Origin of the sequence: Streptomyces sp. CB01635 (assembly GCF_002803065.1) — a bacterium.
Lineage (GTDB): Bacteria > Actinomycetota > Actinomycetes > Streptomycetales > Streptomycetaceae > Streptomyces.
On record NZ_NNBL01000003.1, the window covers coordinates 285575 to 516260 of the forward strand.

General features: G+C 71.3%; 198 protein-coding genes, 1 tRNA gene, 1 pseudogene and 2 riboswitches (1 of these 202 only partly in view). Of the genes and pseudogenes, 121 read left to right on the forward strand and 79 right to left on the reverse strand.

What is annotated here, in order from left to right:
• Positions 1-47: 47 nt before the first annotated feature.
• Positions 48-428 carry an amphi-Trp domain-containing protein gene (locus CG723_RS09500; RefSeq protein ID WP_100592835.1) on the forward strand — a complete coding sequence of 127 codons (381 nt, stop codon included), beginning with the start codon at positions 48-50 and terminating at the stop codon, positions 426-428.
• A gap of 325 nt (positions 429-753) precedes the next feature.
• Positions 754-1833, forward strand: coding sequence for an RNA polymerase sigma factor (locus CG723_RS09505; RefSeq protein ID WP_100593780.1), 1080 nt, complete (start codon positions 754-756; stop codon positions 1831-1833).
• Here the strand turns inward: CG723_RS09505 and CG723_RS09510 are convergent.
• From CG723_RS09510 to CG723_RS09545, 8 genes are all read right to left on the reverse strand, one after another.
• Positions 1816-2661 carry a lytic transglycosylase domain-containing protein gene (locus CG723_RS09510; protein ID WP_100592836.1) on the reverse strand — a complete coding sequence of 282 codons (846 nt, stop codon included), beginning with the start codon at positions 2659-2661 and terminating at the stop codon, positions 1816-1818. The two genes, CG723_RS09505 and CG723_RS09510, sit on opposite strands and share 18 nt — an antisense overlap.
• Before the next feature lie 296 nt (positions 2662-2957).
• Positions 2958-4349 carry an ABC transporter substrate-binding protein gene (locus CG723_RS09515; RefSeq protein ID WP_100592837.1) on the reverse strand — a complete coding sequence of 464 codons (1392 nt, stop codon included), beginning with the start codon at positions 4347-4349 and terminating at the stop codon, positions 2958-2960.
• A gap of 76 nt (positions 4350-4425) precedes the next feature.
• Positions 4426-5121, reverse strand: a complete 696-nt coding sequence (locus tag CG723_RS09520; protein ID WP_100592838.1) for an ABC transporter ATP-binding protein — start codon at positions 5119-5121, stop codon at positions 4426-4428.
• Positions 5121-5942 carry an ABC transporter ATP-binding protein gene (locus tag CG723_RS09525; protein ID WP_100592839.1) on the reverse strand — a complete coding sequence of 274 codons (822 nt, stop codon included), beginning with the start codon at positions 5940-5942 and terminating at the stop codon, positions 5121-5123. The genes CG723_RS09520 and CG723_RS09525 overlap by 1 nt, the downstream gene beginning before the upstream one ends.
• Positions 5939-7912, reverse strand: a complete 1974-nt coding sequence (locus tag CG723_RS09530; protein WP_159032419.1) for a branched-chain amino acid ABC transporter permease — start codon at positions 7910-7912, stop codon at positions 5939-5941. Before CG723_RS09530 ends, CG723_RS09525 begins: the two co-directional genes overlap by 4 nt.
• On the reverse strand, positions 7909-8358 hold the full coding sequence (locus CG723_RS09535) for a hypothetical protein (RefSeq protein WP_159032420.1): 450 nt from the start codon (positions 8356-8358) through the stop codon (positions 7909-7911). The genes CG723_RS09530 and CG723_RS09535 overlap by 4 nt, the downstream gene beginning before the upstream one ends.
• A gap of 5 nt (positions 8359-8363) precedes the next feature.
• Complete coding sequence (locus tag CG723_RS09540; RefSeq protein WP_199841710.1) at positions 8364-8792, reverse strand: hypothetical protein; 429 nt, start codon at positions 8790-8792, stop codon at positions 8364-8366.
• Positions 8780-10039, reverse strand: a complete 1260-nt coding sequence (locus tag CG723_RS09545) for a hypothetical protein (RefSeq protein ID WP_100592842.1) — start codon at positions 10037-10039, stop codon at positions 8780-8782. Before CG723_RS09545 ends, CG723_RS09540 begins: the two co-directional genes overlap by 13 nt.
• 369 nt (positions 10040-10408) lie before the next feature.
• Here CG723_RS09545 and CG723_RS09550 point away from each other — a divergent pair, with 369 nt between their 5' ends.
• The 9 genes from CG723_RS09550 to CG723_RS09590 all read left to right on the forward strand — a co-directional run bounded on the left by CG723_RS09550 (position 10409) and on the right by CG723_RS09590 (position 22219).
• Complete coding sequence (locus CG723_RS09550; RefSeq protein ID WP_100592843.1) at positions 10409-11209, forward strand: IclR family transcriptional regulator; 801 nt, start codon at positions 10409-10411, stop codon at positions 11207-11209.
• Between the two features lie 353 nt (positions 11210-11562).
• Positions 11563-11814, forward strand: a complete 252-nt coding sequence (locus tag CG723_RS09555; protein ID WP_100592844.1) for a hypothetical protein — start codon at positions 11563-11565, stop codon at positions 11812-11814.
• A 244-nt stretch (positions 11815-12058) separates the two neighbouring features.
• On the forward strand, positions 12059-13393 hold the full coding sequence (locus tag CG723_RS09560) for a PP2C family protein-serine/threonine phosphatase (protein ID WP_100593781.1): 1335 nt from the start codon (positions 12059-12061) through the stop codon (positions 13391-13393).
• 103 nt (positions 13394-13496) lie between these two features.
• Entirely contained in the window at positions 13497-14630 is a 1134-nt protein-coding gene (locus CG723_RS09565) for an MASE1 domain-containing protein (RefSeq protein ID WP_100592845.1), read from the forward strand.
• A 246-nt stretch (positions 14631-14876) separates the two neighbouring features.
• Positions 14877-15902, forward strand: coding sequence for a LacI family DNA-binding transcriptional regulator (locus tag CG723_RS09570; protein ID WP_100592846.1), 1026 nt, complete (start codon positions 14877-14879; stop codon positions 15900-15902).
• A gap of 255 nt (positions 15903-16157) precedes the next feature.
• Positions 16158-17492 carry an MFS transporter gene (locus CG723_RS09575; RefSeq protein ID WP_100592847.1) on the forward strand — a complete coding sequence of 445 codons (1335 nt, stop codon included), beginning with the start codon at positions 16158-16160 and terminating at the stop codon, positions 17490-17492.
• A 132-nt stretch (positions 17493-17624) separates the two neighbouring features.
• Positions 17625-19409, forward strand: coding sequence for a glycoside hydrolase family 3 protein (locus CG723_RS09580; protein ID WP_100592848.1), 1785 nt, complete (start codon positions 17625-17627; stop codon positions 19407-19409).
• A gap of 90 nt (positions 19410-19499) precedes the next feature.
• Positions 19500-20615 (forward strand): 5'/3'-nucleotidase SurE, encoded by a 1116-nt coding sequence (locus CG723_RS09585; protein ID WP_100592849.1) that lies wholly within the window; start codon positions 19500-19502, stop codon positions 20613-20615.
• A 59-nt stretch (positions 20616-20674) separates the two neighbouring features.
• A complete protein-coding gene (locus CG723_RS09590) occupies positions 20675-22219 on the forward strand; it encodes a carboxylesterase/lipase family protein (protein ID WP_100592850.1) in 1545 nt (514 codons plus the stop codon).
• Between the two features lie 56 nt (positions 22220-22275).
• Here the strand turns inward: CG723_RS09590 and CG723_RS09595 are convergent, their stop codons facing one another.
• Both CG723_RS09595 and CG723_RS09600 read right to left on the reverse strand, forming a co-directional pair.
• Positions 22276-23583, reverse strand: coding sequence for an NAD(P)/FAD-dependent oxidoreductase (locus tag CG723_RS09595; protein ID WP_100592851.1), 1308 nt, complete (start codon positions 23581-23583; stop codon positions 22276-22278).
• Positions 23580-25040, reverse strand: coding sequence for an MFS transporter (locus CG723_RS09600; protein ID WP_100592852.1), 1461 nt, complete (start codon positions 25038-25040; stop codon positions 23580-23582). The genes CG723_RS09595 and CG723_RS09600 overlap by 4 nt, the downstream gene beginning before the upstream one ends.
• 177 nt (positions 25041-25217) lie before the next feature.
• Between CG723_RS09600 and CG723_RS09605 the strand changes: the two genes are divergently transcribed.
• Together CG723_RS09605 and CG723_RS09610 are read left to right on the forward strand one after the other, a co-directional pair.
• Complete coding sequence (locus CG723_RS09605; RefSeq protein WP_100592853.1) at positions 25218-26399, forward strand: CdaR family transcriptional regulator; 1182 nt, start codon at positions 25218-25220, stop codon at positions 26397-26399.
• Between the two features lie 185 nt (positions 26400-26584).
• On the forward strand, positions 26585-28051 hold the full coding sequence (locus CG723_RS09610; RefSeq protein ID WP_100592854.1) for a family 43 glycosylhydrolase: 1467 nt from the start codon (positions 26585-26587) through the stop codon (positions 28049-28051).
• Positions 28052-28159: 108 nt separating this feature from the next.
• On the opposite strand, the gene CG723_RS09615 is transcribed toward CG723_RS09610, so the two are convergent.
• Complete coding sequence (locus CG723_RS09615) at positions 28160-29026, reverse strand: IclR family transcriptional regulator (RefSeq protein WP_100592855.1); 867 nt, start codon at positions 29024-29026, stop codon at positions 28160-28162.
• Positions 29027-29160: 134 nt separating this feature from the next.
• On the opposite strand from CG723_RS09615, the gene CG723_RS09620 reads away from it, so the two are divergent.
• The 9 genes from CG723_RS09620 (at position 29161) to CG723_RS09660 (ending at position 36864) form a co-directional block, all read left to right on the forward strand.
• Positions 29161-30330 carry an amidohydrolase/deacetylase family metallohydrolase gene (locus CG723_RS09620; protein WP_159032421.1) on the forward strand — a complete coding sequence of 390 codons (1170 nt, stop codon included), beginning with the start codon at positions 29161-29163 and terminating at the stop codon, positions 30328-30330.
• Positions 30327-30710, forward strand: a complete 384-nt coding sequence (locus CG723_RS46150; protein WP_159032422.1) for a hypothetical protein — start codon at positions 30327-30329, stop codon at positions 30708-30710. Before CG723_RS09620 ends, CG723_RS46150 begins: the two co-directional genes overlap by 4 nt.
• An 82-nt stretch (positions 30711-30792) precedes the next feature.
• Positions 30793-31158, forward strand: a complete 366-nt coding sequence (locus tag CG723_RS09630) for an SFCGS family glycine-rich protein (RefSeq protein ID WP_100592857.1) — start codon at positions 30793-30795, stop codon at positions 31156-31158.
• Complete coding sequence (locus tag CG723_RS09635; RefSeq protein WP_100592858.1) at positions 31155-31490, forward strand: DUF4312 family protein; 336 nt, start codon at positions 31155-31157, stop codon at positions 31488-31490. Before CG723_RS09630 ends, CG723_RS09635 begins: the two co-directional genes overlap by 4 nt.
• Positions 31491-31500: 10 nt before the next feature.
• A complete protein-coding gene (locus CG723_RS09640) occupies positions 31501-32292 on the forward strand; it encodes a DUF4311 domain-containing protein (protein ID WP_100592859.1) in 792 nt (263 codons plus the stop codon).
• Between the two features lie 13 nt (positions 32293-32305).
• The gene (locus CG723_RS09645; RefSeq protein ID WP_100592860.1) at positions 32306-33022 is read left to right on the forward strand and encodes a DUF4310 family protein; all 717 of its coding nucleotides are present in this window, start codon (positions 32306-32308) and stop codon (positions 33020-33022) included.
• A gap of 73 nt (positions 33023-33095) precedes the next feature.
• A complete protein-coding gene (locus CG723_RS09650) occupies positions 33096-34649 on the forward strand; it encodes a DgaE family pyridoxal phosphate-dependent ammonia lyase (protein WP_159032423.1) in 1554 nt (517 codons plus the stop codon).
• A gap of 33 nt (positions 34650-34682) precedes the next feature.
• Positions 34683-35279: a bifunctional 4-hydroxy-2-oxoglutarate aldolase/2-dehydro-3-deoxy-phosphogluconate aldolase gene (locus tag CG723_RS09655; protein WP_100592861.1), complete on the forward strand. Its 597-nt coding sequence runs from the start codon at positions 34683-34685 to the stop codon at positions 35277-35279.
• A 139-nt stretch (positions 35280-35418) separates the two neighbouring features.
• A complete protein-coding gene (locus CG723_RS09660; protein WP_100592862.1) occupies positions 35419-36864 on the forward strand; it encodes a glyceraldehyde-3-phosphate dehydrogenase in 1446 nt (481 codons plus the stop codon).
• Positions 36865-36939: 75 nt separating this feature from the next.
• Here the strand turns inward: CG723_RS09660 and CG723_RS09665 are convergent, their stop codons facing one another.
• On the reverse strand, positions 36940-38298 hold the full coding sequence (locus CG723_RS09665) for an aminopeptidase P family protein (RefSeq protein WP_100593782.1): 1359 nt from the start codon (positions 38296-38298) through the stop codon (positions 36940-36942).
• Positions 38299-38534: 236 nt separating this feature from the next.
• Here CG723_RS09665 and CG723_RS09670 point away from each other — a divergent pair, with 236 nt between their 5' ends.
• From CG723_RS09670 to CG723_RS09700, 7 genes are all read left to right on the forward strand, one after another.
• Positions 38535-39701, forward strand: coding sequence for an NAD(P)/FAD-dependent oxidoreductase (locus CG723_RS09670; RefSeq protein WP_100592863.1), 1167 nt, complete (start codon positions 38535-38537; stop codon positions 39699-39701).
• Complete coding sequence (locus CG723_RS09675; protein ID WP_100592864.1) at positions 39698-40030, forward strand: (2Fe-2S)-binding protein; 333 nt, start codon at positions 39698-39700, stop codon at positions 40028-40030. Before CG723_RS09670 ends, CG723_RS09675 begins: the two co-directional genes overlap by 4 nt.
• A complete protein-coding gene (locus CG723_RS09680) occupies positions 40027-41451 on the forward strand; it encodes an FAD-dependent oxidoreductase (RefSeq protein WP_100592865.1) in 1425 nt (474 codons plus the stop codon). The genes CG723_RS09675 and CG723_RS09680 overlap by 4 nt, the downstream gene beginning before the upstream one ends.
• A 104-nt stretch (positions 41452-41555) precedes the next feature.
• Positions 41556-42452, forward strand: coding sequence for a dihydrodipicolinate synthase family protein (locus CG723_RS09685; RefSeq protein ID WP_100592866.1), 897 nt, complete (start codon positions 41556-41558; stop codon positions 42450-42452).
• 59 nt (positions 42453-42511) lie between these two features.
• On the forward strand, positions 42512-43513 hold the full coding sequence (locus tag CG723_RS09690; protein ID WP_100592867.1) for a proline racemase family protein: 1002 nt from the start codon (positions 42512-42514) through the stop codon (positions 43511-43513).
• 119 nt (positions 43514-43632) lie between these two features.
• Entirely contained in the window at positions 43633-44316 is a 684-nt protein-coding gene (locus tag CG723_RS09695; protein ID WP_100592868.1) for a GntR family transcriptional regulator, read from the forward strand.
• A 141-nt stretch (positions 44317-44457) separates the two neighbouring features.
• Entirely contained in the window at positions 44458-45141 is a 684-nt protein-coding gene (locus CG723_RS09700) for a DUF6629 family protein (protein ID WP_100592869.1), read from the forward strand.
• Here CG723_RS09700 and CG723_RS47475 read toward each other — a convergent pair.
• On the reverse strand, positions 45083-47125 hold the full coding sequence (locus CG723_RS47475) for an acyl-CoA dehydrogenase (RefSeq protein ID WP_234374229.1): 2043 nt from the start codon (positions 47123-47125) through the stop codon (positions 45083-45085). The genes CG723_RS09700 and CG723_RS47475 overlap by 59 nt on opposite strands.
• 164 nt (positions 47126-47289) lie before the next feature.
• Between CG723_RS47475 and CG723_RS09710 the strand changes: the two genes are divergently transcribed.
• The gene (locus CG723_RS09710) at positions 47290-47718 is read left to right on the forward strand and encodes a hypothetical protein (protein ID WP_100592870.1); all 429 of its coding nucleotides are present in this window, start codon (positions 47290-47292) and stop codon (positions 47716-47718) included.
• Here the strand turns inward: CG723_RS09710 and CG723_RS09715 are convergent.
• The 6 genes from CG723_RS09715 to CG723_RS09740 form a co-directional block, all read right to left on the reverse strand.
• Positions 47632-48162, reverse strand: a complete 531-nt coding sequence (locus CG723_RS09715; RefSeq protein ID WP_100592871.1) for an HIT family protein — start codon at positions 48160-48162, stop codon at positions 47632-47634. The genes CG723_RS09710 and CG723_RS09715 overlap by 87 nt on opposite strands.
• On the reverse strand, positions 48144-50357 hold the full coding sequence (locus tag CG723_RS09720; RefSeq protein ID WP_100592872.1) for a toll/interleukin-1 receptor domain-containing protein: 2214 nt from the start codon (positions 50355-50357) through the stop codon (positions 48144-48146). The genes CG723_RS09715 and CG723_RS09720 overlap by 19 nt, the downstream gene beginning before the upstream one ends.
• A complete protein-coding gene (locus CG723_RS09725; RefSeq protein WP_100592873.1) occupies positions 50354-51439 on the reverse strand; it encodes a toll/interleukin-1 receptor domain-containing protein in 1086 nt (361 codons plus the stop codon). The genes CG723_RS09720 and CG723_RS09725 overlap by 4 nt, the downstream gene beginning before the upstream one ends.
• 214 nt (positions 51440-51653) lie before the next feature.
• Positions 51654-53153, reverse strand: a complete 1500-nt coding sequence (locus CG723_RS09730; protein ID WP_100592874.1) for a branched-chain amino acid ABC transporter substrate-binding protein — start codon at positions 53151-53153, stop codon at positions 51654-51656.
• Positions 53150-55135, reverse strand: coding sequence for a hypothetical protein (locus CG723_RS09735; RefSeq protein ID WP_100592875.1), 1986 nt, complete (start codon positions 55133-55135; stop codon positions 53150-53152). Before CG723_RS09735 ends, CG723_RS09730 begins: the two co-directional genes overlap by 4 nt.
• 156 nt (positions 55136-55291) lie before the next feature.
• Complete coding sequence (locus CG723_RS09740) at positions 55292-55834, reverse strand: MarR family winged helix-turn-helix transcriptional regulator (protein WP_100592876.1); 543 nt, start codon at positions 55832-55834, stop codon at positions 55292-55294.
• A gap of 39 nt (positions 55835-55873) precedes the next feature.
• Between CG723_RS09740 and CG723_RS09745 the strand changes: the two genes are divergently transcribed.
• Entirely contained in the window at positions 55874-56797 is a 924-nt protein-coding gene (locus tag CG723_RS09745; RefSeq protein WP_100592877.1) for an EamA family transporter, read from the forward strand.
• A 9-nt stretch (positions 56798-56806) separates the two neighbouring features.
• Here the strand turns inward: CG723_RS09745 and CG723_RS09750 are convergent, their stop codons facing one another.
• The 6 genes from CG723_RS09750 to CG723_RS09775 form a co-directional block, all read right to left on the reverse strand.
• A complete protein-coding gene (locus tag CG723_RS09750; RefSeq protein ID WP_100592878.1) occupies positions 56807-57283 on the reverse strand; it encodes a thioesterase family protein in 477 nt (158 codons plus the stop codon).
• On the reverse strand, positions 57280-58248 hold the full coding sequence (locus tag CG723_RS09755; protein WP_100592879.1) for a 3-hydroxyacyl-CoA dehydrogenase NAD-binding domain-containing protein: 969 nt from the start codon (positions 58246-58248) through the stop codon (positions 57280-57282). The genes CG723_RS09750 and CG723_RS09755 overlap by 4 nt, the downstream gene beginning before the upstream one ends.
• A 2-nt stretch (positions 58249-58250) precedes the next feature.
• The gene (locus CG723_RS09760) at positions 58251-59171 is read right to left on the reverse strand and encodes a 3-keto-5-aminohexanoate cleavage protein (RefSeq protein ID WP_100592880.1); all 921 of its coding nucleotides are present in this window, start codon (positions 59169-59171) and stop codon (positions 58251-58253) included.
• Between the two features lie 62 nt (positions 59172-59233).
• Complete coding sequence (locus tag CG723_RS09765) at positions 59234-60082, reverse strand: TetR/AcrR family transcriptional regulator (RefSeq protein ID WP_100592881.1); 849 nt, start codon at positions 60080-60082, stop codon at positions 59234-59236.
• Positions 60083-60198: 116 nt separating this feature from the next.
• Positions 60199-62202, reverse strand: coding sequence for an endo-beta-N-acetylglucosaminidase (locus tag CG723_RS09770; protein ID WP_100592882.1), 2004 nt, complete (start codon positions 62200-62202; stop codon positions 60199-60201).
• Positions 62203-62250: 48 nt separating this feature from the next.
• Positions 62251-63492 carry a glycoside hydrolase 5 family protein gene (locus CG723_RS09775; protein WP_100592883.1) on the reverse strand — a complete coding sequence of 414 codons (1242 nt, stop codon included), beginning with the start codon at positions 63490-63492 and terminating at the stop codon, positions 62251-62253.
• A gap of 198 nt (positions 63493-63690) precedes the next feature.
• On the opposite strand from CG723_RS09775, the gene CG723_RS09780 reads away from it, so the two are divergent.
• The 8 genes from CG723_RS09780 (at position 63691) to CG723_RS09815 (ending at position 74354) form a co-directional block, all read left to right on the forward strand.
• Positions 63691-64737: a LacI family DNA-binding transcriptional regulator gene (locus CG723_RS09780; RefSeq protein ID WP_100592884.1), complete on the forward strand. Its 1047-nt coding sequence runs from the start codon at positions 63691-63693 to the stop codon at positions 64735-64737.
• A 95-nt stretch (positions 64738-64832) separates the two neighbouring features.
• Positions 64833-66512, forward strand: coding sequence for an ABC transporter substrate-binding protein (locus CG723_RS09785; protein ID WP_159032424.1), 1680 nt, complete (start codon positions 64833-64835; stop codon positions 66510-66512).
• A gap of 7 nt (positions 66513-66519) precedes the next feature.
• Entirely contained in the window at positions 66520-67596 is a 1077-nt protein-coding gene (locus tag CG723_RS09790; protein ID WP_100592886.1) for an ABC transporter permease, read from the forward strand.
• A complete protein-coding gene (locus CG723_RS09795; protein WP_100592887.1) occupies positions 67593-68585 on the forward strand; it encodes an ABC transporter permease in 993 nt (330 codons plus the stop codon). Before CG723_RS09790 ends, CG723_RS09795 begins: the two co-directional genes overlap by 4 nt.
• Positions 68582-69658 carry an ABC transporter ATP-binding protein gene (locus CG723_RS09800; protein ID WP_100592888.1) on the forward strand — a complete coding sequence of 359 codons (1077 nt, stop codon included), beginning with the start codon at positions 68582-68584 and terminating at the stop codon, positions 69656-69658. The genes CG723_RS09795 and CG723_RS09800 overlap by 4 nt, the downstream gene beginning before the upstream one ends.
• The gene (locus CG723_RS09805) at positions 69642-70661 is read left to right on the forward strand and encodes an ABC transporter ATP-binding protein (RefSeq protein ID WP_100592889.1); all 1020 of its coding nucleotides are present in this window, start codon (positions 69642-69644) and stop codon (positions 70659-70661) included. Before CG723_RS09800 ends, CG723_RS09805 begins: the two co-directional genes overlap by 17 nt.
• A complete protein-coding gene (locus tag CG723_RS09810; protein ID WP_100593783.1) occupies positions 70661-71920 on the forward strand; it encodes an alpha-L-fucosidase in 1260 nt (419 codons plus the stop codon). Before CG723_RS09805 ends, CG723_RS09810 begins: the two co-directional genes overlap by 1 nt.
• Before the next feature lie 49 nt (positions 71921-71969).
• Positions 71970-74354: a beta-N-acetylglucosaminidase domain-containing protein gene (locus CG723_RS09815; protein WP_100592890.1), complete on the forward strand. Its 2385-nt coding sequence runs from the start codon at positions 71970-71972 to the stop codon at positions 74352-74354.
• A 1-nt stretch (position 74355) separates the two neighbouring features.
• Here the strand turns inward: CG723_RS09815 and CG723_RS09820 are convergent, their stop codons facing one another.
• Entirely contained in the window at positions 74356-77337 is a 2982-nt protein-coding gene (locus CG723_RS09820; RefSeq protein ID WP_100592891.1) for an NACHT domain-containing protein, read from the reverse strand.
• A 134-nt stretch (positions 77338-77471) separates the two neighbouring features.
• Between CG723_RS09820 and CG723_RS09825 the strand changes: the two genes are divergently transcribed.
• Both CG723_RS09825 and CG723_RS09830 read left to right on the forward strand, forming a co-directional pair.
• Positions 77472-79226: a sensor histidine kinase gene (locus CG723_RS09825; RefSeq protein ID WP_199841711.1), complete on the forward strand. Its 1755-nt coding sequence runs from the start codon at positions 77472-77474 to the stop codon at positions 79224-79226.
• Entirely contained in the window at positions 79223-79861 is a 639-nt protein-coding gene (locus CG723_RS09830; protein ID WP_100593784.1) for a response regulator, read from the forward strand. The genes CG723_RS09825 and CG723_RS09830 overlap by 4 nt, the downstream gene beginning before the upstream one ends.
• A gap of 215 nt (positions 79862-80076) precedes the next feature.
• Here the strand turns inward: CG723_RS09830 and CG723_RS09835 are convergent, their stop codons facing one another.
• Entirely contained in the window at positions 80077-81189 is a 1113-nt protein-coding gene (locus CG723_RS09835) for a cobalt-precorrin-5B (C(1))-methyltransferase (RefSeq protein WP_100592893.1), read from the reverse strand.
• Positions 81190-81206: 17 nt separating this feature from the next.
• On the opposite strand from CG723_RS09835, the gene CG723_RS09840 reads away from it, so the two are divergent.
• Complete coding sequence (locus CG723_RS09840; RefSeq protein WP_100592894.1) at positions 81207-81950, forward strand: cobalt-precorrin-6A reductase; 744 nt, start codon at positions 81207-81209, stop codon at positions 81948-81950.
• 96 nt (positions 81951-82046) lie between these two features.
• Here the strand turns inward: CG723_RS09840 and CG723_RS09845 are convergent, their stop codons facing one another.
• Positions 82047-82688 (reverse strand): precorrin-8X methylmutase, encoded by a 642-nt coding sequence (locus CG723_RS09845; RefSeq protein WP_100592895.1) that lies wholly within the window; start codon positions 82686-82688, stop codon positions 82047-82049.
• 99 nt (positions 82689-82787) lie between these two features.
• Between CG723_RS09845 and CG723_RS09850 the strand changes: the two genes are divergently transcribed.
• The 4 genes from CG723_RS09850 to CG723_RS09865 all read left to right on the forward strand — a co-directional run bounded on the left by CG723_RS09850 (position 82788) and on the right by CG723_RS09865 (position 86598).
• Positions 82788-83975, forward strand: coding sequence for a thiolase family protein (locus CG723_RS09850; protein WP_100592896.1), 1188 nt, complete (start codon positions 82788-82790; stop codon positions 83973-83975).
• Positions 83976-84006: 31 nt separating this feature from the next.
• Positions 84007-84165 carry a hypothetical protein gene (locus tag CG723_RS09855; RefSeq protein ID WP_199841713.1) on the forward strand — a complete coding sequence of 53 codons (159 nt, stop codon included), beginning with the start codon at positions 84007-84009 and terminating at the stop codon, positions 84163-84165.
• A gap of 67 nt (positions 84166-84232) precedes the next feature.
• Positions 84233-85753 (forward strand): long-chain-fatty-acid--CoA ligase, encoded by a 1521-nt coding sequence (locus tag CG723_RS09860; RefSeq protein ID WP_100592897.1) that lies wholly within the window; start codon positions 84233-84235, stop codon positions 85751-85753.
• A gap of 89 nt (positions 85754-85842) precedes the next feature.
• Positions 85843-86598 (forward strand): sulfite exporter TauE/SafE family protein, encoded by a 756-nt coding sequence (locus CG723_RS09865; protein WP_100592898.1) that lies wholly within the window; start codon positions 85843-85845, stop codon positions 86596-86598.
• 7 nt (positions 86599-86605) lie between these two features.
• Here the strand turns inward: CG723_RS09865 and CG723_RS09870 are convergent.
• Together CG723_RS09870 and CG723_RS09875 are read right to left on the reverse strand one after the other, a co-directional pair.
• Positions 86606-86966: pseudogene (locus CG723_RS09870) on the reverse strand (MFS transporter); the annotation flags it as partial.
• Between the two features lie 336 nt (positions 86967-87302).
• The gene (locus CG723_RS09875; protein ID WP_100592899.1) at positions 87303-87809 is read right to left on the reverse strand and encodes a DUF309 domain-containing protein; all 507 of its coding nucleotides are present in this window, start codon (positions 87807-87809) and stop codon (positions 87303-87305) included.
• A 111-nt stretch (positions 87810-87920) separates the two neighbouring features.
• Here CG723_RS09875 and CG723_RS09880 point away from each other — a divergent pair.
• A tRNA-Pro gene (locus CG723_RS09880) sits at positions 87921-87994 on the forward strand.
• Between the two features lie 83 nt (positions 87995-88077).
• On the opposite strand, the gene CG723_RS09885 is transcribed toward CG723_RS09880, so the two are convergent.
• Complete coding sequence (locus tag CG723_RS09885; RefSeq protein WP_442802553.1) at positions 88078-89475, reverse strand: amino acid permease; 1398 nt, start codon at positions 89473-89475, stop codon at positions 88078-88080.
• 253 nt (positions 89476-89728) lie between these two features.
• On the opposite strand from CG723_RS09885, the gene CG723_RS09890 reads away from it, so the two are divergent.
• From CG723_RS09890 to CG723_RS09910, 5 genes are all read left to right on the forward strand, one after another.
• On the forward strand, positions 89729-91201 hold the full coding sequence (locus CG723_RS09890; RefSeq protein ID WP_234374230.1) for an FGGY family carbohydrate kinase: 1473 nt from the start codon (positions 89729-89731) through the stop codon (positions 91199-91201).
• A gap of 38 nt (positions 91202-91239) precedes the next feature.
• The gene (locus tag CG723_RS09895) at positions 91240-92640 is read left to right on the forward strand and encodes an NAD(P)/FAD-dependent oxidoreductase (RefSeq protein ID WP_100592901.1); all 1401 of its coding nucleotides are present in this window, start codon (positions 91240-91242) and stop codon (positions 92638-92640) included.
• A complete protein-coding gene (locus CG723_RS09900; RefSeq protein ID WP_100592902.1) occupies positions 92637-93896 on the forward strand; it encodes an NAD(P)/FAD-dependent oxidoreductase in 1260 nt (419 codons plus the stop codon). Before CG723_RS09895 ends, CG723_RS09900 begins: the two co-directional genes overlap by 4 nt.
• A 597-nt stretch (positions 93897-94493) precedes the next feature.
• Positions 94494-95567 carry a LamG domain-containing protein gene (locus tag CG723_RS09905; RefSeq protein WP_234374231.1) on the forward strand — a complete coding sequence of 358 codons (1074 nt, stop codon included), beginning with the start codon at positions 94494-94496 and terminating at the stop codon, positions 95565-95567.
• A 53-nt stretch (positions 95568-95620) separates the two neighbouring features.
• Positions 95621-97744 carry a PQQ-dependent sugar dehydrogenase gene (locus CG723_RS09910; protein WP_100592904.1) on the forward strand — a complete coding sequence of 708 codons (2124 nt, stop codon included), beginning with the start codon at positions 95621-95623 and terminating at the stop codon, positions 97742-97744.
• A 78-nt stretch (positions 97745-97822) separates the two neighbouring features.
• Here the strand turns inward: CG723_RS09910 and CG723_RS09915 are convergent, their stop codons facing one another.
• From CG723_RS09915 to CG723_RS09950, 8 genes are all read right to left on the reverse strand, one after another.
• Complete coding sequence (locus CG723_RS09915) at positions 97823-98896, reverse strand: mechanosensitive ion channel family protein (RefSeq protein ID WP_100592905.1); 1074 nt, start codon at positions 98894-98896, stop codon at positions 97823-97825.
• Between the two features lie 225 nt (positions 98897-99121).
• A complete protein-coding gene (locus CG723_RS09920) occupies positions 99122-99637 on the reverse strand; it encodes an NUDIX hydrolase (protein ID WP_100593786.1) in 516 nt (171 codons plus the stop codon).
• A gap of 29 nt (positions 99638-99666) precedes the next feature.
• Complete coding sequence (locus CG723_RS09925) at positions 99667-100677, reverse strand: Gfo/Idh/MocA family protein (RefSeq protein WP_100592906.1); 1011 nt, start codon at positions 100675-100677, stop codon at positions 99667-99669.
• The gene (locus CG723_RS09930) at positions 100674-101690 is read right to left on the reverse strand and encodes a Gfo/Idh/MocA family protein (protein WP_100592907.1); all 1017 of its coding nucleotides are present in this window, start codon (positions 101688-101690) and stop codon (positions 100674-100676) included. Before CG723_RS09930 ends, CG723_RS09925 begins: the two co-directional genes overlap by 4 nt.
• Before the next feature lie 41 nt (positions 101691-101731).
• The gene (locus tag CG723_RS09935) at positions 101732-102565 is read right to left on the reverse strand and encodes a carbohydrate ABC transporter permease (protein ID WP_100592908.1); all 834 of its coding nucleotides are present in this window, start codon (positions 102563-102565) and stop codon (positions 101732-101734) included.
• Positions 102558-103529: a carbohydrate ABC transporter permease gene (locus tag CG723_RS09940; RefSeq protein WP_234374232.1), complete on the reverse strand. Its 972-nt coding sequence runs from the start codon at positions 103527-103529 to the stop codon at positions 102558-102560. Before CG723_RS09940 ends, CG723_RS09935 begins: the two co-directional genes overlap by 8 nt.
• Entirely contained in the window at positions 103526-104797 is a 1272-nt protein-coding gene (locus CG723_RS09945) for an ABC transporter substrate-binding protein (protein ID WP_100592910.1), read from the reverse strand. The genes CG723_RS09940 and CG723_RS09945 overlap by 4 nt, the downstream gene beginning before the upstream one ends.
• A gap of 37 nt (positions 104798-104834) precedes the next feature.
• Positions 104835-105986 carry an ROK family transcriptional regulator gene (locus tag CG723_RS09950; protein ID WP_100593787.1) on the reverse strand — a complete coding sequence of 384 codons (1152 nt, stop codon included), beginning with the start codon at positions 105984-105986 and terminating at the stop codon, positions 104835-104837.
• Positions 105987-106221: 235 nt separating this feature from the next.
• Between CG723_RS09950 and CG723_RS09955 the strand changes: the two genes are divergently transcribed.
• Positions 106222-107481 (forward strand): aspartate aminotransferase family protein, encoded by a 1260-nt coding sequence (locus CG723_RS09955; protein ID WP_100592911.1) that lies wholly within the window; start codon positions 106222-106224, stop codon positions 107479-107481.
• A 20-nt stretch (positions 107482-107501) separates the two neighbouring features.
• Positions 107502-108977 carry an NAD-dependent succinate-semialdehyde dehydrogenase gene (locus tag CG723_RS09960; RefSeq protein WP_100592912.1) on the forward strand — a complete coding sequence of 492 codons (1476 nt, stop codon included), beginning with the start codon at positions 107502-107504 and terminating at the stop codon, positions 108975-108977.
• 15 nt (positions 108978-108992) lie between these two features.
• Here CG723_RS09960 and CG723_RS09965 read toward each other — a convergent pair whose 3' ends face one another.
• Both CG723_RS09965 and CG723_RS09970 read right to left on the reverse strand, forming a co-directional pair.
• Positions 108993-110246, reverse strand: a complete 1254-nt coding sequence (locus CG723_RS09965) for a hypothetical protein (RefSeq protein WP_100592913.1) — start codon at positions 110244-110246, stop codon at positions 108993-108995.
• Complete coding sequence (locus CG723_RS09970; protein ID WP_100592914.1) at positions 110243-111433, reverse strand: hypothetical protein; 1191 nt, start codon at positions 111431-111433, stop codon at positions 110243-110245. Before CG723_RS09970 ends, CG723_RS09965 begins: the two co-directional genes overlap by 4 nt.
• 360 nt (positions 111434-111793) lie before the next feature.
• On the opposite strand from CG723_RS09970, the gene CG723_RS09975 reads away from it, so the two are divergent.
• On the forward strand, positions 111794-112705 hold the full coding sequence (locus tag CG723_RS09975) for a YceI family protein (RefSeq protein ID WP_100592915.1): 912 nt from the start codon (positions 111794-111796) through the stop codon (positions 112703-112705).
• Positions 112706-112721: 16 nt separating this feature from the next.
• On the opposite strand, the gene CG723_RS09980 is transcribed toward CG723_RS09975, so the two are convergent.
• The 3 genes from CG723_RS09980 to CG723_RS09990 all read right to left on the reverse strand — a co-directional run bounded on the left by CG723_RS09980 (position 112722) and on the right by CG723_RS09990 (position 115561).
• Entirely contained in the window at positions 112722-113621 is a 900-nt protein-coding gene (locus tag CG723_RS09980; protein ID WP_100592916.1) for an NAD(+)/NADH kinase, read from the reverse strand.
• Positions 113618-114628, reverse strand: a complete 1011-nt coding sequence (locus CG723_RS09985; RefSeq protein WP_100592917.1) for an SPFH domain-containing protein — start codon at positions 114626-114628, stop codon at positions 113618-113620. Before CG723_RS09985 ends, CG723_RS09980 begins: the two co-directional genes overlap by 4 nt.
• A gap of 120 nt (positions 114629-114748) precedes the next feature.
• Entirely contained in the window at positions 114749-115561 is an 813-nt protein-coding gene (locus CG723_RS09990; RefSeq protein ID WP_100592918.1) for an SAM-dependent methyltransferase, read from the reverse strand.
• 153 nt (positions 115562-115714) lie between these two features.
• Here CG723_RS09990 and CG723_RS09995 point away from each other — a divergent pair, with 153 nt between their 5' ends.
• Together CG723_RS09995 and CG723_RS10000 are read left to right on the forward strand one after the other, a co-directional pair.
• A complete protein-coding gene (locus tag CG723_RS09995; protein WP_100593788.1) occupies positions 115715-116635 on the forward strand; it encodes a GNAT family N-acetyltransferase in 921 nt (306 codons plus the stop codon).
• A 166-nt stretch (positions 116636-116801) separates the two neighbouring features.
• Entirely contained in the window at positions 116802-117857 is a 1056-nt protein-coding gene (locus tag CG723_RS10000) for a metallophosphoesterase family protein (RefSeq protein ID WP_100592919.1), read from the forward strand.
• A gap of 30 nt (positions 117858-117887) precedes the next feature.
• Here CG723_RS10000 and CG723_RS10005 read toward each other — a convergent pair whose 3' ends face one another.
• Positions 117888-118652, reverse strand: a complete 765-nt coding sequence (locus CG723_RS10005) for a crotonase/enoyl-CoA hydratase family protein (RefSeq protein ID WP_100592920.1) — start codon at positions 118650-118652, stop codon at positions 117888-117890.
• A gap of 140 nt (positions 118653-118792) precedes the next feature.
• Here CG723_RS10005 and CG723_RS10010 point away from each other — a divergent pair, with 140 nt between their 5' ends.
• Positions 118793-120670: an ABC transporter ATP-binding protein gene (locus CG723_RS10010; protein WP_199841755.1), complete on the forward strand. Its 1878-nt coding sequence runs from the start codon at positions 118793-118795 to the stop codon at positions 120668-120670.
• A gap of 83 nt (positions 120671-120753) precedes the next feature.
• Here the strand turns inward: CG723_RS10010 and argG are convergent, their stop codons facing one another.
• Positions 120754-122202, reverse strand: coding sequence for an argininosuccinate synthase (argG, locus tag CG723_RS10015; protein WP_100592922.1), 1449 nt, complete (start codon positions 122200-122202; stop codon positions 120754-120756).
• Between the two features lie 87 nt (positions 122203-122289).
• Positions 122290-122895, reverse strand: a complete 606-nt coding sequence (locus CG723_RS10020) for a dihydrofolate reductase family protein (RefSeq protein WP_100592923.1) — start codon at positions 122893-122895, stop codon at positions 122290-122292.
• A 341-nt stretch (positions 122896-123236) separates the two neighbouring features.
• Here CG723_RS10020 and CG723_RS10025 point away from each other — a divergent pair, with 341 nt between their 5' ends.
• The gene (locus CG723_RS10025) at positions 123237-124532 is read left to right on the forward strand and encodes an MFS transporter (protein WP_100593789.1); all 1296 of its coding nucleotides are present in this window, start codon (positions 123237-123239) and stop codon (positions 124530-124532) included.
• A gap of 127 nt (positions 124533-124659) precedes the next feature.
• Here the strand turns inward: CG723_RS10025 and CG723_RS10030 are convergent, their stop codons facing one another.
• Both CG723_RS10030 and CG723_RS10035 read right to left on the reverse strand, forming a co-directional pair.
• Complete coding sequence (locus CG723_RS10030) at positions 124660-127380, reverse strand: molybdopterin-dependent oxidoreductase (protein WP_100592924.1); 2721 nt, start codon at positions 127378-127380, stop codon at positions 124660-124662.
• A complete protein-coding gene (locus CG723_RS10035) occupies positions 127377-128204 on the reverse strand; it encodes an FAD binding domain-containing protein (protein ID WP_100592925.1) in 828 nt (275 codons plus the stop codon). Before CG723_RS10035 ends, CG723_RS10030 begins: the two co-directional genes overlap by 4 nt.
• A 120-nt stretch (positions 128205-128324) precedes the next feature.
• On the opposite strand from CG723_RS10035, the gene CG723_RS10040 reads away from it, so the two are divergent.
• Positions 128325-129290: an antibiotic biosynthesis monooxygenase gene (locus tag CG723_RS10040; RefSeq protein ID WP_100592926.1), complete on the forward strand. Its 966-nt coding sequence runs from the start codon at positions 128325-128327 to the stop codon at positions 129288-129290.
• Between the two features lie 48 nt (positions 129291-129338).
• Here CG723_RS10040 and CG723_RS10045 read toward each other — a convergent pair whose 3' ends face one another.
• Positions 129339-129521: a hypothetical protein gene (locus tag CG723_RS10045; RefSeq protein ID WP_100592927.1), complete on the reverse strand. Its 183-nt coding sequence runs from the start codon at positions 129519-129521 to the stop codon at positions 129339-129341.
• Positions 129522-129550: 29 nt separating this feature from the next.
• On the opposite strand from CG723_RS10045, the gene CG723_RS10050 reads away from it, so the two are divergent.
• The 11 genes from CG723_RS10050 to CG723_RS10100 all read left to right on the forward strand — a co-directional run bounded on the left by CG723_RS10050 (position 129551) and on the right by CG723_RS10100 (position 139264).
• Positions 129551-131932, forward strand: a complete 2382-nt coding sequence (locus CG723_RS10050; protein WP_234374233.1) for an ATP-binding SpoIIE family protein phosphatase — start codon at positions 129551-129553, stop codon at positions 131930-131932.
• Positions 131933-132260: 328 nt separating this feature from the next.
• Entirely contained in the window at positions 132261-132560 is a 300-nt protein-coding gene (locus CG723_RS10055; RefSeq protein ID WP_100592929.1) for a ferredoxin, read from the forward strand.
• Between the two features lie 91 nt (positions 132561-132651).
• Positions 132652-133875: a cytochrome P450 gene (locus CG723_RS10060; RefSeq protein ID WP_100592930.1), complete on the forward strand. Its 1224-nt coding sequence runs from the start codon at positions 132652-132654 to the stop codon at positions 133873-133875.
• Positions 133876-134133: 258 nt separating this feature from the next.
• Positions 134134-134505 carry a hypothetical protein gene (locus CG723_RS10065; RefSeq protein ID WP_100592931.1) on the forward strand — a complete coding sequence of 124 codons (372 nt, stop codon included), beginning with the start codon at positions 134134-134136 and terminating at the stop codon, positions 134503-134505.
• Positions 134506-134516: 11 nt separating this feature from the next.
• On the forward strand, positions 134517-136100 hold the full coding sequence (locus CG723_RS10070; RefSeq protein ID WP_100592932.1) for a peptidoglycan-binding protein: 1584 nt from the start codon (positions 134517-134519) through the stop codon (positions 136098-136100).
• Positions 136072-136602, forward strand: coding sequence for a protease inhibitor I42 family protein (locus CG723_RS48655; RefSeq protein WP_100592933.1), 531 nt, complete (start codon positions 136072-136074; stop codon positions 136600-136602). Before CG723_RS10070 ends, CG723_RS48655 begins: the two co-directional genes overlap by 29 nt.
• Positions 136603-136647: 45 nt before the next feature.
• A complete protein-coding gene (locus tag CG723_RS10080) occupies positions 136648-137061 on the forward strand; it encodes a hypothetical protein (RefSeq protein ID WP_100592934.1) in 414 nt (137 codons plus the stop codon).
• A 225-nt stretch (positions 137062-137286) separates the two neighbouring features.
• Positions 137287-137715 (forward strand): aspartate 1-decarboxylase, encoded by a 429-nt coding sequence (panD, locus tag CG723_RS10085; RefSeq protein ID WP_100592935.1) that lies wholly within the window; start codon positions 137287-137289, stop codon positions 137713-137715.
• Between the two features lie 30 nt (positions 137716-137745).
• Complete coding sequence (locus CG723_RS10090; protein ID WP_100592936.1) at positions 137746-138102, forward strand: GNAT family N-acetyltransferase; 357 nt, start codon at positions 137746-137748, stop codon at positions 138100-138102.
• A gap of 4 nt (positions 138103-138106) precedes the next feature.
• Positions 138107-138757: an aspartate/glutamate racemase family protein gene (locus CG723_RS10095; protein WP_100592937.1), complete on the forward strand. Its 651-nt coding sequence runs from the start codon at positions 138107-138109 to the stop codon at positions 138755-138757.
• Between the two features lie 48 nt (positions 138758-138805).
• On the forward strand, positions 138806-139264 hold the full coding sequence (locus tag CG723_RS10100; RefSeq protein WP_100592938.1) for a nitroreductase family deazaflavin-dependent oxidoreductase: 459 nt from the start codon (positions 138806-138808) through the stop codon (positions 139262-139264).
• 338 nt (positions 139265-139602) lie between these two features.
• Here CG723_RS10100 and gndA read toward each other — a convergent pair whose 3' ends face one another.
• On the reverse strand, positions 139603-141042 hold the full coding sequence (gene gndA, locus CG723_RS10110) for an NADP-dependent phosphogluconate dehydrogenase (protein WP_100592940.1): 1440 nt from the start codon (positions 141040-141042) through the stop codon (positions 139603-139605).
• A 146-nt stretch (positions 141043-141188) separates the two neighbouring features.
• Between gndA and CG723_RS10115 the strand changes: the two genes are divergently transcribed.
• Entirely contained in the window at positions 141189-142160 is a 972-nt protein-coding gene (locus CG723_RS10115; RefSeq protein ID WP_100592941.1) for an acetylxylan esterase, read from the forward strand.
• Between the two features lie 131 nt (positions 142161-142291).
• The gene (locus CG723_RS10120; protein ID WP_100592942.1) at positions 142292-143503 is read left to right on the forward strand and encodes a transglycosylase family protein; all 1212 of its coding nucleotides are present in this window, start codon (positions 142292-142294) and stop codon (positions 143501-143503) included.
• Here CG723_RS10120 and CG723_RS10125 read toward each other — a convergent pair.
• Positions 143493-144527, reverse strand: a complete 1035-nt coding sequence (locus tag CG723_RS10125; RefSeq protein ID WP_107489195.1) for a DMT family transporter — start codon at positions 144525-144527, stop codon at positions 143493-143495. The genes CG723_RS10120 and CG723_RS10125 overlap by 11 nt on opposite strands.
• Before the next feature lie 221 nt (positions 144528-144748).
• Between CG723_RS10125 and CG723_RS10130 the strand changes: the two genes are divergently transcribed.
• The 6 genes from CG723_RS10130 to CG723_RS10155 all read left to right on the forward strand — a co-directional run bounded on the left by CG723_RS10130 (position 144749) and on the right by CG723_RS10155 (position 153790).
• Positions 144749-145483, forward strand: a complete 735-nt coding sequence (locus tag CG723_RS10130; protein WP_100592943.1) for a (2Fe-2S)-binding protein — start codon at positions 144749-144751, stop codon at positions 145481-145483.
• 47 nt (positions 145484-145530) lie between these two features.
• On the forward strand, positions 145531-146712 hold the full coding sequence (gene glgA, locus CG723_RS10135) for a glycogen synthase (RefSeq protein WP_100592944.1): 1182 nt from the start codon (positions 145531-145533) through the stop codon (positions 146710-146712).
• Between the two features lie 66 nt (positions 146713-146778).
• Positions 146779-147999 (forward strand): glucose-1-phosphate adenylyltransferase, encoded by a 1221-nt coding sequence (gene glgC / locus CG723_RS10140; protein WP_100592945.1) that lies wholly within the window; start codon positions 146779-146781, stop codon positions 147997-147999.
• A 153-nt stretch (positions 148000-148152) separates the two neighbouring features.
• Positions 148153-150495: a GH92 family glycosyl hydrolase gene (locus CG723_RS10145; protein ID WP_100592946.1), complete on the forward strand. Its 2343-nt coding sequence runs from the start codon at positions 148153-148155 to the stop codon at positions 150493-150495.
• A 158-nt stretch (positions 150496-150653) separates the two neighbouring features.
• Positions 150654-152060, forward strand: coding sequence for a wax ester/triacylglycerol synthase family O-acyltransferase (locus CG723_RS10150; RefSeq protein WP_100592947.1), 1407 nt, complete (start codon positions 150654-150656; stop codon positions 152058-152060).
• A 218-nt stretch (positions 152061-152278) separates the two neighbouring features.
• A complete protein-coding gene (locus tag CG723_RS10155) occupies positions 152279-153790 on the forward strand; it encodes an SDR family NAD(P)-dependent oxidoreductase (RefSeq protein ID WP_100592948.1) in 1512 nt (503 codons plus the stop codon).
• Between the two features lie 4 nt (positions 153791-153794).
• On the opposite strand, the gene CG723_RS10160 is transcribed toward CG723_RS10155, so the two are convergent.
• Positions 153795-154616 carry an SDR family oxidoreductase gene (locus CG723_RS10160; protein WP_100592949.1) on the reverse strand — a complete coding sequence of 274 codons (822 nt, stop codon included), beginning with the start codon at positions 154614-154616 and terminating at the stop codon, positions 153795-153797.
• Positions 154617-154655: 39 nt separating this feature from the next.
• On the reverse strand, positions 154656-155237 hold the full coding sequence (locus CG723_RS10165; RefSeq protein WP_100592950.1) for an inositol oxygenase family protein: 582 nt from the start codon (positions 155235-155237) through the stop codon (positions 154656-154658).
• Positions 155238-155409: 172 nt separating this feature from the next.
• On the opposite strand from CG723_RS10165, the gene crcB (CG723_RS10170) reads away from it, so the two are divergent.
• From crcB (CG723_RS10170) to CG723_RS10215, 10 genes are all read left to right on the forward strand, one after another.
• The gene (gene crcB / locus CG723_RS10170; RefSeq protein WP_100592951.1) at positions 155410-155895 is read left to right on the forward strand and encodes a fluoride efflux transporter CrcB; all 486 of its coding nucleotides are present in this window, start codon (positions 155410-155412) and stop codon (positions 155893-155895) included.
• Positions 155892-156248, forward strand: coding sequence for a DUF190 domain-containing protein (locus tag CG723_RS10175; RefSeq protein WP_100592952.1), 357 nt, complete (start codon positions 155892-155894; stop codon positions 156246-156248). The genes crcB (CG723_RS10170) and CG723_RS10175 overlap by 4 nt, the downstream gene beginning before the upstream one ends.
• Positions 156245-156625 carry a fluoride efflux transporter CrcB gene (gene crcB, locus CG723_RS10180; RefSeq protein WP_100592953.1) on the forward strand — a complete coding sequence of 127 codons (381 nt, stop codon included), beginning with the start codon at positions 156245-156247 and terminating at the stop codon, positions 156623-156625. Before CG723_RS10175 ends, crcB (CG723_RS10180) begins: the two co-directional genes overlap by 4 nt.
• A gap of 107 nt (positions 156626-156732) precedes the next feature.
• Positions 156733-157509 carry a DUF4142 domain-containing protein gene (locus CG723_RS10185; RefSeq protein WP_100592954.1) on the forward strand — a complete coding sequence of 259 codons (777 nt, stop codon included), beginning with the start codon at positions 156733-156735 and terminating at the stop codon, positions 157507-157509.
• Positions 157510-157828: 319 nt separating this feature from the next.
• Positions 157829-158002: a hypothetical protein gene (locus CG723_RS10190; RefSeq protein ID WP_100592955.1), complete on the forward strand. Its 174-nt coding sequence runs from the start codon at positions 157829-157831 to the stop codon at positions 158000-158002.
• Positions 158003-158056: 54 nt separating this feature from the next.
• On the forward strand, positions 158057-158536 hold the full coding sequence (locus CG723_RS10195; protein ID WP_100592956.1) for a GNAT family N-acetyltransferase: 480 nt from the start codon (positions 158057-158059) through the stop codon (positions 158534-158536).
• 248 nt (positions 158537-158784) lie between these two features.
• A complete protein-coding gene (locus CG723_RS10200; RefSeq protein ID WP_100592957.1) occupies positions 158785-161148 on the forward strand; it encodes an alpha-L-fucosidase in 2364 nt (787 codons plus the stop codon).
• A gap of 181 nt (positions 161149-161329) precedes the next feature.
• Positions 161330-163216, forward strand: a complete 1887-nt coding sequence (locus CG723_RS10205; protein WP_234374234.1) for a family 20 glycosylhydrolase — start codon at positions 161330-161332, stop codon at positions 163214-163216.
• A 33-nt stretch (positions 163217-163249) separates the two neighbouring features.
• On the forward strand, positions 163250-164815 hold the full coding sequence (locus CG723_RS10210) for an alpha-L-fucosidase (RefSeq protein WP_100592958.1): 1566 nt from the start codon (positions 163250-163252) through the stop codon (positions 164813-164815).
• A gap of 97 nt (positions 164816-164912) precedes the next feature.
• Complete coding sequence (locus CG723_RS10215; protein ID WP_100592959.1) at positions 164913-165866, forward strand: formylglycine-generating enzyme family protein; 954 nt, start codon at positions 164913-164915, stop codon at positions 165864-165866.
• Between the two features lie 7 nt (positions 165867-165873).
• Here the strand turns inward: CG723_RS10215 and CG723_RS10220 are convergent, their stop codons facing one another.
• A complete protein-coding gene (locus CG723_RS10220; RefSeq protein ID WP_100592960.1) occupies positions 165874-167526 on the reverse strand; it encodes an amidohydrolase in 1653 nt (550 codons plus the stop codon).
• Between the two features lie 45 nt (positions 167527-167571).
• A complete protein-coding gene (locus CG723_RS10225; protein ID WP_100592961.1) occupies positions 167572-169050 on the reverse strand; it encodes an APC family permease in 1479 nt (492 codons plus the stop codon).
• Between the two features lie 118 nt (positions 169051-169168).
• Here CG723_RS10225 and CG723_RS10230 point away from each other — a divergent pair, with 118 nt between their 5' ends.
• Positions 169169-169861, forward strand: a complete 693-nt coding sequence (locus tag CG723_RS10230; protein WP_100592962.1) for a TetR/AcrR family transcriptional regulator — start codon at positions 169169-169171, stop codon at positions 169859-169861.
• A gap of 22 nt (positions 169862-169883) precedes the next feature.
• Here the strand turns inward: CG723_RS10230 and CG723_RS10235 are convergent, their stop codons facing one another.
• Positions 169884-170594, reverse strand: coding sequence for a FadR/GntR family transcriptional regulator (locus CG723_RS10235; protein WP_100592963.1), 711 nt, complete (start codon positions 170592-170594; stop codon positions 169884-169886).
• Positions 170595-170772: 178 nt separating this feature from the next.
• On the opposite strand from CG723_RS10235, the gene CG723_RS10240 reads away from it, so the two are divergent.
• The 8 genes from CG723_RS10240 to CG723_RS10275 are packed head-to-tail and all read left to right on the forward strand — an operon-like array spanning position 170773 to position 178709.
• Positions 170773-171849, forward strand: a complete 1077-nt coding sequence (locus CG723_RS10240; RefSeq protein WP_100592964.1) for a sugar ABC transporter substrate-binding protein — start codon at positions 170773-170775, stop codon at positions 171847-171849.
• Entirely contained in the window at positions 171846-173375 is a 1530-nt protein-coding gene (locus CG723_RS10245; protein WP_100592965.1) for a sugar ABC transporter ATP-binding protein, read from the forward strand. The genes CG723_RS10240 and CG723_RS10245 overlap by 4 nt, the downstream gene beginning before the upstream one ends.
• Entirely contained in the window at positions 173368-174402 is a 1035-nt protein-coding gene (locus CG723_RS10250) for an ABC transporter permease (protein ID WP_100592966.1), read from the forward strand. Before CG723_RS10245 ends, CG723_RS10250 begins: the two co-directional genes overlap by 8 nt.
• A 27-nt stretch (positions 174403-174429) precedes the next feature.
• The gene (locus CG723_RS10255) at positions 174430-175785 is read left to right on the forward strand and encodes an L-fuconate dehydratase (RefSeq protein ID WP_100592967.1); all 1356 of its coding nucleotides are present in this window, start codon (positions 174430-174432) and stop codon (positions 175783-175785) included.
• Between the two features lie 14 nt (positions 175786-175799).
• The gene (locus CG723_RS10260) at positions 175800-176555 is read left to right on the forward strand and encodes an SDR family NAD(P)-dependent oxidoreductase (protein WP_100593791.1); all 756 of its coding nucleotides are present in this window, start codon (positions 175800-175802) and stop codon (positions 176553-176555) included.
• 5 nt (positions 176556-176560) lie between these two features.
• A complete protein-coding gene (locus CG723_RS10265; RefSeq protein WP_100593792.1) occupies positions 176561-177556 on the forward strand; it encodes an aldo/keto reductase in 996 nt (331 codons plus the stop codon).
• Complete coding sequence (locus CG723_RS10270; RefSeq protein ID WP_100592968.1) at positions 177553-177864, forward strand: L-rhamnose mutarotase; 312 nt, start codon at positions 177553-177555, stop codon at positions 177862-177864. Before CG723_RS10265 ends, CG723_RS10270 begins: the two co-directional genes overlap by 4 nt.
• On the forward strand, positions 177864-178709 hold the full coding sequence (locus CG723_RS10275; protein WP_100592969.1) for an amidohydrolase family protein: 846 nt from the start codon (positions 177864-177866) through the stop codon (positions 178707-178709). The genes CG723_RS10270 and CG723_RS10275 overlap by 1 nt, the downstream gene beginning before the upstream one ends.
• 39 nt (positions 178710-178748) lie before the next feature.
• Here CG723_RS10275 and CG723_RS10280 read toward each other — a convergent pair whose 3' ends face one another.
• Positions 178749-180179: a lipase maturation factor family protein gene (locus CG723_RS10280; RefSeq protein ID WP_100592970.1), complete on the reverse strand. Its 1431-nt coding sequence runs from the start codon at positions 180177-180179 to the stop codon at positions 178749-178751.
• 119 nt (positions 180180-180298) lie between these two features.
• Here CG723_RS10280 and CG723_RS10285 point away from each other — a divergent pair, with 119 nt between their 5' ends.
• The 3 genes from CG723_RS10285 (at position 180299) to CG723_RS10295 (ending at position 184632) form a co-directional block, all read left to right on the forward strand.
• The gene (locus CG723_RS10285) at positions 180299-181483 is read left to right on the forward strand and encodes a DUF6777 domain-containing protein (protein WP_100592971.1); all 1185 of its coding nucleotides are present in this window, start codon (positions 180299-180301) and stop codon (positions 181481-181483) included.
• Between the two features lie 136 nt (positions 181484-181619).
• The gene (locus CG723_RS10290) at positions 181620-183713 is read left to right on the forward strand and encodes a SpoIIE family protein phosphatase (protein ID WP_100592972.1); all 2094 of its coding nucleotides are present in this window, start codon (positions 181620-181622) and stop codon (positions 183711-183713) included.
• Between the two features lie 58 nt (positions 183714-183771).
• Positions 183772-184632 (forward strand): Fpg/Nei family DNA glycosylase, encoded by an 861-nt coding sequence (locus CG723_RS10295; protein ID WP_100592973.1) that lies wholly within the window; start codon positions 183772-183774, stop codon positions 184630-184632.
• Positions 184633-184681: 49 nt separating this feature from the next.
• Here CG723_RS10295 and CG723_RS10300 read toward each other — a convergent pair whose 3' ends face one another.
• Positions 184682-185332, reverse strand: a complete 651-nt coding sequence (locus CG723_RS10300) for a zf-HC2 domain-containing protein (protein WP_100592974.1) — start codon at positions 185330-185332, stop codon at positions 184682-184684.
• Between the two features lie 139 nt (positions 185333-185471).
• Between CG723_RS10300 and CG723_RS10305 the strand changes: the two genes are divergently transcribed.
• The 4 genes from CG723_RS10305 (at position 185472) to CG723_RS10320 (ending at position 189411) form a co-directional block, all read left to right on the forward strand.
• Positions 185472-186221 carry a LytR/AlgR family response regulator transcription factor gene (locus CG723_RS10305; protein ID WP_100592975.1) on the forward strand — a complete coding sequence of 250 codons (750 nt, stop codon included), beginning with the start codon at positions 185472-185474 and terminating at the stop codon, positions 186219-186221.
• A 114-nt stretch (positions 186222-186335) separates the two neighbouring features.
• Positions 186336-186683, forward strand: a complete 348-nt coding sequence (locus CG723_RS10310; RefSeq protein WP_100592976.1) for a hypothetical protein — start codon at positions 186336-186338, stop codon at positions 186681-186683.
• Positions 186680-188215 (forward strand): sodium/solute symporter, encoded by a 1536-nt coding sequence (locus tag CG723_RS10315; RefSeq protein ID WP_100592977.1) that lies wholly within the window; start codon positions 186680-186682, stop codon positions 188213-188215. The genes CG723_RS10310 and CG723_RS10315 overlap by 4 nt, the downstream gene beginning before the upstream one ends.
• Entirely contained in the window at positions 188212-189411 is a 1200-nt protein-coding gene (locus CG723_RS10320; protein WP_100592978.1) for a sensor histidine kinase, read from the forward strand. Before CG723_RS10315 ends, CG723_RS10320 begins: the two co-directional genes overlap by 4 nt.
• Before the next feature lie 37 nt (positions 189412-189448).
• Here CG723_RS10320 and CG723_RS10325 read toward each other — a convergent pair whose 3' ends face one another.
• Together CG723_RS10325 and CG723_RS10330 are read right to left on the reverse strand one after the other, a co-directional pair.
• The gene (locus CG723_RS10325; RefSeq protein WP_100592979.1) at positions 189449-189967 is read right to left on the reverse strand and encodes a hypothetical protein; all 519 of its coding nucleotides are present in this window, start codon (positions 189965-189967) and stop codon (positions 189449-189451) included.
• A 145-nt stretch (positions 189968-190112) separates the two neighbouring features.
• A complete protein-coding gene (locus CG723_RS10330) occupies positions 190113-190667 on the reverse strand; it encodes a sigma-70 family RNA polymerase sigma factor (protein WP_100592980.1) in 555 nt (184 codons plus the stop codon).
• Between the two features lie 226 nt (positions 190668-190893).
• Here CG723_RS10330 and CG723_RS10335 point away from each other — a divergent pair, with 226 nt between their 5' ends.
• The gene (locus CG723_RS10335; protein WP_100592981.1) at positions 190894-192159 is read left to right on the forward strand and encodes a CapA family protein; all 1266 of its coding nucleotides are present in this window, start codon (positions 190894-190896) and stop codon (positions 192157-192159) included.
• A gap of 3 nt (positions 192160-192162) precedes the next feature.
• Here CG723_RS10335 and CG723_RS10340 read toward each other — a convergent pair whose 3' ends face one another.
• From CG723_RS10340 to CG723_RS46880, 6 genes are all read right to left on the reverse strand, one after another.
• On the reverse strand, positions 192163-193602 hold the full coding sequence (locus CG723_RS10340) for an amino acid permease (RefSeq protein ID WP_100592982.1): 1440 nt from the start codon (positions 193600-193602) through the stop codon (positions 192163-192165).
• Between the two features lie 137 nt (positions 193603-193739).
• The gene (locus CG723_RS10345) at positions 193740-194201 is read right to left on the reverse strand and encodes a universal stress protein (protein ID WP_100592983.1); all 462 of its coding nucleotides are present in this window, start codon (positions 194199-194201) and stop codon (positions 193740-193742) included.
• 144 nt (positions 194202-194345) lie between these two features.
• A complete protein-coding gene (locus CG723_RS10350) occupies positions 194346-195002 on the reverse strand; it encodes a class F sortase (RefSeq protein ID WP_100592984.1) in 657 nt (218 codons plus the stop codon).
• A gap of 435 nt (positions 195003-195437) precedes the next feature.
• A complete protein-coding gene (locus tag CG723_RS10355) occupies positions 195438-195692 on the reverse strand; it encodes a hypothetical protein (RefSeq protein WP_100592985.1) in 255 nt (84 codons plus the stop codon).
• Between the two features lie 76 nt (positions 195693-195768).
• Positions 195769-196533, reverse strand: a complete 765-nt coding sequence (locus CG723_RS10360) for a bestrophin-like domain (protein ID WP_100592986.1) — start codon at positions 196531-196533, stop codon at positions 195769-195771.
• 16 nt (positions 196534-196549) lie between these two features.
• Entirely contained in the window at positions 196550-197059 is a 510-nt protein-coding gene (locus CG723_RS46880; RefSeq protein WP_199841779.1) for a hypothetical protein, read from the reverse strand.
• Between the two features lie 261 nt (positions 197060-197320).
• On the opposite strand from CG723_RS46880, the gene CG723_RS10370 reads away from it, so the two are divergent.
• The 4 genes from CG723_RS10370 (at position 197321) to CG723_RS10385 (ending at position 202218) form a co-directional block, all read left to right on the forward strand.
• A complete protein-coding gene (locus CG723_RS10370) occupies positions 197321-198274 on the forward strand; it encodes an SCO0930 family lipoprotein (protein WP_100592987.1) in 954 nt (317 codons plus the stop codon).
• 254 nt (positions 198275-198528) lie between these two features.
• Positions 198529-199341, forward strand: a complete 813-nt coding sequence (locus CG723_RS10375) for an SAM-dependent methyltransferase (protein WP_100592988.1) — start codon at positions 198529-198531, stop codon at positions 199339-199341.
• A complete protein-coding gene (locus CG723_RS10380) occupies positions 199338-201482 on the forward strand; it encodes a putative bifunctional diguanylate cyclase/phosphodiesterase (RefSeq protein WP_100592989.1) in 2145 nt (714 codons plus the stop codon). The genes CG723_RS10375 and CG723_RS10380 overlap by 4 nt, the downstream gene beginning before the upstream one ends.
• Before the next feature lie 7 nt (positions 201483-201489).
• Complete coding sequence (locus CG723_RS10385; protein WP_324902807.1) at positions 201490-202218, forward strand: VOC family protein; 729 nt, start codon at positions 201490-201492, stop codon at positions 202216-202218.
• A 270-nt stretch (positions 202219-202488) separates the two neighbouring features.
• Here CG723_RS10385 and CG723_RS10390 read toward each other — a convergent pair whose 3' ends face one another.
• The gene (locus CG723_RS10390) at positions 202489-203370 is read right to left on the reverse strand and encodes a LysR family transcriptional regulator (protein ID WP_100593793.1); all 882 of its coding nucleotides are present in this window, start codon (positions 203368-203370) and stop codon (positions 202489-202491) included.
• Positions 203371-203501: 131 nt separating this feature from the next.
• Here CG723_RS10390 and CG723_RS10395 point away from each other — a divergent pair, with 131 nt between their 5' ends.
• From CG723_RS10395 to CG723_RS10415, 5 genes are all read left to right on the forward strand, one after another.
• Positions 203502-204173 (forward strand): succinate dehydrogenase, encoded by a 672-nt coding sequence (locus tag CG723_RS10395; RefSeq protein ID WP_100592991.1) that lies wholly within the window; start codon positions 203502-203504, stop codon positions 204171-204173.
• A gap of 3 nt (positions 204174-204176) precedes the next feature.
• Complete coding sequence (locus CG723_RS10400; protein ID WP_100592992.1) at positions 204177-206126, forward strand: fumarate reductase/succinate dehydrogenase flavoprotein subunit; 1950 nt, start codon at positions 204177-204179, stop codon at positions 206124-206126.
• Positions 206123-206872, forward strand: coding sequence for a succinate dehydrogenase/fumarate reductase iron-sulfur subunit (locus tag CG723_RS10405; RefSeq protein WP_100592993.1), 750 nt, complete (start codon positions 206123-206125; stop codon positions 206870-206872). Before CG723_RS10400 ends, CG723_RS10405 begins: the two co-directional genes overlap by 4 nt.
• Before the next feature lie 230 nt (positions 206873-207102).
• A complete protein-coding gene (locus tag CG723_RS10410; RefSeq protein WP_100592994.1) occupies positions 207103-207873 on the forward strand; it encodes a GNAT family N-acetyltransferase in 771 nt (256 codons plus the stop codon).
• Positions 207873-208799: a lysophospholipid acyltransferase family protein gene (locus CG723_RS10415; RefSeq protein WP_100592995.1), complete on the forward strand. Its 927-nt coding sequence runs from the start codon at positions 207873-207875 to the stop codon at positions 208797-208799. The genes CG723_RS10410 and CG723_RS10415 overlap by 1 nt, the downstream gene beginning before the upstream one ends.
• On the opposite strand, the gene CG723_RS10420 is transcribed toward CG723_RS10415, so the two are convergent.
• Both CG723_RS10420 and CG723_RS10425 read right to left on the reverse strand, forming a co-directional pair.
• Entirely contained in the window at positions 208794-211163 is a 2370-nt protein-coding gene (locus CG723_RS10420) for an ATP-binding cassette domain-containing protein (RefSeq protein WP_100592996.1), read from the reverse strand. The two genes, CG723_RS10415 and CG723_RS10420, sit on opposite strands and share 6 nt — an antisense overlap.
• A gap of 59 nt (positions 211164-211222) precedes the next feature.
• Positions 211223-212230, reverse strand: coding sequence for an MsnO8 family LLM class oxidoreductase (locus CG723_RS10425; protein ID WP_100592997.1), 1008 nt, complete (start codon positions 212228-212230; stop codon positions 211223-211225).
• 50 nt (positions 212231-212280) lie between these two features.
• Between CG723_RS10425 and CG723_RS10430 the strand changes: the two genes are divergently transcribed.
• Positions 212281-212778 (forward strand): phosphatase domain-containing protein, encoded by a 498-nt coding sequence (locus tag CG723_RS10430; RefSeq protein ID WP_442802554.1) that lies wholly within the window; start codon positions 212281-212283, stop codon positions 212776-212778.
• Between the two features lie 54 nt (positions 212779-212832).
• On the opposite strand, the gene CG723_RS10435 is transcribed toward CG723_RS10430, so the two are convergent.
• Positions 212833-213048 carry a dodecin gene (locus CG723_RS10435; RefSeq protein WP_100592999.1) on the reverse strand — a complete coding sequence of 72 codons (216 nt, stop codon included), beginning with the start codon at positions 213046-213048 and terminating at the stop codon, positions 212833-212835.
• Positions 213049-213261: 213 nt separating this feature from the next.
• Between CG723_RS10435 and CG723_RS10440 the strand changes: the two genes are divergently transcribed.
• Positions 213262-214566: an extracellular solute-binding protein gene (locus tag CG723_RS10440; protein ID WP_234374235.1), complete on the forward strand. Its 1305-nt coding sequence runs from the start codon at positions 213262-213264 to the stop codon at positions 214564-214566.
• 29 nt (positions 214567-214595) lie between these two features.
• Here the strand turns inward: CG723_RS10440 and egtD are convergent, their stop codons facing one another.
• Genes egtD through egtA form a run of 4 tightly spaced genes read right to left on the reverse strand, consistent with a single transcriptional unit; the run spans position 214596 to position 218933 of the window.
• Positions 214596-215558, reverse strand: a complete 963-nt coding sequence (gene egtD, locus CG723_RS10445; RefSeq protein ID WP_100593000.1) for an L-histidine N(alpha)-methyltransferase — start codon at positions 215556-215558, stop codon at positions 214596-214598.
• Positions 215555-216310: an ergothioneine biosynthesis protein EgtC gene (gene egtC / locus CG723_RS10450; protein ID WP_100593001.1), complete on the reverse strand. Its 756-nt coding sequence runs from the start codon at positions 216308-216310 to the stop codon at positions 215555-215557. The genes egtD and egtC overlap by 4 nt, the downstream gene beginning before the upstream one ends.
• On the reverse strand, positions 216310-217644 hold the full coding sequence (egtB, locus tag CG723_RS10455; protein ID WP_100593002.1) for an ergothioneine biosynthesis protein EgtB: 1335 nt from the start codon (positions 217642-217644) through the stop codon (positions 216310-216312). The genes egtC and egtB overlap by 1 nt, the downstream gene beginning before the upstream one ends.
• Positions 217641-218933, reverse strand: coding sequence for an ergothioneine biosynthesis glutamate--cysteine ligase EgtA (gene egtA, locus CG723_RS10460; RefSeq protein WP_100593003.1), 1293 nt, complete (start codon positions 218931-218933; stop codon positions 217641-217643). The genes egtB and egtA overlap by 4 nt, the downstream gene beginning before the upstream one ends.
• 219 nt (positions 218934-219152) lie before the next feature.
• On the opposite strand from egtA, the gene CG723_RS10465 reads away from it, so the two are divergent.
• The gene (locus CG723_RS10465) at positions 219153-220010 is read left to right on the forward strand and encodes a TIGR02452 family protein (RefSeq protein WP_100593004.1); all 858 of its coding nucleotides are present in this window, start codon (positions 219153-219155) and stop codon (positions 220008-220010) included.
• Here the strand turns inward: CG723_RS10465 and CG723_RS10470 are convergent.
• Positions 219985-220443, reverse strand: coding sequence for a type II toxin-antitoxin system PemK/MazF family toxin (locus tag CG723_RS10470; RefSeq protein WP_100593005.1), 459 nt, complete (start codon positions 220441-220443; stop codon positions 219985-219987). The two genes, CG723_RS10465 and CG723_RS10470, sit on opposite strands and share 26 nt — an antisense overlap.
• A 972-nt stretch (positions 220444-221415) precedes the next feature.
• Positions 221416-222852 carry an amidase gene (locus tag CG723_RS10480; protein ID WP_100593006.1) on the reverse strand — a complete coding sequence of 479 codons (1437 nt, stop codon included), beginning with the start codon at positions 222850-222852 and terminating at the stop codon, positions 221416-221418.
• Positions 222853-222996: 144 nt separating this feature from the next.
• Here CG723_RS10480 and CG723_RS10485 point away from each other — a divergent pair, with 144 nt between their 5' ends.
• A complete protein-coding gene (locus CG723_RS10485) occupies positions 222997-224040 on the forward strand; it encodes a LacI family DNA-binding transcriptional regulator (RefSeq protein ID WP_100593007.1) in 1044 nt (347 codons plus the stop codon).
• 113 nt (positions 224041-224153) lie between these two features.
• Positions 224154-225590 carry an aldehyde dehydrogenase family protein gene (locus CG723_RS10490; RefSeq protein ID WP_100593008.1) on the forward strand — a complete coding sequence of 479 codons (1437 nt, stop codon included), beginning with the start codon at positions 224154-224156 and terminating at the stop codon, positions 225588-225590.
• A gap of 88 nt (positions 225591-225678) precedes the next feature.
• On the opposite strand, the gene trxA is transcribed toward CG723_RS10490, so the two are convergent.
• Positions 225679-226083, reverse strand: a complete 405-nt coding sequence (gene trxA / locus CG723_RS10495) for a thioredoxin (protein ID WP_100593009.1) — start codon at positions 226081-226083, stop codon at positions 225679-225681.
• 126 nt (positions 226084-226209) lie between these two features.
• On the opposite strand from trxA, the gene CG723_RS10500 reads away from it, so the two are divergent.
• The gene (locus CG723_RS10500) at positions 226210-227634 is read left to right on the forward strand and encodes a dihydrolipoyl dehydrogenase family protein (protein ID WP_100593010.1); all 1425 of its coding nucleotides are present in this window, start codon (positions 226210-226212) and stop codon (positions 227632-227634) included.
• Positions 227635-227705: 71 nt separating this feature from the next.
• Here the strand turns inward: CG723_RS10500 and metE are convergent, their stop codons facing one another.
• Positions 227706-230024, reverse strand: coding sequence for a 5-methyltetrahydropteroyltriglutamate--homocysteine S-methyltransferase (gene metE, locus CG723_RS10505; RefSeq protein WP_100593011.1), 2319 nt, complete (start codon positions 230022-230024; stop codon positions 227706-227708).
• Between the two features lie 166 nt (positions 230025-230190).
• A riboswitch (cobalamin riboswitch) is annotated at positions 230191-230414 on the reverse strand.
• Between the two features lie 103 nt (positions 230415-230517).
• Positions 230518-230686: riboswitch (cobalamin riboswitch) on the forward strand; it runs 29 nt beyond the window's last position.

The following is a 230686-nucleotide window of genomic DNA, read 5'->3' on the forward strand; positions in this document are numbered from 1 at the left end:
TCGCGCCGCGGCCCCACACCCGGGCCGTCACTGGACCGGAGACACCTATGAAGGACCTCAAATTTGAGCAGAAGCGCTCGCTGTCACGCCTTGAAGCGGCTGACCAGCTCTCGGCGCTCGCAGCAGCACTGAGGGAAGGCGGGGATGCCGAACTGGAACTCGGTTCCGCGACGCTGAGCCTGCGGGTTCCCGACGCCCTTCGCAGTGAGGTGGAGGTCGAGGTCGGCAACGGCGAGATCGAGCTGGAGATCGAGTTCAAGTGGCCGACGGCCCCGACCCGGACAGCGCCATCGCGGACGGCCGCGGGCACGGAAAAGGCCACAGCGCGAAAGAGCGTGCCCGCCAAACCAAGGCGCAGCACGACGGGCTCCGCCGGCAGAAGCAAAAGCGGGAAGCAGTCTGCCACGAGGACCAGGAAGACGTCCTGAGCAGAGCCGAGGACCGGTCCGGCCGCTGGAACCGCGTCAGAGCCGTGCGCGGCGTCGCGCGATGTGCAGGCCGAGGAGTCCTTCGACGACGCCGCGAACCTCACGCCTCTGCTCGGCCGGTCAGCGGCAGGCGTTGAGCTGCGCACGGCGACCGGAGGGACGTGCCCCAGCGTGAACACCCCGCACGTAACGCTGACGTCGTAGGCACTGGACGTCGAGCCCCGGAACGGCTTCGCGTTCGGTCTCCCGATTGCGTCGGCTGGACGCTATGGTCTGCGCCCCAGGTGAGAGTCGCTGGTTCGCGAGGGCGAGGTGCGAGGACCCGATGGCCACAGACCCGTGGAGCACGAGGCGAGGGGCGCCACGCGGTGGTGACGAGCGGTGGCCGCGCATCTGGAGTCACCGTGAGCAGCTCCTGACGGTGGCGCGCCGCAGATCCGTGAGTGCGGAGGACGCGGAGGACGCCGTGCAAGAGGCGATGCTACGTGCCGTGGAGCGGCCCGAGTCGGACGACGACCGGCTCGGCGACTGGCTGAAGACCGTAACCGTGCGGCTGTGTGCCGACCGGTATCAGCAGGTCCGCCGGGAGGTGGAGGCGGGCCGTCGGGCCGTGGCCGCCGCTGCGGTCGCGGCCCCGCTCGATGAGGCGGTCTGCGACCGGGACGAGGCGAGGTGGCTGGCGCGCAGGAGCGGGGAGCTGCCGGCCCGGCAGACCGAGGCCCTGCGCCTGAGGGCCGAGGATCTTGACGTGGGTCAGGTGGCCCGGCGGATGGGGCTCAGCTATCGCACGGTGGAGTCGCTCCTTGCCCGAGCCCGGCGCACTCTGCGCCACACGCTGGCCGGCACTCTGTCCGCCCTGGCCGCCTGGTCGTGTGGGTATCCGGTGCGGCGACTCGGCGCGGCCGGGCAGGCCGCGGTCGCCTCCACGGCAGCAGTCGCCTCCACCGCGGCGGCCGTGGCCGTTCTCGGTTTCGCCGTGCCGGCTCCGTCTCGGCCCGCGCCGCCGCGTCCCGCTCCGTCTTCCGTTCGCCAGACGCAGCCGGCGCAGGCCGGGTCCGTGCCCGACAGGGGCGTCGAGGCGATGCCTTCCGCGACCGGTTCCGCCGCGGATCCCGGCCGCGGCGTGCGTCCGGGCCGCAGCAACAGTGCGCCGACGGCGGGCCGCAACGCCCTGGGCTTCAAGCTGTCGGGGCCGGCGGGGGAGTCGGCGCCGCCCCGGGTGAGCGTCCCGTCCGAGCTGCGGCTTCCCTCACTTCCTGAGCAGCCTTCCACTGCGGAGCCCGGCCTCCCCGACGTTCCTACGGCGTCCGAAGTGCCGAAGACACTGCCCTCCGCCCTGCCGTCCGATGCAGTGCCCGGCGGATCCGCCCCGTGTGAGCCCGGCGTCCTACGACGCCTTGGGTGAGGGGAGCAGGGGGGACGGGCCGTACCCGGGTGACGGCAGCCGCAGGGAGGGCAGCGGGATCGGTTTCGGATCGTGGGACGGGGGCCGCTCGGTCGGGAGGCCGGGCAGCGTCGGCTTCGACTCGTGCCCTTCATTCCCGTTGTCGCCCGGAGGGGTGCTCTGCCCCGAGGGCGTGGCGGGCTGCTTCGACTCGTGGTCGTCCTTGTCCGGCTGGTACGACGGTTCGCGCTCGCCGGGGTGTCCGGCGGTCGCGACGGCTTGGTGCGCGTAGACCCGCATCCAGCTCAGCACCAGCTCCAGATACGAATCGGAATGGTTGTAGGCGAGCACGGCCTGACGGATACCGGCGTGCTGTGACAGGTCGCCGCCCGCCGTGCACAGATACCGCCCGGCGGCCAGCCAGGCGTCGTCGACCTGGTGCGGGTCGCGTACCCCGTCGCCGTTGCCGTCGCTGCCCCAGCGCCGCCAGGTGGACGGGATGAACTGGGCAGGGCCGACGGCGCGGTCCCAGACACGGTCGCCGTCCCAGGCACCGTGGTCGCTGTCGTGGATGGCCGCCACGCCCGGACTGCCGTCAAGTCGTGGGCCGAGTATCGGACTTCGGGTACGGCCCTGCGCGTCCAGGGCCCCACCACGGGCATGTCCGGACTCCACCCGGCCGATCGCCGCGAGCAGCGGTACCTTGATCCCGCACCCCGGCGCCTCGGACGCCAGCTCCTTCACCGCGCCCTGGTATGCCGCGAGGACCCGGCCCGGAATCCCGTAGGCCGTCGCCGCCACCGACAGTGTTTCGGCGTCGCCGCCCTCGCCCCTGTCCTTCAACGGCACCGGACGCGTCCCCGGTATGACCACCGGCGCATCGGGATACAGGGGCGGGCTGCCGCCACTCGCCTGGGACGGCGCAGCGGACGGACTTTGGGCCGCCACCGGCGACAGTGCAAGCTGCCAGACCGCCGCCGTCGCCATGCCGCCGGTCGCGGCGACGGCAACTGCCCCGCTGAGGATCTGGCGCCAGAGCAGTGATCTGTGCGTGCCGCCGCGGACGCGGGCGCGGCTTGTGCCTCGGCCGTCACGTCCCGTACGTCCCCTCGTACGGCGGTCCGTGGCACGGTCCATGGGGCGGCTCACCAGCAGAACGCCTTTCCACCGGACATCGCCGTCCATCTGCCTCCCGAACCGCGCATCCCGAAGGCGCACTTGGTGTCGGTGGTCCCCTTGCCCGCGACGTAGGTCAGCGGAACGGTCAGGCCGTCGAAGCGCTGCCCGCGGAAGGTGGTGAGCTCCTTGATCAGACCCGCCCTGCTGATCTCGCCCGCGCCGCGCGCCGCCTTCTCGAACACCTTCGCAGAGGCCCAGCCCTGCGCGGCCGCCGGGCCGGGCGCCTTCCCGCCGCCGTACTTGTTCCAGGCGGAGTCGAACTGGCCGAAGCCCGCCGCTGCCGAGCCCGTGAAGGGGAACGCGGGCGTCACTGCGAGTACGTCCTTGAGGCCGGGCTTGGAGGCGGTGGCGCCGTCCACCGTGGCGCCCGGCTGCAGGAACTGCGGGGTGAAGTTCTGCCGGCTGCAGGACGAGGCGACCCTGTTCACGGTGTTGGGGTCCCCGGTGACCAGCATCAGCTCGACGCCCGCGTTGCGCGCCTGGATGCACTCGGCCGTGAAGTCTGGTTGCGTCACCGAGATCTTCGCGTTGTACACGGGATCGAGGCCATAGCGCTCGGCCGCCTTGCCGCTGCCGAAGAACCGGTCCTGGACATGCGTGCACGCCTCGGAATCGGTGCAGAAGAGAGCGCCGAGCTTCTTGCCCTTGCCGTATTTCGCGCCGACCTGGGCGAGGCCGTCGAGCGCGGAGTTGGTGCCGGGGCACTCGCTGAACAGCATCGGGCTCGCGGTCCATGCGGTGGTCGAGCAGTCTCCGCCGACGACGGGGACCTTCTTCTTCTCGACGTAGCTCTTCCAGGCGTTCATGGTCTGCGTGGTGGTGAACGAGGCGACGATCGCGACCACCTTGCGCTGCTCGACCAGCTCCTGCATCTGGCTGCGGCCCTTGGACGCGTCGGCGCCGTCGTCCATGACGATCACCTGGACCTTGCGCCCGTTGATCCCGCCCTGCGCGTTGACGGTCGCCGCCCAGGCCTGCAGGGCGCGCGGGCCCTGCGCGAACGCGACGCCGCCGGGCCCCGAGGTCGTCCCGACGCTGCCGATGACGATGGGCCCGCCGCCGCCCTTGGTCGTCTTGCCCCCGCTGCCCGAGGCGGAGCCGCCGCTGCTGCTGCCGTTGCCGGTGCCCGCCCCGCTCCCGGACGCCGCGTCACCCGACGCGGCCTCGCCCGATGTGGCATCGGCCGATCCATCGGCGCCGACGGTGGTGTCCGCGCCGGCGGCCCCGGTGGCGACTTGGCCCCCGCCGCCGACGGAACGGACGACGGTGTCGTGGTCGACCCGGCTGCCGCAGGCGGCGAGCACCAGGCTCAGCGCCGCCACGGCCGCCGCTGTGGCGCGCGTACGGGTTGGGATCATGGTCTCCTCCACGGAGCGGGTACGAAGTCATGCGCGTCATGCGCGTGCTGCGGTCGGTGGCAGGGCCCGACGGGGGTCAGGTGTGGGCGCCGAGGTACTGGGCGATCAGCCGGTCGCTGTCCAACTCTCCTGGCTCTCCGGCGAATTCGATGCGGCCGCGGTTCATCAGATAGACGTAGTCGGCCAGTTCGAGGGCGCGTGCGACGTACTGCTCGACGAGGAGCAGTGCGCGGCCGTCGTCGGCCAGCCGGCCGAGAAACTCGAAGATCTCGTCGACGACCACAGGTGCGAGGCCCATCGACACCTCGTCGAGCAGCACGTAGTCGGCGTCGGCGACATAGGCGTGGGCGAGCGCCAGCATTTGCTGCTGGCCGCCGCTCAGCGATCCCGCGAGCTGGCCGAGTTTCTGGCTCAGAGCGGGGAAGGCGGAGACGGCGCGCTCGACGGCCTCGTCCAGGTCGCCGCCCGCCGCCTGGATGAGGATGTTCTCCTTCACGGTCAGGGTCGGGAACACCCCGCGCCCTTCGGGGACATGGCAGACACCGTTGCGGGCCAGGGTGTGCGGGCGCTTGCCCGTGAGGTCCTTTCCGTCCACGCTCAGGCGTCCGGAGGAGGGTGTGAGGAGGCCGGACGCGACCCTCAACAGGGTTGTCTTTCCAGCACCGTTGGTGCCGAGCAGGGCCACCACGGACTTCGGGGGGAGCCACAGACAGACGTCGCGCAGGACGCGTGTGCCGCCGTATCCGGCGCTTATGTTGTCGAGTTCCAGCACTACGCGGCCTCCGATCCCAGGTAGGCGGCGCGCACGGCGGAGCTGGCGCGCACCTCGGCCGGGGTGCCCTCAAAGATCATCTGACCGAAGTCGAGTACGTACAGGTAGTCGCAGACCGCCATGACGAGACCCATGTCGTGTTCCACGAGCAGGACACCACAGCCGCGTTCGGCCACGACCCTGGTGACGATCTCGCCGAACTTCTCGGTCTCCGCGGTGTCGAGGCCGGACGACGGCTCGTCGAGCAGCAGCATCGAGAAGTCGCCGGCCAGGACCCGGCCGAGGTCGACGAGGCGGCGCTGCCCTGTGGAGAGCGAGCCCGCGATCTCGTGGCGCAGGGCGCGCAGGCCGCACAGTTCGAGGACCCCCTCGGTGGCGGCGCGCACGGCCTTTGTCTCGGCGGGGGTGGACAGGAGCTGCTTGAGGGGGTGACTGCGGGCCAGTCCTGCCTCGCGCCCGAGGGCGATGTTCTGCTCGACTGTGAGGGAGTCGAACAGGTCCATCCGCTGGAAGGTCCGCCCGAGGCCGAGCTGGGCGCGGGCGGCGGGTGGGCGGCCGGTGATGTCCTTGCCGAAGAGGTGGATCTCCCCTTGGGAGGGGCGCAGCAGCCCGGAGCAGGCATTGAAGGTGGTGGTCTTGCCCGCGCCGTTGGGGCCGATGAGTCCGGTGACGCGGCCGAGGGGTGCGTCGAAGGCGGCCGAGTCCACGGCGGTGTTGCCGCCGAAACGGATGGTGAGGTCCTTGATCTGCAGGCCCGTCGACTCCGCGTCGGCCGCGCTCTCGGCCTCCCTCGGCCCCATGGAGTCGTTGCCCTCGCTCATCGCGCGACCTCCTTCGTCAGTCCCGCGCCGACCCGGACCCTCGCGGGCCGGGCCTGGGCGCGACGCGCCTTCCTGGCCGCCGTCAGGCGCTGGGCCGCGGGGCCCGGTGCATCGAGACGCTCGTCGGACCGCGAACCCGCCGGCTCTTCGGGCGGCTGCCCGGTGCCGCGGCGCCGGGCAGCGCCCGCCTCGTACAGCGCGACGAGGAGCGCGCCGAAGCCGAAGAGCACCGGGAGCGCCTGGGCGAAGGTGCCATTGGTGAGGTACGCCGGGACCACCGCGACCAGCACCGCTGCGAGGGGCGGGCCCGCCGAGCGCAGGCCGGCGCAGAGCACCAGGACGGTCAGCCAGGTCAGTGAGGTGTACGAGAGGAAGGGTGCGCCCGTCGCCGACTGGCCCTGGGCCGCGTACAGCGCCCCCGCGACCCCGGCGACGAACGCGGAGATGGCGAAGACGGTGACCCGGGTGACGTTCACTCCGAGGCCGAGGGTGGAGAGCGTCGTCGGCGAGTCGGCCATGGCGCGCAGCAGCCGCCCGAGCCGGCTGCGGCCGACGAGTGCGATGAGGAGGGATCCGGCGACGGCGAAGGCGAGCAGGACGTAGTAGAAGGCTGCGTCGGTCTCGAAGAGGCCGGGACGGGGCGCGGGCAGCGTGTTGGTGGCTCCGAACATCCACGACGTTCCGTAGACCGCCCGCTCGAGGAGCAGCCCGAGCCCGAAGGTGGCCAGGGCGAGATACAGGCCGGAGAGCCGGATCGCGGGGATCGCCACCAGCATGCCCACCGGCACGGCGGCCGCCCCGGCGAGCAGTACGGCGATCAGCCACGGCAGTCCGGCGCCGACCGCCAGATGCGAGAACGTCGACGCGCCCACCGCGACCAGGGCGGCGTGCGCGAGAGAGACCTGCCCCGAGGTGCGGACAAGCAGCTGCAGCGAGGCGAAGATCAGCACGAACACCAACGCCGCCGAATACACGGGAAGTTTGGACTCGGCCACGATCGGTATGCCCGCCGCGAGCACGACCGCGGCGACCGCCAGGATCCGCGCGGTGGCACGGCTCACCAGCGGCCGGGACGCCGGCGCCGGGCGGTGTCCGCCGATCTCGGTGAGTCTGCCGCGGCCGACCAGGAGGAGCGCCACGAACAGCACCACGAACGGCATCGCGGGCGGCAGCCCCGAGAACGTCTCGGAGTGGGACACCCACTTGGTGGCGAGGGCGGCGAGGATGCCGATGAGCAGTCCACCGGCGTAGGTCAGCGGGAGGCTGGAGAAGAGTCCGACGGCCGCGGCCCCGTACGCCTGCACCACCAAGAGGGTCAACAGGAGGACGTCCAGACCGAGTTGAGGGGCAAGCAGGACTCCCGAGGCGGCGGCGAACCAGCAGCCGATGAGCCAGGCCCGGCTGCGCACGGCGAACGCGCTGGTCCCGGAGAGCTCCAGGAGATCCGGGTCGTCGACGACGGCTCGCATCCGGACGCCCATCGAGGAGAGCCGGAAGAAGGCGAAGAACCCGAGTGCGCAGACCGCCGCCACGATCGCCGAGGTCAACTGGTCGATGCCGACATTGACTCCGATCACGGTGACCGTGTCGGTGGGCAGGAAGCCGGGGAAGTCGAGGGCGGCGCCGCCATAGCCCGCGAGCAGCGCGCTCATGATGACCAGTTGCAGTCCGACGGTGGCAACGATCTTCGTGGCCGCGGTGCCTGCGGCCAGCGAGCGGGTGACGCGTTCCATGAGCAGCGCGATGAGCGGCGGTACGACGATCACGGCGACGGCGAGCGCGAGGGGCCAGGGCAGTCCGCGCAGGGTGCGCAGGTCGTAGTAGACGAACGCGGACACGGCGGCGATGGCACCGTGCGCGAAGTTGAAGATGCCCGACGTCTTGTAGGTGAGCACCAGACCCATGGCAGCGAGACCGTAGACGGATCCGGTGGTGATGCCGACGACGAGGAACGGCAGCAGATCACTCATGCCGCACACACCCCGCACGGGTCGACCTGGCCGACACCGACGGGTGCCACGTCCTTGCCCGCCACCAGTGGGCAGTCAGGGTGGTGCGCGCGGTCCATGCCCTCGGCCCGCACCAGCGGCAGGGGGAGCGTGGTGTCCGTCGGCCCGCTGCGGCGGGTGCGCGTCGCGGGGGACGTGTCCTCGTCGTCGTCCGCGGGAGCGAGGGCGATCAGCGAGATGCGGCGCTCGCCGAGCGTGCGGCGGGCGCGTAGCAGCCACAGGCAGAGGCCGCCGGCGCAGACCGCGAACCCGGCGACGCCGAGGTTCAGCCAGGCCGCCTGCCGCGCCGTCGACACCGTGCCCCCTGCGCCGAACCAGGCGGTCACGATCAGGGCGAGCCCGGCGAGGGTGGTGCCGCAGACGGTCACCACGTCCCGGTCGCGCCAGGGCACAGTGCGTCCGTCCACGCCGCTCATCGAACCTCCCCTTCGCCGAAGGGAGTCGGAGCGGACCGCTCGGGCTCGGCCGGGGAGGCGGCCGAGCCCGGGGAGACCGAAGCAGCCCGCTCGCGTCCGGGGGGTGCCAGGACGGCACCGTTGCCGTCCTGGCTCCCGGCGAGGGCGATCGCGTCGGCACCGCCGGCCGCCCGCAGCGCCTGCTCGATGCGGTCGAGCTTGCGCCACTCGTCGCGCAGGTCCGCCGAGAGCCACAACGCGGTCGAGAGGCCGAGCAGGAACAGGCTGCCGAGCCCGGCACTGACGACGTACGGCAACTGCTCGGCGGGATACGGCGTACCGCTCACCCCGCGCCAGCCGATGACAAGGGTTGCGGCGCCCGCCAGCGCGGTCAACGCAGCGGTCAGCCTGTCCCACTGACTGCGTATCCGGGTCACGATGTCCATCGAGTCTTCACTCCCAACAGGCGCAGCAGGGTGCCGGCGGCGAACGTGGCCACGGCGCCGAGCGCGAGCACGAGGTAGATGCCGGTGACGCCCATATCGGTCGGACTGGCGGCCAGTTGGACGGGCCTGGTGTCCTGGGGCGTGGACGAGCCGTCGTCGGACGGGGCTTTCGGGGCGGCCGGAGTGTCGTCGGCCGGCACCTGCGAGTCCGCGGCGTCCCCGCCGCCACCCGCGTCGGACGGCGCCTGCGGCACCCGTGCGGGCGGCACGCTTCCGCTGCCGGGCGGCGCCTCGATGCGGCCGGCGTCGGCGGAAGCGCGGCCGAACACGTACGTCACGGTGTAGACGGCCCCGGACTGGGTGTCCTGTTGCCGTGCCTGCACTTCGAGACCGGCCGACACGACGCCCTGCTCGGTGCGCTTCTCGTCCAGGTAGCGGATCTTGATTCCCGCGGCCGCGAGGGCCTTGGCCGGATCGGCGGCGTCGGGCAGCGGTGCGGTCTGCCCGACGACCTTGAGTCCGTCCGGGGATATCTCGACACCCTGGCCGGCGATCTCGGTGCGGCCGATGCTGAGCTCGGAGTCCCGTACGACCTTGCCGTCCCGGTCGACCGTGGCGGTCGCGGAGCTGAGCACGCGGCCGAGTTCGAGGACGCCGTTGACCGCCCACGGCTTGGTGTCGGAGGTGGCCGTTGCCTTCCCCGTGAGGGCGTCCGGGTCCACCGATGTGTGGGCCATCGCCGTGGTGGACGCCGCCGCCGCGTCCTGGCCGAGGACCGTACTGGCCTGCGCCTTGGTGGACGTCTTGGTGCTGTGCGAGCGCATGACGTGCGGATCCTGGCCGCTGGTGGCGCTCTCGTCGGAGGGGTACGTGGAGGCCGCGTACGCCGGATAGTCGGGGAACTTCTGCCCGGTCTGGCTGCCGATCAGCGCGGGTGCGGAGATGACCGTCTCGCCGGGATAGGGGCTGCCGGCCCACCCCGACGACTCGCCGACCGCGTAGTTCACGCAGGCCCGGGCCACCGGAACACCCACACCGGTGGGCGCCTGCAGCAGCGTGTCGTTGCTCGCGCTCACGGTCACCTGCACGCCCTGCGCCGTCGCGGTCACCGGGCAGTCGCTGCCCTCCGAGTCGCCCGGCTCGGCCGCACCGGCCGCCGTCGGCAGGAACACCAGAAGCGCGACCGTGCCCGCCCCGGAGAGCGCGCGGGCTCGCAGGGGGAGGGAGAGGGATCCTCGCACGGACATCGATGCCCTTCGCCTAGATTTGACGGACCGTCATATATGGCTGACCCGCCGCACTCTCTGCGCACGTACCGAGACTCGGAAGGGGGCGCATGGCCGCATCCCGGTGAACGGACCTGCCACTCCCGCTCAGTGGGACTCGCCGACGGACAACGCGAGCTTCCCGGACCCGCAGTGGTGCGCCCAAAGGGTGAGGATTCTGTATGTGCACGGCAGGGGCCTCGCAAGGGTCACCCATCGCGGCGAACGGACCGTCAACACTGTCCGCGTCCCGGTCGGTTCGATCGCGGACAGGTGCGCAGGACACGGCCCGGACACATCACGAAACGGCCCCGGCTCGCGCTCGCGCTCTCGCTCTCGGTGGAGGCGGACATGACGGCACCCGCGAAGGTCGGCGGACGCGCGGGCGACGTCCCCGCCCCGAGCTCCATGATCGAACGTATGACGCTCATCCTCGACGCGTTCGACCCTCACACGCCCAGCCTCTCCCTCCTCGACCTTGCCGAACGCACCGGCCTGCCACGCTCCACCCTGCATCGCATCCTCGACCAGATGATCAGGTTGCGCTGGCTCACCCACTCCACGGGCGGTTACCGGCTCGGCATGCGCCCTCTGGAGCTCGGCGGGCGCGCCGCGGGACACAATGAGATCAGGGACGTCGTCACGCCTCTGCTGCACGAGATGTGCCGGCGCACCGGCCTGGCAGGACATCTCGCCGTCCTCGACGGACGTGAGGTGGTCTTCCTGGAGAAGGCGGGCGGCCGGTCCGCCGCCCAGCTGCCCACCCGGCTCGGTGCTCGACTGCCCGCACACACAACGGCTGTCGGCAAGGCGATCCTCGCCACACTCGACCCGGGCCTGGTCGACTCGGCCTACCGCGGCCAGCTGCCCATGAGTACCCCGCGCACCCTGCGCACCGCCGTGGACCTGCACCACGAACTGACCAGGATTCGCAGGCGGGACGGCCTGGCTATCGACAACGAAGAGACCCTGACGGGCTTCCGCTGTGTTGCGGCCCCCCTGCGCAGCGGCGGCCCGGCGACGGCCGCGCTGTCACTCTGCGGCGACTACCAGGCAATGGATTTCAAGGAGTTGGCTCCACTGGTGCACGACCTCGCGGGCGAGGCGTGCCGTGCGCTGTTCCCGCGTCAACGTCAACACCGGGCGGGGTAGGGCACGAACCTGCCTCAGCCGCGCTATCGGCCCCGGCCGCATCACCCATCGCCACGTCCCATGCGTGGTCAGAACCGCCGAGCGGTCCCAAGGCCGCCGCCGACTCGCCGACGGCCGAGGGCGCGCGGACCGCTGTCGGAGACCGGTCATGGCGTTGAGCCGACCGCTCCGGGCGCCCACCGGGGCCGCGCATGTACGGGGTTGGGCGCCGAACCGACCGGGCGCCGTTGCGGCGCTGGAGGAGAGACGGCTGGGTTCGACGCGCAGATCGCGGTGGGCCCGTGGACCGTCCGTGGCCCGTGCGTTCCCGTCCAGGTGGGCGAGGAGGGCGCGCCGGGTGGCCGCTGCGCACCATGACGAAGACTCGGCCCCCACCGGCCATCCACGGCGGGATTCTCTACCGCGACACGGAGGACGTCCCGCAGCCGCTCCTGGCTCTTGGCCTGAAGACGCACCGCCCGCCGTGGACCTTCCACAGCGGCCTCCCGAACGACGGTAAGACCCCCGTGGACCTCACGGTCGGCCGCACCGCCCTCGCCCTGGCCGCCAACCGCGTGCACCTGTCCTGCGCAACCACTGCGGTCAGGCTTCCGGCGGACCGTTGACACGGGTGTAGACCTTCTCGGCCGACGGGTCCCTCGGGCGCCGGCGACGCCGTCCCCACTTGTTTGAAATAATGACCTCAATTGCCCTTTATGCCGGGCGACGCCATGACCTCGATCACCGAGGGTCCTGCCAGGAGGCCGAAATGCACTCCTCAATCGTGTGGGCGGACCCGGCAACGGTGCGGAGCGATCGCCGCAGACGGAAGGCGACCGAGAGCGGCCGTACGGTCCCCGGGCGCTTGTGATGGCGGGAATCGAGCGCGGCATCCACCCGAGGCAGCCACATACCCCGGACCTGCACGAACGTCTGCGTGCCGAGCTGGGCCGGATCGACGAGCAATTGCGGTCTCTGCTGGACGCCATGGACCGAGTTCAGGGCCTGCTGGATGCCGTGGTGTCCATCAGCCGGGAGGTGGAGCTGCCCGCGGTGCTGAACCGCATCGTCACCACCGCCATGGATCTGGTGGGCGCCCGCTACGGGGCAATGGGTGTGCTCGACGAGTCCGGAGACCATTTGGAGCGGTTCATCGCCGCCGGCCTGTCCGCACAGGAACGCGCTGCTCTGGCCGAGGCCGGATTCCCTCGCGGTATGGGGGTCCTCGGGCACCTGATTCATCATCCGGAGCCCCTGCGGGTGGAGAGCATTCTGTCTCATCCGTCGTCCACCGGGTTTCCGCCCGGTCATCCGAGTATGCGTACCCTGCTCGGCGTCGCGATCAGCGTCCGCGGCGAGATCTACGGCGATCTCTACCTCTCCGAGCGGCGCGACGGACAGCCCTTCGACGCTCACGACGAGAACGTCGTCGTCGCCCTGGCCGGTGCCGCCGGGATCGCGATCGAGAACGTCCGCCTGTTCGAGCGTGTACGGGTCGGAGCCGAGCAGTTCCAGCGGCTGCTGCTGCCGACACTTCCCGACCTGCGGCCTTTCACCGCGGCCGCGATCTACCGGCCCGCAGCCGAGCCCAGCCAGCTCGGCGGAGACTGGTACGACGCGATCCCGCTGTCCGGCAACGTCGTGGCGGTCGTCATCGGTGATGTGGTCGGGCACGATCTGCGGGCCGCGGCCTCCATGGCCTCCACCCGCAACATGCTGCGCGCTCTGCTGTTCGAGCATGGCGGTGCGCCCGCTGCCGTCCTCGCCCAGCTCGACCGCACCCTGCAGGCCATGACAAGCAACCCCATCACCACCACGACGCTGGCGCGGATCGAACCGGCCGGACCGGGCTGGCGCCTCCACTGGAGTAGCGCGGGCCACGTCCCGCCCCTGCTGATCGTCCCTGGTCGCCGGGCGGAAACCCTGTTCGCCGAGCCGGGGCTGCCGCTCGGGGTCGACCCGGAACAGCCCCGCCCCGATCACTCCCGATACATGCCACCTGACTCCACCGTGGTCTTCTTCACGGACGGGCTGATCGAACATCCTGCCCGGCCCATCGACGAGAGCCTCGACGAGCTCACCGCACTAGCCACCCTGTACGCCGCCCTGCCCCTGCCGGAATTCGTTCAGGCACTGGCCGATCACCACCCCAGCGACGGTCACGACGACATGGCCGTCCTCGCCCTGCGCACCCCGCCCGCCTGACCGCGCGTCCGCGCCGGACACCCGGCTCAACGGTGCCGTGGAGGATCCCGGGGAAGCGGCGGATGATGGATCACGGAGGGATGTCGAAGCGGAGGCCGCACCCATGACAGCCGCCCGGCGAGAACGGCTCCGGCGCTGCGCTGCGGCCGCCCTGGAGATCTGTGTGGTGGCCGCGGTCTACTACGGCTCGGCCAAGCTGGGACTGCTCCAGCAGCTGGTGCGCGGCCAGGTCACCCCGCTGTGGCCGCCGACCGGTATCGCCCTGGCCAGCCTGCTCCTGCGCGGCCCGCGGGTCTGGCCCGGGATCGCGCTCGGCGCGCTCCTGGTCAACGTCTCCCTCGGCCCGTCGCTGCCGGCCGTGCTCGCCATCGTGGCGGGCAACACCCTCGCGCCCGTCTGCTCGTACGCACTGCTCCGCCGTGCGGGATTCCGTAGTGAACTGTCCCGTTTGCGGGATGTGCTCGCACTGATCTTTCTCGGTGCGTTCACCGGAATGCTGGTCAGCGCGACGATCGGCAGCGGAACCCTGGCCCTGGCCGGTGTGGTGGGCGCCGACGGGTTCTGGCCGACGTGGTCTGTCTGGTGGACCGGCGACGCGATGGGCGTCCTGGTGGTGACGCCGGTCCTGCTCGTTCTCCGCTCGGCACGCTGGCCGAAGGACGCTCCACCGTCCCGTTGGGTGGAGGGGTTCCTGCTCGTCGCAGCCACGGCCGGCGTCGGTCTTGTCGCGACCGGCAGCGCGCCCCTCATGTTCCTGAGCTTCCCGCTGTTGATCTGGGCGGCCTTCCGCTTCCAGCTGGCCGGGGCCGCACCCTGCGCACTGGCCGTGTCCACCTTCACGATCATCGCCGCGGCCCGGGGGACCGGTCCGTTCACCGGTCACGATCTGCTCACCAGCATGATCACCCTGCAGGCTTTCAACGGTTCCTCCGCGTTGACCGCCCTGCTGGTCGCGGCCGCCGTCAGCGAACGCAACCAGTTCCAGCAGGAGATCTCGCAGGCCTGCGGGTATCTCGCCGAGATGGTGGCCAAGATCTCCGCGGGCGGCTACCAGCCGACGCTTCCCCTCCGCTTCGGCGAAGTGAAGGGGGCCGGCGAAGAGAACGAGCTCGGCGAAGTGAACAAGGTCGATCAGGAGATCAAGCTCGGCGAAGTGCACAAGGCCGATGAAGAGACCAAGGTCCGCGAAGAGGACAAACGGGAAGGGCGCGGCGGGCGAACCGGAAGAACGGCGTGATCAGCCGGGCGTTCCGCCGGGCAGGGGTTTGTCGGAGCTTCGCAGCGTGCGCGATGCCGTCGCTCCGGCGGGGCACCTTGGAACGGGGAAGGGGCGGGCCGAGTGGCTCACCGTCGAGCCGAGCTGACCCCTCCGCGGGGAGCGGGGAAGCTGCCCCCCGCGGGGAGTGGGGAAGGGGTCGCGTGCCTCCGCCTGACTCGGTGCAGGCGCTCCCTCACCGGTCCCCATCTGGGATGATGAGTGATCATGGCCTCCATGTCCTCGCACGGTTCAGCCGGCACGCCGCCCACCAGTGAGGACGTGGCGCGCGCCGCGGGGGTGTCGCGGGCCACCGTTTCGTACGTCCTGAACAACACCCGGAGCGGACGCGTCAGTGAGGCGACCCGGGAGCGGGTGAGGGAAGCGGCCCGGCAACTGGGTTATGTGCCGCACGCCGTAGCGCGGGCACTGCGCGCGGGGCGGAGCGGTGTCGTGCTGCTCACCGCCCCGGCCGTGACCGCGGGGCCGTTGTTCGCCCAGTACTTCGCCGAGCTGCAGTTGGCCCTTTCGGAGCTCGGCTACACGGCCGTGCTCTACGGCCCGACGGGACGCCGGGGCGCGGAGGCCGCTCGCCGGTGGGCCGAGTTGAGGCCCGACGCGGTGCTGTCGCTGATGGACGACAGCCTGGATGGGCACGCTGTCGATGTGCTGCACCGAGCCGGGATCGGGGTCGTGGTCAGCGCCGGGCCGGTGCCGGTGCCCGGCGCGCACGCGCTGGTGGCGGATCAGATGCAGGTCGGCGCGGTGGCTGTGGAACACCTGGTGGCGGCCGGACGCAGGAAGATCGGTGTGATCGTCCCCGCTGATGCGTCGCTGCGCGGGTTCGCCGTGCCCAGGTTCTCCGGAGCTGAGGCCGCGGCGAGCGCACATGCTTCGGTCACCGTCGTGCGGCAGGAACTCGCCTTCGGCCAGGAGGCGGCGGCTCGGTGGGCCGAGCTGTTCGTCCAGACCGGGGCCGACGGGTTGTTCGCCTACAACGACGAGTACGCGTCCGTCGCCGTGCGCGCCCTGCAGGACGCCGGCCTGCGTGTCCCGGAGGACGTCGCCGTCGTGGGTGCGGACGATCTGCTGATCGGCAGACTCCTCCGCCCGAAGCTGACGACCGTCCGCATGGACTTCACGCCCGCACGTGAGATCGCGGCGATGCTGGACCGCCTGATCGGTACCCCTGACACGCCCGCGGAGACCCGCTCCTACCTCCGAACCGGTCTGGTGATCCGGGAAACCGCCTAGTCAGGGCGGTCGGCAAGGTGACGTCACAGCAGCGTCGCCGCACGCGGCAACCGCGTCGTGGCTGATGGAGGCGTTGCTCCGGCGTCGATCAATGGCTTCAACTTTTCAACACGTGAGTGGTGCCGCAGCTGATGACGAACACAACTCATGCCGTCAGACCTCTTCCGCTGATTACACGTGTCACCTACTGTCCTCCTCAACGCGCGCCCCCACCGCGTCCGCATTCATCGGCATCGCTCTTCAAGGGGCCTCACCATGACCCATTCACTTCCTGAAAACGCGACGGCGACCGCTGTCGTCGGCGCCGACACCGAGGCCGCCGCACCCGTGCCTCCCCGGCGCCTCGCACGGCTCTACGTCACGCTGCCCGCCGCCAACATCGCGCTCTACCTGCTGTGGCTCGGCGTGGGCAGCTTCCTGTTGCCCATCCAGGTCGCCCAGATCACCGGCACGAACGACACATCCGCGCTGTCCACGGCCAGCACGACGGGGGCCGTCCTCGCGACGATCGGCAACCCGGTGTTCGGGCAACTGTCCGATCGCACGCGGTCCCGGTTCGGCCGCCGGGCGCCGTGGATCCTTCTGTGCGCGCTGCTCGGCGCACTGGCCCTGGTCGCCCAGGCGCACGCGACGAGCATCGCGACGCTCGGTCTGAGCTGGGGCGTCGTGCAGTTCATCATGAACGGCTACCAGGCCGCCCTCACCGCCGCGATGCCCGATCGGGTCCCGGTCGCCCGGTACGGAACCTTTTCCGCGCTGGTCGGTCTGGGCGTGCCCCTCGGCACGATCGCCGCCGCACTGATCATCGGCGGGGTGCCCGGTACGAAGTTCGGCCTGGACGGTGTCATCGGCGGATTCGGCGGCCGGTTCGCCGGTGAGAACGGCTACTACCTGATAGCCGGCGTCATCGTCGTCGCGGCGCTCGTGTTCGTCGTCCTGTCCCCGGACCGCGACGCCCGTGACCTGCCGCGCGAGCCGTTCTCACTCAGGGAGTTCCTCGGCGGCTTCTGGGTCAGCCCCCGCCGGCACCCGGACTTCGGCTGGGCCTTCGTCTCCCGGCTCGGGGTCATGCTGGGCTATTTCATCGTCCTCACCTACAACCTGTACCTGCTCGCCGACTACATCAAGGTCCCGCCCCAGGATCTGCTGCCGACCGTCGGCTTCCTGATGGTCGTCAACGCGCTGTGCACGGTCGCCGCCACCGTCCTCCTCGGACCCCTCGCCGACAAGGTCGGCAGGGTGAAGCCGTTCGTGTTCGCCTCCGGCATCGTCGCGGCGCTGGCCCTGTCGCTTCCGATGCTGTGGCCCACTCAGGGCGGCATGCTCACGTACAACATCGTCGGGGGCCTGGCGTTCGGCGCCTACATGGCCGTCGACATGGCGCTGATCACCAAGGTCCTGCCGCGCGCGGCCGACGTGGGCAAGGACATGGGCGTCATCAACATCGCCAACGCCGGACCGCAGATTCTCGCGCCCACCCTCGCCGGCTGGATCGTCGCCGCCGGCGGCTACGAGGCCCTGTTCCCGGTCGCCGCGGCCGTCTCCCTCGTGGGCGCGCTGGGTGTACTCCGCGTCCGGGGCGTTCGCTGAGCCGTCCGGCCCGCCACGCCGTCCCTCCCGCGTCCGCGCGGTGACCACCGTCCTCGCGGCGCCGGCCGTGACCCGATCCGCGCCGTGCGCCGAACCACCCCGGATTCCGTCCCCTTCGCCCTGGAGACACCCATGACCACCACCGCATCCGCGCCCCGTGACGACGGCCACCCCTACCAGGACCCGTCCCGCCCCGTCGACGAGCGCGTCGAGGATCTCCTGGCCCGCATGACTCTCGCGGAGAAGGCCGGACAGGTCTTCCACACCGTGCTCCCCCTCCATCCGGACGGACGCCCGGTCGAGGACGGCGACGAGGCGATGGTGCCCACAGACACCACCGGACTGATCCGGACACGTCTCATCAGCCACTTCAACGTCCTGGGCGCCGCGGGCGCCCGGCAGATGGCCGAATGGCACAACGCCCTTCAGGAGATCGCCGCCGGCACCCGCCTCGGCATACCGGTCACTCTCTCCACCGACCCGCGGCACGCCTTCACCGACAACCCGGGTGCGTCCTTCACCGCAGGGCCGTTCTCCGCGTGGCCCGAGCCGCTGGGTCTGGCCGCGACCCGCGATCCCGAACTGGTGCACCAGTTCGCCGACACCGTCCGACGTGAGTACCTGGCCGTCGGCCTGCGCGTGGCTCTCCACCCGCAGATCGACCTGGCCACCGAGCCGCGCTGGTCCCGCCAGACAGGCACCTTCGGCTCGGACGCCGCCCTGACCGCCGAGCTGGTGCAGGCGTATGTCCACGGGCTGCAGGGGGAGGAGCTGGGCGGCCACTCCGTCAGCGCCATGGTCAAGCACTTCCCGGGCGGCGGCCCCCAGAAGGACGGTGAGGACCCGCACTTCGCGCACGGCAAGGAGCAGGTCTATCCCGGCGGAATGCGGGACCACCACCTCCTGCCCTTCCGCGCCGCCATCGCCGCGGGGTGCGCGCAGATCATGCCGTACTACGGCCAGCCGATCGGCACGGACTGGGAAGAGGTGGGATTCGGCTTCAACCGCGGTGTCGTCACCGGGCTGTTGCGCGAGCAGCTGGGCTTCACCGGCATCGTGTGCACCGACTGGGGGCTGCTCACCGACGCCCCGATCCTCGGCGAACTGCACCAGGCGCGCGCCTGGGGAGTGGAACACCTCGGTGTCGCCGAGCGGGCGGCGAAGGCCCTCGACGCCGGAGCCGACCAGTTCGGCGGTGAAGCCTGCCCGGAGGTGATCGTGGAACTGGTCCGCTCGGGCCGCGTCCCGGAGTCCCGTATAGACGCCTCGGTGCGACGCCTGCTGCGCGACAAGTTCCGTCTGGGACTGTTCGACAGCCCCTTCGTCGATCCCGGGACGGCCGAGGAAACAGTCGGCAACAGTGAGTTCCGCGCGGCCGGCGCGGCCGCGCAGCGCCGCTCCCTGACCGTACTGACCAACCACGAGCGGACACTCCCGGTCACCGGGACCCGGCCGAAGCTGTACGTCCGAGGAGTCTCGTCGGACGCGGCGGCCGCCTACGGAGAGGTGGTCGCCGACCCTGCCGCCGCCGAACTGGCCATCCTGCGGCTACGCACGCCGTACGAGCCGCGAGAGGGCAGGTTCGAAGCCTTCTTCCACTCCGGGCGACTCGACTTCCCCGAGGACGAACTGAGCGACATCGTGGGCCTCTTGGAATCCGTGCCGACTCTCGTCTGCATCAACTTGGAGCGGCCGGCCGTCATCCCGGAGATCGCCGAGAAGGCGTCCGCGCTGATCGCCGACTACGGCGCGAGTGACACCGCCCTGCTGGACGTCGCCTTCGGCCGGGCCGCCGGAGAGGGGCGCCTGCCGTTCGAGCTGCCCCGCTCCATGGCGGCCGTCGCGGCCTCGCGTCCGGACGTACCCAACGACACCCCCGACCCCGTCTTCCCGCACGGACACGGACTGCCCCTCTGACTCCCGGAATTGTTCGGGACTCGCAGACACCGGGTGGCAGGCAACCGCGCCCGCCACCGCCTCCGACGTGAACAAAGGGACACGCCCGCCATGCCCACCACCTCCCGCTCCCGCATCATGCTCGCCACCGCCGCCACCGCCGCCACCGCCGCCACCGCCGCCGTACTCGCAAGTCTCACCGCGGTGGCCTACGCCCTGCCGCAGGCCACGGAGGCCGCCGCCCACGCAGAACCCTCGGCCGAACCGCTGGCCGGACTGCGCGTCCTGCTGTCCAACGACGACTCCATGCAGGCCGCCAAGGCCTCCCACGCCGACGGGCTGGGCCTTTACGAGATGCGCAAGGCGCTGTGCGCCGCGGGCGCCGACGTCGTCGTCATGGCGCCGTGGCAGGTGCAGTCCGGCAAGGGCACCGCCGTCACCAACGGCGGCGCGCTCACGCTGGCTCGGCGCACACGGCTGCCCGCCGGCTACGAGAACGACTGCTCAGGCGTACCGTCCGGCTCGCCCGTCTACGGGGTGTGCCTGTCCGACGACGCCTGCGGCGCCGGCACACCGAGCGCGACACCGGCCGACACCGTCAAGTTCGCCCTCCGCTCGGGCCTCGCCGCCAAGGTCGGCTGGGCCGACGGCCCCGACGTGGTCGTGACCGGCATCAACTCCGGGCCGAACGTCAGCGCGCAGGTCAACGACTCCGGCACGGTCGGCGCCGCTGTCGCCGCCATCGACGACGGTGTTCCCGCGATCGCCTTCTCCTCCTCATCCGGCGACAGCACCAACACCTACTTCCCGGTCGCCAACTACCGGGACAACGCCGAGTTCGGTGCCCGTCTTCTCGCCGGAATGCGCGAACGCTCCCTGTTCACCGGCAAGTTCGCCGTCAAGGTCGACTACCCCGACGTCAGCGGGGGACGGCGGGCCAAGCCGCCACTGTGGACCGGCATCGGCCACGGCAAGGTCGTCTGGCACGACTACGCGGCACGCCGAGGCAGCGGCGACACCTTCGACATCGTCCCCGGCGTCTGTGCGGACAGGCCCGGCGACTCCTGCACGGAAACCGTGCGGCGGGCCGACTCCACCGCGCTGCTCAGCGGCCATGTCGCCGTCGCGCCCGTCACCGCGGACCGCACCTACGGCGCCATCGTTGACGGCGGGAAGAACCTGCGGAAGCTGAAGCACTACGTCGAGCAGGACGCCCCGCGCCCGTAAGACCGGAGCAGATCCCGACTCCTCCACCTCGACGCCGTACAAGACACAAGGAGCAACCAGTGACCGACCACGCCGCAGAGCCGCCCGTCGTCCGCACCGCCCACGGCCCTGTGCGCGGTGAGCGCCGCGACACCGGCGTCCGATTCCTCGGCATCCCGTACGCCCAACCCCCTGTCGGCGCACTCCGGTTCGCCGCGCCCGTCCCTCCCGAGCCGTGGTCCGATGTGCTGGACGCCACCGCCTACGGACCTACCGCGCAGCGTCGCCCCCTGGCAGAGGTCACCTTCATCCCCGAGCCGAGCATCCCGGGCGACGGGACGCTCAATCTCAACGTGTTCACCCCGGACCTCTCTCCGGATGCCGGCCTGCCGGTGATGGTGTGGATCCACGGAGGTGGCTTCCTCGCCGGATCCCAGGCGAGCCCTTGGTACGACGGCGCCGCCTTCAACCGCGACGGGGTGGTCGTCGTCTCGATCGGCTACCGGCTCGGCTTCGACGGCTTCGGATGGATCTCCGACGCACCGCACAACCGCACCGTCCGTGACTGGTTGCTGGCCCTTGAATGGGTGCGGGACAACATCCGGGGCTTCGGAGGGGACCCCGACCGGGTCACCATCGCGGGTCAGTCGGCGGGCGGTGCCGCCGTGCTGACCCTGCTGGGCATGCCCCGTGCGCAGCACCTGTTCCACCGCGTGCACTGTCTGTCCGGCCCGGTTTCGCAGGTGTCGACGACGGTGGCGGAACGTCTGGGCCGCAAGCTGGCCGAACTGGGCGGCGTGCCACCGACCCGAACAGGCTTGTCCCAGCTGAGCGAGGGGCAGATCCTTGATCTGCAGAAGCAGGTGTCCTCGCCGGCAGCGGACACCGATGCGGATGCGGATACGGGCGCGGGCACGGACCCGGACGATGCTCTGGCCGGGATCGCCGGCCTGATCGCCGAGAACCTGCCCTTTGCCCCCATGATCGACGGCGACTTGATCCCCGAGGCCACCCTGGACGCCCTCACCGCGGGCGTGGGAGCTGACAAGGAGCTCGTACTCGGTGCCACCGACCACGAGTTCACCATGGCGCTGCACCCCATGCGGGACCGACTTGCCACGGCGGCGCCGGCCCGGATCCTCACCGCGTGCGGTGTGGACGGGACCGTCGCCGCCGCGTACGTCGCAGATCACCCCGGCCTTGACACGGCCGACCTCGTCGGCCAGTACGTCACGGACCGTCTCTTCCGCACAGCCGTGGCCCGGGTCGCCAGGGCCCGCGGTTCCGCCCCCACCTGGCTGTACCGCTTCGCCTGGCGCTCGCCCGTCCTCGGCCTGGCCACGCACTGCCTCGACGTGCCGTTCCACTTCGACTGCCTCGACGCCGAAGGGGTCACCGCGGTAGCCGGTGCCGAGCCGCCCAAGACCCTTGCCACGGATGTCCACGGCGCGGCGGTCGAGTTCATCCGCGACGGCAGGCCGGGATGGAAGCCCTGGATCTCCAGCGCCCCGACCACGCGGGTCTTCGACACCCGCTCCTCCGACACAGGCGACGGCTATGCCGACGTAAGTGCCCTGCTCCCCCCGCCCCAAAGTCCGACGACGCCCGGCGGAAGTAAGTGCTGAGGTAAGTACTGAAGTAAGTGATCGAAGGGTGCGTGCGGTGACCGGCCGATGCCCTGTCAGGCCCGCTGCGTCGCCGGGCGCTTCGTACGGGGCCGCCGGGCCAGCCGCTCCAAGGTGAACGGACGGGTTGCCTCGGCCGCCGCGCGGTCACCGGTCACCAGGCCGGCGACCGCGCGCCCGGTGACGGGGGCGAGCATCAGGCCGAGCATGTTGTGACCGCCGGCCGCGACGATCCGCGAGGTGCCGGGGACCGCACCGATCAGGGGCAGTCCGTCACGCGTCAGCGGCCGGGCGCCCACCCACTCCTCCTCGCGGTCCGCCCAGTCGGCGCCCTCGAGGTAGGGGCGGGCGGCCGCGACGACGGCCCGGACCCGGGCCTCGCGGTAGCGGTCGGCGTCGGCCTCGAACTCCATCGTGCCGGCGACCCGGATCCGTTCGCCGGTCTCGTCCAGCGGGGTGAGCACCACATGTGCCGTTCCCAGATGTACGAGCCGGCGCAGCGGCTGCCTGGAGCGCACCGAGAAGCTGTAGCCCTTGCCGGGGAACAGGCCGGGGTCGACACCGAGGCCCCGCAGCAGAGTCTGCGACCACACGCCGGCGGCCACCACGGCACGGTCCGCGCCGTACGTGCCGGCCGAGGACCGCACCTGCACCCCGCCCCGTACCTCGTCGACCGAGGTGACCCGGGCGCCCTCCACGATGTGTACGCCGTTGTCCCGGAGCCGGGCGGCCAGGCCGTCGACGAACCTGGACGGGTCGACCGACCACTGATCCTCGACGACGAATCCCGCCTGGGCGGTGTCCGAGAGCGCCGGCTCCGTCGTGGCCATATCGGCACGGTCCAGCACCCCGTCCGCCGACAGCGGCGCACCCAGCGCGGCGAACGAGGCGTGTGCACGGCCCGCGTCCTCGTGCGACGGGAACGCGAACAGATAGCCGTCCTTGCGCGCCGCCCCGTCCGCACCGAGCTGCTCAAGCTCCTCGAACAGCGCGAAGGTGTCCTTGGCGAACCCGGCGAGAGCCTGCGCACCGTGCTGGTGGTCGCGGCGGTTCGCCCGCCGGGCGAAGCCGGTGAGGAAGCGGACCAGTTCGGCGTTGGGGCGGGGGTGGACGTGCAGGGCGCTGTCGGGGCGGTGGATGCCGCGCAGGGCCTTCGTGATCACGCCGGGCGCGGGCAGCGGCTCCACGAGGTCGGGGCAGATCTCGCCGGCGTTGCCGCGTGAGGAGCCGCTGCCCACCCGGTCGCGCTCAAGGACCGTGACATCCAGGCCGGCCGCTCGCAGGTAGTGGGCGCAGGCGAGTCCGATGACGCCCGCACCTATGACGATCACGGACTTCGGGGCGGGGGAGGGGAGGGTGTTCATATGAGGTCCGTGACTTCGGTGGAGGGAGTGGATGAGATGGAGGCGACGGTTGGCGTGGGGGCCGAGAGGGAGAGAGCCGGGCCGAGCGACGAGGTGGGCTCGCCCGAGGTGGCCGCTTCGTCCAGCGACAGGCCGCGCGTCTCCGGAGCGAGCAGCAGCGTGGCGAGCCAGCCGGCCAGCGCGATACCCGCGCCGACGAGCATGGCAAGGTGCGTGCTGTGGCCGAGGAGCACCGGTGCGCCGAAGGTCCCGATCGCCGCGCCGACCCGGCTGACACCGGCAGCGAAACCGTTGGCGGTGGCCCGCACCTCGGTGGGGAACAGCTCGGAGGGGTACAGCGCCTGAAGACACTGGCTCGCGAAGGCCGTCACGCCGAATACGGCGAACAGGAGCACCACCAGCCAGACAGGCGGGTCGGCCACCGCGGCGAGGCCGGTCAGCGGCAGCACGGAGGCTCCGAAGCTCCAGAGCAGCAGGGCGCGCCGGCCCCGGTTGACCATCAGCATGCCGGAGAGCGAGCCCAGCACGAAGAACAGCTGCACGGCAACAGCTCCGAGATAGGAGTCCGTACCCTCGCCGAGCCCGAAGGACGCCAGGATGGTCGGCTCGTACGTCGTGATCGCGTAGATCGGCAGCAGCTGGCAGCACCAGAACAGGCAGACGAACAGCGTGCGCCGGCCATAGCCGTTGCGGAAGATGTCGCTGTAGCGCGGCGTGACGGCCGGCCGGACCGGCGCCACCGCGGCGCCGACGTCGCCGCCCATCCTGCGCAGCACTGCCCGCGCCTCCTCGATGCGTCCCCGGCTCAACAGCCACTGGGGCGACTCCGGCGTGCGCAGCCTGAACAGGAGAACCACCGTCGCCGGCACGGCGCTGCTCGCGAGCAGCAGACGCCAGTCGTCGAGACCGCTGCGCAGCATCAGCCAGCCGACGGCGTAGGCCACCGCGGCGCCCGCCGACCACATCGTGACGAGGACGACCATCAACGGTCCGCGGGAACGTTCCGGAGCGAACTCCGCGGCGATCGTGCCCGCGATCGCGAAGTCCGCGCCGATCGCCACGCCCATCAGGAACCGCAGCACCACCAGCTGCCAGGCCGCGTCCGCGCCGTACTGCAGGGCCGACAGCACGATGAACGCGGCCATCGCGGCCAGATAGACCTTGCGCCGGCCGATCCGGTCGGTGACATACCCGAAGGCAAGGCCGCCGGCGAACATGCCGACCAAAGAGGCGGATCCGATCAAGCCCGCGCCGCCGGGGCCCAGTTGGAAGGCCGAGGTCACCAGGGGGAGCGCGACACCGATGATGCTGAGGATGTAGCCGTCGCAGAACTCACCGCCACCGGCGTACAACGTGATGAGCCAGCCGGCACGCGAGCTCGTGCGGGAACTGTTCGGGGAGGCGCCGGCCGGGGACGGTGCGGCGACGGCGTCCGGGGAACCGGGTGAGGCGGCCATGGGCAGCTCCTGGCAGACAGAGGGTGACGAGGGGAAGAACAGCGGTGAAGGAGATCAGGGACGGACGGCGGCGCCGAACGCTGGAGACGAAGGTAGTCACGGCCCTCCCGCTGGTCATCGTGCAGATCGACCAGGACCAGCAGACCTTTGCCGGACAGCCCTTGTACGATCCGCACGATGAAGTCCGACAGCCTCCCCCTGCCTGTTGCCGCCTCGGCCGTGCTGACCCCGAAGCTCGCCCACGAGATCGCCCAGGACATCAGCCGCATCGTCGGCTTCAATGTGCTGATCACCGACGCGGACGCCGTGGTCATCGGCAGCGGTGACCCGGCGCGCCTGGGCGCGGTGCACGAAGCCTCGCTCGACGTGCTGCGCACCCTGCGGCCCACCGCGCACACGGCCGCCCAGGCGCGCCCGCTGAGCGGGGTGCGCCCGGGCGTCAGCCTTCCGCTGCTCCTCGGGGACGAGGCGGTCGGTACGGTCGGCCTGACCGGGTCACCCGCCCGTGTGCGCCAGTTCGGCCTGGTGGTCCAGCGGCAGACCGAGATCCTGCTCCAGGAAGCCGCCGCGACCCGTAGCCGCATGCTGCACGCCGGCGCCGTCCACGACCTCCTGCGCGGCATCGCCTACTACGACCCCGATCTCGTCGACGCCGCCACGCTGTCCTCCCGGATGGCCGAACTCGGCTTCAGCCCCGCACTGCCCCGCCGTGCGCTGCTCCTGGGCACCCGTGCCGCCGCGGGCGGGCCCGAGGCGCCCGCCGTCTCACCGCCGGCCGTGCTCCGCGCCGCCGGCTCGGTCTTCGGTCACCGGCAGGACCTCCTCGGGCACCTCGATTCCGGTCATGTCCTCGTCCTCCATCACGACCCCGACGGACGCTTCCTGGAACGCTGCGCCCAGTTGTGCGCCCTGCTCGCCGAACGCGCCGGTGCGCATCCGACGATCGGCCACGCGCAGCCGGCCACCGGCCCGGCCGCACTGCACGCCGCATACCAGGACGCCGCCGCGGCCCTCGGTCTCGGACCGCGGCTCGACGCGTCCCGCAATGTCTTCGCCGCCCACGAGGTCCGCGTCCCTCAGCTGCTCGCCTCCGTGCCGCCGCAGGCGCGAAGCCGCTTCCGTGACGCCGTGCTGGGGACACTGCCCGAAGCGCCGGACTGGCCGCAGCTGCGCGAGACCCTCATCGCCTGGGCGGAGGGCGGCTTCAGCCTGGTAGGGGCGGCGCGGCTGCTGCACATCCACCGCAACACGCTGCTCTACCGCCTGGACAAGATCACCCGGCTCTCGGGCCGCCCGGTCCGCGAACCCGCCGAGGGCATAGCCCTCTACCTGGCCTGCCGGACGGAGCCGTCGCCGTAGCCGGACCGGGGCGATCGGACTCTGCCACGCCGGGCCGGGAAATGACCCGAAGTCCCTTGACATTGCTGGGTGATTGACAGCTGTCGCAGCCGTCCCTACGGTATCGCCACAGATTTACATCGATGTAACGACGTCGCCGTCCCGTGCCGGTTTTCCTTCGGGGAGCCGCCTCCGAAGGGCTGCACATGTCCCTGTCGAGCACCGTCCGTACCATCCGCCTGGCCGTCGTCTCGTTCGGTGTGCTCCTGGCGCTCGTCGGGGGCGGCCTCACGGCGTCCGCCGATCCGTCGCCCGGCGCGCCGCAGCCGGTTGCCGCTGCCGCGGGCGGATTCCGTGATCCGCTGAACAGCGGCCCCGATCCGTACATGACGCACTGGAACGGCAACTACTACCTCACGACGACGCAGGGCGACAGCATCAGAATGTGGCGATCCCCGTCGCTGAGTACCCTGCTGACGGCTGATCCGGTCACGGTGTGGACCGACACGGACAGCTCGCGCAACCGCGACATCTGGGCGCCGGAGTTCTACCGGTTCGGTGACCGCTGGTACATGTACTACACCGCCGACGACGGTGTGGACGACCACCATCGTCTCTACGTCCTGGAGTCGGACCGGGACGATCCGGCAGGCTCGTACCACTTCAAGGCCAAGCTCGCGCCGCCCGACCACGCGAACGACTTCGCCATCGACGCGGGCATCCTGCAGCACAACGGGCGGCTCTACCTCGCCTACAGCGGCATCAACCAGTACCAGCACAACGGCTTCAACATCGCACCGCTCTCCAACCCCTACACGATCTCGGGAGACGCGGTGGCCATCAACGGCGCGGGCGGCTGCCCGGAGGTCCGTGAGGGGCCGGAGTTCCTGAATCGCAACGGCCGTACGTGGATGACGTATTCGACGTGCGACACGGGCAAGCCGGACTACCAGGTCTGGATGATGTCGCTTCCGGACGCGGCCGATCCACTGGTACCGGGGAACTGGACGCAGCACCAGGGCGCGGTCTTCTCCCGCGCCGACGACCACGGAGTCTTCGGGCCGGGCCACCACGCGTTCTTCAAGTCGCCCGACGGCAGCGAGGACTGGATCGTCTACCACGCGAAGACGACGAGTGCCCTCACCTACAGCAACCGCACCACGCGCGCCCAGAAGTTCGGCTGGAAGGCGGACGGCAGCCCGGACTTCGGCCGGCCGCTCGCCATGGGTGCCACGCAGGACCTGCCGTCGGGGGATCCCGGAGCCGGCAACTACTGGATCAACGACGACGGGCGCTCCGACGGTCCGGGGACCGTCACCTACAGCGGCACCTGGAACGCGGGCACCGGCTGTGCGACCCAGTGCTTCTGGAGCGACGACCACTGGAGCGACCGCACCGACGCCTCGGCCACCTTCACCTTCGACGGCACCCGCATCGCCCTGCTGTCCGTACGTGACGTGGGGAACGGGTATGCGGACCTGAGCATCGACGGTGGTCCGGAGCAACGTGTGGACTTCTACGGCGCCATCCGCACGGGGGAAACGGTCCAGTACCTGAGCCCGAGGCTCCCGTCCGGACACCACACGCTGCGCGTACGAGTCACGGGCCAGCACAACGCGCAGTCCACCGCCTCGTTCGTGAGCGTCGACCGTGCGGAGGTCTACGCAGACTGAACGCGGCGGCGCCCGCCCGCGGTGGTCGCCGGCGCAGGGGGCGGGCGACCACCGCGCGCCCACGGGAGACACGCACGTCATGCGTGTCCCTCGTGCGGGGTGCGCGCGTCACAGTCTGCGGGAGACCTCCTGGGCCGCCTGTCGGACCGCCGGGGCGAACGCGGTGAGCTGGTCCTCGGTGACGAGGGCGGCCAGGGAGGACACGGAGACCGCGCCGACCGGGGAGCCGTCGGTGTCGAGGACGGGAGCGGCGAGGGAGCAGATCGCCTCGTCGGCTTCTTCGTAATCGGTCGCGAAACCGGTGTGCCGGACCGTTTCCAGCTGGCTGAGCAGCGTGGTGCGGTCGGTGACGGTGTGAGAGGTGCGGGCCGGGAGCCCGGCCCGGTCGAGCAGCGCCTTCGTCTCCCTCTCGGGCAGATGGGCCAGCAGCACCTTGCCCGCGGCCGAGGCGTGCAGGGGGAGGCGGGTGCCCACCTCGGTCGCGATGCGGTAGGCCAGGCCGGGGTCGACCTTGTGGGTGTAGGTGGCGTGGTCGCCGCTGAGTACCGCCAAGTGGACTGCCTGGCCCAGGCGTTGCTGGAGAGCCCGCAGGACCGCGTCGATGCCGACGGTGTCGTCGGAGAGTACTTGGGCGGCCAGTGCGCGCAGTTGGGTGCCGATGCCGTAGCGCCCCTCGCCGTCCGGGACGGCGTAGCCCTCCTCGATCAGGGTCGCGAGGATGCGGTGGGTACTGGCCTTGGGGACACCGGAGCGCTCGGCGATCTCGCCCAGCTTGTGGGGGGCGTCGGGGTGCGCGAGGGCGTGCAGGACGCGGAGCGCCTTGGCGACGGAGTTGACCGGGCCCGAGGTTTCGGACTGTCCCTGGGTGGACCCGTGCGGTTCCTGTGGCCGGAGCTCCGACGGTGTCGGTCTACGCGTAGCTGACGAGGCGTTCGTCGGGGCGTCCGTCGATTTCAGCGACTCTTCGCGATCCATTGACCCTCCGAAGGCATCCGGCTAGCGTGCAGTCAATCCGTTCTACGGAACGCAAATCTACCCTACGGAACGCCCCGGTGCTCCGTGGTTGTCCCCCCGCGCCCTATCTCATGCTCCTTGGAAGGCCGCCGTCCATGGCTGTGCAGGCATCCGACGCAAACCGATTCGATCTTGTGATTCTTGGCGGGCGGGTGGTCGACCCCGAGCGGGGCACCGTCGAGCCCGGCGATGTCGCGCTGGCCGGCGACCGGATCGCGGCGGTCGGCCCGGCCGGGACGCTGGATCCGGCCGGAGCCGAGGTGTACGACGCGGCGGGCCTGCTGGTCACCCCCGGCCTGATCGACCTGCACACGCACATCTACGACGGCTCCACCGCCCTCGGAGTCCCGGCCGATCAGGCCGGGGTTCGGCAGGGCGTGACGACGGTCGTCGACGCGGGCAGCTGCGGCAGCGACCACTGGCCGCACTTCGCCTCCTCGGTCGTCGCCCCGGCCGCCACCCGCGTGCTGAGCTGGCTCAACATCTCCCGGCACGGTCTCGTGCACGGCACGAAGGAACTCGTCGGCGGCGCGGCAGACATCGATGTCAAGGCCACTGACCGGATCCTCACCGACAACCCGGCGGTGGTGCGGGGCATCAAGGTCCGCATGAGCCGGTCGGTCCTCGGCGACAGCGGTCTGGCGCCGCTGCGCGCGGCCAGGGAACTCGCCGCGGCGCACGCGCTGCCGGTCATGGTCCACGTCGGCAACGCACCGCCCGCCTTCGGCGACGTCCTGGACCTGCTCGGGCCGGGCGACGTCGTCACCCACGCCTTCCACGGCAAGCCCGGCGGGCTCTTCGGCGGCGGAGCCGAACCGCTGCCGCAGGTCCGGGCGGCCCTGGAGCGCGGCGTCCGGTTCGACGTGGGACACGGCAGCGCCAGCTTCGCGTTCGACACCGCGGAACGCGCTCTGGCGGCCGGCATCCGGCCGTACACCATCAGCACCGACCTGCACGCACGCAACATGAACGGGCCGGTGCGGAACCTCTCCCACACCCTGTCCAAACTGCTCGCCCTGGGGATGCCGCTGCCGGAGGTCATCCGGTGCGCCACCACGCACCCGGCCGAAGTGCTGGGCATGGCAGGTGAGTTGGGCTCGCTGCGGCCCGGCGCCGCGGGCGACCTGAGTCTTCTCGAGGACCGTGGAGCGCCCGACCGGCTCACCGACTCCCAGGGAGTCACCCGCCCGGCAGGAACCCGGCTCGCACCCGTCGCGACCGTCCGCGCCGGGCGCCCGATGCCGATACGAAAGGCCACCGCATGACTGACGACCCCCTGATCGAGGCGCTCACCGGCGCCGTGGCGGACACCGCCGAACCCGTGCGCGACGAGGACCGCCACGCCCTGGCCCGGCTGCTCCCGCTGATCGAGGAGCGCGCCGCGGCGGAGCGGATCCTCCTCGACGAGGACCGCCGGCTCGCGCTCGCCGTCCACGCCCTCGGCTTCGTCCGCCGGGTACGGGCGGGCGAACACCTCGACGCGCTGGACCCCGCCGTGGCCGACGAGATCACGCCGGGCCCGCTGGCCGCCGCCCGCGAGCTGATCGACGCGTACGGCACACCCCTGGGCGATGCCGCCCGGGACACCGAAGTCGTGCTGCTCGCCCTGCACTTCGAGACGGCGCGGCAGCTCCAGGAGAGCTGACCGGCAGCACACAGCACACAGGCATGACCGGACCGCGCACCAGCGGGCCGGACACATCAGCGGACGACAAAGGAAGTGCACCATGGCAGTCAAGATCGTGATCGGACACCGGCTCGGCAAGGGCCAGGCCGTCGCCGACGGCATACGGGCGGCGGGCGGCGAACCCATCCTGATCCCGGGCCCCGGGGCGGACATGAAGGTCGGCGACGTGATGGCCGCCGAAGGCGCGGCGCTCGGCATCTCGTTCTGCGGCAGTGGCGGCGCGGGCGCGGTCACCGCCAAGGCCAAGTACGGCCATGACATCGAGTTCGGCATGCGCTCCCCGCAGGCCGGGATCACCGCTGTGCAGCAGGGCAAGACGGTGCTGGGCTTCGGCTTCCTGGACAGCGAGGAACTCGGCTTCAAGGTGACCGAGGCGCTGCTGAAGAAGCTCGGGGAGTCGGCGTGATCGAGGACCGGCACACGGTCCGGGTCAGCGGCACCGGGCCCACCCGCGAGAAGGCGTTCGCCGCCGCCATGCAGCAGGTCTCCGGTGCCGTCGGCAAGCTGACGGACGGCGTCTGCTTCCGGGTCGAGCCGCTCGCCGTCGAGGTCGCGTCCGCGGTCGAACACCGCTGGACGGAACGGTTCCTGGGTCTGCTCTTCGCTCGCGAGCGCCGCCGCTACGAGCTGACTCTCCGGATCGAGGTGCGCACCGCCGCACTCGATCTGGACGCCATCGCATTCTCCGTACGCGAGGAGCGGCTGACGCCGCTTCAGCACGCGCTCCACATGAGGTGAGGACACCCGCATGAACGAGACGCTCACCATCGCACTGGAGTCGATGGTCATCGGCGCCCTGATCGGCTTCGGGGCGAGCGCGGGTGTGGCCCGCATGTTCCACGCGCCCAAGGTGCAGGGCATGGGTGCCTTCCGGACCCTGGGCGAACTCAACGCCTGCGAGAACGACCCGGTCGCGCACTTCTCCTTCGGCCTCGGCTTCTTCTTCAACGCCTGGGCCAGCGCCGTCGGCACCGGCGCGCTGACCTCGGACGTCGATCACCGCATCGTGCCCCACTGGGCCGCCGCGCTGTCGATGACCAAGAACCGCAACCTCGACGAGACGCTGCACAACCCGCGCCGGATGGCGGCCTACGGGGCGGGCGTCGGCCTGGTTCTGGTGACGGTTCTGAACACCACCGCCGCGTCCATTCCGCACTCGCTGCAGCACGTCGCAGCCGACGTGCTCGGCCCCGCCTCGGAGTGGCTGATCAACCCCGTCATGCCGATCGTCTTCTGGATGGCGGCGGTCGACGCGGGGCGGCGCAGCGGAGGCTGGGGCACCGTGCTCGGTGGTCTGGCGCACGTCGTGATGGGCAACGCGGTTCCCGGCATCGTGCTCGGCATCGTGGTCGGCAAGGGCATCGACGACCTGGGCTGGACCAGGGTCACCAAGGCGCTGGCCGGCGCGGTCGTGTTGCTGTTCGTCGGCAGCGCCTTCCTGCGCGGCGTGGACATCCAGCTGCTGCAGCAGATGAAGGCGGACGTGCCGCACTGGCTGAGCCGGCTCCACGACGCGACCGGCACCACCCCGACGAAGTGAGCGAGGCACCGCGATGACCACGAACGACGCCACCACCACCGCGGGAGCTGCGGCACCCGCGGGCAGGACCCGCGGCAAAGTCCCCGGCGAGGGCAGCTTCTGGCTCTCGGAATGGGCCTTCCCGCTCTTCGTGGCGGCCCTGGCCGCCGGCATCTTCGCCGGCACGCACCTGTACTACGTCTACCGCACCGGCACCTTCAGCGATGTCGCCGTCACCGCGATGCTCAAGGGCGGTATGGACAGCGGGAGTTACGGGGCGGCAGCGGCCTTCGGCGCCGGCTTCCTGTTCGCCCGCATCATCGAGGGGCCGATGGTCGGCATCCTCGACATCGGCGGCTCGCTGCAGACCGGCGTCGGCATCGGCATCCCCGCGATGCTGTTGGCTGCCGGGATCACCGCCCCTCTGGAGCACTTCTGGCTGGCCCTGCCCACCGGCGCGCTGCTGGGCGCGCTGATCGGCGCCCTGATCCTGGCCATCCGGCGGGCCACGGTGAACTCGGCGGGCGGCACCTCCACCTTCGGCGCCGACGTGATGATGGGCGCCGGAAACTCCGCCGGCCGCTATCTGGGCCCCTTGGTGATCATCGCCGCGGCCACCGCCTCCCTCCCCGTGGGCCTCGGCTCCACCCTCGGCGCCGCGCTCTTCTACTGGTGGAAGAAGCCGCTGACCGGCGGCGCCATCCTCGGCGCCATGCTCTTCGGGCTCTTCTTCCCCATCGCGGGCACCTAGGGCCTCTCGGCGCGCCCCCAAAGAAGTCGGCCCCACCCCCCCCCACATCGATCGGCTCTCCACGAAAGGCACCATGAACACGCTCTACGAGGACCTCGGCCTCGCCCCCGCCATCAACGCCAGCGGCAAGATGACCGCCCTCGGCGGCAGCCGGCTCGACGACCGGGTGATCGCCGCCATGGGCGAGGCCGCCCGCGGTCATGTGGTCATGGACGACCTGCTCGTCGCCGCCGGCCGGGAACTCGCCCGCGCCACCGGCGCCGAGGACGCCTGCCCCACCACCGGTGCCGCGGCCGGCATCGCGATCGCGGTGGCCGCCCTCATCGCCGGCACCGACCCGGCCCGGATCGAGCGACTGCCCGACGCCGGAGGCGCGCCCGACGAGGTGGTGCTCCAGAAGGGCCACGCCGTCCACTTCGGCGCCTCCGTGTGCCAGATGATCGCCATCGGCGGCGGCAGGCCCGTCGAGGTCGGCGCCGTCAACAAGGCACGGCCCGAGCACTTCACCGCCGCGATCACCGACCGCACCGCAGCTCTCCTGTACGTCCAGTCGCACCACGCCGTACAGAAGGGCCAGGTCCCGCTGGAGACGGTGGTGGCCATCGGGCGCGAGCACGGTATCCCGGTGATCGTGGACGCGGCGGCGGAGGAGGACCTGCGCCGCTGGCCGGCCACCGGCGCCGACCTTGTCGTCTACAGCGGGGGCAAGGCCGTCGGAGGTCCCACCTCCGGACTGATCTGCGGGCCGGCCGACCTGATCGCCGCGTGCCGCGCACAGTACGGCGGCATCGGGCGGCCGATGAAGGTCGGCAAGGAAACCGTCCTCGGCCTCGTGCAGGCGGTGCGCGACTACGGGACCGCAGCCGGGGCCGTCGACCCGGAACAACAGCAGGCCCGTATGACGCGGCTCGCCGAACGCCTCGACGTGCTGCCGGGACTCTCCGCACGTGTGGTCCGCGATGAGGCCGGCCGGCTCATCCACCGGACGGAACTGACCGTCGACCCGACTGAGGCGGGCCGGAACGCGACCGAACTCGCCGCGGAGCTGGCACAGGGTCAGCCGCCCGTCTTCCTGCGGGACCACCACGCCGCCACCGGCAGGCTGGCCGTCGACCCCCGGCCGCTGACTTTGCACGAGGAAGAACAGATCGTGGCCCGGCTCACCGGGATCCTGGGCGGCGCGCGGGTCACCGCCGGGCCCCGCGGTCACGGAGAGCCGACAGAGACCGGGCGGACGCCGGCACCGGACCAGCAGGAGGCGCAGGTGACCGGTCGGCCGGCAGCCGGGACAACGCCCGAGCGTGCGGCGGACGCGGACGGCACAACGACGCCGGTGGTGCCCTTGGAGCGTCGCCTGGTGGTGACCGAGGCGGCGGGGCTGCACGCCCGGCCGGCAGCGGCCTTCGCCCAGGCCGCGGGCCGCAGCGCGGCAGCCGTGACGGTACGCCGAGCCGGCACCGAAGGCAGCTCCGCGGCCGACACACGCGAGGTCCCGGCCCGCAGCGTGCTGTCCCTGATGTCGCTCAACATCCGCTCCGGCGAGGAGATCGTCCTCAGCGCGCGCGGCGAAGGGGCGGCCGAGGCACTCGCCGAGCTGGCAGCCATCGCCGCACCCGAATCCTCCTGACCCCGCCCCCGCCCATCGAAGGACCTCCCCGCCATGTCTCTCACCCCCGCCGTCCAGGGCGTCGTCGACCACCTCCAGCAGGCCCGAGCCGTGCCGACCGTACGTGCCGCCGACGCCGACGCCGCCTACGCACTGGCCCACGAACTGCTCGACGCCGGTTTCACGACCTTCGAATTCACGGCCACCACCCCCGGCTGGGAGGGCCTGGTGAAGAGCTGGCACCAGGAATTCCCGCAGGCGGTGTTCGGACTCGGCACGGTGACCTCACCGCGGATCGCCGAGCAGGCGCTGGCCGCCGGTGCGCAGTTCCTGGTCAGCCCGTTCCAGGTGCCCGACGTCCGCCCCGTCGCGGATGCCGCCGACCGGCTGCTGGTCGAGGGCGGACTGACCCCCTCGGAACTGCGCACCGCCGCCGAACGCGGAGTGGCGAAGCTCTTCCCGGCGCACATCGGAGGCATCGCCTACCTGAAGTCACTGCTCGCCGTACTGCCCGGCGCCCGGATCATGGCGACCGGCGGCATCACCGTGGACAACACGGCCGAGTGGCTGGCCGCCGGCGCCTTCACCGTCAGCATCGGCAGCGACATAAGGGGCAATGCCACCAGGTTGCGCACCCTCCTCGACGGCTGAGCGACACCGAGGGGCGTGCGGGCGCGAGGGAGGCGTTCGCTGGGCGGCAGCGTCTGAACGATCAACCGGGGGACCGTTTGAACGATCAAAATGGGGGCGGGTTAGCATATGAGCGCCGCCTAGCTCGAAAGATAAACCTGTGACTGTCAAAGACGACTCGTTCACCAACTGGAAGAACCGCGAGGAGATCGCGGAGTCGATGATCCCGATCATCGGGAAGATGCACAGGGAGCGGGACGTCACCGTCCTGCTCCACAGCCGCTCCTTGGTGAACAAGTCGGTGGTGAGCATCCTCAAGACCCACCGGTTCGCCCGCCAGATCGCCGGCGAGGAACTGTCGGTCACCGAGACGATGCCGTTCCTGCAGGCACTGGCCGCGCTCGACCTCGGCCCGTCGCAGATCGACATCGGCCTGCTCGCCGAGGCGCACCGGGCCGACGACCGGGGTCTCTCGGTCGAGGAGTTCACCGCCGAGGCCGTGTCCGGCGCCACGGGTGAGAACAAGATCGAGCGCCGCCAGGCGCGTGACGTGGTCCTCTACGGCTTCGGCCGCATCGGCCGCCTCGTCGCCCGCCTGCTCATCGAGAAGGCCGGCTCCGGCAACGGTCTGCGCCTGCGCGCCATCGTCGTCCGCGGGGGTGGCGACCAGGATCTCGTCAAGCGTGCCTCGCTGCTGCGCCGCGACTCCATCCACGGCCAGTTCAACGGCACGATCACGGTCGACGAGGCGAACAGCACGATCGTCGCCAACGGCAACGAGATCAAGGTGATCTACGCCAACGACCCGTCCGAGGTCGACTACACGGCGTACGGCATCAACGACGCCATCCTGATCGACAACACCGGCAAGTGGCGTGACCGCGAGGGGCTTTCGAAGCACCTCCGCCCCGGCGTCGAGAAGGTCGTCCTGACCGCTCCCGGCAAGGGCGACGTCCCGAACATCGTGCACGGCGTCAACCACGACATGATCAAGCCGGACGAGCAGATCCTGTCCTGCGCGTCCTGCACCACCAACGCGATCGTCCCGCCGCTGAAGGCGATGGACGACGAGTACGGGGTGCTGCGCGGCCACGTGGAGACCGTCCACTCGTTCACCAACGACCAGAACCTGCTGGACAATTACCACAAGGCCGACCGCCGCGGCCGCTCCGCGCCGCTCAACATGGTCATCACCGAGACCGGCGCCGCCTCCGCCGTCGCCAAGGCGCTGCCCGACCTCAAGGCTCCGATCACCGGCAGCTCGATCCGCGTGCCGGTGCCGGACGTCTCGATCGCGATCCTCAGCCTGCGCCTCGGCCGTGAGACCACCCGCGAGGAAGTCCTCGACTACCTCCGCGACGTCTCGCTGAACTCGCCGCTCAAGCGCCAGATCGACTTCACCACCGCCCCCGACGCGGTCTCCATGGACTTCGTCGGCTCGCGCCACGCCTCCATCGTGGACGCCGGTGCCACCAAGGTCGACGGCGACAACGCGATCCTCTACCTCTGGTACGACAACGAGTTCGGCTACTCGTGCCAGGTCATTCGCGTCGTCCAGCACGTCTCCGGGGTGGAGTACCCGACCTACCCGGTCCCGACGGCGTAAGCCTTGACAGCCCGAGGGGGCCCGGCCGTTGCAACGGCCGGGCCCCCTCGGGCTGTTGTCACAGCAGCGGGACCCCTACCGGTCGCCCGCAAGCGTGCGCATCCACGCCTCGACCTCGTCCGCCGACCGCGGCAGGCCCGCCGACAGGTTCTCCGTGCCGTCGGCCGTGACCAGGATGTCGTCCTCGATCCGCACGCCGATGCCGCGGTACTCCTGCGGCACCGACAGGTCGTCCGGCTGGAAGTACAGGCCGGGCTCGACCGTCAGCACCATGCCGGGCTCCAGCGGACCGCCCACATACGACTCCGTGCGCGCGGCCGCGCAGTCGTGGACGTCCAGGCCGAGCATGTGGCCCGTGCCGGCCATGGTGAAGCGCCGCTGGAGACCGAGCTCGAAGACGCGCTCCGGGTCGCCCTCCAGCAGGCCCCACTCGACGAGCTTGCCCGCCATGTAGCGCTGCGCCGCGTCGTGGAAGTCGCGGTAGGCCGCACCCGGCTTCACGGCGGCGATGCCCGCCTCCTGGGCCTCGTACACCGCGTCGTAGATCTTGCGCTGGAGCGGCGTGAACGTGCCGCTGATCGGGAGCGTGCGCGTCACGTCCGCGGTGTACAGCGTGTGGGTCTCCACGCCCGCGTCGAGCAGCAGGAGTTCGCCGGGGCGCACCGGGCCGTCGTTCTGCTCCCAGTGCATGATCGTGGCGTGCTCGCCGGCCGCGCAGATCGAGCCGTAGCCGACGGCATTGCCCTCCAGGCGGGCGCGGCGGAAGAAGGTGCCCTCGATCCAGCGCTCCGAGGTCGCGATCGCCGTCGCCAGCTCGCGTACGACATCGGTGAATCCGCGCACCGTGGAGTCGACGGCCTTGCGCAACTCGCCGATCTCCCACTCGTCCTTGACCAGGCGCAGCTCGGACAGCGCCTCCTCAAGTCCGGCGTCGCGCTCCGCAGCCGTCGTCACGGCGGCCTCGAGTGCCGGGTCGTGGCCGCGGACGATGCAGGTCGGCGCCCCGGGCGCGGCCGACAGCTCGGCGGCGGCGTCGCGAACGTCGCGACAGGGCAGGCCGAGGACCAGTTCGGACTCCGCGAGGCTGCGGCGCCGGCCCATCCACAGCTCGGACGTCATGCCGGTCCAGAACTCGTCGGTGTCACGGCTGTCGCGGGGGAGCAGATAGAGGTGGACGTCGTGCCCGCCGCCCTCGAGTGGCTCGAACACGATGGCACTGTCCCGCGCCTGATCTCCCGTCAGGTGCACATAGGCCGAGTACGGGCGGAAGGGGTAATGGCTGTCGTTCGAGCGGATCTTGAGCTTGCCGGACGGGATCACCAGCCGCTCGCCCGGGAAGCGCGCGGACAGGGCGGCGCGGCGACCGGCGGCGTACGGCGCCTGCTCGTCCGGGCGCAGATCGCGCCGCTCGGTGTCGGCCCAGCCCGTCCGCATCAGGGCGGAGAGCTCGTCGGAGAGGCCCGCGTAGAGGCCGTTCTTGCGTCCCGTGGGCCGGGGTTGGACCTCGGGCTGCGTCGTGGGCTGTGACGTCGCCTGAGTCGTGGGCTGTGGCCTGGGCTCGGAGGAGGACACGGTGCACCCTTCTGCTGTGTTCCGTAGGGGTTTCGGCTGAGCTGCCTGTCAGCCTAGTGACCCTTGGCGCGCTTGGGAACATGTGACATAGTACTGGCGTGACTACGCGTCTGACCTGCGATGTTGTGGTGGTCGGCGCCGGAATGGTGGGCGCTGCCTGCGCCCTCTATGCGGCGCGGGCGGGGCATTCCGTCGCCCTGGTGGACCGGGGCCCCGTGGCCGGAGGCACCACCGGCGCGGGCGAGGGGAACCTGCTCGTCTCCGACAAGGAACCGGGCCCCGAGCTCGAACTCGCCCTGCTTTCCGCCCGGTTGTGGTCCGAACTCACCGCCGAGCCGGGCGTGGCCGAGGCCGTCGAGTTCGAGGCCAAGGGCGGAGTCGTCGTGGCGTCGTCCGGCGAAGGCCTGGCGGCACTGGAGAAGTTCGCCGTGCAGCAGCGCGACGCCGGTGTCGACGCGCGCGCCGTCACGGCCGACGAGCTCTACGTTCTCGAACCGGAACTCGCCCCAGGAATGCCGGGCGGCGTCCACTACCCGCAGGACGCCCAGGTGATGCCCACGCTGGCCGCCGCGCACCTCGTACGCCTTGCGCGCGCGGCGGGAGCGCGACTGCTGACCGGCGCGCCCGTCACCGCGGTGCTCCGGTCGGCGGACGGTTCCGTACGAGGCGTCCGTACCGGCCGGGGCGAGATCCACGCCCCCGCCGTGGTGAACGCGGCAGGTACCTGGGGCGGCGAGTTGGCCGCCCTCGCCGGGGTCCGGCTGCCGGTGCTGCCGCGGCGCGGTTTCGTCCTCGTCACCGAGCCGCTGCCGCGCCTGGTCCGGCACAAGGTGTACGCCGCCGACTACGTGGCCGACGTCGCGAGCGACTCGGCTGCCCTGCAGACGTCGCCGGTCGTCGAGGGCACCGCGGCCGGTCCCGTGCTGATCGGCGCGAGCCGCGAACGCGTCGGCTTCGACAGCACGTTCTCGCTGCCGGTCGTGCGGTCGCTGGCGGCGGGGGCGGCACGGCTGTTCCCCTTCCTGGAGAGCGTCCGAGTGATGCGGTCCTACCTGGGTTTCCGCCCGTACATGCCGGATCATCTGCCGGCGATCGGGCCGGACGCGCGCGTGCCCGGCCTCTTCCACGCCTGCGGGCACGAGGGCGCCGGCATCGGACTCGCCACGGGCACAGGGCACTTGATCGCCGGAGCGCTCGGTGGCGGAGGGCCGGATCCCGCGCTCGCGCCGTTCCGCCCGGACCGGTTCCCCGAGGAGGCGTCTTGACCGGCAAGCGCACACCACTGGATCTCGTCAGGGCCGAACCCGGACCCGCTCACACCGCCACGTTCGACGGCGCGCGGATCGCTGTGCTGCCCGGGCAGACCGTAGCCGCGGTGCTGTGGTCGGCGGGCGTCACTGCCTGGCGCACCACGCGCGGCACGGGCGAGCCGCGGGGAGTCTTCTGCGGCATCGGCGTCTGCTTCGACTGCCTCGTGACCGTCAACGGCCGCCCCAACCAACGGGCTTGCCTCGTACGGGCAGAGCCCGGCGACGACATCCGCACGCAGCGCGGCACCGGGCACGACGACGCGGCGGAGGGGGAGGGGTCATGAAGCGTGGCGCACATGAGGGCTCGGCGCGCACGCTCGCCGTGATCGGCGCCGGGCCCGCCGGGCTGGCCGCCGCACTCGCCGCGGCCGTCCGAGGGAGCCGCGTGACGCTGATCGACGCGGGCGCGCAGGCCGGCGGCCAGTTCTACCGCCAGCCCGCCGAGGAACTGGGCGCCCGCCGCCCGCAGGCGCTCCACCACCAGTGGCGGACCTGGGAGCGGCTGCGGGACGGCCTGGCCGCACAGATCGCGACGGGCCGCATCACTCACCTGACGGATCATCATGTGTGGTGCGTGGAACGGCTCGACGAGACATCCGGCTTCCTCGTCCACACGCTGCACGGTCCGGCCCAGGAGGAGCCGTCCGTGGTGCGTGCGGACGCCGTCATCCTGGCGACCGGCGCCTACGAGAAGGTGCTGCCTTTCCCGGGCTGGACCCTGCCGGGTGTGATCACCGCGGGCGGCGCGCAGGCCATGCTCAAGGGCGGACTCGTGCTCCAGGGGCGTACGGCCGTCGTGGCGGGCACCGGGCCCCTGCTGCTGCCGGTCGCCGCCGGACTGGCTGCGGCCGGTGCCGAGGTCGCCGCGCTGGTCGAGTCCGCCGGGGCGAAGAGCGTGGCCCGGCACGCGCGTACGCTGTCCGCCCACCCGGACAAGCTCGTCGAAGGGGCCGGGTACGTCGCCGAACTGATGCGCCGCCGGGTGCGGTTGAAGGCCAGGCACACCGTCGTGGAAGCGCATGGTGACGGCACGCTCGAAGCCGTCACCATCGCCGCGCTCGACCGCGAGGGGCGGGTGGCGCCGGGCTCCGAGCGGGTCGTCCGCTGCGACACCCTCGCCGTCGGCCACGGCCTGCTGCCGCACACCGACCTTGCCGAGACGCTCGGCTGCCGTCTCGAAGGCCCGGCCGTGGCCGTGGACGACGAGCAGCGCACCGACATCCACGGAGTGTGGGCCGCGGGCGAGGCCACCGGCGTGGGCGGCGCCGCCCTCTCGCTCGCCGAGGGCCATATCGCGGGGTGCTCCGCCGCGGCACGGCTCGCGGGGCGTGAACCCGACCCGCGGGCGTGGGAGGCCGCCGCCAAGTCCCGTGCGAGGAGCAGGGAGTTCATCGCCTCCCTCGACGCTGTCTTCGCGCCGCGTGCGCACTGGGCCGAGCAGGTCACCGACGACACCCTCGTGTGCCGCTGCGAGGAGGTGCCGGCCTCCGCGATCCGTGAGGCGGTCGGTGAGCTCGGGGCCACGGACGCGCGCACCGTGAAACTGCTGACCCGGGCCGGTATGGGCTGGTGCCAGGGCCGCGTGTGCGGACCGGCCGTCGCCGGTCTTGCGGGATGTGAACTGCGGCCGACCAAAAGGCCGTTCGCCCGCCCCGTGCCGCTCGGAGTGCTCGCTCGGGCGGGGGAGGACCTGCCCGACGAGTGACCCGGACAGCCCTCCAGCAACAGCCGTTTCCATCAGATCGTCCACATCAGACCGTAGCCATAAGTGCAATGTCACACGCCACAGGCACAGAGGAGACACAGCCCATGACCACGTCCGAGCGCAGCCCCTGGCACGGCGTCCTCGTCGCCACGCCGCTCCCGCTGAACGACGACCTCTCCGTCAACTACGCCGAATTCGCCGAGCATTGTGCCTGGCTCGTCGAGAACGGCTGCGACGGAGTCGTGCCCAACGGCTCGCTCGGCGAGTACCAGGTGCTCACGCCGGAGGAGCGTGCCAAGGTCGTCGAGACGGCCGTCGCCGCGATCGGCGGGCAGCGCGTGATGCCCGGCGTCGCCGCCTACGGCTCCGCCGAGGCCGGCCGCTGGGCCGAGCAGGCCAAGGACGCCGGCTGCGCCTCCGTGATGCTGCTCCCGCCCAACGCCTACCGCGCCGACGAGCGTTCCGTCCTCGCCCACTACGAGGCGGTCGCCGCGGTGGGCCTCCCCGTCGTCGCGTACAACAACCCCATCGACACCAAGGTCGACCTGGTGCCGGAACTGCTCGCGAAGCTGCACCGTGAGGGGTTCGTCCGCGGGGTCAAGGAGTTCTCGGGAGACGTGCGGCGGGCGTACCGCATCGCCGAACTCGCCCCGGAACTCGACCTGTTGGTCGGCGCGGACGACGTCCTGCTCGAACTGGCGCTGGCCGGTGCCAAGGGCTGGATCGCCGGGTACCCGAACATGCTGCCCGCCGCGTCCGTCCAGCTGTACCGTGCCGCAGTGTCGGGCGACCTCGCCACCGCGACCTCCCTCTACCGGCAGCTCCACCCGCTCCTTCGGTGGGACTCGCGGCCGGAGTTCGTCCAGGCCATCAAGCTGTCCATGGACATGATCGGCCGCCATGGAGGCCCCTGCCGCCCGCCGCGCATGCCGCTTCTGCCGGACCAGGAGAAGGCGGTGCGCGCCGCCACCGAACAGGCGGTCGCCGCCGGTCTCGTCTGAACCACGCGACCGCACTCGCATACGTCCACCGCATCCACTTCCAGGGAGCAGCTTCCGACATGCGCAGCAAACTCGTCCTGCACGCGGTCGACTCGCACACCGAGGGCATGCCGACACGGGTGATCACCGGCGGCATCGGTACCGTCCCCGGCGCCACGATGAACGAGCGCCGCCTGTACTTCCGTGAGCACCGCGACGACATCAAGCAGCTCCTGATGAACGAGCCGCGCGGGCACGCCGCGATGAGCGGAGCGATCCTCCAGCCGCCGACCAGGCCCGACTGCGACTACGGCGTCATCTACATCGAGGTCTCCGGCTACCTCCCGATGTGCGGGCACGGCACGATCGGCGTCGCCACCGTCCTCGTGGAGACGGGCATGGTCGAGGTCGTCGAACCGATCACCACCATCCGCCTGGACACGCCCGCAGGGCTCGTCGTCGCCGAGGTCGCCGTGGAGAACGGTGCGGCGAAGTCCGTCACCCTGCGGAACGTGCCGTCGTTCTCCGTCGGCCTCGACCGCGCGATCACACTCGCCGACGGACGCACGGTCACGTACGACCTGGCCTACGGCGGCAACTTCTACGCGATCCTGCCGCTCGACCGGTTCGGCCTGCCCTTCGAGCGCGAACGCAAGGACGACATCCTCGCGGCGGGTCTCGCGCTGATGGACGCGATCAACGCGAAGGACGAGCCCGTACACCCCGAGGACCCGTCCATCCGCGGCTGCCATCACGTCCATCTGTACGCTCCCGGGGCGACCGCCCGGTACTCCCGGCACGCGATGGCGATCCACCCCGGCTGGTTCGACCGCTCACCCTGCGGCACGGGAACGAGCGCGCGCATGGCCCAGCTGTACGCGCGTGGCGAACTGCCGCTGCACACGGAGTTCGTGAACGAGTCGTTCATCGGCACCCAGTTCACCGGACGGCTGCTCGACACCACCGACGTGGCCGGGACCCCGGCGGTGCTGCCCAGCTTCACCGGCCGCGCGTGGGTGACCGGGACGGCTCAGTACCTGCTCGATCCGGACGACCCCTTTCCGGCGGGATTTGTGCTGTAGCGCCAGTCCCGTAACAGCCACGTGTCCGGCAACACCTCTCCCGTAGCACCCGCCCCGCGGCACTCCACCCGCCACGGGATACTTGTGGAACGTGACATGTCACCTAGGAGGACCACCCCATGGCCGACCGGCGCAGCGCCCCGTCCGCCGCTCCCGCCCTGCCCAGCCTCGGCGGGACGCGCAGCAGCTACCGCGAGCGGGTCGCCGACGCACTGCGCGCCGCGCTGATCGCCGGTGAGCTGCGGGCGGGCGAGGTGTATTCGGCGCCGACCCTCGCCGTCCGCTTCGGGGTGTCCGCGACACCGGTGCGCGAGGCCATGCTCGACCTCGCGAAAGAGGGCCTCGTCGACGCGGTGCCGAACAAGGGCTTCCGGGTCACGGCCGTCTCCGAGAAGCAGCTCGACGAGTACAAGCACATCCGCTCACTGATCGAGATCCCGACCACGGCGGAACTCGCCACCACCGCCGACCTCGCGGCACTGGAGGCGCTGCGCCCGGTTGCGCGGGAGATCGTCGACGCGGCGGTGGCCGGCGACCTCATCGCGTACGTCGAGGCGGACATCCGCTTCCACCTGGGGCTGCTCGCCCTCTCCGGCAACGAGCACCTGGTCGAGGTGGTCGGCGACCTGCGCAAGCGTTCCCGGCTCTACGGGCTGAACGCGCTGGTCGAGGCGGGCCGTCTGGAGGCGTCGGCCGAGGAGCATCTGGAGATCCTCGACGCCCTGGTCGCCCGTGACGAGGAGGCGGTGCGCGCCGTGATGACCCGCCACCTCGGGCACGTGCGAGGGCTCTGGGCGCAGTAGCCCACCGCCGGGCTGATCGACCGCGTGACCCGCCGCTCCCGTGTCGGCGCGGCGGGCTGCGGCCCGCGGCGTCGTAGCGTGGCCGCACTGCGGACGGCGACGGGCGTCGGCGCGCACGACCCGGAACCGTGGTGATGTGGCATGTGCTGGAGCGCTACGGCCGATCTCGTGGCGGGCACCGCGATCGCCGCCGTGGGAGCCGTATGCGTCGCACGGACGTTCCGCGCGCGACGGCCCCGCGACCTGCCGCTCGCGGCGCTGCCGCTGCTCCTCGGCGCCCATCAGATCGTCGAGTCCGTCCTGTGGCGGTCCGGTGGCGGGACGGGTCCCGTCACCCTCGCCTGGGCGGTGATCGCCCTCCCGGTCCTGGCCCTGTGGGTGCCCGCCGGGGTGGTGTGCGCGGCGCCCCGGCGCGCCCGCGGGCGGCTGCTGATCCCGCTCGCGGCCGGGGCCGTGACCGCGGCGGGACTCGCGTACGCACTGGCGGCCCGCACCGTGACCGCCGAGATCCGCGGGCACACCGTCGGGTACGCCCTCGGCCTGCCACACGCCGGGCTCCTGGTCGCCGGGTACCTCCTGGCCACGGTCGGCTCCCTGCTCCTGTCCGCCGACCGCGGCCTCGTACTGCTCGGTGTGCTGGTCGCGGCCGGCGCGGCGGTGTGTATCGCGCTGTGGCGGTGGGAGTTCATCTCGACGTGGTGCGCGTTCGCGGCCGTCTGCTCCGTCGCCCTGCTCCGGTGGACGGGCCGCAGCGCCGGTCAGCCGGTCAGAACGCGTCCTCCGCGAGATCGACAGCCGTCCGGTCCAGGGACTCCAGAAGTCTGAACTGAGCATCCGTCTTGGGCAGTTCATGCCGGTAGAAGTAACGGCACGCGCCGCGCTTGCCCTCGTGGACGGCCTCCGTGCCGGACGCCGCGGCCAGCAGCTGCTCCAGCCATATCCAGGCGACGACGACGTGCCCGACGGCTTCGAGGTAGACGCTCGCGTTGGCCAGGGCGGTCTCCGGGTCGCCGGTCGACCACAGGCGCTGGGTCACGGCGACCGCACGGAGTGCGGCGGCGTCGAGCCGGGCGCCGTACTCGGCAGCTTCCGAGCCCGCTTCGGCTGCGCGGGCGGCCGTCGCGGTGACGCGCTCCACGAGGAGGCGGAGCCCGGCCCCGCCGTCCATGACGACCTTGCGGCCGAGCAGGTCGAGACCGTGGATGCCGTGCGTGCCCTCGTGGATGGGGTTGAGGCGGTTGTCGCGGTAGAACTGCTCGACGTCGTACTCGCGTGTGTAGCCGTAGCCCCCGTGGACCTGGATCGCGAGGCTGTTGGCCTCCAGGCACCACTGCGAGGGCCAGCTCTTCGCGATCGGGGTGAGCACGTCGAGCAGCAGCCGGGCCTGCGCGCGGGCCTCGGGTGTGGCGCCGGTGTGCTGCTCGTCGAGCAGACGGCCGCAGTACAGGGTGAGCGCCAACGCCCCCTCCACGTACGCCTTCTGGGCCAGGAGCATCCTGCGGACGTCGGCGTGCGCGAGGATCGGGACCTGCGGCGCGGCCGGGTCCTTGCCCGCGAGAGGGCGGCCCTNGACGCGGAGTTGGGCCACCGCCTCGTCGCCATCGAGCAGGGCATCGAGCAGCAGCCGGGCCTGCGCGCGGGCCTCGGGTGTGGCGCCGGTGTGCTGCTCGTCGAGCAGACGGCCGCAGTACAGGGTGAGCGCCAACGCCCCCTCCACGTACGCCTTCTGGGCCAGGAGCATCCTGCGGACGTCGGCGTGCGCGAGGATCGGGACCTGCGGCGCGGCCGGGTCCTTGCCCGCGAGAGGGCGGCCCTGCGGGCGCGTGCGGGCGTAGTCGAGAGCATGCAGATAGCCGGTGTACCCGAGGGCGGTGGCGCCCAGGCCGACGCCGATCCGGGCCTCGTTCATCATGTGGAACATGTAGGAGAGCCCGCGGTTCTCCTCACCGACGAGATACCCGACGGCGCCCGGCGCGCCGCCCGGCCGGTGGGCGCCCTCACCGAAGTTGAGGAGGGTGTTCGTCGTGCCCCGGTAACCCATCTTGTGGTTGAGGCCGGCAAGGACCACGTCGTTGCGTTCACCTAGCGAACCGTCGCCGTGTACAAGGACCTTGGGGACGATGAACAGGGACAGGCCCTTCACGCCGGCCGGCCCGTCGGGGTTCCTGGCGAGCACGAGGTGCACGATGTTCTCCGACAGCTCGTGCTCGCCACCGGAGATCCACATCTTGTTCCCGAAGAGGCGGTACGTCCCGTCCTCCTGTCGCTCGGCCCGCGTACGCACATCGGCGAGCGACGATCCCGCCTGCGGCTCCGAGAGACACATCGTGCCCAGGAAGCGGCCCTCCACCATGGGGCGTACGAAGGTGTCGATCTGCTCCTTCGAGCCGTGCGCGAGGACGAGGTTGGCATTGCCGATCGTGAGGAACGGGTACGCGGCCGTGCCGACGTTCGCGGCCTGGAACCAGGCGAAGCACGCGTCGGCGACCACCGACGGCAGCTGCCCGCCGCCCACCTCGTGGTCCATGGTGCTCGCGATGAGCCCCGACTCCCCGAAGACCCGGAGCGCCTCCTTCACCTCGGGGATGATGTGCACCCGCTCCCCGTCGAAGGTGGGCTCCTGCGCGTCGTTCTTCTTGTTGTGCGGGGCGAAGTGCCGTGTCGCGATCTGCTCGCTCAGCTCGAGCGCCGCGTCGAAGGTCTCGCGGGAGTGGTCCGCGTACCGCTCCCGGGACGTGAGCGCGCAGACGTCGAGCCATTCGTACAGCAGGAACTCGAGATCGCGGCGGGACAGCAGCAGGGATGCCATGCGTTTACTCCAGGCGCACTGGTGGTGACGGGCGGTACGGAACCAGGGGGCCGACGGGCCCCGCCCGTACAGCGTACTAAGCAGTCGCTTATTTCGGTCAGTAAGTGACGGGGGTAACGGCGCCGCGCGCCCCTGGGTAGGGTTCCGCCCGAAGGGGGAATGCCGTGACAGGGGAACCTGCGAGCCGGACCGTTCTGGAAGACGGGCAGATCAGGCACCTCGAACTGATCCAGGCCGTCGTCGCGCGTATGGGCAACAACTCGTTCCTGATCAAGGGCTGGGCGCTGACCCTGATGGGTGCGCTGCTCGCCTTCGCCGCCGGGAACGAGAGCCGGGCGGTGGCGGCCACCGGCTTCGTCCCCATCGTGGCGTTCTGGCTGCTCGACGGGTACTTCCTGTACAAGGAGCGGCTGTTCAGACGGCTCTACGACAAAGTGCGACGGCCGGGCAACGGCATAGAGCCCTTCAGCCTCGACGCGAGCGCCGGCGCGGAGCGGGCCGGCGCGCTACGGGCCGCGGGTTCCCTGACGGTCGCGCTCTTCTACGGCGGCCTCGCCCTGGCTCAACTCATCGCCCTGGTCGTCCTGTTCTAGGGCCTTGGACAGCCGGCTCGCCGCATCGTCCAGGACGAGGGGTGACTCGTCGGCCGGGGCGGGCCAGATGGGACCCATCCGGTCGTTCGCGAACCGCGGGACCACATGGACGTGCAGGTGCGGCACGGTCTGGGTCGCGGCGGCACCCGACGACTGGATGACGTTGAGCCCGTCGGGCCGGAACACCGTACGCACGGCGTGCGCGACCCGAAGTACCGTACGGGTCACGGCCGTTGCCGTCTCCTCGTCCAGCTCCCAGATGTCCTCCAGGTGGCGCCGCGGTACGACGAGGACATGGCCGGGATGGACCGGGCGCAGCGGCAGGAAGGCGATGACGTCCGGGCCGCCGACGACCAGGCGGGCCGGTCCCGTACCCGCGGCGATGTGGCAGAACGGGCAGTCGCGCGCCGGTCTTCGGTTCGGTGTCACGTGTGATGGGGCCATGCCGCGACGATACGGTCCACCAGTCTGTGCACCGCGGTCACGGTCTCGTCGGGAGCGGTGGCGCCGCCGGGGTCGACCAGCGTGAGCGCCCGGGCCATGGCGCGGAACAGGTCGGGGGTGGTCTGGTCGTAGGCGAAGTTCACGAGCAGGTGCACCCGTCTTCTGAGCGGGTCGACGAACTGAGTGACCGCGGGACGGTGCGCCCGGTCGACGTCCCGGAGCACGGCCTCGACCCAGGGCGTGTACCGCGTGGGCTCGCGCAGCGGGCCGGTCGTCAGGGCCTCGATCAGCCGGGTCTTGTCGGAGGCCGCCGGGGGATTGGGGGCGGTCACGGGCGGGGGTTCTGTGGGTCGTACCGGGGGCTCGGGCCGGTCGGGAGAGACGCGAGGGTCCGGCACGAGGGAGAGCGCGGGGGTGTGCTCGGGGGGCGCCGGCTCCGGTTCGGACTCAGGCGTCGGCTGCGGCTCGGGATGCGGCTGCGCATCGCCCGTACCAGGGCCCGAGCCCGCTTCGGAGCCCGACAGTGACGTGTCTCCCGTGTCCCACTCGCCGAACGCGAGCGGAATGTCCCGTACGGCGTCCGCGTCGAGCGCCGGAAGATCGCGGTCCGCCGCGTCGATCATGGTGTCGGCGAGCCTGCGGATGAAGGCCGCGGCCTTCTTCTTGTCCTCGCGCAGCAGGTCGATCAGGTTGTCCGGGGCTTTGCTCCCGCCGAACAGCGCGGGCGAGCTGTACTGGATGGCGGCCAGATCCTTGGGAAGCGGACCGCGGGGCTTGACCCAGAACAGCGGCAGGATGGCGACCGGCTCGTCGCCCGGCGAACGCCCGGCCCGGCGGGCGCGCTCCGTCATCACGGCCCACTCTCGCCGGCACCACTCGCTCTCGAAGTAGTCCGCGGTGATCAGCGCGACCATCAGCCGCGTCGAGCGGATCGCCTCGACCATCGGTTCCCGCCAGGTGAGGCCGAGTCGGAGACTGCGGCGGTCCAGGAAGCCCGTACTCGTCACGTTGCGGCCGCGCTTGATGCGCAGCTCCTGTTCGAGCTGCTCGTGGAACTCGGCGACATGGTCCTGGTCGTCCTCCCGGTTCGCGTAGCTGGTGAAGAAGAACGGGGCATCGGCGGGGCGTGGGGGCAGCACGGCGCGTATCGGCTCCTTGTTCTCGTTCCAGTTCGCCGCCGCCGGGCCGATCAGCGCCCGGACGAGCTGCGCCTCGTGCCGGCCGGCTCTGTCCTCGAAGGCTTTGGCGAGGGCCAGCAGAACATCGGGAGCGTCCCGGCTGAGGGCGATGGACACCAGGCCGACGACGCGCGTGCGGATGGTCTCCGTCTCCGACGGCAGGCCGGACGATACCGCCGCCCGCCGGTCGATGGCCTTGATCCAGGCACGGTAGCTGGGGAGGTCCCGGCAGACCGGCGAGGACAGCAGGGTGTCGATGAGCGTCTCCCGGTCCTGGGCGCTCATCCGCACATGGCCCGACGGCTGCGGCGGTGCGGGCCGTGCGGGCGCGGGCGCGAGCCGTACGGCGTCGGCGAGCGCGACGCACGTGGCGGGCGGGGTGCCGCGGCGGATCTGCTCGGCCACCGCGATGATCTGCTGCGGATGCCCCGCGAACGCGCGGGCAAGGTCTTCGGCCACGGGCTGTCTGATCTCGGCCAACTGACGGAAGAGACTGGCCACTTCGGCAGGGTCGAGGTCGTCGACGGGCAGCCGGGCGGCCTCGTCCCACCCCCCGCCCGGCGGGCGGGAGGTGACCAGGATCCGGGCGTCGCCGGCCGGGAAAAGGTCCTGGATACGGTCGGGATCGGCCACGTTGTCGTACAGGAGCAGCCACTTGTCGTCGGGCCGCTCGGGGATGTCCGTGACGCGCAGGACCTCGCGGTACCGGGTGTGCAGCTCGTCCGTCCCGCGCTCGATCAGCTGACGCAGCCGGTGGGGATCGCTCTCGTGGGAGCAGTTGAACCACCAGGCCACGCGGTAGCGCATGCGGTAGCGGTGGCAGTAGGTGATCGCCGCCTCCGACTTGCCGTACCCGTGCTGCCGGTCGGCCGGGTCGTGGAGGAGGACCGCGCGATGGTCCTCGAACAGGTCGTGGACGGCGGCGATCTCTTCGTCACGGCCGACGAACGGGGTCGCCTGGACCGGCAGGTTCGAAATCGGCGGCGGATCGGTGGCGGAACGTCTCGACCCGGTCAACGCGCTCCCCCCGCAGGGTCGCGGGGCGCCGTACCCGCCGTGTCCATGAGGCCTTCGCGGAGCCGTTCGGCCTGGTCGGGACCGGAGCCCTCCAGAGCGAGGACCTTGACTCCGCGTACGAGAACGGGCCGGGGCGCCGCGTCGATCTGTACGGCGACGAGCCAGGACGGGTCGGAGGCGGGTGGAGTGAAGGCGGCCTCCCAGTCGGTGGGGGCGGTGTCCCCGGCGTCGAAGTAGCTGCGGGAGAAGACGACCACGACCCGGTCGGCGCCGTCCCGCGCGCGCTCCACCGCCTGCGACAGGGTCTCGCGGCCGACCCGCCGGCGCCGCTGCCGCACGGTGTGGCCCTCCTCGCTGAGCACGCCGTCCATCCAGTCGGCCCATGCCTGGTCGGCGCCGACGTAGCTGATCGCGATCGAGCGGGGCTGACCGGCGGCGCTCTCGTGCCGGGGACCAGGCTGCTCGGGCAACCTGAGGCGGGGGTCGCTTGTGCCGGTCGCGCCCTGCGCGGAGCCGAACGCGGGCAGCGTGTCGCGCGCTTCGTCGGCCCCGAGCGGTGCCAGCCCGGCGCGCCCGGCCTCCAGGATGCTCTTCGTCAGCTGCTCGACGAACACGTAGTACCGCTCGTCCGCGCCCGGGTCCGACGACGACACCAGGGCATCCAGGCCCTGCTCCCTGAGCCAGTCGAAGGCGCCGGGCCCGGGGAACGACTCGGATCGGCGCACCTCCTGCGGGATCAGACGCTCGGCCACGGGTTTCCAGCAGACCGGAATGAGACAGCCGGGGACCTGGACGCCCTCGATGTTCGCGCGGCGGCGCATCCGGGACTGGATGACGGCCCACTCCAGGCCGCAGCCGCGGTCCAGGAAATACCTGGGGGAGTAGAGCGCGATCATCACGCCGGCCTTGGTGATGGCGCTGCTCGGCGCCGTGTCGGGGTTCATCGCCGCGCCGAGCGCGCCGCTGATGCCGTAACCCTCCTGCGCCCGCAGCCGGTACTCAAGATCGGCGTGGAAACGAGTGAGCGCGGGCCAGCCGTCGCCACGGGTGCAGCTCGTGTAGAAGAAAGCGGATGGATCCACACGCCCTCGCAAACTGCCGCCGACGGTCCGGCGGGACGGACACTCGCTCAGAGTCGGACCGGAGGTATCGATGGTGTGCCGTTGGGCTCCGAGGTCTGCCAGTTCAACTCTCCTGAGAATAGGCTGGGTTGACCGCCGTGGGTACAGCGACAAGAGCCTGGTGGATGCATTCGGCAGGCGTACAGGCGCTTTTCAGGTGCCGCGGCGAGAGGACCTACCCGCCCGTGGCCGGTTCGCCCCCCGGCGCCGACACGTCCACCAGCTCCGACTCGCCCTTCGGCGTGAGCCGCAGGATCGGGACAGCCTTGTCACGCGGGTCCCCGTTGTCCTTGAACGACAGGAAGCCGCTCGCGCCGGGCACCTTGCGGTCCCCGTCGAGCTGGAGGAACATCCGGCCGACCGAGCGCCCCGTCACCTCGCCCTGCCAGTTGGACGCCATCCGGATCGCCTGCGCAGCCGTGAGCACCGCGTCGTGGCCCATGATGTCCTGGCCGTCGTAACGGGCGTCGCCGGGGAACCACTTGTCGAGAGTGCCGCCCGGCTGGAAGCTGCCGGCCGACGGTCCCGAGACCGAGCCCGGGTCGTTGCGCCACATGTCCGCGTGGGCGAGGCCCGTGTAGAGCATGGTCACGCCGGTGCGCGCGGCGGCCGCGAGTTCCCTGGGTGTCAGGTTCGTCGTGTCGTCGCCGGTGAGCACGGTGAAGTTCCGCGACTGGCAGGTGCGGTTGGCGAGCGCGTTGAGGAAGTGCGACAGATGGCGTCCACGCCCCGCGAAATAGACCACTTCGGGCCGCTCGCCGCACAACTGCTCCGCGGTGTAGTGGAGTTCGTTGGGCCAGGCCGAGGGCACCGAGGAGTCGTAGGTGATCCGGTCCGCGACGAGGCGGTGCTTCTTGTCCGGGTACTCCGCGCTGAACGCGTCGCCGAGGGTGGACGCGTAGAGGTCGTCCTTGTCGGCGTCCTGGATGACGACGGCGGTACGGTATTTGTTCTTCTGCCGCTTGAGGTACGCGGCACCCGCCCGCGCCTCGTCCGCGTTGGTCGGCGCGACCCGCACGAAACCCTGTATCCCCTTGATGTCGGTCGCCGTCATGATGCTGGAGACCGTGGCGATGCCGTTCTTCGACAGCTTGCGCAGTGCCTCCACGTCCGGGCCGGTGCTCGGGCCGAGGCCCGCCACGGCGACGAGCCGGTCGGGAGCGCTCTTGCGGGCGATCAGTTCGTCGACGGTGTGCTTCCAATGGCGCGCCCCACTACCGGTGTTGGCGACGAGCAGCCGGATCTTGGGGGAGGCGGCGAGATCGCCCGTGTTGTGCCGGATCTGCGCGAGATAGGCGCCTTCGAGCTCGTGCCGAACGGAGTCCTCGGAGTTGCTGTCGTCGTCGGTGACCGTGAAGGAGGTGAGATAGGCGACGGTGACGTACGGGTCCGTGCCGCGGTGGTCGTAGACCCGCTTGTTCTCCTCCTCGATCTTCTTCTCGACCCGCTTGAGATGTGCGGCGAACGTGTACGAGCCGTCGGTGACGCCGACGCACTCCCGGTCCGGGTCCGCATGCGTCACGCCGTCGGCGCAGCGGGCGCGGGCCTCCGAGACCTTGTCGACGATCAGGAATCCGGCGACGGACAACACCACCGCGAGCGCCACGCCGGCCGCGACCAGCTTCACCGTCCGCCAGGACCACTCGCGCCACCGGGGCCAGGCCAGAGGGCTCATGTCCCGCTCCCGAGTATCGGCGACGTACGGGTGGGTGTCGTGAGTCGGTAGCGCTCCGCCTCGTTGACCAGAGCCACGTTGTAGTTCCTCCACAGTCGGGACAGGTGCACGAAGCCGTCGGCGAGGACCGGGCTGAGCTGCCTGCCCGGATCCGTGAGCGGGTCGCTCCACAGCCAGCGCGCCACCACCAGGTCGCGGATCACGGCGGGGACGGTCACCTGGTCGCCGGGGTCGGACGGCGCGAGCCGCGCCCGCAGTTCCAGCGGGCCGCCGGGGTGGGCGAGCCGGTTGGGGGCCGAGGTGATGGCGTGGAAGGCACTGAGCCACTCCTCCGTCCGAGCCGTGTTGCGCAGGGTCACGAGGTACTCGGCGACCTCGTCCACCTTTTCCAGGGCGAGAAGGTGGTAGAGCTCCTGAACGCGGTGCTCCCCGTTCGCGTAATGCTCTGCGAGGACCTCGTGCGCGGTGTCCCAGGCCCCGGCCCGACCGGCCAGGTGCCACAGCAGCATCCGCCGGAGCCAGGGATGGAGGGACAGAGTGCCGGGAGCGCTCAGCAACCAGCGGCTGCGGATGTCGGTGAAGAGCTCCGCGCCGCGGCCGAGCAGCTGCGCGCCCACGAACAGGTCGTCGGCCGCGGCACATTGGGCGAGGCGGTCGCGGTCCGCGGCGTCGAAGTCGGCGAGCAGGTCGTCGAGCGCGGCGTCCACGAGCAACGGCTTGCGTCCCCCGGCCGACACGGTGCGCTGCGGCAGGTCGCGCAGCCAGAGGTTCTGCTGCGGGCCCGGCACCTGGGGCACGTTCGGCCCGCCGAGCACTTCGAAGACCTGCTGGACGGCCTTGGGCAGACCGCCGGTGAGCCGGTGGACGAACGGCGCGAGCGTGGTGAAGGGACCGAGCTCGGGGTGCGTGTTGAGCTGCTGTTCCACATGGATGCGCACCTCCTCCCGGTCGAGGTCGCGCATGCGCAGCGGATACCACCAGGTGTCCTGGCCGTCCCCGGACGGGCGGTGCTCGCGCCAGTCGGCGAGAGAGGCCCGGTCGGGCTCACGCGGCCGCCAGGGCCACTCCTCGCCGGTCGCGGGGCCCCAGCGGGGCAGCCACCGGTTGCAGCCCGCGACGACGGACAGCGGGTCGCACGGGCGGCGCCCGAGCACCGTGTCGTCGTGCCGGGCCTGGAGCAGCAGATCGAGGAACTCGCGGCCGTGGTCGGTGTGCGTCTCGTCGAGCAGCAGCAGGTACGAGCGCGGCCGGAAGGGCCCCTTGACGCTGGTGCGGAGGTCTTCCAGGAAGGCTGCGCACAGGAGTTGGTCGAGCCGGAGCTTGTCGCGCTCGTCGCCCTGGTGACGCCAGCGGTTGAGTTCGAGCAGGGACTCCCAGGGGTCGGAGCTGTGGGTGAGGCGGTGCTGTCCGAACCAGGCTGCGGCCGAGTGGTCCCAGCGCCCGGCCCAGGACCGCGCGGACGTGTCGGTCGCCGCGGAGAGCAGCGTACGCGCGCTCCGGCTCGCTCCTTCGGGTGCGTCGATCGAGGCCTGGGCAACCGTCAGATAGGCACCCAGATAGTCGCCGTGCTGGTGCTTGGCCTTCTTCTCGAGGTCCGTGAGGGCGCCCCTGATACCGCGCTGTCCGCCGGTGAGGGCCTGATGCGGAAGGTCCTGGTCGGAGGCGAGCAGCCCCAGGGCGAGACGCGGGAACGAGGTGTGCCGGTAGCTCGGCAGGTTCCGGGCCAACTGCCGGGCGAGCAGACCGAGGGCGTAGCGCGGCAGCAGCTCCTGGCCCGACGTGAACTTGACGTATCCGAACGGGTACTGGGTCCCGAACTGCTCCATCAGGACGCACAGCAGCTCGCTGGTGCCGCTGCCGCGTGGCCCGAGCAGCATCGTCAGTGGACGCTCCGCGGCGCGGTCGAGCGCGAGCGTCGACTCCACGAGCGAGACGATGCCTCCGCGCCCTCGCACGCCGGTGACTGCCGAGTGCTCCGTCACGGCCCCTGCTCCCTCGTATCTCGGTGATCTGCAGGGCATCAGTGCAGCGAGAATGCCACAGGAGGCACTCCGTGACGTCAAGTATTCAGGTTTCCCGCCGAGTTGGCTGATCTTTGGCGGGAGCGGTCTGCGGCAGGCGCCGGTGCGGCCCCGGTCTCAGGCGCCGCGCGGCGGTTCCACGCGGGCCAGCCACGAGGTGAGCAGGGACTCCAGGTGCTCGGCCTCGTCCGGTCCGAGGGCGGCGAGGAGGCGGTGTTCGTTGGCCATGTGCTCGCTGAACGCGTCGTCGATCAGGTCCCGGCCCGCGGGCGTGAGGGCCACCACCCGGCCCCGGCCGTCCCCCGCCGCGCGGCGGCGTGTGACGAGGCCGCCGCGTTCGAGGCGGTCGATCCGCTTCGTCATCGCTCCGGTCGTGACCATGGTGTGCGCGGCCAGCTCGCCGGGGGCCCGCTCGAAGGGCTCGCCGGCGCGGCGCAGCGCGGCCAGGACGTCGAACTCGCCTTCGCTCAGGCCGTATCGCCGGTAGACGAGGCACAACTGCTCGGTGAGCAGCGCGCCCAGGCGGTGCAGACGGCCGATGACTCCCTGGGGGGTGACGTCGACGTCCGGCCGCTCGCGGGCCCACTCGGCCTGGATGCGGGCGATGTGGTCGAGGGGCCGACCGGGGCGGTGGGGCCCGTGGGGCTGTTCCGGGAGCATGGCTTCACTATAGCTTCCATGGAAGACATAATGTCTTCCATGGAAGCTACTCTGCGATGGACGATGGTCACGGCGATCGCGCCCGTGGCATGGGGAACGACCTACTTCGTCACCCACGCCTACCTGCCCGCGGGGAACCCGCTCTACGGGGCGGTGCTCAGAGCCCTCCCGGCCGGGCTGCTGCTCCTGGCGGTCCGGCGCGAGCTGCCCCGCGGATCGTGGTGGTGGAAGTCCCTCGTCCTCGGCGCCCTCAACATGGGCGCCTTCTTCGCCCTGGTCTACGTCGCGGCGCAACTCCTGCCGACGAGCACCGCCTCGACGATCATGGCGACGTCCCCGGTGGTCATGATGGCCATCGCCTGGGCGCTACTCGCCGAACGGCCCAGCCCGGCGCACCTCGTGGGCGCCGCCGTCGGGATCGCCGGCGTCTGTCTGATGCTGCTGACCGGGGCCGCGTCGGCCGCCCCTCTCGGAGTGCTCGCCTCCGTCGCGGCGATGGGCATGTCGTCCCTCGGCTACATCCTCGCCAAGCGCTGGAGCCACGCGTCCGACGTGCTCGCGTCGACGTCCTGGCAGCTGATCGCCGGAGGCCTCCTGCTGCTGCCGTTCGCCGTGATGGTGGAGGGGGCGCCGCCGTCGCTCGACGCGCCGGCCGTCCTGGGCTTCGGCTACGTCACCGTCGTGGCGACGGCGCTCGCGTTCGCCGCCTGGTTCGCGGGCCTGCGCCACCTGCCCGCCGCGACGGTCGGACTCGTCGGGCTGCTCAACCCGGTGACCGGGGTACTCCTGGGCACGCTGGTCGCGGGGGAGTCGCTCACCGCGCGCCAGGTCTGCGGCCTGCTCCTGGTCCTCGCCGGCATCCTCATAGGCCGGCGGGTGCGCCGCGCCCCGAGGATCCGCGGCACCGCGGCAGCGGTGACGGTGCCCGGCCCCGCTCCGGAGGCCGGGCACCGTCATGAGTGAACCGCGGACCTACACCACCGCGATCGACCTTCCCGCCCACTCGGGCGGCGGCTCGGTCAGCTCGGTGAAGCGCTCGCGGACCTCGTCGGGGAACGGCGCCGCGCGCCCCGCCTTCTGGTCGACATGCACCGCGAGCAGCTCCGTCGTGGCGACCGGCTGCGCGTCCTCGGCCGGTTCCGCGCCGGGGGCCGCGACGATGTACATCTCGTGGGTGAAGCGGGCCTTCTTGGCGGCGGCGCCCAGGACCCGGCTGCGGACGGCGAGTGTCGCTCCCTCCGGGACGTCGCGCAGATAGCGCAGGTGGGACTCGACCGTGTAGAGGGAGCAGCCGGTGGACTCGCGGTACCCGGAGTGCAGGCCCGTCTCGATCATCAGCGCGTCGGTGGCGTGCCCGAAGACGAGGACGTAGAACGCCTCGCTCATATGGCCGTTGTAGTCGATCCACTCGGTGCGGACGGTGCTGTGCAGCAGGGGCAGCGGTGTCACTTGCCTGCCTCCTTTCGCGCGCCCGGCAGGCGGCCCGTCGCTCGCAGTACGTCGATGACGCCCTGGTCGCGCTCGGCCACGAGGTCGGCGATGGTCCGCCCGGCCGCCGCGTCGTCGCAGCCGGCGACCACGGAGTCGTACAGCGCCTTGTCGAGCTCGGGGGCTTCGAGGCGGGTCCACGGCGACTTCAGCGAGGGGCCGAAGTGGTCCAGCATGTGCGCCATGCCGCCCTCGCCGCCCGCGAGTGCGAACGTCAGCATCGGGCCCATGAAGGCCCAGCGCAGGCCAGGTCCCTCGGTGATGGAGTCGTCGATCTCCTTCACCGTGGCCTCGCCGTTGGCGACCATGTGCAGGGCCTCGCGCCACAGTGCTTCCTGGAGGCGGTTGGCGATGAAGCCGGGCACCTCGCGGTCCATGGTGATGACGGACTTCCCCGCCACCTCGTAGAAGCGGGAGGCCCACGCCACCGCCTCGGCCGAGGTCCGCTCACCGCCGACCACCTCGACCAGTGGGATGAGGTACGGCGGGTTGAACGGGTGCCCCACGACGAGGCGGCCCGCACCCTCCGCGTCCGTCTGCATGTCCGTCATCGGATAGCCCGACGTGGACGAGGCGATGACGACTCCGGGCGGCGTGGCGGCGTCCAGGCGGGCCAGCAGGTCGCGCTTGAGGTCCAGCTTCTCCGGGGCGCTCTCCTGGACGAACTCGGTGTCCGCCACGGCCTCTTCGAGGGTGGCCGTCACCGTGAGGCGGTCCGTGGACGCACCGTCCGCGAGGCCCAGCTGGGTGAGCGCGGGCCACGCGGCGTCGACGAGACGGCGCAGCCGCAGCTCCGCATCCGGCGCCGGGTCCCAGGCCGTGACGTCGTAGCCGCGAGCCAGGAAGTGGGCGACCCAGCCGCCGCCGATCACCCCGGCGCCCACACAGGCGACGCGGCGTACGTTCTCGGGTTCGGTCGAGGTCATGATCAGGCGGTTCCTTCCTGGGCGACGGACGGGGTGCGGGGCTTGAGGCCGAGCTTCTGACGGGCCTCGTCCGGGGTGGCGACGCGGGCGCCCATCGCCTCGACGATCGTCACGGCGCGCTCGACGAGCTGCGCGTTGGTGGCCTTGACGCCCTTGCCGAGGTAGAGGTTGTCCTCCAGTCCCACGCGGACGTGGCCGCCGAGTACGACGGACTGCGCGACCCACGGCATCTGCATGCGGCCCAGCGCGAAGCTCGCCCACTGGGCGCCCTCAGGCAGCATGTTGACCATCGACTGGAGTACGCCCGGGTCGGCCGGCGCGCCCCACGGGATGCCCATGCAGAGCTGGAAGACGGTCGGGTCGTCGAGCAGGCCCTCGGCGAGCAACTGCTTGGCGAACCAGAGGTGACCCGTGTCGAAGATCTCCAACTCGGGCCGTACTCCCAGCTCCTGAATGCGCCGGGCGCCCGCGCGGAGCATGTCCGGGGTGGAGACGTAGAGGTTGCTGCCGTCGCCGAAGTTGAGGGAGCCGCAGTCCAGGGTGCAGATGTCGGGGAGCAGGTCCTCGACGTGCGGGAGCCTTTCGAGGCCGCCGACGAGGTCGGTCCCGGGCAGCTGCTTGAGCGGCTCGTCCGGGTCGATGACCAGGTCGCCGCCCATCCCGGCGGTGAGGTTGATGACGACGTCGGTACCGGTCTCCTTGATCCGCTCGACGACCTCGCGGTACAGCCGCGGGTCGCGCGAGGGCGCTCCGGTCTCGGGGTCGCGTACGTGGATGTGGACCTCGGCGGCGCCCGCGTCCGCCGCCTCCACCGCGGAGCGGGCTATCTGCTCGGGGGTGACCGGTACGTGGGGGCTCTTGCGGACGGTGTCGCCGGCGCCGGTGAGGGCGCAGGTGATGATGACGTCCTGGTTCATGGGCATGCGGACATCGCTCCTTGGGCCCGAAGGCCGTTGGGGGCAGGGGGATGTGAGGGAGAGTCAGTTCATTGGGGGGCGGGCGCGGTCAGGGTGCTGTCGACGTACGTGAGCAGCGCCGTGTGCATCGCTTCGGCGTCGGTGCCGGGAGCCGTGGCGAGCACCTGGGTGGCCAGGCCGTCGATCAGGGCGGTGAGCGCGAGCGCCGCCGTCTCCGGGTCGACGGGCCTGAACGAACCCCGCGCGACACCGCGCCGCACCACGTCGGCGACGGTCTCGCGCCACTGCCGGTAGTACTCGGCGTGCAGGTCGCCGACCGCCGTGGAGCGGGCCGCCTCGGCCCACAGGTCCAGCCACACCGCCCACTGCCTGCGCTGCTGTGCGGTGCGCGGTGTCTGGAGCGCGATGAGCTGGCGCAGCTCGTCGGCCGGGTCCGCCGCGTCGGCAATGCGCGCCGCCCGGTGGGCGGTGTCCTCGTCCATGCACCACCGCACGGCCGCCTCGAGGAGTTCCGCGCGGCCGGGGAAGTGGTAGTGGATGGCGGCCGTGCTGGTCGCGCAGGCCTCGGCGATGTCGGAGACCCGTACGGCGTGGAAGCCGCGCTCGGCGATCAGGCGGACCGTCTCGCGCACGATCTGCGAGGGGCGGCCGCCCTCGACCGGGACGGCGGTGTTCGCCGGGCGGGCCGGGGGCCGGTGCCGCGCGCCGAGCAGCCGGCCCGCGTCCACCTGCCCCTCGTCGGCGATCCGGGCCAGCTCGGCCGCCGTGAAGCGGCGCGTGCCGCTCAGGGACCGGGACAGCTTGGAGGGGTCCATGACGATCCGCCGGGCGAACTCGCGCTGGCTCACCCCGGCGGCGGTGATCACCTCCCGCACCCGGGCGGCGACCTCGTCTCGGTTCTCGTCTTCGTGCTCCACGGCCGACGACTCTAACCACGTGTTGAGCAGATCTCAACACGTGGCCACACATCAATACAGATCAGTAGGCGAATTGAGCTGCTGACTGGCGCATCAGTCGGCAGCTCAATGTGCGGTCATCGGGGCCAGTGGACGTCCGTTGTCGCGGGCGCGCTCCGGGACCCGTCCGGCGCGACCGCCACGAGCCGCAGCTGCGTGACGGTCTCCGACGTGGCGGGCGAGGGAAGGCTCACGCAGTACACGTCGTCGTAGATCCGGCCGAGCCAGCTCCCGTCGTCGTCGCGCAGCAGGTCGTAGTGGTGGACCCCGTGCCCGGCGAGGTGCCAGGACAGGAAGACATGGGCCGTCTCCCCGTCCGTGAGCACGTCGTCGACCGTGAAGTCCTCGGGCGGGGCGGGTGCTGCGAACTCGGGTCCGAGCAGGGCGAGTTCACCGATCCGTATCGCGCAGCGGGTCGGCCTACGGGACGACACGCGCAGGCCGACGGCCGCGATCGTCCGTCCCCGGAAGGGGCCGAGGCCGTGCGTTGTCGTGTGCCAGCCCGCCGCCGACCCGGCCGCGAGCCAGGTGAAGGCGTCGGGCGCGTCCTGGAACAGCAGCCCCACCTCCAGATCCGCGCCGTCCGTGCCGTGGGCGGTCACGGCGAGGCGCTCGGACCCGGTGACAGCCAGCGCCGTCTTGTAGAGGCGCACCGTCGTCGCGCCGTCCGGCCCGAGCGGACCGGAGATGAGCAGCGAGGACCCGCCGTCGTACGCAAGGTCGTGGTCGAAGTCGACCGACAGAGGGGCGCCCGCACTCTCCGGGCCCGTGCCCTCGGCGCCCGTACCTTGTGCGCCCGTACCCTCTGCCCGCGTCCAGAACTGCCAGGTCGGCAGCACGTCCTGAACAGAGGCGTTGTGCCAGTCAGCGTCCGAGGCCCGCCGTCCGTCGAGGAAGAAGGCGCGTCCGTGACCGGTGTTGAAGCGGGTGACGAACGGGAGCGAACCGATGACGGACCGCTCGGTGATGTGGTGGGCCACGCCGTCCCACGCCCGGTGGTCGTCCCGGTCGCGTGGCGTCTGTCGGCCGTGAGGGAGGAGACGGCCGCTGCGGGTGGGGTCCTCGTGCGGCCCCGACCAGTAGCGGCGCTCGCGCCGGAACACCTCGCCCTGGGCGTCCGGATCGTCGTGGCGAGGGGCCAGCTCCTTCACGAAGTGCGAGCCGAACAGCGCCCAGCTCGTGCGCGCCGCTTCGCCCGGCGGGAACAGCAGCCGCGGATCGTATTCGGGGTCGAAGCCGAACTGCTCGTTCTCCGTGCCGTGGAAGACCGTCGCGTAGGGGTCGCGGCCCAGCTTCAGGGCCGTCGCACGGGACGTCTCCACGCCCTCAGGTGTCATCCAGTAGTTCGCGAAGAAGCTGTCGGAGACGTCGAGCCAGGGGGCGTTGTCCGCGTTGAGGTGGTTGAGATAGTCGAGGTGTCCGTCCGGTGTGATCGTGTCGTACCACTGGAGGTGGAATCCCTCCGGGGCGCGCTCCCTCAGTGAGCGCAGCAGGCCGTAAAGGCGCGCCGCCTGGCCGGGTGGTGTCTCGGCCTCGTGGTTGACGAAGTAGCCGTCGAAGCCGAAGTACGCGGCCATCTCGATCAGCTTGTCGGCCACGGGGAACGAGCCGTCGGGGCGCTGCTCCAGATAGTCCTCGAAGTCCCCGGAACGCGGCCAGAACCAGCAGCCCAGGCTGCGCACGCCGTTGCGATGGGCCGCGTCGGTGTAGGCGGGGTTGGGCAGGTTGACCAGGCCGTGCGCGGGGTCTTCCGCGGGTGAGCCGTCGACGGGCAGCCCGTGCCAGGAGCCGTAGAAGTCGGAGTACTGCCAAAAGCGCAGCAGGCGGCGCGCGAACGCGTCGCCGTACTTGCGGGCCGTGAAGAAGGCGTCGTCGTAGTCGTAGGTCAGGTTCATCAGCTGCGGGCCCGTCGCCAGGTCCGGGTGCGCCTGTGTGGCGGGGAACGGGGGGATGCGCGGCGCGAGCGGGACGCGCGAGCGGAAGTGGCGCGCCCAGCGGTCGGTCCCGGGGCTCCAGCCCTTGAGTGCGGCGGCGTCGTAGCCGTGCATGCACGGGAGCGCGGGGGAGTGGTCGTCAGCCATGTGTCAACTCCGGTGGGGCGGGGACGGGTTCAGGGGCGGATGCGGGGATCAGGCAACGTTGTCAACCGTCACGACCTCGGTGATCCCGCGCGCCGCGAGATGCCCCGCGTCGTCCGCGAGGCCCGCCAGGACCGTTGTCGGACGCGCCCCGTCCGCCGTCAGACGCGTGAACGCCTCGAAGACGGGCCCGCCCGGTGCGCACACCGAGCGGTGCGGGGCCCGGTCCTCGTCGCCCGTGTCCACGACCAGGGCCGTCGTGCGCGGAGCCGGCGCGTGCTCGCGCCCCCGCCACTGGGCGGCGATCGCGGACACGGACTTGCCGGCCGGTTTCACGTCGCCGTCGTTCGTCAACAGGCCCAGCGAGTACTCGAGTTCGGGGAAATCGGCGAGGTCGCGGCTGACGTCGTGCGAGCACCACCAGGTGACGCCCCACAGATCCGGGCAGTCCAGGGCGGCCTCGACGGTGGCCTCCGTGAACTCGGCCGCGTACTCGGCCGGGATCAGCGGCTGCGGGGCGCCCACCTCCTGGAGCCACACCGGCCGCCGTGGGTCGAGCGCCCACGCCTTCGACAGCTCGACCAGATACGCGGCATGGCCGGACGTCGCCGGGCCGCTGCGGCCGTGGCGCTGCGCCGTGCCGTTGAACACCCACGAGTGCACCGCCGTCATCGCGCCGAGCCGCGCCGCGTGCGCCGGGGTGAACGGCTGGTCGTCCTGGTACCAGGATGCGTCGTACTCGGCGTGCAGATGCGGCAGCCCCGGCGCCCCCTCCTCGCACGCGGCGAGCACCCGCTCCAGCCAACTCCCGGCCTGCTCGGGGGTGATGCGGTCCGGGTCCGGATGCGGAGGGCCCGCGGCGAACTGCGCGATCTCGTTGCCGATCGTCATTCCCAGGAAGTTCGGCCGGTCGGCGAGCGCGGAGGCGAGCGTCCGGAGATAGTCCTCCTGGGCCGAGACGACGTCCGGATCGGTGAAGATATTGCGGCGGTGCCAGGTCCGCGTCCACGCGGGCAGGAAGTCGAAACTCGACAGGTGCCCCTGGAGCCCGTCCACGTTGACATCGAGGCCGCGCTCGCCGGCCGCGTCCGCGAGCGCCACCAGCTGCTCGACCGCCCGCGGTCTGATCAGGGAGCGATTGGGCTGGAAGACGGGCCACAGCGGGAACACGCGCACATGGTCGAGGCCCAGCGCGGCGATCGCGTCCAGGTCGGCGCGCACGGCGTCGAGGTCGAAGTCGAGCCAGTGGTGGAACCACCCCTGGCTGGGCGTGTAGTTGGCGCCGAAACGCATCGCGGACTCCCGGCTATCGGAATCGAATCCCGGGCAGTCTGCCCTCAACTCCTTGCTCGCATCCACCCTTTGCGCAGTTCCAGAAGATTTTTACGAGCCCTCTTGCCGGGGCGGCTTTAGCGCTTTAGTCTCCACCGAACTCAAGCGCTTTAGCCAGCCGTGCGAACCGTCCGGCGAAGCGGATCCAGGAGCCAAGCCATGCGGCGTACCCCCGCCAGACGCCCCACCATCAAGGACATCGCGCTGCGCTCGGGCGTGTCCGAGAGCGCCGTCTCCTTCGCGCTCAACGGCAGGCCCGGCGTCTCGGAAGCCACCCGGGACCGGGTCCGCCGTGTCGCCGACCAGCTGGGCTGGCGGCCGAGCGCGGCGGCGCGCGCCCTGTCGGGCGAGGGCGCGGCCACGGTCGGCCTCGTGCTGGCCCGCCCGGCCAGCACGCTCGGCGTCGAGTCGTTCTTCCTCCAGCTCGTCTCCGGCATCCAGGAGGTCCTCGCCAGGCGCCGCCTCGGTCTGCTGTTCCAGGTCGTCGAGGACCTGTCCGCGGAGTGCGACGCCTACCGGCGCTGGTGGGCCGAGCGCCGCGTGGACGGCGTCCTCGTCGTCGACCCGCGCGCGGACGACCCCCGGCCGCCGCTCCTGGACGAACTCGGCCTGCCGGCCGTCGTCATCGGCTCCCTGCCGCCCGGCGACGACGGCACCGGACACCCCGGCATCTCCAACCTGTGGGCCGACGACGCCCGCGCCATGGCGTCCATCGTGAGCCATCTGCACGGCCTCGGACACCGCAGGATCGTGCACATCGCGGGCCTGCCCGAACTCGCCCACACCCGACGCCGCATCCAGTCGCTGCGCACCGAGGCGGAGCGGCGCGGCCTCACCGACGTCCGGTCGATCACCACGGACTACTCGGACACCGAGGGCGCCGAGGTCACACGCCGCGTCCTCGCGTCCGACGCCCCGCCGACGGCGATCGTCTACGACAACGACGTCCTGGCCGTCGCCGGGCTCGCCGTCGCCGCCGGGCGCGGCATCCCCGTGCCGGACCGGCTCTCCATCGTGGCCTGGGACGACTCCGTCCTGTGCCGCACCGCGCACCCCTCGCTGACCGCGCTCGTCCGCGACACGACAGCCTTCGGCCGGCGGGCAGCTGAGGAACTGCTCGCCCTGCTCGACGGCGGACCGGCCCTGCGTGTGGAAGACGAACTGCCCCATCTCGAACAGCGCGGCAGCACCGCCGCCGCGCCCTGAACCGGACCCACCGTCTGCGCCGCCCCCCACACGCACGCCGCTCGGACAACGATGTCGACCCCTCGTCCCGGAGGTTTCAGGTCCCCATGAATCCCATGAAGCGCACGAACGCCACCACCCCCACGACCCGGTTCCGCACCCACGGGATCAGAACCGGCACCCTCGGGGCACTCGCCCTCGCGCTCGCCGCGACCGGCTGCTCGGCCACGCCCACGGCGTCCGGAGGGGCGGGCGCCTCGTCCCTCACCGCGAACCTGGGCTTCTCGGGTACCACCATCACCCGGAACTTCAACCCGTTCTCCCTGACCGCGTCGCAGGGCACCTTCGGCTTCCAGTACGAGGCCCTCTTCGACTTCAACATCCTCAAGGGCGGCGAGTTCAAGCCGTGGCTCGGCACCAAGTACACCTGGTCCGACGGCGGCAAGAAGATCACCATCGACCTCGACAAGCGCGCCAACTGGTCGGACGGCTCCCAGCTCACCGCCGCCGACGTGGTCTTCACCATGGACTACGTACGGGACAACAAGCTGCCCCCGAGCTGGGCCTTCGACTACAAGAAGGCGACGGCAGCCGACGACCACACGCTCGAGATCACCTTCGACAAGCCCGCCTACTCGAAGCTCGACTCCATCGGCGGGATCACCCCCGTACCGAAGAAGGAGTGGCAGGGCAGGAACGGCAAGACGTACACCAACCCGAACCCGGTCGGCTCGGGCCCCTACAAGCTCGGGCAGTACAGCGCCCAGCAGCTCACCTTCCAGGCCCGTGCCAACTACTGGAAGCAGAAGGACATCCCGGTCAAGACGGTCAAGGCGCCCGTCATCACCCAGGCCGCCGAGGTGCCCAAGCTGCTCAGCGGGGAGCTGGAGTGGAGCGGCGGGGTCGTGCCCGACGTGCAGAAGCAGTACATCTCCAAGGACCCGAAGAACCACCACGCCTGGTACCCCACCTACGGCGGGCAGTACATGTTCTTCAACCACAAGAAGAAACCGTTCACCGATGTGCATGTACGCCGCGCCCTCTCCCTGGCTGTCGACCGCACCCAGCTGCTCGGCATCACCAACCCGGGCATGTTCAACACGCTCAACCTGACCGGCCTGGACTCCAGGACCCAGGGCAAGTGGATCGACGCCAAGTACAAGGACGCCGAGCAGCCGAAGGCCGAACTCGCCAAGTCCCTGGCCGAGTTCGAGAAGGCCGGTTACACGAGGAAGAACGGCAAGCTGGTCGACGGCAGCGGCAAGCAGCTCGCCTTCACCATCATCGAGGTCTCCACCTGGGGTGACGCCGTCCAGTTCGACAAGGTCGTGGCCAGCCAGCTGGAGAAGGCAGGTGTGAACGTGTCGGTCAAGCCGACCGACGCCTCGCAGCTCGACGTCAAGCGCAAGAAGGGCGACTTCGACGTCCTGATCGGCGGCGCGGTCTACTACTCCACCCCGTACAACTACTTCAAGGACATGCTCTGGAGCGGAAACGCGGGCGTGTGGACCAACTACGGCCACTACAAGAGCACGAAGGCCGACGCGCTCATCAAGGAGCTGGGCGAGACGGGCGACCAGGCCGAGATCAAGAAGATCTCCGCCGAGCTCGAGGGAATGATGGTCGACGACGTGCCTGCCGCACCGCTGATCACCATCGGTGTCTCCAGCGAGTACAACAGCAGGAACTGGACCGGCTGGCCGACCGCGAAGAACCCGTACGCGCAGCCCGCGCCCTGGGCCGGCGGGATCGACTCCATGAGCATCCTGCTCAACCTGCGCCCCGCGAAGGGCTGACGACGCCATGACCGTTCCCGCCCTCGGTTCGGTGGACGCCACCGCCGTCGAGCCCAGGCCCGGCCGCCGCCTCGTGAGCGCCAGGCTCGGCACCGCGCGCTACTTCCTGCGGCGACTGGGCTTCTACGCCGTGGCCGCCGCCCTGGCCATCACCCTCAACTTCCTCATCCCACGGCTGATGCCGGGCGACCCCGCCTCCGCCCTCATCGCGCAGATGCAGCAGAAGCAGACGCTCTCCGGCGACCAGGTGCACGCCATCTACCGGCTGTTCGGGACGCCGGGGGAGCCGCTCTGGGACCAGTACGTCACGTATCTGAACCAGGTCCTGCATTTCAACTTCGGTATATCCGTGGCCTATTACCCCACCCCCGTGTGGGAAGTGATCCGTACCGGGCTGCCCTGGACGGTCGGCCTGGTCGGCCTCACCTCCGTCCTGTCCTTCGTCCTCGGCACCGCCGCCGGCGTCGTGTCGGGCTCCCGCGTGGGGTCGCGTTTCGACTCGTTCATGACGCCGGCGTCCATGTTCATGGGGTCGCTGCCGTTCTTCTGGGTCGCCCTGATCCTCGTCCTCGTCTTCGGGGTGCAGCTCAGCTGGCTGCCGACCGGCGGCGGGTACGACGGCGACATGCTGCCCGGCTTCAACGGGCCGTTCCTGGCCAGCGTCCTGCAGCACGGCATCCTTCCGGCGCTCACGATGGTGATGGCATCGGTCGGGGGCTGGCTCGTCGGCATGCGGAACATGATGGTCACGACCGTCTCCGAGGACTATGTGCTGCTCGCGCGCGCCAAGGGACTGTCCAAGGCGCGCGTGATGTTCCAGTACGCCGCCCGCAACGCCGTCCTGCCGAGCGTCGCCGGGTTCGCGCTCACCATCGGGACCGTCGTCAGCGGGCAACTCCTCGTGGAGATCGTCTTCGCCTATCCGGGCGTCGGATACCTCCTCTACCAGGCGGTCTCCAGTGTCGACTACCCGCTGATGCAGGCCCTGTTCCTGATCGTCTCGCTCTCCGTCCTCGCCGCGAACTTCATCGCGGACTCCGTGTACGGGCTGATCGACCCGCGTGCGAGGGAGACCCGCTCATGAGTGCGTCGGTCCGCAGAAAGCGCAGCCTGCGCCGCCTGAAGCTGCCCCCGAACCCCAAGGTCCGCATCGGGATCGCGATCTTCGTCTTCTTCGCGCTCCTCGCCCTGCTCGGCCCGTTCGTCGTGCAGAACGTGATGGGTCTCTCGCCCAGCGACGTCGACACCGCGCAGGCCATGGAACTCCCCTCCGCGGAGCACCTGTTGGGTACCACCGCCACGGGCGAGGACGTCTTCGCGCAGCTCGTCGTCGGTAGCAGGATCTCGCTGCTCGTCGGGCTCGTGGCGGGCGTCATCACCACCACGCTCTCCGTCCTCGTCGGGGTCGCGGGGGGCTATCTCGGCGGGCGCGCAGACTCCTTCCTGACCGCCGCCACCAACGTCTGCCTCGTCATCCCCGGCATGCCGCTGCTGATCATCGTGGCGAGCTATGTGCAGGGGCGCGGCGGCTGGCTCACCGTGGCCCTGGTCATCGGGCTCACGGCCTGGCCGTGGGGCGCGCGGCAGAAGCGGGCGCAGACGCTGTCGCTCCGGCACCGGGACTTCGTGTCCGCGGCCGAGATGACGGGGGAGAGCAGGTGGGGCGTCATCACCCGCGAGCTGATCCCCTCGCTCGCGCCGATCATCTCCGTGAGCTTCCTGGGCGCGGTCGTCGGCTCGATGTTCGCGGACGCCGGCCTCTCCTTCATGGGGCTCGGCAACATCAACATCACGAGCTGGGGCTCGATGCTGTACTGGGCGCAGAACGCAGGTGCCCTGACCCGGGGGGCCTGGTGGTGGTTCGTGCCACCGGGCGCGTGCATCGCCCTGATCGGGGTCGCCGCGGGCCTGATCAACTTCGGAATCGACGAAATATCCAATCCCCGGCTCCGCAAACCCTCCAAGGAGGTCCGCGCCAGGGCCCGCGCCGCCCGTCTGCACGCGGCCGCCGGCGACTCCGCGGGCAAGGCCACGGCCGGGAAGCCCGCGCCCGTTCAGGAGGCCGCGTCATGAGCAGGAACGGCACGCCGCACTCATCGATCTCGAAGCAGGACACGGTCCGTCGAAGCGAGGACCGCATCCCCCTGCTCACCGTCCGTGGCCTCCACGTCGACTACTTCGACAAGGCGGACCCCGTACACGCCGTGAGCGGCGTCGACCTCGACCTGCTCCGAGGCGAAACCCTCGGCATCGTCGGGGAGAGCGGCTGCGGCAAGTCCACCCTCGTCACTGCCATCACCCGGCTCGAGCGGCCCCCGGCCGTCACGACCGCAGGCTCGGTCGTCTTCCACGGCCATGACGGCACCCAGAGCATCGACGTCCTCCGCCTGACCGAACGTCAACTGGCTGATCTGCGCTGGGAGAACATCGCGATCGTCTTCCAGAGTGCGATGAACGCCCTCAACCCCGTCCTGCGCCTGGGCAATCAGTTCGCCGACGTCCTCCGCCGCCACGGCCGCCTCTCCAAGCGGGAGGCCTGGGAGCGGGCAGGAGAACTGCTCGCCATGGTCGGCATCCCCGCCGACCGGCTGCGCTCGTACGCCCATGAGCTGTCAGGCGGCATGCGGCAGCGCGCCACGATCGCCCTGGCCCTCGCCTGCGAGCCCGACCTCGTCGTCATGGACGAGCCGACCACCGCCGTCGACGTGGTGATGCAACGCCAGATCCTGCGGCAAGTGGCCCGCCTCAAAAGGGAGTTGGGATTCTCCGTCGTGTTCATCACGCACGACCTGTCCCTGCTCATCGAGATCGCCGACCGGATCGCCGTGATGTACGCGGGCAAGGTCGTCGAGACCGGACCCGCACGGCGGCTCTACACCGACCCGCAGCACCCGTACACCGAGGCCCTGCGTGGCGCATTCCCGCCGCTGCACGGGCCGCGCCGCGAGATCACCGGTATCCCCGGCTCCCCGCCCGGACTGCGCACCCTGCCCGCGGGATGCGCCTTCCACCCGCGCTGCGCCCGCCGCTTCGAACCCTGCGACAAGGCGACCCCGCCGCTCCTCACCCTCGGCGCCGGTGAGGCCGCGTGCCATCTGCATCAGACCGTACGCGGCGAGGAGGACCACCATGCCCGCACCCGCTGAACCCGTCCTCGAAGCACGCGACGTCGTCAAGCGGTTCCCGCTGCACGGGCCCGGCGGGCACGGCAAGGAGGTGCACGCCGTCGAGCCGACCAGCCTCGCCCTGCACGCCGGCCGCATCACCGCACTCGTCGGCGAGAGCGGCAGCGGCAAGTCCACGCTCGCCCGCATGCTCGCCCTCGCCTACCCGCCCACCGAGGGCGAGATCCGCCTCGACGGCGCCCCCGTCAAGCAGGCCCGCACGGCCCGCGGTAAACGCGCGTACTACCGCCAGGTCCAGATGATCTTCCAGGACCCCTTCTCCTCGCTCAGCCCCGTGCACCGCCTGCGCTACATCCTCAGCCGCCCCCTCCAGCTGCATGGCCACGCCGCCGGGCGCGCGGAGCTCGAACGGCAGATCCTCGACCTCCTCAACCGCGTCAACCTCACCCCTGCCGACCAGTTCATCGACAAGTTCCCGCACGAGCTGTCCGGCGGCCAGCGCCAGCGCGTCGCCATCGCCCGCGCCCTGGCCGCCCGCCCCAAGGTCCTCCTCGGCGACGAGCCCGTCTCGATGCTCGACGTGTCGATCCGCCTCGACATCCTGAACCTCCTCGGCAGGCTCCGTGACGACGAGGGCCTCGCGATCCTCTACATCACCCACGACATCGCGGGTGCCCGCTACTTCGCCGACGAGATCAAGGTCCTGTACGCGGGCCAGCTAGTGGAGTCGGGACCCGCCGACACGGTCGTGGAGCAGCCCAGGCACCCGTACACCCGGCTCCTCCTGGAGTCCGCGCCCGACCCCGACCGCGACGGAGGGCTTCTCGACGAGCCCGAAGTCGTCGACGACGAGGAGACCCTCGGCGAACCACCGAGCCTCGTCGACCCGCCGGCGGGCTGCCGCTTCCACCCGCGCTGCCCGCTCGCGAAACCCGTGTGCGCCACGGCGTTCCCGCCGCGCACACATTTCGACGACGGACAGTGGGTGCACTGCTGGAGCTACGACGAGGAGAACTACCGATGATGCAGCCCTGGTTCACGGACGGAAAGCTCGGCATCTTCCTGCACTGGGGGATCTACAGCGTCGACGGAGTCGCCGAGTCCTGGTCCTTCTTCAACGGGCAGGTGCCGTACGACACCTACATGGCGCAGCTCGACGGGTTCGACGCCCAGAAGTGGGACCCGGACGCCTGGGCCGACCTGTTCGTCGAGGCGGGCGCCGCGTACGCGGTCCTCACCGCCAAGCACCACGACGGGGTCGCCCTGTGGGACACGCAGGCGAACGACCTGTCCGTCGTCAAGCGGACCCCCGCCGCCCGCGACCTCATCACCCCCTACGTGGACGCGCTGCGCCGCCGCGGTCTCAAGGTCGGCCTGTACTACTCGCACCTCGACTGGTCCCACCCGGACTACGCCACGGTCCGGCCGGACGGGCAGGACCCCGACGACCGCGGCAACCCGTACTCGATGCCCGCCGTCGATGACGAGTCACCCGAGCGCTGGGACGCCTTCCTCGCCTTCCACCGCGCCCAGGTCCGCGAGCTCCTCGGGCTCTTCCAGCCGGACCTGCTCTGGTTCGACGGCGAGTGGGAACGCAGCCCGGAACAGTGGCGCATGGTCGAACTCGCCGCACTCATAGCGGAGTTGAGTCCGCACACCGTCGTCAACGGACGCCTCACCGGACACGGCGACTACGCGACACCCGAACAGGGCGTGCCCGTCGAGCCGCCGAAGGGTCCCTGGGAGCTCTGCCTCACCGTCAACGACTCATGGGGCTTCCAACCGCAGGACGATCACCACAAGTCACCTCGTCAACTGGTCCGCGTCTTCGCCGAGACCGTCGGCGGAGGAGGCAACCTCCTGCTCGCCGTGGGCCCGAAGGCCGACGGCACGATCCCGCCCGTGCAGGCCGAGCGCCTCGAAGCGCTCGGCGAGTGGATCGCCGGACACCGGCCCGCCGTCCGCGACACCGTGCGCGGCCTGCCCCACGGCCACTTCTACGGCCCCTCCACCCTCTCCGCCGACCGCCGCACCCTCTACCTGTTCCTCTTCGACCGGCCCAACGAGTACGTCGTGCTGCGCGGCGTCCGCAACGCCGTTCGCTCGGCGCGGGTCCTCGGGTCCGGCACGGACGTCCGCCACGAGCGCGTCGGCGGCCTCGGCGAGGTGCCCGGCTGGGAGTACCTGTACGTCACCGACGACCAGCTCGACCCCCTGTGCACGGTCGTCTCCCTCGAACTCGACGGCGAACTCGACCTGTACCGCGAACACACCCGCGACTGACACCCCCGCACTCCACCCCCCTGACCCGATATCACGGAGGCAGAGCCCCATGACAGCCCGAAGAGCCCTGCACGCCTGTTCCGTCGCCACCCTGCTCGTCGCCGCGTCCGCCGCGGCCGTCCCGCCCGTATCGGCGCACGCGCCGGACCACCGCCTGCCCGTCGTCTCGCCGACCCCGCAGCACATGACCCGCGCCGGAGCCGACGTCGCCCTGCCGTCGCGCGCCGAACTCGTCGTCGGCGACACCACCGACAAGCCCGCCCGCGACCTCCTCACCGCCACCCTGCGCGCCCACGGAGTCCGCCACGTCGACGTCCGCACCAAGGCGTCGGGGCACGCGCCCCTGACCGTGCTCCTCGGGCCGGCCACCCGCCCCGACGTGGCAAAGGCCCTGCGCGGCACCGACGTCCCCACCCAGGACGAGGGCTACGCCGTGCGCGTCGCCGGACGGACCGTAGCGCTCGGCGGCACCGACGCGACCGGCCAGTTCTACGCGGCCCAGACATTCGGACAGCTCGTCACCAAGGGGAAGATCGCGGGGGCGTCCGTCTCCGACTTCCCGTCCATGCGGCTGCGCGGCTCCATCGAGGGCTTCTACGGACCGCCCTGGACGGAGGCGGAGCGACTGGACCAGATGGACTTCCTCGGCGAGGTCAAGTCCAACACCTATGTGTACGCGCCCAAGGACGACCCGTACCACCGCGACAAGTGGCGCGAGCCGTACCCGGCGGACAAGCTCGCCCAGCTCGGCACGCTCGTCGACCGGGCCCGCACCAACCACGTCCGCTTCACCTTCGCCGTCTCGCCGGGCGGCTCGGTCTGCTACTCGGACCCGGCCGACGTGAAGGCCCTCACCGCGAAGCTCCAGGCGCTCTACGACCTGGGCGTGCGCTCGTTCTCCGTGCCGCTCGACGACATCAGCTACACCAAGTGGAACTGCGACGCCGACCAACAGAAGTTCGGCGCCCCGGGGCGTGGCCCCGCCGCGAAGGCCCAGGTCGGTCTGCTCAACACCGTCCAGCAGGACTTCATCGCGACCCACGACGGCGCCAACCCGCTCCAGATGGTGCCCACCGAGTACGGCGACCTCACCGACACCGCGTACAAGCAGGAGATCCGCGGGAACCTCGACAAGAACATCGAGGTCATGTGGACCGGCACGGACGTCGTCCCGCGGGAGATCACCAACGACCAGGCGCAGAAGGCGTCCGAGCTGTTCGGGCGCAAGGTGTTCGTCTGGGACAACTACCCGGTCAACGACTTCGGCCGGACCTCGGGACGCCTCCTGCTCGCCCCCTACGACAAGCGTGAGCCCGGCCTCTCCGAGCACCTCAGCGGCCTCGTCTCCAACCCGATGAACCAGGAGGCGGCCAGCAAGCTCGCCGTCTTCACCATGTCCGACTTCTCGTGGAACGACCGCGGTTACGACCGCACCCGCTCCGCCCGTCAGTCCGCGCTGCACCTGGCCGGCGGGGACGCGCGCGTCGCCGACGCCGTACAGACCTTCGTCGACCTCAACCACATGGCACCGACGTTCGGCGCCGAGCCGTGGCAGCCGCAGTCGCCGATCCTCAGCGCGCAGCTCGAGAAGTTCTGGAAGGCGTACGCGAGCGACCCGACGGCCGCGATCCGCGCCTTCACGCCGACCGCGGCGAACATCGGGCGCATCCCGGCGGTCCTCCGCGCCGGCGTGCCCGACCAGCAGTTCCTGCACGACGCCGGGCCCTGGCTGGACTCCACCGCGCTGTGGGGCAAGGCCCTCGGGCACGGTCTCGCCGCGCTGAAGGCCATCGACGCCCATGACGCGGACAGGGCGGCCGGCGAGCGCGCCGCCATGGAGAAGGCGGCCGACGCCGCCTCGCACATCACCATCGACCCGGCCGAGCACCACCAGCCCGGACCCGTGAAGATCGCCGACCCGTTCCTCGGCGACTTCGTCAGCCAGGTCCAGGACCTGCACGACGCCTCGAAGGGCCTCGAGCCGCTGCGGCAGCTCGCCCTGAACAAGGACACGAAGCAGAGCTCGGACTACGCCTCGGACGGCGAGTTCCCGTACAGCGCGGCCAAGGCGGCCGACGGCGACCGCTTCAACTTCTCGACCACCAGCGGCAAGGAGGCACAGCCCTGGTGGCAGGTCGACCTCGGCTCCGTCGCCGACCTGGAGCGAGTCGACGTCTACAACCGCAGCGACTGCTGCGCGGACCGCACCAAGGACTACTACGTCCTGGTCTCCGACGAGCCCTTCACCGGCACCCTCGCCGACCAGCTGACCAAGCCCGGCGTGTGGTCCCACCACGAGACCGCGCAGGCCGGCGGCCCGACGGCGATCCCGGTGACGGCACACGGCCACTATGTGCGGGTGTGGCTGGCGAGCGAGAAGCCCGTCGAGCTGAACATGGCGGAGGTCGAGGTGTACGGCAGGGCGCGGAGCTGACCTACCGCGTGAACGAGTAGATCTCGCTCCGCAGGTCCGCCGGCAGCCGCGCGTTGTCCCGCGCCGCGGCGGTGGCCAGCAGCGCCGTGACGCGATGGACGTGGCTGCCCGGCAGGTCCTCCATGCCGCGCAGCACCCGGCGGTACGTCAACTCCAGCTCGGCGTCGGTCAGTTCCACGCCGCCGCTGAGCAGGAGGTGCAGCAGGTCGTGCGCGAGCGAGGTGGCCGGCTCCCCTTCCGTGGCCACGAACGTGGTCACGGAAGGGCCAAGCCACGCGAACACCGGGTCCATGACGTGCCGCACGAGGGAGTCGTTCGTCCCGCCGGACACCTCCATCTTGTGCCAGATCTCGTCCCAGTAGGGCCGGGACCAGCCGGGCCCGCCGTGACCCCGCGGGTAGCGGTAGAGCCAGTTCGCGTCGACCGGGTCCGGCGGCGCGGGCGCGCCGTGCCGCGGCGCGACGTCGAGCGTGCGACGGCCGTCGGCGTCCCAGGACCGGTGCAGGGTCATCGACAGCGCGAAGTCCGTCCACTGCTCCTCGTTGAGCGCCGAACGCCACAACAGGGCGTGCCGGTGCCAGGCACTGACCGGGTTCGCCGAGCCGGGGAACAGCTCGGCGGCCGTGGTGCCGCCCGTCAGCAGCAGGATGACCAGGACGAGATTGGCGCCGTAGAGGCCGTGCCGTGACGCGACCCTCAGCGTCGCGGGCCGGTAGGCGGGGTGCTGGTCACCGGTGCGGGTCTCGTGCTGGTCGAGTACGCGGATCAGCACGCGGCTGAGCCTGTCCCGCTCGGCCGAATCCATCCGCGCCGCCATCGCTCCGGCGAACCGCAGCATCTGGCGCCCGGACAGGGGCGCGTACGAGAGCAGGGCGTACGCCAGGTCGTCGTCCACGCGCTGATCGCCGAGGGCGAGGGCGGGCCGGTTCTGCACGAGCGCGCTCAGTACGTGCAGCGCGAGCCGCACCGCCAGATACTCGCCGAACGTGGCGTGCAGGAACTCGTACGTCGCGAGGACCCGGCCGTCGCGCACCGACTGGGCGCGCTGCACGAAGTAGAACCGGCCGAGCGCGACCTCGGCCGCGCCGAGCGGCGTGCGGAACCCGGAGGCCCCGGGGGAGGAGCGGCCCAGGAGCGCGGCCAGATCCTCTTCGAGCTCGGCCGCCGAGACCCACTGACGGCGCCGGTTGAGCAGGGCGAACGCGACCAGGGACAGGCGCTGCATCTCCAGCTCGGCGCGCTCGCGCAGGAGGTCGTCGGGCACGGCGTCCCCGCTCGTCTTGCCGACCTCACGGCGCGCGAAGGAGAACAGGAGCTCCTCGTACAGATCGGCCTCGTCCAGCGGCTCGCCGCCGTCGCGCTGCAGGCCGTTGCCCGCCACGTCGTACAGGGCCAGCATCGTCAGGAGCAGCGGCTGCGCCGCGAGCGCCGCGTGCCGCGACACCACCTCCCACGACAGCGGGCGCAGGCTCCTCGCCGCGAACCCGGCCGCGTTGGCGTCGTTCCACACCGCGAGCCACTGCTGGATCTGCGCGGCGCGGAACGGCTCGAGGCGCAGCGCCACCATGCCGTCCGGGTAGCGCGCGCGGTCGGCGACGGACGTGCGGCTGGTCACCAGGGCCAGCAGGGGACGGCCCTGTTCCGACTCGCGCTCCTGGAAGCGGGCCACCCGGACCAGGAAGTCGTTGTGGTGCACCCCGGTCGTCTGCAGCAGCTCGTCGAACCCGTCGAGCAGGAGCACCGGGACGGCGCCACCGGCCGAGCGGACCAGATCGGGCCACGTGACGCGCTCGCCGGTCGCGGCCCGCACCGCCTGCTCGATCTGCTCCTGGAGGTCGTCCTCGGCGCGTACGTCGCGCAGCGGCACCCGCACCGGCAGGAATCCGGCCGCGGGGAGCCGCGCCGCGAGCACCCGCGTCAGGACGGACTTGCCCGCGCCGGGCTGCCCGAGCACCAGCAGGGGAGTCCGCTCCTGTCCCGCCGAGGTCAGCGCCCCGGCGAGATACCGGGTCAGGTCCTCGCGCACCGGGGCCCGTTCCCACCATGCCTCGTCGGCCGGCCCGTGCTGCCCGGCCACCGGCCGCACCCGGAAGTCCGGGTCCAGATACATCTCCTCCAGGGCCGGTACGCGGATGCCGTCGGGCGCCGACGCCGCGTCCAGCACCGGACGGGAGAGCGCTGCCTCGTGGGAGCGGGCCAGGGCGGCCGCGACATCCACGGGCGGCCGCGCGTGCGACGCCGTACCGGCCAGCAGCGCCTCGATCCCCGCGAGGGCCCGCCGGACACCGGCCCGCGTCGCCCGGTGTTCGGTCAACGTGGCCCAGAACCCGAACTCGGGTGCCTGCTGGGCGAGTTGGGCGTACAGACTGTCATAGTGGACACACGCCGCACCCGGCAGCGCACCCGTCAGGGCCCGCTCCGCCGCATCCCGCCCCGCCGGTGTGAGCGTGTCCCACACCGCGAGGCCCGCCACGAACCGCACAAAGCGCCGGGACAGGGCCGTGTACCAGTCGCGGAGCTCCCGCGCCACGTCCTCCGGCGCGAGGTGCGGCGCAGGGAACGGCGCGTCCACCGCGGTGAGGGCCCGCGCGAAACCGGCGTCCGGTTCCCCGGCCCCGACCAGGGACAACTGCTCGCCACGGGTCATGCGCACCGCGTCGAGGGAGAACGGAAGGTCCTGCTCCGCGAGCGCCTCGAACCAGCCGAGGACCACGACGACCGTGTGTGCGGCCCGCAGCACCTCGCCCCGCTCGACCCGCCCGTCCGCCGCCCCGAGCCGCGCCCCGACCCCGCGCACCGCGTCCCGGCCGAGCCCCAGGATCCGGCCCCGCGCGTCCGCGATACGGAGGATTCCGTCGCTCACGCCGCCCGTCGCCACGGCCAGCACCCCGCCGAGCGACCGGTCGAGCGCCGCGAGGCGCGGCGGATCGGCGCCGAGCAGCACCAACGCGTCCGACAACGACAGCAGCCTGCGCGAACCCACCCGAACCCCCCATGGATCATGTGCGGACGGCCGCCACTCTGCCAGGACACGAGGTCGGGGTCCATCGAGCACGGTGCGTAAGCTGTGCGACACCGAGTGCGCGCCGTTCCTCCAAATGGCTTACCGTGTGGGCCGTGGACAGTCAGGGGAAGCGTGCGGTTCGGCTGCGCCTGACCGGGGCCGCGGCGCTCGCCGCCGTATCGGGTGCGGCGGGCTCGTGGGCGTATCTGCGGGCCGGTGGGTCCGCGGGCGACGTGGTGCGAGACCTCTCCGTGGGCTGGGCGTACGCGGCCGCGGGGATCATGGCCTGGCGGCGCAGGCCCGCCAACCGGACCGGCCTTCTGATGATCGCCGAGGGCGTCACCTGGTTCCTCGGGAACCTCCAAGGCACCTCCGTACCCGCCCTGTTCGCGTTCGGCGCCTGGTGGGAGGCGCTGAACATGGCGATCCTCCTGCACCTCATCCTCTGCTTCCCCGAGGGCCGCCTCACGACGGTCCTGACACGGCGTCTGGTCCAGTTCGCGTACGGGCTCGTCGCGGTCGGCGGCCTGCTGCGCACGCTCCTGTTCGACCCGGCACAGGCCATCGGCGCGACATATCTCGACTGCGTGGGCTGCGGTCCGAACGCCCTGTTCATTCCCGGCACCCACGACCTCTTCGGCCCCGTCGACACCGTGTACCACGCGCTCGGCTGGGTCATCTCCGCCGGCGCCGCGGTGGCCGTGGTGCAGCGCTGGCGGCACGCCTCGGCCGCCCGCAGGCAGGCGCTGCTCCCGGCCTGGATCGGCATCGCCGTCGCCGTCGTGTTCCTGATGTGGGACATGCTCTTCTACGTCGTGCCGTGGTTCGGCCACGTCGGCGACACCGGTGAGCAGGCCGTCTATCTGCTGTCCGACCTCGCGCAGGTCGCCGTGCCGTTCGCGTTTCTCGCCGGCCTGCTGCGCATGCACCTCCAGCGCGCCGAGGTCAGCGGCCTCGTCATCGAGGTCGGCACCGACCCCGACCCGGCCCGGCTGCGCGAGGCGCTGGCCCGCGTCCTGGGCGACCCGACGCTGAGGCTCGGCCTGTGGCGGGAGGAGCGGGGCGCCTACGTCGACGGCTCCGGGCGTGAGGTGACGGTGGACGGCCCCGGCCGCACCCCCGTCGGCGCGGCGGACGGCCGGCCACTCGCACTCCTGCACCACGACCCCGCGCTCATGGACGACCCGGAACTCCTCGCGTCGGTGGCCGCCGCGCTGCGCCTCGCCCTGGAGAACGTGTGGCTGCGCTCCCGCGCCAGGGACGTGAGCACGCGGATAGTGGAGGCGGCCGACTCCGAACGCAAGCGCCTGGAGCGGGATCTGCACGACGGGGCACAGGCCAGGCTGGTCTTCGCGCTGATGGCGCTGCGACGTGTCGAGCGCGGCCTCGCCGACCATCCCGACGCCGCCCTGCGCGCATCCGTGACCGAGGCGGAGTCCAGCCTCAGGCTCGCCATCGAGGAGCTGCGCGGCCTCGCCCACGGTCTGCACCCGGCGGTCCTCACGCGCGAGGGCCTCGGCCCCGCGCTGACGGCGCTGGCCAGGGAAGCGACCCTGCCGGTGGTCGTCGCGGCCGAACCCCGGCGCTACGACGCGGTCGTCGAGTCGACCGCATACTTCACGGTGTGCGAGGCCCTGTCCAACGCGGCCAAGCACGCCGGTGCCCGCGCCGTCAGCGTCTCCGCGACGCACCACGACGGCCGGCTCGTCATCGAGACCGTCGACGACGGAGTCGGGGGAGCGGACAGCGCGCGCGGCAGTGGCCTGCGCGGCCTCGCGGACCGGCTCGCCGCCGTCGACGGAGTGTTGCATGTACACAGTCCCGCCGGTGGCGGGACCAGAATCAGGGCGGAGCTTCCGTGCGGGTGATCGTTGCCGAGGACTCGGCGCTGCTGCGGCAGGGGATCGTACGACTGCTGTCGGACGAGGGGTTCGAGGTGTCAGCGGAGTGCTCCGACACGGGGCCGCTCCTCGCGCTCGTCGCCGAGCACCGTCCGGATGCCGTGCTCCTCGACATCCGCATGCCGCCGACGCACACCGACGAGGGTCTGATCGCGGCGGCCGCGATCCGCGCGGCGCACCCCGGCACGGGCGTGCTGCTGCTGTCCCAGTACGTCGAGACGACCGACACCGTCAGGGCCCTGGCGGAGCAGCCCGAGGGCTTCGGCTATCTCCTCAAGGAACGCGTCGCCGACATCGACGAACTCGGCGGAGCGCTCAAGCGCGTGGCGTCCGGCGAGACGGTCCTCGACCCGCTCGTCGTGGCCAAGCTCATGAACACCCCCCGCCCCAGGAGCCCTCTCGACGACCTCACCGGCAGAGAGCGGGATGTGCTGGCCCTGATGGCCGAGGGCCACTCGAACGAGGCGATAGCCCAGCGTCTCGTCATCGGCGGAAAAACGGTGGAGACGCACGTACGGAACATCTTCGGCAAGCTGCGCCTGGAACAGGATCTGCTCGAACACCGGCGCGTGCGCGCGGTACTGACCTACCTGCGCGCCTGACCCCGCCCGTGCGCGCGGAGTGAAGAGGTCCCGGCTGACCGCTCCGAAGGCGACGTCGTCCCCCGATTTGCCCCCGTGGCTCCCCCGTACGTCGACTGCGGAGCGGTGCCGGTGAACTCAACTCTAGGCAGCGCGCGGGCCCGGGACATCAGGGCCAGCCCTGAGATCCGGAGTAGTTGCTACCGGAACCGGGCCACGGGGGACGAAGTCCGTGTTCAGCAGGGTGCGCAGCGCCCGACCACCGCACCCGCTCGGTCGATGCAGAGTACATCGACCTGGACGGGAGCGCCCCGCAACACGCGCAGAGCCTCGTCGCGGGCGGTCGCGGCCACCAGGTCGCCGAGCGGCGGCCACAACTGGAGTGCGGCGAGGCCCGTGTTGGCGTCCGCCACCGCCGCCGCCACCTCCGCGCCCGCGCCCGCCTCGGCCGCGAGCCCGGCCAGGAACGACTTGTCGACCTGCGAGCGCGCCGAATGCAGATCAAGATGCCCGGCCGCGAGCTTCGACAGCTTGGCGAACCCGCCGCAGACCGTGAGCCGGTCGACGGGATGCCGGCGCACGTACTTGAGGACGGCGCCAGCGAAGTCACCCATGTCGAGGAGCGCGTCCTCGGGCAGTCCGTACTCGGCGACCACGGTCTTCTCGGACGTCGACCCGGTGCAGCCCGCCACATGCGTGCGCCCGGCGGCCCGCGCCACGTCCACACCGCGCCGGATCGAGTCGATCCACGCGGAGCACGAGTACGGCACCACGATGCCCGTCGTCCCCAGGACGGACAGCCCGCCGAGTATCCCGAGCCGCGGGTTCCAGGTCGACCGGGCTATCTCCTCGCCGTGATCGACGGACACGGTGATCTCGACGTCACCGCTCCCGCCGTGGCGCTCGGCGACGGCCGCGACGTGGTCCCGCATCATCTGCCGCGGCACGGGGTTGATCGCCGGTTCCCCGACGGCGAGGGGCAGCCCGGGGCGGGTCACGGTGCCGACGCCCGGGCCCGCCCGGAACGCGACACCGGCCCCGGCGGGCAGCAGCCGCACCGACGCCCGCACGAGCGCACCGTGCGTGACGTCCGGGTCGTCGCCCGCGTCCTTCACGATGGCCGCCATGGCGTGCTCACGGGTCAGCTCCTCGGCCGCCAGCGCGAACGCGGGCGTCTGCCCCTTCGGCAGCGTGATCGTCACCGGGTCCGGGAAGTCGCCGGTCAGAAGCGCGGTGTACGCGGCCGTGGCCGCGCCCGTCGCACAGGCTCCGGTCGTCCAGCCGGGCCGCAGCCCGGTGTGCTTGAGTTGGGCGCCGCGTCCGCCCTTGGCCCCGCCCGCCTCACTCATGAAGGGATTCCGCACCCGTGCACGTACTGATCCTCGGCGGCACGACCGAGGCCCGCCGCCTCGCGGAGGCCCTGACCACCGGCCACCCCGGGTGGCGCGTGACGAGCTCGCTGGCCGGCCGGGTCGACCGTCCCCTGCTGCCCGCGGGCGAGGTGCGGACCGGCGGTTTCGGGGGAGCCGATGGCCTGGCCCGCGCGCTGCGCGAGCTCCAGGTGGACGCGCTCATCGACGCCACCCATCCTTTCGCCGGGACGATCAGTTTCCACGCGGCACAGGCGGCCGCCACGGCCCATGTTCCCCTGCTGGCACTGCGCCGCCCCGGCTGGGTCCCCGCTCCGGGCGACGACTGGCACGGTGTCGCTTCGCTGGAGGAGGCGGCGAGGCGTCTGCCGACGCTGGGCCGACGCGCGTTCCTGACGGTCGGCCGGCTGGGCCTCTCGGCCTTTGCGGGCGTCCGTGACGTGTTCTGCGTCGTGCGCTCCGTGGATGCTCCTGAGCCGCCTCTGCCGCTCCGGTCGGAGGTGCTGCTCGCCCGTGGGCCGTTCACGGTGGAGGGCGAGCGGGCGGTACTGCGGGAGTACGGCATCGATGTGCTCGTGACGAAGGACAGCGGGGGAGAGGCGACGGCCCCGAAGCTTGTCGCAGCGCGAGAGGCGCGGATCCCGGTCCTGGTAGTACGACGGCCGGACGTGCCGGCGGGAGTGACAGACGTGGGATCGGTGGCGGAGGCGGTGGAGTGGGCGGGGGCTGTCCAGCGCTGAGCGCCCGGCACAATCCAGCCTGTCCGCCGTTTGAGGACGAGCCCGGAGGGCGGCAGTGGGGGCCGGGGGCGCAGTCCCCGGGGTGTGAGCCCGAACCTATTCCACCGCACAAGCAACAGCGTTGACCGCCGCGGCGGCCATCGCACTGCCGCCCCGTCGCCCCCGCACCACCAAATACTCCAGCCCCAATTCCCCCGCATGCTCCACCAGCGCGTCCTTCGACTCGACCGCCCCCACGAACCCGACCGGAACCCCGATCACCGCGGCGGGCGGCGCCGCCCCCTCCCGCACCAGTTCCAGGAGCCGGAAGAGGGCCGTGGGCGCATTGCCCACAGCGACAACGGCCCCGCCCATCCGCTCCCGCCACAGTTCCAGCGCCGCAGCGGAGCGCGTCGTGCCGAGCCGCTCGGCGAGCGCAGGAACCGACGGGTCGGACAGCGTGCACACCACGTCGTTGTCCGCGGGCAGACGCTTGCGGGTGATCCCGCTGGCCACCATGGACACGTCGCACAGGACGGGTGCGCCCCCGCGCAGCGCCTCACGGGCGCGGACCGCGACGTCGGGCGAGTACGCGAGGTCGCCCGCCAGGTCGACCATCCCGCACGCGTGGATCATCCGGACCGCGACCTGGGCCACCTCCGCGGGCAGCCCGCCGAGATCGGCCTCGGCGCGGATCGTGGCGAAGGACCGGCGGTAGATCTCCGCCCCGGACTTCTCGTACTCGAACGCAGTGCTCACGGCGGGAGCCTATCCAGCGGTGCGCACTTCACAGGGTGCGGGGCCCGGGTCTATAGTCCAAAACTAGCAGTGCTAATTAACTTTCCCCAGGAGCCGCACGTGCGTCCCGTCCACTTCGCCGCCGCCCGCCGCACCCCGATCGGAAAGCTGCGCGGGTCCCTGTCCACCGTGCGCCCGGACGACCTCGCGGCCGGTGTCATCCGCGGCCTGCTCGCCGGTGTGCCTGAGCTCGACCCGGCCCGGATCGACGACGTCTACTGGGGCGCGGCGAACCAGGCCGGCGAGGACAACCGGAACATCGCGCGCATGGCCGCCCTCCTCGCGGGCCTGCCCGAGTCCGTACCCGGCGCGACCGTGAACCGGCTGTGCGCCTCCGGACTCGAAGCCGTCACCACCGCCGCCCGGACCATCGCCTCCGGCGAGGCCGACGTCGTCCTCGCGGGCGGCTCCGAGTCCATGAGCCGCGCCCCCTTCGTGCTTCAGCGCCCCGACGAGGCGCTCCCGCACAAGATGGAGACGTACGACACACGCCTGGGCTGGCGACTGGTCAACCCGAAGATGAAGGAGCTGCACGGCGTCCTCGCCATGGGGGAGACCGCCGAGGAGGTCGCCGAGCGCTACGACGTCCCACGTGAGCGCCAGGACGCCTTTGCGCTGCGCAGCCACCACAACGCCGCCGAGGCCCGCAAGAACGGCCTCTTCGACGCCGAGATCCTCCCCGTCACGCGCCCGGACGGCGTCGTCGTCGACCAGGACGAGTGCATCCGCCCCGACACGTCCCTGGAGAAGCTGGGCACGCTCAAGCCGGTCTTCCGCAAGGGTGGCACCGTGACCGCGGGCAACGCCTCGCCCATGAACGACGGCGCCGCGGGCCTGCTCCTGGTCAGCGAGGAGGCCCTGCACGACCTGGGCCTCGAATCCCTCGGCCGTTACGTGGCAGGAGCCTCAGCCGGAGTGCACCCCGACGTCATGGGCATCGGCCCCGTGCCCGCCACGCAGAAGGCGCTCGCCCGCGTCGGCTGGTCTGTCGCCGACATCCAGGAGGCGGAGTTCAACGAGGCGTTCGCTGCCCAGGCCCTCGCCTGCGTCGACGCGCTCGGCATCGACCCCGAGCTGGTGAACCCCACCGGCGGCGCCATCGCGCTCGGCCACCCGCTCGGCTGCTCCGGCGCCCGCATCCTCACCACCCTTCTCCACCGCATGCGACGCACCGGCGGCTCGCGCGGCCTCGCCACCATGTGCATCGGCGTCGGCCAGGGCTCGGCCGTCCTTGTCGAGCGCTCCTGAACTCCCGCACAACGTAAGGAGCTCGAAGAAGATGAGCAGCAGGTTCACCGGCCGCGTGGCCGTCGTCGACCTCACGGCCGAGCGCGCCGAGACCACCGTCGAGGCGATCCGCGCCAAGGGCGGACAGGCATCCGCGTACGGCTGGGACGTCACCGCTCAGGACGCCGTCGAGGCGACCTTCGCGCGCTGACCCATCGCTGAGCTGTACCTGGTCCAGAGCCGCACCAGAAGTCAGTACCGAACGGAGCACCACCCTCATGGCAACCCTGTCCCTCGCCGCGATCCTCGCCGAGTCCGCCCGCCGCCGTCCCGACAAGGCCGGGCTCGTCCAGGGCGACCTGCGCATCACCTTCAAGGAGCTGTGGCTCCAGGCCCGCAAGCAGGCCGCCGCGCTCATCGGACTCGGGGTGCGGCCGGGGGACAAGGTGGCGCTGATGGCGCCCAACGTGGCCGAGTTCCCGCGCGCGTACTACGCGGCGCTCGCCGCGGGCGCCGTCGTCGTCCCCGTACACCTGCTCCTTTCCGCCGGAGAGGTCGAGCACGTCCTGCGCGACAGCGGCGCCACGCTGCTCCTGTGCCACCCGGGTCAGGCGAAGACCGGCGGGGCGGCGGCCGAGGCGACCGGCGTGCGCATGCTGACCCTCGGCGAGGGCGGCGACCTGGAGCGGCTCACGCACGACGCCGAGCCCCTGCCCACGTACCTCACCCGCGACGCGGACGACCCGGCCGTCGTCTTCTACACCAGCGGCACCACCGGCGTCCCCAAGGGTGCCGTCCTCAGCCACTTCAACCTGGTGATGAACGCGACGGTCAGCGCCTTCGACGGCCACGACGTGCGCTCCGACGACATCGCGCTCGGCGCGCTGCCGCTCTTCCACGCCTTCGGGCAGACCGTCTCCATGAACGCGACGTGGCGCGCCGGCGCCACCCTCGTCCTGCTCCCGCGCTTCGACGCGGCCAAGGCCATCGACCTGATGGTCGCCGAGGGCGTGAACACCTTCCACGGCGTACCCACCATGTACGTGAACCTGGTGGCCGCGGCGGCAGCGGCCGAGAAGCTCCCCACCCTCAAGGTCTGCGTCTCCGGCGGCGCATCGCTCCCCGTCGCCGTCCTGGAGCGCTTCCAGGAGGCCTTCGGCGCCACGGTCTACGAGGGTTACGGGCTCTCCGAGACCTCCCCGGCCGCCGCCACCAACCAGCCGGTCTTCGGCGCGCGCCCGGGCACGATCGGGCACCCCATGTGGGGCATCGACGTGGAGATCGCCCGCGCCGAGGTCGAGGACCGCGTGGAGCTGCTCCCCGAGGGCGAGCTCGGCGAGGTCGTCGTGCGCGGCCACTGTGTCTTCACCGGATACCTGGGGCGCCCCGAGGCCACCGCGGAGGCACTCGTCGACGGCTGGTTCCGCACGGGTGACCTCGGCACCAAGGACGAGGACGGCTATCTGCGCATCGTCGACCGCAAGAAGGACGTCATCATCCGCGGCGGCTACAACGTGTACCCGCGCGAGGTCGAGGAGGTCCTGATGCGCCACCCCGCCGTCGCCCAGGTCGCCGTCATCGGCCTGCCCGACCCCGTGCACGGCGAGGAGGTCTGCGCCGTGATCATCCGCAAGGAGACCGACGGGATCGCGGCCGGCGCCGACGAGATCACCGAGTGGTCCAAGGAGCACCTGGGCCGCCACAAGTACCCCCGCCGCATCGAGTTCGCCGACGAGCTGCCGCTCGGCCCGAGCATGAAGGTCCTCAAGCGGGAACTGCGCGCCCAGTACACCGACTGACCCCGGGAGCACGCGCAGGGGGGCGGCGTCCCAGCATGCGGCGCCCCCTGACGCCGACCGGATAGATGGGTCTAACATCTGTCCCCGGTATGTACTCCATAACCCTCTGGGAATTTGCCGCGCTCGCCGCCGCGGCCGTGCTCGTCGGATTCTCGAAAACGGCCGTCAGCGGCGCCAACACGGTCAGCCTCGCCATCTTCGCGGCGGTCCTGCCGGCCCGTGAGTCCACCGGCATCCTGCTGCCCGTCCTCATCGCCGGCGACATCCTCGCCGTACTGACCTACCGAAGACACGCCCACTGGCCCACCCTGTGGCGCCTCTTTCCGGCCGTGGCCGGCGGCGTCGTCCTCGGCACGCTCTTCATGGTGTGGGCCGACGACGCCATGGTGCGTACGTCGATCGGGGCGATCCTGCTCCTGATGGCCGCCGTCACGGTGTGGCGCAGACGCCGGGCGGACGCGCCGGAGGTCGAGGAGACCGCAAGCCGCGCCGGCCGCGCGAAGGCCCGCTCCTACGGCGTGCTCGGCGGCTTCACCACCATGGTCGCCAACGCCGGCGGGCCCGTCATGTCGATGTACCTGCTCTCGGCGGGCTTCCGGAAGCTCGGCTTCCTGGGCACCTCCGCGTGGTTCTTCCTCATCGTCAACTCGGCCAAGGTGCCCTTCAGCGTGGGCCTCGGCCTGATCAACGGGCGCTCCCTGCTCCTCGACGCGGCGCTCGTCCTGTTCGTCATACCCGGCGCCTTCATCGGCAAGGCCTGCGTGCACCGCATCAACCAGCGGCTGTTCGAGCGGCTTGTGATCGCGGCGACCGTGGTCGGCGGGGTGCAGCTCCTGCTGCGCTGAGCCACCGTCACGAAGCGGAGAGCACCTTGTCCCGGCCGCGGGACGGCAGGCCGTGCTCCAGATCCTCGGCGAGCAGCCGCTTCGCGATCGTGTCCACGGCGGCCCGCAGGTCCTTGCCCGGCGGCCTGCCGAGGTCTGCCTCCCACCTGGCGGCTCAGCCACGAGCCCCAGGCGTGACTGATCACATCCGCCTCGCGCTGCCCGGCATCCGTGTTCGAGAAGTAGTGGCCGGTGCGCGTCAGATAGCCCTCCTCGACCATGCGGTCGAAAACCGGCACAAGGACCTCGGGCGGCAGGCGGCGGCGGGCCGCGATCACGCCGAGGCTCGCGTGCCCCACCATCCGCGTGAAGAACTCCACCTGCATCACGGGGATCGTCACGAAGACGACGTTGCGGCGCCGCCGGTCCAGCACGGGTGGGTGCGCCAGGGCCTGCACGGTCTCCGTTGTGGTGGTCACCCGGCCAGCCTCACATTGCGCTCGCCTCTGCGCGGGTCCTGCGGAGCTTTACGGGTGACGGGCGCTGCGTCTGTGCTGGGCGGGGTTTTGCGGGGCTGCCGCCCCGCGCCCCGCTGTCCGGGGGTGCGAGGGTGGGGATTTCGCTGCGGATGTGTGGGGGTTGGGCGCGCAGTTCCCCGCGCCCCCTTGTGGGGGCCGGGGCAAGAGGGTTCGGGTGTGGCTCTCTGCGGGGGCCTGGGCGAGTAGTTATGGGTGTAGGCGGGGGGCGTTTGTTGCTGCGTCCAGCGTGGGGGGTTGGTTTTCCACCTTCTCGGCCAGCGTTGTTGCCCAGGTCTCCAGGGATGTCAGGTCGATTCCGTGCGGGGTGGGCCGGGCCGTCGCCTCGCGCCAGGTGGTGAGGCCCGTGGCGCCGCGGAGCAGGAGGCGGGCGCCGCCCGCCGTGTTGCCCCGGGCCGCGTGCGTCAGGCCTACCGCCAGCTGCGCCAGGGCGCGCCACAGGCCGCGCTCCTCCTCGGGGCCCGACTTCCACGCGTCCTCGAACACCTCGTGCGCGTGGAACGGCCGGCCCGCGTCGAGCAGCGCCTGCGCCTCCGCGACCGTTTCCTCGGGAGTGCGCACCACCCCCTCCGGCTGCCGCGCCACCCCCTCCGCGCCGTAGGGCAGCGGACGGCCGAGGCCATCGCGGGGGCGCGCGTTCCGGGCCCGCCCCTCCTCGTCACGGTCGCGGTTCGGGCCACTGCTCACGTCACTCATGCCTCGATTGTCCCGCGCCTGCGGCCCCTCGCACCGGCTACGGACCACCCCTGAGCTTGGGGTATTGTTCTTTCTGCGCCGCCAAGCGGAAAACCCGCCGGGCGACGCGACCGGGACGTGGCGCAGCTTGGTAGCGCACTTGACTGGGGGTCAAGGGGTCGCAGGTTCAAATCCTGTCGTCCCGACTTTTCGAAGTCGCAGATCAGGGGCCGTGTCAGAGACATCTGACACGGCCCCTCGGTCGTTCCGGAAACTCCCCGAACTCCTGTTATCCCGGGGCGTCTTCCTTCGGCGGAGGCGTCCCGTACTTGTTGCGCGCCGCGTACCACCACACCGTCGCCAGGATCAGCACCACGGCCAGGGCCGCCGACGCGTAGTTCATCGAGTCGACTGTCACCGGTGACGCCTGCGGCAGGCAGAACAGGATCGTCACGAAGGCCACCCACGTCACCGCGGTCCAGCCGACCGGCCTGCTCCAGCGGCCCAGGTTCCAGGGTCCTGGGGTGAAACGGCCGCCCGCTCGCAGGCGCAGGAGGATCGGGATCGCGTACGCGGGCGTGATTCCGATGACGTTGATGGCCGTGACCGCTCCGTATGCCGTCGTGGAGTACAGGGACGGCAGCGCGATCACGGCGGCCAGACCCACCGACAGCCATACTGCGGGAACGGGTGTGCGGGTGCGGGCGTTCACCTTGCGCCACAGCGCCGAGCCCGGCAGCGCGTTGTCCCGGCTGAACGCGAACACCATGCGGCTGGTCGCCGCCACCTCGGCGTTGCCGCAGAACAGCTGGGCCACGATCACGATCAGGAGCAGCGCCGTGGCGCCGGACGTGCCGAGGGCGTCGATCATGATCTGCGCGGGCGGCACCCCGGTGGCGCTGTCCTGCGCGCCCGCGTAGTCCTGGATCGCGAACGTCAGCCCCGCGAGCAGCACGAACCCGGCGATCCACGAGACCCACACGGCCCGTACGATGCCGCGCGCGGCGGACACGGAGGCGTTCGACGTCTCCTCCGAGAGATGCGCGGACGCGTCGTAGCCCGAAAACGTGTACTGCGCGAGGAGCAGACCGATCGCGGCCACGTACAACGGGTTGTGCCAGCCGGTGTCGTTGACGAACTCGGTGAAGACGAACGACGGCGACTGGTGATGGTCGGGCACGATCGCGAGGACGCCGACGATCACGGCCACGCCCGCCAGGTGCCACCACACGCTGATCGAGTTGAGCACGCTGACCAGGCGGACGTCGAAGAGGTTCAGGACGGCGTGCACGAAGAGGATGGCGAGGAAGATCAGGAAGGTCGATCCCGGTGTCGGGTCGAAGCCGAACTCGAGGTTGAGGAGCGCGCCGGTGAACAGGGCCGCGCCGTAGTCGATTCCGGCGATCGCGCCGAGCAGACCCAGGAGGTTGAGCCAGCCCGTGTACCAGCCCCAGCGGCGGCCGCCGAGCCGGTCGGCCATGTAGTAGAGGGCGCCGGACGTCGGGTACGCGCTGGTGACCTCGGCGAGCGCCAGGGCGACGAGGAGGACGAAGAGGCCGACACCCGCCCAGCCCCACATCATCACGGCCGGGCCGCCCGTGCCGAGGCCGAATCCGTAGAGCGTCATGCAGCCGGACAGGATGGAGATCACGGAGAAGCTGATGGCGAAGTTGCCGAAGCCGCCCATGCGGCGGGCCAGGACCGGCTGGTAGCCCAGCTCCCTGAGTCTGGCCTCCTCGTCCGCCGGCTGCCCGGCCGGCCCGGACTCGACGGGGCCTGACGAGGTGGTGCCTGTTTCCGGTGTGGACATGAGCTCCTCTTGTGGGGAGAGAGGCGTGAAGTCACAGACAACATACGGAGATTGACGGGTGATCAGTCTAGGGGTCGGAGCGAAGAGGGCGCCCTTGACGCTCCTGCGGAGGCTGTTGCAGGCTTCCGCGGTGATCACCAATGGCAGTGGGCCGCGCGAGGGGACCGTCCTCGCCATCGATCAGGGCACGTCGGGGACGAAGGCCCTCGTCGTCTGCCCGCGCCGCGGCGTGATCGGCTCGGGCAGCGCGCCCGTACGTCCGCGTTACTTCCCGGGCGGCGTCGTCGAGGTCGATCCGGCCGCGCTGCTTGCCTCCGTCGTCGACGCGGGGCGCCGCGCGCTGGCCGCCGCGGGCGAGCCCGTCGACGCGGTCGGCCTCGCCAACCAGGGCGAGACGGTCCTCGCCTGGGACCCCGCGTCCGGCACACCGCTGACGGACGCGATCGTCTGGCAGGACCGGCGGGCGGAAGCGCTGTGTGCGGAACTCGCCCCTCACGGCGATGAGTTGAGGGATCTTACGGGGCTGCCGCTCGACCCCTACTTCGCCGCCCCGAAGATGGCCTGGATCCGACGCCATCTCACCCGGGACGGCGTCGTCACCACCAGCGACGCCTGGCTCGTCCACCGGCTGACCGGCGCGTTCGTCACCGACGCCGCCACAGCGGGACGCACGCAGCTTCTCGACCTGGACACTGTCGCGTGGTCGCCCCGCGCCCTGGACATCTTCGGCCTCGGCGGCGAGCGGCTGCCGGACGTCGTCGACGCCGCGGGACCCGTCGGCACGACCAAGGCGTTCGGCCCCGAACTTCCCCTCACCGGGCTCCTCGTGGACCAGCAGGCCGCGCTGCTCGCCCAGGACGTGACCGAGCGGGGTACGGCCAAGTGCACTTATGGAACGGGGGCGTTCCTGCTCGCCCCGACCGGCGACCGCCCGCGCCGCGGCGGCTCGGGACTGGTCAGCTGTGTCGCCTGGCGACTGGACGGGCGGAGCAGTTACTGCCTCGACGGGCAGGTCTACACCGCCGCCTCCGCCGTCCGCTGGCTCACCGATCTCGGGGTGATCGCGGGGGCCGAGGACATCGACCCGGTCGGATCGGCCGTGCCCGACACGGGCGGTGTCACCTTCGTGCCCGCCCTCGCCGGTCTTGCGGCGCCCTGGTGGCGCGGCGACCTGCGGGGCTCTCTGACGGGCCTCGGTCTGGACACGACCTCCGGGCACCTGGTCCGTGCCCTGTGCGAGGGGATCGCCGCGCAGGTCGTCTCGCTCGCGGACGCCGTCGCCGCCGACCTGGGCGAGCCGCTGCGCACCCTGCGCGTCGACGGCGGCCTGACCCGGTCGGCCCTGCTGATGCAGACCCAGGCGGACCTTCTCCAACTGCCACTGGAAGTCGCCGAGTTGCCCGATGCGACCGCGCTCGGCGTGGGTGTCGTCGCGCGGCTCGGGCTCGATCCCGCGCTCACCGTGCGGGACGCGGTCCCGCGCGGGCGGCCCGCCGCCGTGTACGAGCCGCGCATCGACGCCGCGCACGCCGCCGAACGCCTCGACGGGTTCCGCTCGGCGGTGGCCGCGCTCCTCGACCGCACGCCGACGGGGTCCCCGTGACCGTCACAACGAAGGGGCCGCTGTCCCCCAAAGGGCAGATGTCGTCCCGGCCCTACGACGTGGCGGTCGTCGGCGCCGGCGTCGTCGGCACCGCCATCGCCCGTGAACTGGCCCGCCACCCACACCTGCGCCTTGTTCTCGTGGAGGCGTCCGGCGATGTCGGCGACGGCACCTCCAAAGCCAACACGGCGATCCTGCACACCGGTTTCGACGCCGTGCCCGGCTCCCTGGAGTCCCGCCTCGTCAGGGAGGGCCGGCGCCTCCTCTCCACCTACGCGGCCGAGTCCGGAATCCCCGTCGAGCCCGTCGGCGCCCTGCTCGTGGCCTGGGACGACGATCAACTGGCCGTACTGCCGGGCTTGTTGGAGAAGGCAGGGCGCAATGGATACGACGCAGCGCGGATCATCGGCGCCGACGAGACCATGGCCCGCGAACCGCAGCTCGGCCCCGGAGTCCTCGGCGCTCTCGACGTCCCGGGCGAGAGCATCATCTGCCCCTGGACCACCACGCTCGCGTACGCCACCCAAGCGGTGCGGTCCGGTGTCGACCTGCACCTCAACTCAATGGTGGAGACGGTCAGTTCGGACGGCGGTGATCATATTCTGTCCACCTCGCGCGGCGAGCTCCGGGCGCGGTTCCTCGTCAACGCCGCGGGGCTGAACGCCGACGTGCTCGACCGGCTCGTCCTCGGGAGTGGCGACTTCACCGTCACCCCGCGCCGCGGCCAGCTCATCGTCTTCGACAAACTCGCCCGCGACCTGGTCCGGCACATCCTGCTTCCGGTGCCGACCGCGCTGGGCAAGGGCGTCCTCGTGGCGCCGACCGTCCACGGCAACGTACTCCTCGGCCCGACCGCCGAGGACCTCGACGACAAGGCGGCCACCGGCACGACGGCGGACGGACTCGACGGGCTCCTCGTGAAGGGGCGCCGCATCCTGCCGGCCCTGGTCGACGAGGAGGTCACCGCCGCCTACGCGGGCCTGCGCGCCGCCACCGAACACGACGACTACCGCATCCGCTGCCACGAGAAGCGGCGCTACGTCACCGTGGGCGGCATCCGTTCGACCGGGCTCACCGCGTCGATGGCGATCGCGGCGCATGTCGCGGGCCTGATCGCCGAGGCGGACCCCGGCCTCGGCCTCAAGGAGCCGGTCGGCCTGACGCCCGTCCACATGCCCAACCTGGGCGAGGCATTCCCCCGCCCCTACCAGCGCGCCGACCTCATCGCGACCGACCCCGCGTACGGCACCATCGTGTGCCACTGCGAGCGCGTGACCCGGGGCGAGATCAGGGACGCCCTGATCAGCACGGTCCCGCCCGCGTCCCTGGAGGGCCTGCGCCGCAGGACCCGGGCGTGTGGCGGACGGTGTCAGGGGTTCTACTGCGGGGCGGCCGTGCGTGCACTTCATGAGGGGCGGGGCGAGTGGGGGCCGGTATGACGCGGCGGCAGCGGAGCGTCGACGTGGTCGTCGTCGGCGCGGGGCCTGCCGGGCTCGCCGTCGCCCGGAGTCTTGCCGAGGACGGCGTGGGGGTGGTCGAGATTCTGGAGCGGGAGGCGGTGGCGGGCGGCGTGCCGCGGCACTGCCACCACCGCGGTTTCGGTCGGTGGGGCGTGACCGGGCCGCAGTACGCGGCCAGGACCGTCGAGGCCGCGCTCGGCTCCGGCGCACGCGTGCGGACCGGCGTCACCGCCACCGGGTGGGCGGGGCCGCTCACCCTGGACACCACCGGCCCGCACGGGCTCGAACGCATCACCGCACGCGCCGTCGTCCTCGCCACCGGTGCGCGCGAACGCCCGCGCAGCGCACGCCTCGTACCCGGCACGCGGCCCGCCGGAGTGCTCACCACCGGCGAGCTCCAGCAGGCCGTCCACCTGCACGGACAGCCGGTCGGCAGCCGCGCGGTCGTCGTCGGCGCCGAACCGGTCAGTTACGCGGCTCTGGCCGCCCTGCGCCGCGCCGATGTCACCGTCGTCGCGCTCACCACCGAGGAGCCGCGCCACCAGCTGGGCCGGGCGCGGGCGGCGGCGGCCCGTATCGGTCATGGCGTCCCCGTACTCACCGGCGCGACCGTGGCCGAACTCCTGGGAAAGGGGCGGGTATCGGGGGTCCGGCTGCGGCATCGTGACGGCCGGCTGACAACCGTCGGCTGCGACACCGTGGTGTTCACCGGGGACTTCGTGCCGGACCACGAGCTGGCGCGGCGCGGGGGAGTGGCGCTCGACGCGGGGACGCGGGGGCCCGCTGTCGACGGCGCGTTCCGCACCGGCGTTCCGGGCGTCTTCGCCGTGGGGAACGTGCTGCACGCGGTGGAGCCGGCGCTGTGGACGGCCCGCGAGGGCGCTCTAGCGGCCGACGCCGTACGCGAGTTCCTGGAGGGTGCGGGCCCGGCGCCGGGCGGACCCGCGATCGAGGTCGCGGCGCCCCTGCGCTGGGTGGCGCCGAACCGGGTGGCCCCGCAGGTGCCGGTGGACGGTTTCGTCCTGCGGACAGCGGAGGTACTGGTGCGGCCCGTCCTGGTGGTCACTCAGGACGGCCGCAGACTGCACCGCCAGTACGTACCGCGCGGCGCGCTCCCCAATCGCACCCTGCACTTGGCGGGCGCATGGACGGGAAAGGTCGATGCCATGGGCGGACCGGTCCGGATCACGGTGGGCGGGCTCAGGGGGCATCGGTCCGGGGCGTCCTCGGCGTGATGTGCGTCGGTCCATGACGTACGGGGGCTTGGGTACTGGCTCGTGGCGGGCTCAGGGGGACATCGGGCCGGGGTGTCTCCGGCGTGATGTGCGTCGGTCCATGACGTACGGGGGCTGGGGTGCCGGCTCGGGCACCGGGGTGGCTTCGGATGTCGCGTCAGCGGGGTGACGGCTCGGGCGTCGGGGCCGCTTCGGGCGTCGCGTCGGCGGGGCGCGGATTTGGGTGTCGGGCCTGCTTCGGGCATCGCCCGGCTTGGGTGGCGGCTTGGGTGCAGGGGCCGCTTCGGAGCGTCGCGGCGGCGGGCTGAGGGCTTGGGCGTCGGGCTTGCTTCGGGTGCCGCCCCGCCAGGGTGCCGCGGCTCGGGTGTCGGCACGCCTCGACGCCGCGCGCTTGAGCGCCACGTCCCCGGTCACACCCGCCCCCGAAGCGCACTTGGCGAAGAACCCGCTCGGGCCGACCTTCGAAAAATGGCGCGGACACGCCCATTGTCAGGGTTGCGGTGAGGGAGTTACATGGTGCCCGCACGTGACGAAAGCGCTTTCTGTCGGTCGGGGGACCCCGGTCGGCAGCCCTCTTCGTTGCCGCTCGGAGGCCGTATGAGACTGCCCCGCACCAGACGCGCCGCCATGGCCCGAACCGCCGTCGGCGCCCCGCCCGAACCACGCGTCGGGCACACCCGATCCCCCCGTCGCACTCGACGTACCGCACTCGCCGCCGTCGCCCTCGCCTCGGTCGCTGTCCTCGCCGCCGCAGCGCTTCCCGCGCAGGCGAGCGGCCCCGCCGCCAAGGTCCCCGCGCAGGCCGACGGCCATGCAGAACATGGCTCGTTGCGTTCCCACGCGGTGGCCGCCTACGACTTCGGGCACCCTGATCCCGCCGATCCCTCGAAGGAGCGGGACATCGGACGCTCCCGCACCCCGCTCGCGCTCATCAACGGCGGCTCCGCGATGCGCGTCGCCGACGAGGCCTACCCGGGCAGCTCGCCCGCCCTCCAGGTTCGCCAGCAGAACCCGGCCACGGCCGGCAACGACGACTGGAAAGCGGGTACTTGGAACGAGGCCGGGGTCGGCTCCCTCGGCGCCTTCAACAGCGCCAAGGCCGCCACCGTCATGGGCTGGTTCAAGATGACGGGCGACAACCCCACCCTCAACTCCAACACCGCCAACCCCACCGACCGCTACGGAGCGATCGGACTCGCCGGGGTGCTGTCCGGCACCAGCGACGGGCACGCCGTGCGCGCGCTGCTCGAACTCATCCAGGTCAATGGCGAGTTGAAGCTCGTCGCGCTCGGCCGCCGCCTCGACAGCGGCGCCTCCCAGACCTTCGCCGCATCCGCCGACTGGCAGCAGCTCCTGCCTCGCGGCGAGTGGGTCCATCTGGCCGCCACCTTCGACTTCCGCGACGGCACGATGGCCCTGTACCGCGACGGCAAGCCTCTCGACGGCTTCTACGTCACGCCGGGCGACCCCTGGGAACTCACCACCACACCGGCGCCGCACCGCGCCTCGCCGACCGACCCGCGCGGCATCAAGATCGGCGGCAGCTTCCCGCAGAACACACGCGAGAACAACGCCTGCGACTGCCGTATGGACGATCTCCTCTTCCTGGACCGCCAAATGACGGCCGGTCAGGTGCGCGCCGAGTACCGGCGTATGACGCGGGGCCGCTGACACCGCGTACCCCAACTCCTTCCCAGCCGTACTCGCCATCCGAAGGGACCCGCATGGCAGCACGACGCAAGAATCCAAGACTCTGGGCGGCCTTCGCCGTCACCGCCACCTTGGCGCTCGGCGGGCTCGCCGCGCCCTCGCACGCCGACGAGCCCGCTCCCACCGCAGCGACCGCGAGCCTCACCGACCCGATCCCGGAGAAGCCCGCCCAGTCCAGGACCGGCCTGGTCCTCACGGAGTACGCCCAGTTCCCCACGTCGGAGCCGGTCCCGGCCCCCACGGACCCGCGTCTGATGCGCCACGCCAGGATCAACACCATCAACGAACTCCCCGACGGTTCGGGCCGGATGGCGACCCCGGACCTCAACGGGACGCTCTACCTCACCGACCCGGGCACCGCCGGCAAGGACTCCGGCGGCACCCCGCACCCGTACCTCGACGTGAAGGGCACCTTCCCGAACTTCTTCTCGGGCCGAGGCCTCGGCCAGGGCTTCGGATACGCCGCGTTCCACCCGCAGTTCGCGAAGAACGGCCGCTTCTACACCATCCACACCGAGCTCGCCTCGCAGGTCACCCAGGCTCCCGACTTCAAGCAGGCGGGCACCACCACGTACCACGGCGTCATCACCGAGTGGACTGCCGACGACCCGAAGGCCGCCGTCTTCCACGGCACCCACCGCGAGGTCCTGCGCATCGGCTTCACCGGCCAGGTGCACGGCATCCAGCAGATCGACTTCAACCCGACCGCGAGGCCCCACGACAAGGACTACGGGCTGCTCTACCTCGCCGTCGGCGACGGCGGCCAGGGCGTGGGCAACAGCGAACCGCAGAACATGGCGCTCCCGCACGGCAAGCTCCTGCGCATCGACCCGGCGGGCCGCAACAGCGCGAACGGCAAGTACGGCATCCCGGCCGCCAACCCGTTCGTGTCCACACCGGGCGCCCTCGGCGAGATCTACGCCGTCGGCATGCGGGACCCGCACCGCTTCAGCTGGGACACCGGCGGCAGCCACCGCATGTACCTCGGCCACATCGGTGAGCACGCCATCGAGTCGGTGTACGAGGTCAAGGCCGGCGACAACTTCGGCTGGAGCGAGCGCGAGGGCCCGTTCCTCTTCGACAAGAAGACCACCGACCCGTGCGCCCGCATCGCGCCGCTGCCCGCCGACGACGCCAAGTACGGCTACACGTACCCCGTCGCCGCGTACGACCACGACCCCGGAGCCGACTGGGACTGCCGCTCCGACGTGGGTCGCGCGATCGCCGGAGGCTTCGTGTACCGGGGCAAGGACGCGCCCGAGCTGCGCGGTACGTACATCTTCGGGGACCTCGTCGACGGGCGGATCCTGGCCGCCGACACGCACGACATGCGCCGAGGCGCCGGCCTCGCGCCGCTCAAGTCGCTGATGCTGTTCGACCAGGCCACCGGCAAGAAGGTCACCATGCGCGACCTTGCCGGGGACCAGCGCGTCGACCTGCGCTTCGGCACCGACCTCGCCGGTGACCTGTACATCGTCTCCAAGGCGAACGGCAAGGTCTGGAAGGTCACCGGCACCCGTACCTTCGCCGACTGCAAGGTGGGCCACACCCCCACCACGCACACCACCGGTGCGGACAACTGGGCGCCGGTCACCCCTGCCAAGTGGGAGTTCACCCGGCGCGAGACGGTCCTCACCGAGCCGGGCGTCTCCCGCCCCGGCCCGCGCCGCCCCTTCGAGTACGCCGTCCTCACCGCGGGCCCGCGCTACTCGAACGTGACGATCGAGGCCGAGGTACGCATCGACACCCCCGTCGACATCACCAACCGGGACGTCATCGTCGTCTGGGACTACGACTCGGACACCCAGTTCCAGTACGCGCACCTGTCCAGCGACAACAGCATCTACCCGCACAACGGCCTGTTCACCGTCGACAATGCGGACCGGCTCCGCATCGACGACCAGTGGAACGGAACCTACGGCGCGCCCCCGGCCATCAAGGACGCCGCCTGGCACAAGGTCCGTCTCACGCACTGCGCGGACACCGGCGAGACGGCCGTCTACATGGACGGCAGCCGCACGCCGCTGATCACGGGCACGGACCCGGTGTTCTCCTCGGGCCGCGTGGGCTTCGGCTCGTTCGACAACAACGGCCGGATCCGGAACCTGAAGGTCACGGGGACGGTGGCGCGCGACTGACCTCGAGGGGTCGGAAGCACGTGTGTGTGGGGGGCCGGTCCGCTGTCCGGACGGACCGGCCCCCTGGCTGTGCCGTCGTTACGGAATCGGCGGTGCGGCCTCGCGCTGGTGCGGGATGGCCACCGCTCCCTGCTGGAGGGCCACCGTCCGCGTGGGCGCCGGGATCCGGATGCCCTCGTCCCGGTACCGGGCGTGGAGGCGCTTGATGAACTCGTGCTTGATCCGGTACTGGTCGCTGAACTCGCCAACACCCAGGATGACCGTGAAACTGATCCGGGAGTCCCCGAACGTGTGGAAGCGGATGGCCGGTTCATGGTCGGGGACGGCGCCGGTGATGTCGACCATGACGCTCTCGACGACCTCGGCCGTGACCCGCTCGACATGCTCCAGGTCGCTGTCGTAGCCGACGCCGACCTGGACGAGCAGGGTCATCTCCTGTTCCGGACGGCTGTAGTTGGTCATGTTCGTGGAGGCCAGCTTGGCGTTCGGGATGATGACCAGGTTGTTGGAGAGCTGACGCACCACGGTGTTGCGCCAGTTGATGTCGACGACGTAACCCTCCTCGGCGCTGCTCAGCCGGATGTAGTCGCCGGGCTGCACGGTCTTGGAGGCCAGGATGTGCACGCCCGCGAAGAGGTTCGCGAGGGTGTCCTGGAGTGCGAGCGCCACCGCGAGACCGCCGACGCCCAGGGCTGTCAGGAGCGGGGCGATGGAGATGCCCAGGGTCTGCAGCACCACGAGGAAGCCCACCGCGAGCACCACGACCCGCGTGATGTTCACGAAGATGGTGGCCGACCCGGCGACCGCGGACCGCGACTGCGCCACCGACCGCACGAGTCCGGAGATCACCCGGCCCGCGGTGAACGTGGCGACGAGGATCAGCAGCGCCGTCAGCGTCACGGTGACGTTGTGCCGGGTCCGGGTGGTGAGCGGCAGCGCGGAGGCGGCCACAGCGGCACCGGCGGCGACCGCCGCCCACGGCACGAGGGAGCGCAGCGCGTCCACGATGACGTCGTCGCCGCCCCAGCGCGTCCGGTCGGCCCGCACGCCCAGCCAGCGCAGCATCATGCGCAGGAGCAGCCCGGCCGCGAGCCCCGCGGCGATCGCGATCCCGGCCACGATCAGATCGTCGGGCGTCATCGCGCGGTTCACCGGCGGCCTCCCGCGCCGTGACCGAGGTCGTCGTACGCCGCTGGGAGCGGCTGTATGTGATGAGTCGTCACCTTGCTACCTGCTTGTCCGTAAGTGGTGCTGCCGCGCCTGCACCGACGCGCCGGGACATCCTGCCGCACGCGTCGAGGTGCACGCGCGCGGGGGATGACGCTCACCTGCGGCAACGGGGCATACGCCCGGCCCAGGGCCACGGGCCGGCACTCGTCAGCGCGCCGCCCCCGGCCCGTTCTCGCGGCCCAGCGCGACGTACCGCGCGTGCGCCTCAAGGGAGTCCGACACGAACGGGTACTGGCGCATCGCGTTCGTCAGGCCGGCCTCGGTGAGCCAGTCGTGCCAGACGATCTCGGAGGGGAGCGGCGCGACCGGCCCGTCGACGGTGACCTCGTGCACCCCGAGCCAGTACGGGCCGATCTCCCCGCGGCACAGGTACTTGAAGACAAAGCGGACCGGCGCCGTGACCCCGAGTTCCTCCGACAGCTCGCGGGCCGCCGCGCTCTCGTACGACTCGCCCGCGTCGACACCCCCGCCGATCAGCCAGTTGTACCGCCCGGGGAACCGCGAGACGTGCGGCGCCCGGCGATGCACGAGGATCCGCCCCGCCGGGTCGCGGCACACGACCGTCGCCACCCGGTGCAGCCACCCCTCGCGGATGGCTGCACCCCGGTCCACCGTGCCGAGTACGCGGTCCTGTTCGTCCACGCGGTCCACCAGTTCGCTCATGCGGCCACGATGGCAGACGCGGCCGGACGTCACCGCACCGGCACTGCCCTCCCCTCGGCCGCGGACCGGTACGCCGCGGTGACGATCCGCAGGGAACGCAGCCCGGATTCGCCGTCGGTCACGCTCGTCCCGCCGTCGCTCCCGTACAGGAACGAGTGGAGCATCAGGGCGTCCAGGTTGACGCCGTAGGGCAGTTCGAAGGGCGCGCGGGACGACTCGCTGAAGCCGTGGACCTTCTGGTCGAAGGCGTCCATCTCCAGGGTCGCCCGGTCACCGATGACCTGCATCTGCAACCCGCCCCAGGCCGGGTGGTGTTGGGGCTGGCTCCAGCTGCAGTCGATCGTCGCGACCGCGCCGTTCGCGTACTCGACGGTGATGAGCCCCGCAGTGTCCGCGTCCACCTGTCCCTCGTGGAGCACGTTGTTGACCTGTGCGTACACCGTGGTCGCCGGGGACGCCTCGAAGAGGTCGTCCAGGAGGTCCGCGATGTGCACGGTGTGGTCCATCAGGGCTCCGCCGCCCGCGAGTCGAGGGTCGGCGAACCAGCGGCGCCGGGCCGCCGGCAGATAGCCGTTGTTGGCGCCCGACACCGCGAGGACACCGCCCGCCGTCCCCGACCGCACGGCGGCGCGGACCGCCGTGTACGCCGGGCTGAAACGGACGGGGTGCGCCACCGCGAGCCGCACGCCTGCCGCGCGGCACGCCTCGACCATCGCCGCGCCGTCCTCCTCCGTCGTCGCGAGGGGCTTCTCGCACAGCACGTCCACGCCGTGCGCCGCCGCCAGCTCGACGAGGGGCCGGTGGCGGACGTTCTCCGAGCAGACGACGACCTTGTCGGGGCCCCAGGCGAACAGCTCCTCGTACGAGTTTGCGTAGGCCACCCCGAGCCGGTCGGCGAACTCCCGGCCACGGACCTCGCCGGGCGCGGCCAGATCCGTGTCCGGGTCGGCCGCGAGGACCTCGACACCTTCCATCCCATCGAGCAGGCGGGCGAACCCGCCCGCGTGGACATGCGCGAACGACAGCACTCCGACCTTCATCGGGCCGCCTCCTCGGAGATCTTGAGTTCCACGGGCTCGCCGGTACGGGCCGAGGCCGCCGCCGCTTCCGCGATCCGTACCGCCTCGACGCCGTCGAGGGCCGTCACGCGGGGAGCGGGCCCGCCCTCCACGGCACCGGCGAACTCGCGCAGCTCGGTGAGGTACGGGCTCTCCGTCATCGGGCTGCCGGGAATGCCCTCGCCGGGCGGGCGCGTGCCCTGGGCGAGGATGCGGAACCCGGGCAGCGCCGTCGAGTCGTGCTCCAGGATCCCGTCGGGCCCCGCGACGCGGAACGTCGTACGGAACTGGAGGTCCGGCAGGCCCCACACGCCGAGGACATGGCTGATCGCGCCCGACGCGTGGGTCAGCACCGCCGTGCCGACCGCGACGTCACCGGGCTTCGCGCCCGGCTCCTGGCGCCCGCGCAGCCGGGCGTGGACCCGTACGACGTCGCCGGCGAGCATGCGCGCGAAGTCGAGGTCGTGGATCATCTGGTCCATCAGGATGCCGCCGGACAGCGCCGGGTCGGAGAACCAGGGTGCCCACACCGGATAGGCACCCGAGCGGGTGAAGCGCAGTACGGCAGGGGTCCCGATGGCGCCGGCGGCGACGGACCCGGCCATCGCCGCGTACGCGGGAAAATAGCGGACCACGTGCGCCGGGAACAGCAGGACGCCCGCCGCCTCGGCCGCGCCCGCCATCTCGGCGGCTTCGGATGCGGTGAGCGCGAGGGGCTTCTCACAGATGACGTGCTTGCCTGCGGCGATCGCGTCGAGGGCGAGTTCGCGGTGCGTGAACGTGGGTGTACAGATGTCGACGACGGTGGAGCGGTCCAGGAGACCGGCCAGACTGTGCGTGGCGGTCACGCCGGACTCGGCGTATTTCGCGGCGAGCTTCTCCGCGTTCCCGTCCGTGGACAGGATGGTGACGCGTGCGCCGAGCTCGATCCACGCGGGCAGATGGGCCCGGGCGATGCCGCCCGCGCCGATCAGACCCACATCGAGGCGTGTCATGTTGGTCCCTTCTGGAGACGGGGTTCAGCCCTGCCTGCGACTCAGCCCTTCGTGCCGCTCTGGGCGATGCCCTGCACGAAGTGCCGCTGGAGGAAGAGGTAGAGGACGATCATGGGCAGGCTCGCGATGAGCGAACCCGCCATCATCACGGGGTAGTTGGTCTCGAACTGGCCCTCCAGGGACGTCAGGCCCGCGCTGATCGGCATCTTCGCCGGATCGGTGTTCACGACCAGCGGCCACAGGAGGTCGTTCCACGACCACATCGCCGTGATGACCGCGAGGGCGGCGAGCGCCGGGCGGATCAGCGGCAGCATGATCGACCAGAAGATCCGGAAGGGCCCGGCGCCGTCGATGCGGGCCGCCTCCTCCAGCTCTCTCGGCAGCGCCATGAAGAACTGCCGCAGGAGGAAGGTCCCGAAGGCGCTGAACATGCCGGGCAGGAACAGCGCCGGCGTCGTGTTGAGCAGGCCGAGCCGCTGGATGATGTCGTACTGCGGCAGGATCAGCAGCGACGACGGTACGAGCAGCACCGACAGGAACAGCGCGAAGAGGACGTTCTTGCCGCGGAACCGCATGCGGGCGAAGGCGTACGCGGCGAGCGAGCAGAAGACGAGCTGTCCCGCCGTACGGGCCACGGTGTTGACGACGCTGTTGCCGAGCATCTCGCCGTACGGCATGGCTGTGAAGACCTCTTTGAAGGAAGCCCAGTTGATGTGCTCGGGGAAGAAGGTCGTCGGGACGTGCACCGCCTCCGGCAGGGTCTTCAGCGCCGTGAGCAGCTGCCACAGGAACGGGAAGACCATCACCAGGGCGCCCAGCGACAGCAGTGCGTGCGTGGCGACGGAACCAGGGCGGACCCGGGAGCGCTCAGGCATAGTGCACCCACTTCTTCTGGAGCCGGAACTGGACGTAGGTCAGCGCCGCCGTGAGCAGCATCAGGACGAACGCGAGGGCGGCCGCCGCGCCCTGGTTGTTCTGCTGGAAGGCCCACTGGTAGAAGAGGCTCACCACGGACTGCGTGGAGCCGAGCGCCGGGTTCGTGGGGCTCATCATCACGTAGATGAGGTCGAAGAGCTGCAGTGAGTTGATCACGCAGATGACCGCGGCGAAGAAGATGCTGGGGCTCAGGAGCGGCAGCGTGATCCGGAAGAAGCGGCGCACCGGGCCCGCACCGTCCAGCTCCGCGGCCTCGTAGTAGTCCTGCGGGATGGCCTTGATCCCCGCGATGAAGATGATCAAGTAGTAGCCGACGCTCTGCCACACGAGGACGAGTCCGATGGCCCACAGTGCGGACGACGGGTCGGACGCCCAGAAGTGCCGGGAGACGCCGAACCACGACAACATCTCGTTCAGGAGGCCGAAGTTGCCGTTGTACAGCCAGTTCCAGACCAGGCCCACGGCCACGGGCAGCGTGACGAACGGGATGAAGTACAGGGCGCGGTAGACGCCGACACCCCGCAGGCCGCGCCGGTTGAGGAGGGCGGCGACGGTGATCGAGATCGGCAGCGTGACGAGGCCGATGACCCCGTACAGGAGCGTGTTGCCGAGCGCCCGCCACACCGTCACGTCGCGGACGACGCGCGCGTAATTGTCGCCGCCCAGCCAGGAGTTGCCACCGAAGGGCCCGAAGGACGTGAAGCTGTAGCCGAAGGTCTGGATCATCGGCCAGATGTAGAAGACCAGGAATCCGACGGCGATCGGCGCGATGAACGCGTATGCCGTCTTCTGCGTACGGGAGTTGGGGCCCCGCGCGGTGCCGTCGCGGCCCGCCTTTGTGCGCGGTTTCCTGATCCGGCCCTCCGCCTCGGCGGCGGCGGTCGACGGGAAAACGGCCATCATTTGTCCTCCTCGTCGAGCGCCCGGTCCATCTGCCGGCCGAGCGTCCGCGCAGCCGACTCGATGCTGCCCTTGCCGCTGAACGGTGCGCCGAGCAGCAGATATTCGAGGTCCTCCCATACGGCGGTGTTCCTGGAACTCGGGTACGGGACCGCGTAGTCGAGCATGTCGATGAAGACCTTGAGGTCGAACTCGGCCATCGACTTGAGCCAGGCGTCCTGTGTCCCCGTGTACGAGGAAATGGTGACGCCGCCCTTCGACTGGATCTCGGCCGCCTCGCGCCGCGCCAGGAAGTCCACGAACTGCCAAGCAGCCCGCTTCTTACGGGACTTGGCGCTCACCACGTTCGCGAGACCGTGGATGACGGTGGCCCGCTCCCGGCCCTTGGGGAGCACGGCGACACCGCCGTGGTCCTTGATCGCGGGCGTGGCGTGCATGAAGGACGCCATCGCCGACAGGTCGTAGTTCATGGCGACCTGCTCGGACAGGAACAGATTGCGGCCCTTCACGTCCGCCATCGCGCTCTGCGGCGGCGACCAGCCGCGGTCGACGAGATCGGTCCACAAGCGCAGCCCCTCGACGGAGCGCTCGTCGCCGAAGCCGGAGCGCCCCTCGCGCAGGACGTATCCGCCCGCGCCGAAGATCGACGGGTAGAAGTTCTTCTGCCGGTCCATCTCGGCGGCGATCCCGTAGACCCGCGTCCGCGGGTTCGTCAGCTCGCGTGCCGCGTCCCGCAGGTCGTCCCAGGTCCAGGAGGAGTCCGGGTAGCCGACACCGGCTTTGTCGAACAGCGCCTTGTTGTACCAGAGCCCGACCGTGTCGAAGTCCTTCGGAATCCCGTACTGCTTGCCGTCGTACGCGTACAGCTCGACGAGCGCCTCGGGGTGCCGGCCGAGCGGGGTTCGGTCGCGGGCCGCGTACGGGCCGAGCGGCTCCAGGACGCCGTTCGCCGCGTACAGCTGGATGTTCACGGCGTTCATCCAGAACACGTCGGGCGCGGTCCCGCCGCGCATCGACGTCCTGAGCGTCGTCCAGTACGAGGACCAGGGCGTGACCTGGATGTCCACGGAGACGTCGGGGTTCTTGGCCTCGAACGCCTTCACGATCTGCTGCATGCCCGCGAGCTGGGCCGGGTCCCAGATGCCGTACGAGATGGTGGTGCGGCCGCCGCCGCCCGACGAGGTGGAGCCGGAAGCCCCGCCGCCGCTGTCGCACGCGGTCACGAGGGGCGTGGCCGTGAGCGCACCGGCGAGAAGCGTTCTCCTGCGCATACGCGCCTCCGGAGGGTGAGGGGGGATGATGGCGAGGTCAGAGGGCGGGAGTGGGGCGCAACGGTCCTGTTCCGTAAGGGAGATGGGAGTCGAGAGCATCCAGCGCGCGGCGTACCGCACCGAGTGCCACGCCCTCACGCCCGAGCGCGCTGACCGCGATGCGCGGCACGTGCAGGGTCAGTGGCCGCAGATGCTCCGTGAGCAGGGGCCCGAGCGGCTCACCGACCGGGGCGAGCGCGCCGGAGAGGACGAGGAGCTCGGGGTCCAGAGCGAGGACGAGTGCGGCGATCCCCGGAGCGACCCCGGCGAGATAGCCGTCCAGCACGGCCCGCGCCCCGCCGTCCCCGGTCCGCACGGCCCGCGCGAGGGCGTCCGTCTCGGACTCGCCCGGGAGCCGCTCGCCGTCCCACGCCAACCACTTCTCCGCGGCGTCCAGGCCGAGTTGGGGCAGGATGCCCAGCTCGCCCGCGCCGCCCCGGCGCCCCCGGTGCAGCTTGCCGTTGATCATCAGGCCGCAGGAGATGCGCCGCCCGACCAGGACGCACGCCACGTCGTCCGCCAGCGTCGCCGCGCCCTGCCAGTGCTCGGCCAGCACCGCCAGATTCACGTCGTTCTCGACGAGGATCCGGCACGGGAAGTCGTCGGCGAGTCGGCGCGCGAGATCCAGGTCGGTCCACTCCGGGACGATCACCGACCGGATCCGGCCCGTGTCGTCGACCATGCCCGGCACGCCGATGCCGATGGCCCAGACGGCCTCGGCCCGCAGACCCTGCTCGACGAGGAAGCGCCGCAGCCGCCCGCGCAGCAGCTCGATGCGCTCCGTGCCGCTCAACTCCTCGGCGAGGTCCTCCCGTTCACACGCGACGACCTCGCCGTCGAGCCGGGCGAGCACCAGCACGATCTTGCGCAGTCCGATGTCGACGCCGACGACGTGCCCGGCCTCGGACCGGAAGCGCAGCCGGCGGGCCGGACGGCCGGGGGTGCGCCCGGCGGGCGGAGCATCGGTCTCGGCGATCCAGCCCTGCGAGACGAGCTCGTCGACCAGCGCCTCGACCGTCGGCCGCGACAGGCCGGTCGCCCCCGTCAGCTGGCTGACGGTCTGCGGACTCTCCCTGCGCAGCGCCCGCAGGACAACGCCCGTGTTGAGCCCGCGCAACGCCGCAAGGTCATGCCCCCGTGCCCCAGCCATGCCGAACCGCTCCCTCACATCGGGTTGCGCAGGACTGTTGCATAACCCGACTCCTTTGGGAACCCGGCCGGTTGAGCCGGTTACGCAGAACTCTTGCGAATGGGGCGAGCGGGCCTGCGGCGGGTGACGGAGTCGAGGGTCGTCGAGGCCACACGGGTGACCGGTGACCCCCAGGGGGCGGATCGTCACAGAGGGCCCATTGACGTCCTTTCGGCTCAGCGTTGAGGGTGGAGGCATGACGCGACTGTCCGAGCATCTGCGCCAGGCCACCCCCGTCGTCGCCGAACGCGGGGAAGGCGTCCATCTCTACGGCACCGACGGCCGCCGTTATCTGGACTTCACCGCCGGGATCGGCGTCACCAGCACCGGCCACTGCCATCCGCGCGTGGTCGCCGCCGCCCAGGAACAGGTGGCCACCCTCATCCACGGCCAGTACACGACCGTCCTGCACCAGCCCCTTGAGCGCCTCGTCGAGAAGCTGGGATCCGTGCTGCCCGAAGGCCTCGACAGCCTCTTCTTCGCCAACTCCGGCAGCGAGGCCGTCGAAGCGGCCATGCGGCTCGCCCGGCAGGCCACCGGCCGGCCCAACATCGTCGTCGCGCACGGCGGCTTCCACGGCCGCACCGTCGCCGCCGCCTCCCTCACCACGTCCGGCACGAAGATCCGTACCGGCTTCGGACCGCTGATGGCGGGCGTCGCCATCACGCCCTTCCCGAACGCCTACCACTACGGCTGGGACGAGGAGACCGCGACGCGGTTCGCGCTGCGCGAGTTCGACCACCTCCTCCAGACCGTCTCGGACCCGGACGACACCGCGGCGATCCTGGTCGAACCCGTCCTCGGCGAAGGCGGCTACGTGCCCGCCAACTCCGCCTTCCTGCAAGGGCTCCGGGAGCGCGCCGACCGCCACGGCATCCTGCTCATCCTCGACGAGGTGCAGACCGGCGTCGGCCGCACCGGACGCTTCTGGGGCCACGACCACTTCGGCGTACGCCCCGACATCCTCATCACCGCCAAGGGCCTCGCGAGCGGCTTCCCGCTCTCCGGGATCGCCGCCCCCGAGGCGCTGATGCACAAGGCGCGGCCCGGCTCGCAGGGCGGCACCTACGGCGGCAACGCCGTCGCCTGCGCCGCCGCGGTCGCCACCCTGGAGGTCGTCGAGGAGGAAGGCCTCGTCGCCAACGCGGCCGCCATGGGCGCCCGCCTGCGCTCCGGCCTGGAGGACATCGCCGCGAAGACCGAGGCGATCGGCGACGTACGGGGCCTCGGCCTGATGCTCGCCAGCGAGTTCACCACCCCCGACGGCGAACCCGACGCGGCCACGGCCGTACGCGCCCAGCAGGCCGCCGCCGACGAGGGGCTGCTGCTCCTGCTCTGCGGCCCCTGGGGCAACGTCGTGCGGATGATCCCCGCGCTCATCGTCGACGAGGGGCAGATCGACGACGGCCTGCGGGCCTGGGCCGCGGCCGTGGAGACCGCGACGGCAACCCGCTGACCAGCGACGGAGGAACAGGCATGACCACGACCCACCCCACGCCCCAAGTCGTCGAGGACGTCCCCAAGCAGCTCCTCATCGGCGGCCGTCTCCAGGACGCGGCCGGGGGCCGCACCTTCTCCGTCGACAACCCGGCCACCGGCCAGAGCCTGTGCGAGGTCGCCGATGCCGGGCCCGACGACGGCCGGCGCGCCGCCGAGGCCGCCACGGCCGCACAGGAGTCATGGGCCGCCACCGCGCCCCGGGCCCGCAGCGAGATCCTGCGCCGCGCCTACGAGATCATCATCGCCCGCACCGACGAACTCGCCCTCCTCATGACCCTGGAGATGGGCAAGCCCCTCGCCGAGGCGCGCGGCGAGGTCACGTACGCAGCCGAGTTCTTCCGCTGGTTCTCCGAGGAGGCCGTACGGATCGAGGGGGGATTCGCGCCCTCGCCCGACGGCCGCAGCCGCCACCTGATCATGCGCAGGCCCGTCGGCCCCTGTCTGCTCGTCACCCCCTGGAACTTCCCGCTCGCCATGGGCACCCGCAAGATCGGCCCGGCCGTCGCCGCGGGCTGCACCATGGTCCTCAAGCCCGCGCCGCAGACACCCCTGTGCACCCTGGCCCTGGCCGGGATCCTCACCGAGGCGGGCCTGCCCGACGGCGTCCTGAACGTCGTCACCACCACGGACGCCGGCGCCCTCGTCGAACCGCTGCTGCGCGGCGGACTCATCCGCAAGCTGTCCTTCACGGGGTCGACCCAGGTCGGCCGGATCCTCCTGGCCCAGTGCGCCGACACCGTCGTCCGCACCTCGATGGAACTCGGCGGGAACGCGCCGCTCATCGTCTTCGACGACGCGGACCTCGACACGGCCGTCGAGGGCGCCATGGTGGCGAAGATGCGCAACATGGGAGAGGCGTGCACGGCCGCGAACCGCATTTTCGTGCACAGCTCCGTCGCCGACGACTTCGCCTCCCGGCTGGCCGCCCGCATGAGCGCCCTCACCGTCGGCCCCGGCACCGAACCCGGGACGAACGTCGGGCCGCTCATCGACGCCGCGGGCCGCGACAAGGTCGACCGGCTCGTACGGGACGCGGTGGACCGCGGCGCGAAGGTCCTCACCGGAGGCGAACTCCCGCACGGAGAAGGCTACTTCTACCCGCCGACCGTCCTCGTGAGGGTGCCGCGCGACGCCGGTCTCACCGGGACCGAGATCTTCGGACCTGTCGCCGCCCTGTTCACGTTCGAGGACGAGGACGAGGTGGTGCGCGCCGCCAACGACACCGAATGGGGCCTCGTCAGCTACCTCTTCACCCGCGACCTCGACCGGGCGCTGCGCGTCGGGGAACGCCTGGAGACCGGCATGGTGGGCCTCAACACCGGCCTCGTCTCCAACCCGGCCGCACCCTTCGGTGGAGTCAAGCAGTCCGGCATCGGACGTGAGGGAGGCCGGGTCGGCATCGACGAGTTCCTGGAGTACAAGTACCTGGCGATCCCGGCGCCGGGGCAGTGACGGACCGGAGGGTCCTCAGAGGCGTTCCAGTGCGCGGAAAGCCGTCAGCTCCGCCAGCAACCCCCTTGCTGCGGGCGTGAGTTCACGGAGGGGCAGCGGTCGTCCGGAGTTGAGGACCCGCAGTACGGCGGACAGGTCGGCGGCCGGCAGCTCCGTGGCCGCCACGTGGCCGCATGCCGAGAACAGGCGCCGGCCGGCTGCCTCGGTCCACAACACATGCTCCGTGGCGCGCACGACGTCGTCGTCGCCGAACCTGCCGCGCGGCGCCGGCGGCGGTACGGGCCGGAAACCCCCGGCTGTCCAGTGCCGCAGGGACTGCCGGGCGATGCGCTCCTCCAGCGGCCCGCGCGCGCCCGCCGCACGGAAGTGCGCGAGCGCGCGCTCCAGGGGTGCGGGCAACTCCGCCCCGGCCTCGGCGTCGGGCACGAGCAGACCCTCCTCGCCGGGCGGAGCGGCGCCCGCGGGATCCGGGTCCGGCGTGAGGAGCGTCTCAGGCGTGACGTCGTGCAGCAGGTCGTAGAGCTCGGACGCCGCCTGCCGCCCCTCCCGTACGACGCTCACCCGCACGCCGGTCGACGCCCAGCCGGCGTAGGGCTCGGCGACGGGGGAGAGGTGCGACGGCCAGTACAGCAGGTCGCCCGGATCGGCCTCGACGGTGAACGACGCGCCCCGGTCCGCCGCACCGAACCGCATGCGCTGCCGCCCGCCCAGCACGAACAGGAACGTCGCGACACGCTGTCCGGGAAGCACCTCGGCGAGCGGCTGCTCGTACGTGCCGTGGACCAGCGTCGTGAAGGCGCTCGGCACGGGCTGTCCCACCCGCGCCCACAGCCCGGCGAAGAAGGCGCGCTCGCGCGCCCACAGCGGATGGTGGAACGCGTGAAACGCCTGAAGGGACAGGGAGTACGGCTCGCCGGAGAGCTGCCGGACGAGCCGCTGGTGGTAGCCCGGATACGAGCCGTCCCTCGGCTGCGGCAGGAAGTCGCCGGGGTCGGTCTGGGGCTCGCCGCCGACCGCGAACCCCGCGTACGGCGGCACGCCGAACGGCCCGCCGCGGTGCGCCGCGGCGACGGCGGTCTCGAACACCTCGTGGGCGTCGAAGGGGGCGGGGGCGACCGACTTGATGAGCACGGGTTGCCGGTCCCAGTACCGCTCGCCGAAGACCTGCCAGTCGAGCCGGGCGAGCCGGTCGAGCTGCCCCTGCTGCCCCTGCTCGACATGGGCGGCAGCGCCGCTTGCGGGCCCGCCGGCTCGGGGATCCTCCCTCATCCCGCCCCGTCTCCGTCCACCAGTTCGATGGCGCGAATGTGATGCAGGTCGGACAGGAGCGGGATCAGTTTCTCCGCGGGCATCCGCGACCAGCGCCCCAACTCTCTTATGGTGAAGGCTCTTTCGGACCACAACCGGTTCCTGACGCGTTCGGCTCCGGGCCCTTCGACCGCCAGGGTGTGTCCGTTCGCGGCCCACACGGCGCGTCCGGGTCCGTCCGGTGTCCGGAAGAGCTCGGCCGAGGCCCGTACGCGCAGGCCAGGAGTCAGGGGTACGGCAGGTCGTGGCAAAGGCGCCGGTTCGAGCCCCGCCGCCGATCTGCGGGCCGCCCACGCCACGCGTAACTCCCTGGCCGTTCCCGGGACGGCGGCGAGCCCGGCGAACAGCCGCGCGGCGGCGGCGACCGGTTCCGCCGCGCCGATCTCACCGTCGGGGTCCGTCGGGGGAGGGAACGGCAGGACGCCGGGGGCGCCCGCGTAGACACGGTCCTCCTGCATCCGGTCCGCGAGGAGTCCCCTTACGTGGGTGAGGGCGGCGGCGCGGCGCGCGGGGACGACGATCCGTAACGTGGTGCAGCGGTCGAGGTAGTGATCGAGGTGACGGCAGCCGGCGGGCCAGTACACCAAGTCACCCGTTCCAGCTGCGAGTTGGTACTCGGTGCCGGTGTGCTCGGGCCAGAGCCTGACCGTCATGGTCCCGGCGAGTACCCACGTGAGCGCGAACGAGCCGGGGCGCGGGGCGGGGGCGTCGGGGCCGGTGCAGCTATCTCCGAGGGCGAGTTCGGCCGTCACCGGCAGAGTGGGCCAGCCCACCGCCCGCCACAGCCCGGAGACGAGTTCGCGTACACGCGCCCAGAGCCCGAAGTCGCGCCACAGCGGCTGGTGCACACTCAACAGCCAGCCGGCTCCGCCGAGTTCACGAGCGAGCCGGTCCCGGTATGCGTCCGGGCCGGGGTCGTCCCGGCCGGGCAGCAGTGTGCCCGCGTCACGTAATCGGCCCTGCGACGCCGTGGCGAAGTGGACGCCGGCCGCGTCCTCGGCGGGCGGTGCGCAGGAGGCGGCGACGGCCCCGTACACCTGCTCCGGCCCGAGGCCCGTGGCGAACGGGACCGCGGCGGGCTCCCTGCCCCAGTGCGCTTCGGCGAACCGTTTCCACCTGGCGGAGAGATCGGGCTCTGTCGCATTCATGGCGTCGAGAATCTGTCAGAGCGCGATCGGGCGAGTCAACGGTTGACCCGGAATCGGCAGACATATGGCGCGGAAGTGGCGCTGCGTCACAGGGGTCCAACCTGCCCCGTCCTGGCCCGCCCGGCACCGCGCTGGGAGCCCCAACGGGAGGAGCGCGCGCATGGTCGAGAGGTGGGTGAAAGGTGAGGGGACTGTGGAATCTGACACGCCCCGGCGGCGGAATGTCGGATTCCCATGTATTCACCACGCAGTTGCCGCCGGTAACCCTTAGCGCCCTTGATCGGCGGAGATCGCAGACATGGGATCGTATGTGCGAGCCCGCTGCGGAGGTTCTGCGGCCGAATCTGAAAGGTGATCTGCATGCCCCTCGCGCTGTTCAGGAGGAGCCGGTCCGGACGGGACCCGCGCGGGGCGGGACTGGTGCACCCCGTGCCGCACGGCGCCGGCGCCTTCCACTGCGAGGTGGCCGACCCCATGGGGCAGCCGATGTCGGGGGCGGACGTCACCGTGACGCGGGTCGCCAACGGCCGCGTCGTGGCGAAGGTGACCAGCGACCCGTACGGCCTCGTCTTCCTCACGCTGCCGCCCGGCCGGTACGGCGTCATGATCGCGGCCGACGGCCTCCAGCCCCACCAGCAGACCCTCGACGTCGTCGCCGGTGAAACGCTCCCGCTGACCTCGGTGCAGCTGCACATGGGGCGCCCGCCGGAGCTGCCTCAGCCCGGCACCTGGCTCTTCGACCCGCCGCACACCGCGATCCGGTTCATCGCCAAGCACGTCGGCATGGCCCACGTCCACGGCCGGTTCACCCGCTTCGACGGCGGCATCCAGGTCGCGAACGACATGGCTGACTCGCGGGTCGAGGTGCAGATCGACGCGGCGAGTATCACGACGGGCAACAAGACCCGGGACAACCACCTGCGTTCGGCCGACTTCCTCGATGTCGAGCGCTACCCGTACATCCACTTCTCCTCCGACCGCTTCCTGTACCGCGGCGGCACCAAGTGGACGATCCAGGGCGCCCTCACCATGCACGGCGTGAGCCGCACGGTGGAGCTGGACACCGGCTATCTCGGCATGGTCAACGGCGGATACGCGGAAGAGCTGCGCTGCGCGGCCCTCGCCACGGCCGAACTCCACCGCGAGGACTACACGCTGGACTGGCGGAGCATGCTGGCCCGCGGTATCGCGGTGGTCGGACCCACCGTGAAGCTGGAACTCGACATCCAGGCGATGTACCACAGCCACGACACACCCACGCCGCCTGAGTAGCCATGGCGCTGGGGGTTCACGTCACCAGCCGCAGCTGCTCCTTCGCCCGTCCCACGCACACCGTCTGACCCCAGGTCAGTTCCAGGGCGTCGCTCTCCACGCCGTCGCCGAAGGCCACCAGACGGTCGGACTCGACCGTGACGCGCAGACGGTCGCCGGGGCCGAGGGAGCCCTCCACCTGGGACGTGCCGGTGGCGGGTGAAGGCCAGGCCTCCCGCACGAACCAGAGCAGCCGGTGCTCCGCCGGGGCCGGCAGCGGGAGTGTGCTCGCATGCTGCTGCCACAGCGAACGCAGCCAGCCGGTGGCGCCGGTCCCGGTGCCGACCAGGACACCCGAGGACGCCTGGGCCTCGGGTGCGTGCGTGTCGTCGTCGAGGCCGATCCGGTAGCGCGCCGTCTGGTGCGACGGCGGGCCGAGGTAGATCTCGTTGAGCGCGAGCAGCCGCTGTGTGTCGTCGGCGACCGCCTCCACCATGGTGAGTTCGTCGGCGGCGGCACGGCCCGAGACGGCCGCCGGCAGCAGCTTCGCCGCGTCGGCCACGCGGTGCCGCACCAACACCCCTGGATTGCGTCCCGGTTCCGCGTCGATGCCGACGACCGGCTGGCCCGAAAGGTACTTGGCCGCGTTCGCGACCAGACCGTCCTGCCCCACGACGATCACCACGTCCTCCGGGCCGAACAGGAACCGGTCCAGATCCGCGCGCTCGAGGCGCGTCCTGCGCCACGACAGCGGTACGGCCGCCGCGACCTCCGCGAGGGCGCGCGCCGTACGGTGATGGCGCTCGGCCACCTCCTCGACCGAGCGCCCGCGCGAGGAGAGGAAGAAGGCGGCCTGGCCGTGCGTGCCGTGCCGGGCCAGCAACTCCTCGTACTCCGTGGTCCGGTGGACGAGCACCGCGCGCGGTGCGAGCGTCACGACCGCTCACCGCGGTCGTGACCGAGCCGGGCGAGCAGACCTGTGAGCACGTCGGGGGAGAGGGTCAGGTTCTCGATCCGCGGCACGTTCTGTGCCAGTTGCGTGGCGGCGAGGGCGTGCAGGGTCGCGGCGTCCACCTCGGAGTGGACCCGCAGCCACGCCTCCTGCGCGTGCGCCCGCGCCTCGCCGACCGCACGTGCCGCCTGCGCCTCGCCGCCCGCCAGGCGCACCGCCCGCGCCGCCTCCGCCTCGGCGCGTACCGCGTCCGCCGCTGCGTTCTCCTCGGCCTCGCGGCGTGCGTTCGTGCCGCGCTGCTCCACCAACTGCTCTTCCCGCCGGGCCAGTTCGATGCGGCTGCCGAGCTCGTTCTCGGCGATGGCGCGCTCACGCTCGACCGCCACCGCGCGCCGCTCGTACGTCGCCCGGTCGGCCTCCTGCTGGATCCGCTCCCTGGCCGGCGTGCGCAGCGCCCGCTCCACCTCGGGCTCGGGGCGCAGCGCCACGACGCGCACGGTGACGACCTCCACGCCGGTCGCGGGCAGCCGGGGCTCCGCGGCGAGACCCGCCGCAACCCGTTCGCGCACCGCTGTCACACCGTCCGCGAGGACCTCCGCGAGCGGGGTGCGCGCCAGCACATCCAGCGCGTGCTGCTGCGCCGTCTCCGTGAGCAGGGCGGACAGCTGTTCCAGGGGCGTGCCGCGCCAGGCGCCGGTGTCCGGGTCGAGCGAGAAGTCGAGCCGGGCGGCGGCGAGCGCGGGGTCGCTGATCCGGTACGTCACCGAAGCTTGCACGGCGACGTCCTGGAAGTCGGCGGTCCGGGCATGGAACGTGACCGCCAACTCCCGGTCGTCCACGGGCACTTCGGACAGTGCCGCGCTCAGCGCCCGGAACCAGAAGCTCAGGCCCGTGCCGTCGTGGGCGAGCGCTCCGCGCTTGTGGTGACGGATGTGGGTGGTGGGCGCGGAGCGCAAGTGATGCAGTCCGAAGCGTCGCTTGATGTCGGCCATGACAGAAACCCCCTAGTCGTTTTCGTCATGGCGACGATATGGCGCGCCTTGAATATAGTCAAGGTGACCATAAAGATTCGGGAGGTGCGTGTGAGGGTTTTCAGGGGGTGCGTCTGAGGGTCACGGCTTGCGCGCCACTCCTGCGTACAGCGGCACCGGCGACTCGTTCCTGATCTCGTCGACGCCGAGCTCCGGGTGCCAGTCCGGCAGCCACACGATCCCGGGTTCCAGCAGGTCGAGCCCGTCGAAGAAGCGGCCCATCTCCTCGCGCGTGCGCGGCACGAGCGTCACCCCGCCCGCCGCGTACATCGCCACGGCCTCCCGCGTCCGCTCCGGATCGAAGTCGCCGGCGAGCTGCGACAGGACCAGATGGCTCCCCGGCGGCAGCGCGTCCACCAGGATGCGTACGAGGCCGTGGGCGCCGTCCGAGTCCGGGATGAAGTGGAGCAGCGCGATGAGCGACAGCGTCACCGGGCGGTCGAACTCCAGGATGTCCGCCGCGAGTTCAAGGATCTTCTCCGGTTCCCTCACGTCCGCCGAGAGGTACTCGGTGCGGCCCTCCGGGGTGCCGCGCAGGAGTGCCCCCGCGTGGGCGAGCACGATCGGGTCGTTGTCCACATACACGACACGGGCGTCGGGCGCGGCGCCCTGGGCGATGCGGTGGAGGTTGGGTTCGGTGGGGATGCCGCTGCCGATGTCCAGGAACTGGCGCGCCCCTGCCGCCCCCGCGAGATGCCGTGTGGCGCGCTGCATGAACCAACGGTTGTGCTGGGCGGCGTACTTGGACTGCGGTTCGAGGGCCACGATCTGCCGGCCGAGCTCCTCGTCGACCGGATAGTTGTCCTTGCCGCCCAGGAACCAGTCGTAGACCCGTGCCGGATGCGGCTTGCTGGTGTCGATCCGGTCGATGGACGGCGGCGTGATCTCCCCCATGCGGCAACTCCCTTGTGAAGAGGCTCAGTTCGGTCAGGTATCCGATCATCGTGCCTCAGTGGTCGCGGCGGAGGGAGGTGATCGGGAAGGATGGGCCCGGCATGGATCAAGGCGGCGGGCCTGGGGCGCGCCGCGCAGAACGGAGAGGCGACGATGACGCGACCGGACCCCCACACCTCCGGCAACCACCGGACCGCCGGCACCCCCGAGGTGCCCGAGCGGCTCGACATCACCCGGGCGACGCTCGACGACTGGTCCGTCATCAGCGGCTGGGCGGCGGAAGAGGGCTGGAACCCGGGCCTCGCCGACGCCCGCAGCTTCTTCGCCCAGGATCCCGACGGCTTCTTCATCGGCCGGGTCGACGGCGAGCCCGTCTCCGCGATCTCCGTGGTCAACTACGGCGACGACTACGCGTTCCTCGGCTTCTACCTCGTACGGCCCGACCTGCGTGGCCGCGGCTACGGCATCGCCACCTGGAAGGCGGCACTCACGCACGCGGGCGGCAGGACCGTCGGCCTCGACGGCGTCCCCGCCCAGCAGGACAACTACCGCAAGTCCGGCTTCGAGCCGGCCCACACGACCGTCCGCTACGCGGGCGTCCCGCAGGCCCCGCGATCGGCCGAAGGCGATCGGGCACCCGGCACCGTCATCCCCGTCGCCGACGCGGGCGGCCTCAAGTCCATCGCCCTGTACGACGGCGCCTGCTACCCCGCGGACCGGCCCCGCTTCCTCGCCTCCTGGCTCGCCGGTGACGGGCATCGCGCGCTCGCCCGCGTCGTCGACGGCCGCGTCACCGGCTACGGCGTCATCCGCCCGGCCCTCGACACGTTCCGCGTCGGCCCGCTGTTCGCCGACACCCCGCAGGACGCCCGCGCGCTGTTCGACGCCCTCATCGCGGCGGTCGGCGGGGCCCCGGTCGCCGTGGACGTCCCCGAGTCGAACCCGGCCGCGGTGGCACTCGCCGAGGCGTACGGCCTGATCCCCGGGTTCGCCACGGCCCGCATGTACACCGGCCCCGTCCGGCCGTTCGCCCAGGAAAGGATCTTCGGTATCACCACCCTCGAACTGGGCTGAAGGCTCACCGGGCGCATCGACAGCGGCCAGATCTCGAAAAGGTAACTGGGCTAGACCAGCTTTAAGGTTCCGGTCACCTCCGGTACGTCGTCAGGCCATCGCGATCCGTAACGCTCGGGGCGACCAACCACCCGTACACGGGGCAGTCGCTTTGGAGGAAACACCGATGGATCGCAGATCGTTCATGGCCACGACGGGGCGCGCGACGCTCGCGGGCGGCGCGCTCGCCGCGACCGGCTCCCTGGTCTCCGCGCCCGCGGCCGACGCGGCGCCCGCCGCCGAGCCCGCGGCGCAGCGCCACGGCGACGGCGGGACCGTGCGGTTCAACATCATCAGCGACATCCAGGGCGACCTGACCGACTTCGGCAAGGCGCTCGACGACCTGCACTCGGTCAACCCCCGCAGCGCGGGCCTCGGCATAGCCGGCGACATCACCCCGCGCGGCTACGACTTCGAGTACGCGGCCGTCCGCCAGACCCTGGACAAGCACCCGCACCCCAAGAACGTGGCGTGGGCCATCGGCAACCACGAGTTCTACGTGCCGAAGTACAGCGACCCGAACACCCTCGCCCAGGCGACCTGGCCCAACGGCACCACCGAGGACTCCCTCTTCCGCAGCTTCTACCACTTCGCGGAGCGGGGCAAGGTCTACTCGGAGACCTCGTTCGGCGGCGTGCCCGTCCTCAGCCTCGGCACCGAGCGCTACTCCCATTACCACGACGCGAAGCTGTGGGACGAGGTGTGGATCAGCGACGAGCAGTTCGCGTGGCTCGAGGACCGGCTCGCCCACTGGGCGCGCCGCCGCCGTCCCGTCATGGTCCTGACCCACCACCCGCTGCCCAACACCGTGTCGGGCACGCACAACAAGCTGTACATGAGCGACTACCTCCAGCCCGACCGGCTCCTGTCGATCCTGGGCCGCCACAAGGACGTGTTCCTGTTCTCCGGGCACACCCACTGGGACCTCAACCTGTCCGACTGGGTGGTGCGCCGCGTCGTCCCCGGCACCGCAAACCCCGAAGGGTTCACCGTCGTCAACACCGCCGCCGTACAGGTCGGTTGGATGGACGACGGCAAGGGCGGCGAGGTCTCGCTCGGCGGCGCATTCAACCAGGGCCTCCAGGTGGAGGTGGGCCCTCGCTCGGTCGTCATCAAGGCGCGCGACTTCACCACCGGCACCTGGATCAAGCAGATCACGGTGCCGCTGCACACCTCCGACTGACCGTTCGCCGGGGGCGGGCGCGGCGCCGGCTCACGTGTCGGTGAACGACCCGTGCCGTCCCGCCCCCGACGCGAACCGTGCGGCCCCCGTCAGGCTCTCCTCCAACACGGCTGTCCCGTACCGCAGTTCACCCGCCATGGCCGCTTCCTCGCCCTGCCCCGCCTGGTCCAGAACGGAGGCGCGGTCGCCGCGCATGCAGGCCTGCGGGAAGCCCGCGATCTGCTCCGCGAGCTCCTCCGCCTCGGCGCGCGCCCGGCCGGGCGGCACAAGGCGGTTGGCCAGCCCCATCGCGTACGCCTCAGGGGCGGGCACCGGACGGCCCGTGAGGATCAGGTCCATGGCGCGGCTCTCGCCGATGAGCCGAGGCAGGCGCACCGTGCCGCCGTCGATGAGGGGCACGCCCCAGCGGCGGCAGAACACCCCGAACACGGCGTCCTCCTCGGCGACCCGCAGATCGCACCAGAGCGCCAGTTCGAGGCCGCCGGCCACCGCGTGCCCGCTCACGGCGGCGATCACCGGCTTGGACAGCCGCAGCCGGGTCGGGCCCATCGGCCCGTCGCCCTCCTCGGCGACCCGATTGCCGCGCTCCGTGCCGATGGCCTTGAGGTCGGCGCCCGCGCAGAACGTGCCGCCCTCACCCCAGAGCACCGCTACGCGGGCGGATTCGTCGGCGTCGAACTCCTTGAAGGCGGCGGCCAGTTCGGCCGCCGTGGGCCCGTCGACCGCGTTGCGGACCTCGGGGCGGGACAGTACGACCGTGGTGACATGCCCTCGGCGCTCGACGCGGACCGGCATCCGGACTCTCCTAAGTGATCGTCACTGAGTGACGTTCAGCGTGGCACGTCGCCCGCGCCCCTCCCAGGCGCCCCCACCTCGAATTGAAGCCTTGTGTTGACCTCAACGTTGCTTGAGGTCTTACCGTCTACTCCATGAGCATGGAGACCACGGCGTGGACGCAGCTGCACAGCGTCATGAACGCCCAGCAGGACACCCGACCTTTCGCCCCCGCCACCCTGCGCCGCATCGCCGCCTTCGCGCGTCCGCACCGGCGCCGGATCGCCCAGTTCGTCGTCCTGAGCGTGGTCACCGCGCTGACCGCCGTGGCGACCCCCGTCCTCGCGGGGCACGTCGTCGACGCCATCGTCGCGGGCAAGGACGAGGGCACCGTCATCCGCCTCGCCCTCCTCATCGCCGTGATCGCCCTCGTGGAAGCGGGGCTCGGCATCGTCGCCCGCTGGCTCTCGGCCAACCTCGGCGAGGGCCTGATCCTCGACCTGCGCACGGCGGTCTTCGACCATGTGCAGCGCATGCCCGTCGCCTTCTTCACACGGACACGCACCGGCGCCCTCGTGAGCCGGCTCAACAACGATGTGATCGGCGCGCAGAGAGCGTTCAGCAACACGCTCTCCGGCGTGGTCGGCAACGTCGTGACCCTGCTTCTGACCCTCGTCGTCATGCTCACGCTCTCCTGGCAGATCACGCTCCTCGCCCTGGTGCTCCTGCCGGTGTTCGTGGTGCCCGCGCGGCGCATGGGTACGCGGATGGCCCGGCTCCAGCGCGAGGCCGCCGCGCACAACGCGGCCATGGGCACCCGGATGACCGAGCGGTTCTCGGCGCCCGGCGCCACGCTGATCAAGCTCTTCGGCCGGCCCGGCGACGAGTCCGCCGAGTTCGCCGCCCGCGCCAGCCGCGTACGGGACATCGGTGTCCGCACGGCCATGGCGCAGTCCGCGTTCATCACCGCGCTCACCCTCGTCTCGGCCCTCGCCCTCGCGCTCGTCTACGGCCTGGGCGGCTACTACGCGATCGAGGGCACCCTCGAAGCAGGCGCCGTCGTCTCCCTCGCCCTGCTCCTCACCCGCCTCTACGCGCCGCTGACCTCCCTGGCCGGGGCCCGCGTCGAGGTCATGAGCGCCCTCGTCAGCTTCGAGCGCGTCTTCGAGGTGCTCGACCTCAAGCCGCTGATCGACGAGAAGCCGGACGCCCGTGAGGTGCCCGAGGGGCCGGTCGCCGTGGAGTTCGACGACGTCCGCTTCGGCTACCCGTCCGCAGACAAGGTCTCCCTCGCCTCCCTCGAAGAGGTCGCCTCGCTCGACACCCGCGGGGGAGCCGAAGTCCTGCACGGCATCTCGTTCCGCGCCGAACCCGGCCAGACCGTCGCCCTCGTCGGCACCTCCGGCGCGGGCAAGTCGACCGTCGCCCAGCTCATGCCACGCCTGTACGACACCGACGAGGGCGCCGTACGCATCGGAGGGGTCGACGTCCGCGACCTGACCGCCGTATCACTGCGCGAGACCCTCGGCATGGTCACCCAGGACGGCCACCTCTTCCACGACTCCGTCCGCGCCAACCTCCTCCTGGCCAGGCCCGGAGCGAGCGAGGAGGACCTGTGGGACGTCCTGCGCCGCTCCCGCCTTGAGGACCTGGTCCACTCCCTGCCCGACGGCCTCGACACCGTCGTCGGCGAGCGCGGCTACCGCCTCTCCGGCGGCGAACGCCAGCGCATGACCATCGCCCGCCTCCTCCTCGCCCGGCAGCGCGTCGTCATCCTCGACGAGGCGACCGCCCACCTGGACAACACGTCCGAAGCGGCCGTGCAGGAAGCGCTCGCCGAGGCACTCGAAGGCCGTACGGCCGTCGTGATCGCCCACCGCCTGTCCACGATCAGGTCCGCCGACCAGATCCTCGTGGTCGAGGACGGCCACATCGTGGAGCGCGGCACTCACGAGACGCTCCTCGCCGAGGACGGACGGTACGCGGAGCTGTACCGCACGCAGTTCGCGAACCCGACGGACGTGGTGGAAGCCGCGTAGCCGCCCGGGAAAAGAGCGAGGAGGAGGGGGTGGCCGCAGCGGCCACCCCCTCCTCCTCGTCCTGCCCGACGGTGTGAGTCGGTTCAGTCGGTTCCGGACTCCATCGCGGCGCGGTCCAGGAGCTCGTCCTCCTCGGAGACCTCGCCACGGGAGGCGATGACCTCGGCGCCGCCCTCCGGCATCGCGCCGATCAGGCCGGTCGCCGCCGCCTGCGCGGCGCCGATCAGCTCGGGGTGCGTCGTGCCGACGATGCCGAGGCCCGCGTACTGCTCGAGCCGGGCGCGCGAGTCGGCGATGTCGAGGTTGCGCATGGTGAGCTGGCCGATCCGGTCCACGGGGCCGAACGCCGAGTCCTCGGTGCGCTCCATCGACAGCTTGTCCGGGTGGTAGCTGAACGCCGGGCCGGTGGTGTTGAGGATCGAGTAGTCCTCACCGCGCCGCAGCCGCAGCGTCACCTCGCCGGTGACCGCCGAGCCGACCCAGCGCTGCAGCGACTCGCGGACCATCAGCGCCTGCGGGTCCAGCCAGCGGCCCTCGTACATCAGCCGCCCGAGGCGCCGGCCCTCGTTGTGGTACTGCGCGAGAGTGTCCTCGTTGTGGATCGCGTTGACGAGACGCTCGTACGCGGCGTGCAGCAGCGCCATGCCCGGGGCCTCGTAGATGCCGCGGCTCTTCGCCTCGATGATCCGGTTCTCGATCTGGTCGGACATGCCCATGCCGTGGCGGCCGCCGATCGCGTTCGCCTCCATGACCAGGTCGACGGCGGAGGCGAACGCCTTGCCGTTGATCGTCACCGGGCGGCCCTGCTCGAAGCCGATCGTCACGTCCTCGGCGGCGATCTCCACCGACGGGTCCCAGAACCGCACGCCCATGATCGGCTGAACGGTCTCCACACCGGTGTCGAGGTGCTCCAGAGTCTTGGCCTCGTGAGTGGCGCCCCAGATGTTGGCGTCGGTCGAGTACGCCTTCTCGGTGCTGTCGCGGTACGGCAGGTCGTGGGAGACCAGCCACTCCGACATCTCCTTGCGGCCGCCCAGCTCCGTCACGAAGTCGGCGTCGAGCCACGGCTTGTAGATGCGCAGGTGCGGGTTGGCCAGCAGGCCGTAACGGTAGAACCGCTCGATGTCGTTGCCCTTGAACGTCGAGCCGTCGCCCCAGATCTGGACGTTGTCCTCGAGCATCGCCCGCACCAGCAGCGTGCCGGTGACGGCACGGCCGAGCGGCGTCGTGTTGAAGTAGGCACGGCCACCCGAGCGGATGTGGAACGCGCCGCAAGCGAGCGCGGCCAGGCCCTCCTCCACCAGCGCCGCACGGCAGTCGACCAGACGCGCGATCTCGGCACCGTAGGTCTTGGCACGGCCGGGCACCGACGCGATGTCGGGCTCGTCGTACTGGCCGATGTCGGCGGTGTAGGTGCACGGGACGGCACCCTTGTCGCGCATCCACGCGACCGCGACGGAGGTGTCGAGGCCGCCCGAGAAGGCGATGCCGACGCGCTCGCCGGCGGGAAGGGAGGTGAGAACCTTAGACATAGGAAGAGTATGCATCCTAGAGAATGATTATGCAAAGGGGGAGGGTGTTCAGTGCTCAGGTGCTTCAGCGCGCAGGTGATCATGGGCTCATGGGTCCAGTGACGGTGCCTGTCCCTGGGCGTCCCGGACGATCCCGTAGGTGAGCGCCGCGAGGCTGTCGCCGACGGTGCGGGTGTCGAGGAGGCGCAGGGACAGCCCGTCGCCGGTCTCGCCGAAGAGGCGCTCGCCGGCCCCGAGCACGACCGGGTGGACGATCAGCCGCAGCTCGTCGGCCAGGCCGTGCGCAAGCAGCGTGCGCACGAGCCGGCGGCTGGCGTAGACGACGATGTCCCCGTCCACCTCCTGCTTCAGCTTCGAGACCTCGGGGACCACCTCGCCGTCGAGGACCGTCGAGTTGTTCCACTCGGGGTCGACGAGGGTCGAGGACACGACGTACTTGGGCAGGGTGTTCAGCCGCTCCGCCCACGCGCCGCTCCGGGACGGCCACCAGGCCGCGAACCACTCGTAGCTCCGCCGCCCGAGCAGCAGCGCCGCCGTGCCGAGCGCCTCGTCGAACTCGACCTTGGTCCACTCCAGCCGGTCCTTGTCCGCCATCCGGCCGAACCAGCCCCCGTGCCGGAACCCCTCCTCACCGGTCGGGTCCTGGACGACGCCGTCGAGCGAGACGTTCTCGCTGATGACGATTTTTCCCATGTCGGTCTCCTTCGGTACGGGCTAGGGTCGGGCGGCGAGTGAACTGCGAGGAGTGAGAGATGCCCGGTCGTACGAGCACGCTGTGACGCTGTAGGCCCTGATCGGCCCGTCATCGCGTGCTGCCCTTGTTCTGTGGCACAGCGAGCCCTCTCCTGCCCGAACCGGCGGTGCGCCCTCTGCGCGTCCGGTGGCGGGCCTCGTCGTCCGTACTGCAAGGGATCCCTGTGCCCTCCGCGTCCTCCGCGTCCTCCGCGTCCTCTGCTTCGTCTGATTCCGCTGATCCCTCCGATCCCTCTGCTTCCTCCGCCCGATCTGCTTCCGGCCGGCCTGCTTCCCCAAGCCTGTGGCGCGACCGCGACTTCCGCCGACTCTGGGTGGGCCAGACGGTCTCCCAACTCGGTGAACACACAACTCTGGTCGTTCTGCCGCTCTGCGCCGTCCTGACGCTCGGCGCCGACGCCGGTGAGCTGGGCGTCCTGCGCGCGGTGGGGCAGGCGCCGATCCTGTTGCTCTCGCTTCCGGCCGGCGCGTGGGTGGACAGGTGGCGCACGCGCACGGTGATGGTGCTGGCGGACGCGGGTCGGGCGCTGGCCCTGGGGGCGACCGCCGTGGCAGGGCTCTTCGGCGCGCTGGGCCTGCCCGCGCTGCTCGTGGCAGCCTTCGCCGTCGGCGCCCTCTCCGTGTTCTTCGACGTGGCCTACCAGACGTCTCTCGCACGGCTGGTGAACCGCGATCAGCTGGTGCCGGGCAACAGCGCACTGGAGGGCAGCCGCTCAGCCGCCCAGATCGCCGGCCCCGCACTCGGCGGGGCGCTGGTCTCAGTCCTGGCAGCGCCGATCGCTGCCGCGTCCGGCGCTCTCCTCTTCGCGATGTCGTTCCTGTCGATCCGCCGGATCCGCCGCAGTGAGCCGATCCCCGAGCCCACGCAAGAGCGCTCGCAGCGTCTCCCGGAGCCCACGCAAGAGCCCCGGCGGCGTCCCCCGCGGGTCTGGCGGCGGATCGGCGAGGGCCTCCGCTTCGTCGTCGGCGACACCTCTCTGCGGGCCGTGTGCCTCGCCTCGGCCGCCTTCCAGTTCTCGCTGGCGGCCATGATGACCGTCTACCTGCTCTTCCTGCCGCGGGAACTTCACCTGTCCGGCACGGAGATCGGTCTCGCACTCGCGGCCACGGGGCCGGGCGCGCTCCTCGGCTCGCTGCTGGCCGCGCGCCTACCGGGCCGGTTCGGGCACGGCGTGGTGCTCGTGTCCGCGGCGGCCCTCGGCGACGGCGCGTTCCTGATCGTGCCCGCGCTGCACGGCTCCTCCACGGGAACGGTTCTCGCCCTCGTCGGGGTCAGTCTCGTGTTCGGGACCTTCGGCCAGCTGGTGAACGTCACGGTGATGGGCGTCCGGCAGGCCCTGACCCCGGACGGGATGCAAGGCCGCGCGGCGGCGACCATCACGTTCGTCGGCATGGGCCTGACCCCGCTCGGCTCGCTGCTCGGCGGATTCCTCGCGAACGGGTGGGGGCTGCGCCTCAGCCTTGCGGTGACGGCGGCAGGGATGCTGCTGTCCCCGTTGCTGATGGCGCTGTCCCCACTGGCCCGCCTGGGACGGACGCTTCCGGCCCGTGGCGCCCCCTGCCCAGTGCGGTCGTGAACCGGCGCCCACGATCCGCTGGGCCCTGCGCCGGGGAGAGCGGCGACTGGCGGTGCGGTGTGTGCGGTGCCAGGGCCCCGGCCGCCGCGGCACAGGTCACCGTCACGGTCACCGGCATCGGGTGACGCTAAGTGGCCGTCCGTATGGCCCGGTTGTCCCTGAGTCGGCTGTAGATGCGCTCCGGCGTCAGGGGCAGGGCGCGACAGCGGACGCCCGTGGCGTCGTGGAGCGCGTTCGCCAGCGCGGGGGCCACCGGGTTGATACAGCATTCCGCCATGCCCTTCGACCCCATGGGCCCGAAGGAGTCCGCCGACTTCACCAGAAACAGTTCGGTGCGGGGGACGTCGGCGTAGGTGGGGATGCGGTAGTTGCGCAGGTTCGGGTTGGCCATGGCTCCGCCCGCGTCGACCTGGTAGTTCTCGGTCAGTGTGAAGCCGATGCCCTGGGCGACCCCGCCTTCCACCTGACCCCGGAGCTGCGCGGGGTTGATGACGACGGCCGCGTCCGTGGCGTGCACGCTGTAGAGGATGCGGATCTCGCCCGTCACCTGATGGACCGCGATCTTGAATCCCTGTGTGTTGGATACGACGCTTCGTGGCGAGCCGTAGGCCTTGCGTGCGGCGGTGAACCGGATTCCGCGCGCCCGGGCCAGCGAGACGAGTTCGGCCAGCGGCACGCGCTGGTCCCCGCAGACGACTTCCCCGTCGCCCAGCGAGCACATGACCACGTGGACGCCCGTGTGCGCGGCGGCGAATTCGAGGATGCGGTCGCGCACGGCATTGGCCGCTCGGAGCACGGCGTTGCCCGCCACGAAGAGGCCCGCGCTCGCGAAGGCGCCGGTGTCGAATCCCGTGCGATCCGTGTCCGACTGCACCAGGCGAATGCGTGAGGGCGTCGTACCCAGCTGGTTGGCCGCGATCTGGACGTGCGCGGTCGACGTGCCCTCGCCGAACTCGACCGTACCGACGGCTAGTTCGTACACCAGGTCGTCGCCGAGCGTGACCCAGGCCTCGGAGAGGTGCTCGGTCGGGGGCGCGGTCTCGTGCAGGGAACTCGCGACCCCGGACCCCACGAGCCAACCGGGCCCGGGCGGCGGCTCGTCGACGGCGCGAGCCATGGCGTGATCCACGAGATCGATGCACTTGCCGAGTCCGTTCTCGTTGAACATCACGTCGTCGGGGCCGTCGTGCATGGCGACGAGCGGATCGCCCGGCCGCACGATGTTGCGCCGTCGCAGTTCGAGCGGGTCGAGGTGCAGGGCGCGGGCCAGTTCGTCCATCGCGGATTCGACGGCGTACGCCGGCTGCGTCATGCCGTAGCCGCGCAGCGCCCCGCTCGGAACGGTGTTCGTGTAGACGGAGAACCCGTCGTACTTTTTGTTGGGACAGCGGTAGATCATGACGGCCGCGCCGCCTGCGTACAGGGTCTCGCCGCCGTGATTGCCATAGGCGCCCGTGTTCGACACATTACGGACCTGAAATGCCGTCAGCGTGCCGTCCGCCTTCGCGCCGAGCCTGACCGTCAGCGTCATCGGGTGCCGCGGCGATGCCGTCGTGAACTCCTCCTCGCGGGTGTACTCGAAGCAGACGGGCCGCCCGGTGTCCAGGGCGGCGAGCGCGGCCAGATCCTCCGAGATGACCTCCTGCTTGCCGCCGAAGCCGCCACCGACCCGCTTGCAGAACACGCGGAGCTGGTCCGGGCGCAGCGCGAAGAGATGCGCGAGCTTGATCTTCGCGATCGACGGCGACTGCGAACTGGTCCGCACGATCAACCGGCCGTTCTCGACCCAGGCGATGGATCCGTGGGTCTCGAGATGCGCGTGCTGCACCCGGGGGGACGAGTACGTTCCTTCATGGATCACATCCGCCTCGGCGAACCCCGCGTCGACATCGCCGATGTGCGAATGGATCTCCAGCAGGATGTTGTGGACGGCATCGCGGACGAACGGGTCGTCCGTCCCGTGCAGTTGGGGAGCCCCTTCGGCCATCGCGGCCTCAGGATCGAACACCGCCGGCAGCTCCTCGTACTCCACCTCGACCCTTCGGCAGCCCTCCTCCGCCGCGCCGACCGTGTCGGCCACGACCGCGGCGACGCGCTGGCCGACGAAGCGGACCGTGTCGTCGAGGATGTACGTGTCGTCCGGATCGGCGAGGTGGTCGGTGTGGATCGCCGTGGAGAATCGCCTGCGCGGCACGTCCTCCCAGGTGTAGACGCGATGCACGCCCGGCACCGCGAGCGCGGCGGTCTTGTCGACCGACACGATCCGGGCGTGCGCGTGCGGGGAGTGCAGCACCTTGAGGTGGAGCAGGCCTTCGACATCGGTGTCCATCGTGAACTCGGCGCGCCCGGTCACCACTTCGTCGCCCGCCGGGGCGCCGACGCTCGTCCCGACGGCCTTTCCCGGCGCGGCGGTCTCGACGCCGACGATGCCCTTCACGGCGTCCTCGATCGCCCGGTAGCCGGTGCAGCGGCAGAGGTTGCCCTTCAGGGCGCGAGGCAGGTCCGCCTTCTGGGCCTCGGTGAAGGTCGCCGAGGTCATGATCATCCCTGCCGTGCAGAAGCCGCACTGAAACCCCGGCGCATCACGGAACTGCCGCTGCATCGGGTGCAGTTGGCCGGGAGATCCGAGCCCCTCGATCGTGGTCACCTCATGGCCCTCCGCGCGGAACGCGGGGGTGATGCAACTGTGCACCGGATCGCCGTCGAGCCACACCGTGCACGCACCACAATCGCCCGCGTCGCACCCCTTCTTGACGCCGTGGTGCCCGAGCGACCGCAGGAAGGTCCGCAGGCACTGGCCGGGGCCGGGCTCCTCGTCGAAACCCCTGCCGTTCACGACGTACGTCATGGCAGGTCACCGGCCGACAGTTCGCGACGAATCTCTTCGGCGAAGTGCTTCGTCAGATGGCGACGGTGATCCGGGGTCCCATTGGCATCCGAGAACCAGAGGCCGGAGGGGACGGCGTCGATGCTCCGCCGCAGGGCCGAGGCATCGGGCATGGTGTCGAAAGCAATGCGTACGGGGCGTGTGGTCCCGGCGGTGACGGTGAGCAACAGGTCGCTCGTGCCCGGCGTTCGAGTGCCGACGACGAAGACCGTCGAGCGGCCGAGGCGGGTCAGCGAGAAGCGGCGGTGCGCGGCGCGTTTCCTCAGGGCACGGGCCGGAATGTCGATGCGCCGCAGGACTTCCCCGGGGCCGAGAACGTTCTGATGGTCGCCGGTCACGAAGTCGAGGGCATCGACGGTGCGCGTGGACCCGTCGGAGGCCCACAGCTCGTACCGCCCCTCCAGCGCGACCGTCAGCGTGATCATGGGTCCGGCGGGCAGGGACAGACAGATATTTCCGCCGACGGTCGCTGAATTCCATACCTTGAACGAGGACAGGAAGGCATCGCAACTTTTCGCCAGAAGGGTGCCCGCGATCCAATCGCCCGGAAAGGCAAAGGAATGGAGATCGCGAATCGTGCACGTGGCACCGATTTCGAGTCCCGCGCGGCCCGGGAGGAGGGGTTCCCAGCGCAGCGCCGTCAGGTCGACCAGGCGCCGCAGGCTCGGCTGCTCCACGGAGAACAGCCACGTACCACCCGCAAGCCACGCATCACCTTCGCGCCAGTCCGCGCCGGGCGGATCGAGCGGACGCCGTACGACTTCCGTGACGGTGTTGAGGTCCATGGACACTGATCTCTCGCGGGAGGCTGGTTCTCGCGCGCGATAATTCGTGCGACGGATGTTCTCCGAATTCCCGGTGAATTCGAATGTCGTCAGAATTCCCTGTGAACTAGACTACGCCGTATGGGTATCCGTGCAAGCGGCAGTGCGACCGTGGTGACCTCCCAGAAGGTGCGGGAAGGGCTCGACGAGGAGTACGACCGCTGGCAGGGGAAGGTGAACCGGGTCGTCCGGGACTTCGACGGATTCGAGGCCACGGAGACCTATCCCCCCGGATCCGGCGAGGAACGCGAATGGGTCGTGGTGTTCCGCTTCGCCGGCACGGACCAGCTCACCGCGTGGCTGGAATCGACCGCCCGCCGGGAGTTGCTCGCCGAAGGCCGTGGGCTGCTGGACGGAACCCCCACCCAGGAAGTCCTTGCCGGTGGCCACATCGAGGTACCCGACCGGGTGGAGGGTGTCACGGCAGTTGTCTCGCACGACGTGCGGCCGGGCCGGGAAGAGGACTTCGAGCGCTGGCAGGAGAAGATTCTGAGAGAGCAGGAGAAGTATCCGGGCTTCATGGGGACCGAATTCTTCCGGCCCGTCGAGGGGATCCAGGACAATTGGGTGATCGTTTTCCGGTACGACACCCATGAACATCTCGATGTCTGGCTGGACTCCAGCAGCAGGGAGCACCTCCTCAAGGAAGGGCGGGACTACTTCGCGTCCTACGACGTCCACAAGGTGGGGACGGCGTTCGGCGGCTGGTTCAGGTTCGGCTCGGCCGAGGAGGAGCAGGTCCCGCCCAACTGGAAACAGGCCATGACCGTCGTGCTGGCGCTCTATCCCACCGTCATGGTCCTGAATCTGACCGTGGGTCATGAATTCGACGTCCTGGGCGTCCCCGGATACCTCGGCCTGTTCTTCGGCAACATACTGAGCGTCAGCATTCTGACCTGGGTGCTCATGCCCCTGGTGAACCGCGTTCTGGCCTTCTGGCTCCGCCCCGGCCGGACCCGCACCGTCCGCGTCGACGTGGCGGGCGCGGCGCTCGTGGCCCTGTGCTGGGCCCTGACCGTCCTCGTCTTCGCCCTGACGACGGGCTGACGCCCGTGTGCTTTCCCGCGGGCAGGGGCAGGGTGCGGCCTGCCACGCTCATCCGGCGATCTCCCTGCAGAAGCTGTTCGGGGCAATGATCCACTTCTGGATCTCGTTGTTTCCCACGCAGATCTCGCCGATCTTGCTGTCGCGGTAGATCACCTCGACAGGCCCCGGCAGGCGTACCGTCCGCGCTGAGCTCGCGAGCGAAGCCCCAGGCGTAGCCTTGAACTCAGACATTCCAGTACTGGGCAGGTCGCATGGCCACGATGCACGCATCATGCGAGACCGGTCATCAGAACCCTTTCGACACGACCACAGCAGCGATGATCGTGCTGGATGCGCAGGGGAGAGTGACTGGCTGGAGTCCTGCAGCCCGCAATCTCTACGGGGCCGACACCCGGGATGTGCTCGGTCGCTCGGAGAGCGAGGTTCTGCGGGATGTTCGCGCCCGGGGTGACACGCTGCGGGGCTTCGGGGCAGCGGGGGCACGCGAGGACGCCCGGACCGAGAGACGTACCGTTCGACGCCCGGACGGGGCGCTGGTGGAGACGGTCCTGCGCATCTTTCCGGTGGAGCAGGACCGGGGGAGGCCCGCCTGGGTCGTGATGGCGGCGGCAAGCGACCGCTATCAGGAGTGGGTGACGGACCAGTCGATGCTGTCCGGGCTCTTCACGCAGGCTCCCGTGGGGCTCAGCGTCTACGGCCCTGACGCCCACCTCAATTGGGCCAACGATGTCGTGCAGCAGGTCATGGGCTGGCGCGCCGGTGAATGGGAGGGCCAGGCCAACAGGGTGCTCTATCCGCACGGCACCATCCTGTCCCCTCCGGGGTACCACGAGACGGAGGAGGTACTGGAGGAAGTGTTGCGCACCGGCGAAGCGGTGCTCGACGTCCATTGGCGCGGGCCCACCCCCGCCGCCTGCGAGTACCACCGGGTCTACTCGTGCTCGTACTTCCGCCTGCAGGACGACGCGGGCCACCCCCTCGGCGTCTGCGAGGCGTCCGTCGATATCACCGATGGCTACGAGGCACAGGCTCGCCTGGCGCTGCTGAGCCGAGCCAGCGGGATCGGTACCACGCTCGACGTCGGGAAGACGGCGGAGGAAGTCGCGGGGCTCGTGGTCCCGGATCTCGCCGACTCCGTACGCATCGAGGTCATGGAGTCGGTCCTGGCCGGAGAAGAGCCCCCTTCCGCGGCCTCCGGCGCACCGACGGGGCTACGGCTCATGGCAAAGCGCACCAGGAGTGCTCCACCCGTTGCGCAAAGTGATGTGCTGCTGGGTGTCATCGGCAGCCTGCCGGTGACCGCGCACCAACGCCTGCTGGCCGTGCCCCTGCTACTGGGCGGCACCACGCTCGGCACGGTCACCCTCCTGCGGCAGCCGCCCCGTGCACCGTTCACCGAGGAGGACCGCGCCCTCGCCGAAGAACTGGCATCGCGCACCGCGGTGTGCGTGGACAACGCTCGCCGCTACGTCCGCGAGCACACCACGGCGCTGAAACTGCAGCGTGACCTCCTCCCGCGAGGACTGCCGCAACCGAGTGGCATCGAGCTCGCGCACCGCTACATCCCCACCACCGGTCCCCTTGGAGTCGGGGGCGACTGGTACGACGTGATTCCGCTGTCGGGCGCCCGCGTCGGGTTGGTGGTCGGTGACGTGGTGGGGCACGGGGTGGACGCCGCGGCCACCATGGGACGGTTGCGCACGAGCGTGAGAGCACTGGCCGCCCTGGACCTGCCGCCGGACGAACTCCTCACCCGGCTCGACGACTTGGTGGGTCAGACGCGAGTCGGAATACACGGAACGCCGGGCGACGCGGGGACGGACAGGGCGCTCGGGGCGACCTGCCTGTACGCCGTGTACGACCCCACCTCCCGCACCTGCGCCATGGCCAGCGCGGGCCACCTCCCGCCGGTCGCCACCGGCCGTGGGACAGGCACCCGGCAGGCTGAACCGCTCGACCTGCCCACAGGTCCCCCGCTGGGCATCGGTGGACTGCCTTTCGAGAGCGTGGAATTCGAGTTCGCCGAGGGCACTGTGCTCGCCCTGTTCACCGACGGAATCGTCAAGGCGCGCGGCCGGGACGTGGACGAGGGAGTGGCGGACCTGTGCGGCGCCCTGGACGCCTCGGCCGGGTCCCTGGAGAAGGCGTGCGACGAGGCCGTCTCCCTGTGTGCCCCGGGATCCGCCGAGGACGATGCCGCACTGCTGCTGGTGCGCGTCCACGCCTTCCCCGAAGACAGCACGGCGTCCTGGCAGTTCGCCTCCGACCCGGCCGAGGTGGCCGGAGTCCGTGCACTCGTCCGGGAGAAGCTGGAGGACTGGGGGCTGGACGAGGCGGTGTTCGTCTCCGAACTGGTCGTGAGTGAACTCGTCACCAACGCCATCCGACACGGCCGCCCGCCTGTCTCCCTGCGCCTGCTCCGTGACATCGACCGCACACTGATATGCGAGGTGTCGGACGGGGGTCACACCTCTCCGCATCTCCGCAATGCCGGCGACGAGGACGAAGGAGGCAGGGGCCTCTTCCTGGTGGCCCAGCTCACCGACATGTGGGGCACTCGTTACGAGCGCCAGGGCAAGACGATCTGGGCCGAGATCGGGCTGGGGCAGGAAGTGCCACTGGACCTGCTTCTGCAGCCGTGAGTTCGATCCCTGGACCGGCCAGGAGTCTGCAGCCCCATGCGTGGTGCAGGCCAAACGCCTGTTCGGTGAGCCCGGCCATCCCGCTGGGCGCCCCGGCCGTGGGCGTCGTGCAGCGCAAGGACGACGTCTGACGCCGCTGCCGTTGCCATCTTCGAACCCGAGTCGGGGCGGACGTCCGGAGGGCCGCCACTGCACGGCTCTCACGTTGCGGGGCCCTCCCGCCGAGCTGATCCTGGAGAGAAGGGATATCAACCATTCGAGTGAACCGAACCCACAGGGGCTGCGGGGCCGGCGGTCACCGCAACCCGAGCAAGGAGCGGGGTTCCAGATGAGGCTCGTCGTCGATCCCAACCGGTGTCAGGGCTTCGCGCAGTGCGCCTTTCTCGCCCCGGACGTCTTCGCTCTGCACGCCGGGGAGGCGCTGCTCGTCACCTCGCGTTTCGACGAGGCACTTCGTGAGCAGGTGGAACAGGCTGCGGCCGCGCGTCCGGTCCAGACCATGCTCGTCGACGTCTCCGACGAACCGACGACCACCCCGTGGTGTACGGCTGTGCCGACGCTCTGCAGCCGGTCGATGCGGCGTTCCCGGGTCCGAATCTGCCCACCCACGGGCCGACCGTCACCCTGACCGGCCACTCACCGACCGGGCAGCGTGTCCAGTTCGTCGCGGCACGTGTCTGACCATCGCCCCGACCGTCGTCGGCCCCTCAGGAGACACCATGACTCTGGACACCATGCTCGCGCAGATCACCGACTATGCGAACCGCGCCGATCCGTACCCGCTCTACGCCGCGCTGCGCGAGTCGCCGGTCACCTGTCAGAACGACGGATCGTACTTGGTCAGCACCTATTACGAGGTGCGGAGCCTGGCCAACGACCCGCGACTCAGTAACGACCCGCGCAAGCGCACCCCCGGCGCCGACGTCCCCGCCGTGACCAAGGAGGACCCCAATCTGCCGCCCAGCTTCCTGCTTCTGGACCCGCCCGAACACGACCGGCTGCGCAATGCGGCGATGCGGCCGTTCGGACCCCCGCACAGCCCCAGGTTCCTCCACGACATGCGCGGAGAGCTGGCCGGGGTCGTCGCCGACCTGGTCGACGCGCTCGAAGGCAAGGACGAGATCGACGTCGTCGACGACTTCGCCTACCCCCTTCCCGTCACGGCCATCTGCAAGGTGCTGGGCGTGCCGCGTGAGGACGAAGCACGCTTCCACGGCTGGGCCGACACCGTGGCGTCGGGGATCGATCCCAGCGGCGGGGAAAGCGGCCTGGAAAGGGCACGCAAGGCACGCGGCGAGCTGGGCGCCTACTTGTCCGACCTGATCGAGACCAAGCGCCACGACCAGGGCAGCGGGATCCTCGGCCCCCTCGCCCGCGAAACGGGCCCCGGCGGCAGCATGTCGACCGCGGAGCTGGTGGCCACCTCGATACTGCTCCTGATCGCAGGCCATGAGACAACGGTCAACCTGATCAGCAACGCGACGCTCACACTGCTGCGCCACCCCGACGTCCTCGAACGGTTCCGGACAGAACCGGACTTGGTCGTTCCGCTCATTGAGGAGGTGCTGCGATACGAGCCGCCGGTCCAGTTCATACCGTGGGCCACCGCCCTGGCCGACATCGACATCGCCGGCACCACCATCCCCAAGGGTTCGGCGGTCCAGCTGATGCTGGCGTCGGCCAACCGGGACCCGAAGCGCTTCGAGGACCCCGACCGGTTCGATCCCGACCGTGAGGACAACGAGCACCTCGGGTTCTACACCGGCATCCACTACTGCTTCGGCGCGCCGCTGGCCCGGATGGAGGCGCAGCTCGCCCTGCCCGAGCTCGTCCGCCGGATCAGAGACCCACGGCTACTGGCGGACCCGCCGCCCTACCGCGTCAACCCCGTCCTGCGCGGCCCCCGCCACCTTCGGCTGGCGATCGACGGCCTGACCACCTGACGCCACTGCGCCCTGCGCGCGCGGAAGGTTTGATGCGTGGCGCGAGAGGGTGGTCATCCCATCCCATCCCGTCCCTCGTAGGCGCTGCACGCAACGGCGAGTTGCAGCCGATCGCCTGGGCCAGGATGAGCGCCCGGGCGTGCCGTGGGGCGGGTGATGTGGAGGAGGTGTGTGTGGCGGACGACGTGTGATCCTTCATATAAACAGTGCGTGTTAGCCTGCCCGCGGTCGCGATCGAATGCATACGGGGGAGGCGCGGTGGGCTCGGACGGCTACCAGGTCAAGGCAGGTATGACCGGCCAGGCCCAGCAACTCGACGACGCCGGCACGGACATGGACGGCGTCAGCTCGGCCGTCAAGTCCCGCACGAGTTACTCGTACAGCGATGTCGGCGGCGATGACGCCGCGTCGGCGCTGAACGCGTTCGTCAAGGCGTGGGAGGCGGAGGCCAAGACACTGGCGTCGGCGTTGCACGAGCTCGGTGGCAAGGTGCAGTTGGCCAAGAAGACCTACCACGGCACCGACGGCCTGGTGAAGACGCACGCGGACAGCGTCCCCGTCGGCGGCACGAGCAGCCTCACCGACACATCGACGCAGGGCGGGCGCACCTCGGCCCTGTCGAGCTACTGAGGAACGGGCCGATGTCGTTCTTCTCCTCTCCCCTCAACTCCCCTTCCTTCCGCCTCGCCTGGCTCGCCGGGCTGTCCAAGAAGGTGCTCGGTGCCGGAAGCAAGAACGAGCTCCTCGACCTGATCGACGACGCCCTCTCGGTGCCCGAACCGGGCGGCGACCAGAGCGCGCTGGAGGGCCTGGCGAGTCTCTACCGCGGCCAGGTCGACCCGGTCGGCAGCGTCTTCGACCAGGTCGACCGGGTGGGCCGCAAGGGTCTTCCGGAGGTATGGGTCGGCGACACGAGCGTCCTCGCCTCCGACGTGGTGAACGCCGCCGGGCGGTCCGCGACCCAGATGAGCGAGGCGTTCCAGGGCTGCGCGACCGTGCTGCTGACACTGGCCGACGCGATCGGCGCCGCGCAGCGCAAGGACGAGCAGGGCCGCGGTCAGCTGCTGGAACAGAAGAAGACGCTCGGCGGCAAGGACGGTTTCTTCGACGACCTGCACGAGAACGACGAGGAGGAGTGGGACCGCAAGAACGCCGCCCACCTCGGCTCCTACGCGGTCGACCTGATGCACGCCGCCGTCTCCGACGCGCAGGAGGCCACCCGCGTCGCGGCCCGGGACCTGAACAAGTGGGCCGCCGAGGCACGGGCCGGGAAGATGGAGACCAGCGAACTCACCGCCGTCGACAAGCTGATGCTCGCCGACACCGGCGTCGCGGGCGCCGACACCGAGCTGAACGAGATCCTCACGCCCGGCGACCTGGCGCGCGCGTCGACGCGTATGGACCTGCTGAGTCTCGACGACGAGACGGCCATGGAGCGGATGCTGGCCAAGTCGGACAACCCGCAGGAGCGGGCCTACCTGATGAAGGCCCTGGCCGCCGGCCACAGCGTCGCCGAGATCGAGACGTTCCAGAACAAGATCCACGGCAAGGACCCCGACTGGATGCGCCGGCACCTCACTCCGGTGGTCACCGCCACGGACAGCATGGACGACGAGGGCCTGGCGTCGGACGGGTCGAACAACAACAAGGACTACGCCACGTTCGACGGCCAGCGGTGGATCCAGGGCGGCGACGGCTCCGAGGGCACCTGCGTGGCCTCCTCCACCGTCACCTCCCGCGCCATGGTCGACCCGATGTACGCGCTCGACCTCACCGGCGGCCCCGACGGGCAGCAGGACGACCCCGAGGCCTTCAAGCAGCGCCTGGTGGCCGAACAGCACCGGCTGCACACCGAAGGCGACGGCGGCAAGAACTGGGGCGGCATGGGGCAGGAGGGGCAGGAACGGATCAACGACACCGCCGTCGGCAGCGCCACCGGCAACGACTACCAGCGCCAGGACCTGAACAGCGCCGACGACCGCAGGGCGGTCCTCACCGAAGTCGAGAAATCGGTGGCGGAGGGACGGCCGGTGCCTGTCGACGTCTCGGGCAAGGAGGGCGCCCACGCGATGACCATCATCGCCCAGGAAGGTGACAAGCTTCAGGTGTACAACCCCTGGGGCTCGACGACCTGGGTCAGCGAGGACGACTTCATCAACGGCCACATGGGCAAGGCTTCCAGCAGTGATCTCCCCAATGCGTACAGCGTCTATCTTCCGCGGTAGCAGGGGCGGTGCCGCGATCGCGGCGGCAGCGCTCCTCGCTCTCGCCACGGGCTGCGGCTCGGGCACCGACGAACCGGCCGGCGGCTCCACGAGCACCGTGGGCCGCCCGACGAGCCACCCGGTGAAGGACACCAGCATCACCGCCGAGCCGGGCGAGCGCTTCACGCTCACCGTCGACCAGAACGCCTCCACCCGCGAGTACTGGTACCTGGTCGGCCCCGAGCCCGACAGCGCGGTGCTCGTCAGCCGCGGCCAGGACCACGCGTCGGACTCCGGCGACACGCCGGTGCCCGGTGCCGGCGGCCGGCTCACCTTCACCTTCGAGGCCAAGGGCAAGGGGACCACGCGGTTCACGCTGCTGCACTGCACGTTCACCACCTGCCAGGGCAACACCTCCAGCCGGCCCCCCGAGACGACCGGCCCCTCCGCCACCCCGACCACGGGAGCGGCCACCCCCTCCCCGGCCCCCGAGCGCATCACCTACACCGTCACCGTCGACTGAGCCGCGGCGGACCAGTCAGATGAGACGAGACACCCGAGGCCCGCGATGAACAACGACGCCCCGTACCCGCCGGACCGCACGGACGACGAGCTGGCCCGGCTCGACATCACCGTCCTGCTGCGTTACGGCCTCACCGCCGCGCCCGGCACCCGGCGCACCGCCCTGTTCGGCGACGGCGCCGCGGCCGCAGCAGTCATCCTCGACCGACTCGGCACCGAGCCGCGCTCGGTCGCCTTCCTCGCCGAGACCGTGCGCGCCGGCGGACTCGCCCGCGCCGCTGAGCTGCCCGAGCCCCTGCCCCGCCGGGAGGCGGCCGACCTCGTACGGGAGTGGCTGCGGGCCGGCACCGAACTCGTGGGCGGGATCGCCGCCGACGACACCGCGGCCAATTGGCTGCGCGCCGTCGCGACCATCATCGAGCTGAAGCAGCTGACCCGGGCGCGGGGCCGGAGTACGTGATCTGAGGAGCCGATCCGAGTACGGCGGCGGGTATGGGGCCACCGGGCGGCTGCCTGCCATGGGCTTTAGGGAGAAGACCTGATCGGCATCATTTCCAGGCAGGGGGCCTTCTCCCGGAGTGAACCGATGTTCCCCACAATCTTCGGGTCACACGCGTGCCGGTGTAGAGTTCAGAACGCCCTTGACCTGCACAAAGCCGGCAGGGAGCCGTCCTAGGAGTGCTGAATGCTGCGCACCATGTTCAAGTCCAAGATCCACCGCGCCACCGTCACCCAGGCCGACCTGCACTACGTCGGGTCCGTCACCATCGACCGCGATCTCCTCGACGCCGCCGACCTGTTGCCCGGCGAGCTCGTCCACATCGTCGACATCGACAACGGCGCCCGCCTGGAGACGTACGTCATCGAGGGGGAGCGGGGGAGCGGTGTCATCGGGATCAACGGGGCCGCGGCCCACCTCGTGCATCCCGGGGACCTCGTGATCATCATCAGTTACGCTCAGGTCGACGACGCCGAGGCGCGTGCGCTGCGGCCCAGGGTCGTGCACGTGGACCGGGAGAACCGGATCGTGGCCCTGGGCGCCGACCCGTCCGAGCCGGCTCCGGGCGGGGACGCGGAGCGCAGCCCTCAGGCGGTGGCGGCCACCAGCGGCTGACCGTCCCGCCGCAGACGCGAGGAGACCCCTATGAGCGACATCGAGATCCACGACGAACGCGACAGGGGCCTCCTCGTGGCCCGCGCGGCGGGAGAGCCCGAGGGCTCAACCCTCGGGTACATCCAGTACTTCGTCCTCGACGCGCCCGAGAGGGCCCTCGTGCCGGAGCACACCGTCGTGGGGCCCGAGCACGAGGGCCGGGGCATCGCGGGATCACTGGCCCGCGAGCTGTACGCCATCGCCGCCCGCGAGAGCACCGCCGTCGCGCCTCTGTGCCCGTTCGTCGTGGAGTGGGCCGCGCGACACCCGGGAGAGGCCCCCGTCGCCCCGCCCGAGCTGATGGACGCCGCGCAGCGCGCTCTCGCCGACGACCCGTCCAAGTGGTGACCGCGTGAACCTCGCACTCCTGCACACCTCCCCGGTCCACGTCCCCGTCTTCGACGCCCTGCGCGACACCGACCACCCCGGTCTCGCCCTGCGTCACCTCGTGGACGAGAGCCTGCTCGAACGGGCAAGGGCCGCCGGGCCCGACGCCGTCGCGGACGACGTGCGCGCGCTGCTCGAAACCGCCGTGGCCGACGGGGCGAGCGCCGTGCTCTGCACCTGCTCGACCATCGGCGGTGTCGCCGAGGCCCAGTCCGCCGCCGCCGGCGTCCCCGTCCTGCGCGTGGACCGGCCGATGGCCGCCGCCGCGGTCGAAGCGGGGCGGGCCGTCGCCGTGGTCGCCGCCCTGGAGAGCACCCTCGACCCGACCGTCGCCCTCGTCGAGGAGGAGGCCGCCCGCGCCGGTCGCCCCGTCGACGTACGCACGGTGCTGGTGGCAGGGGCCTGGGAGCGTTTCGAGGCCGGTGACCGGGACGGGTACCGGGACCTCGTGGCCGCCGCCGTGGACGCCCTCACCGATGTCGACGTCGTCGTGCTCGCCCAGGCCTCCATGGCGTCCGCGGCCGACCGGACCACCACGACGGTCCCCGTCCTCTCCAGCCCCCGCCCCGGCCTGGGCGCGGCGGCGGGCAACACGGCCTACGCTGAGCCGAGTTGAACGCGTTGAACCGAATGCGACCGGCTTGAGCTGAACGAGGAGAGTCAGATGGCCCAGGACGAGACCGGCACCGACGTCGTGATCAGCCCCACGGGCTGGGTCGCCGAGCAGGCCCGCCTCTACGAGGAGTCCGGCGGCACCGAGGGCACCACGATCCCTGGCCCGATGAGCGCGCCCTGTCTGCTGCTCGACTACCAGGGGCGCCACTCCGGTAAGTGGCGCCGCACCGTGCTGATCTACGACCGCGACGGCGACGACTACCTGATCGTCGCCTCGAAGGGCGGCGCCGACCAGCACCCCGAGTGGTACCTGAACCTGGAGGCCAACCCGGACGTGCGGCTGCGCGTCGAGACCGAGCGGTTCGCCGCCCGCGCCGAGACCCTCTCCCAGGAGGAAAAGGCCAGGGTGTGGCCCCATCTCGTGGAGATCTTCGCCCCGTACGCGGACTACCAGAAGAAGACCGAGCGGGACATTCCCGTCGTACGCCTCACCCGTATCAAGGGCTGAGCGTCGGCGGGGGCGGTGTGTGGACACGGCGGGCGTGGGCACGCGTGCCGGGAGACAGTGGCAGGGACCGGCCGCGCCCCGCCGGAGCGCGGTCGGCCTCCGACCCCTCCTGGAGGAATCGATGACGCATCCCATGCCCGACCCCGTGACCCCGCCGACACCGGGGCCCGACGTTCCCGATCCGGGGCCGTTCCCCTCCCCGATCCCGACGCCTCCGTCGCCCCGCCCGGGACCCACACCGCAGCCCCCGCCGCCGCCTCCGTCCCCGGGCCCGCCGAACCCCGACCCGGAGCCGGCGCCGCCCGAGCCGGAGCCTTCACCCATGTAGCGGCAAGGCCTTACGCCGACACCTCGGACCGGTCTCCGCCCCACAGCGTGTGGAACGCGCCCTCGCGGTCCGTGCGGCGGTACGTGTGGGCGCCGAAGAAGTCCCGCTGGCCCTGCGTGAGCGCGGCCGGGAGGCGGTCAGCGCGCAGCGCGTCGTAATACGCGAGCGCGGCCGCGAAGCCCGGCGCCGGGACGCCCTCGACCGTCGCGGCGACCAGGACGGCACGCCAGTCGTCCTGCGCCGCGCCGATCTCCTGCGCGAACGTCTTGTCCGCGAGGAGGCTCGGCAGGTCGGGCCGGGCGTCGTACGCGGCGGTGATCCGGTCGAGGAACGCGGCCCGGATGATGCAGCCGCCGCGCCAGATCGAGGCGACGGCGCCCAGGTCGATGTCCCAGCCGTACGCCTCGCTGCCCGCCGTGATCTCGTGGAAGCCCTGCGTGTACGACACGATCTTCGACGCGTACAGGGCCTGCTCGACCCGGTCGGCGAACGCCGCGGCCTCCGGCTCGCTCAGCGCGGTCGGCGTCGGGCCCGCCAGGTCCTTCGAGGCCGCGCGCAGGTCCGCGTGGCCGGACAGCGAGCGCGCGAAGACGGCCTCGGCGATGCCCGACACCGGGACGCCCAGGTCGAGCGCGATCTGCACGGTCCAGCGCCCCGTGCCCTTCTGCTCCGCCTCGTCGACGACGACGTCCACGAAGGGCTTGCCCGTCGCCGCGTCCACGTGCGACAGGACCTCGGCCGTGATCTCGATCAGATACGAGTCGAGCCGGCCGGTGTTCCACCTGCGGAAGATGTCGGCGATCTGCGCGGGGGAGTAGCCCGCCACGTCGCGCAGGAGCTGGTAGGCCTCGCCGATGAGCTGCATGTCGGCGTACTCGATGCCGTTGTGGACCATCTTCACGAAGTGGCCGGCGCCGTCCGGGCCGACGTGCGTCACGCACGGGGAGCCGTCCTTGGCCTTCGCGGAGATCTTCTCCAGCATCGGGCCGAGCGCCGCGTACGACTCCTGGCTGCCGCCCGGCATGATGCTCGGCCCGTTCAGGGCGCCCTCCTCGCCGCCGGAGACGCCCGTGCCGACGAAGTGGATGCCGCGCTCGCGCAGTTCACGCTCGCGGCGGCGGGTGTCCGCGAAGTGCGCGTTGCCGCCGTCGACGATCATGTCGCCGGGCTCCAGGAGGGGCGCGAACTCCTGGATCACCGCGTCCGTGGGGTCACCGGCCTTGACCATGATCACCAGGCGGCGCGGCCTCTCCAGCGCCGCCACGAACTCCTCCGCGGTCTCGATGGGGACGAACTCGCCCTCGCCGCCGAACTCCGCCACGAGGTCGTGCGTGCGGGACGCGGTGCGGTTGTGCAGGGCGACCGTGTAGCCGTTCCTGGCGAAGTTCCGCGCGAGGTTGCGCCCCATGACAGCGAGCCCCGTGACACCGATCTGGGCTGACTTGCTCATGCCTGTCGCTCCTGAAGTAGGGAGGTGATCGTTCTTGTTCATTTGTAGCGTGGTGAGGCGTACCGTGACGCTGCGACGCTCTCGTCGAGCCCTCAGGACTCGCTGCGGAGATCTCTACGGAACTCTCTACGAACAAGGAGCCGCCCGTGCCTCACTTCGATTTGCCGCTCGACGAACTTCGGGCCTACCGGCCCACGTTGACGCGGCCCGAGGACTTCGACGCGTTCTGGGAGAAGACCCTGGCAGAGGCGCGTGAGCACGACCTCGACGCGCGCTTCGTCCCGGTCGACGTGCCGCTGTCCGCGGTCGACGTCTTCGATGTTACGTACGCCGGGTTCGGCGGGCATCCGGTCAAGGGCTGGCTCGTCCTGCCCGCGGGCACGACCGCGCCGCTGCCCGCCGTCGTCGAGTACATCGGCTACGGAGGCGGGCGCGGTCTGCCGCACACGAACCTGATGTGGGCCGCGGCCGGCTTCGCGCACTTCGTCATGGACACACGCGGCCAGGGCTCCGGCGGCAGGGTGGGCGACACCCCCGACCCGGTCGGCAGCGGACCCGCGCACTCCGGCTTCATGACACGCGGCATCGAGGACCCGCACGAGTACTTCTACCGGCGCGTCTTCACCGACGCCGTGCGCGCGGTCGAGACGGCCCGTTCGCACCCCCTCGTCGACGCGTCGCGCGTCGCCGCGCTCGGCGGCAGCCAGGGCGGCGGCATCACGATCGCGGTCGGCGGTCTGGTACCCGACCTCGTCGCCATCGCGCCCGACGTGCCGTTCCTGTGCCAGTTCCCCCGCGCGGCCACCCTCACCGAACGCCACCCGTACCGCGAGATAGCCCTGTATCTGAAGGCGCACATCGGCGCCGACGAGCAGATCTTCCGCACGCTGTCGTACTTCGACGGCGTGCACTTCGCGGCCCGCGGCACCGCGCCCGCCCTCTTCTCGGTGGCGCTCGAGGACCAGACCTGCCCGCCCTCCACGGTCTTCGCGGCGTTCAACTCCTATGCCGGGCAGGACAAGACGATCAAGGTGTACACCTTCAACGACCACGAGGGCGGCGGGCCCTTCCATCAGGCCGCCCAACTCGACTGGTTGCCGGCGCGGTTGCGGGGCTGAAACGCGAACTACGCCTGGAGGAAGCCCCCTTGGTCCCTCTTGACCGCTCGTGTCACCCCTGTGCGGGTCTTGTCATGAGTGTGTCGGAGCGGCTAACTTGCCGCTTCTGACGTGTGTCTGAGGGGGCTTCCATGGCCGTACGCGGTCGGCATCGCCGGTATCAGCCGAACCGGATCAACCGGGCGTCGCTCACCGTCACCGCGGGCAGCGCGGGTATGGCGATCCCTCTCATCGGGGCGGGCGTGGCGCACGCGGCCGACGCGAACACCTGGAACAAGGTCGCGGCCTGCGAGTCGAGCGGCAACTGGAGCATCAACTCCGGCAACGGCTACTTCGGCGGGCTCCAGTTCACGCAGTCCACCTGGGAGGCCTACGGCGGCACCGCCTACGCCGCGCGCGCCGACCGCGCCACCAGGGGCCAGCAGATCGCCGTCGCCGAGAAGGTCCTCGACGGGCAGGGGCCCGGCGCCTGGCCGGTCTGCTCGGCCCGGGCGGGCCTCACCCGCGGCGGCGACACTCCGGGACCGCACACCGAAACCGTCAAGCACAAGCCCCAGCGCACCGTCAAGGACGTCAAGCCCGAGGTCACGCCCCAGTCGACGGCGGGCACGGCCCAGATGTACACGGTGGTCGGCGGCGACACCCTCTCCGGCATCGCCGACGCCCGCGAAGTTCCGGGCGGCTGGCGGAAGTTGTACGAGGCGAACCGCCGCACCATCGGCTCGGACCCAGACTTCATCCTGCCCGGGCAGCGCCTCGCCCTGCACCCGTCGGCGAAGCCGCGCGACCCGGCCGCCCCGCAGAAGCGCGAACGGCCGGCCCAGAAGCCGTCCCAGAAGCACGACAAGAGCGACCAGAAACGGGAGACGGCGGCCCCCGCCAAGAAGACCGGCACGGCCACCGCCACCCGGCCCCGGACCGAGAAGCCCGCCGCGTCACACGACGTCACCGCTCCCGTCTCCGCGAGTCTCAGTACCCCGTACCGCGCGGCGGGTTCTTCCTGGTCGAAGGGCTACCACACGGGCGTCGACTTCGCCGTGTCCACCGGCACGACCGTCAAGGCCATCGCCTCCGGGCATGTCGTCTCCGCGGGCTGGGGCGGCTCGTACGGGTACGAGGTCGTGATCCGGCACGCCGACGGCAAGTACAGCCAGTACGGCCATCTCTCGGCGCTCAGCGTGAAGGCCGGGCAGCGGGTCGTGGGCGGTCAGCGCATCGCCCGCTCCGGTTCCACGGGCAACAGCACGGGCCCGCATCTGCACTTCGAGGTGCGGACGGGGCCCGGCTTCGGTTCGGACGTCGACCCGCTGGCGTATCTGCGGGCGCACGGCGTCAGGATTTGATGCGCTCGTCGCGGGGGCTGTGCCACTCGTCGTAGCGGCGGTCCTTGTCCTTGGTGCGGCCATGCGCATCGGCATCCCGCGCGGGGGCCTCGACGCGCCGCACCAGCGGCTCGCCGTCGGTGAGTGCGCGCGGTGACTCGGTCACGGACTGGGCGGGCATCGCCGCGACGACCGACTCGGTGGCCGTCCTGCGCGCCCCGCTGATCCGCTCCGTCGTCAGCAGGATCAGGCCGCCCGCGGCGACGACACCGCTCGCGAGGGCGAGGGTGGTGCCCGTCGTGCCGTATCGGAACGTTTCGCCGAAGAGCGTGAGACCAACCGCCGCCGCGACCACCGGGTTCACGACGGTCACTGTGGCGAGCGGAGCCGCGAGGCCCGCGCCGCGGTACGAGGCCTGGGACAGGAGCATGCCGGACGTGGCGAGCGCCGCTATCACCAGGAAGCTCGAGAACTGGGCGAACGTCCCGTCCTCCGTCCACTCGACCGCCACGGACTTCGTGAACACGGACGCGATGCCGAACGCGACACCCGCCGCGCCCGCGAGCAGGACGCTGCGCACCACGGGGTGGCGGTGCACGGCGTGGGCGAGGGTCATCAGGGCGAGGACCGTGCCGGCCGTCGCGAGGGCGACCATCAGCCGCTCCGTGCCTTCGAGGGACTGCTCGGACGCCGACCCCGTGAGGGAGAGCAGACCGGCGAGACCCACCGCGGCCATGATCGCGCCCCGCCAGGCGGTGGCCCCGGCCTTGCGGTGCACGAAGAGCGCCGCCATCGGCAGCGCGAACACGATCGTCAGCGCGCCGAGGGGCTGCACGAGGCTGAGCGGCCCGTACGCCAGGGCGGCCACGTGCAGGAGTGCTCCCAGACCGTTGAGCGCGACCGCGCACCACCACACCGGGCGGCGCAGCGGCGCGTAAGCGTGCTCGGGCGTGGACACCGCGACGCGTTCCTGGAGGATCGCGCCGCCCGCGTACGCCACCGCGGAGACGAGGGAGAGCAGCACAGCCAGCGTGAGTGCACTCATCGGCCGCTCCTCACTGTGCGGCGGCGCATCCCGTGGTGCGGCGAACGGTCGGTTTCCATACCTCTACGATCTCTCTTTCCGGTGCTCGCGTCGTCGTACCTGAGCACGCATTGGGTCCTACTGCCGATGGAGTACGACCTGCCCCGGGGCCTCCACCCGGTGGGGGACACGCGGTGCACCCCGCCCGTGACCTGTGGACGCCTACTTGCTGTACTGAGGCCGTGACAGTCCACATCGACCTGCGCGAACTCGGCTCCCTCGGCGGATTCTTCGCTCTGTGCGACATCGAGGACGCGGAGAGTGATCCGCCGGCGCTGGGGCGCGTCTATCAGAGCGACGCACCGGTCCGCGACCCTCTCGCGTACCGCGTCGAGAAGGTCGCGCGGGCACTCTCCGTGCCCGAACCGCGCGTCGCGGTGTCCGTCGCCCAACTCGGCCTCGCTGCGCGCCTTTGGTCGGTGGCGCTCGGCAGCGCGGCCCTCTTCGGGCGCGTCCCGGACCTCGACCCGGCGCTGCTGCACTGGAACCCCGACGCCAGTGCGCCGGACGACCTGTTCCTCGCCGGTACGGGGCAGCTCCCCGCCGGCAGCGCGCACCTCGCGGAGCTCGTGCTGGACCGCCACCTGGAGCTGCTGTCGGCCGCCCTGCGTGCCCGCTACCGTGTCTCGGCCCCGCTGCTGCGCGGCAACGCGGGGTCCGCGCTCGCCGGCGCCGCCCGCGAGATCAGCCGCTGGGCGCGCCGAGCCGGGCGCCCCGACGTCGCCGCCCGCGCCCGCCTCCTGACCACGGAACTCTTCGCGGACCCGCGCCTCGCCGCGACCGGCACCCGCACCGGCACCGCTTTCCGCCGCACGAGCTGCTGCCTCATCTACCGCGCCCCCGGCGGCGGTCTCTGCGGCGACTGCTGCTTCGAGCGGCCGCCGCAGCACTCTTCCCCACCGGCCGCTTCTGGGTGACCATGAAGGTGCGCGGCCGGGCACGCTACGGACGACGGGGGTTCTGCATGAGAGTGGGGCTGCTGACCCGGGAGTACCCGCCGGACGTCTATGGCGGCGCGGGCGTCCATGTCGAGTTCCTCGCAAGGGAGTTACGCCCCCTCGTCGACCTCGACGTCCACACGTGGGGCGAGGGCGGTGCCGAAGGGCTGCGGCGCCACCGCGCGTGGCAGGCCCTCGACGGGGCGAACGACGCCCTGCGCACCTTCTCCGTGGACCTGTCCATCGCCGCCGCGCTCGAAGGCCGCGAACTCGTCCACTCCCACACCTGGTACGCCAATCTGGCGGGTCACATAGGCAAGTTGCTCCACGGCATCCCGCACATCGTGACCGCGCACTCGCTCGAGCCCCTGCGCCCCTGGAAGGCCGAGCAACTCGGCGGCGGATACGCCCTGTCGGGCTGGGCCGAGCGCACCGCCGTCGAGGCGGCCGACGCGGTCATCGCGGTTTCGGGAGCCATGCGCGACGACATCCTGGCCTGCTATCCGGCGATCGACCCGGCGAAGGTCCGCGTCGTCCACAACGGCATCGACTCCGCCCTCTACCGCCCCGACCCCGCCACGGACGTCCTCGCCCGCATCGGCATCGACCAGAACCGCCCGTACGTGGTCTTCGTCGGACGCATCACACGGCAGAAGGGCGTGCCTCATCTCCTCAGGGCGGCGAAGGAGTTGGACCCGTCGGCGCAGCTGATCCTGTGCGCCGGAGCGCCCGACACCCCGGCCATCGGGCGTGAATTCCGCACCCTCGTGGACGAGTTGCGTGCGCTGCGGGACGGCGTCCACTGGATTCCGCAGATGCTGCCCCGTACCGAAGTGGTCCAACTCCTCACCCACGCACGGGCGTTCGTCTGCCCGTCGGTGTACGAACCCCTCGGCATCGTGAACCTGGAGGCGATGGCGTGCGGCACCGCCGTCGTTGCCTCCGCCGTCGGAGGCATCCCCGAGGTCGTCGCCGACGGGACGACCGGGCTCCTCGTGCCCTACGAGGAGCGCGACCCGCTGGCGTTCGAGAGCGGGCTCGCGCAGGCCCTGAACCGGCTGGTGGGTGACCCCGACGAGGCGGCCCGCATGGGCGCCGCCGGCCGGGAGCGCTCGGAGCGCGAGTTCGGCTGGGACACCGTGGCCCGGCGCACGGCCGACGTGTACGACGAGATCCTCAACACGACGCAGCCGGTCAAGATGGCGTAACAGACGGGCAAGACGGAGCAGTTCCTCGAAGCGATATGGATCCTCAAGGTGAAGCTGGGGGCTGGGATGCGTGGTGGACCTTCGGTGCTCGGGATCGTACTGGCGGGCGGGGAGGGCAAGCGCCTGCTGCCACTCACCGCCGACCGGGCGAAACCGGCGGTCACCTTCGGCGGCACGTACCGCCTCGTCGACTTCGTCCTGTCCAACCTCGTCAACGCGGACATCCTGCGTATCTGCGTCCTGACCCAGTACAAGTCGCACTCGCTCGACCGGCACGTCACGACGACCTGGCGCATGTCGAGCCTGCTCGGCAACTACGTCACGCCCGTCCCGGCCCAGCAGCGCCTCGGCCCGCGCTGGTACCTGGGCAGCGCGGACGCCATCCTCCAGTCCCTGAACCTGGTCCACGACGAACAGCCCGACTACATAGCGGTGTTCGGCGCCGACCACGTCTACCGCATGGACCCGCGCCAGATGCTCCAGCAGCACATCGAGAGCGGCGCGGGCGTCACGGTCGCGGGCATCCGCGTACCCCGCGCGGACGCCTCGGCGTTCGGGATCATCACGCCGGCCGGTGACGGAACGCGCGTGGACCGCTTCCTCGAGAAGCCGGCCGACCCGCCCGGCATCCCCGGCTCCCCGCACCAGGTCTTCGCCTCCATGGGCAACTACGTCTTCACCACGAAGACCCTCATCGACGCGTTGCAGCAGGACTCCGAGATGCCCAACTCCGTGCATGACATGGGTGGTTCGATCCTGCCGATGCTCACCGAACGCGGCGTCGCCCAGCTCTACGACTTCGACGGCAACCACGTCCCCGGCGAGACGCCCCACGAGCACGGCTACTGGCGCGACGTCGGCACCCTCGACGCGTACTACGAGGCCCACCTCGACCTGCTCTCGGACAAGCCCGCCTTCAACCTCGACAACCGGCGCTGGCCCATCTACACGCACCCCGGGCAGCTGCCGCCCGCCAAGTTCTGCGCGGGTGGCATCGCGGGCCAGTCGATCGTCAGCCCGGGCTGCGTCATCCGCGGCCAGGTCACCCGCTCCGTCCTCTCCCCGGGTGTCACCGTCGAGGAGGGCGCCGTCGTCCAGGGCTCGGTCCTGCACGACAACGTCCGGATCGGCAGGGGCGCCGTGGTGCGCGGAGCCGTGCTCGACAAGAACGTGGACGTACCGCCGGGGGCGACCATCGGAGTCAACCCGGAGCGGGACGCCGAGCTGTACACGGTGTCGAAGGGCGGGGTGATCGCACTGGGGAAGGGCCGACAGGTCGTGGTCTGACCGTTCCTGCCCCCTCGTCGGCGGGTGCCCTGTGCCGTGTCTCGTTCGCAGGCTCCCGCTGTCGTGTCCCTTGACGAGTACACGCACGCGCCAGAAGAATGACCGCGCTGCGTATTGACAACGTTGTCTAGTACTCGAGGAGGCGGTCTCGCCATGAGATGGACCCAACGGCTGCGCGGAGCGGGGACGGCGGTGGCGGCGGTCGCGCTCCTGGGCGGGGCGCTCGCCGTGCCGTCGGCCCAGGCGGCCGTGTCCGACGAGGGCCGGCTCACCGATCTGGTCAACCCGTTCATCGGCACCGAGAACGAGGGCAACACCTACCCGGGCGCCGCTGTGCCCTTCGGCATGGTGCAGTTCTCGCCCGACACGGGCCACAACACGGGTTACGACTACTCCGAGAACCACATCCGCGGCTTCTCCACCGTGCATCTGTCCGGTGTCGGCTGCGGCCTCGGTGGCGATCTGCCCGTGCTGCCCACGACCGGCGACATCACGTCGACCGACTACGCCAAGTACGCGGCCGAGTTCAGCCACGACAACGAGAAGGCCAGCCCCGGCTCGTACAAGGTCGGTCTGAAGACGGGCATCGAGGCCGAGCTGACCGCGACCAAGCGGACCGGCGTGCAGCGCTACACCTTCCCCGCCACCGACAAGGCCAACGTCCTCATCAACGCAGGCCAGTCGCTGCACAAGACCCTGAACACCAAGGTCGAGATCCTCGACAACCGCACCGTCCGCACGGCCATCACCGGCAGCGGCTTCTGCCAGGACACGAAGCCGTACACGGTGTACACGATCACCCGCTTCGACCGGCCGTTCACGACGTCGGGCACCTGGAAGGGCGACGCGGTCACCGAGGGCTCCAAGGAGTCGACGGCCGGCGGCGAACGCAGCGGCGCGTTCGTGCGCTTCGACACCTCCAAGGACCGCAGCGTCGAGGCGACCACGGCGATCTCGTACGTCGACGCGAAGGGCGCGGCGCTCAACCTGCGTTCCGAGGGCGGCCGTTCGTACGACCGTGTCGAGCATGCCGCGCAGGCCGCGTGGGAGGACCGGCTCGACGACGTCAAGGCGCAGGGCGGCAGCGACACGCTCCGCCGCACCTTCTACTCGTCCCTGTACCGCTCGTTCCTCGCGCCGAACATCGGCAGCGACGTCGACGGCCGCTACACCGGCTGGGACCAGAAGATCCACCGCGCCAAGGGCTACACGTACTACCAGAACTGGTCCCTCTGGGACACCTATCGCACGCAGGCGCAGCTCCTGTCGCTGCTCGCGCCGCGCGAGTCCCGCGACATGGCGATCTCCGTCATCAAGATCGACGAGGAGAGCGGCTGGCTGCCCAAGTGGGGCTACGGCACGGTCGAGACGAACATCATGACGGGTGACCCGGTCACTCCGTTCCTGACGAACGCCTATCAGCAGGGTCTGCTCAAGGGGTACGAGGAGCAGGCGTACCGCGCGCTGAAGAAGAACGCCGACGGGGTCCCGCCCGCCGACTCCGCGCCGGTGGGCCGCGAGGCCAACAAGGAGTACATCGCGGACGGCTTCGCGCCGTACATCAAGGATCGCGCGCATGTGAAGCCGGGTGACTCCGACTACGACCACGGCGCCTCCGCGACCCTGGAGTACGCGCTGTCCGACGCGATGCTCGGGCAGATGGCGAAGGACCTGGGCCACAAGGACGACGCGGCGCGCTACACACAGCGGGCGCAGAACTACCGGAAGATCTTCGACAGTTCGACCGGCTTCTTCCGGGCGCGGGACGCGGCGGGCACCTTCACGGGCCCGGCCGACCCCGCCAAGAGCGAGGGCTTCCACGAGGGCACGTCCTGGCAGTACCAGTGGCTCGTCCCGCAGGACCTGCCCGGGATGGTCGGCCTGATCGGCGGCACCAAGCCGGCCAACGACCGCCTCGACTCGTTCTTCGCGTACGACCAGCTGGTGCAGGACCCCGCGAAGACCGCCCGCGAGGTGTGGGTGAACGGTCCGTACGACTACTACAACGCGGACAAGTACAACCCGCAGAACGAGCCCGACCTGATCGCGCCCTACACGTACCTCTCGACCGGTCAGCCCTGGAAGACGACCGACGTCGTGCACGCCGCGCTCACGCTCTTCACGGACGCCCCGACCGGCATGACCGGAAACGACGACCTCGGGACGATGTCCGCCTGGAACGTCCTGTCGTCGATCGGAATCTTCCCGGTCCAGCCCGGCACGGACACCTGGGGCCTGTCGACCCCGGTCTTCGAGCGGGTGGACGTCACCCTCGACCGGCGCTACTACCCGAAGGGCCGCCTCACGGTGAAGGCGCCGGGGACGTCTGACTCGGCGCGGTACATCCAGTCGGCGCAGACCGACGGGACCGCTTTGAGGAAGACGTATCTGACGACGGACGACATCCGCGGGCTGCGGGAGCTGTCCTTCACGGTCGGCGACAAGCCCTCCACCTGGGGCACCTCTGCCGACGCAGCGCCGCCGGCGCTGAAGTAACGGCACCGCACGCCCCACCAGCACCACGAGACCCGCCCCTTCATCGAGGGGGCGGGTCTTAATCTGTTGTTTACTGTGTGTAGCTTGATCGTACTTGACCGTAATCACTGGAGAGCGGTTGACTGCTTTCCCCCGACGTCGACGCGAGAGCGGCCCAAGTGAACTCTCAGCAGTCCCAGCACTCTCGGCCCGCGCCGAGCCCGGACCTCCTCGCGCCACTCGACCTGGCCTTCTGGAACATCGAGTCCGCCGAACACCCGATGCACCTGGGCGCGTTGGGGGTGTTCGCCGCGGGCTCGCCGGGCGACGTCCAGCACGCGGTGGAGCTGCTCGCCGCCCGCGCCCCCGCGGTCCCCGGCCTGCGCATGCGCATCCAGGGGGTACGGATCCCCGTCGGCGGCGCGGCACGTGTGCCCGTACCCGACTTCGACCCGCTCGACCACGTACGGCTGGGCGAGCCCACCGCGGACTTCCACGCTGCGGCCGGCGCCCTGATGGAGCGGCCGCTCGACCGGGCGAGGCCCCCGTGGGAGGCACATGTCCTGCCGGGCGCGGACGGTACCTCGTTCGCCGTCCTGTTCAAGTTCCACCACGCGCTGGCCGACGGGCTGCGGGCGCTGACGCTCGCCGCCGGGGTGATGGACCCGATGGACCTGCCCGTCTCGCGGACGGCGCCCGCCGTCGCGGCGCCCCGCGGGTTCCGGCTGCCGTTCCCCGGCATGCGCGACCTGCGGCTGGGCGACCTCGACCCGCGCAAGCTGCCCGGCCTCCTTCGGGAGGGCGCCTCCAGTGCCGTCACGGCGCTCGACATCGGCACCTCCGTCGTCCGCGCCACCTGGGACGTGCACACCTCGCCCGCCTTCTCCTCGAACGCCACGGGCACCCGCAGCACCGAGGGCGTCGTCCTCGAACTCGACGATGTGCACCGGGTCCGCAAGACGGTCGGCGGCACCGTCAACGACGTCCTCATCGCCGTCGTCGCCGGGGCCCTGCGGCGCTGGCTCGACGAGCGCGGCAACGGCAGCGAAGGGGTACGTCCGCGGGCCCTGATCCCCGTCTCGCGGCGCCGCCCCCGCACGGCCCACCCCCAGGGCAACCGGCTCTCCGGCTACCTGGTGAAGCTGCCGGTCGACGAGCGGGACCCGCTCGCCCGGCTGCGCGCGGTCCGTACGGCCATGGACCACAACAAGGACGCGGGCCCGCAGCGCGGCGCCGGCGCCGTGGCCCTGCTCGCGGACCATGTGCCGCCGCTCGGTCACATGATCGGCGGGCCCGTCGTCGCCCAGGCGGCCCGGCTCCTGTTCGACATCCTCGTCACGAGCGTGCCGCTGCCGAGCCTCGGCCTGCGGCTCGGCGGCTGCCCGCTCACCGAGGTCTACCCCCTCGCGCCACTGGCCCAGGGACAGTCCCTCGCGGTCGCGGTGTCCACGTACCGGGGGCGTGTCCACTACGGCCTGGTCGCCGACGCGGCCGCGGTCCCCGACCTGGACGTACTCGCGACCGGCATCCGCGAGGAACTCGCGGCCCTGGTGCGCGTGTGCGAGACGGTGCGGGGGACGGCCTGACGGGGGGCGGTCCGTCCTGACGGGGGAGGGGGCGGGCCGCGCCCTACGGCCGTACCTGATCAAGGTCAAGGACCGGCGTTCCCGGGAGGGCCCGGGAGCGGGATAAACTGCCCACTTGGCGGAATGTCGACAGCAGGTTGTAAGGTTCCGCCTTTTGGGAGTATCCGCGGTCACTCACAGCACGCCGCGGTCCGAGTGACGCGAGGAACGCAGCGGCGATGACGATGACAGAGGACAGCCCGACGGGCGCCACCGAAGCCATGGTGGTGTCGCAGGAGTCGTTCGGCCCCGGGATCGACCCCGAGCGGCTGGCCGTCTGCCTGAGCGTGCTCGACGAACTCGACAAGCTGGATGTGGACCACCCCGACGCGATCCAGGTCAGGCGCGCCACGGCCGGTGTCTACCGGACCGTGAAGCAGCGTCGCCGCCAGGAGCGCCGCGCCGCGAAGACCGCCCACGACAAGGCCGTCACCGAGGCGACCGCGACCGGCTCCGCCGAGCGCATCGACGACGAGACCGAGGGCCTTCTGCCGTCCTCGCAGGTCGGGGAGGGCAAGCTGGCGGGGATACTCCAGCGTCCCCGCTCCTGCTACACCTGCAAGGCCAGGTACGTGGAAGTCGACTACTTCTACCACCAGCTCTGTCCCGAGTGCGCCGCCGTGAACCGCGCCAAGCGCGACATCCGCGCCGACCTCTCCGGCAAGCGCGCCCTGCTCACCGGCGGCCGCGCCAAGATCGGCATGTACATCGCGCTGCGCCTGCTGCGTGACGGCGCGCACACGACGATCACGACGCGCTTCCCCAAGGACGCCATCCGCCGCTTCAAGGCGATGGACGACTCGGCGGACTGGATGGACCGCCTGGAGGTCGTCGGCATCGACCTGCGGGACCCGGCCCAGGCCGTGGCGCTTGCCGAGCAGGTCGCCGAGCAGGGCCCGCTGGACATCCTCATCAACAACGCGACGCAGACCGTACGCCGGCTGCCCTCCGCGTACGCCGCCCTCGTCGAGGGCGAGAGCGCCCCGCTGCCGGCCGGTGAGCTCCCCGCCCACCACGTCATCGGCGCGTTCAACTCCGGCGCGGTCGACGGCCTGACCGCGCTGCCCGCCGGTATCTCCGGCCTGGACGCCCAGAAGGTCGCCGATCTCGCCCTGGTCGCCGGCAACGCCAGCGTCGCCCGGCACCGCGACGGCAGCGCCATCGACGCGGGCGGCCTCGTCCCCGACGTCGTCGACAGCAACACCTGGGTGCAGACGATCGAGCAGATCTCCCCGGTGGAGCTCCTCGAGACCCAGCTGTGCAACTACACGGCGCCGTTCATCCTGATCAGCGCGCTGCGCCCGGCGATGGCCGACGCCGCGAAGAAGGCGTCCAGCGGACGCGCGTACGTCGTGAACGTCTCGGCGATGGAGGGCGTCTTCGGCCGCGGCTACAAGGGTGCGGGGCACCCGAACACGAACGCCGCGAAGGCCGCCATGAACATGGTGACGCGGACCAGCGCCCAGGAGATGTTCCAGACCGACGGCATCCTCATGACCTCGGTCGACACGGGCTGGATCACCGACGAGCGCCCGCACTACGACAAGCTGCGCCTCGCCGACGAGGGCTTCCACGCCCCCCTCGACCTGATCGACGGAGCGGCCCGCGTCTACGACCCGGTCGTCCGGGGCGAGGCCGGCGAGGACCTGTACGGCGTCTTCATGAAGGACTACGCGCCCGGCAAGTGGTAGTGCCCTAGCGAGTGTCCGGCAGCCGGTGGCGGAGCTGCTGGTGGACGGAATCGGTCAGGTCCGGCGACGCGGCCCTGACCCGGGTTCCGCCGTCCACCAGGAGGTCGGCGCCCGTCACCCAGGCCGCCTCGTCCGACACCAGCCAGCGCACCGCCCGGGCCACGTCCTGCGGCTCCCCGATCCGGCCCAGCGGCAGCCCCGCCGCCACGGACTCCTCGGCGTGCTCCCACACGAAGCGCGCCATCTCCGTGCGCACGAGCCCGGGCGATACGGAGTTGACCCGCACCAACGGAGCCAGTTCACCCGCGAGTTGCTGTGTCAGATGCAGCAGCGCCGCCTTGCTCGTCCCGTAGGCGCCCACGCGCGGGCCGACGTGTCCGGCGCCCTCGGTGCAGATGTTCACCACGGCCCCGCCGTGCTCCGACATCCAGGCCCGCCAGGCGCACTGCACGAGCCGCAGCGGCGCCTCCACGTTGACTGTGAACGCCTCGCGCCAGACCTCCGGATCCGCCTCCATCAGCGGTCCGTACGGTTCATTGGTCGCGGCGTTGTTCACCAGGATGTCGAGCCGGCCGAACGCGTCGAGGGCCCGCTCCGTCAGCTCCCACAGATGCGCGGGGTCGGCGACGGACCCCGCCAGTCCCGTGGCTTCGGCGCCGCTCTTCGTCAGCGCGGCGACGGTCTCGCGGACCCCGTCCGGATCGCGCGCCGTCACACACACCCGCGCCCCGGCCGCCGCGAGCGCCACGGCGACGGCCCGGCCGATGCCCCGCGACCCCCCGGTCACGACGGCCACCCTGCCTTCCAGCGAGAGCTCCGAAGTCATGGGGCGTACCGTCTCATGACGGATCGTCAGTTCAACATGTCAACTACGTAGCGATGGTGTGAAGTTGGTGGAATGGAACCCCTGCGCGACCAGCTCCACCACGGGCCGCCAGTCCTCCATGACCCCCGCGTCGAGGCCCGCGACCTTGCCCGCGTCGTCCGCCTGACGCAGCGTCACGGCGTCGTCGGCCAGCGGGTCATGGGCGAACACCGCCGCCTCCTCGGGCGTCATCGGCCCGCCCTGCGTCTCCAGCGTCAGCGCGCTCTGCGGCGAAAGGCCGCGCGCCGGATCCGATGTCGCCAGGTAGCGCTTGGCCGGAACGTGCAGCTGCACAAGACGCGCGACCCGCTCCCCGAGCAGCCCCCGCACGGCGGCCGCCGCCGTGTCGGCGTGGCCCGCGTCGTCGCCCGGGCGCAGCAGGTGGCCTATGTCGTGGACGAGCCCCGCGAGCTGGAGCTCCTTGTCGCTGGGGTGGCCGCGGCGCAGGAGCGCGGCGGTCTGCAGCGCGTGGTCGTGCAGGTCGACGGGGTCGCCGCTGCGGTCGGGGGTGTCCCACGCGCCGCGGCAGGCGTGCAGAAGATCCATCAGCTCGTCGACGCTGCGCAGCTCGACCTGTGTCATGTGTGACTCCTCCCTGGGACCCGTAAGCCGGTGTTCCGGCAGGACACCATGGCCATCTTTCGCCGGGGACAACGGGACATTAACGGCGCGTCCGGACCGGCTATAGGCTGACCGCGGACGGTGATCTTCACTGCCGGCGCGCGGCACTGGGCCGAGGAGGAGACGGACACGGATGACAGGCGGGCAGTCCCCGGCGGCGGACGAACCCAGTGATCCGGACCTCGGCCTGCGCGTGCCGGCCCGGCGGCGCGGGGCCCTGCGGGTGCAGGGCCCGATCGTGGCGGTCGTCTCGCTCGGCGGCGCCGTGGGTGCCTGCGCCCGCTACGGCGCCGCGCTCCTGTGGCCCACCTCGCCCGGCGCCTTCCCGTGGACGACGATGTGGGTGAACGCGCTCGGCTGTTTCGTGATCGGCGTGTTCATGGTGATCATCAGCGATATGTGGGCGGCGCACCGCCTGGTGCGGCCGTTCTTCGGCACCGGCGTCCTGGGCGGCTTCACCACGTTCTCCACGTACGCGGTGGACATCCAGCAGCTGGTGGACGCCGGCCGGGTCCGTACGGGCCTGGTCTATCTCGCGGCGACGCTCCTGGTGGCGCTCGCCGCGGTCGGGCTCGGGGTGGCGCTGACGCGCCGCGTTCTGGTGTGGAGGAAGCGATGACGCGACTGACCGGCCGTGCCCTGCGACTGACGGTCTTCGTCGGTGAGAACCACACCTGGCGCCGCAAGCCCCTGTACAGCGAGATCGTGCACCGGGCGCACAAGGCGGGCCTCGCGGGGGCGAGCGTCTTCCGCGGCATCGAGGGGTTCGGGGCGTCGTCCCTGATCCACACCTCGCGGCTGCTCTCGCTCAGCGAGGACCTGCCCATGGCCGTCGTGATCGTCGACACCGAGGAACGGGTCAGGGCGTTCCTGCCGGAGCTGGACGAGCTGGTGTCACAGGGCCTGGTCGTCCTCGACGACTGCGAGGTCATCCGGTACGTGGGCCGGGAGAACGGCGGAACGCGGGCGTGAACTGGCTCCTCGTGATCGTCGGCGCGATGGTGGGCGCACCGCTGCGCTATCTCACCGACCGGGCCGTGCAGACCCGGCACGACAGCGTCTTCCCGTGGGGGACGTTCACGGTGAATGCCTGCGGCTGCCTCGTGCTCGGCCTGCTGACCGGCGCCGTCGCCGCGGGCGCCGCCTCGTCGCGGGTGCAGTTGCTCATCGGCACGGGCCTGTGCGGGGCCCTGACGACGTACTCGACGTTCTCGTACGAGACGCTCCGGCTCGGGGAGGACGGGGCGCGGCTCTTCGCCGTGGCCAACGTGGTCGCGAGTGTCGCCGTCGGCCTTGGCGCCGCCTTCGCGGGGGTCGCGCTCGCCGACGCCCTCTGGGGACAGGTCTAAAAAAGGGGCGCGAAACCCTGAACGCCACGCCTGTCACGTCCGTACCCTCCCGTACCAACAAGTAGCTCGCCCCCGTGGCGAGTTGACGCCGGTATCGGGAGGATTGCTTGCGACGCATCAACGGGACCGCGCTCATCTTCGCCGCCCTGGTCGCCACCCTGGGCGCGCTCGCCTTTCCGATCTGGTCGTACGCCGACCGCTCGGGCACCGGGGCGGCCAATCTGAACGCGGGGAGCGTGGCCACCCAATGGGGTCCCCTGTCGGCCACCGACCGGGACTTCCTGGTCAAGGTGCGGCTCGCCGGGCTCTGGGAGATACCGGCCGGCCAGCAGGCCATGGAGCGGGCGCCGACGCAGGCGATCAGGATGGCGGGCGACCACCTCGTCGTCGGCCACACCGACCTCGACAAGCGCGTCCGCTCGGTCGCGGGTCGGCTCGGCGTCGAGCTGCCGAACCAGCCCAACCCGCAGCAGCAGGGCTGGCTCAACCAGCTGACCGCCGCGAGCGGCAAGGACTACGAGAACAAGTTCGCCAACCTGCTGCGCGACTCCCACGGCAAGGTCTTCGCGCTGATCGCCCAGGTCCGCCACACCACCCGCAACACCCTCGTCCGCGAGCTCGCCACCGACGCCAACCAGACCGTCCTCGACCACATCACCATGCTGGAGAACACGGGCGACGTGGACTTCGACGCCATCGCGAACGAGGCCGCGGGCACCGCCACCGCCAGCCCCACCGGACCGCCGCCCCCGGGAGGCGTGCTGCCGCCCGCTCCGCCCCCCGCCGAGCCCTCCGGTTCGCCGTATGTGACGTCCCAGCCGTCGGCCGAGCCGACCGACGATCCGGGGCGATCGATCAACACGGACCGGCCGGACCCCACGTAGTCGTCACCCAGTCGGGTGTCATGTCGCCGGTGGCCGAATGAATCCCCGGCGACCCCCGGCCGTCTCCCTGGTTTCGGCCCCATCGAGCGGGGTCCTGCTCATATGGTTACTCTGTCTCTAGCCGACGGACAGCACAACGTGGTCCTACCAGCACCCGTGGTTCGTCGCGGGACGGCCCGATCCCGGGCCGCCCAAGCAGGAAACCGGCGCCACCGCGCCCGAACCGGTATCGAAACCAGCCCGACCGGGCGCCGGACGCCCGACGGGAACGCCGGGCGGGCGCGCCGGACAGGGTTACCCGACACACAAGGAGTGCGCGGTGACACCAGAGAAGACGAATCGCGAGCAGCGCCCCCGAGAACGCACGGAGCGCGCGGGGCGGCGGCCCGAGAAGCTGGGCAGCCTCGACGTGTGGGCCCGCTCGGCCCCGATCAGGCTCGCGGGCTACGAGGACGACCTCGCGGAGCCCCACATCCTGCCGAGCGTGGACTGACCTGCCCCAGCCCCCGTAACCGCCTCTGACCGGCCGCGTGCCAGACTCACGTACATGCTGATCAGGGACGCAGAGGACAAGGACTGGGCGCAGATCTGGCCGTTCTGGCGGCAGATCGTCGGATCCCGCGAGACGTACGCCTGGGACCCGGACACCCCCGAGGCGCTGGCCCGGACCCTGTGGATGGGTCCGGGTAAGCGCGTGTACGTGGCCGAGGCGGACGGCGTCGTCGTCGGCTCGGCCTACGTCGCGCCGAACTACGGCGGTCCCGCCGCCGGCATCGCGAACGCGGGCTTCATGGTCGACCCCGCCCAGGGCGGCCGCGGCATCGGCCGCGCCCTCGCCGAGCACGTACTGGAGCGCGCGAAGGCCGACGGCTACCGTGCCATGGTGTTCAACGCGGTCGTCGAGACCAACCCCGCCGTCGGCCTCTGGACCTCCCTCGGTTTCACGATCCTGGGCACGGTCCCGGACGCGTACGAGCACGCCCGGCACGGCCGGGTGGGGCTGCACATCATGTACCGCGCGCTGTGACGCGCCGGCCCCCCGACGGCGCCAGGTCCCCGGAGACCGGTTTCGCGCCTTCTTCGCACCCGCTGACAGACGGCCGTTTTCGGACATTCATTGCGGATGCCCGCTGACGGCCCGACGTCGATGAGCGGTCATCGGATCACTCTCTCAACTCCCGCCTCTGCGCGGCCCATTGACGCGCCCACGGACCCCTACCATCATCAGACCTCCGATGAATGCCCAGCCTTGAGCCGCATCAGGGAGTGCTGAGTATGAGTTCGTACCCAAGACGCCAGGTCCTCGGGACGGCCGCGGCCGTGACAGCCGCGGCCGCGGTACCGCTCGCCGCCGCCGGACCGGCCGCCGCGTCCGACGCGACGGCCACCGCCCGGACCGCGTCCGCGGACGCCGTCTGGGGGCCCGTCCCCGACCCGGTGCCCGTTCCGCTCGACGCCCTCTTCGACAACGACGGCGTCGACACCGCGGACGCCCGCGGAGGCGACTTCGACGGCAGCGGCTACACCTTCCCCGGCGAGGAACTCCCCGCGGGGCCTGTCCAAGTCGACGGGATCGCCTACGTCTTCCCGTCGTCGGCGGCGGGGGCGAAGAACAACGTCGTGGCCATGGGCCAGCGCGTCGAGCTGCCCAAGGGCCGCTATCTGTCCGCCCTGTTCCTCACCGCGGGCAGCTACGGCAACGCGTCCGGCAGCGCCGTCGTCCACTACGCCGACGGCTCCACCGCGAGCGCCGGACTCGGCGGCGCCGACTGGTACGCGGCAGGCGGTCCGCTCTCCGCCGCCTACCGCTACAAGCCGGACGGCACGAAGGACACCGGCCGCGTAGGCATAGGTACCAGCGAGATCCCCCTCGACGCGCAGCGCGAGGCCGTCGCGATCACGCTGCCGAAGCTGAACCCGGCCGAGGCGAACAAGACCGCCCTGCACGTCTTCGCGCTCTCGCTCCAGCCGGCCGCGCAGGGCCGGGCGCTGGCGCTGCGCGACGCGCACTCCACGTTCTCGCTCCTGGAGTCCACCGGCGCGCAGAGCGTCGAGGCGACCGTCGTGAACGCGGGCACCGTCGGCATCGTCACCGCGGACGCCCTCACCGTCAGCGTCGACGTGCCCGGCGCGCGCACCGTCGAGCCCGCCCGCGTCACGCGCCTCGCCCCCGGTGAGCAGGCCCGCGTCCGCGTCGGTATCCGCAACCGCGCGGGCACCGCGCCCGGCACGGTCCAGGACGGCAAGGTCGTCGCCACCGGGCGCGGACACCAGGCCGCCGCCAGCACCAGGAAACTCACGCTCGGCGTCCCCGACTACCAGCCGACCGACGCGTCGCTCTCCGGACACCAGGCCCCGTACTGGTTCCACTCCGCGAAGTTCGGCATCTTCATCCACTGGGGCGTCTACTCCGTGCCCGCGTGGGCGCCGGTCGGCAAGCAGTACGCCGAGTGGTACTGGGACCAGATGCAGGACCCGAACAACCCGACGTACGCACATCACAAGGCCACGTACGGCGAGGACTTCGCGTACGACGACTTCATCCCGATGTTCACCGCGAAGAAGTGGGACCCGCGTGCGTGGGTCGAGCTGTTCCGGGACGCCGGCGCCCAGTACCACGTCCTCACGTCCAAGCACCACGAGGGCTTCGCCCTCTGGGACACCAAGCTGTCGGACCGCAACTCCGTGAAGATGGGCCCCAAGCGGGACATCATCAAGGAGCTCTTCGACGCGTCCCGCCGCTACACCCCCGAGCTGCACCGCGGCCTGTACTTCTCGATGCCCGAGTGGTTCAACCCGGACAACCCGTGGATGGGGCACGCCCCGCGCAACCCGTACACCCTGGAGCCCGTCCCCTACACCGGCTACACGTCCGGCAAGGACTACGTGAAGGGTTTCCAGGCCCCGCAGATGCTGGAACTGATCCACGACTACGACCCGCAGCTCCTGTGGTGCGACATCGGCGGCGTCAACGACTCGCACGACGTCCTCGCCGAGTTCTTCAACCACGGCAAGAACCGCCCGAAGCCGTACGAGGTCGCCGTCAACAACCGCTCCGGGATCGGCTTCCACGACTTCACGACGCCCGAGTACACGACGTACGACAACACTGTCGTCGCCAAGTGGGAGTCGAGCCGCGGCCTCGACCCGTACAGCTACGGGTACAACGCCGAGACGCCCGACGACCGCTACATGACGACCGAGGAGGTCGTGCACAGCCTCGTCGACATCGTGTCGAAGAACGGCAACTTCCTCCTCGACATCGGGCCGCGCGCCGACGGCACCATCCCGGAGATCATGCAGACCCGGTTGCGCGAGACGGGCCGCTGGCTCAAGACCAACGGCGAGGCCGTCTACGACACCACGTACTGGTCGCGGATGGCGCAGCTCGGCGAGGACCTGCGGTTCACGGTCAGGCCGAACAAGGCGTTCTACATCCACTCGCTCGCCGAGCCGGGCGCGACGCTCACGGTCGAGGCCGCGGTGCCGGTCAGGGCCGGGGACAAGGTCATGATGCTCGGCTACGACCGTCCGCTGAACTGGCGTACCACGGGCGGGTCGTTCGTCGTGGACGTGCCGGCGGCGGCACGCGCGGCGGGCGAGCACGTGTGGGTGTTCAAGGTGGAGTGGAAGGGCTGAGACGTGACGGGGTGAACCCGTGAAGGAGCGGCGGCGGGCGGGCGAGGGGTCCGTCCGCCGCCCGTCGTGCGTTCTGTCGCTCAGCCCTCTGATTCATCCGATGAGTTCTGCGAGATGTCCAAGTGATTGCAGGGAGCGATCCATTGACACTCTCTCCGGAGGGCTTGAATCATCGGACCTCATGATGGATCCGAGCTCCAAGATCACGCCCCGGTGGCGCAGACACCGACTGATCGGCACCGTAGCGGCGTTCCTCCTGCTTGCGGCACCGGCCCCCCTGGCGCGGGCGGCACCCCAGGACCCCATGCCCCGGACCCTGCCGAGCCTTACCAACTGGAATCCAGGGCACGGTACTTACTCCTACGCTCCCGGCGCACGCCTGGTCGCGCACGACGCCGCCTCGCGCCGCGTCGCCGCCACTCTCGCCGATGACCTGCACGCCGCGGGCAAGGGCACCGTGCCGGTCACCGGCGGTCCGTCCCGTGCCGGCGACATCGTGGTCGATGTGGAGCCGTCACGGAGCGGATCCCTGGGCGCCGAGGGCTACGAACTCCGCGCCGCACAGCGGCTCGAGATCACCGGAGCGGCCGAGGCCGGAGCCTTCTACGGCACCCGCACCCTCCTCCAGCTGCTCGCCCAGGGCGACCAGGTGCCGGCCGGACGCACCGTCGACGTGCCCCGGTACAAGGAACGCGGCGTCGGCGTCTGCGCCTGCTACGTGCACATCTCCACGGACTGGATGGAGAACCTGGTGCGCGACATGGCGTACCACAAGCTCAACCAGTTGCTCGTCGAGCTGAAGGTGAAGAGCGACCGGCACCCCGAGGCCAACACCTGGGGCTACTACACCAAGAGCGAGATCCGCCGCCTCGTCGCGCTCGGCGAGAAGTACCACGTCACCATCGTTCCGGAGATCAACTCCCCGGGTCACATGGACCCCTGGATCGAGAACCGCCCCGACCTCCAGCTCACCGACTCCGACGGCAAGCCGCAGCCGTCCCGCCTCGACATCACCGCACCCGCGGCCTTCGACTACTACAAGAGCCTCATCGACGAGTACGGCGAGGTGTTCCCCGCCAAGTGGTGGCACATGGGCGCCGATGAGTACATGCTCGGTTCGGACTTCGCCAAGTACCCGCAGATCGATGCGTACGCGAAGAAGAAGTACGGCGAGAACGCCACGCCCCAGGACGCGTTCATCGACTTCGTCAACCGTGTTGATGAGTACGCCGCGAGCAAGGGCAAGCGGCTGCGCATCTGGAACGACGGCCTGACCGGCGCCAACACCGTCCCGGTGACGGCCGGCACGACCATCGAGCACTGGCTCGGCGTCAAGGTGAAGCCCAGCGAGCTGATCGCACAGGGGTACCCCGTGATGAACGCCGCCTACGCCCTCTACCTCGTGCGCGGCGGCTTCCACACCGACACGCAGAAGCTCTACGACGAGCAGTGGGACCCGCGCAGCTTCGAGGGCGAGAAGCTCGCCTCCCGCGACGGCATCACCGGCGCCAAGATCAGCCTGTGGCCCGACAACGGGCGGGGCGAGACGGAGAACGAGGTCGCCGGTGCGGCCCGGCTGCCCCTGAGCCACATCGCGCAGGCGACGTGGGGCGACCCGCACCCCGACGCGACGTACGCCGGCTTCACCGCACGGGCCGGGGCCGTCGGACGGGCACCGGGACAGCGCGACCTGACACGGCCGCCCGTCGCCGACGGCACGTACACCCTCGCCGACACGCGCCACCACACCCAGGCGGCCGGCTTCGAGCTCACCCGCACCCCGGACGGCTATCTCACCCTCAAGTCCACCGCGACCGGGAGCTGCCTGGAGACCCGCAGCGGAAGGCTCACCCTCAACGTGCCGCTGCAGCCCGGCTCGGCGGTCACACAGGAGACCTGCGACGCGAAGAGCACCCTTCAGCGCTGGCAGGTGTCCCGCGCCGGCGGTGGCTACGTGCTCACCAACGCCATCACGCGCATGACGCTCGACGCGACGTCCGACGGACGTCTCGTGCAGAACCCGCCCGACCAGCAGCCCCCGACCATCTGGACGCTGACCCAGCGCTGAACCGGCGCTGTCCCGAAGGGATCCCACCCGCAGATGACCGTCAGCAGACGACTCTTCATGGCCGCCGCCGTGACCACGGCCGTGGCCGCGTCGAGCAACTCCCTCGCCCTGGCCGCCCCGGCAGCGACCCGGACCACGGCGGAAGAACCCCACTACCGCATCCCCATCAGCGCCGCGGACTCCCCGGAGGAACTGGTCGCCAAGGCCTCCCGGGTCCGCCCGACGAAGCGTCAGATCGCCTGGCAGGGCCTGGAGAAGACTGCCTTCCTGCACTTCGGCGTGAACACCTTCACCGGCCTCGAATGGGGCACCGGCGACGAGGACCCCAATGTCTTCCAGCCGACCGGGCTCGACACCGACCAGTGGGCACGCGCCCTGCGCGACGGCGGCTTCAAGCTCGCCATCCTCACGGTCAAGCACCACGACGGCTTCGTCCTCTACCCGTCCCGCTACACCGGACACAGTGTCGCGTCGAGCAGTTGGCGCGGAGGGCAGGGCGACGTGCTGCGCTCCTTCGCCGGCTCCATGCGCAAGTACGGGATCAAGGTCGGCGTCTACATCTCGCCCGCCGACGAGAACCAGTACCTCGACGGCGTCTACGCCAACGGCAGCAAGCGCTCCGCCCGCGCCATCCCCACACTCGTCGACGGCGACGACCGGGCCGGTGACAGCCCGCGCACGTTCACGCTCGACGCGACCGACTACGGCGCCCACATGCTCAACCAGCTCTACGAGGTGCTCACCGAGTACGGGCCCGTCGACGAGGTGTGGTTCGACGGCGCGCAGGGCCGCATCCCGCCGGAGAAGGTCGAGACGTACGACTGGGACAGCTGGTACGCGCTGATCCGCGCGCTCGCCCCCGGCGCCACCATGGCCGTGCGCGGACCCGACGTGCGCTGGGTGGGCAACGAGGGCGGACTGGCGCGCGAGGACGAGTGGAGCGTCGTCCCGGTCAAGGACTCGGGCAACGGAAGCGTCGACTACGCCCTGCGGTACGACGCGCCGGACCAGGGCAGCCGTGACGCGCTCGCGCAGTCCCGCTCCGTGGCCCAGTACCTCCAGTGGTGGCCCGCCGAGTGCGACGTGTCCATCAGGCCCGGCTGGTTCTACCACGCGGACCAACAGCCCAAGAGCGTCGACCAGTTGGCCGACATCTGGTTCCGGTCCGTGGGCCGCAACTCCGTACTCCTGCTCAACATCCCGCCGGACACGGACGGTCTGCTGCCCGCGGCGGACGTGGCGCGGCTCAAGGAGTTCCGCGAGCGCATCGACCGCGAGCTGCCCGAGGACCTGGCGGACGGCGCCCGCGTGCGCGACGACGGCGAGGGCATCCGTACCGTCGATCTGCGCACGGCCAGGGAGGTCGACCGGATCCGGCTAGCCGAGGACATCCGGCACGGGCAGCAGGTGGAGCAGTTCGTCGTGGAGGCGAAGTCCGGCGGCGCCTGGACCGAGGTGGCGCGGGCAGGCACGATCGGCGCCAGCCGCGTCCTGGTCCTGCCGGCGCCGGTGACGGCCCGCGAGTGGCGCCTGCGGATCACGCAGACCCGCACCGGCCCGCACATCGCACGGTTCGGGCTCTACCGCTCCCGGGTCTGAGCCGGGAGCGGGGCGTGGGGTGGCCCGCCGGGCGCGGGCCACCCCACGCGTGCGAGGATCGGCCGCAATCGGTCCAGCGTGTGTACGAGGCGGAACCATGACTGCGGAAGACGTGACCCCGAAGGCCTGCTGCGCCGCGCGCCGTGAAGGCGGCGGCGAGCCGCAGCCCGTGCGTCTCGCCCCGACGGCCCGTCGCGCCTCGGGAAAGGGACTGGCGACCCTGCCCGGCGGCACGTTCCGCATGGGCAACGAGGACGACCGCGCCAACCCCGGCGACGGCGAGGGACCGGTCCGTGAAGTCACCGTCGGCCCCTTCCGGATCGACGAACACGCCGTCACCAACGCCCAGTTCGCCACCTTCGTCAAGGACACCGGCTTCGTCACCGCCGCCGAGCGGTTCGGCTGGTCGTACGTCTTCGCCGGGTTCCTCGACCCCCGCCTCGCCCGCGCGACGCCCGCCCCCGCCGGCACCCCCTGGTGGCGGGGCGTCGAGGGGGCGACCTGGCGCGCCCCGGAGGGCCCCGGGTCCGGGATCGGGGACCGGTCGCGGCACCCCGTGATCCATGTCAGCTGGGACGACGCGAGCGCCTACGCCGCCTGGGCCGGCAAGCGGCTGCCCACCGAGGCCGAGTGGGAGTACGCGGCCCGCGGCGGCCTCGACCAGGCCCGCTACCCGTGGGGCGACGAGCTGACCCCGCGCGGCCACTGGCGCTGCAACATCTGGCAGGGCGAGTTCCCCGTCGTGAACACGGGCGAGGACGGGCACACCGGCACGGCGCCCGTAGACGCCTACCGGCCCAACGCGTACGGCCTCCACAACACCGTGGGCAACGTGTGGGAGTGGGTCGCCGACCGTTTCACCACCGACCACCCGGCGGCCCCGCTCACCGATCCGCGCGGCCCCGCCGAGGGCGACACCCGCGTGATGCGCGGCGGCTCCTACATGTGCCACGACTCGTACTGCAATCGCTACCGCGTGGCCGCGCGCACCGCCAACACACCGGACTCCAGCAGCGGGAACTGCGGATTCCGGTGCGCGGCGGACGTGTAGCGGCGCGTCACCCGGCGGCGTAGACCCGCTCGCCGCCCACGAACGTCTCCAGGACGCGCGTCGCTCCGATCTCTTCCGTGGGCGCCGCGAACGGGTCGCGGTCGAGGACCACCAGGTCGGCGAGGCGCCCCGGCGTGATCGAGCCGGTCACGTCGTCCAGGTGGTTCACGTATGCGCTGCCCGCCGTGTACGCCGTGAGCGCCGCGTCCAGGCCGATCCGCTGCTCCGGCAGGAACACCGGGGTGCCGGGCGCCGCGTCGGGCAGGACTCGGTTGACCGCGACATGGATGGCCTCGATCGGGTCCGGGCTGCTCACCGGCCAGTCGCTGCCCGCCGCGAGCGTCGCCCCCGCACGCTGAAGATCACCGAACGGGTACTGCCACGCGCTGCGCTCGGGACCGAGGAACGGGATCGTCAGCTCGTCCATCTGCGGCTCGTGCGCCGCCCACAGCGCCTGCATGTTCGCCGTCGCGCCCAGCTCCCTGAACCGGCCGATGTCGTCGGGGTGCACCACCTGGAGATGGGCGAGGTGCGGGCGGGTGTCGGTGCGGCCATTGGCGCGCCGCGCCGCCTCGACGGCGTCGAGCGCCTCGCGCACGGCCCGGTCGCCGAGGGCGTGGAAGTGCACCTGGAAGCCGCGCGCGTCCAGCTCGGTCACGTACTTCTGCAGGTCGAGCGGCGGGACGAAGCTGATGCCGCTGTTGTCGGAGGCGCAGCCGCAGCCGTCCAGGTAGGGGCCGAGGAGGGCCGCCGTACCGTTCTCGGCCACGCCGTCCTGCATGATCTTCACCGTCGTGCAGCGCAGCCGCCCGCGCGTGCCCGCCGCGCGCCGCGCCACCAGCTCGTCGATCTGCTCGGTGCCGCGTGTGCGGTCCCACCACAGCGAGCCGACGACCCGCGCGGTGAGGCGCCCGTCCCCGGCGGTCGCGAGATACGCGTCCGTGGGGTCGGTGAGGTTGGCGTGCTCGCCGAGGAGGGCGTCCTGCCACGCGGTGACGCCGAGGGAGTGCATCAGCTCCTGGGCCCGCAGCAGGCCCGTGATCCTCTGCTCCAGGGTGACAGGCGGCAGCAGCCGTCCGATCAGGTTCGCCGCGCCCTCCTGGAGCATGCCGGTCGGCGCCCCGTCGGCGTCGCGCTCGATGCGGCCGTCGGACGGGTCGGGCATGCGGGCGTCGATCCCGGCGGCCTGCAGGGCACGGGAGTTGACCCAGGCGCCGTGGTGGTCGCGGTTGACGAGGTAGGCCGGGCGGTCGGGCACGAGGGCGTCGAGCTCGGCGGCCGTGGGCAGGCCGCCGGGAAACGCCTCCATCGACCAGCCGCCACCGGTGATCCACTCGATGTCGGGGTGCGCCTGCGCGTACGCGGCGATGCGGCGCCGGTACTCGTCGAGGGTCGTCGCGCCGCTCAGGTCGCACTGGCCGAGCTCCATGCCGCCGCCGACCGGATGCGCGTGCGCGTCCTGGAAGCCGGGGATGAGCAACTTGCCCTTGAGGTCCACCACTTCGGTGGCCGGGCCGACGAGTTCGCGTACCTCGTCGTGGCCCACGGCGACGATCCGCTCGCCGCGGACGGCCACCGAGGTCGCGCGCGACCGGGCGGGGGAGAGGGTGTGGACCGGGCCGCCGGTGAAGACGAGATCGGCGGGGGCGGTGTCGGGCATGGGACGTGACTCCTTGGGGTGCGGGGACGGGTCGGTTGGTGCCGGTCAGGAATGTTCGGGGGTCAGGGGGGCCGTCTCGGGCGCGGTGCCGCCGCCCGTGACGAAGTACGGGGAGCGGCGCACGTACTTGGCGTACGCGGCCATCACCAGGCCGGACGCGACGATGGCGAGCGGTACCGACAGCATGAACCACCCGTTGTCCGGGCTGAGTTCGAAGTGGTCGCTCATCGTCACGTACGAGCGGGCGAGGTAGGCGCCGATGCCGAGGAGCGCGACGCCGCTGACCGTGGGCGCCACGACCGCGCGCAGGGCCCCGGACAGCGGACCGCGCAGGGCGGCGCGGAACCGGACCGCGCAGGCGAGCGCCGTCAGGCCGTAGTACAGGGCGACGACCAGGCCGATGGAGTTGACGGCGGCGAGGATCATCTCGTTCAGCTTGGGGATGGCCAGTGCGAGCACGGAGACGCCGGCGGAGATCGACATGATGAGGACGGTGCCCAGGGCCGGGGACCCGTAACGCGGGCTGACGCGGGTCCACACCTGGCCCATCGTGCGGTCACGGCCCATGGCGAGGAGGCCGCGTGCCGTCGGGATGACGCTCGACTGGAGCGAGGCCACGGCGGAGAACATCAGCGCGAGCAGCGGCAGCGTCGCCCACGGCTCGTCGGCGAGCTTCGCGCCCAGATACGTGAGGCCCTGTGGGCCCTGGGCGATCAGCTCGGGCAGGCTCATCTCGCGCTGGAAGGCCACGGCACCGTAGAGGAACATCGCGAGCATCGTGAGCAGTGCGATGAAGCCGCCGCGGCCGGCGTCCCGCACGTTCTTCGTCTCCTCGGTGACGCTGAACGCGGCGTCCCAGCCCCAGAAGAAGAACACCGCGAGGACGAGGCCCTGCGCGAACGCCGTGCCGTCGTGGATCGCGAAGGGGTTCAGCCACGACCACTGGAAGGCGTGGCCGCCCGAGATGAGAGCCCAGCCGCAGAACGCGAGGAGGACCGCGTACTCGAAGACGAGCAGCCACGTCTGCAGCCGGGTGGCCTTGCGGACCCCGGTGATCGCCGTGTACGTCACGACGGCCAGGACCGCGAGGCCGACGACCGTGCTCAGAGCGGTCGAGTTCGGGTCGAGCGTGAGGCCGAGGGCGTGGTGCCAGCCGGCCTTGTTCGCGAACTGGAGGAAGACCGACCCGGTGACGGCGCTCGTGTACGCCATGAAGATCACCGTGCCGACCAGGGTGACCCAGCCCGTGATGAAGCCGGGCCACGGGCCCAGAGTCTTGCCGACCCACACATAGCCGCTGCCCATGTTCGGCTCGGAGCGGTTGAGGCGGGCGTACGCGGAGGCGATGCCGAGGATCGGCAGGAACGCCACAAGCAGGATCGCCGGGGCCTGGAGGCCCACCGTCGCGGCGAGCGCGCCCATGCCGATCCCGATGCTCGTAGTGGCGGCGGTGCTGGACGCGGCGATGGCGACGCCGTCGACGACACCGAGGGAACGGCGCAGGCCAGGGGGTTCGCTGCTCATTCGGACACTCCTGAAACCGGAGGAGGGGAGGGAGGGTGCGATCAAACAGGCCTTGTCAATGTTGCGTCAATGGTGTTGACATAAGGGGAACGGGCGGCGCGACGGAAGGGGATTCGGTATGACCGAAGGGCGGATTCCGGTGGAGCGGCGGCGCCGCAAGCCGACCAAGTCGGGGGTGCTGCTCTCCGGTGATCTGATCGTCGACTGCGCCCTGCGCCTGGTCGCTCAGCACGGGCCCGACGCGCTGAGCGTGCGCAGGCTGGGCGCCGCGCTCGGCTGCGACCCGAGCGCGGTCTACCGCTACTTCCACAACACGGACGACCTGCTCCTCGCCGTCGCCGACCGGATCATCGGCGAGAGCATGGCCGGGTTCACGCCCGGCGACGACTGGGTCGAGGACCTGCGGAACATGGGGCGCCGGATCCACCGCGCCTACAGCGAACACCCCCGGATCGCCGCCATGGCCGCGTACCGGGTGACCCGCCGGATCAACGAGGTCAGGGCCGTGGAGACCGGTATCGGGCTGCTGCTGGGCGCGGGCTTCGACGACGCCGCAGCGGTGCGGTACTACGCCGCGTTCGTCGACACGGCGCTCGGGCACGCGGCCCTGGACGCCTCCCATCTGGCGCTGCCGCCCGAGCGGCGCGCCCAGGACCACAGCGCCTGGACGGACACGTACCAGTCGCTTCCGGCGGACACGCACCCCCAACTGGCCGCTGTACGAGAGCACTTGCCCCTCATGGCGGAGAGCTCCTTCGGGACGGCGCTGGAACTGCTGCTCGCGGCGCTCGCGGCGCAGGCGCCGCGCTGACCCTCCTTCTCGCGGGGCGCGGTCAGGCCGGTTCGGCGTCGAGCTGGCTGCGCATCCAGGCCTCGACCTCGCCCACATGGGCCGCCGCCGCGGCGCGCGCCGCCTCCGGGTCGCGGGCGACCAGCGCGCGGTGGATCCGCGCGTGCTCGCGGCCCGTGCGCTCGAAGGCGCCCTCTTCCTGGTAGCCGCGCCACACTCGGGCCCGGAACGTCCGTGACGACAGCCCCTCCAGGATCGCGGCCATCGTGTCGTTGCCCGCGGCCGTGGCGATCACCCGGTGGAACGCGAGGTCGTGGGAGAGGATCTCCTCGGGGTCGTCCGTCGCCGCCATCGCCGCCAAGTGCAGTTCCACCTCGGCGAGTTGCTCCGGTGTGATGCGCGCGGCCGCCAGCGCCGTCGCGGTCGACTCGAGCACGCGGCGCACCTCCATCAGCTCCACGAGACGGGCGCCGCGAGAGAGATCGGCGACGACGCCGAACGTCTCCAGGAGGTCCCCGGCGTTCAACTGCGTGACGTAGATGCCCGATCCGTGCCGCGCCTCCAGGGCGCCGAGGACCGTGAGCGCCCTGATCGCCTCACGCATGGAGCTGCGCGAGATGCCGAGCTGGGTGGCCAGGTCGCGCTCCGTCGGCAGCCGCTGACCCGGCTCGAGCAGTCCCTCGCCGATCATCGCCTTGATCTGCTCGATGGCCCGCTGTGTCACGGTGCCCTTCTGCGGGGCGGTCTGTTCCACGGACGCTCCTCAATATGCGGGTCCGCCGCAGTCTAGCCAGAGATGTGGTCCGACCACTACGGCTTGAAACACGGAAAAGTTGGCGACGAGGGGTGTTGTGGCCGCCAAGTGGTCTGATAAATATTTCCGCCATCAGGTACCAGAAGTCGCTCGATCTCGCTCGATGAGGAGCCGTCAGATGGCCGGCAGAACAGTGCGCAAGCGGAACAGGTCGCGGATCGTCGGCGCGGCGGCGGTCGCCGCTTGCGCCGCCCTGGTGCTCACCGCGTGCGGCAGCACGAAGGACGACGTCGCCTCCGGCGGCAAGGGCGGCGGCGACGGAAAGGGCAAGGTCGGGGTCATCCTGCCGCTGCTCACCTCGCCGTTCTGGCAGTCGTACAACGACTACGTGCCGAAGATGGCGAAGTCCGAGAGCGTGGACGCGCTCAAGACCGTCAACTCCAACAGTGACCCCTCGCAGCAGATCACGGACATCAACAACCAGCTCAACCAGGGCGTCAAGGGCCTCGTCGTCGCGCCCCTCGACAGCGCCGCGATCTCCGCCGGCCTCGACCAGGCCGAACGCAAGGGCGTCCCCGTCGTCGCCGTGGACGTCGCGCCCGAGAAGGGCAAGGTCGCCATGGTCGTACGCGCCAACAACGTGGCGTACGGCGAGAAGGCCTGCGAGTACCTCGGTCAGCAGGTCAAGACCGGCAAGGTCGTCCAGATCATGGGTGACCTCGCCTCCGTGAACGGCCGCGAGCGCTCGCAGGCCTTCCGCGACTGCGTCAAGAAGAAGTACCCGGACCTCAAGGTCCTGGAGATCCCCGCCAAGTGGGAGTCCGACACCGCCGCGTCCAAGCTGGACACCCTCCTCAACGCCAACCCGGACATCAAGGGCATCTACATGCAGGCGGGCGGCGTCTACCTCGCTCCCACCCTGCAGACCCTCAAGTCCAAGGGCCTGCTGAAGAAGACCGGCGAGAAGGGCCACATCACGATCGTCTCGAACGACGGCATCCCGCAGGAGTTCGCCGCGATCCGCAAGGGCCAGATCGACGCGACCGTCTCCCAGCCCGCCGACGCCTACGCCAAGTACGGCATGTACTACATCAAGGCGGCGATGCAGGGGAAGACGTTCAAGCCCGGTCCGACCGACCACGACTCGGAGATCGTCAAGCTGCCCAGCGGCATCCTCGAGGACCAGCTGCCCGCGCCGCTCGTCACCAAGGACAACGTCGACGACCCGAAGCTCTGGGGAAACACGGTCAAATGAGCACCTCGACGACAACCACGCCGGCGGTCAGGCCGCTGGTCGAGGCGTCGGGCATCGCCAAGCGGTACGGTCCCACGGTCGCCCTGCAGGACGGTCGCCTGACCGTCCTGCCCGGCGAGTCCCACGCCCTCGTGGGCCGCAACGGCGCCGGCAAGTCCACCCTGGTCACGGTCCTCACCGGCCTCCAGGCACCGGACGCGGGCACCCTCCTGTTCGACGGCGAGCCCGCGCCCCCGCTCAGTGACCGAGACGCCTGGCGCGCCAAGGTCGCCTGCGTCTATCAGAAGCCGACCGTCGTGCCCGAACTGACGGTCGCCGAGAACCTCTTCATCAACCGGCAGCCCGGCAGCCGCCGCGGCTTCTTCTCCTGGCGCAAGCTCCAGGAGGAGGCCGCGGAGGTCCTCGACACCTGGGACATCCACGTCGACCCCGACGCCCGCACGGCCGACCTCAAGGTCGAGGACCGCCAAATGGTGGAGATCGCAAGGGCGTTGAGCGGCGGTGCCCGCTTCATCGTCCTGGACGAGCCCACCGCGCAGCTCGACAACCGCGAGATCGAGCGTCTCTTCACGCGCATGCGTGCGCTCCAGGAGTCCGGCGTCACGTTCCTGTTCATCTCGCATCACCTCCAGGAGGTGTACGAGGTCTGCCAGACGGTCACGGTGCTGCGCGACGCCCGCTGGATCACCACGGCGCCCGTCGCGGAACTGCCGCGCGCCGCACTGGTGGAGGCGATGGCCGGCGAGGTCATCGCAGAGGAGCGCGCGGCCGCCCGCGCCGCCGTGGAACACGAGCCCGACGCCACCGTCCTCCTCGACGCGCGCGGGCTCACCTCGGAGGCGTACCACGACGTCGACCTGACCGTCCGCAGCGGCGAGGTCGTCGGGCTCGCGGGCTCCAGCGGCAGCGGCAAGATCCAACTCGCCGAGGCGTTCGCCGGACTGCACTCGCCGACCGCCGGAACGGCCAAACTGGACGGAAAGAAGCTGCCGTTCGGCGATGTGAGTGCCGCGCTCGCCGCGGGCGTCGGCTGCGTGCCGCGCGACCGGCACGAGCAGGGACTCGTCACCGGCATGACCATCGGCGACAACGCCACGATGAGTGTTCTCGGGCGCCTAGGCCGCTACGGCTTCGTCGGCACCGACCGCAAGCGCCGCTTCGCCGCCGACCTGATCGACCGCCTCGACATCCACGCGGAGGGCCCCGACCAGCCCGTGTCCGACCTCTCCGGCGGCAACGCCCAGAAGGTCGTCATGGCCCGCGCCCTCGCCTCCGACCCCCGCCTTCTCGTCCTCATCAACCCCACCGCGGGCGTCGACGTGAAGTCCAAGGAGTCCCTGCTGTCCCGCATGGACAGCGCCCGCGAGGACGGCACCGCGGTCCTCGTCGTCTCCGACGAGCTCGACGACCTGCGCCGCTGCGACCGGGTCCTCGTCCTCTTCCACGGGAAGGTCGTCGCCGAGCACGCGGCCGGCTGGAACGACCACGAGCTGATCGCCTCCATCGAAGGAGTGGACCATGGCTGACACGAAGGCCCCGTCGGCCTTGACCACGACAAAGATCGGAGCGCCCGGAAAGGGGCCCGCCAAGGCCGTACTGCTGCGTCGGGCTCGCGAACTGGCCCTGGTCCCGGCCCTCTTGCTGCTCATGGTGCTCGGAGCGGTCGTCAACGACTCGTTCCTCACCGAGCGCAACCTCATCTCCATCCTCGGGGCCTCCGCGGCCCTCGCGATGGTGGTGCTCGCCGAATCGCTCGTCCTGATCACGGGCAAGTTCGACCTCTCCCTGGAGTCGGTGGTCGGCATCGCGCCCGCCGTCGGCGCCCTGCTCGTCCTGCCGATCTCCCAGTCCGGATTCGGCACCGAGTTCCCGACCGTGCTCGCGCTGCTCGCGATCCTCGTCGTGGGCGCGGCGATCGGGGCCTTCAACGGCATCCTCGTCGTGAAGTTCAAGCTCAACGCCTTCATCGTGACGCTGGCGATGCTGATCGTCCTGCGTGGACTGCTCGTCGGCGCGACCAAGGGCAAGACGCTGTTCGGCATGCCCGACGCGTTCTTCTCCCTCGCGACCACGACGTTCCTGCGGATCCCGATGTCGGTGTGGCTGGCCGCGATCGCCTTCGGCGTGGTGGGCCTCATCCTGAAGTACCACCGGATCGGACGCGCCCTGTACGCGATCGGCGGCAACGCCGACGCCGCCCGCGCCGCGGGAATCCGCGTCGAGCGCGTGATGCTCGGCGTGTTCGTCATAGCGGGCGTCCTCGCCTCGGTCGGCGGGATCATGCAGACCGGCTACGTCGGCGCGATCAGCGCCAACCAGGGCAACAACATGATCTTCACCGTGTTCGCGGCGGCGGTCATCGGCGGCATCAGCCTCGACGGCGGCAAGGGCACCATGTTCGGCGCCCTCACCGGCGTCCTGCTGCTCGGCGTCGTCCAGAACCTGCTGACCCTCGCCCAGGTTCCGTCGTTCTGGATCCAGGCCATCTACGGCGGAATCATCCTCCTCGCCCTGATGATCGCCCGTGTGACGACCGGCCGCGCCCAGGACTGACCCCCGCCTCAGCAAGAAAGGCCACCCGTGTCTCCAACTGCCGCCCGAATCATCGCGGTTGACACTTTCGACATCCGGTTCCCGACCTCCAGGGAGCTGGACGGATCCGACGCCATGAACCCGGACCCCGACTACTCCGCCGCCTACGTCGTGCTCCGCACCGACGCCGCCGACGGAGTCGAGGGGCACGGATTCACGTTCACCATCGGTCGTGGCAACGATGTCCAGGTCGCCGCGATCGACGCCCTGCGGCACCATGTCGTCGGCCGGGGGGTCGACGAACTGTGCGCCGACCCGGGGACGTTGAACCGCGACCTGATCGGTGACAGCCAGCTCCGCTGGCTCGGCCCCGAGAAGGGCGTGATGCACATGGCGATCGGTGCCGTCGTCAACGCCGTGTGGGACCTGGCGGCCAAGCGCGCCCGCAAGCCGCTGTGGCAGTTCCTGGCCGACGCGACGCCCGAGTGGCTCGTCTCGCAGATCGACTTCCGCTACATCGCCGACGCGCTCACCCCCGACGACGCCCTCGCGCTCCTCAGGTCGGGCCGCGTGGGCGCGGCGGACCGCGAGAGCGCCCTGCGCGAGCGCGGCTTCCCCGGCTACACCACCTCGCCCGGCTGGCTCGGCTACTCCGACGAGAAGCTCGGCCGGCTCGCCCGGCAGGCCGTCGCCGACGGCTTCCGGCAGATCAAGCTGAAGGTCGGCGCCGACCTCGCCGACGACATCCGGCGCTGCCGCACCGCCCGCGCGGTGATCGGCCCGGACATCCGGATGGCGATCGACGCCAACCAGCGGTGGAACGTCGGCGAGGCCATCGAGTGGACCAGGGCGCTCGCCGAGTTCGACCCGTACTGGGTGGAGGAGCCGACCAGCCCCGACGACGTCCTCGGCCACGCAGCGATCCGCACGGCCGTCGCGCCCGTGAAGGTCGCCACCGGTGAGCACGTCCAGAACCGCATCATCTTCAAGCAGCTTCTCCAGGCCGGCGCCATCGACATCCTCCAGATCGACGCGGCGCGCGTCGGCGGCGTCAACGAGAACCTCGCCATCCTGCTGCTCGCCGCCAAGTTCGGTGTCCCCGTGTGCCCGCACGCGGGCGGCGTCGGCCTGTGCGAACTCGTCCAGCACCTCTCGATGTTCGACTACGTCGCCCTCGCGGGCACCACGCAGGACCGCGTCATCGAGTACGTCGACCATCTGCACGGTCACTTCATCGACCCCGTCGTGATGCGCGACGGCCACTACACGGCGCCCACGGCGCCCGGTTTCTCCGCCGCGATGCGGCCCGAGTCCATCGCGGAGTACACCTACCCCGACGGCGCGTTCTGGGCCGCCGACCTCGCCCGGCAGGGCGCCACCGACCAGAAGGGTGCAGCGGCATGACCGACGCCAGCGACGTGCAGGACCTCGCGGGGCTCAAGGCCCTCGTCACCGGCGGAGCGTCCGGGATCGGCCGGGCCACCGCCGAACTCCTCGCCGCCCGCGGCGCGAGCGTCGCCGTGCTCGACCTCGACCCGGGCAGCGTCGACAAGCCGCTGCGCGGCTACACCGCCGACGTCAGCGACGACGCCTCCGTGCGCGCCGCCGTGGCCGCCGCCGTGGCGGACCTCGGCGGCCTCGACGTCCTCGTCAACAACGCGGGCATCGGCGCCCAGGGCACCGTCGAGGACAACGACGACGACCAGTGGCACCGCGTCCTCGACGTCAACGTCCTCGGCATCGTCCGCACGACGCGCGCCGCCCTGCCGCACCTTCGGGAGTCGTCGCACGCGGCGATCGTCAACACCTGCTCCATCGCCGCGACGGCCGGCCTCCCGCAGCGCGCCCTGTACTCGGCGTCGAAGGGCGCCGTGTACTCCCTGACGCTCGCCATGGCCGCCGACCACGTCCGCGAAGGGGTACGCGTCAACTGCGTCAACCCGGGGACCGTGGACACCCCATGGGTCGGACGGCTGCTGTCCGCAGCCCCCGACCCGGCCGCCGAGCGCGCGGCCCTCGCATCACGTCAGCCCACGGGACGTCTCGTCTCCGCCGCCGAAGTCGCGGGCGCCGTCGCGTACTTGGCGAGCCCGCTGTCCGGCGCCACGACCGGCACCGCCCTGGCCGTCGACGGCGGCATGCAGGGCCTGCGCCTGCGCCCCGCGGGCCAGTGACCGCCATGCGCACCCGCACCCTGGGCCGGAGCGGCGTCGACGTCACCGAGCTGTCCTTCGGCGCCGCCGGTATCGGCAACCTGTACACGCCCGTCACCGACGAGGAGGCCCGGACCGCGGTCGACGCGGCCTGGGACGCGGGCATCCGCTACTTCGACACGGCGCCGCACTACGGCATCGGCCTGTCCGAGCGGCGCCTCGGCGAGGCACTCGCGGCCCGGGACCGCTCGGCGTACACCGTGTCCACAAAGGCGGGACGCCTCCTCGTGCCTGCGGGCGAGGGCGGGGGCGACGACCTGGAGAACGGGTTCGCCGTGCCTGCCACGCACCGCCGCGTCTGGGACTTCAGCGCGGACGGTGTGCGCCGCTCCCTGGAGGACAGCCTGACGCGGCTCGGCCTCGACCGCGTCGACGTCGTGTATCTGCACGACCCGGACGACCACGGTGAGCAGGCGTTCCGCGAGGCCTACCCGGCTCTTGAGCGGCTGCGCGCCGAGGGTGTCGTCGGGGCGATCGGCGCCGGCATGAACCAGGTCGCGATGCTCACCCGGTTCGTCCGCGACACCGATGTGGACGCCGTCCTGTGCGCAGGCCGCTACACCCTCCTCGACCAGGGGGCGCTGACGGAGCTGTTGCCCGAGTCGCAGGCGCGCGGCACGTCGGTCGTCGTCGGCGGCGTGTTCAACTCCGGCCTCCTCGCCGACCCGCGGCCCGGCGCGACGTACGACTACGCGGCGGCACCCCGCGAAGTCCTGGACCGTGCCTACCGGTTGCAGGACGTGGCGCAGCGGCACGGCATCACCCTGCGGGCGGCCGCGCTCGCCTTCCCGTTCGGTCATCCGGCGGTGGCGAGCGTTCTGGTGGGCACCCGTTCGCCGGACGAAGTCCGGGACGCGGCCGAGCAGTTCGCCACCGCCGTGCCGGCCGCGTTCTGGAAGGAAGTACGCGCGGCCGGGCTGCTTCCCGACGACGTCCCCGTACCCGGAGAGGAGCACCTGTGAGAATCGCCCTGCACACCAAGGTCCGCGCCGACCGTGTCGACGCGTACGAGGCCGCCCACCGCGAGGTCCCGGCCGAACTGCGGAAGGCCATCCGCGCGGCCGGTGCCACGTCGTGGACCATCTGGCGCAGCGGGACCGACCTGTTCCACGTCCTGGAGTGCGAGGACTACGCCCGCATGCTCGCCGAGCTGGACAAGCTGCCGGTGAACATCGCCTGGCAGGCCCGGATGGCCGAACTGCTCGACGTCGTCCACGACTACTCGGCCGACGGTGCCGACGCGGGCCTGCCCGTCGTCTGGGAGCTGTGATGACCGCGATCGTCGACGCGCACCACCACGTCTGGGACCTCTCCGTGCGCGACCAGGCCTGGATCACCGGCGAGCAACTCGCCCCGATCCGGAGGGACTTCACACTGGACGACCTCGCGCCCCTGGCGCGCAAGTCCGGTGTCACGGCCACCGTCCTCGTGCAGACCGTCACCGTCGAGGAGGAGACCCCGGAGTTCCTCGCCCTGGCCCACGCCGGCGAACTCGTGGCCGGAGTGGTCGGCTGGGCCGACCTCACACGCCCCGACATCGCCGACACCCTGGCCCGGCTCGCCGAACTCCCCGGCGGGCGTTACCTGAAAGGCATCCGCCACCAGGTCCAGGCGGAACCCGACCCCGAGTGGCTGCTGCGGCCCGACGTGCGCCGGGGCCTCGCGGCCGTCGCCGACGCCGGTCTGGTCTACGACCTGGTGGTCCTGCCGAACCAGCTCCCCGCCTGCGCCGCGGCGGCCGCCGCTCTGCCCGGCCTCACCTTCGTCCTCGACCACTGCGGCAAGCCGCCCGTCGCGTCGGGCGTCACCGAGCCGTGGGCCGACGGGCTGCGCGCGCTGGCGGCCCTCCCCAACGCGGTCTGCAAACTCTCCGGCCTGGTCACCGAGGCCGACTGGGCGACCTGGACGCCGGGGGCGCTGCGGCCGTACGCCGACGCGGTCCTGGAGGCGTTCGGGCCCGACCGCGTGATGTTCGGCTCGGACTGGCCGGTGTGCAACCTGGCTGCAACCTATGAGCAAGTCATGGAAGCAGCACAGGAGTTGACCGGATCGCTGACCGCTCCTGAGCGCGACGCGGTCTTCGGCGGCACGGCGACCCGCGTCTACGGGCTCTGACTCCGGGAGGTTTCTACCGGCTCTGACTCCGGGAGGTTTCTACCGGCTCTGGCTCCGGGAGGCGGCAAGCCGCGTCGGCCTCAGGAACTCGCGTACGTACGTCCGCTCCCAGCAGGCACCCGTCGCCCGCAGCTCGCGCCACGTGGTGAAGCGATAGCGGTAGAGCCGGGCCCGGACGTACGTGGGCGGGGCGTCGGCGGGGAACGGGGAGCGGCGCAGGAGCCGCAACGTGTCGCGGTCACCGGTCAGGAGGCGCTCCACCAGGCCTCCGAACCAGGACTCCGCGTACAGCGGAGAGAGCGCCGCGAACCACATCATCCAGTCGAGCCGCAGATGGTAGGGGGCGAACTGGCGTGGCCAGCGCCCCGGATCGCCCGGCTTGCCCCTGAACTCGTAGACCAGCCATGCAGATTCCTCGCGCGGCACCGGGTCGGCCGTGCCCTCGATGACGATCTCGTGCCGGATGCGCCCGACGGAACCGAAGGCGCCGTACGCGTTGACGAGGTGCAGGGAGTCGTAGGAGCGGTTCATGGACTGGCGGCGGGACAGCAGGTTGAGCGCCGGGTGGTAGCTCAGCGCGACGACGAGTGCGGTGACGGCGATGACGACGCACTCGTACCAGAGTGGGGCGGCGGCCGGGTGCGGCGGCTCGCGCAGGAGGGAGAAGTCCACCGCCGTCACGGCGAGCAGGATCGTCAGCCAGTTCAGCCAGGAGAAGTTGCCCGACAGGACCAGCCACAGCTGGGTGAGGATCATCAGGCAGGCCGCGCACGTCGCGATCGGCTGCGGGGTGAACAGGAGCACGGGCACGACGAGTTGGGTCACGTGGTTGGCACCGGCCTCGACGCGGTGCAGGGGGCGCGGGAGCCGGTGGAAGAACCAGCTCAGCGGGCCCGGCATCGGCTGTGTCTCATGGTGGTAGTAGAGGCACGTCAGCTTCCGCCAGCACTCGTCCCCGCGCATCTTGATCAGGCCTGCGCCGAACTCGACGCGGAACAGGATCCAGCGCAGGAGCACCAGTACGAGCAGCGGTGGCGCCACCCGTTCGTTGCCGAGGAAGACGGCGAGGAAGCCCACCTCCAGCAGGAGTGACTCCCAGCCGAACGCGTACCAGGTCTGCCCGACGTTCACGATCGACAGATAGAGCACCCACGGCACCACCCACAGGGCCATGGCTGCCCACAGCGGCACCCGGTCGGCCAGTCCCGCGGCGAGCGCGGCCGACAGCGCGGCCCCGCCCCAGGCGACGCCCGCGAAGAACCGGTCCGAGTAGTACGCCCTGAACAGCGTCGGAGCTTGCCGCCACGGCACCCGCTCCAGACAGCGCGGAACCGGCAGCATCCCGCGCTCGCCGATCAGCGCCCGGAACTGCAGCGCCGCCCCCACGAAGGCCACGAGATACAGCGCCGCCAGACCGCGCTGGAAGATCAGGCGGCCGAGCCAGTACCCGGGCGAGCTGAACCACTCCACCTCTCCAGTGTGACGGAGAGTGAGGGCAATGCGCGTGCGGGATCGCACTGCGCTTGCGAGATGCCCGATTCCGTCGCAAACAATGGGGCAAAGTGCCCATATGTAGGCGGGAGAACACGGTGCGCTCACCCACCAGGACCCTTGTCACTGCCTTTGCGATATCCGCCGCACTCCTGGTCGCCGGATGTTCCGGGGACAGCGGCAACAACGCGTCGGCCGACAAGGGGGAGCTGTTCCTCCAGCCCGTGGCGGAGGTGGGCAACGACCCGTTCACCGACTCCACCGCCACCACCACCGAGACTCCTGCCCCCGTCACCCGAACGCCGCAGCCGCCGTCACCGAGCGGCACCGCAACCGCGACCACGCAGGGCATGCGTCCCGTCGACGGCGCGACCCCCGGCCTCTACGGCGGCACGCAGTCCGTCGGAAGCTGCGACGTCGAGAAGCAGGTCGCTTTCCTCACCTCGGACCCGACCAAGGAACGCGCCTTCGCCGACGCCGCGGGCATCTCCGCGACCTCCGTCCCCAGCTTCCTGCGCGGCCTCACCCCCGTCGTACTGCGTGCCGACACCCGCGTCACCAACCACGGCTACCGCTCCGGAGAGGCGACGAGCTACCAGTCCGTGCTCCAGGCCGGCACCGCCGTACTCGTCGACGCACGCGGGATGCCCCGCGTGCGGTGCGCGTGCGGCAACCCGCTGGCACCGCCCGTAGCGTTCACGGGGACGCCGAACACCCAGGGACAGGAGTGGTCCGGCTACCGGCCCACCCAGGTCGTGGTCGTCACCCCGGCACCGAAGGTCATCACGAACATCGTCATCGTGAACATCACCAACAACACGTGGATCGAGCGGAAGGTCGGTGACGACGGACAGCACGACAAGCGCGTGCCGCCGCCCCCGATGCCGAAGCCCAACCCCTCCGACAGCTCCAAGTCGCCCCCGCCGTCGTCCACGTCGCCGAGCTCGAGCAGCAGCTCCAGCAGCAGCCCGTCGGAGTCCTCCAACAGCGCCAGCCCACCGTCGTCGCAGCCGCCCTCGGACGAGTCGGCGCCGCCCTCCTCGGACGAGTCGGCACCGGCCTCCTCGGACGAGTCGGCGCCGGCCTCGGAGCCCGCCGGCCCGCCGACCAGCGCGCCCGGCGACACAGACACCCCGCCGGACTCGCCCCCGAGCGACGGCTCCAGCGACCTCGGCCCGGACACCGTCCCCGACAGCCCCGACAGCCCCGACAGCCCCGACCGGCCCGACGGAAGCGGCCTCATCCCCGACGAGCCGTCCGCCGAGAACGTCCTCGACATCTGACGCGACCCTGCCCGGCGAAAGCGCGCCGGGGCCGCCGCACCGATGGCCCCCGGCGCGCCTCGTGGTGCGCGCAGGGCCATGCGGAGCACGCGGTGTCCCACATGCGAGTGATTCGCGCTGCGCCTAGCGTGGCCCCATGGAAGCCGGTACGGGGGGAGGGGAGCCGACCGACTGCACCCACTGCGGCAGGGCGGCAGGCGGTGCGGCCTGCTGCTTCCTCGCCGAGTTCGGGGACCACCTGGGCATCGGCAGCTTCGACTGGGACCTCGACGCCGGCCTGATGCACATGGACGCCAAGGCCCACGAGATCTTCGACGTACGCCCCGAGGAATACGACGGGCGCCCCGAGACCCTCGATCTCCGCGTCCCCCCGACCGAGGCCGTCCGGCTCGACGGCATCGTCTCCACGGCCCTGAAGGACGGCAGCGAGAACTACGGCGCCTACTTCCGCATCAAATGCCGCGACGGCAGGATGCGCTGGACCCACACCCAGGGCTACATCCGGCGGGACGACACCGGCCGCCCGCGCCGCATCGTCGGCCTCGTCCGCGACGCCACCCAGGAGCTCAGCGACAGCACGGCCCGCCGCGAACAGGACGCCCTGCGCCGCCGCCAGACCAGCGTCGTCCAGGGCACCACGGCCGCACTCGCCCACGCCCGCACCGTCCAGGACGTCATCGACGTGCTCAAGGACAGCCACGGCCTCCAGCACCTCGGCGCCACCAGCCTCGTCATGGGACTCGTCAAGGCCGGCCGCATCCACCTCGTCGCGGACGGCCCCGAGGGCAGCTTCGTGCCCGGCACCAAGGTCACGCGGATCGACGAGCCGTACCCCATGGGCGACGTCGTGCGCACCCTCACGCCCCGCTTCATCGAGTCCCCCGACGACTTCGCCGAGTCCTACCCGCTGCTGTGGCCGCACATCACCCAGCTCGAGATCACGGCCGCGGCCTATCTGCCGCTCATCGCCCAGGCCCGCCCCATCGGCGCGCTCGGCCTGCTCTACAACGAGAAACGCGGCTTCACCGAGGAGGAGCGCAACGTACTCGTCGCCCTCGGCAGCAGCATCGCCCAGAGCCTCCAGCGCGCGATGTTCTACGAGCAGGAGAAGGACCTCGCCCAGGGACTCCAGCAGGCCATGCTGCCCCGCACCATCCCCGCCGTGTCCGGCGCCGACATCGCCGTCCGTTACCGCTCGGCCTCCCTCGGCCGCGACATCGGAGGCGACTGGTACGACGTGATCCCGCTGCCCGGCGGACGCGTCGGTGCCGTCATCGGCGACGTCCAGGGACACGACACCCACGCCGCCGCCGTCATGGGACAGCTGCGCATCGTGCTGCGCGCGTACGCCGCCGAGGGGCACACGCCCGCCACGGTCATGGCCCGCGCCTCCGTCTTCCTCCACGAACTCGACACCGAGCGGTTCGCGACCTGCCTGTACGCGGAGGCCGACCTGTCGACCGGGGTCGTCCAGCTCGTGCGCGCCGGGCATCTGGACCCGCTGCTGCGCCTCACCGACGGGACCTGCCGCAGACTGCCTGTCGACGGCGGCCTGCCGCTGGGCCTCTCCGCCGAGTTCGGCCGGCTCGAATACCCGGTCGGGACCGTCGAGCTCGACCCGGGCCAGACCCTGATCCTGTGCACCGACGGCCTCGTCGAGCAGCCCGGCACCGACCTCGACGACGGACTCCAGGCCCTCACGGCCCTCGTCGGCACCGGCCCCCACGACCTCGGCGACCTCGGCGACCTGTTGTGCGAGAGCGTCGACGAACGCGGCGGTGACGACGATGTCGCCCTGCTCCTGCTGCGCCGCCGCGGCATCGGCGCCCCCCAGTCGGGCGGCCGACTCCAGCAGCATGTCGCGCCGAACGACCCCGAGGCACTGAGAGAGGCCCGGCACATGATCAGGGCCGCCGTCCGGGCCTGGGGCTCGGGCGGGCGCGCGGACGAGATCGAGCTCGTCGCCGACGAGATGATCACCAACGCGCTGATGCACACCGACGGCCCCGCGATCGTCACCCTCCGCGTGATCACCGCGTCCGACCGCAGGCTGCGCGTGGAGGTCGAGGACACCTCCAGCGCGCTGCCGCGCCGGCGCGAGGCGGGCGAGGAAGGCGTCTCGGGGCGCGGCCTGCTCCTGGTGGACCGGCTCGCGGACGTGTGGGGCGTGGAGGCGCGGGGGAGCGGCAAGTGCGTGTGGTGCGAGTTCCTGGTGCCGGCCCGCGACTGACCGGGGCCGTGGCGACGGCTCACATGGCGGTGTCAGTGCCCGGTGGCACTCTGGACCTATGCCGGAACTTCCCGAGGTCGAAGCGCTGACGGACTTCCTCACCGAGCATCTGGTGGGGCACGAGATCGTCCGCGTGCTGCCCGTCGCCGTGAGCGTCCTCAAGACGTACGACCCGCCGCCCGCCGCCCTGGAGGGCCGCACGGTCACGGGCGTGACGCGGCACGGCAAGTTCCTCGACCTCGACGCGGACGGACTTCACCTCGTCACGCACCTGGCCCGCGCGGGCTGGCTCCACTGGAAGGACCGGCTCCCCGACGGCCCGCCCCGCCCCGGCAAAGGACCGCTCGCCCTGCGCGTCGCCCTGGAGGACGGCGAGGGCTTCGACCTCACCGAGGCGGGCACCCAGAAGAGCCTCGCCGTGTACGTCGTCCACGACCCGGCCGATGTCCCCGGCATCGCGAGACTCGGCCCCGACCCGCTCGCCGACGGCTTCGACGAGGCACGCCTCGCCGCACTCCTGGACGGCGAGCGGCGGCAGATCAAGGGGGCGCTGCGCGACCAGAGCCTCATCGCGGGCATCGGGAACGCGTACAGCGACGAGATCCTGCACGCCGCGAAGATGTCCCCGTTCAAGCTCGCGTCGAGCCTGACCGCCGACGACGTGTCCGTCCTCTACAAGGCCCTGCGCGACACGTTGACCGAGGCCGTCGAGCGCTCGCGCGGCGTCGCGGCCGGGCGGCTCAAGGCCGAGAAGAAGAGCGGGCTGCGGGTGCACGGCAAGGCCGGGGAGAAGTGCCCCGTGTGCGGCGACACCATCCGTGAGGTGTCCTTCCACGACTCGTCGCTCCAGTACTGCCCGACCTGCCAGACGGGCGGCAAGCCGCTCGCGGACCGCAGGATGTCGAAGCTCCTGAAGTGACGGCCGTGCCGGCGTGCGCTGCCCGAAGTCACGTGCCAGGAAGGGGGGTTCATCGCATCGGGATGGTCACCAGGCGTGCCCCGTCCGTGGTCCGCACCTCGAAGCGGGCGATCTCCTGAGGGTGGAGCGCCACCGCGCTCTGCGTCGCGGTGGCCCCGGCGTCGTGGGCCCGTACGGCCCAGCTCGTCACCGTCTGCCGCGAACCGTCCTTGCCGACGACCACCAGCTCACACACCCGTGGGCCGCGCGCGTCGTGGACCTCGAGCCCCACCCCGGTGCCCCACTCGTGGCCGGACGCCGTCACCGACGCCGACACCCCGGTCCCCGCGTCCCGTGCGTCCAGGCGCACGGCGCCGTCGCCGGATCCGCCCAGGACCACAACACCCGGCCCCGCCACGGCGAGCACGACCGCCGCCGCCATCGCGCACAGCCACCGCCTCCGGCCCGCCCGGCGCACCCGCTCCATCCGCGAGACCAGCCCGTCCAGGAGCACGGGACCCGCCTCGGCCACCGTCTCCACGGCCGGCGGCGTAGCCCGCGCGTACAGCGCCAGGGCCGCCGTCGTGGACCCGAACCCCCCGACCCGCGCCACGCACCCGGGGCACTGCCCGAGATGGTCCTCGAAGCGGAACCGGTCCGCCTCGTCGAGGACGCCCAGCGCGTAGGCGCCGGCGTCGCGATGCCGATCCAGGGACCTCATGCCGTTCCTCGCGTCGTACGTGTCTGACCTCTGACCGGACCGTGTGTGCCGCTCGCCCTTCCGTACGCAACCGGCCGCCGAATCACTCAAGTCCCACCAGGATTGGCCACCACGGGGCAACCACCTACACTCCAGCCGCATGCTGCGCGTACTGGCCGTCGACGACGAGGAACCTGCACTCGCCGAGCTGCTCTACCTGTTGCGGGCCGACCCGCGGGTGCGCGCTGCCGAGGGCGCCACCGACGCGAACGAGGCGCTGCGCCGCATCGGCCGCGCCCTGGACGCGGGAGGTGACGACGCCGGCGCCATCGACGTGCTCTTCCTCGACATCCAGATGGCCGGGCTCACGGGCCTCGACGTGGCCCGGCTCCTCGCCGGGTTCGCCAAGCCCCCGCTGATCGTCTTCGTCACTGCCCACGAGGACTTCGCCGTGCAGGCCTTCGACCTGAAGGCCGTCGACTACGTCCTCAAGCCCGTCCGCCGGGAACGCCTCGCGGAGGCCGTACGGCGCGTCGCCGAGCAGGCCGCCGTCGCCCGGCCCGCCGTGGACCTCTCCGCCGACCGGATCCCCGTCGAACTCGGCGGCGTCACCCGCCTCGTGGCCGTCGCCGACATCACGTACGCCGAGGCCCAGGGCGACTACGCGCGCCTGCACACCGCCGACGCCAGCCACCTCGTGCGCATACCGCTGACCACCCTGGAGGAACGCTGGCAGCCGCACGGGTTCGTCCGGATCCACCGCAGCCATCTCGTCGCCCTGCACCGCATCGACGAACTCCGTCTCGACGGCGGCGGCATGAGCGTGCGGATAGGCGACGCCGAACTCGCCGTGAGCCGCCGCCACGCGAGCCGTGTCCGGGAACTCCTGATGCGGCGCGCGGGCGGCTGACCGGAAACCGCGTGACCTGGGCCGATACCCGTCGGCCTCTTCCGCTCGGCCCGCACCCCCGCCTACACTCCGGCCGTGTCCGCCAGCGCTGAGCCCGCACCCCGCCGCGAGGTCGTGACCGGCGAGCCGCGCGCGGCTCGCCGGCTGCCCGGCCACCCCACCCAGTGGGAGATCGACGAACAGACGACGCTGGGCGCGGCCTACGTCCGCTCGCTGATGCGCAGTCAACTCCGCACCGGACTCACCGCGTTCGCGGTCCTCGCGCTGCCCGTCGTGACCCTGCCGCTCTTCTTCGGCGCGCTGCGCAACACCACCGTCGTATGGATCGTCCTCGGCTTCGGCTGCTACCCGGTCCTCGTCCTCATCGCCTGGTGGTACGTGCGTCGGGCCGAGCGCAACGAACGCGACTTCGCCCGCCTCGTGCACGGCCGCGCCGCCCGCGAACGTCACGGGGCGCCGTGAACGAGGCGTACGCGATACCCGCCGTGGCCGTGGTCGTCCTGGCCACGGTCCTCATCGGCGGCTTCGGCCTGCGCATCTCCCGCACCACCTCCGACTTCTACGTCGCCTCGCGCACGGTGGGCCCCGGCCTCAACGCCGCGGCGATCAGCGGGGAGTACCTCTCCGCCGCCTCCTTCCTCGGCGTCGCCGGACTGCTGCTCGTGCACGGCCCCGACATGCTCTGGTACCCCGTCGGCTACACCGCCGGATACCTCGTCCTGCTCGTGTTCGTCGCGGCCCCGCTGCGCCGCTCCGGCGCGTACACGCTGCCCGACTTCGCCGAGGGCCGCCTGGAGTCCCGCAGCGTCCGCAGGGTCGTCAGCATGCTCGTGGTCGGCGCGGGCTGGCTCTACCTCGTGCCCCAACTCCAGGGCGCCGGGCTCACGTTGCAGATCCTCACGGGCGCGCCGCGCTGGTTCGGCGGGGCGCTCGTCGCCGCCGTCGTCGTCCTCGCGGTCGCCGCGGGCGGCATGCGCTCCATCACCTTCGTGCAGGCCTTCCAGTACTGGCTGAAGCTGACCGCGCTGCTCGTGCCCGCGTTCTTCCTGGTCCTCGCCTGGCACGGCGACGGCGGCACCCCGCCCTCCGCCGACGGCGCCCCCTGGTCCGGCGCGGGCTCCGGGCAGCCGCTCGCCACCAGCCGCGCGGACCACCCGCTGTACGCGACGTACGGCCTCATCGTCGCCACGTTCCTCGGCACGATGGGCCTGCCGCACGTCGTCGTCCGCTTCTACACCAGCCCGAACGGCCGCGCGGCCCGCCGCACCACGGTCGCCGTGCTCGCCCTCATCGGGCTCTTCTACTGCCTGCCGCCGATCTACGGCTGGCTCGGCCGTCTGTACGCGCCCGAACTGAGCGCCACCCAGGACGCCGACGCGGCCGTCCTGCTCCTGCCGGGGCGGGCCATCGGCGGGCTCGGCGGTGACCTGCTCGGGGCGCTCGTGGCCGGCGGCGCCTTCGCCGCGTTCCTGTCGACCGCCTCGGGTCTGACGATGGCCGTCGCCGGCGTGCTCAGCCAGGACGTCCTGCCGGCCCGCGGCGTACGGCACTTCCGCCTGGCGACACTCCTCGCGATGACCGTTCCGCTGGGCGGGGCGCTCCTGGTCACCGGGGTGCCGGTGGCGGACGCCGTCGGGATGGCGTTCGCGGTGTCGGCGTCCTCGTTCTGCCCGCTGCTCGTCCTCGGCATCTGGTGGCGGCGGCTCACCCCGCCCGGCGCGCGGGCCGGACTGCTCCTCGGCGGCGGCTCCGCGCTCGTCGCGGTCACTCTGACCGTCGCAGGCGTCGCACAGGGCGGCTGGCTGCACACCCTGCTCGCCTGGCCCGCCGTGTGGTCGGTCCCGGTCGGCTTCCTGGCCATGATCCTCGTATCGCTGGCCACCCAGGACTCCGTACCGCCGCACACCAGCGCCACGATGACGCGGCTGCACCTGCCCGAGTCGCTCAGCACGGACGGGACGATCACCGCGGGCGAGCAGGGAGCCCGCCCGTGACCGCCACCGCCGTACTCCTCGCCCTGTGCCCGCTCCTCCTCGCGGGCGGCTTCGTCCTCGGCCGGCGCACGGCGCACCCCGGGGGCCGCAGCGACGTCGGTACGCCCGTGGAGCGGGCCACCTTCGACACGCTGCACACCGCCTCGCTCGCCGCGCCGCCGCTGCGGGCCGGGCTCACCGAGGAGTCGGCTCGCAGGTCTGCCCGCAGGCTGCGCACGCTCCTCGGCACCGACGCGCTCTGCCTCACCAACCGCACCGCCGTCCTCGCCTGGGACGGTGCGGGGGACCAGCACGGAAAACAGGTCATGGGGCATCTCGAAGGTCTGCTCGACACCGGGCGCAGCGCCGCGTTCGGCTGCGGATGCGGCGCCGTCGACTGCCCGCTGCGCTGGGCCGTGGCCGCCCCGATCGTCACCGACGGGCGCGTGCTCGGCGCCCTCGTCGCCTACGCGCCCCGCGAGTCGGCCGTCCTCGCCCGCGCAGCCGACGAGGTGGCCCGCTGGATCTCCGTACAGCTGGAGCTGGCCGAACTCGACCGCTCCCGCACCCGCCTCATCGAGGCCGAGATCAAGGCGCTGCGCGCGCAGATCTCGCCGCACTTCATCTTCAACTCACTGGCCGCCATCGCCTCGTTCGTGCGCACGGACCCCGAGCGTGCCCGCGAACTCCTCCTGGAATTCGCCGACTTCACCCGCTACTCGTTCCGCCGCCACGGAGACTTCACCACGCTCGCCGACGAACTGCACTCCATCGACCAGTATCTGGCCCTGGTCCGGGCCCGGTTCGGCGACCGACTCTCGGTCACGCTCCAGATCGCGCCCGAGGTGCTGCCGGTGGCGCTGCCCTTCCTGTGCCTTCAGCCCCTCGTCGAGAACGCCGTGAAGCACGGCCTGGAGGGCGCCGTCACCGGCAGTCGCATCACGATCGGCGCCCGGGACGCGGGCGCGGAGGCGGAGGTCGTCATCGAGGACGACGGGGTCGGCATGGACCCGGGCGAGCTGCGCGCGATCCTGCGCGGCGAGGGCGGCACCTCGACCGGGATCGGCCTCTCGAACGTCGACGAGCGGCTCAGGCAGGCGTTCGGCGACGACTACGGCCTCGTCATCGAGACCGGCACCGGCGCGGGCATGAAGATCACCGTGCGGATCCCCAAGTACCGCGCGGGCGTGCACTCTTCGGGCGTCGAGGTCGAATAGCGGGACAGCAGAGGCCCCACGAAGGGGCCGAAGGCCTTCAGAACAGATGGATCGCCAGATGGCCGAGCGGCAGCCCCAGTTGCCACGCCGGTGTCCAGACCTTCGGCCCGTCGTCCTCCTCGTCGGGCAGCGACCCGCGGCCCGGCACGGAGTCCAGGTCCGGCGCTAGCAGTTCCGTCTCCTCCAGCCATCGCCAGGCCGCCTCGGCCAGTTCGAGGTCCGGCGAAGGTCTGTTCTCATCAAGCGCCTGCGCGGCAAGGCGCCCCATGTGCTCCCGCACCCAGTACTGCCACGGCTGGTCGTACGCCGTCAGCGACAGCCAGGTCTCCAGCTGGGACACGACCCGGATGCCGGACAGCTCGCCGTCCGTGTCCGACAGGAAGATCGTCAGTGCGAGTGCGTCGCGCCCGGCCCGGAACTCGAAGGACGTGGGCGGCATCAGATCACCGGTGCGCAGCAGCTCATCGGCGATGTATTCGGCGTACAACCACGCCATCGGCACCATCAGTTCGCCGCCGCCGGCGTCCGATGTGCCTTCCTTGCTCCCGTGCAACATCCCTTCCTGCCTTCCTCCGGTCCGTGCGCTGTGCCGGCCCCCGGGCCCTCGCGCCCGACCGGGCGGGGGAGGACAGCCGATTACTCAATCGAGGACCGGGGCACCGGGCAAGGCGCTTTACGGAGGCTTGACCTGTTGTCCGGTTTCAATGCGGGCCGACCGTGTTCGCCTCATAGCCCGGGAGCACCCTGCGCAGTGCGCGCAGCGCGTAGTACGCGCGGGACTTCACGGTACCGGGAGGGATGCCGAGTGCCGCGGCGGCCTCGGCCACGGAGGCGCCACGGAAGTACACCTGGAGGAGCACCGCCCGGTGCTCCGGGCTGAGCGTCGCCACGGCTTCCCGCACATCGAGAGCGGCCGCCGAGCGCTCCGCGTGGTCGGCGCAGACCCGCGCGCTCTCCAGGACCGTGCCGCCGATCTCCGGGGGGCGGGCGAGCCGCGCACGCCGGGCGTCTATGGCGAGCCTGCGGCCGACGGTGAACAGCCAGGGCCGCACGGACTCGTAGTCGGCGCGCAGCGCCTCCGGATGCTGCCAGGCGCGGACGAACGTCTCCTGGACCAGGTCTTCCGCCCGCTGCCGGTCGCCGTCGCACAGCCGCAGGAGGAAGGAGAGAAGCGGCCTGCCGTGCTCGCGCTGGAGCTCGGCCAGCACATGTGCAGCCGTGCGGTCGGGTCCTTCGGTCTTCGTGGCGGTCGTCATGGCCGTATGGCAGCGCAGCTCGCCGCTCACGCCCAGAGCACGGGCAGCGGTCTGCGACGGGCGGTCGATGCCGTCGGCGAGCGGTGCGGCGAACGGGGCCGACTGCGCCGGAACGTGACGCCGTTGTGGGGACTGCGGCGGTATGGAGCCTTGACTCGGCCCGATGCCCGTACGTCTATGCGTATGTCCAAAATCACCTTATCCACCGAATCATGGAGCTTGGTCGATGACGCAACGCACACGGGCCGCAAGCCGCACGGGACGCACCAGACACACGCCACACGCACGGCGCACACGGCAGGGCGCGGCGGTCCTCGCGGCCGCACTCATCGCGGCGGGCGCGGGCTGCTCCGCGCCCGCGGACCGCACACATCGTTCGGCGCCCCAGGGGAGCGGCACCCCGGCGCCCCACGGCAGCGACACCCCGGCGCCGTCGGCCGCCGGCGGCGCCACCGGCGGGCACCGCGGCTTCACGCTCGTCGCCTCCGGTGACGTACTGCCGCACGCCTCGATCATCAAGAAGGCGAAAACCGACGCGGGCGGCGACGGGTACGACTTCGCGCCGATGCTGTCCGGCGTGCAGCCGGCCGTCTCCAAAGCGGATCTGGCGATCTGTCACATGGAGACGGTCTACGGCACCGCGGGCCAGTACACCGGCGACCCGAAGTTCAAGTCCCCGCCCGAGGTCGCCAAAGGGCTGCGCGACACGGGCTACGACGCCTGCTCCACGGCCTCGGACCATGCCCTCGACGACGGCGCCGCCGGCATCGACCGCACCCTCGATGCCATGGACCGCGCGGGCATCCGCCACACGGGATCGGCCCGAACCGCCGCCGAGGCCGGCAGCCCCGCGTGGCTGCGCGCCGGTGACGCCAAGGTCGCCCACCTCGCGTACACGTACGACACGAACGGCGCCCCGATGCCCAAGGGGCGGCCGTGGGCCGTGAATACGATCGACAGTCAGCGGATCGTCGAAGACGCGCGGGCGGCCCGGAAGGCGGGCGCGGACGTGGTGGTCCTCTCGCTGCACTGGGGCACCGAATGGCAGGACGAGCCGGACGAGAGCCAGCTGAGGCTCGGCGACGAGCTCACCGCGTCCCGCACGGACGGCCGCCCCGACATCGATCTGATCCTCGGCACGCACGCGCACGTCCCGCAGGCGTACGAGAAGGTCAACGGCACCTGGGTGGTCTACGGCATGGGCGACCAGATCGCCGGCGAGATGTACAACGACGACGGCGCCCAGGACCCGCGCGGCAACGAGGGCACGATCGGCCGCTTCACCTTCGCGCCGCCGGAGCGGGCCGGCGGCCGCTGGGAGGTGCGCAAGGCCGAGTTCCTCCCCCAGTGGTTCAACGTCGGCCTGGGCCGCGTCATCAACGTCAACCAGGCCATCCACGACGGCCTCGGCCTGAACGACGTCCGCGACCGGATCAGCCAGGCCGTCCTCAGCCGCGGCGCGGCCGAGGACGGCCTGACCATGGGCAGGTAGCGGTCAGGACTTCGCCGACGGGTCCGTCTTCGCCAGCTCCGACCTCTTGTACGAGTAGCTGAAGTAGATGACGAGCCCGATGGCGAACCACACCGCGAACCGCACCCACGTCTGCCACTGCAGGAACGTGATCAGCCAGATCGAGAAGACGACGCCGAGCGCGGGCACCACCGGCATACCGGGCGTGCGGAACGTGCGGGGCAGGTCGGGCCGCTTGTAGCGCAGCACGATCACCGCGATGCACACCACGACGAACGCCAGCAGGATGCCGATGTTGGTCAGCTCGGCCGCCTCCCCGATCGGCAGGAACCCGGCGATGACGGCCGACGCGCACCCGACGATCCACGTCACGCGCGTCGGCACGTGCCGGGTGGGATGGGTCTTCGCGAACCACTTGGGCAGCAGCCCGTCACGGCTCATCGAGAACCACACGCGGGTGACGCCCAGCATGAAGGTGAACATCACCGTGAGGATGCCGATGATCGCGCCCACCGCGATGACACTCGCGAGCCCGCTCAGGCCCACCGACTTGAACGCCGTCGAGAAGCCGCTCTCCGGGTCGATGTCCTTGTAGTTCTGCATGCCGGTCAGGACCAGGCACGCCAGCACGTACAGGACCATCGAGATCGCGAGCGAGTAGAGGATCGCCTTCGGCATGTGGTGCTGCGCGTCCTTGGACTCCTCGGCCGCCGTCGACATGGCGTCGTACCCGAACACCGCGAAGAAGACGGTGGCCGCGCCCGTGAACGCGCCACTGACGCCGAACGGGAAGAACGGCGTGTAGTTGCCCGTGTCGATGTGGAAGAAGCCCACGCCGATGACCAGCAGCACCACGAGGACCTTCAGGACCACCACGACGGTCTCGAAGCGCGCCGCGTTCTTGATGCCGAGCGTCAGCAGGTACGCGATCAGCAGGCACAGCAGCGCGGCGAACAGGTCGATCCTGTGGCCGTCGCCCGTGCCCGGCGCGCCCAGCATCCAGTGCGGCAGGTCGAGCCCCATCTCGCCGAGCAGGAAGCTGAAGTAGCCCGAGATGCCGATGGCGACGACCGCGACGATCGCCGTGTACTCCAGGAGCAGGTCCCAGCCGATGAACCAGCCGACCAGCTCGCCGAGGACCGCGTACCCGTACGTGTAGGCGGACCCGGCCTTCGGGATGAGGCCGGCGAACTCCGCGTACGACAGCGCGGCGCACGCGCTCGCGACGCCCGCGATGAGGAACGAGATCAGGACCGCGGGCCCCGCCGTGCCGTTGGCGACCGTACCCGCGAGGGTGAAGATGCCGGCACCGATGATGCCGCCGACGCCGATCGCGGTGAGCTGCCACAGGCCGAGGGAGCGGGTGAGCTGCTGCCCGCCGCCCCCCTCGGTCTCCTCGATCTGTTCGATGGGCTTACGGCGCAGTACGCCCTGCCCCATCCGAAGTCCTCTGAGACCGGCCATGGGCTCCACCTCTTCGCGGACGGCAGTCGGCTGACGGGCGATCATGATGGCCCAGCCGCGGCGGCTGCGGAAGAAGGCACGCTCTATGGGGTGCGAGGGTTCGTATGGGGTTGGTTCCGGGTTCCGGGTTCCGGTGGTTACGGGACCACGGTGACGGGCCAGCGCCCTGCCTTCACCAGCCGGATCGCCACCGACCCGACGATGCGGTGTCCCGCCTGTTCGGACGCGCCGACGACCACGGCGTCCGCCTTCAGTTCGTCGGCGGCGGTGACCAGGCCGTTGTACGGGTCGCCGCGGAAGGTGTGGAACTCCCAGCGCACCTCGTATATGCCCTTCACCCGCTCCGCCGCGTCCCTGATCTCGGTGATCAGACCCTCGGCGATCTCGTCCGTGGTGTCGGCCACGGGGACGCCGAGCGCGGCGCCGGTGGCCATGATGGGCTGGACGTAGACGACGGCGAGGAGGGCGCGCTGGCGCCGCGCGAGGCCTCCGGCGTAGGACGCGGCGCGCAGCGACGAGTCGGAGCCGTCCACCCCGACCACGATCACCTTGGGGCCGTCCGTACCGCGTTCGAACTGGTGTGGCTGCTCTGCGTTCACAGCGGTGAGGCTAGCGGAAACCCCAGGTCCCACAGGTGCTGGGGGCGGCACGTGCCGTACGGGCCCGCCGCGGGCGCTGCACTAGGGCTGCCGCATCATGGTGCCCAGGCGCCGGGGAGTCTGAGCCGGTTTTCGCCCGCCGGGTCAGCGCACCTCGATCAGGCGGGCGAAGACGACGACATTCCCGTCGTAGCCGTTCTGTTTGGAGAAACCGCCACCGCACGTGATCACCCTCAGTTCGGGCACTCCCGTGCTGCCGTAGACGCGTTTCCCCGGGAAATTCGCCTTGCTGAAGACCTCGATGCCGTAGATCTCGAACACGGCGGTCTTCCGGTCCTTGCGCATGACCTGGACGTGGTTTCCCTTTTTGAGCGAGCCGAGTCCGTAGAAGACCGCGGGCCCCTGCTGGTTGTCGACATGGCCGACGATGACAGCGGTGCCCTTCTCGCCCGGAGTCACGCCACCGGTGAACCAGCCCGCGAGATTCGGGTCCTCCGGCGGCGGGGCGTCCACCCAGCCGTCCGCGGCGACCCCTACGGGCATGACCGGGGCGTCCACCTGGATCGCCGGGATCTGCACCCGGTCCGCCACGGAGAACGGCAGCGGCTTCGGCGCCGCCGCACCGGAGGGGGAGCGGGGATCCGCTGCCGCCGCCGACGCGGGCTGCGGGGGACCGATGTCGAATTCCCCCGATCCATTGCGGATCAGCGCGAGTCCGGTGAGCAGAACCAGCGCCATCACGCCCCACGGCGCGCGCTTCTTCTGCTGACCCTCCTCGTCGGCCGGCTGGGACGAAGACATTCGTTCACCCCTCTCGACGCGGCGGCGAGACCGCGTCACTTGCGCTTACTGAAAAACTAAGCGCGGCGCACGCGGGGGGCGACAGCCCAGGAGCGAATGGGTGGCGGCCAGGAGTGCGGTGTGCCATACGAGTCCGTGTCGCCGACAAAGCGACATCACCGACAACGCAACATCGTCGCCAGGTCCAGCCTCATCGCGTGGGGTGGCCGGATCGTCGTGACTGCGACGGCAGTCCTTGCCAGAGAGGCCGCCGCACCGTCGCGTCACCCGCGTTCCGGACGACGCGCCACCCCGACCGACATGGCCAACCGGGGCGAAGGGCCGTGCGGCGGTTCGGGCATTGCTGTCGCCCGAGCGGCGCCGCGACCGGTCGCCAGGTACGGACCCGTACGGCCGCGCTCCGTGTAGGGCGAACGGGGTGACGCTGTCCGCCGGTCAGGCGACAGGGTGGTGCGGGGACGGCTCGTCGGGGCCCGTCGTGTGCCATACGTGCGCGCCCGCGCCGCGCCATTCGACCAGATGGGGATCGTCGAGCGTCATGTCGGACTCCCCGAGCCCGGCCGAACGCAGCAGCCGGATGAGGTCCTGATCGCTGTGCGCGAGCCCGACGGCCCGCCCCCGCACGGTGACATGCCGCCCGCCTTCGGGTGCGGGAGGGTGTACGACGATGGGGGCGTGCCAGGCAGTCATGGGACCAGAGTGCGTCGCCGGGGCGCAGGGTGCAGGGCGGGCCGCGCCGACCCGAGATGAGCGCGGCCCGACGGTCTCACCCCCCGGCGTGCGGGAACAGCATGAGGAAGGGTTCCACGGTGGCCGCGACCCCGCGGCTGTAGGGCGCGTCGAGGTCCCAGACCAGGAAGAGCAGGAACGCGATCAGTGCCGAGAAGAGCCCGGCGAGGACCAGCTCGCGTGCCGTTCTGCGGATCTGGAGTGCGAAGACCATCCCGATCGTGACGAGGCCTCCCGCGATGAGGCCGAACCAGACCACGCCCGGCATCGTGGCGCCGGTGGAGTCCGCGCGCGCGTTGCGGGCGTCGTCCGCGGCGGTGATCTGGTCGAGCAGCGGCTGGTAGGCCTGCGCCTCGAAGTCCGTCTTCGGCTGGTAGTCGGTGACGTCGTGGCGCACCTTGTCGAGGAGCCGGGTGCCCTGGGCGGTGAGATGGCCCTTGTTCTTCATCGTGCGCCACTCGGTGGTGACGACATGGCTGACATAGGTGTCGACATCCGAGCGGATACGGGTTCTGACCTCCGTCGGATAGACGCGGACGCGTTCATGGACCTCGTGCAGCGCCTGCGCCTCGTTGCGTACATGGTCCTGGGCGGCGCTGCGGCCCTCCCAGACGCCCGCGATGGCGAGGCCCAGGACGATCGCGTACACCACGCCGATCATCATCGTCATGTACTCGATGACGTCAGGGGTCTCGCTCGGGTCGTCGTCGTCGCCGATCCTGCGCTGCTGAAGAACGGTCACGACGAGCACGACCGCGCACGCGGCCACCATCGCGAGGGTGAGAACAAGCCATTCCGACATCAGGACCTCCGGGCGGTCAGCGCGGGCGCAGCGCGGCTACGGCGAGCACCGCGGGCGCGGTGATGAGCAGGGTGAGCGATACCAGGGAAGGCCCGCCGCTCGGCGGCGCCTTGCGGGGCGCGGGGCGGTATTCGGGGTAACTGACCGGAGTCGGCGAGGGCTTGGGGCGCACCGTCGGCTTCGGGGCGGGCGGCGGCGGTGCCTTCACGGGCGGAGGCGGAGGCGGAGGTGGCGGTGGCGGCGGTGGCGGTGGGGGAGGTGGTGGTGGCGGCGGTGGTTTTGGGGCCGGGGGCGGCGCGGGCTTCCGCGGCGGTGGCTTGACGGGTCCCGCCCGGCAGACGACGCCGTCACCGGCGCGGGCTATCGCGTCGCCGCCCTTGCCGATCGAGGCGTATGCGCAGTTGTCGGCCGGGGTCAGTGCGGCCGCCGTGGCGCCGGCCGCGGGCGAGCCCAGCAGCCAGGCCAGCGCGAGCACCGCCACCACCCGTGTGACCAGGGTCGACCTGGCCCCTCTGGATCCGTACACGACGGAGATCATGGGCGGCGGGAGGCGTCGCCACGCCCCGGCCGCCGAGGATTGGTCCGAAGGTGGGGAGATGGGGGGCGCCAGGTTTGCCCACGGCCACCGGAGCGCACGCGTGGCCGGCCCCGGATGCGTCCCGCGCCCCCTCACCAAAAAGAAATTTCCGGCCCCGTTGAACACATCCGCCGTCGCCGCGCGTACCTAGGGCCATGTGCGGCACCTTCCGGGATCGCACAACACCCAAGCAACCAGCGGGAGTTGGCAATGAACACCTGGCGGAGCGCCTCACTCGTAGCGACCGCTGCGGCCCTGCTGGCGCTGACGACGGCGTGCGGTCAGGACCAGGGCAATCAGTCGCCCAACGGCCAGTCCGTGGGCAACGCCGCCCCGGCGCAGGGCGGTTACGGCAACGGGGACGCGTACGGCAGTGGCGACGGCTACGGAGACGCGAAGGACGCGGGGGCGGCCAAGGCGAAGCCGGCCGGACAGCTCGCCACCTGGGACAGCAAGAAGCTCGGACAGGTCCTCACGGACAGCGAGGGCTTCACGATGTACCGCTTCGACAAGGACACCGCGCAGCCGCCCAAGTCGAACTGTGACGACGCCTGCCTCAAGGCGTGGCCCGTGGTGCCCGCGGACGGCGCCAAGGCGGCGCCCGGCGTCGACCAGTCGCTGCTCGGCGAGGTCACCGCGGCCGACGGCACCAAGCAGCTGACGATCGACGGCTGGCCCATGTACCGGTACGCGATGGACACCAAGCCGGGCGACGCGAAGGGGCAGGGCGTCGGAGGCGTCTGGTACGCCGCCGGGCCCGACGGCAAGAAGGCGAGCCCCGCCGCCGCGCAGCCCGCCGACCTGGCCGGCCTGTCCACACGCAAGGACCCGAAACTCGGCGAGATCGTCGTCGACAAGAACGGAATGACCGTCTACCGGTTCCTCAAGGACTCGGCTTGGCCCATCAAGTCGAACTGTGTCGACACCTGCGCGGAGAACTGGCCGGCCGTAGCGCCCGTCGCGAAGAACGACACCAAGGGCATCCTCAAGAAGGGCTTCATGACGTACGACCGCCCCGACGGAGGCAAGCAGCAGACGATCAACTGCTGGCCGATCTACACCTACTCCGGCGACAAGAAGCCCGGCGACACCAATGGGCAGGGCGTGGGCGGCACTTGGTACGCCGCTGCGCCCGACGGAAAGCCCGTGGGAGCGCCGAAGTAGGCGCACCGCGTAGAGTCTGCTGCGGATTTGGCGAATCGCCGGTCTGTTCCCCCGTGATCACGCGGAGGGAACAGGCCGGTTCTTTTCCGTTGCGACAGTGAGGGTTTCGGGGTGATTTCGGATCATTGCCATTCGGCACTTGCCGGAGGCAGTGACCGAGAACGGACGGTCAATTTCCGTTTTGACTCGCTCCATTGGCGGGCGATCAGTAGCCTCAGCTCGAACACCGGCTCGCCTACGCCTTGGAGACATTGATGGAGCGTCCCGCCTGGGCCCCTCAGGGCATTGACATCTCGGTGCCCAGCGTGTCCCGGATCTACGACTACTACCTGGGCGGTTCGCACAACTTCGAGGTGGACCGGGAGGCGGCCCGCAAGGCGATGGAGTTCATGCCGGGGCTCCCGAAGATCATGCAGGCGAATCGTGCCTTCATGCGCCGGGCAGTGCGTTACGCGGTCCAGCAGGGCGTCACCCAGTTCCTGGACATCGGATCCGGAATCCCCACCTTCGGCAACGTCCACGAGGTGGCCCAGGCGGCCGACTCCGAAGCGCGCGTCGTGTACGTCGACCACGACCCGGTCGCCGTCGCGCACAGCCGGGCCGTCCTCGACGGCAACGACCGCGCGGCCGTCGTGACCGCCGACCTGCGCAAGCCCCGCGAGATCCTCGCGGCCCCCGAGGTCGGTGAACTCCTCGACCTGGACAAGCCGGTCGCCCTGCTCCTCGTCGCCGTTCTGCACTTCGTCGAGGACGCCGACGACCCGCAGAGCGCCGTCGCCGAACTGCGCGACGCCCTCGCGCCGGGCAGCCTCCTGATCGTCACGCACGCCGCGTACGAGGGCATCCCCGTACCCGCCGCGCGCGCCGCCGGCACGGTCGACGTGTACAAGAACATACGCAACCCGCTGATCATGCGCTCGCGCGAGGAGATCGCGCGATTCTTCGAGGGATACGAGATGGTGGAACCCGGACTCGTACAGATGCCCGAATGGCGGCCGGAGAACGCGCCCGCGGACGAGGATCCATATGCCTTCTCGGGCTGCGCCGGCGTGGGGCGCAAGGCGTGAGCGGCGAACCGGACGGGCCCGAGGGCAGACTGCGCAGGTTCGCCACCATCTGGAGCCGGGCGATCTTCCCGGTGACGGCGACCTCCCTGACCCGGGTCGAGTTCGAGAAGGAACTCATGCCGCTCGCGCGGCGGTTGCGGGACGCGCTCGGCGAGCGGACCCTGGACGCGCCCGCGGCCCAGGCCGTCGGCGCGGCGCTGATCGGCGTGCACTGCACCGACCCCGAGGCGCTCACCCGCACCCTCGACGTCGTCGACGCCTACCTCGTCCTGTACTGCCGTACCGACGAGGACCGGCGCGAGGAAGAGCTGCGGGCGCGCTGCGCCCGGCTCCAGCACTCCGTCGCGGCCGGCTTCGCCCAGGCCCTGCGCGAGCGGACCCTCGTCGAGCAGGAGGCCATCTCACGGGCCGCCCTGAGCGCGCGCAGCGCGGTCGCCGAGGCGCTGCACGCGAGCGAGGCCCGGTTCCGCGCGGTGTTCCACGGCGCGGCCATCGGCATCGGCATAGCGGACCTCGAGGGCACGGTCCTGGAGGCCAACGACGCACTGGTGCGCATGTTCGGCGGCGCCGAGAACCTGGTGCGCGGCCGCAACGTCGTCGAGTGGACCCACCCCGACGACCCCCCGCACGTGTGGCGCCTGTACGAGGAGCTGGTGCGCGGCGAGCGCGAGCACTACCGCGTGGAGAAGGCGTTCTACCGCCCCGACGGCACCGCCCTGTGGACGAACCTGACCGTCTCTCTGCTGCGGGACGCCGACGGAGTGCCGCAGTACCAGCTGGCGCTGATGGAGGACACCACCGAGCGTCGCCTCCTGAACCTGCGGCTGCGCTACGAGGCCACCCACGACGCACTCACCGGGCTCCCCAACAGGACCCTGTTCTTCGAGCGCCTGGAGAAGGCGCTCGCGGCCGGCGACGGCATGCGCTTCGGCCTGTGCTACCTCGACCTCGACGGCTTCAAGACCATCAACGACAGCCTCGGCCACGCGGCGGGAGACCGGCTCCTCGTCGAGGTCGCCGACCGTCTCCAGGCCTGCGCCACCGCGCCCGGCGAGATGGTGGCGAGGCTCGGCGGCGACGAGTTCGTCGCGCTGACCACCGGCCGTGACACCGCGGCCGAGGTCGACGACCTCGCCGGGCGCATCATGCACGCGCTGGCCGCCCCCATCCGCATCGACGGCCGCGAGCTGACCGTGCGCGGCTCCATCGGCATCGTGGAGGGCCCCGCGGCGGGGGAGCGCAGCCCGGCGGAGGTGCTGCGCAGCGCCGACATCACCATGTACCGGGCCAAGTCGGCGGGCGGCAACCGCTACGAGCTCGCCGACCCCGAGGCCGACGCGCGCGCCATCACCCGGCACGGCCTCACGACCGCGCTGCCCGCGGCCCTGGAGCGCGGCGAGTTCTTCATCGAGTACCAGCCGCTCGTGCACCTCGGCGACGGCAGTGTGCGGGGCGCCGAGGCGCTGGTGCGGTGGCTGCATCCGCAGCACGGTGTGCTCGGGCCCGACCAGTTCATCCCGCTCGCCGAGGACACCGGCCTCATCGTGCCCCTCGGGCGCTGGGTCCTGGAGGAGTCAGTGCGCCAGGCCCGGGTCTGGCAGGAGCGTTACGAGGACGCCGGGCCCCTGCGCATCAACGTGAACCTGTCCCCGATGCAGCTCACCCACCCGGGCCTGGTCTCCGACACCGTCGACATCCTGGAGCGCTTCGGACTCGAACCCGGCGCCCTGTGCCTGGAGGTCACCGAATCGGCCCTGATCGGCGCGGATGACGATCTCCTGAAGCCTCTGCGGCGGCTCGCCGAGATGGGCGTGGACATCGCGCTGGACGACTTCGGTACGGGCTACTCGAACCTCGCGAACCTGCGCCGGCTCCCTGTGAGCGTCCTCAAGCTGGACCGCTCCTTCACGCAGGGTATGCAGCGGTACCCCGCCGACCCCGTCGACCTGAAGATCGTCGAGGGCATCGTCGCGCTCGCGCACAGCCTCGACCTCTCCGTCACCGTGGAGGGCGTGGAGACGGGCGCACAGGCCGAGCAGCTGCGCGACCTGGGCTGCGACACCGCGCAGGGCTGGTACTACGCCCGCCCGGGCCCGCCGGACCGCCTGCACGAGCTCGCCCTGTGCGACGCGTCGGGGTGAGGCCCTGGTGATCCGCTGGGTGTACGCCTTCATCGACCGGCCGGAGGCGCACTTCGGGGCGGCCTGCGACTTCTGGACGCGGGTCACGGGGACGCACCTGTCCGCGCCCCGCGGCGACCACGACGAGTTCGCGACGCTGCTGCCGGACGGCTCCGCCGATCCGCACCTGAAGGCGCAGGCGGTCAACGGCCCAGGCGGCGCACACTTGGACTTCGCGGTGGACGACCTCGCTCGGACAACTGGCCTGGCGCACCGCCTCGGCGCGACGCCCGTCCACACGGAGGACGGCCTGGAGGTCCTGCGCTCACCCGGCGGCCAGCTGTTCTGCCTGGTCCCGTGGTCCGGCGAGCACCGGCGCCCGGCCCCCGTCACGGCCCCCGACGGGACGACGAGCCGCCTGGACCAGGTCTGCATCGATCTGGCCCCGGCGGTGTACGAGGCGGAGATCGACTTCTGGACCAAGTTCACCGCCTGGACCTCGTCGCCGGGCACGCTCCCGGAGTTCCACAGGATCCGCCCCCCGACGGAACTCCCCGTACAAATCCTGCTGCAACGCCTGACGGCCGCCCGTCCCACAGCCGCCCACCTGGACCTGGCCTGCACAAACACGGAATCAACCCGAGCCTGGCACGAATCCCTGGGCGCGAAACTCGTATCAAAGGGCGCACACTGGCTGGTCCTACAGGACCCATCGGCAACAAGGTATTGCCTGACATCGAGACCCCCCACCCCCTAGGGGCGCGGGCCACGGCACAAAAAACGCCGACAGCCCGCACGTCCCAAACAAGCCCAGCCCCCGATCAGGGGCGCGGGGAACTGTGCAAAAACCCACGAACAACCCGCAGCCGCGATCCGGTCGCCCCCGATCAGCGGCGCGGGGAACTGCGCAAACCCCACGACCCACCGGCACCTGACCAAGCCGCCGAGGCGCTCCGATCAGGGGCGCGGGGAACTGCGCAAAACCCCCAAAGGCCATCCGCGCACATTCCCCCGCCCAAAAAGCACGTCACCCCTCCAACAACATCCGCTGAAGCTCCCGCGCGGCCCGAGGCGGAGCCACATCGCTGCGATGCGCCAGCGCAATCGTCCGGTGCAGCCCGGGACGGGCAAGCGGAGTCACCCGCAGATCGGCCCCCGCCCGCGTCGCGACCATATGCGGCACGACGGCCACCCCAAGCCCCGCCCGCACAAATCCAAGGACCGCGTCCATCTCCCCGCCCTCCACCGCGAAATCCGGCTCGAACCCCTCCGCCCGGCACGCGGTGACGGTCAGTTCTCGCAGGTCATAGCCGTGCCGGAACATCACAAGCCGCTCGCCCTCAAGATCGGCAATGCGCACGGACCGTCCCCGCCCGGGCCGCGGCGCATCCGGCGACGACACGACCACCAGATCCTCCCGCAGCAGCTCCACGGTCGTCAGCGCCGGCGCCGGCGCGGGCAGTGGCAGCACCACGAGAGCCAGATCCAGCGCGCCGCGCGCCAGTTCGCGTACGAGGTCGTGGGAGCCGCCCTCCTCGATCATCAAGCGGATCCCGGGATACCGGTCGTGGAAGCTGCGCAGCACATCGGGCAGCAGGCCCGTGCACAGCGAGGGCGTCGCGCCGAGCCGCACCCGGCCGCTCTTGAGCTGCGCCAGCTCCTGCACCTCCTGCCGCGCCGTGTCCGCGTCGGCGAGGATGCGGCGGGCCAGCGGAAGGAGCGCCTCGCCCGCGTCGGTGAGCGTGATGTTCCCCCGGGCGCGCAGGAAGAGGTCCGCGCCCAGCTCCCGCTCCAGGGACCGGATCTGCTGGGACAGCGACGGCTGGGCGACATGGACCACCTCGGCGGCCCGGGTGAAGTGCCGGGTCTCGGCAACCGCGACAAAGTACTGGAGCTGCTGGAACTGCATGACCCCCACCGTAATCGCTCGATAGTCTGCGCCTATGGAAATGAGCCGGACCATGTCTTGGACCGATCGGGCCCTTCGGCTCTAGCGTGCGTGACATGGCTCTGGCAACACGGACGGACCGACGGCCGTCCATGACGCGTACGCTCTGGGACTCGTCCGTCGGCAAGAAGACAGTGATGGCCGTGAGCGGCCTGATCATGCTGCTCTACTTGGTCGTCCACATGATCGGCAACCTGAAGATCTTCTTCGGGTCGGGCGAGTTCAACCACTACGCGCACTGGCTGCGCACGGTCGGTGAGCCGTTCATGCACTACGAGTGGACGCTGTGGCTCGTCCGCGTCGTGCTCCTGGCCGCCGTCGTCGCGCACGCCACGTCCGCGTACCAGCTGAGCCGGCGCGACATCAGGGCCCGCCCGGCCAAGTACGTGCACAAGAAGGCCCGTTCGAGCTACGCCACCCGCACGATGCGCTGGGGCGGCATCATCCTCGCGCTGTTCCTCGTGTGGCACCTCCTCGACCTGACGACCGGCACCGCGCACCCGGGCGGCTTCCAGCCGGGCCACCCGTACCAGAACGTGATCGACACCTTCTCCACCTGGTACGGCAACGTCGTCTACATCGTCGCGATGCTCGCTCTCGGCCTGCACGTCCAGCACGGCTTCTGGAGCGCGGCGCAGACCCTCGGCGTGGGCAGCGCGACCCGCGACCGCGTCCTGAAGACCATCGCCAATGTTCTCGCGCTGCTGCTCACGGCCGGCTTCATCGCCGTACCCGTGGGCGTCATGACCGGAGTGGTGAGCTGACCCATGAATTCCTACGCGGAGTACGCGACCGGAGAGCCGGTCGTCGACACCAAGGCCCCCGAGGGCCCCGTCAACGAGCGCTGGGACACCCGCCGCTTCGAGGCGAAGCTGGTCAACCCGGCCAACCGCCGCAAGCACACCGTGATCGTCGTCGGCACCGGCCTGGCCGGCGGCTCCGCGGGCGCCACGCTCGCCGAACAGGGCTACCACGTCGTCCAGTTCTGCTACCAGGACTCCCCGCGCCGCGCCCACTCGATCGCCGCGCAGGGCGGCATCAACGCCGCGAAGAACTACCGCAACGACGGCGACTCCGTCCACCGCCTCTTCTACGACACGGTGAAGGGCGGCGACTTCCGCGCCCGCGAGTCGAACGTCCACCGCCTCGCGCAGATCTCCGTCGAGATCATCGACCAGTGCGTCGCACAGGGCGTCCCGTTCGCCCGCGAGTACGGCGGCCTGCTCGACACCCGCTCCTTCGGCGGCGTCCAGGTCTCCCGTACGTTCTACGCCCGCGGCCAGACGGGCCAGCAGCTCCTCCTCGGTGCCTACCAGGCGCTGTCGCGGCAGATCGCAGCCGGGACCATCGAGATGCACGCGCGCACCGAGATGCTCGACGTGATCGTCGTCGACGGCAAGGCGCGCGGCATCGTCGCCCGCGACCTGATCACCGGGAAGATCGACACGTACTTCGCCGACGCCGTCGTCCTCGCGTCCGGCGGCTACGGCAACGTCTTCTACCTGTCGACGAACGCCATGAACTCCAACGCGACCGCCGTCTGGCGGGCGCACCGGCGCGGCGCCTACTTCGCCAATCCGTGCTTCACCCAGATCCACCCCACCTGCATCCCGCGCACCGGCGACCACCAGTCGAAGCTGACGCTGATGAGCGAGTCGCTGCGCAACGACGGCCGGATCTGGGTCCCGAAGGCCAAGGGTGACGACCGCCCGCCGAACAAGATCCCCGAGGACGAGCGCGACTACTACCTGGAGCGCATCTACCCGGCGTTCGGCAACCTCGTGCCCCGCGACATCGCCTCGCGCGCCGCGAAGAACGTGTGCGACGAGGGCAGGGGCGTGGGCCCCGGCGGCCAGGGCGTGTACCTCGACTTCGCCGACGCGATCAGCCGCATGGGCAAGAAGGCCGTCGAGGAGAAGTACGGCAACCTCTTCGACATGTACGCGCGGATCACCGCGGAGAACCCGTACGAGGTGCCCATGCGGATCTACCCCGCCGTGCACTACACGATGGGCGGACTGTGGGTCGACTACGACCTGCAGACCACGATCCCGGGCCTGTTCGCGGTCGGCGAGGCCAACTTCTCCGACCACGGCGCCAACCGCCTGGGCGCGAGCGCGCTCATGCAGGGTCTCGCCGACGGCTACTTCGTGCTTCCGTCGACCATCAACGACTACCTCGCGCGCAACCCGCACCACGAAGAGGTGAGCGCCGAACACCCCGTCGTCCAGGACGTGCTGGCCGAGACCGAGGACCGGATCAACCTCCTCCTCGCCGTCGACGGCGACCGCACCCCCGACTCCTTCCACCGTGAACTCGGCGAACTCATGTGGGAGTTCTGCGGCATGGCCCGTACGGAAGAAGGCCTGCGCAAGGCCCTCGACCGGATCCCGCAGATCCGCGAGGAGTTCTGGCGCCGCATCAAGGTGCCGGGCACCGGCGAGGAGTTCAACCAGTCGCTGGAGAAGGCCAACCGCATCGTCGACTACCTGGAGCTCGCCGAGCTCATGTGTCTCGACGCCCTGCACCGCGCCGAGTCCTGCGGCGGCCACTTCCGCGAGGAGTCCCAGACCCCGGACGGCGAGGCCGCCCGCCGCGACGAGGAGTTCTCCTACGCGGCCGCCTGGGAGTTCACCGCGACCGGCGACGCCCCCGTCCTGCACAAGGAAGACCTCGTCTTCGAGTACGTCCACCCCACTCAGCGGAGCTACGCATGAAGCTCACCCTGCGCGTCTGGCGCCAGAAGAACGCCGACGCCGAAGGCGCCATGTCCACGTACGACGTGGACGGAATCTCGCAGGACATGTCGTTCCTGGAGATGCTCGACACGCTCAACGAGGAGCTCATCGTCAAGGGCGACGACCCCGTCGCGTTCGACCACGACTGCCGTGAGGGCATCTGCGGAGCCTGCTCGCTCGTCATCAACGGTGACGCGCACGGCCCCGAGCGGACCACCGCCTGCCAGCTCCACATGCGGTCCTTCAAGGACGGCGACACGATCGACATCGAGCCGTGGCGCGCCTCCGCCTTCCCCGTGGTGAAGGATCTCGTCGTCGACCGCACCGCGTTCGACCGGATCATCCAGGCCGGCGGCTACATCAGCGCGCCGACCGGGGCCGCGCCCGAGGCGCACGCCACGCCTGTGCCCAAGCCCGACGCGGACTTCGCGTTCGAGCACGCCGAGTGCATCGGCTGCGGTGCGTGCGTGGCGGCCTGCCCGAACGGCTCGGCGATGCTGTTCACCTCGGCGAAGGTCAACCACCTGAACGTCCTGCCGCAGGGCGCGCCCGAGCGCGAGACCCGCGTCCTCGACATGGTCGGGCAGATGGACGCCGAGGGCTTCGGCGGCTGCACCCTCACCGGTGAGTGCGCCACCGCCTGCCCGAAGGGCATCCCGCTGGTCTCCATCACCGGGATGAACAGAGAATGGCTGCGCGCGACCCGCAAGGCGGGCAGGCGTTAGCCGTACGTCGTTCGCCGTCAACGTGCGGACGGGCGGGGCCGGGAGTGGTGCTCATCCCCGGCCCCGTCTCGCTTTCGCCGGCGCTCCTGGCATTCAACATCCCCACATCCCCTCTCCTGGCACAGGTCACGTACACGACAACCGGTATCGGAAGAACAGGAGCGGCAGGCCGTACGACAGTCCGGCCCGCCCATCGCTCCGCCGAACCGGCCCGTGACCAGGAGAGAGCCATGACCGGCGTCACCACGCTCGACCGTCCCCCACAGCCCGAGGCACCCACCCGCTACACCGTCACCCTGGCCCGCGACGAGGACGACGTCCGTGCCGCGCAGCGGCTGCGGCACGACGTCTTCGCGGGCGAGATGGGCGCCCTGCTGACCACCACGCAACCGGGCCTCGACGTCGACGCCTTCGACGCGTACTGCGACCACCTGCTCGTCCGCGACACGGTGACCGGCCAGGTCGTCGGCACCTACCGGCTGCTGCCACCGGAGCGGGCCTCCGTCGCCGGACGACTGTACTCGGAGGGCGAGTTCGACCTGACCGCCCTCGACGAGATCCGGCCGGGCCTCGTCGAGGTCGGCCGTTCCTGCGTGCACCCCGACCACCGGGACGGCGCCGTCATCGGGCTCATCTGGGCCGGGATAGCCCGCTACATGGTCGACCGCGGCCACGAATGGCTGGCCGGCTGCTGCTCCATCCCGCTGGCCGACGGCGGCGCCCTCGCGGCGGGCACCTGGGACCGTGTGCGCACCAAGCACCTGGCTCCCGAGGAGTACCGCGTACGACCGCTGCTGCCCTGGAACGCGGAGCGTGTGGAGTTCCCCGCCCGCACCGAGCTTCCGCCGCTGTTGCGCGGCTACCTCCGCCTCGGTGCCTGGGTGTGCGCGGAGCCGGCCCACGACCCGGACTTCGGGGTCGCCGACCTGTACGTGCTGCTGTCGATGCGCCGGGTCAACCCGCGCTATCTGCGGCACTTCCTCTCTCTCGCCCCGGCCTGATGAGCGTCTGGCTGCCCAGCGCGCCCTGCACCCCGAAGGCATGCGTGGAGCCGGCGGGGTCCGCGACGGCCGTACCCCGGGCCGTGCTGCGGATGACGGCGGTCGTGGTCCTGGTCCTGACCGGGATCGCGCTGTCACCGTTCGGCGGACGGATCCCCGCCGGACCGGTCAGGTGGTGGTGCCGGGCGATCGCGCGGGCCATCGGGGTCCAGGTCCGCGTCACCGGCACCGCCGCCGCACCCACCGGCGGTCTGCTCCTGGTCGCCAACCACATCTCCTGGCTGGACATCCCACTGCTCGGCGCCGTGCGCCCGGCCCGGATGCTCGCCAAGGCGGAGATCGGGCGGTGGCTCCTGGCCGGGCCGGTGGTCGCGCGCAGCGGCGTCCTGTTCATCGAGCGGGACCGGCTGCGTGCCCTCCCGGACACGGTCGCCCGCATCGCCGAGGCGCTGCGGGCCGGCTCCGCGGTCGTCGCGTTCCCCGAGGGCAGCACCTGGTGCGGTCGTGCGCAGGGGCACTTCCGGCGCGCCGTCTTCCAGGCCGCGCTGGACGCGGGGGTCCCGGTCCAGCCGGTCAGCGTCCGGTACCGGCTCGCCGACGGGGCGGCCGGCACCGCAGCCGCGTTCGTCGGCGACGACACGCTGCTCGCCTCGCTGTGGCGGGTGGCGTCGACACGGGGGCTGGTGGCCGAGGTCGAGATACGGGACGTGATCCCGCCGGGCTCGCACCTCGACCGCCGCTCACTGGCCCGGGCCGCCGAGTCGGGGACGACGGGCCGGCCCTGTAGGACCCACACCGCGCTGGTGGCCCGAGAACTCACCGAAGGGGAACTGGCGAACTCCGGTGTTTCAGGGGCGCGGGGCTGTGCCGATATGCGGCTCCGCCGCGTGGACGCGACCAGCCACGTACGGCCCGCAGGTTCATGACCGCGCTTCCGGCAGAGCGCCCGGCGGAAAGGCACGGGCGAGATAGGGAGCCGTAGCGCTCCCGCTCGCCCGCGCCACCTCCGTCGGCGGCCCCGCGGCGACGATCCGACCGCCCGCGTCGCCGCCGCCCGGCCCCAGGTCGATCACCCAGTCCGCGCCCGCGACCACCGCCATGTCGTGCTCGACGACCACCACGGTGTGCCCGGCGTCGACGAGCCCGTGCAACTGCCGCATCAGAACCTCGACATCGGCCGGATGAAGACCGGTCGTCGGCTCGTCGAGCAGATACAACGTGGAACCGCGCCGCCCGCGCTGCAACTCGCTCGCCAGCTTGATGCGTTGGGCCTCCCCGCCGGACAGCTCGGTGGCGGGCTGCCCGAGCCGCAGATAGCCGAGCCCCACGTCGAGCAGTGTGCCGAGGCTGCGCGCCACGGCCGGCGTGTCCGCGAAGAACTCCGCCGCGCTCTCCACCGTCAGATCGAGGACCTCGGCGATGGTCCGCCCCCGGTAGGCGACTTCCAGCGTCTCGGCGTTGTAGCGCGCGCCGCCGCAGTCCGGGCAGGGCGCGTACGTGCTCGGCAGGAAGAGGAGCTCGACGCTGACGAAGCCCTCGCCCTGGCAGGTCTCGCACCGGCCGCCGGCCACGTTGAACGAGAAGCGCCCCACGCCGTACTTGCGGGCCTTCGCCTCGTCGGTGGCCGCGAACACCTTCCGTACCACGTCGAACAGGCCCGTGTACGTGGCCAGGTTGGAGCGCGGGGTGCGCCCGATCGGCTTCTGGTCGACGACCACGAGGCGGCCCACGCCCTCCAGTTCCTCGGTGATCGAGCCGATGAGCGTGGACTTCCCGGACCCGGAGACACCGGTGACGGCCGTGAACGTGGACAGCGGTACGTCCACCGACACATCGCGCAGATTGTGTCTGGTCACCGGGCCGACCTTCAGCCAGCTGCGCGGCTCCCGCACCGTGCGCACGGGCACGTGCTCGCGGCCGAACAGGAAGCGGGCCGTCGCCGAGTCCGCGACGGACGCCAGATCCGCGACGGGACCGCTGTGCAGGACGTGGCCGCCGTGCTCGCCCGCGAGCGGGCCGACGTCGACGAGCCAGTCGGCCTTGCGGACGACATCCATGTGGTGCTCGACGACGAACACCGAGTTGCCGGCCGCCTTGAGCCGGTCGAGGACGGTGAGGAGCGACTCCGTGTCGGCCGGGTGCAGGCCCGCCGACGGCTCGTCGAGCACGTAGACCACGCCGAAGAGTCCGGAGCGCAACTGTGTGGCCAGGCGCAGGCGTTGGAGCTCACCGGCGGACAGCGTGGGCGTGGCGCGGTCCAGGCTGAGGTAGCCCAGGCCGAGCTCGGCGACGGTGGCGATGCGGGCCAGGAGGTCGCCGGTGAGGACCCGCGCCGTCTCCGAGGCGTCGCCGGGGGCGTCGAGGATCTTCGCCAGGTCCGCGAGTGGCAGATGCGCGAGATCCGCGATCGTCCGTCCGCCGAACGTCACCGCGAGCGACTCGGCCCGCAGCCGCGCCCCGCCGCACACCGGACACGGCGCGCTGTCGAGGAACCGCTCGGCCTTCGTCCGCAGCGTCTGGCTCTTGGAGTCCGCGAACGTCTTGAGCACGTAGCGGTTCGCGCTCATGTACGTGCCCTGGTACGGACGTTGGATCCGGCCCGCGTCCCGCACGGGGTGCACGGTGACGACGGGTTGGTCGTCCGTGAACAGGATCCAGTCGCGTTCTTCCTGCGGCAGTTCACGCCAGGGCCGGTCGACGGCGTACCCGAGCGCGTCCAGGACGTCGCGCAGGTTCTTGCCCTGCCAGGCACCCGGCCACGCGGCGATCGCGCCCTCGCGGAGGGACAGGGACGGGTCGGGCACGAGGAGCGCCTCCGTCGTGCGGTGCACCACGCCGAGCCCGTGACATTCGGGGCACGCCCCGGCCGCCGTGTTCGGCGAGAAGGCGTCGGAGTCGAGCCGCTGCGCGCCGGGCGGGTAGTCGCCCGCGCGCGAGAACAGCATGCGCAGCGAGTTCGAGAGCGTCGTCACCGTGCCGACGGAGGACCGGGACGTGGGGGAGGAGCGGCGCTGCTGGAGCGAGACGGCCGGCGGAAGCCCGGTGATCTCGCCGACCTTGGGCGCACCGACCTGGTGGATGAGGCGGCGCGCGTACGGGGCCACGGACTCGAAGTAGCGGCGCTGCGCCTCGGCGTAGATCGTGCCGAAGGCGAGCGAGGACTTCCCGGAGCCGGAGACCCCCGTGAAGACGGCGAGCACGTCGCGCGGGATGTCCACGTCGACGCCCCGCAGATTGTGCTCACGGGCACCCCGCACACGGACGAACGGATCGTGGTCGGGCTCGTGCATGGGGTGGGCTCCGTAGGGCGGCTGGATGCGCTGTCACGCGGGGGGCAAACCCCACGATTCTAGGCCCTGTGCAGCCCCGCGACCCGGGCGAGCCCGCGGTAGGACTCCAGGAGGCCCTCGCGGTCGTACGAGCTGGTCGTGACCAGGACCTCCTGCGCGCCGCTCTCCTTGATCAGCGTCTCCAGCTCGTCCGCGACCTGGTCCTCCGTGCCCGCGATGTGGCCGCGCAGCCCGGACTCGTAGAAGTCCCGCTCCTTCGTCGTCATCGTCAGCGCCTCCACGCGCTCGGCGGGCGGCAGCGGCGGGAACGTGCCGTGGGTGCGGGAGTACGCCATCGACCAGGCCTCCGGGATCAGCAGGCGGTGGGCGGCCTCCGGACTCCCGGCGACCGCGATCGTCCCGGAGACGACGACGTACGGCTCGCCCGCCCACGCGGACGGCCGGAAACTGGCGCGGTACCGGTCGATTGCGCGCAGCATCTTCTCGCGGTTCCTGAGGTCGCCGACCACCATCGGGAGTCCGGCCTCGGCGGCGATCGTCGCGCCCTCGCCCATGGCGAGCACGAACGGCGGGACGGTCAGGCCGTCCGAGGGGCGTGCGCGTACCCCGGTCGTGGAGGTCCCCCGGAAGAAGTCGAGCAGTTCGGCGAGCTGCGCCGCGAAGTCGTCGGCATCGTCCTTGTCCCGCCCGAGCGCCTTGCGTACGCCGCCCGTGAAGCCCACCGAACGGCCGAGACCCATGTCGATCCGCCCGGGGAACAGCGACTCCAGGACCCCGAACTGCTCGGCCACCACCAGGGGTTGATGGTTGGGCAGCATCACGCCGCCGGTGCCGACCCGGATCGTGCGGGTGGCGGCCGCGACCGCCGCGGCGAGCACGGTCGGCGCGGACCCCGCGACGCCCGGCACCCCGTGGTGCTCCGACACCCAGACACGGTGATAGCCGAGCGCGTCCAGCTCGCGCGCGAAGCGCACCGTGTCGCGCAGCGCCGAGGGCCCGTCGTGCCCCTCACGGGTGCGCGAACGGTCGAGGACGGAGAACCGGGTCGATGCGATCACTGAGCTCACACACCGTTCAACGTCTGTGCCGCTTCAGGATTCCCTACGCTTGGCGTGTGATCGACAACAGCAGGCCTCTCGCCAGACCCCTGGCGGTGTTCGACCTCGACAACACCCTCGCCGACACGGCCCACCGGCAGCGCTTTTTGGAGCGCACCCCGCGTGACTGGTCGGCCTTCTTCGGGGCCGCGCCCGAAGATCCGCCGCTCGCGCGCGGCGTCGAGCTGGCGCTGGAGAGCGCACGCGAGTGCGAGGTCGTCTACCTCACGGGCAGGCCGGAGCGGTGCCGCGCCGACACCGTGGCCTGGCTCGCCGAACAGGGCCTGCCCGAGGGGCGCGTCTGGATGCGCCGCAACGACGACCGCAGGCCCGCGCGCCGCACCAAACTGGAGACGCTGCGCACGCTCTCCCGCGGCCGCGAGGTGCGCATGCTGGTCGACGACGACGAGCTCGTGTGCGACGAGGCCGAACGGGCGGGCTTCACCGTCGTACGCGCCCGCTGGGCGAGCGGTTCCGAGGCGCTGAAGGACGCCCAGGAGCGCGAGGGGCGGACCTGAGCGGACCGGGCGAGCGGGATCGGAGCCGCACCCGAGTGGCCCCGGCGCGCACGCTCAGGCCTCGTCCTCCAGCCGGAAGCCGACTTTCAGGCCGACCTGGTAGTGCTCGATCTGACCGTTCTCGATGTGGCCGCGTACCTGGCACACCTCGAACCAGTCCAGGCCGCGCAGCGTCTGCGAGGCGCGGGCGATGCCGTTGCGGATGGCCTGGTCGACTCCCTCGTGGGAGGTGCCGACGATCTCTGTGACCCGGTACGTGTGATCGGACATGAAGGCCTCCTCGGCCCGTGCGGTGGACGTCCCTCCACGGTGCCTCAGGTCACCGTGGACCGCGAGCGAGAGCGCAGATGTTCGACTTACCGGCCGCCACCCCCTTGACCGTTCGATTGGTCCATACCAAAATCCAGCCACACCCGTGCGAGCGTCACGCTCATCCCCCACGTCGGGCCGCCCCTCCCTGTCCGCAGGCAGAAAGTGACCCACGTGAAGTACCGCCGCACCGCCGCGTCCCTCATCCCCCTCGCCCTCGTGTCCGCCTCGCTGCTCACGGGCTGCGGCTATCTGCCAGGAGCGGGCGACGAGCAGCGCACGGTGACCGTCTGGCTGATGAAGGACAGCGCGTCGGACGCGTTCCTCAAGCGGTTCACGAAGAGCTTCGAGGACAAGAACCCCGGCCTGCGCCTGGACATCCGTATCCAGGAGTGGACCGGCATCGGCGAGAAGGTGAGTGCGGCCCTCACCCAGGACGAGGGCGCCACGGCCAGTGGCGACGCGGTGGACGGACCGGCGCCCGACGTCATCGAGGTCGGCAACACCCAGGTGCCCCAGTACGTCGACGAGGGCGGACTGCTCGACCTCAGCCTGGAGTCCGCGCGCGACTTCGGCATGGAGGAGTGGCTGCCCGGACTCGCCGATCCCGGCATGTTCCACTCGCGCCAGTACGGCATCCCCTGGTATGCGGCCAACCGGGTGGTGATCTACAACAAGGACCTGTTCGCCAAGGCGGGCATCAAGCAGCCGCCCCGCACCCGCGCCGAGTGGCTCGACGACACACGGCGTCTCAACACCCATGGTGACCAGGGCATCTACCTGGCCGGCCAGGACTGGTACACGCTCTCCGGATTCATCTGGGACGAGGGCGGCGACCTCGCGACGGAGCACGGCGGCATCTGGGAGGGCAGCCTGCAGACCCCGGCGGCGCTGCGCGGCATGGAGTTCTACCGGCAGCTCCAGGCGCTCGGCCACGGGCCCAAGGACTCCGACGAGGAACACCCCCCGCAGTCGGGCGAGTTCGCGAAGGGCGACGTCGGCCAGATCGTCGCCGTGCCCGGCGTCGCCCAGGCTGTCGAGCAGCAGAACCCCGAACTCAAGGGAAGGCTGGGCTACTTCCCGATCCCCGGCAAGACAGCGGCCAAGCCGGGATCCGTCTTCACCGGCGGCTCCGACCTGGTCGTGCCCGAGAACACCGACGACCGCGACGGAGCCGTCGCGGTCGTCAAGGCCCTGGCCGGCGAGAAGTGGCAGAAGGACCTGGCCAGGACCATGAACTACGTGCCCAACAAGACGACCCTGAGTGACGCCGTCGCCGACGAGCCGGGCGTGGCCGCGATGGCGGCGGGCGCCGCACGAGGCCGGGCCACGCCGGTGTCCCCGCTGTGGGCGAGGGTCGAGGCCGACAACCCGATCAAGGCGTACATGTCGAAGGTGCTCGCCGGGGCCGACCCGGCCGAGGAGGCCGGGGCGGCTTCCCGACGGATCACCAAGGAGCTGGACGCCAGCGGACCGTGACCCGCCGCCTGCCACTGGGTTCGGGGCCGTCAGTCCACGAGGCTGAGCGAGAGCGCGAAGCGGTTCTGCGCGTCCGTCCACCAGTGCGTCATGCGCAGCCCCGCGCCCGCCAGTTCGGCCCGCACGCCCTCCTCGCGGAACTTCGCCGAGATCTCCGTGCGGATCTCCTCCCCGTCCTCGAAGTCGACCGCGAGGCCGAGCACCGGGATCTTGACGGTCTGTGCGGCCGTGGAGCGCAGCCGCATCTCGATCCACTCGTTGTCCGCGTCCCACAGGGCGACGTGCTCGAAGGCGCCCGGGTCGAAGTCGGCGCCCAGGTCGCGGTTGATGACGCTGAGCACGTTCTTGTTGAACGCGGCCGTCACGCCCGCCGCGTCGTCGTACGCCGCGACGAGGACCGACTCGTCCTTCACCAGGTCCGTGCCGAGCAGCAGCATGTCGCCGGGCCGCAGCAGGGCGCGTACGGAGGTCAGGAACGCGGCGCGCTCGGCCGGCAGAAGGTTGCCGATCGTGCCGCCGAGGAACGCGGCCAGGCGCGGCCCCGGAGTGTCCGGCAGGGTGAGTCCGAGCGTGAAGTCGGCGATCAGCCCGTGGATGTTCAGCCCGGGCCGCTCGGCGCCGAGCGCCTCGGCGGCGCCCCGCAGCGCGCTCTCGCTGACGTCCACGGGGACGTACGTCTCCAGGATCGGCAGGTCGTCGAGCAGATGGCGGGTCTTGTCCGACGAGCCGGAGCCCAGCTCGACGAGGGTGCGGGCGCCGGTGGCGTCGGCGATCTCCTGGGAGCGGGCCAGCAGGATCTCCCGCTCGGCGCGCGTCGGGTAGTACTCGGGCAGGGTCGTGATCTCGTCGAACAGCTCGCTGCCGCGCGCGTCGTAGAACCACTTGGGCGGCAGCGTTTTCGGCGTGCCGGTCAGGCCGCTGAGGACATCGGCGCGCAGGGCGGCGCCGGTGGCGTCCTCGGGCAGGGTGCGGGTCAGCTGGTACGGGCTCACGCGGAGGGCTCCTTGAGCGGGGTCAGCAGGACGTCGGTGCGGCTCGCGGCGAGCAAGGTGCGGTCCGGCACCTCGCGCCAGTGCGGATCGTCGTCGTACGGCTCGGAGGCGACGACGGTGCTGCGGCCGGGTTCGGTGAGATACCAGAGGCTGTCGCCCCAGGCGGTCGCGGTGATCGTCTCCCCATCGGTGAGGAGGAGGTTGAGCCGTGATCCGGGAGCGGCCTCGGCGACTTCGAGGACGGTGTCGGCGAGGGCCTGCCCCTGGTCGTCGCCCGAGCGCAGCCGGTGCAGCAGCAGCGCCCAGACGAACGCCGAGTCGCAGCGGGCCTCCAGGGACAGCAGGTCGACGGGCGGCACCGCCGTGGTGAGCGGGGCGAGCGAGCGCGGCCAGCCCCTCACCGCGCCGTTGTGGGAGAACAGCCACGGACCGGAGGCGAACGGCGCCGCCGCTGCCTCGCCGTCCGCGCCGCCGAGCGTGGCGTCGCGGACCGCGGCGAGCACGGCCCCCGAGCGCACGACCCGCGCGAGATCGGCGAACGACTGGTCGCCCCAGATCGGCCCGGCCCTGCGGTAGCGCGCGGGCACCGGGTCCCCGTCCGCGTACCAGCCCACGCCGAAGCCGTCGGCGTTCACGGTCCCGTGCCGCTGGCGGCGCGGCTCCCAGGACTGGCGCAGCAGGCTGTGGGACGGTGTCACGAGCACGTCGCCGAGTGGCGCCGCAGGGCCCAGGTAGGCCAGTTGCCGGCACATCAGGCACCCTCCCCGTCGCGCGCGGTGCGGAAGCCGGCGAAGATCTGCCGGCGCACCGGATAGTCCCAGTTGCGGAACGTGCCGCGGCACGCCACCGCGTCCACGGCGAACGAGCCGCCGCGCAGCACCTTGTGGTCCGGGCCGAAGAACACCTCCGAGTACTCCCGGTACGGGAAGGCCACGAACCCCGGGTACGGCAGGAAGTCGCTCGACGTCCACTCCCACACGTCGCCGATCAACTGCCGTACACCCAGCGGCGATTCACCCGCCGGGTAGCTGCCCGCGGGGGCCGGGCGCAGATGGCGCTGGCCGAGGTTGGCGCGCTCCGGCGTCGGGTCCGCGTCGCCCCACGGGTAGCGCATCGACCGCCCGGACGCGGGATCGAAGCGGGCCGCCTTCTCCCACTCGGCCTCGCTGGGCAGGCGCCGGCCCGCCCAGCGCGCGTACGCGTCGGCCTCGTACCAGCTGACGTGCACGACGGGCTCGTCCGGCGGGACCACCTCGGTCACCCCGAAGCGGCGCCGCAGCCACTGCCCTGCCTCACGCCGCCAGAACAGCGGCGACCGCAGGCCGTTGTCCCGCACCAGGGCCCAGCCCTCGGGCGTCCACCATCGGGAGTTGTCGTAGCCGCCGTCCTCCATGAAGGCCAGATACGCGGCGTTCGTGACCGGTGCGGTGTCGATGTGGAACGGCGGGACGAGGCGCGCGTGCGCGGGCCGCTCGTTGTCCAGAGACCACGGCTCGGCGGTCGTCCCCATCGTGAACGGGCCGCCGGGCACGAGGACTTCGGACGGTCCGCGGAAAGCCGGGGAGACGGGGTCGGGATCCGGGGCCGTCAGCGCCGGTGCTCCCGACCGGAGCTGATGGGTGATCAGCATCGTCTCGTCATGCTGCTGTTCGTGCTGGGCGATCATCCCGAAGGCGAACCCCGCCTCGGTGAGTCGGGTGCCGTGGAACGGCGTGCTCTCCAGGACGTCGAGCGCGCGGCCCCGCACCTCGGCCGCGTAACCGCGCGCCTCCTTGGGTGCGAGCAGCGGCAGCTTGGGTCGCTCGGAGCGCGGGTGCTCGAAGGCGTCGTACAGCGGGTCGATCTCCGGGCGCATCGCCTCGCGGCCCGCGACCGCGCGCAGGAGCCACTGCTCCTCCTGGTTGCCGATGTGCGCCAGGTCCCACACCAGCGGCGACATCAACGGTGAGTGCTGCGCGGTCAGTTCGGGCCCCTCGACGCAGCTCGTGAGCAGCGTCGTGCGGTCCCGCGCGGTGAGCAGCGCGGTCCGTGCGCGCTCCCGCAGTGCCTCGGGGTCCGGGGCGGTGTCTTCGCTCTGTGCGGTCATGAGGTGACGGTCCTCCCGGGGGCGGGGGCATCGATGTGGTCGAGCACGTCGTCGGCGGGGCACCGGCCGCGCACGACATAGCGGTCCATGAAAGCGGAGACGGCGGCGAGCACCCTGGGCGACGCGCCGAGCCTCGGCAGCGCGTCGAGCGCCGCCGCGAAACACGTGACGGCCGCCTCGGCGAGCTCGGGGTCCGAGGGCCCGTGCCGCGCCGCGTCGCGCCACAGTCGATTGTGCGGCGCGGGCAGCGGGCCCGCCCGTTCGGACAGCGGCTTCACGGTGCGGTACGCGGTCTCGGCGGCCTCCGGGTCGTCGAACAGCGCGGTCGTCACCGCGAGCGGCACGATCCAGCCGTCGTCGCCCGGCTGCGCGTCGATCATGCGCAGTTCGAGGTGGCCACGCGGGCGCACCGGAGGGAACAGGGTGGACAGGTGGTATTCGACGTCACCGCGCGTGGCGGGCCGAGGCCCACCGGTACGCAGCCACGTCCGCAGGGACATGCCGTCGGGGACGTCCCAGGGCCCGCTGTCCTTGCGGACGCACATCACCGGCGCGTCCAGGACGTGCCGGACCCAGGCCTCGCGCGGCTCCACGTCGAGGGGCGGTGCCCCGGACCTGCCGGGGTCGATCTCCTCCCACACCGCCTGGCGGGTGGAGCGCCAGCCGGTCGGACGCCCGCACAGCATCGGTGAGTTGGCGAACGCGGAGACCAGGACGGCGCCGAGCAGGTGCGAGAGCCGCCAGCGCCTGCCGTGGCCGAGCGGCCCCGGCTCCTCGTACCCGGCGTCGAGGCAGACCTGCACCGACGCCGACGAGCACATCATGGCGCGGCCCGCGGGACCGGTCCGGTCGAACCAGGACTCCATGGCGTCGTAGCGCGGCTCGTGGAGCAGCCGCCGCGGCGGGCGCCAGGGATCGGTGCCGAGGCCGGTCAGCGCGAGGCCACGGGCAGCGAGCGAGGTGCGGACCGCTGTCAGATCGGCCGAGACGGCCGAGACGCAGTCCATGAGCGACGAGGCGGGCAGGGAGCTGAGCTCCAGCTGTCCGCCGGGTTCTACGGTGAGCGCCGAGCTGAGGGGCAGGGCGCCCAGTGCGGCGTACGCCGCGTCGAGCCGTTCGGGTGCCAGGGGGAGCCGCGGCCTGCGCGGCTCGTGGACGAGCCATTCCACCTCGACACCCACGGTGCGAGGTGGTCCGGTCTTGAAGCAGATCCCGCGGACCAGCGCCTCGACCTCGGCCTCGGTGACCAGGGCCGCCGTGCCGAGCTCCGTACAGTCTCCTTCGGGCATGTTCAGGATCCTCCTGATCCGTTCGCCTTCATCGTCCCCGGTAGGGGCCGCGCCGTCGACTCGACGGGGATGGGCCGGGCCGGGGCGGCAGTGCTCGTACCACCCAAAACCCTCACGGCGAATCGCACAAGAGTGCCCTTCGGACACTGAAAATCTGTTGCTCGCGGAGTCGCCCGGCGCACATCATGCGTTCATGAGGACGACCACGGGGGAGCGGGCGTGAGCGCCCGGCTGCGGGGGATCGCGCAGCAGACGGAGGAGATCGTCGCGGCGGGGCGGTACACGACGCCGGGCGGCGCGGTCGTGCCGATCGCGGACGCGGTGACGGCAGCGCGGGACGCGACCCGCACGTACGGTCCGGCCCCGGTCGATGTGCCCGAGCCGGGCCGGCTCGCGGATACGGCCGTCGAGGTCACCGGCGAGTCCAGCCTGGAAGCCGCGCGCCGCCTGGTCACCGCCCGTCAGGACCCGGTCGCCGTACTGAACTTCGCCTCGGCCCGAAATCCCGGCGGCGGCTATCTCAACGGCGCACAGGCCCAGGAGGAAGCCGTGTGCCGGGCCTCGGCCCTGTACACGTGCCTGCTGCGGGCCCGTGACTTCTACGATCACCACCGCGAGAACCGCGACCCGTTCTACACGGACCGCGTGATCCATTCACCCCAGGTCCCCGTCTTCCGCGACGACCGCGGACGGCTGCTCGACGAGCCGTACGCCGCGGGCTTCCTCACCTCACCCGCGCCGAACGCGGGCGTCGTACGCCGCAGCACCCCGGAGCGGTCAGGCGAAATCGCGGGGGCCCTCGCGTCACGGGCCGAGCGGGTCCTGGAGACGGCCGCTGCGCACGGCTACGGGCGCCTCGTGCTCGGCGCCTGGGGCTGCGGTGTGTTCCAGAACGACCCGGCGCAGGTCGCCCACGCGTTCCGGGCGCTCCTCGACGGGGGCGGCCGTTTCGCGGGCCGCTTCGACCACATCGTGTTCGGCGTCCTGGACCGCACGCCGGACGCACGGACCAGAACGGCCTTCGAGCGGGCCTTCGCGGCCTCGCCGGCGGTCAGCGCCAGCCGTACCGCTCCCTGAGCCGCAGCACCACGAGGTTGAACCGCATGCGGTCCAGGGCGCACGCCTCCCGGCGCATGCCGCGCTCGTGGACCCGAAGGACGCGGTCGATCGCCACCCACGAGTCGCGGCCCGCGGTGTCCCACGGCCCGCTGCCGATCGGCACCCACTCCCTGTCGTGGTCGTGCCGCTTGCTCGACAGCTGTACGGCGAGGAGCGTGCCGGCGGCCTCCCTGGCGACGACGAGCACAGGACGGTCCTTGCCGCGGCCGTCGTTCTCCTCGAACGGCACCCACGTCCAGACGATCTCGCCGGGATCGGGGTCGCCGTCGTGGGCGGGCGCGTACTCGGTGCGCACCCGGCCCACCTCGCGCGGCGCGGCCTCGACCGTGGCGGTGGCGCCGGCACGGCCGGGGTGCTCGTGGGCATGCGGGTCATCGATGAAGGCAGTCACGCGGGTCACGTTAGGGCCTGACGGGCCCAACCCGCAGGGCGGGCCCGGCCGGTGGGACACAGGCTCGGCGCATGAAGACCCCCATATCCGCCCGAGCCGTACGACGCGGACGCCCGGGCCGCTTTTCTCCCCTCGCGCTCACGGGTGCCATCGTCCTCGCGCTGTGCGCCGCCGCCCTCGCCCGGGGCGACGCCTCGCCCCCGCCCCGCACCCTCTCGGCCTGGCTGCCGTACCGGGACCAGGAAGGCGCCTACCAGGACGCCCTCGCCCACGCGGACCAACTCCGCATCATCAGCCCCTTCGTCCTCGTCCGCAGCCGCGCGTACGACGGGATCGGCCTCGACTACGAGACCATCGCGGCGACCGGTGACGCCACCTACCGCACCGTGGGCCCGGGCCACACCGCGCTCCTGCGTGACCTGTGCTCGGGGTTGCACGCGCTGGGCAAGGTGTGGTTCGCCACCGTCAACCCCAAGACCACCACGACGGGCCGCATCTGGGACTACCGGAGCCTCGGCCAGGTGGCCGACCGCGTTCGCATCTTGACCTACAACCTGCACTACGCCACGGGCACTCCTGGGCCGCTCTCCTCCACCGCCTGGTACGACGAGATCCTGCGCCGCGCAACGGCCGAAATCCCCCTGGACTGCATCGAGTTGGGCCTGCCTGCCTACGGCTGGGACTGGGCCGAGGGCAGACACGAGAGCGGCCCGGCACGTCACCTCGAAGGAAGCGGACGCCCTGCGCGAGGCCGTCGGCGCGCCCTACGGGCTCGACCCCGCCTCGCAGAGCCCGCACTTCACGTACAAGGAGAACGGCATCGTCCGCACCGTCTGGTATCAGGACGCGCGCGGCGCCGAGGCGCACCTGCCCGTGCAGCGTCGCTACGGGGCGCGCAACACGGTGGTGTGGGCCCTCAACTTCGAGGACCCGGGCCTGTGGGCGGTGCTCGCCCGGGGTGCGTGACCCGCTCTACGCTCCGGTGCGCGACTCCTGGAGGTTCTCGGGCCACTTCTCGAACCACCGTTGATCCGACTCGAGTTGGGCCGCGAGCGAGATGAGCTGCGGCTCGCTGTTCGCCGGGCCGAGCAGCTGAGCGCCGACGGGCAGCCCGTCGCCGGTGAAGCCCGCGGGGACGTTCACGCCGGGCCAGCCGAGGACGTTCCACGGCCATGCGTACGGGCACGCCGCGATCATCGCCCGGTCGGTGCGCCAGCCGCCCAGCGACGCCATCGCGCCGATGCGGGGCGGGGGAGTGGCCGTCGTCGGGGCGAGGACCACGTCGTACGTGTCGAAGACAGCGCCGACCCTGCGCTGGAGCGAGGCCTCGGCGCGCCGGGCGAGCCGCAGCGGAGCGCCGCCGAGTACCCGGCCCATCCGGGCGGACTCCCGGGTGCGCGGGTCGAGCAGCGCTGGATCGGGAACGTCGCGCAGCCGGTCGGCGACGCCCGCGGTGGCGCGCGGCACGAACGCGAGGCCGATCTGCCCGTAGCGCGGGTCGGCCTCCTCCACGTCGTGCCCGAGCGCGGCGAGCCGCTCCGCCAGCGCGACGACCCGGGCCCGCACAACGGGGTCCAGGCGTTTGGGAGTTGCGGTGAACGGCATGCGCAGGGACAGCGCGATACGCAGCTTTCCCGGCTCGTCGCGGGCCGCCTGCGCCGCCCCGATCCGCGGCGGACAGTGCAGGTCGCCGTCGTGCGGACCGCTCGCCGCGTCCAGGAGCAGCGCCGCGTCCTCGACGGTCCTGCCGAGCGTGCCGTTCACGGTGATCCCGTGGAAGGACTCCGCCCAGGGCCACGTCGAGATCCGGCCTCGCTGCGGCTTGATGCCGACGAGGTGCGTCCACGCGGCGGGGATACGGATGCTGCCCGCCCCGTCCGAGCCGAGGGCGGCCGGCACGATTCCCGCGGCGACGGCCGCCGCCGAGCCGCCCGACGAACCGCCGGGCGTGTGCCCGTGATTCCACGGGTTGCGGGTGTCGCCGAACGCGGGCCCCTCGGTGAAGGGCCACTGCCCCAGCTCGCACGTGTTCGTCTTGCCGATCACGATGGCGCCCGCCGCGCGCAGCCGGCGTACGGCCTCCGCGTCCTCGGTCTTCGGCGGGAAGTCGCCGGGGCAGCCGAACGCGGTCGGCTCGCCCGCCACGTCCATGTCGTCCTTCACGGCCAGCGGCACGCCGAGCAGCGGCCGACTGCCTCCTGACGCGCCTTCGCCCGCCGCGCGTTCGCGGTCCGCGGCGTCCGCCTCGGCGAGGGCGGCCTCCCCGCGGACCGTGCGGAAAGCGTTCAGGGCAGGCTGCGTCGCGTCGATGCGCGCCAAGGCCTCCTCGACGAGGACGCGCGACGACACGTCCCCCTCGGCGAGCGCGCGGGCGGTCGCGGCGAGCCCGGCGGCACGGTCGGACGCCATGCGGACACCTCCTCGTACGGAATACGGGATACGGAACTTCGGAACTTCGAACGCCTGAGTGCACGCACGCTAGCGGTCGCGGGCCCCGACCGGTATGCCCGGCCGGGAAGACGGCCGCACCCGTCTGGAAAGATGCGGTGCGTCATGGTGCAGATACCGAAGCCGCAGTCCGCCCGCACATCGCGGGAGTCCGCCGCGCCGAGCCCGGCGCCGACGAGCGCCGACGTCGCCCGGCTCGCCGGGGTCTCGCGCGCCACCGTCAGCTACGTCCTGAACAACACCAGCGCCGTCAGAATCAGTGAACCCACCCGCCGCCGCGTCCACGAGGCCGCGAAGGAGCTCGGCTACGTGCCGCACGCGGCGGCCCGCAGCCTGCGCGCCGGGCACACCCGCATCGTCCTGATGCCCTCCCCGAGCGTCCCGGCCGGACCGCTCTACAACACGTTCTTCAACGACCTCCAGTGGGCGCTGAGCCGCCTCGACTACACGGTCGTGCAGTACGGCAGCGTCAGCCTGCGCGGCGACGACGCGGCGCGCGCCTGGGCGGAGCTGCGCCCGGTCGCGGTGCTCACACCGCCCGACCTGGGCACCGAGGGCGTCGAGGTGCTCCGCCGCTCCGGCGCCAGGGCCGTCATCACGCTCGGCCCGGAGCGCGCCGAGGGCGCGCACGCGCTGCTCATGGACCACCGTGAGGTCGGCCACAGCGCGGGCGCCCACCTCGTCGAACGCGGCCGGCGCCGCATCGGCGTCGTACTGCCGACGGAGCCCGGCCTCGACCACTTCGCGCGGCCGCGCCTGGAAGGCATACGGAACGAGGTCCTCGGTACCGGCGCCGCGGTCTTCGAGCTGCCCCTCACCTACGACGAGGATTCGGCGGCCCAACTGGTGCCGAGAATCAGGGAGTTGGGGATCGACGCCGTGTTCGCGTACAACGACGAGTACGCGATGCTCCTGATGCGGGCGCTGCAGGACGCGGGCGTCGGCATTCCGGAGGAGACAGCTGTCATCGGGGCCGATGATCTGATGCTCGGGCGGCTGCTGCGGCCCCGGCTGAGCACGGTCCGTATCGAGCTGCCGTCCGGGCAGGAGCTCGCCGCGCTCGTCGACCGCCTGGTGCGCGACCCGGGCGCCGTCACCGAGTCGCACGACATGCTCCGGGCCCGCGTCGTGGCGAGACAGTCGACCTGACGGCCGGGGTCCCGCATGGCCCACCCGACTAGGATGTTGCGTGCTCAACAACATGGGCCGGCGCACCGTCCCGCGCGCCGCCCCGGAGATCAGTGACCGATCGGAGATCCGGCATGCCCCTGCTCGACCCGAAGACCTGGCAGGCCCGCCCGCTGTCGGGCGATGAGCACGAGGTCACGGAGCCCGCCACGGGCGAGCGCCTCGCCACCGTCACGCTCGCCTCCCCGGACGACGTCCGCACCGCGGCGAAGGCCGCCGCAGCGGCCCAGGGCGACTGGGCCCGCCAGCCCCACTTCGCGCGCGCCGCCGTCCTGCGCCGCGCGGGCGACCTGTTCACCGAGCACGCCGACGAGCTGCGCACCTGGCTCGTGCGCGAGTCGGGATCCATCCCGGGCAAGGCCGACTTCGAGCTGCACGTCGCCGCCCAGGAGTGCTACGAGGCCGCAGCCCTGGCGTCCCGGCCCGCCGGCCACGTCCTGCCCAGCGAGGCGCCGCGCCTTTCGTACACACGCCGCGTCCCGGCCGGTGTCGTCGGCGTCATCGCCCCGTTCAACGCCCCGCTCATCCTCTCCATCCGCTCCGTCGCCCCGGCCCTCGCGCTCGGCAACGCCGTCGTCCTCAAGCCGGACCCGCGCACGGCGGTCTGCGGCGGTCTCGCCCTGGCGGCCGTCCTCGCCGCCGCGGGTCTGCCGGAGGACGTCCTCCACGTGCTGCCCGGCGGGGCGGACGCGGGCCAGGCGCTCGTCACAGACCCGGACGTCCCCGTCATCTCCTTCACCGGCTCCACCGGCGCGGGCCGGGCCGTCGGCGAGGCCGCGGGGCGCCACCTCAAGCGCGCGCACCTGGAACTCGGCGGCAACTCCGCCCTGATCGTCCTGGCGGACGCCGACCTCGATGCCGTCATCTCCACCGCGGCCTGGGGCTCCTTCTTCCACCAGGGCCAGATCTGCATGACGACCGGCCGCCACCTCGTCCACGCCTCGCTCTACGAGGAGTACGTCGAACGCCTCGCCGCGAAGGCCGACTCCCTCGCCGTCGGCGACCCGCACCGCGAACAGGTCCACCTCGGCCCCGTCATCGACGCGGCCCAACTCGCCAAGATCCACGGCCTGGTGGAGGCCAGCACCGCAGCGGGGGCCAAGCTCGCCGCGGGCGGCAAGCACCGCGACCTCTTCTACCGGCCGACGGTTCTCGCGGGCGTCGACGACAGCACCCCCGCATACGCCGAGGAGGTCTTCGGCCCCGTCGCACCCGTCCGCTCCTTCACCGACGCCGACGAGGCGGCCGCGCTGGCCGCCGCGAGCCCGTACGGCCTCTCCCTCGGCATCGTCACCCGCGACCCGGCGCGCGGACTCGACCTCGCCGAGCGCATCCCCACCGGCATCGTCCACATCAACGACCAGACGGTGAACGACGAGGCGGTCGCCCCGTTCGGCGGGGTCGCGGCGTCCGGCACGGGAGCCCGCTTCGGCGGCGAGGCGAACATCGAGGCATTCACCGAGACCCGGTGGACGACGGTCCGCGGCGACGTGGCCGGCTATCCGTTCTGACCCCGCGCACGCGAGCGTGAAACGGCCGCCGGGCCCGTACGGAAAGTACGGGCCCGGCGGCCTTCGCTAGGTCGCCGTGGGGCCGGAGTCAGGCCTGCGCGCCATCCGCGCCGTCCTCGCCCGCCTTCGCCTGCTGCTCGGCGATCGACTTGCGCACCTCGTCCATGTCCAGCTTCCTGGCCTGGCCGATCACGTCGTCCAGGGCCTCCTGCGGAAGCGCCCCGGGCTGGGCGAACACGGCGACCTGGTCGCGGACGATCATCAGCGTCGGGATCGACTGGATACCGAACGCGGACGCGAGCTCCGGCTGGGCCTCCGTGTCGATCTTCCCGAAGACCAGGTCCGGGTTGGCTTCCGCGGCCTTCTCGTAGACGGGCGCGAACTGCTTGCACGGCCCGCACCACGACGCCCAGAAGTCGATCAGCACGAACCCGTTGTCCGTGACCGTCTGGTCGAAGTTCTCCTTGGTGAGCTCCACGGTGGTGCTGCTCATGATGTGCCCTCTTCCTGCTTCCTGGTTGCGGTGCTGAAGCCGCTGTTCACAACGGTCCCGGTAATGGACGTATTCCGCGCACGTACCCGTGTGGCCCCGGCGCACACCTGCGACCACACTGGGCCCATGACGGATGAGAACACATACGACGTGGTGGTTCTGGGCGCCGGGCCGGTCGGGGAGAACGTCGCGGACCGGGCACGCGCGGCGGGCCTCAGTACCGCCGTGGTGGAGAGCGAACTGGTCGGGGGCGAGTGCTCCTACTGGGCGTGCATGCCGAGCAAGGCACTGCTGCGCCCGGTCATCGCCCAGGCCGACGCGAGGCGCCTGCCGGGCCTGCTGGAGTCCGTGCAGGGTCCTCTGGACGCGCCCGCCGTCCTCGCTCGCCGTGACGAATACACCTCACACTGGAAGGACGACGGCCAGGTGAGCTGGCTGGAGTCCATCGGCGCGGACCTCTACCGGGGCCAGGGCCGCCTCGCGGGCCCCCGCCGGGTCACCGTCACCGGACCCGACGGCACCGAGCACGTCCTCACGGCGCGGCACGCCGTGGCGGTCTGCACGGGCACGCGCGCCGCGCTCCCCGACCTCCCCGGCCTGGCCGACGTCGAGCCGTGGACGAGCCGCGAGGCCACCAGCGCGCAGAAGGTGCCCGGCCGCCTCGTTGTCGTGGGCGGCGGAGTCGTCGCCGCGGAGATGGCCACGGCCTGGCAGGCCCTCGGCTCGCAGGTCACGATGCTCGTGCGGGGATCGGGGCTGCTGTCCCGGATGGAGCCCTTCGCCGGCGAGCTGGTCGCCCAGGCCCTCGCCGAGGCCGGCGCGGAGGTGCGGACCGGTGTCTCCGTGAAGGGGGTCACCCGGGAGGGCGGCACCGTCGTCACCACCCTGGACGACGGCTCGACCCTGGAGTCCGACGAGATCCTCTTCGCCACGGGCCGCGCGCCCCGCACGGAAGACATCGGCCTGGAGACCGTCGGCCTCGAACCCGGCTCGTGGCTCCCCGTCGACGACAGCCTCCGCGTGGACGGCAGCACCTGGCTGTACGCGGTCGGGGACGTGAACCATCGCGCGCTGCTGACCCACCAGGGCAAGTACCAGGCCCGTATCGCGGGCGCGGCCATCGCGGCCCGCGCCCAGGGCGTCCCGCTCCTGGAGACCGACCGCTGGGGCGCCCACGCGGCGACCGCCGACCACTCGGCCGTCCCGCAGGTCGTCTTCACCGACCCGGAGGCGGGCTCGGCTGGCCTCACCCTCGCGGAGGCCGAGGCGGCGGGCCACCGCGTCCGCGCCGTCGACTACGACATCGCCTCGGTGGCGGGCGCCGGCCTGTACGGCGACGGCTACCGCGGCCGCGCCCGCATGATCGTCGATCTCGACCGCGAGATCCTCCTGGGCGTGACCTTCGTCGGCCCGGGCGTCGGCGAGCTCATCCACTCCGCGACGGTCGCGGTGGCGGGCGAGGTCCCGATCGACCGCCTGTGGCACGCGGTCCCGTCCTATCCGACGGTGAGCGAGGTGTGGCTGAGGCTGCTGGAGACGTACCGCGGCTGAGGGATGTCCCTCTGTGCGTGGCTGTCCAGGCGGGACACGATGCCCTCCGCCCGGACAGTCTCACCCCGGGATCAGGACGCGGAGAGTTCCCCGCGGACCGTACGGGCCGCCGCGACCAGGTTCTCCAGGGAGGCGCGGGTCTCGGGCCAGCCGCGGGTCTTCAGCCCGCAGTCGGGGTTGACCCACAGCCGCTCGGCGGGGATCGCCTCAAGTCCCTTGCGCAGCAGGGCCGCAGCCTCGCCGGCGCCGGGCACGCGCGGCGAGTGGATGTCGTACACGCCGGGTCCGGCCTCGCGCGGGTAGCCGTGGGCGTCCAGTTCGCGGGCGACCTGCATGTGTGACCGGGCCGCCTCCAGGCTGATCACGTCGGCGTCGAGGTCGTCGATGGCCTGCACGATGTCCCCGAACTCGGCGTAGCACATGTGGGTGTGGACCTGGGTGTCCGGCCGGACCCCGCTCGTGGTGAGCCGGAACGCCTCCGTCGCCCACGCGAGGTAGGCGGCGTGGTCGGCGGCGCGCAGCGGGAGTGTCTCGCGCAGGGCGGGCTCGTCGACCTGGATCACCGAAGTCCCGGACCTCTCGAGGTCGTCGACCTCGTCCCGCAGGGCGAGGGCGACCTGGCGCGCGGTGTCGGCGAGCGGCTGGTCGTCACGGACGAAGGACCACGCGAGCATGGTGACGGGACCCGTGAGCATGCCCTTGACCGGGCGGCCCGTGAGCGACTGGGCGTACGTCGTCCAGCGCACCGTCATCGGCTCGGGGCGCGAGATGTCACCGGCGAGGATCGGCGGACGGACACAACGCGTGCCGTAGGACTGCACCCAGCCGTGCTGCGTGGCCAGATACCCGGTGAGCTGCTCGGCGAAGTACTGCACCATGTCGTTGCGTTCGGGCTCACCGTGCACCAGGACATCGATGCCGGCCTTCTCCTGGAAGGCGATCACCTCCTGGATCTCGGCCCTGACGCGCTCCTCGTACGCGGCGTCGTCGATCCGCCCGGCGCGCAGGCCGGCCCGTGCGGTGCGCAGCTCGGCCGTCTGCGGGAACGAGCCGATGGTCGTCGTCGGCAGCAGTGGGAGGCCGAGGCTGCCCCGCTGGGCTGCCGCACGTTCCGCGTACGGCTGCGCGCGGCGGGCGTCGGCCGGCGAGACCGCCGCGGTGCGGGCGCGCACGGCCGGGTCGCGGGTGAGGGTGGAGGTGGTCCGGGAGGCCAGGTCGGCGCGGTTGGCGGCGAGTTGGGCCGAGATCGCGTGGGTGCCCTGCGTCAGACCGCGTGCGAGGGTGGCGATCTCGGCGGTCTTCTGGCGCGCGAAGGCGAGCCAGCGCAGGATCTGCGGCTCGATGTCGCGCTCCAGCGCCGCGTCGACGGGGACGTGCAGGAGTGAGCAGGACGCGGCCACGTCGACCCGGTCGGCCAGGCCGAGCAGGGTGCCGAGCGTGGCCAGCGACTTCTCCAGGTCGTCGACCCAGATGTTGCGGCCGTTGACGACGCCCGCGACCAGGCGCTTGCCGGGCAGCCCGCCGACGGCGGCAAGGGCGTCCAGATTGGCGGCGGCCCTCTCGGTGAAGTCGAGGGCGAGCCCCTCGACGGGCGCCCCGGCCAGGACGGGCAGGGCGTCGCCGAGCCGGTCGAAGTACGAGGCGACCAACATCTTGGGCCGGTCGGTGAGGGCGCCGAGGTCGCGGTACGCGCGCCCGGCGGCGTTCAGTTCGGCCGGCGTGCGGTCCTGGACGAGGGCGGGTTCGTCGAGCTGCACCCACTCGGCGCCCGCCTCGCGCAGGTCGGCGAGGATTTCGGCGTAGACCGGCAGCAGACGGTCGAGCAGGGTCAGCGGCTCGAAGTCGGCGGCCACCCCGGGCGCGGGCTTGGCGAGCAGCAGATAGGTGACCGGGCCGACGAGCACGGGCCGGGCCGGCAGACCCAGGGCGAGGGCCTCCTTGAGCTCGGCGACCTGCTTGGCCGAGTCGGCCGTGAACACGGTTCCTGGGCCCAACTCCGGTACGAGATAGTGGTAGTTGGTGTCGAACCACTTCGTCATCTCCAGCGGCGCCACGCCCTGCGTGCCGCGCGCCATGGCGAAGTATCCGTCCAGCGCGTCGGCCTCGACGGCCGCGCGATGCCGCTCGGGGACGGCGCCGACCATGACGGTGGCGTCCAGGACGTGGTCGTAGAACGAGAAGTCGCCGGTGGGTACTTCGCCGATGCCGGCGTCGGCGAGTTCGTGCCAGTTCGCGCGGCGCAGGCCGGCGGCGGTCGAGCGGAGGGCATCGGCGCCGACGTGGCCGTTCCAGTAGCCCTCGACGGCCTTCTTGAGTTCGCGGGCAGGGCCCTGGCGGGGGTAGCCGTACACGGTGGCCCGTGCTGCCGCGGCTGCGGTATCAGTGGTCACGGAGATCTCCTTCGCGAGATGAATCCCTGAGATCCCGGAGAGGGGACGAGAGCGCGAAGGGTGACACGGACCGGACGGCGCGGTCGCGTACGGCAGGGCACGCGCGCCCGTTCGGTGTGTACGCCGACCCGCCCACGAGGTCACCGGGATATCCGCGTGCGAATGGTTCACGCGCGGGCAACGGGCAGGTCTTCGGACTCGCGGGCACGTCCACCCGATGTCGGGCGGACACCTACTGGCCGTCGCTTCCCAGCCCGATCCATCGGGCCAGTGCGTGTGACGGCGGTCGTTCCAGCTCACCGCTGCGGGGCAGTCCCGGATTCCCACCGGGTTCCCTCTTACGACGCTCCCGCCTGGCGGACGGGGCGAACCAGCTGCACCGGTCACCCTACGCACGCGGGACGTTCCTGCGCGAGCCCGCCCCGCACCGCGGCCACCCTCGGAGAAGGGGCCGCCGTCTGATTTCGGGCGGCGTGGTAGCTTTCCAAGGCCAGTCGAACTCATGCCCGTCTGCCCCGCATTGCGGGATCTTGGACAGGTATGTGTCAGGGAATCCGGTGCGAATCCGGAGCTGACGCGCAGCGGTGAGGGTGACGGGCGGGGCATCGGCCACTGGACCGCACGCGGTCCGGGAAGGCGCACCGTCCGCGTGACCCCGAGTC

What these genes read in the sequence shown, in the direction of transcription:
- CG723_RS10195 (WP_100592956.1), top strand. Translation starts at nt 158,057, where the DNA reads ATGCTGATCAGGGACGCAGAGGACAAGGACTGGGCGCAGATCTGGCCG.
- CG723_RS10010 (WP_199841755.1), top strand. Translation starts at nt 118,793, where the DNA reads ATGGAGACCACGGCGTGGACGCAGCTGCACAGCGTCATGAACGCCCAG.
- CG723_RS09700 (WP_100592869.1), top strand. Translation starts at nt 44,458, where the DNA reads ATGTGCTGGAGCGCTACGGCCGATCTCGTGGCGGGCACCGCGATCGCC.
- CG723_RS10335 (WP_100592981.1), top strand. Translation starts at nt 190,894, where the DNA reads ATGACGCAACGCACACGGGCCGCAAGCCGCACGGGACGCACCAGACAC.
- egtC (WP_100593001.1), bottom strand. Translation starts at nt 216,310, where the DNA reads ATGTGCCGGCAACTGGCCTACCTGGGCCCTGCGGCGCCACTCGGCGAC.
- CG723_RS10240 (WP_100592964.1), top strand. Translation starts at nt 170,773, where the DNA reads ATGGCCGGCAGAACAGTGCGCAAGCGGAACAGGTCGCGGATCGTCGGC.
- CG723_RS10405 (WP_100592993.1), top strand. Translation starts at nt 206,123, where the DNA reads ATGAAGCTCACCCTGCGCGTCTGGCGCCAGAAGAACGCCGACGCCGAA.
- CG723_RS10300 (WP_100592974.1), bottom strand. Translation starts at nt 185,332, where the DNA reads ATGAGGTCCCTGGATCGGCATCGCGACGCCGGCGCCTACGCGCTGGGC.
- CG723_RS09620 (WP_159032421.1), top strand. Translation starts at nt 29,161, where the DNA reads ATGGCTGTGCAGGCATCCGACGCAAACCGATTCGATCTTGTGATTCTT.
- CG723_RS10245 (WP_100592965.1), top strand. Translation starts at nt 171,846, where the DNA reads ATGAGCACCTCGACGACAACCACGCCGGCGGTCAGGCCGCTGGTCGAG.
- CG723_RS09555 (WP_100592844.1), top strand. Translation starts at nt 11,563, where the DNA reads ATGACGAAGACTCGGCCCCCACCGGCCATCCACGGCGGGATTCTCTAC.
- CG723_RS09950 (WP_100593787.1), bottom strand. Translation starts at nt 105,986, where the DNA reads ATGGCTGGGGCACGGGGGCATGACCTTGCGGCGTTGCGCGGGCTCAAC.
- CG723_RS09885 (WP_442802553.1), bottom strand. Translation starts at nt 89,475, where the DNA reads ATGGGCGGCTTCGGCAACTTCGCCATCAGCTTCTCCGTGATCTCCATC.
- CG723_RS10215 (WP_100592959.1), top strand. Translation starts at nt 164,913, where the DNA reads ATGACTGCGGAAGACGTGACCCCGAAGGCCTGCTGCGCCGCGCGCCGT.
- CG723_RS09610 (WP_100592854.1), top strand. Translation starts at nt 26,585, where the DNA reads ATGTCCCTGTCGAGCACCGTCCGTACCATCCGCCTGGCCGTCGTCTCG.
- CG723_RS09865 (WP_100592898.1), top strand. Translation starts at nt 85,843, where the DNA reads ATGTACTCCATAACCCTCTGGGAATTTGCCGCGCTCGCCGCCGCGGCC.
- CG723_RS09930 (WP_100592907.1), bottom strand. Translation starts at nt 101,690, where the DNA reads ATGACACGCCTCGATGTGGGTCTGATCGGCGCGGGCGGCATCGCCCGG.
- CG723_RS09900 (WP_100592902.1), top strand. Translation starts at nt 92,637, where the DNA reads ATGACGCGGCGGCAGCGGAGCGTCGACGTGGTCGTCGTCGGCGCGGGG.
- CG723_RS10205 (WP_234374234.1), top strand. Translation starts at nt 161,330, where the DNA reads ATGATGGATCCGAGCTCCAAGATCACGCCCCGGTGGCGCAGACACCGA.
- CG723_RS09965 (WP_100592913.1), bottom strand. Translation starts at nt 110,246, where the DNA reads ATGAGGGAGGATCCCCGAGCCGGCGGGCCCGCAAGCGGCGCTGCCGCC.
- CG723_RS09650 (WP_159032423.1), top strand. Translation starts at nt 33,096, where the DNA reads ATGAACACGCTCTACGAGGACCTCGGCCTCGCCCCCGCCATCAACGCC.
- CG723_RS09785 (WP_159032424.1), top strand. Translation starts at nt 64,833, where the DNA reads ATGAAGCGCACGAACGCCACCACCCCCACGACCCGGTTCCGCACCCAC.
- CG723_RS10390 (WP_100593793.1), bottom strand. Translation starts at nt 203,370, where the DNA reads ATGCAGTTCCAGCAGCTCCAGTACTTTGTCGCGGTTGCCGAGACCCGG.
- CG723_RS09955 (WP_100592911.1), top strand. Translation starts at nt 106,222, where the DNA reads ATGACGCGACTGTCCGAGCATCTGCGCCAGGCCACCCCCGTCGTCGCC.
- CG723_RS09920 (WP_100593786.1), bottom strand. Translation starts at nt 99,637, where the DNA reads ATGAGCGAACTGGTGGACCGCGTGGACGAACAGGACCGCGTACTCGGC.
- CG723_RS10040 (WP_100592926.1), top strand. Translation starts at nt 128,325, where the DNA reads ATGGGTATCCGTGCAAGCGGCAGTGCGACCGTGGTGACCTCCCAGAAG.
- CG723_RS09715 (WP_100592871.1), bottom strand. Translation starts at nt 48,162, where the DNA reads ATGGCCCCATCACACGTGACACCGAACCGAAGACCGGCGCGCGACTGC.
- CG723_RS10100 (WP_100592938.1), top strand. Translation starts at nt 138,806, where the DNA reads ATGGCCCAGGACGAGACCGGCACCGACGTCGTGATCAGCCCCACGGGC.
- CG723_RS10290 (WP_100592972.1), top strand. Translation starts at nt 181,620, where the DNA reads ATGGAAGCCGGTACGGGGGGAGGGGAGCCGACCGACTGCACCCACTGC.
- CG723_RS10480 (WP_100593006.1), bottom strand. Translation starts at nt 222,852, where the DNA reads ATGGCGTCCGACCGTGCCGCCGGGCTCGCCGCGACCGCCCGCGCGCTC.
- CG723_RS46150 (WP_159032422.1), top strand. Translation starts at nt 30,327, where the DNA reads ATGACTGACGACCCCCTGATCGAGGCGCTCACCGGCGCCGTGGCGGAC.
- egtB (WP_100593002.1), bottom strand. Translation starts at nt 217,644, where the DNA reads ATGACCGCACAGAGCGAAGACACCGCCCCGGACCCCGAGGCACTGCGG.
- CG723_RS10125 (WP_107489195.1), bottom strand. Translation starts at nt 144,527, where the DNA reads ATGAGTGCACTCACGCTGGCTGTGCTGCTCTCCCTCGTCTCCGCGGTG.
- CG723_RS09605 (WP_100592853.1), top strand. Translation starts at nt 25,218, where the DNA reads ATGAAGTCCGACAGCCTCCCCCTGCCTGTTGCCGCCTCGGCCGTGCTG.
- CG723_RS10035 (WP_100592925.1), bottom strand. Translation starts at nt 128,204, where the DNA reads ATGGACCTCAACACCGTCACGGAAGTCGTACGGCGTCCGCTCGATCCG.
- glgA (WP_100592944.1), top strand. Translation starts at nt 145,531, where the DNA reads ATGAGAGTGGGGCTGCTGACCCGGGAGTACCCGCCGGACGTCTATGGC.
- CG723_RS09805 (WP_100592889.1), top strand. Translation starts at nt 69,642, where the DNA reads ATGCCCGCACCCGCTGAACCCGTCCTCGAAGCACGCGACGTCGTCAAG.
- CG723_RS48655 (WP_100592933.1), top strand. Translation starts at nt 136,072, where the DNA reads ATGCGTACAGCGTCTATCTTCCGCGGTAGCAGGGGCGGTGCCGCGATC.
- CG723_RS09895 (WP_100592901.1), top strand. Translation starts at nt 91,240, where the DNA reads ATGTCGTCCCGGCCCTACGACGTGGCGGTCGTCGGCGCCGGCGTCGTC.
- CG723_RS09960 (WP_100592912.1), top strand. Translation starts at nt 107,502, where the DNA reads ATGACCACGACCCACCCCACGCCCCAAGTCGTCGAGGACGTCCCCAAG.
- CG723_RS09945 (WP_100592910.1), bottom strand. Translation starts at nt 104,797, where the DNA reads ATGCGCAGGAGAACGCTTCTCGCCGGTGCGCTCACGGCCACGCCCCTC.
- CG723_RS09665 (WP_100593782.1), bottom strand. Translation starts at nt 38,298, where the DNA reads ATGCGGACGGGCTGGGCCGACACCGAGCGGCGCGATCTGCGCCCGGAC.
- CG723_RS09800 (WP_100592888.1), top strand. Translation starts at nt 68,582, where the DNA reads ATGAGCAGGAACGGCACGCCGCACTCATCGATCTCGAAGCAGGACACG.
- CG723_RS09580 (WP_100592848.1), top strand. Translation starts at nt 17,625, where the DNA reads ATGACCACCACCGCATCCGCGCCCCGTGACGACGGCCACCCCTACCAG.
- CG723_RS09875 (WP_100592899.1), bottom strand. Translation starts at nt 87,809, where the DNA reads ATGAGTGACGTGAGCAGTGGCCCGAACCGCGACCGTGACGAGGAGGGG.
- CG723_RS10330 (WP_100592980.1), bottom strand. Translation starts at nt 190,667, where the DNA reads ATGACGACCGCCACGAAGACCGAAGGACCCGACCGCACGGCTGCACAT.
- CG723_RS09585 (WP_100592849.1), top strand. Translation starts at nt 19,500, where the DNA reads ATGCCCACCACCTCCCGCTCCCGCATCATGCTCGCCACCGCCGCCACC.
- CG723_RS09815 (WP_100592890.1), top strand. Translation starts at nt 71,970, where the DNA reads ATGACAGCCCGAAGAGCCCTGCACGCCTGTTCCGTCGCCACCCTGCTC.
- CG723_RS10200 (WP_100592957.1), top strand. Translation starts at nt 158,785, where the DNA reads ATGAGTTCGTACCCAAGACGCCAGGTCCTCGGGACGGCCGCGGCCGTG.
- CG723_RS10485 (WP_100593007.1), top strand. Translation starts at nt 222,997, where the DNA reads ATGGTGCAGATACCGAAGCCGCAGTCCGCCCGCACATCGCGGGAGTCC.
- CG723_RS09780 (WP_100592884.1), top strand. Translation starts at nt 63,691, where the DNA reads ATGCGGCGTACCCCCGCCAGACGCCCCACCATCAAGGACATCGCGCTG.
- CG723_RS09910 (WP_100592904.1), top strand. Translation starts at nt 95,621, where the DNA reads ATGGCAGCACGACGCAAGAATCCAAGACTCTGGGCGGCCTTCGCCGTC.
- CG723_RS09600 (WP_100592852.1), bottom strand. Translation starts at nt 25,040, where the DNA reads ATGGCCGCCTCACCCGGTTCCCCGGACGCCGTCGCCGCACCGTCCCCG.
- CG723_RS10005 (WP_100592920.1), bottom strand. Translation starts at nt 118,652, where the DNA reads ATGCCGGTCCGCGTCGAGCGCCGAGGGCATGTCACCACGGTCGTACTG.
- CG723_RS09540 (WP_199841710.1), bottom strand. Translation starts at nt 8,792, where the DNA reads ATGGACATCGTGACCCGGATACGCAGTCAGTGGGACAGGCTGACCGCT.
- gndA (WP_100592940.1), bottom strand. Translation starts at nt 141,042, where the DNA reads ATGAGCAAGTCAGCCCAGATCGGTGTCACGGGGCTCGCTGTCATGGGG.
- CG723_RS10165 (WP_100592950.1), bottom strand. Translation starts at nt 155,237, where the DNA reads ATGACACAGGTCGAGCTGCGCAGCGTCGACGAGCTGATGGATCTTCTG.
- CG723_RS09860 (WP_100592897.1), top strand. Translation starts at nt 84,233, where the DNA reads ATGGCAACCCTGTCCCTCGCCGCGATCCTCGCCGAGTCCGCCCGCCGC.
- CG723_RS09935 (WP_100592908.1), bottom strand. Translation starts at nt 102,565, where the DNA reads ATGCCTGAGCGCTCCCGGGTCCGCCCTGGTTCCGTCGCCACGCACGCA.
- CG723_RS09630 (WP_100592857.1), top strand. Translation starts at nt 30,793, where the DNA reads ATGGCAGTCAAGATCGTGATCGGACACCGGCTCGGCAAGGGCCAGGCC.
- CG723_RS10055 (WP_100592929.1), top strand. Translation starts at nt 132,261, where the DNA reads ATGAGGCTCGTCGTCGATCCCAACCGGTGTCAGGGCTTCGCGCAGTGC.
- CG723_RS09790 (WP_100592886.1), top strand. Translation starts at nt 66,520, where the DNA reads ATGACCGTTCCCGCCCTCGGTTCGGTGGACGCCACCGCCGTCGAGCCC.
- CG723_RS10410 (WP_100592994.1), top strand. Translation starts at nt 207,103, where the DNA reads ATGACCGGCGTCACCACGCTCGACCGTCCCCCACAGCCCGAGGCACCC.
- CG723_RS10435 (WP_100592999.1), bottom strand. Translation starts at nt 213,048, where the DNA reads ATGTCCGATCACACGTACCGGGTCACAGAGATCGTCGGCACCTCCCAC.
- CG723_RS09515 (WP_100592837.1), bottom strand. Translation starts at nt 4,349, where the DNA reads ATGATCCCAACCCGTACGCGCGCCACAGCGGCGGCCGTGGCGGCGCTG.
- CG723_RS09615 (WP_100592855.1), bottom strand. Translation starts at nt 29,026, where the DNA reads ATGGATCGCGAAGAGTCGCTGAAATCGACGGACGCCCCGACGAACGCC.
- CG723_RS09995 (WP_100593788.1), top strand. Translation starts at nt 115,715, where the DNA reads ATGACGCGACCGGACCCCCACACCTCCGGCAACCACCGGACCGCCGGC.
- CG723_RS09525 (WP_100592839.1), bottom strand. Translation starts at nt 5,942, where the DNA reads ATGAGCGAGGGCAACGACTCCATGGGGCCGAGGGAGGCCGAGAGCGCG.
- CG723_RS10340 (WP_100592982.1), bottom strand. Translation starts at nt 193,602, where the DNA reads ATGGCCGGTCTCAGAGGACTTCGGATGGGGCAGGGCGTACTGCGCCGT.
- CG723_RS10080 (WP_100592934.1), top strand. Translation starts at nt 136,648, where the DNA reads ATGAACAACGACGCCCCGTACCCGCCGGACCGCACGGACGACGAGCTG.
- CG723_RS09855 (WP_199841713.1), top strand. Translation starts at nt 84,007, where the DNA reads ATGAGCAGCAGGTTCACCGGCCGCGTGGCCGTCGTCGACCTCACGGCC.
- CG723_RS10000 (WP_100592919.1), top strand. Translation starts at nt 116,802, where the DNA reads ATGGATCGCAGATCGTTCATGGCCACGACGGGGCGCGCGACGCTCGCG.
- CG723_RS09530 (WP_159032419.1), bottom strand. Translation starts at nt 7,912, where the DNA reads ATGAGTGATCTGCTGCCGTTCCTCGTCGTCGGCATCACCACCGGATCC.
- CG723_RS10120 (WP_100592942.1), top strand. Translation starts at nt 142,292, where the DNA reads ATGGCCGTACGCGGTCGGCATCGCCGGTATCAGCCGAACCGGATCAAC.
- CG723_RS09640 (WP_100592859.1), top strand. Translation starts at nt 31,501, where the DNA reads ATGAACGAGACGCTCACCATCGCACTGGAGTCGATGGTCATCGGCGCC.
- CG723_RS10250 (WP_100592966.1), top strand. Translation starts at nt 173,368, where the DNA reads ATGGCTGACACGAAGGCCCCGTCGGCCTTGACCACGACAAAGATCGGA.
- CG723_RS09645 (WP_100592860.1), top strand. Translation starts at nt 32,306, where the DNA reads ATGACCACGAACGACGCCACCACCACCGCGGGAGCTGCGGCACCCGCG.
- CG723_RS10350 (WP_100592984.1), bottom strand. Translation starts at nt 195,002, where the DNA reads ATGTCTTCGTCCCAGCCGGCCGACGAGGAGGGTCAGCAGAAGAAGCGC.
- CG723_RS10375 (WP_100592988.1), top strand. Translation starts at nt 198,529, where the DNA reads ATGGAGCGTCCCGCCTGGGCCCCTCAGGGCATTGACATCTCGGTGCCC.
- CG723_RS09970 (WP_100592914.1), bottom strand. Translation starts at nt 111,433, where the DNA reads ATGAATGCGACAGAGCCCGATCTCTCCGCCAGGTGGAAACGGTTCGCC.
- CG723_RS10395 (WP_100592991.1), top strand. Translation starts at nt 203,502, where the DNA reads ATGACGCGTACGCTCTGGGACTCGTCCGTCGGCAAGAAGACAGTGATG.
- CG723_RS09690 (WP_100592867.1), top strand. Translation starts at nt 42,512, where the DNA reads ATGCGCAGCAAACTCGTCCTGCACGCGGTCGACTCGCACACCGAGGGC.
- CG723_RS10230 (WP_100592962.1), top strand. Translation starts at nt 169,169, where the DNA reads ATGACCGAAGGGCGGATTCCGGTGGAGCGGCGGCGCCGCAAGCCGACC.
- crcB (WP_100592951.1), top strand. Translation starts at nt 155,410, where the DNA reads ATGACAGGCGGGCAGTCCCCGGCGGCGGACGAACCCAGTGATCCGGAC.
- CG723_RS09565 (WP_100592845.1), top strand. Translation starts at nt 13,497, where the DNA reads ATGACAGCCGCCCGGCGAGAACGGCTCCGGCGCTGCGCTGCGGCCGCC.
- CG723_RS09575 (WP_100592847.1), top strand. Translation starts at nt 16,158, where the DNA reads ATGACCCATTCACTTCCTGAAAACGCGACGGCGACCGCTGTCGTCGGC.
- CG723_RS10415 (WP_100592995.1), top strand. Translation starts at nt 207,873, where the DNA reads ATGAGCGTCTGGCTGCCCAGCGCGCCCTGCACCCCGAAGGCATGCGTG.
- CG723_RS09755 (WP_100592879.1), bottom strand. Translation starts at nt 58,248, where the DNA reads ATGACCTCGACCGAACCCGAGAACGTACGCCGCGTCGCCTGTGTGGGC.
- CG723_RS09745 (WP_100592877.1), top strand. Translation starts at nt 55,874, where the DNA reads ATGGAAGCTACTCTGCGATGGACGATGGTCACGGCGATCGCGCCCGTG.
- glgC (WP_100592945.1), top strand. Translation starts at nt 146,779, where the DNA reads ATGCGTGGTGGACCTTCGGTGCTCGGGATCGTACTGGCGGGCGGGGAG.
- CG723_RS10210 (WP_100592958.1), top strand. Translation starts at nt 163,250, where the DNA reads ATGACCGTCAGCAGACGACTCTTCATGGCCGCCGCCGTGACCACGGCC.
- CG723_RS10175 (WP_100592952.1), top strand. Translation starts at nt 155,892, where the DNA reads ATGACGCGACTGACCGGCCGTGCCCTGCGACTGACGGTCTTCGTCGGT.
- CG723_RS09925 (WP_100592906.1), bottom strand. Translation starts at nt 100,677, where the DNA reads ATGAAGGTCGGAGTGCTGTCGTTCGCGCATGTCCACGCGGGCGGGTTC.
- CG723_RS10370 (WP_100592987.1), top strand. Translation starts at nt 197,321, where the DNA reads ATGAACACCTGGCGGAGCGCCTCACTCGTAGCGACCGCTGCGGCCCTG.
- CG723_RS09505 (WP_100593780.1), top strand. Translation starts at nt 754, where the DNA reads ATGGCCACAGACCCGTGGAGCACGAGGCGAGGGGCGCCACGCGGTGGT.
- CG723_RS09990 (WP_100592918.1), bottom strand. Translation starts at nt 115,561, where the DNA reads ATGGGGGAGATCACGCCGCCGTCCATCGACCGGATCGACACCAGCAAG.
- CG723_RS10030 (WP_100592924.1), bottom strand. Translation starts at nt 127,380, where the DNA reads ATGACGTACGTCGTGAACGGCAGGGGTTTCGACGAGGAGCCCGGCCCC.
- CG723_RS09775 (WP_100592883.1), bottom strand. Translation starts at nt 63,492, where the DNA reads ATGCGTTTCGGCGCCAACTACACGCCCAGCCAGGGGTGGTTCCACCAC.
- CG723_RS09560 (WP_100593781.1), top strand. Translation starts at nt 12,059, where the DNA reads ATGGCGGGAATCGAGCGCGGCATCCACCCGAGGCAGCCACATACCCCG.
- CG723_RS09680 (WP_100592865.1), top strand. Translation starts at nt 40,027, where the DNA reads ATGAAGCGTGGCGCACATGAGGGCTCGGCGCGCACGCTCGCCGTGATC.
- CG723_RS10490 (WP_100593008.1), top strand. Translation starts at nt 224,154, where the DNA reads ATGCCCCTGCTCGACCCGAAGACCTGGCAGGCCCGCCCGCTGTCGGGC.
- CG723_RS09795 (WP_100592887.1), top strand. Translation starts at nt 67,593, where the DNA reads ATGAGTGCGTCGGTCCGCAGAAAGCGCAGCCTGCGCCGCCTGAAGCTG.
- CG723_RS10500 (WP_100593010.1), top strand. Translation starts at nt 226,210, where the DNA reads ATGACGGATGAGAACACATACGACGTGGTGGTTCTGGGCGCCGGGCCG.
- CG723_RS10160 (WP_100592949.1), bottom strand. Translation starts at nt 154,616, where the DNA reads ATGACTTCGGAGCTCTCGCTGGAAGGCAGGGTGGCCGTCGTGACCGGG.
- CG723_RS10295 (WP_100592973.1), top strand. Translation starts at nt 183,772, where the DNA reads ATGCCGGAACTTCCCGAGGTCGAAGCGCTGACGGACTTCCTCACCGAG.
- CG723_RS10275 (WP_100592969.1), top strand. Translation starts at nt 177,864, where the DNA reads ATGACCGCGATCGTCGACGCGCACCACCACGTCTGGGACCTCTCCGTG.
- CG723_RS09985 (WP_100592917.1), bottom strand. Translation starts at nt 114,628, where the DNA reads ATGGCCGACATCAAGCGACGCTTCGGACTGCATCACTTGCGCTCCGCG.
- CG723_RS09940 (WP_234374232.1), bottom strand. Translation starts at nt 103,529, where the DNA reads ATGATGGCCGTTTTCCCGTCGACCGCCGCCGCCGAGGCGGAGGGCCGG.
- CG723_RS09685 (WP_100592866.1), top strand. Translation starts at nt 41,556, where the DNA reads ATGACCACGTCCGAGCGCAGCCCCTGGCACGGCGTCCTCGTCGCCACG.
- panD (WP_100592935.1), top strand. Translation starts at nt 137,287, where the DNA reads ATGCTGCGCACCATGTTCAAGTCCAAGATCCACCGCGCCACCGTCACC.
- CG723_RS10045 (WP_100592927.1), bottom strand. Translation starts at nt 129,521, where the DNA reads ATGTCTGAGTTCAAGGCTACGCCTGGGGCTTCGCTCGCGAGCTCAGCG.
- CG723_RS10020 (WP_100592923.1), bottom strand. Translation starts at nt 122,895, where the DNA reads ATGGGAAAAATCGTCATCAGCGAGAACGTCTCGCTCGACGGCGTCGTC.
- CG723_RS10420 (WP_100592996.1), bottom strand. Translation starts at nt 211,163, where the DNA reads ATGCACGAGCCCGACCACGATCCGTTCGTCCGTGTGCGGGGTGCCCGT.
- CG723_RS10220 (WP_100592960.1), bottom strand. Translation starts at nt 167,526, where the DNA reads ATGCCCGACACCGCCCCCGCCGATCTCGTCTTCACCGGCGGCCCGGTC.
- CG723_RS10355 (WP_100592985.1), bottom strand. Translation starts at nt 195,692, where the DNA reads ATGACTGCCTGGCACGCCCCCATCGTCGTACACCCTCCCGCACCCGAA.
- CG723_RS10060 (WP_100592930.1), top strand. Translation starts at nt 132,652, where the DNA reads ATGACTCTGGACACCATGCTCGCGCAGATCACCGACTATGCGAACCGC.
- trxA (WP_100593009.1), bottom strand. Translation starts at nt 226,083, where the DNA reads ATGAGCAGCACCACCGTGGAGCTCACCAAGGAGAACTTCGACCAGACG.
- CG723_RS10225 (WP_100592961.1), bottom strand. Translation starts at nt 169,050, where the DNA reads ATGAGCAGCGAACCCCCTGGCCTGCGCCGTTCCCTCGGTGTCGTCGAC.
- CG723_RS09760 (WP_100592880.1), bottom strand. Translation starts at nt 59,171, where the DNA reads ATGCCCATGAACCAGGACGTCATCATCACCTGCGCCCTCACCGGCGCC.
- CG723_RS10360 (WP_100592986.1), bottom strand. Translation starts at nt 196,533, where the DNA reads ATGTCGGAATGGCTTGTTCTCACCCTCGCGATGGTGGCCGCGTGCGCG.
- CG723_RS09545 (WP_100592842.1), bottom strand. Translation starts at nt 10,039, where the DNA reads ATGTCCGTGCGAGGATCCCTCTCCCTCCCCCTGCGAGCCCGCGCGCTC.
- CG723_RS09500 (WP_100592835.1), top strand. Translation starts at nt 48, where the DNA reads ATGAAGGACCTCAAATTTGAGCAGAAGCGCTCGCTGTCACGCCTTGAA.
- CG723_RS09770 (WP_100592882.1), bottom strand. Translation starts at nt 62,202, where the DNA reads ATGGCTGACGACCACTCCCCCGCGCTCCCGTGCATGCACGGCTACGAC.
- CG723_RS10265 (WP_100593792.1), top strand. Translation starts at nt 176,561, where the DNA reads ATGCGCACCCGCACCCTGGGCCGGAGCGGCGTCGACGTCACCGAGCTG.
- CG723_RS09905 (WP_234374231.1), top strand. Translation starts at nt 94,494, where the DNA reads ATGAGACTGCCCCGCACCAGACGCGCCGCCATGGCCCGAACCGCCGTC.
- CG723_RS10050 (WP_234374233.1), top strand. Translation starts at nt 129,551, where the DNA reads ATGCACGCATCATGCGAGACCGGTCATCAGAACCCTTTCGACACGACC.
- CG723_RS10325 (WP_100592979.1), bottom strand. Translation starts at nt 189,967, where the DNA reads ATGTTGCACGGGAGCAAGGAAGGCACATCGGACGCCGGCGGCGGCGAA.
- CG723_RS09835 (WP_100592893.1), bottom strand. Translation starts at nt 81,189, where the DNA reads ATGAGTGAGGCGGGCGGGGCCAAGGGCGGACGCGGCGCCCAACTCAAG.
- egtA (WP_100593003.1), bottom strand. Translation starts at nt 218,933, where the DNA reads ATGCCCGAAGGAGACTGTACGGAGCTCGGCACGGCGGCCCTGGTCACC.
- CG723_RS09810 (WP_100593783.1), top strand. Translation starts at nt 70,661, where the DNA reads ATGCAGCCCTGGTTCACGGACGGAAAGCTCGGCATCTTCCTGCACTGG.
- CG723_RS09695 (WP_100592868.1), top strand. Translation starts at nt 43,633, where the DNA reads ATGGCCGACCGGCGCAGCGCCCCGTCCGCCGCTCCCGCCCTGCCCAGC.
- CG723_RS09550 (WP_100592843.1), top strand. Translation starts at nt 10,409, where the DNA reads ATGACGGCACCCGCGAAGGTCGGCGGACGCGCGGGCGACGTCCCCGCC.
- CG723_RS09595 (WP_100592851.1), bottom strand. Translation starts at nt 23,583, where the DNA reads ATGAACACCCTCCCCTCCCCCGCCCCGAAGTCCGTGATCGTCATAGGT.
- CG723_RS09655 (WP_100592861.1), top strand. Translation starts at nt 34,683, where the DNA reads ATGTCTCTCACCCCCGCCGTCCAGGGCGTCGTCGACCACCTCCAGCAG.
- argG (WP_100592922.1), bottom strand. Translation starts at nt 122,202, where the DNA reads ATGTCTAAGGTTCTCACCTCCCTTCCCGCCGGCGAGCGCGTCGGCATC.
- CG723_RS10400 (WP_100592992.1), top strand. Translation starts at nt 204,177, where the DNA reads ATGAATTCCTACGCGGAGTACGCGACCGGAGAGCCGGTCGTCGACACC.
- CG723_RS10155 (WP_100592948.1), top strand. Translation starts at nt 152,279, where the DNA reads ATGACGATGACAGAGGACAGCCCGACGGGCGCCACCGAAGCCATGGTG.
- CG723_RS09570 (WP_100592846.1), top strand. Translation starts at nt 14,877, where the DNA reads ATGGCCTCCATGTCCTCGCACGGTTCAGCCGGCACGCCGCCCACCAGT.
- CG723_RS10145 (WP_100592946.1), top strand. Translation starts at nt 148,153, where the DNA reads ATGAGATGGACCCAACGGCTGCGCGGAGCGGGGACGGCGGTGGCGGCG.
- CG723_RS09740 (WP_100592876.1), bottom strand. Translation starts at nt 55,834, where the DNA reads ATGCTCCCGGAACAGCCCCACGGGCCCCACCGCCCCGGTCGGCCCCTC.
- CG723_RS10090 (WP_100592936.1), top strand. Translation starts at nt 137,746, where the DNA reads ATGAGCGACATCGAGATCCACGACGAACGCGACAGGGGCCTCCTCGTG.
- CG723_RS10070 (WP_100592932.1), top strand. Translation starts at nt 134,517, where the DNA reads ATGTCGTTCTTCTCCTCTCCCCTCAACTCCCCTTCCTTCCGCCTCGCC.
- CG723_RS09975 (WP_100592915.1), top strand. Translation starts at nt 111,794, where the DNA reads ATGCCCCTCGCGCTGTTCAGGAGGAGCCGGTCCGGACGGGACCCGCGC.
- CG723_RS10305 (WP_100592975.1), top strand. Translation starts at nt 185,472, where the DNA reads ATGCTGCGCGTACTGGCCGTCGACGACGAGGAACCTGCACTCGCCGAG.
- CG723_RS09730 (WP_100592874.1), bottom strand. Translation starts at nt 53,153, where the DNA reads ATGAGCCCTCTGGCCTGGCCCCGGTGGCGCGAGTGGTCCTGGCGGACG.